We start from the raw sequence: 218,496 nt of genomic DNA, 5'->3' as shown, positions 1-218,496 counted from the left end.
CGGGTCCAGTTTGTGGACGGCGGGGCGCGGGAGTGTGGGGGCGGGTGATCATGGCGGTATGCCCGTAGTCGACATCCCCGGTTCCAAGTCCGTCACCGCCCGTGCCCTCTTCCTGGCGGCCGCGGCCGACGGAGTCACCACGCTCGTGCGGCCCCTGCGCTCGGACGACACGGAGGGGTTCGCCGAGGGGCTGGCCCGGCTCGGCTACCGGGTCGGCCGGACGCCGGACACCTGGCAGGTCGACGGCCGCCCGCAGGGCCCCGCGGTGCCGGAGGCGGACGTCTACTGCCGCGACGGCGCGACGACGGCACGTTTCCTGCCCACACTGGCGGCCGCAGGCCACGGCACATACCGCTTCGACGCCTCGCCCCAGATGCGCCGCCGCCCCCTGCTCCCGCTGACCCGCGCCCTGCGCGACCTGGGCGTGGACCTGCGGCACGAGGAGCAGGAGGGCCACCACCCGCTGACCGTGACGGCGGCCGGCGTGGCGGGCGGCGAGGTGACGCTGGACGCGGGCCAGTCCTCGCAGTACCTGACGGCCCTGCTGCTGCTCGGCCCGCTGACCCGCGAGGGCCTGCGCGTCACGGTCACCGACCTGGTCTCCGTGCCGTACGTCGAGATCACGATCGCGATGATGCGGGCGTTCGGGGTGGAGGTCGCGAGGGAGGGGAACTCCTTCGTGGTCCCGCCGGGCGGCTACCGGGCCACGACGTACGCCGTCGAGCCCGACGCGTCCACCGCGAGCTACTTCTTCGCCGCGGCGGCCGTCACGGGCGGCGAGGTCACCGTCCCGGGCCTGGGCGAGGGCGCGCTCCAGGGCGACCTGGGCTTCGTCGACGTACTGCGGCACATGGGCGCGGACGTGACGGTGGGCCGGGACGCGACGACGGTCCGGGGGACCGGCGAACTGCGGGGCGTCACCGTCAACATGCGCGACATCTCCGACACCATGCCGACCCTCGCCGCCATCGCGCCCTTCGCCTCCGGCCCGGTACGGATCGAGGACGTGGCGAACACGCGGGTCAAGGAGTGCGACCGGCTGGAGGCCTGCGCGGAGAACCTGCGGCGGCTGGGTGTGCGGGTGACGACGGGCCCGGACTGGATCGAGGTGCAGCCGGCAGCTGCTGACGGGCCGACAGGCACGGAGATCAAGTCGTACGGCGACCACCGCGTCGTCATGTCCTTCGCGGTGACCGGGTTGCGGGTGCCGGGTGTCTCGTTCGACGATCCAGGGTGCGTGCGGAAGACCTTCCCGGGTTTCCACGAGGAGTTCGGGGCGCTGCGCACACGGCTGTGACGCGGGCTCACGGGTGTCGGTGGGCGGGCCACTGGCAGCACTGGCTCGCCGGCCGTCTCACCGCGATCGGCCATCAGGTCGGCTACCCGCAGCTGCCCGACCCCGACGACCCCGAACTCGATGTCTGGCTCGCGGAGTTGGCCCGGCACCTCGACGCGCTCGACGCCGGTGCGGAACGGGTCGTGGTCGCGCACAGCCTGTCCGCCGTGCTGTGGCTGCACGCCGCCGCGCGCGGGCTGCCCGGGCTCGGCGCCGTGGACCGGGTGCTGCTGGTCGCCCCGCCGTCCGGTGCCGTACTCGCCCGGTACCCGGAGGTCGCCGGATTCGCCCCGCCGCCCCTGGAGTTCAGCCTCCCCGGCCGGACCCGCCTGGTCGCGGGCGACGACGACCCGTACTGCGAGGAGGGCGCAGACACCCTGTACGGCACCCCGCTCGCGCTCCCGACCGACATCCTGCCCGGCGCCGCCCACCTCGACCTGGACGCCGGGTACGGGCCGTGGTCGGCCGTGCTGGGGTGGTGCCTGGATCCCACGGTGCCGCTCACGCCTCGTCCGGCGTGACCCTCCCGTCCCGTAGCTCCGGCGTACCCGTGCCCACCCAGGTCACCGCCAGCACGCACAGCAGGCCGCCCGTGATCAGGGCGGTCGGGCCGGAGGTCCAGCCGGCGACCAGGCCGCCGCGGAGGTTGCCGAGGTGGGGGCCGGCCTGGCCGACGATCTGTTCGGCGGCCGTCACCCGGCCGAGCAGAGCGTCGGGGGTGCGGGTCTGGACGATCGTGCCGCGGGAGACGACCGAGAGGGCGTCGGCGGCGCCCGCCGCCATCAGCAGCGCGAATCCCAGCCACGGGCTGGTCGTCAGGCCGAACACGGCGAGCGCCGCGCCCCACGTGCCCGCCCCGCACAGCATCACCAGGCCCGGGCGGCCCAGGCGGGTGACCGAACCCGACAGGGCCGTCGCCGTCATGCCGCCCACCGCGACGGCCGACATGAACAGACCCAGCGTGCGGGGGTTGCCGTCGAAGCGTTCGGCGTTGATCAGGGGGAAGAGGCTGACCGGCATGGCGAGGACCGTCGCGGCGAGGTCGGTGACGAGCGCGCCGCGCACCACCCGGTGGCCGGCCAGGAAGCGCAGTCCGTCCAGGACGCCGTGCAGCCCGGCCCGCGACGGCTCGCCCTCCGGCGGCAGCGCGGGCAGGCCGAAGGCGCCGTAGAAGGCGAGGCCGAAGCTCAGCGCGTCCAGCAGATAGCACAGGCCGATGCCGAACCAGCCGAGGAACAGCCCGCCCAGCGCCGGGCCGAGCAGCATCATCACCTGGCCGCTGGCGTGGTTGAGGGCCAGCCCGGCCGCCACCTGCTCCTTCGGCAGCAGCCGCGGCACGAACACGCCCGCCGCCGGACCGCCGACCGCGCCGAAGCAGGAACCGGCCGCCACCAGCGCGAGGACCCCGGCCACCGGTACGCCCCCGGTGAAGCCCTGCACCGCGAGCAGCAGCGCGCAGACCGCCTGTCCGACGGTGGCCACCAGGAAGATCCGCCGACGGTCCCCGCGGTCCACCCACGACCCGGCGAACAGACCCACGCACACCAGGGGCAGCGCCTGCGCGAGCCCGACCGCACCGCTCCACACCGGGCTGTGCGTCATGTCCCACACCTGGTACATGACGGTCACCAGGGTCATGAAGCCGCCGAGCACGGAGACCGTCCGCCCGATCAGCAGCCGCCGGAAGACGGGGGAGGTACGCAGCGGCCGTACGTCGATGAACGTACGGGCCAGGCTCATGAGGGCATGGCGGGGCGGGGGGCGGGGTGGGGCTGGGGCACGAGGGGGGACGCTATACCGGGGGATCCGCCCGGGACCACCGAATTACAGGGGCCGGGCCCCGCCGCCTAGGCCGACTCGTTCAGCAGCCGCGACAGGTGCTCCCGGCCCGCGCCCAACAGGCCGTCCAGCGGCGCGGCCTCCTCGTACCAGCGCTTCTCGTACTCCCAGCACAGCCAGCCGTCCCAGCCGTGCCGGGAGAGGACCTCCACGCAGTCGGCGAGCGGCAGCACCCCGGCGCCGAGCGGCAGCGGGGTCGTGTCGTCGGCGGAGGCGATGTCCTTGACCTGGACGTAGCCGAGGAACGGGGCGAGCGCGGCGTAGCTCTCCGAGGGCTGTTCGCCGCCCAGCCAGGTGTGCATCACGTCCCACAGCGAGCCGACGTGGCGGTGGCCGACCAGACCGAGGACGCGGATCGCGTCGGCCGCGGTGCGGTGCGAGTCGTGGGTCTCCAGCAGGATCCGTACGCCCATGTCGGCGGCGTACTCCGCGGCCGTACCCAGCCGACGCGCGGCGATGGTGTCCGCGCGCTGCGGGGTCTGCTCGGGGTCGGCGCCGGGGAAGACGCGGACGTAGGGCGCGCCCAGGTCGTGGGCGAGGTCGACGAGGGTGCGGATCTCCTCGATCACGGGCCCGTCGTCACCGGGGGCGGCCACCCGGGCGTACCCGGCAAGGCCCAGCAGCTCGATGCCGGCGGACTTGAACTCGGCCGCCACGTCGGTTCGTTCGGCGGGGCCGAGGCCCGGGTGGACCGGCTCCTCCGGGTGCGTGCGCAACTCGACGCCGTGATAGCCGTGCGTGGACGCGAGCCGCAGCACGTCGGGGAGGGGGAGACCGGGGACGCCGAGGGTGGAGAACGCCAGTTTCATGCACCCCACCTTGCCAGGGAAACGCGGACACGCCCATCCGGCAGGCACCCGGGCGGGGGGCCTCACTCCTGTGTGCCGTGCAGATCCAGGCGCCAGTCCTGGCCGTTCAGGTCCCTGCCGAAGGAACGGTGGGGCTTCTCGGCGGCCAGGACGAAGCCGTGCCGCTGGTAGACGCGGCGGGCGGCGGCCAGGACGTCGTTGGTCCACAGCACGAGGTCGCGGTAGCCGACGCCGCGGGCGAAGTCGACGACGGCCCCGACGAGCCGGTCGCCGATGCCGAGGCCGCGCGCGTCGGGCTCGACCAGCAGCAGCCGCAGCCGGGCCGTGCCGGGTGCCTCGTCCCGTACGCACATCACACAGCCCACCGGCCGGCCGTCCAGCTCGGCGATCCACACCCGCTCCAGATGCGGGTCGTGGTCCTGCGCGAAGTCCGCGACGATCCTCGCCACCAGCCCCTCGTAGTCGGCGTTGAAACCGTACTCGGCGGCGTACAGCGCGGCGTTGCGCTGCACGATCCAGCCGAGGTCGCCGGGGCCGGGTTCGCGCAGCAGGACGTCCTCGCGGCGGGGAGGGCGGCCGTGGGACAGGATCGTACGGACCGTCGTCATCGCCTCGGCGAGGCGCGGCCGTTCGGCGGCCGGCACGGTCGACAGCAGTGAGCCGACGGATTCGGTGGCCCGCTCCTCCAGCAGCTTTCCGGTCTCCCGGCCGCGCGCGGTGAGCGTGACGCGCCGGCGCCGGGGGTCCTCCCGCGAGGCCGTGCGCTCGATGAGCCCGTCCTGCTCGAACTTGTTCAGGATCCGGCTCAAGTACCCGGCGTCCAGGGAGAGTTCGGCCCGCAGGTCGGCCGCGTCCGTGCGCGGGGAGTGCGCGAGCTCGTACAGGACGCGGGACTCGGTGAGGGTGTACGGGGCGTAGAGGTGGCGGCTGTAGTCGAGGGCGCCGATGACGTTCGTGTAGAAGCGGTTGAAGGCACGGATGTCGTGGACGGTCATGATCGTCGACCCCCGGATACTTGACTGAGATACTTGACTGAGTCAGAGATGTCGTCGGGTCGAGCCTAGGACGCCGGCGCCCCCGCCGCTACCCCGAAACGGAGGATTCGGCCGGGGTCGGGAGGTCTCGCCCGCGGTCCGCCCGGGGGCAGTCGGCCAGGGGAACGAAGGGGACGTCCGCGCCCTGGCGCACCGGGTCGAGGTCCCGGACGAACCTGTAGCACTGCCCGGCCGTGGCGTACGCCGCCTTCGCGTCGCGGACGAGGACGGTGACGGTGACGGTGGCGGTCCGCTCGTTCCGCACCACACCGGTGACGCCGTAGTAGTCGAGAGTGCCGGTGGGGTCGAGAGCCCGCCGCACCCCGTCGGGGGTCAGGTCCGTCGGGCTCATGGCCGCGAGGCGTCGCTGGGCGAAGCGCACATGACCGGCGATCCGCTCACTCGGTCCGCACGCCTCGTCGTCCCGCACCGTCACGTCGGAGGTCCAGGCCGTTCCCGAGTGCTCGGGAAGGGCGAAGGTGAAGCGGAAGCAGCGGGTGATCCGGACCGGGCCGCCGCCCAGAACCAGCGGGTCCTCGTCGTAGAAGACGGCTCTGCGCGCGGTGGCGGTGAAGGTGTGCCGCCCCGGGTCGTAGGTGATGAGGGGCGTTTCGCTGTACCGCCAGACCACACCGGTGAGGGCGTCGATGCCGGAGCCCGCGCCGGCGGACGGATCGCTCTCGGCAAGTGCCCGGCCGGTGTCAGAGGCTGCCTTCTGGGCTTCCCGCATGAGCGAGGCCACGGCGTTCTCACGACGCTCGCTGTTCGTGCGGCCGGTGTGCCAGACGGTGTACCAGAAGTAGGCGACCAGGACCGTCGGGATCACCAGCAGCACGAGACAGCAGTTGGCGGCACGCCGGCTCACGGGTCCGGCGGCTGTCGATGGTCCCCCGATGCTCATCCGGATCATCTACCAGCAAAGGGGCGGTGACGGAAGATCACACGAACACCTGGCGCCCGGGTGCGCGGACCACCTCCGTTCGGGTGCCCGCAAGGGGCGGGGGCCGCCGGGGCGCCGCAGCATGGTGGGTGTCAGGCGAAAACGGCACGACTGGGAGTGGTCATGGCGACAGGTTGGGATCCGCGGGCCGCCACCGACCCCGAGGGCGGGGAGTGGCTGCCCGTCCTGGACATCCCGCCTGCCGCGCGGCAGCGGCGCTGGACCGTCCTGCTGCGCTGGCTGCTGCTCCTGCCGCAGTTCGTAGTGGTCTGCCTGCTCTCGATCGCGGCGTTCTTCGTGACCGTCGTCGGATGGTTCGCCGCGCTGTTCACGGGACGGCTGCCGGAGGGGATCTTCTCCTTCCTCGGCTCCGTCCTCGTCTACCGGACGCGGGTCGGCGCGAGTTCGATGCTGCTGGTCGACCGGTATCCGCCGTTCGCGTTCTCCGCACCCGACCACCCCGTGCAGATCGAACTGCGCGCCACGCCGCTGAACCGGCTCGCGGTGTTCTTCCGCCTGATCCTGATGATCCCGGCGGGCATCATCAACAACCTCGCGCAGGCGGGCTGGTTCGCGATCGGCTGGGTCTTCTGGCTCATCGCCATCGTGCTGGGGCGGCTGCCCGCCCCGGTCTTCGCCGCCACGGCCGCCGTCGCCCGCTACCAGATGCGGTTCACCGCCTACGCCACGATGCTGACCCCCGCCTACCCCAAGCGGCTGTTCGGCGACGAGCCGGTTCCCCAGCAGGCGGTCCGCTCCGGCACCCGGCCCCTCCTCCTGGACACCACGGCCAAGGTCCTCGTCGTCCTCTTCCTGCTCCTCGGCGTGGGCGGCCACATCGCCGGCGGGGTCGTGGACTACGGCGACGACGAGAAGGACGACCGTACGGCGCCGGCCGCGGTGACCGCGGGCTGAGCGAGGTCTCATCCCCGCACTGAAATGAGCTCGCTCAATCGCTGCTGTGTCTCGCGGAGTTCGGCCTGCCTGGCGTTGAGGCGGCCGGCCAGGGAGTCCAGCTCAGCCCGTAGATCCGGGCACATCTCCAGCGAAACGCCGTGATCTCCGGTGCGAGCACAGTCGAGGTATCGCTGGATGGCCGCGGTTCCCAATCCCGCGGAGATCATCGCCCTGATCCGCGCTACGCGGGTGACGTCGGACTCGGAGTAGTCCCGGTACCCGCTGCTGTCGCGGGCCGGGACCAGGAGTCCCCGGTCCTCGTAGTGGCGCAGCGCTCGCGCGCTCACCCCGGTCAGCTCGGCGAGTTCGCTGATCAGCACCGTCGAATCCTCCTCATCGGCTTGACCTTCACGCTGACGTGAACCCATACCGTCCTGCGGCATGACACCTGGAACAACCCAGCGGCGCGCCTCGATCATCCACGGCTACGGCGCGACCCCCGAAGACCACTGGTTCGGCTGGCTGGCCGAGCAACTCCGAGCGGACGGCGTCCCGACCACGATCCCAGCCCTTCCGTCCCCACAAGCCCCGGACCCCGCACAGTGGGCGGCCGCCGTACGCGCCGACCTGGGAACGCCTGACAAGCACTCGATCGTCGTCGCACACAGCCTGGGCTGCCTCACCGTGCTGCGCCATCTGCGCTCCCTGCCGAGCCCCTGGCGCCTCGGCACCCTCGTGCTGGTCTCCGGCTTCGTCGACCGACTGCCCGCGCTCCCGGACCTGAACGCCTACATCGGACACGGCTGTGACGTGACGGGACTGGGCAACCGCATCGATCGACTCACGATCATCCGGTCGGACGCGGACCCGTACGTACCGCCTGCCCACACCGACCGCCTTGCCGGCCTGCTCGGAATCCCCGCGCAGGTAATCCCCGGCGCGGGGCACTTCCTCGCTTCCGACGGCGTCACTTCGCTGCGCGAAGTCCGTGAAGCCATCGCGTCGTGACGTCAAGAGAGCAAGTCGCGGCTGTCCGAGGTGGAGTTCCCCTGCCCCAGCCGCGCCCCTCTGCTCTCCGCCACACGTTTGACGTCTCTCAGGGAGTCGCTGAGGCAACCGGCGATGTAGCGCAGTTCTCCACCCGTCACGCGAGGCTCCGCGAGGAGCGTGGCGGCGTGGGCGAGCAGTTCGTCGGCCATGCCGAGCTGGAGGCCTTCGATCTCGTCCGCGAGGCGCGAGACCCGGCCGGTGCCGTCGCCCACGACATAGGCGGGATTGCCTTCCGGGCCGGTCCAGGGCAGCAGGCGTGGTTCGTTGCTCACATGCCCCACCTGAGGGGGAGACGGGGCAGTAGCGGTCGCAGGTTCATGCCGGGTTCCGCGATCAACAGCACCCGCCGCGATGCCGGTACGCGCCGGGTGAGGTTCCCCGTCTGGTGGGTGGTCGGGCTGAACCGTCGTCGGAACGGCTTGATGAGCCGGGCGATGAGGTCGTACATGGCGGCCTGCCTCTCGTGAATGCGCTCTGTTGCGAATCACTCACAGAGTGCGGTCGTGGCTGGTTACGCTGCTAGAGGTGAGGGCTTGACAGCGCCTTTGTCAGGAACGGGAGTTGGCCGCATGAGCGAGACTCGAAAGCCTCGGACGCAACGAGAGAAGTACGGGGAGGAGCTGAGGCTGCGGCGGATCGCAGCGGGGCTCACTCAGGAGGGGCTGGGCGAACTGATCGTGTGCTCGCCCACACTGATCAGCCACTTCGAGGCCGGGAGACGGCTACCGAAGCCTGATGACGCACGGCGGATCGATCAGGCGCTGGGTACGGACGGGTTCTTCGCGCGGTGGCTGGAGGATCTGGAGAGCAAGTACGACGTCCACTTCGCTGCTGCCGCAGAGCTGGAGCAACAAGCCACGCTTATCCAGCAGTTCGCGCTCTCCTTGGTCCCAGGGGTGCTTCAGACCCCCGCCTACGCGCGAGCGGTGTTCGCCGCATACCGCCCCAACCACACAGCCGAGGAACTTGACGACGAGGTTGTCATTCGAACAGAGCGTGCCAGGATTCTGGACGGGCCGTTGAAACCGGCCGTCTGGACGCTGCTCGACGAGTCAGTACTCCGGCGCTGTGTCGGTGGTCCGCAGGTCATGGCCGAACAACTGCACAAAATCGCGGACAAGGCCGAGGCGGGTCGACTGCGCCTGCACGTCCTTCCGTACAGCGTCGGCGCACATCCGTTGGTGCAGAGCCTGCTCACTCTCATGAGCTTCGACGACTCCGCTCCCGTGGCCTACGTCGAAGCCCTCCTCGTCGGGCAACTGCATGACGATCCGGCGCTGGTGAGCTCCTGCCAGACCTCTTACGCTCTTGCCCTGAGCGACGCGTTGTCGCGGCAGGAGTCCCTGGCGCTCGTCAGGGCGGCAGCAGAGGAATACGAGCATGGTCAGCAGTGAGCACACCGCCTCCGACTCGTCCGCCTTCACCGGGTGGTACAAGTCCAGCTACAGCGCGGGCAACCAGGGCGAATGCCTCGAAGTCGCCCGCGGCCACGCCACCATCCCCGTCCGGGACAGCAAGTCAGCCCCCGGCCCGGCCGTGCTCTTCTCGACCGACGGCTGGAGGTCGTTCATCGGCGCGGTGAAGCAGGGCCGCATCGGCGCCTGAGCCACCGGGTCGGCGTCCGCCCTCGCGACGGACGCCGACCCGCAAGCGGACCACTCCTACTCCCGAGGCCCCCCAGAAGACCCCCGGACCATCAGCTCCCCCCGAATCGTCGCGATCCCCCCGGGCGGCGGCTCCTCCCGGCCCATCGCGATCCGGCCGGCCCGCGCCCCCGCCTCCGACAACGGCAGCCTCACCGTCGTAAGAGCAGGCACCGCGTCGATGCTGAAGGGGAGGTCGTCGAACCCCGCCACCGACACGTCCTCCGGAATCCGCAAGCCGGAGTCCCGCAGGGCCGCGCACGCGCCCAGGGCGACGGAGTCGTTGGCGGCCACCACGGCGGTCAGGGACGGATCGCGGCGGAGCAGTTCCAGCGTCGCCTCGTAGCCGGACTGCCGGTCGTAGCGGCCGTACACCGTCCAGCGGGGGTCCTCCTCGATGCCGTGCGCCTCCAGGGCGGCGCGGTGGCCCTCCAGGCGGTGGCGGGTCGTCGTGCGCTCCTCCGGGCCCGCGATGTAGCCGAGCCGCCGGTGGCCGAGGCCGATGAGGTGCTCGGTCAACTCGCGGCCGCCGCCCCGGTTGTCGAAGGTCAGCGCGATGGCGCCGGTGTCGGACGCGGGCGGCCGGCCGCAGAGCACGACCCGGGTCCCGGCGTCGGCCAGCTTGCGCAGTTTGGACGCGACCGCCGCCGCGTGCGGCGCGTTCTCCATCGCCCCGCCGGTCAGTACGACGGCGGCGGCCCGCTGCCGCTGCAACAGGGTCAGGTACGTCAGCTCGCGCTCGGGCGAACCCCCCGTGTTGCAGACCACCGCCAGGCGCTCACCGCCCGCCCGGCCGCCCGGCCCGCCGATCTCCGACTGGATCGCGCTCGCCATGATCCCGAAGAAGGGGTCGGCGATGTCGTTCACCAGGATGCCGACCAGGTCGGAGGTGGCGGCCGCCAGGGCGCTCGCCGGCCCGTTCAGGACGTAGTCCAGCTCGTCCACCGCCCGCAGCACCCGCTCCCGGGTGGAGGCGGCGACGGGGTAGTTCCCGTTCAGCACGCGCGACACCGTCGCGGGGGAGACCTGGGCGCGGGCCGCCACGTCCGCCAGGGTCACCGTCATCTCGTCGTCCTCCGGTCGCGCATCTTCTCGTCCCACCTCGTACTTCTCACAGACAGGCCTGCCTCCTCGTAGACAGGCTGTCAGCGGCCACGGTTCCGTGTATGTCGAGCAGACCTTACGGCCAAGAACCCCCGTTGTTCGTCCCCTCGAACAACTCAACCCGGTCACGGTCTTGTCCGGACCCCTGGTCAGAGGCTAGCTTCTTATCGCATAGAAAGCGCTTGCTGTGACGCTCAACAGGGGTAGGGGCGTACGCGGCACGCAGAACCGCGTACGAAACGCGCACGAATGCTGCGTACGACGCCTACGAAGGGAATGACGTGACACGCAAGACGGTGCGTATCGCCATGAACGGTGTGACGGGGCGCATGGGCTACCGCCAGCACCTGGTCCGCTCCATCCTGGCCATCCGTGAGCAGGGCGGTCTCGACCTCGGCGACGGCACCGTGCTGTGGCCGGAGCCGATCCTGGTCGGCCGCCGCGAGCACGCCCTCAAGGCGCTCGCCGAGCAGCACGGCCTGGACCCGGAGAACATCTCCACCGACGTGGACGCCGTCCTCGCCGACCCGACCGTCGAGATCTACTTCGACGCCCAGGTCACCTCCGCCCGCGAGGAGGCGATCAGGAAGGCGGTCGCCGCCGGCAAGCACATCTACACCGAGAAGCCCACCGCGACGGGGCTGGAGGGTGCTCTGGAGCTGGCCCGTCTGGCGAACGAGGCCGGCATCAAGCACGGCGTCGTCCAGGACAAGCTCTTCCTGCCGGGCCTCCTCAAGCTCAAGCGCCTCATCGACGGCGGCTTCTTCGGCCGGATCCTCTCCATCCGCGGCGAGTTCGGCTACTGGGTCTTCGAGGGCGACTGGCAGACCGCCCAGCGCCCGTCCTGGAACTACCGTGCCGAGGACGGCGGTGGCATCGTCGTCGACATGTTCCCGCACTGGGAGTACGTGCTCCACGAGCTCTTCGGCCGGGTCAAGTCCGTGCAGGCCATCGCCACCACCCACATCCCGCAGCGCTGGGACGAGAACGACAAGCCCTACGACGCCACCGCCGACGACGCCGCCTACGGCATCTTCGAGCTCGACGGCGGCGCCATCGCCCAGATCAACTCCTCCTGGGCCGTGCGCGTCAACCGCGACGAACTGGTCGAGTTCCAGGTAGACGGCACCGAGGGCTCCGCGGTCGCGGGTCTGCGCAACTGCCGTGTCCAGCACCGCTCCCTCACCCCCAAGCCGGTCTGGAACCCGGACATCCCGGCCACCTACTCCTTCCGCGACCAGTGGCAGGAGATCCCGGACAACGCCGAGTTCGACAACGGCTTCAAGGCCCAGTGGGAGCTGTTCCTCAAGCACGTCTACGCCGACGCCCCCTACCACTGGGACCTCCTCGCCGGTGCCCGCGGCGTCCAGCTCGCCGAGCTGGGCCTGAAGTCCTCGGCCGAGGGCCGCCGTCTCGATGTTCCGGAGATCCAGCTGTGACGATCCGACTGCCCGACTTCAAGGGCGGGATGCGGGCCTACGAGCCGCGCACCGAGCCCCTCGCCCTCACCCCGGGCGCACCCTTCACCTCCCGTACGGTCTACTCGGCCGCGCATGTCGTCGCCGACCCGTACGCCGACGTGTCGCCCGACTCGGCCGCCGCCGTCGACTGGGACGCCACCCTCGCCTTCCGCCGCCATCTGTGGTCCCACGGGCTCGGCGTCGCCGAGGCCATGGACACCGCTCAGCGCGGCATGGGCCTGGACTGGGCGGGCGCGGCCGAGCTGATCCGCCGCAGCGCCGCCGAGGCGAAGGCGGTCGGCGGACTCATCGCCTGCGGCGTCGGCACCGACCAGCTCACCGGCCCGGCCTCGCCGGCCGAGGTCCGGGCGGCGTACGAGGAGCAGCTCGCGCTGGTCGAGGAGTCCGGCGCGCGGGCCATCCTGATGGCCTCCCGCGCCCTCGCGGCCGCCGCCTCCGGCCCCGAGGACTACCTGGAGGTCTACGGCCATCTGCTCCGCCAGGCCACCGAGCCGGTGGTCCTGCACTGGCTCGGCCCGATGTTCGACCCGGCGCTGGAGGGCTACTGGGGCTCGTCCGACCTGGACGCGGCCACCGACACCTTCCTGGACGTCATCGCCGCCCACCCCGACAAGGTCGACGGCATCAAGGTCTCCCTGCTGGACGCCCAGCGCGAGATCGACATCCGCCGCCGGCTCCCGCAGGGTGTGCGCTGCTACACCGGCGACGACTTCAACTACCCCGAGCTGATCGCGGGCGACGAGCAGGGCTTCAGCCACGCCCTGCTCGGCATCTTCGACCCGCTGGGCCCGCTGGCGGCGCAGGCCGTCCGGGTGCTGGACACGGGGAACGCCGCCGGCTTCCGTGAACTCCTCGACCCCACCGTCGAGTTGTCCCGCCACCTCTTCCAGACGCCCACCCGCTTCTACAAGACGGGCGTGGTCTTCCTGGCCTGGCTGGCCGGCCACCAGTCCCACTTCACCATGGTCGGCGGCCTCCAGTCGGCCCGCTCCCTCCCGCACTTCGCCCGGGCCTACGAACTCGCCGACGGCCTCGGCCTGTTCCCGGACCCGAAGCTGGCGGAGGAGCGGATGAAGAACCTGCTGTCCCTGTACGGAGTGGCCCAGTGAGCGGTATTCGAGTGGGCGGTGAGCAGGACCTGTCCCGCTTCTCCATCAACCAGATGACGGTGAAGCAGCTGAGCCTGCCCGAACTGGTCGAGGCCTGTGGGCAGTTGGGCGTGGCGAACGTCGGCCTGTGGCGCGAGCCCGTCCAGGCGTACGGCCTGGAGGCGACGGCCAAGCTGGTGCGCGACGCCGGCCTGACCGTCACCACCCTGTGCCGCGGCGGCTTCCTCACCGCGGTCGACCCGGCCGAGCGGGCCGGGGCCCTCGACGACAACCGGCGCGCGGTCGACGAGGCGGCGGCGCTGGGCACCGACACGCTGGTGCTGGTCTCCGGCGGCCTCCCGGCCGGCTCGAAGGACCTGCACGGCGCCCGGGAGCGGATCGCGGACGCGCTGGCGGTGCTCGGCCCGTACGCCGAGGACCACGGGGTGAAGCTGGCGATCGAGCCGCTGCACCCGATGTTCGCCTCGGACCGCTGCGTGGTCTCCACCCTCGCCCAGGCCCTCGACCTCGCCGAGCGCTTCCCCGCCCGGCAGGTCGGCGTCACGGTCGACACGTACCACATCTGGTGGGACGACAACGCGCCCGCGCAGATCGCCCGGGCGGGCGCGGGCGGCCGTATCCACACCTTCCAGCTCGCCGACTGGATCACCCCGTTGCCCGAGGGCGTCCTCAACGGCCGCGGGCAGATCGGCGACGGCTCGATCGACATGCGGGAGTGGAAGGGCTACGTCGAGGCCGCCGGGTACACCGGCGCGATCGAGGTGGAGCTGTTCAACGACCGGCTGTGGGCCCGCGACGGCCGTGAGCTGCTGGCGGAGACGGCGGCGCGGTTCGTGGAGCACGCGGGCTAGCGCGGACAGCGGGGCGGGGGCCACGGGACGCCGACGGCATGCGGGTCGTCGGCGTCCCGTTGGATGAGGGGTCGGTCCCGCGGCGCCTCACGGCGGGGGGAGCAGGGTGCCCAGGGGCCCCAGGTCGAGGTTGAGGTCCTCCAAGGTGAGGCCGTAGCGGTCGCACAGTTCGGTCATCCGGTCGTTGAGGAGCATCAGGGTCAGGCCGAGGCGTTCCTCCTGCTCCTCGGTCAGGCCGCCCTCGTCGACGCGGTGCAGGGCCTGGCGCTCCATCAGCTGGCGGAGCAGTTCGACGATGGTGAGGACCAGCCTGACCAGGTCACGTTCCACGGTGTCGGGGTCGGCGTGCAGCCGGCGCGCCGCCGTGCGGCCCGCGGTCGGCGGGGCCATGTCGTCCGGCTGGGCCGGCAGCAGGGAGAAGGCGCGGTGCGCGGCGTCCGCGACCTCCCGCAGCCGGTCGGGGGACGGGCGGTCAGCCGGGCTCGTCACCGTGGCCGCCATGGTCGTACGCCGTGGGTGTCCGGTCCGGCAGGACGGGTGCCCACTGATCCTCCAGCTGCTCCCGGATGGCGATCACCACCGCGCGCAGCGAGACCCGCACCAGGTCGATGTCCGCGATCGACAGGACGACATCCCCGGTGATCACGACCCCGCCGCTCAGCAGCCGGTCGAGCAGGTCGATCAGCGCGACCTGGGTTCCGGCGAGCGGGCGCTCGTCGTCGTACGCGTCGTGCCCGGTCACGGTTGCCGCACCCCTTCGAGGGGGGCGGTGAAGGAGTACGGCGCCCAGGGGCCGGTGACCTCCACGCGTACGCCGGGCAGGTCGTCGGCGGCGTGCAGCATCCGGTCGCGGAACTCCTCGGCCGCCAGGCGCGGGACGAGGTAGGCGTCGTTGGCGACGTTCTCGCCGGGGAGCCGGGCCAGGGTGCCCTGCTGCGGACGGTGCCGGGCGCGTTCCACCGCGAGACCGCGCGCCCGCTGCTCGGTGCGCCGTACGGCCTCCTCGGCGGCCCGCCAGGTCTCCTCGCGCGCCTGTCGGTGCTGCCTGCGGCGGCGCAGATACGCGCGTCCCGTGTCCGGTGGGTCCGAGGGGACCGGCTCGGCGGGGTCGGAGAGGGCGGGGATCTCGGCGTACACCTTCACGCCCCACTCCACGTGGTCGTCGAACCGGTCGAGCAGCGCGGTGAAGTCCTCCTGACGCTCGGCCAGCATCCGTTCGACCCGGCTGTCGTCGAGGTAGACCGTGGCCAGCCGCAGGGGGAGGACCGTCGTGCGGGCGGCGAGCGTCTCGATGACCAGGTGGTGGGCGCGGGCCGTCGCCTCCAGCCAGTCGAGATCCTCCAGCCGTGACTTCAGGGCCGCCTCCGAGAACTCCGCCCCGGGCACCGCGCTCACCGCCGCGGCCGCCGCGCCCGAGCGGACCAGGGCGACGGGCGCGTCCGCCACGCCCCGGAGGCCGGCGAGGGCCGACCGCGCCCGCTGTGCCGCGGGGTCGGACGACCTGACCACGGCGTAGGCGTAGCTGAGGCGCTGCCCGTTCACGGCTCTCGGTCTCGGTTCCGGTCTCGCTCCTTGGCCCGGTCCCGGTCGCGGTCCTCCGCGTCGTCCTTCTTGCGCCGGGGACGTCGCGGTTCGGCGCCGGGCTCCCGGTCCGTCTCACGGGGCCGGCGTCGGCCGGACGATCCCGAGCCGCTTTCGGGCAGTTCGCCCGCGGACTCGGCCCGCTCGGACCGCTCGACCTTGCGGCGCAGTTCCTCGACCTCGGCGCGCAGCCGTTCGTTCTGCTCCTTCAGATCGTGCCGTTGGTCGGCGCGGGAGGAGAGCGCGGGGTCGTGCTCCCACCAGTCGATGCCGATCTCCCTGGCCTTGTCGACCGAGGCCACCAGGAGGCGGAGCTTGATGGTGAGCAGCTCGATGTCCAGCAGGTTGATCTTGATGTCACCGACGATGACGATGCCCTTGTCGAGCACGCGTTCAAGGATGTCGGCGAGGTTCGCGCCGGATGACTCGCCGTACGGGGACATCGCCCTCGACGGCGTGGAGCGGGTGGGGACGGGCTCGGTCACGGGGTACTCGACCTCGTTTCCCGGTCGGTGTCGTCGGTGTCGTCGGTGTCGTCGGTGTCGTCGTCATCGTCGTAGCGGTCGTCGGGCTCTCGGTCCTCCTCGTCCAAGTCGTCGTCCTCGTCCTCGTCCTGGTCCTGGTCGCGGTCTTCGTCCTCCTCCCAGTCGTCCTCGGCGTCCTCGTCCTGTTCGTCGTACTCTTCGTCTTCGTCTTCGTCCTCGTCCTCGGCGGACGCGCGGTCGTCGTCCTTCCCGTCCTCCTCGTCGTCGTGCTCGTCCTGCTCGGCCCGGCCCTCCTCGTCCTCGCCGTCCTCCTCCCGCTCGGCTTCCTCGACCTCCTCCGGCTCCCGCACCACCTCGCCCTCGCGGATCTCCCCGCGCCAGCCTCCGGTGGCCTCCCCGCGCATCATCACGAAGGTGCGGAAGAGCTTCAGGTCGAGCCGGGCACGACGCCCCTGCGCCCGCATCCAGCTGCCGACCCGCTCGACCGGCCCCTTGGGGAAGTAGCGCAGGACCAGCAGCACCTTGGTGAGGTTGTCGGTGAGGGGGTGGAAGGTGACGACGCCCTGGGTCGTGCCCTTGTCCCCGGAGCTGGTCCAGGCGATGCGCTCGTCGGGCACCTGTTCCGTGATGGTGCTCCGGAAGCGCCGGTTGGACTTGGCGACCTTCACATGCCATCTGGTCGTGGTGTCGTCCTGTTGCTCGATGCCGACGACACCCTTGGCGAACCGGTCGAACTCCTGGAACTGCGTCCACTGGTTGTACGCCTCGCGCACCGGCACGCCCACATCGATGTCCTCGATGATGGTGATCCCCTTGCCCATGCTGTCCGGGTCGTTGCCGGGGTCCTTGTCGCCGCTCTGGCCGGGCAGCTGCCCGGCGGCGTCCTTGGCCTTGCCCACCACCGCGTCCTTGGCGTGCGAAGCCGTGTCCTTCGCGTGGGAGGCCGTCGAGGTCAGCGCCCCCATGCCCGACGGCAGGTGCTCGCCCAGCTTCTTGCCGCCCTTGGCCACCGCGCCTACCAGCCCGCGCGGGCCGACGTGGCCCTCGCTCAGCCTGCGCGCGCCCTCGCCGAGCCGGTGGCCCATGCCCTCCAGCGCGACCTGGAGCCGGGCCTGGACGTAGCTCTCCAGCTCGTCCTTCAGCCGGTCCGTCCCCGGCACCCGCTCGCCGGCCTTCGACAGGGTCCCCGTGCCGCCGCCCGAGCCGCGTTGCGTTCCTTTGCGCTCAGCCATCGTCCTGCCCCTGCCTGCTCGACCGCGCGGAGCCGCCGCCGCGTGAGCGGCTCTGGGAGGTGGAGGTCTTCTTCGTACGGCGGGACGCCGCCTTCCGGGTCTTCTGCCGAGGCTTCTCCTCGGGCTCCTCCTCAGGCTCCTCCTCAGGCTCCGTCTCGTCCTGATCCTGGTCCTCGGCCTCGTCCCTGTCCCTGTCCTCGGCGTCGTCCCTGTCCTCGGTGTCGTCCTCGGCCTCGTCGTCCGCTTCCTGCTCCTGGCCCCGCTCCCGCAGTCCGGCGGTGCGCTGGTGCAGGGCGTCGGCCAGGTTGTCGGCCTTGGCGCTGAGGACGGTGGTTGCCGCCGCCTTCCCCGCGTCGGTCAGTTCGGTGCGCACCTGGCCGGTGAGGGTGTGCAGGAAGGGGGAGTCCTGGAGGGCCTTGCCGACCTGCCCGGGCTTGATCCGGGAGCCGGCGAGCAGCGCGCCGAGACTGATGGCGAGCTTCGCCTTCTTGGTCCGCCCCAGCACATAGCCGCCCAGCAGGGCGGTGCCGATCTTGGCGTTGTTCATGACCTGTCTTCTTTCCTCACCCACCGCCGGCCGACCGCAGCTGGTAGGCCCTGATCTCCTCCAGGCGGTGCAGCAGCGCCTCCTCCTGCCGTGCGAACTCCTCCTCGTCGACACCGCCCTCGTCCCGCGCCCGCTCCAGGTTCACGAGCGCCTCCTGCACGGGAGCCGGGTCGTAGTACTCGTCCTCGGCGGTCTTGACCACCTTGTCGAGCACCCAGCCGATGCCCCGCACGGGTGCGAACGGCAGCGTCAGGATCCCGGTGACCAGTCCCACGGCTCCTCCAATCGCGACTCGCGGCTCAGACGAAGCTGTACGGCGGCAGAGGCCCCCGCATCCGCAGCTCCACGCCCTCGCCGTAGCGTTCGGCCAGCTCCTGTCCGGCCCGGCCGAACTCCTCGGCCCTGTCGTCCTCCACGAGGAAGGACGCGCTCACGAAGTACTGCTGCGACGGCGGCGCGACCTTCTCGGCCTCGGTGAGCGGCCGCAGCCCGGCGAGGACCTCCTCGGCGAGGGCGTCCTGGCGGCCCTGCACCTCCTGGGCCACCAACTGGCCGAGCGCCAGCCGGTCGTCGTACGTCCCGCCGCCCTCCAGGGTCCGCCGGTTCAGCTCGCGGGCCTGGGTGTTCTCCTCCAGGACGGCACGTACGACCGTGTCCTCGTCCAGGACGCCCTTGACGTTGAACTCCGACCGCCCGGCGAGCTCGTCGAGACGCTGGGCGTACAGCTGGGCCCGCTCCTCCAGGACACCGCGTACGGCCTCCTCGTCGGCGGCGACGAACCCGAAGCTGAGCGGCAGGGCGGTCCCCTCGGACCAGAGCCGCTCCTGGACGTCCTGGTGCGCCTGGAGGTCCCGGCGGGCCACCGAGAGATCGTCGGGGCAGTCGCTGACGACCGCGCACAGCGAGGCGCCGCGCACCGTGCGCAGCTCACCGGGCGGATCGCCCACGCCCTTGGCGTCGCCCAGGTCCAGCGGGTGCGAGTCCTTGGTGATCGCGTACACATACACGGACATGGGCTCGCTCACTCCTCCCGGTCCCGTGCGGAACGGCGTTCCGAGCGACGTTCGCCGCGCTCCTGCCGCTTCTCGCGCGCCGGCCTGCGCTCACGCTCGGCGGGCTCTTCCTCGGCCTCGTCGCCGCCGCCTTTGAAGGACTCGGTGATCGCCTCGACCGCGCCCGACAGCGCCCCTTTGCTCTTGCCGCGGGCGCCGCTCTCGACGGAGTCCCCGACGATGTCGGTCAGCTGCGAGGGCGCCTTGCGGCCCGACTCCAGATCCAGCCGGTTGGCCGCCTCGGCGAAGCGCAGATACGTGTCGACACTGGCGACGACCACACGGGCGTCGATCTTCACCAGCTCGATGCCCACCAGGGAGATCCGTACGAACGCGTCGATGACCAGGCCCCGGTCCAGGACGAGTTCCAGCACGTCGTACAGAGTTCCCGAACCGCCGCCGCCGCCTCCTGCTGGGGCGGGCACACCACCACTGTTGCCCTGTGGCACCACCGTCACGGTGATTTCCCTTCCGGCCCGAATTCCCGGCGAAAGGGCGAGCGACCTACGGGGCGTCTTCCCCTACCGGCCGTCCCTCCTGTCCACCTGAGCGCGCGTGTAACGACGTCCGCGCTCGTACGCCAGCAGTTTCCCCTCCGGGTCCAGAACCACCTGGTAACTGGCCATCACACTGGTCGTCTCGGGAATGCGTTCCAGTTCCACGACCTCTACATCGGCTTCCCAGCCCTGGTCCGTCGGCCTCAGCGAGGAAACCGACTCGGGAGCCCTCCCCAACAGCTCACTGAGTTGTTCGATCGCGGACCGCATCGCATCGGCGGCGGACACCCGCTCTCCGGCGGACTCCTGCCGTGCTGAGGAACGAGCCTTGCGCGGCTCACGATCACTCGTGATCAATCACCCTCTCGGTGTACCCCTCAATCTTCGGACTCACACGGAGCCCACGCCACTCGGCACATCCCGCGAACCAATGCCCCCGCGACCACCGCTTTCTTCCGCGCGCTACCTTCCGGCCGCCCGTTTCGTGAGCACCGCCAGCACCACCGGAACCACCGTCTCCACCACCCGGGACACGGCACCCGGCGCCAGTCCCGTCCTGCGGGCCACCGCGTCCGCGACCGGCCGGGCCTCCTCGGCCAGCAGCCCGGCCATCAGCCCGCCGGTCGCGAAGCCGCCCAGCGTGGCCACGCCGGTGAGCGGGGCGTCGTGCGGCGTCGCCACGGTCTCCGCCTCGCCGGACAGCGCCGCCACCGTCGTACCGACCATCTGTCGGGCCCCTGCCTCGTCCGTGTCCAGCAGTACGGCGATGTCCGCGATCCGCTCGTCGCCGAGCTCGTCGAGCACGTCGTCCTGGAGGGACGTCAGGGGGTTTTCGTCTAGCTCCTGCATGTCTGAAACGCTACGTCTGTCCGGATCGCGGGGCACGCCGAAAAAAACCCGCGGAGACCGTACAACCCTTCCCTTAGCTGGTGGGTCGTACTTGTAGTCAGGACTCTTGGAGGGGGATCTGGGGGGATCGCGGGGGTTCTGACGGGGAGGGGAAACCCCGAGGGGCTCGGTCGACGGACCGGGCCCCTCGAAACGTTCCGAGCGTTTTCCACGGTCGGCGGGTCAGAAGAAGACCCCGCAGCGCAGCAGCACATTCGCGTACGGCCGCGCCTCCCCGGTCCGCACCACCAGCCGCGCCCCGGCCGACAGCTCCTTGAGCCGCTCGTGCGTGACCAGGTCCAGCCCGGGAAACTCCCCGGCCAGCAGCGCGGCAGCCGAAGGGTTCGCCTCGTGGATCTCCCGGGCCGCAGTCGCGCCCTCCACCACCAGCTCGGCGAGCAGACCGTCCAGCACCTCGGCGAAGGACGGCACCCCGGCCCGGAAGGCCAGGTCCACGACCCGGGGTCCGTCGGGTATCGGCATGCCCGCGTCGCACACCAGCACCCCGTCGCCGTGGCCCAGCTCGGCGAGGGCGCCGGAGAGATGACGGTTCAGGATTCCGGCCTTCTTCACAGTGCCTCGACCTCCGCCGCCGTCGGGAAGGACACCTGGGCGCCCTGCCTGGTCACGGCCACCGCTCCGACCCGCGCCGCGTACGCCGCCGCCTCGGCCAGGGCCGAGCCCGTCCCGAGCTTCCAGGCCAGCGCGGCCGTGAACGCGTCGCCCGCGCCGGTCGTGTCCACCGCGTCCACCCGCACGGACGCGATGCGCGTCACGCCCTGGGCGGAGGCCACCAGCGCACCCTCCGCGCCCAGGGTCACCACCACCGAGCGGGGGCCCTTGGCGAGCAGGATCCGCGCCCAGTCCTCCGGCGTCTCGCCCACCGCGGAGTCGCCGAGGATCACCTTCGCCTCGTGCTCGTTCACGATCAACGGGTCGCAGGCCGCCAGCACCTCGGCCGGCAGCGGGCGCGGCGGAGAGGGGTTCAGCACGAAACGGCTGCCGTCCGCGAGACTGCGCACCACCTCCACGACCGTCTCCAGCGGGATCTCCAGCTGGACCGAGACCACCTTCGAGGCCTGGAACAGGCTCGCGGCGGCCCGTACGTCCTGCGCAGCGAGCCTGCCGTTCGCGCCCGGCGACACCACGATGCTGTTGTCCCCGGACGGATCCACCGTGATCAGCGCGACGCCGGTCGGCGCGCCGCCGACCAGGACACCGACCGTGTCGACGCCGGCCGCCCGCTGCGAGTCGAGCAGCAGCCGGCCGTGCGCGTCGTCGCCGACCCGGGCCAGCAAGGCCGTACGGGCGCCGAGCCGGGCGGCCGCGACCGCCTGGTTGGCGCCCTTGCCGCCCGGGTGGACGGCCAGATCGGAGCCGAGCACGGTCTCGCCGGCCGCGGGCCGACGCTCGACGCCGATCACCAGGTCGGCGTTGGCCGACCCTACGACCAGGAGGTCGTAGTCGTACATGTGGTTGCTCCCCTGATAGGTCCCCGTGACGAGCCGAGGCGGGCGGGCCCCGTACTTCTGCAACGGCCGCCCACCCGCTCGCCGTTCCCCTTTGTGTCAGCCGCCGAAGCCGGCGACGTTCTCCTTGGTGACGACCTTCACCGGCACCATCACCGACTTCGCGACCTTGTCGTCCGCGGCGGCCTTCACCGCGTTCTGCACGGCGATCCTGCCGAGCTCCGTCGGCTGCTGTGCCACCGACGCGTACAGCGTCCCCGCCTCGACGGCCTTGAGCCCGTCCGCCGTTCCGTCGAAGCCGATGACCTGGACGGACGTGCCGGCCTTGGAGCCGAGCGCCTTGAGCGCGCCGAGCGCCATCTCGTCGTTCTCCGCGAAGACGCCGTCGATGTCGGGGTGGGCCTGCATGAGGTTGGTCATGGCGTCCAGGCCCTTGGTGCGGTCCCAGTCGGCGGGCTGCTCGGCGACCACCTTGATGCCCGGGTAGGCCTTCAGCCCCTCGGCGAAGCCGGCGCCGCGCTCACGGCTGGCGGAGGTGCCGGCCTGGCCCTGGAGGATCACGATCCGGCCGGAGCCGCCCAGCTTCTCGGCGAGCGCCTTCGCGGCCAGCTTGCCGCCGGTGACGTTGTCGGAGGCGACGAACGACGCGCTGTCGGCGTTGTTCACGGAGCGGTCGACGGCGATCAGGGGAGTGCCGGTCTTGTTCACGGCCTTCGCCGCCGGAGTGACGGCGTCCGAGTCGACGGCGTTGACGATGATCACGTCAAGACCCGAACTGGTGAAGTTCTGCAGCTGGTTGGCCTGCTGCGACGCGTCGTTCTGGGCGTCGGTGACGGTGAGGTCCACGCCCAGCTTCTTCGCCTCGGCCTGGGCTCCGGCCCGCAGCGACACGTAGAAGGGGTTGTTCAGCGTGGAGATGGCGAGCCCCACCCGCGGGGTCGTCGAGGACGAGCCGCCGTTGTGCAGCAGCGAGGTCGCGCCGATCACGGCCACGGTCACCACGGCCGCGAGCCCGTACGTCGCCGCCTGCCTGCCCTTGCCACCGGCCCCGCCGAGCCCGAGACCCGAGGCCGCCGTCGTGGTCGCGCCCGCCTTGCGGCGCACCGTGTCCAGCAGCACCGCCAGCGCGATGACCACACCGATCACGACCTGCTGCCAGAAGGCGGACACGTTGAGCAGGTTCAGGCCGTTGCGCAGGACCGCCAGGATCAGCGCGCCGATCAGGGTGCCGGACGCCTTGCCGGTGCCGCCCGCGAGCGAGGCACCGCCGATGACGACCGCGGCGATGGCGTCCAGCTCGTAGCCGTTGGCCGCCTGCGGTTGCGCCGAGGAGAGCCGGGAGGCCAGCACGATGCCCGCGACGGCCGCGAACAGACCCGAGAAGGCGTAGATGGCGAGCTTCTGCCGCGACACCCGCAGCCCCGACAGGCGCGCTGCCTCCTCGTTGCCGCCGATCGCGTACATGGACCGGCCGATGTACGTCCGGCCGAGCACGAAGGCCGCCAGGAGCCCCATGACGATCATGACCAGCACGGGTACCGGCAGCCAGTTGCCGAGGGTGTCGCCGAGGTGGGAGACCGAGTCGGGGAAGGCGATCGGGTTGCCCTCGGAGATCACCAGGGACAGGCCGCGGCCCACCGACAGCATGGCGAGGGTCGCGATGAACGGCGGCAGCTTGCCGTAGGCGATCAGCACACCGTTGACCAGTCCGGCGGCTATGCCGACGACGACCGCCAGGACCACCGCGAGGGCGACCGGGACGCCCTGTTCGGTGGCGCTCCAGGCCAGCACGGTCGCGGAGAGCGCGGCCACCGAGCCGACCGACAGGTCGATGCCCGCGGAGACGATCACGAAGGTGACGCCGAAGGCGAGGATGGCCGTCACGGCCGCCTGGACGCCGATGTTGAGGAGGTTGTCCGTCGTCAGGAAGTTCCCGGACAGCGCCGACAGGGCGACGACGAGGACGATCAGAGCGGTCAGCGCGCCGTTGTCGAGCAGCAGCCGGCGCAGGCCGCCCGAGGCGCCACGCGCGCCCGTCGTGCTCTTGAGCGTGTCAGTGGCCACGGAGGGCCTCCTTCTCGGTCTGTGCGGTGTTCGTGCTGACGGCGAGGGACATCACCGCGTCCTGCGTGGCCTCGTCGGCCGAGAGTTCCCCCGCGATCCGGCCCTGGGCCATCACCAGCACCCGGTCGCTCATGCCGAGGACCTCGGGCAGATCGCTGGAGATCATCAGGACGGCGGCGCCCGCGGCCGTGAGTTCGTTGATGAGCTGGTAGATCTCGACCTTGGCGCCGACGTCGATGCCGCGCGTCGGCTCGTCGAGGATCAGCACCTTGGTGTCGGCGAGCAGCCACTTGCCGATGACGACCTTCTGCTGGTTGCCGCCGGAGAGGGTGCGTACGTGCTGCCCGAGGCCGGCCATCCGCACGCCCAGCTGCCCCGCGATACGTGCCGCCGCCTCACGCTGGCCCTTGAGGTCGACGAGCCCCGCGCGCGTGGCCGACCGCAGCGTCACCAGGCCGAGGTTCTCCTCGACGGACGCGTCCAGGACCAGGCCCTGGCCCTTGCGGTCCTCGGGGATCAGCCCGATGCCCGCGGTCATCGCCGCGTTGACGTCGTACTTGGGAAGGGCGGAACCGCCGACCTTCACGGCGCCCTTGTCGTACGGATCAGCCCCGAACACGGCCCGCACGACCTCGGTACGGCCGGCCCCGACCAGCCCCGCGATGCCGACCACCTCACCGGCGTGCACCTCGAAGCTGACGTCGTGGAAGACGCCGTCGCGGGTCAGCCCCTCGACGGACAGCAACGCGGCACCGCGGTCGGCCCGTTCGCGCGGGTACTGCTGCTCGATGGAGCGCCCCACCATGAGCCGTACGAGCTCGTCCTCGGGCGTGGCGGCGGGGACCTGTCCGACGCTCTTTCCGTCCCGGATGACCGTCACCCGGTCTCCCAGCGCGGCGATCTCCTCCAGGTGATGCGTGATGAACACGATCCCGACGCCGTCCTCGCGCAGCTTGCGCACGATGGAGAAGAGCTTGTCCACCTCTTCCGAGGTGAGCACGGCGGTCGGCTCGTCCATGATCAGCACGCGCGCGTTCAGGCTGAGCGCCTTCGCGATCTCGACCATCTGCAGGCGGGCGATGCCGAGTTCCCGCACACGCGCGCGTGGCGACACGTTCACGCCCACGCGCGCGAGGAGCACCTCGGCGTCGGCCTCCATCTTCTTCCGGTCGATCATCCCGAAGCGGCGGGGCTGGCGCCCCAGGAAGATGTTCTCGGCGACCGTCAGATCGGGAACGAGGTTGAACTCCTGGTAGATGGTGGCGATCCCGAGGCGCTCGGAGTCCTGCGCGCCGTGGATGCGCGTCTCCTCGCCGCCGACCAGGATCCGCCCGGCGTCGGGCGTGTAGGCGCCGGAGAGCATCTTGATGAGGGTGCTCTTGCCGGCGCCGTTCTCACCGAGGAGGACGTGCACCTCGCCGCGGCGCAGATCGAAGTCGACGCCGTCCAGGGCGACCACGCCCGGGAAGGTCTTCCGTATGCCCTCGATGCGCAGCAACTCGTCCGGGTTGCTCACGACTGGCTCCTGTTCGTTGCGGGGGACGGCTCAGCGGAAGCCGGTGGTTCGCCGCAGGAGCGGCGTACGACGAGACGGGCGGGGAGGGTGACGGACTCGCCGGGCCGTCCCTCGATGCGGTCGACCAGGGCCCGTACGGCGGCCCGGCCCAGCTCGCCCGTGGGCTGGGCGATGGCGGTGATCGGCGGGTCGGTGTGCACGAACCACCGGATGTCGTCGAACGCGGCCAGCGCGAGGTCGTCCGGCACGCGCAGCCCACGCGCGCGTACGGCGTCCAGCGCGCCGAGCGCCATCAGGTTGTCGGCCGCGAACACGACCTCGGGCGGCTCGGGCAGGTCGAGGAAGCCCTCGGTGACCCGGCGCCCGCTGTCGGCCTGGAAGTCGCCCTGGCCTATGTAGGCGTCGGGCAGTTCGAGCCCGTAGGCGCCGAGCGCCTCCCGGAACGCCTCGACACGCTCCCGCCCGGTGGTGGTCGCCGCTGGTCCCGCGATGATCGCGAGCCGGCGGTGCCCCAGCCCGTGCAGATGCGCCACGAGATCCCGTACCGCGCCCTGCCCGTCCGCGCGCACCACCGGCACGTCCACGCCCGGGATCCACCGGTCCACGAAGACCATCGGCGTCCCCGCGCGCACGGCGTCCAGCATCAGCGGCGAGCCGCCGTCGGTGGGGGAGACGAGGAGTCCGTCGATACGGCGGTCGAGCAGGTTCCGTACGTGGTGGTCCTGGAGGTCGGGCCGTTCGTCGGCGTTGCCGATGATGACGCTGTACCCGAGCGCACGGGCCTCCTCCTCGACGGAGCGGGCCAGCTCGGTGAAGTAGGGGTTCATCACGTCGCTGATGACCAGGCCGAGGGTGTGGGTCTGGGCGGTGCGCAGGGAGCGGGCGACGGCGTTCGGGCGGTAGCCCAGGGTCTCGACGGCGGCCAGCACGCGTGCGCGTGCCTCGGCGCTGACCGACGGATGGTCGTTCAGGACCCGCGAGACCGTGGCGACGGAGACGCCCGCCTCGGCAGCGACGTCCTTGATGCTCGCCATCGCCGCTCCACCTCCTTGTGGATCGTCATGGAATCGATTACACGACTGCGTGCACGAAGGATTGGAATCGATTACACGACTGCCTGGCAAGACCCCGAGACCGGATCGTGATGATGCTCCCGCCGGGGCGGGCCGACCGGCCGGGCGGTGGACCGGACGACGGCCCCGAGTAAAAAGAAGATCATTACATGGCGCTTACAAGGGCAAGGATGATCATTTGCTCCCGTCCTCGCCCTACCGTCGATCCCGGCCTCTTCAACGGGGGGAGGTCGGGAAGGAATCGAGAACAATGCGCAACGGGGTTGCCCGACGCACCGCTGGTGCCGTCGCGGCGAGTGTCGTCGTCACGTGTCTGTCGGCCGTACCGGCGGACGCCGCGACCAAGAAGGATCCGGCGTGTCCGAGGACGACTTACACGATCAACAGCAAGAAGCACTACTTCGTCAAGTCCTGGTGGAACGGCACCCACCTCAAGGACGGCCCGGGCGGCACCATCTCGCTGAGTGTCACCAAGTCGGGCACGCTCTCGGCCACCGCCTCCGCCAGCACCGACGTCAGTGTCAAGGCCATCGTCGCGAAGGCGAAGGTGACGGTCAGCGCGTCGGTCACCGCCAGCGTCACCGTGACCGTCGGCCACACGTTCACGCACGACATCACCAAGGGCAAGTACGGCAACGCCCAGTACGGCTCCTGGGGTTACAAGGTCGGCTTCACCAAGAAGAAGACCAGCTACAACGGCTACGGCTACTGCTCGGTCCACACCACCAAGGGCACGGCGATCCTGCCGACGTCCTCGACGGGCTGGAAGTACTGGGAGACCAAGAGCTGACCGGAGGACGTCAGGAACAGGCCCGGCCCTGACCGCCGGAGCAGGTTGTCCACAGGCCGCGGTGCTCGTCACCGCGGCCTGTCAGTGCCGGGCGGTACCGTCGGATCATGGCCAATCAGGCGGGGGACTCCACGGGCGAGCGGCGACTCGCGGTGCTCGAAGGCGTCCTGGAGCGGATCACGTACGCCAACGAGGAGAACGGCTACACGGTCGCCCGGGTCGACACCGGCAGAGGAGGAGGCGACCTCCTCACGGTCGTCGGCGCGCTGCTCGGTGCCCAGGTCGGTGAGTCGCTGAGGATGGAGGGCCGTTGGGGCTCCCACCCGCAGTACGGCAAGCAGTTCACGGTGGAGAACTACACGACCGTCCTGCCGGCCACCGTCCAGGGCATCCGCCGCTATCTCGGCTCCGGCCTGGTCAAGGGCATCGGCCCGGTCTTCGCCGACCGCATCACCCAGCACTTCGGCCTGGACACCCTGACGATCATCGAGGAGGAGCCCAAGCGGCTCATCGAGGTCCCCGGCCTCGGACCGAAGCGCACCAAGAAGATCGCCGACGCCTGGGAGGAGCAGAAGGCGATCAAGGAGGTCATGCTCTTCCTCCAGACCGTCGAGGTCTCCACCTCCATCGCCGTGCGCATCTACAAGAAGTACGGCGACGCCTCGATCTCGGTCGTGAAGAACCAGCCCTACCGGCTCGCGGCCGACGTCTGGGGCATCGGCTTCCTCACCGCCGACAAGATCGCCCAGTCCGTCGGCATCCCGCACGACAGCCCGGAGCGCGTGAAGGCAGGCCTCCAGTACGCGCTGTCGCAGGCCACCGACCAGGGCAACTGCTACCTCCCCGAGGAACAGCTGATCGCCGACGCGGTGAAACTGCTCCAGGTCGACACGGGCCTTGTCATCGAGTGCCTCGCGGAGCTGGCCCAGGTCCCCGAGGACGGCGGCGACCCCGGTGTCGTCCGGGAGAAGGTCCCCGGCCCCGACGGCGCCTCGGAACCGGTGACGGCCGTCTACCTCGTCCCCTTCCACCGGGCCGAACTCGCCCTCTCCGCCCAGCTGTTGCGCCTCCTGCGCACCGACGAGGACCGGATGCCGGGCTTCCGTGACGTGGCCTGGGACAAGGCGCTGGGCTGGCTCAAGGGCCGTACGGGCGTGGACCTGGCCGCCGAGCAGGAGGCCGCCGTCAAGCTGGCGCTGACGCAGAAGGTCGCCGTGCTGACCGGCGGCCCCGGCTGCGGCAAGTCCTTCACGGTCCGCTCGATCGTGGAGCTGGCCCGCGCCAGGAAGGCCAGGGTCGTGCTCGCCGCCCCCACCGGCCGCGCCGCCAAGCGCCTCGCCGAGCTGACCGGAGCCGAGGCCTCCACCGTCCACCGCCTGCTGGAGCTCAAGCCCGGCGGAGACGCGGCGTACGACAGGGACCGCCCGCTCCAGGCCGACCTGGTGGTGGTCGACGAGGCGTCCATGCTGGACCTGCTGCTCGCCAACAAGCTGGTCAAGGCCGTACCGCCGGGCGCCCATCTGCTCTTCGTGGGCGACGTGGACCAGCTGCCCAGCGTCGGCGCCGGAGAGGTCCTGCGGGACCTGCTGACCGACGGCAGCCCCATTCCCGCGGTCCGCCTCACCCGCGTGTTCCGCCAGGCCCAGCAGTCCGGCGTGGTGACCAACGCGCACCGCATCAACGCCGGGCAACACCCCGTCACCGACGGCATGAAGGACTTCTTCCTCTTCGTCGAGGACGACACGGAGGCGGCCGGCCGGCTCACCGTGGACGTAGCGGCCCGGCGCATCCCGGCCAAGTTCGGCCTCGACCCACGCCGGGACGTCCAGGTGCTGGCCCCGATGCACCGCGGCCCGGCCGGCGCGGGCACGTTGAACGGGCTGCTCCAGCAGGCCGTCACCCCCGGACGGCCCGACCTGGCGGAGAAGCGGTTCGGCGGCCGCGTGTTCCGCGTCGGCGACAAGGTCACCCAGGTCCGCAACAATTACGACAAGGGAAAGAACGGCGTCTTCAACGGCACCGTGGGCGTGGTCACCTCGCTCGACCCGGTCGACCAGCGCCTCACCGTGCTGACGGACGAGGACGAGGAGGTTCCGTATGAATTCGACGAACTGGACGAACTGGCGCACGCGTACGCCGTGACGATCCACCGTTCACAGGGAAGTGAATATCCCGCCGTGGTGATCCCCGTCACGACCGGGGCATGGATGATGCTGCAGCGCAACCTGCTGTACACCGCGGTGACCCGCGCCAAGCAGCTCGTCGTACTCGTGGGATCGCGCAAGGCCATCGGCCAGGCGGTGCGCACGGTCTCGGCGGGGCGGCGCTGCACGGCGCTCGACTACCGGCTCACGGGTTTCTGATCTTGTTCCAGGGCCGCCGGAGGTCACCCCCCTGACCTGGCGATTCGTGAGGCATCGAAAAAAATGATCGATCAAACGAGTCGTGAAGGTCACAGAGCACTTCCGGATGGGGAAAACAGGGGGCAGGATGACAAGTTGGCGGCACTCAGTGCCGCCAATAGGCCCAATGGTCGACCCCGAGTGCACTCTCCTGAGCCGAATGGGGGAGGGTAGAGACAGTCAGGGCAACCTCGAAGATGAGGCACAACGTCGGTGAGGGAAGACGTGAGCGACAACTCTGTAGTACTGCGGTACGGCGACGGCGAGTACACCTACCCGGTGATTGACAGCACCGTCGGCGACAAGGGCTTCGACATCGGCAAGCTCCGCGCCCAGACCGGTCTGGTGACGCTGGACAGCGGTTACGGCAACACCGCCGCCTATAAATCCGCCGTCACCTACCTCGACGGCGAGGCGGGCATCCTGCGCTACCGCGGCTACCCGATCGAGCAGCTGGCCGAGCGCTCCACCTTCCTGGAGGTGGCCTACCTGCTGATCAACGGTGAGCTGCCGACCGTCGACGAGCTCTCGACCTTCAAGAACGAAATCACGCAGCACACCCTGCTGCACGAGGACGTCAAGAACTTCTACAAGGGCTTCCCGCGCGACGCCCACCCGATGGCCATGCTGTCGTCGGTCGTCTCCGCGCTGTCCACGTTCTACCAGGACAGCCACAACCCGTTCGACGAGACGCAGCGCAACCTCTCGACGATCCGGCTGCTAGCCAAGCTTCCGACGATCGCGGCGTACGCGTACAAGAAGTCGATCGGCCACCCGTTCGTCTACCCGCGCAACGACCTCGGTTACGTCGAGAACTTCCTGCGGATGACCTTCTCGGTGCCGGCCCAGGAGTTCGAGCTCGACCCGGTCGTCGTCTCCGCGCTGGACAAGCTGCTGATCCTGCACGCCGACCACGAGCAGAACTGTTCGACGTCGACGGTCCGCCTCGTCGGCTCGTCGCAGGCCAACATGTTCGCGTCGATCTCGGCCGGCATCTCCGCCCTCTGGGGCCCGCTGCACGGCGGTGCCAACCAGTCCGTGCTGGAGATGCTGGAAGGCATCCAGGCGAACGGCGGCGACGTCGACTCCTTCATCAACAAGGTGAAGAACAAGGAGGACGGCGTCCGCCTGATGGGCTTCGGCCACCGGGTGTACAAGTCCTTCGACCCGCGCGCCAAGATCATCAAGGCTGCGGCGCACGACGTCCTCTCCGCCCTCGGCAAGTCCGACGAGCTGCTGGACATCGCCCTGAAGCTGGAAGAGCACGCGCTCTCCGACGAGTACTTCGTCTCGCGCAACCTCTACCCGAACGTCGACTTCTACACCGGCCTGATCTACCGGGCCATGGGCTTCCCGACCGAGATGTTCACGGTCCTCTTCGCCCTCGGCCGCCTCCCGGGCTGGATCGCCCAGTGGCACGAGATGATCAAGGAGCCGGGGTCCCGCATCGGTCGCCCGCGCCAGATCTACACGGGCGTCGTGGAGCGCGACTTCGTTCCCGTGGAGCAGCGGTAGCGCTCCGCTTGGGGCGCGGAGAGGGTTGTTGGTCGGCTGCGGGTTGGTTGTGGCTGGTCGCGCCCACGCGGCGGAGCCGCATATCGGCACCGCCCCGCGCCCCCAAAGGGGCCTGCGGCCCCTTTGGGGGCTGCGCATCCCTAGCCAAGAAGGCGCTGTGTCTCCGTAGGTGAAAAACAGAAGGCGCCCTGGCGGCGGTCCCCCCACGGGCCGACGTCCAGGGCGCCTTCCCATGTCCCGGTGCGGATTCCCCCCACGGGATCCGGCCGGGCGTCTGAGAGACCAGCGCCTGAATTCGCTGTCTTTCTGTGCTGCCATTGAGCAGAACGAGCAGAACTCGTCGTACTCATGGGTGGATGCGGTCTGCCGGGACAGCGCACGCTCGGGAGGGCCGCTCAAAGCTTCCCGAAGTACGTGCCCCGGCAACGCAACTCTGAGGAAGTCCCCCAAGACATCCTCAGATGTCAGGAAGCGCCCCCCAAGACGCTGCCTGACATCGTCAACTTAGACCTTCGAACCCCTTCGATGGTTACGTTCACATCACTGTGATCTGCGTCTCTTGCATATGTCCGTTAGATACGCAAGAGGCCCGATATGGCGATCGGGGCCCAAGCGTAAGGATGATGCGCGAGCCTTGTGAAGAGCTTATGTGAGCTGGGCGCCGGACTCCAGAGGGGCCCGGTGGGGTTCTTACTACGAATTCACCGGAACGTCCGCAGCCGCAGGCTGTTCGACACCACGAACACCGAGGAGAACGCCATCGCGGCCCCCGCGATCATCGGGTTCAACAACCCCGCCGCGGCCAGCGGCAACGCCGCGACGTTGTACCCGAAGGCCCACACGAGGTTGCCCTTGATCGTGCCCAGCGTCCGCCGCGACAGCCGGATGGCGTCCGCCGCCACCCGTAGATCACCGCGCACCAGCGTCAGATCGCTCGCCTCGATCGCCGCGTCCGTCCCCGTCCCCATGGCGAGACCCAGATCAGCGGTGGCAAGAGCGGCCGCGTCGTTGACGCCGTCGCCGACCATGGCCACACACCGCCCCTCGCGCCGCAGCCGCCGTACCGCCTCGACCTTCTCCTCGGGCAGGACCTCCGCGATCACCTGACCGGCGTCGATACCGACCGCGTGGGCGACCGACTCGGCGACCGCCCGGTTGTCCCCGGTCAGCAGCACCGGAGTCAGCCCCAGTGCCCGCAGCTCGCGCACCGCCTCGGCGCTGGTCTCCTTCACCGCGTCCGCGACGGCGAGCACGCCCCGCGCGGTTCCGTCCCAGCCGGCCACGACAGCCGTACGACCGTCCCTCTCGGCCTCTTCCTTGGCGCGGGCCAGCCCGGTGGGCAGCACGTCGAAGAGGCGCCCCACGGCCACGTCACGGCCCTCCACGCGTGCGCGTACGCCCCGCCCGGGCACGTTCTGGAAGCCCTCGACCTCCGGCAGCCGCCCGACCCGCTCCTGTGCGCCCGCGGCGACGGCCCGCGCGACGGGATGCTCGGAGGCGTGCTCCACGGCGCCCGCGAGCCGCAGCACCTCCTCCTCGTCGGCGCCCTCGGCGACGTACACCTTCTGCAGGGTCATCCGGCCCGTGGTGACCGTGCCGGTCTTGTCCAGGACGACGGTGTCGACCCGGCGCGTGGACTCCAGCACCTCGGGACCCTTGATGAGGATGCCGAGCTGCGCCCCGCGTCCCGTACCGACCATGAGGGCCGTCGGCGTGGCCAGGCCCAGCGCGCACGGGCAGGCGATGATCAGTACCGCGACGGCCGAGGTGAACGCGGCGACGGTGTCGTCGGTGACGGCGAGCCAGGCTCCGAAGGTGGCGACCGCGAGGAGGATGACCGTCGGTACGAAGACCGCGGAGATCCGGTCGGCCAGCCGCTGCACCTCGGCCTTGCCGTTCTGCGCGTCCTCCACCAGCTTCGCCATCCGCGCGAGCTGTGTGTCGGCGCCGACCCGGGTCGCCTCGACGACCAGCCGGCCCCCGGCGTTGACGGTCGCCCCGGTCACCGCGTCCCCGACCGACACGTCCACCGGCACGGACTCACCGGTCAGCAGCGCGGCGTCCACCGCCGAGGCGCCCTCGACGACGGTGCCGTCGGTGGCGATCTTCTCGCCGGGCCGTACGACGAACCGGTCGCCGACGGCCAGCCGGTCCACCGGCACGCGGACCTCGCTGCCGTCCCGCAGCACGGCCACGTCCTTCGCGCCCAGTTCCATCAGCGCCCGCAGCGCGGCCCCCGCGCGGCGCTTGGCGCGCGCCTCCAGCCAGCGGCCGAGGAGGAGGAAGGTGACGACCCCGGAGGCCACTTCGAGGTAGATCTGCGAGGCGCCGTCCACGCGCGCGACCGTGAACTCGAAGTCGTCGCGCATGCCGCTCATGCCCGCGTCGCCCAGGAACAGCGCCCACAGCGACCAGCCGTACGCCGCCAGCGTGCCCATCGAGATCAGCGTGTCCATGGTGGCCGCGCCGTGCCGGGCGTTCGTGAACGCGGCCCGGTGGAAGGGCAGCCCGCCCCAGACGACGACCGGCGAGGCGAGGGCGAGCGCGAGCCACTGCCAGTTGTCGAACTGCAGGGCCGGGATCATCGACAGCAGGATGACGGGTACGGCGAGCAGGGCGGAGACGGTGAAGCGGCGCCGGTAGGAGGCCGGTTCGGCGTCCTCAGGAGCCTGCTGGTCCTCCTGGGGCCCCTGCGGCTCGGGTCGCGGGGGAGGCGGTTCCCCGGCCGTGTAGCCGGTCTTCTCCACCGTGGCGATCAGGTCGGCGACCTGGACGCCCGCGGGAAAGCTGACCTCCGCCTTCTCCGTCGCGTAGTTCACCGTGGCGGTGACGCCGTCCATCCGGTTGAGCTTCTTCTCGACGCGGGCGGCGCAGGAGGCGCAGGTCATACCGCCGATGAGCAGCTCGACCTCGGCTGCCTGGGCTATCGCGGGTTCGTCGGTGGTGCGGGGCATCTCGGGCTCAGATCTTGGCGACCAGTTCGAAGCCGGCCTCGTCGACGGCCGCGCGCACGGCCTCCTCGTCCAGCGCCGCGGCGGAGACGACGGTGACCTCGCCGGTGGAGGCGACGGCCTTCACCGAGCTGACACCGGGGAGGTCGGAGAGCTCACCGGAGACGGCGCCCTCGCAGTGTCCGCAGCTCATGCCGCTCACCTTGTAGACGGTGGTGACGGAACCCGGGGTGTCGGTCTGCGCGGTCATGTCGTTCTCCTCGTCGAGGCATGTGGGGTTGACGGGACCCGCGGGGTCCCTCCATTACCACGGTATACCCCTACGGGGTATTTCTCCAAGGCAGGTCGGCGCCTGACGGCACGGCGTGGGCGTCGGATGTCACGTCGCCGCCCGGGTCGGGGCGGGGTGGCCCGGCCGGGCCCCCACCATTGGTTCGAGGTAGCGGGTCAGGACGTGCTTCAGCTCCTGGACGTAGGCGTCCCGCTCGGCGCCCTCGTGGGCGAGGACCAGCTCCAGGCCCGCCTTGTACAGGCCCAGGCATATGTGGGAGGTCCGGACGCGGGCGGCCGGGGCGGCGTCGGGCAGGAGCGAGGAGAGCAGGTCCTCGATCCGGGACAGCAGGGTCGCGTGCAGGGCGTCGTGCTCCTCGGCGATGCGGCCGGGGATGTCGGGGCCGTGCATCAGCGCGAAGAACACCGGGTGCTCGCAGTTGAAGGCGATGAACCGGTCGACGGCCGCGCCGACCGCCTCCTCCAGCGGGGTCGTCGGGTCGACCGGGGCGAGCGCCTCGCCGTACGCCTCGCGCATCTCGCGCATGAGCCGCTCGCCCAGCTCGATCGCGATGGCTTCCTTGTTCGGGAAGAACTGGTACAGCGTGCCCGGCGAGACGCCCGCCTCGCGGGCGATGGCGTTGGTGCTGGCGGCCGTGTAGCCGGTGGTGGTGAAGACGGCGGCCGCGGCCTCGAGCAACTGGACGATACGGCGCTCGCCGCGGGCCTGACGCCGGCGCGGCCGCTCCTTCTCCTGGTTGGCGGACACGAGTTATCCCCAGCTCTCCGAACGCGATTGACACACGCGAGTGGCCGCTCGCATTCTTGGAGAACACGAGCGATGTCTCGTGTTTGTCAGTCTATGGCAGTGGCGGCTCCATGCTGCCCGGTTGTGAACGGCACGGATCAGGGTGAGGGGACACCGCACGATGACCGAAGTCAACAGGCCACCCGGTGCCGCAGGGCCGCCCCGCCCCGGAGGCTGGACCCGCTTCGTGACGGCCCGGCCGCGGTTGTCGCTGCTCGTGGCCCTGGTGATCACCGCGCTCGCCGTGCTGGCCGGCAGCGGCGTCGCCGACCGGCTGGGCAGCGGCGGCTGGGAGGACCCGGACGCCGAGTCGACGTACGCGACCAAGGCGCTGGAGCGCGAGTTCCCCGCCTCCCAGCCCAACCTCCTGCTCCTCGTGGACGCGGGCGACGCCTCCGTGGACGACCCCGCGGTCGCCGCCGAGGCCCGGCGCATAGTGGCGCGCCTCGCCGAGGAGAAAGGCGTCACCGGGGTCGGCTCCTACTGGCAGGCGGACGCCTCGGCGGCTCCCGCCCTGCGCGCCGAGGACGGCCACGAGGCGCTGATCGCCGCCCGCATCACCGGCGAGGAGAAGCAGGCGGGGGAGACCCTGGACCGCATCGCCCCCGAGCTGCGGGGCGCGCACGGACCGGTGGAGGTCAGTGTCGGCGGCCCGATCGCGGTGCGGCACGAGATGCAGACGACCATCCAGGAGGACCTGGTCCGCGCCGAGGTGATCGCCCTGCCGGTCACCCTCGTGCTGCTGGTCATGGTCTTCGGCAGCGCGGTCGCCGCCCTGCTGCCGCTGGGCATCGGCATCGTCGCCATCCTCGGCACCAACGCGGTGCTGCGCGGCCTCACCGAGGTCACCGACGTGTCGGTCTTCGCGATGAACCTCACCACGGCCCTCGGCCTCGGCCTCGCCGTCGACTACGCCCTGTTCATCGTCCGCCGCTTCCGCGAGGAACTCGCCACCGGCGCCGAACCGCTCACAGCCGTCGGCACGACCCTGCGCACCGCCGGCCGCACCGTCCTCTTCTCGGCCCTCACGGTCGCGGTGTCCCTCGCGGCGATGCTGCTCTTCCCGCAGTACTTCCTGCGGTCCTTCGCCTACGCCGGGATCGCGGTGGTCCTGCTGGCCGCGGCGGCCGCCCTGATCCTGCTCCCGGCCGCACTGGTCCTGCTCGGCCACCGGGTCAACGCCCTGGACCTGCGCAAGCTGTTCCGCCGCGGACAACCGAAGGCGCCCGACTCGACGGCCGGTGCGCCGGAGGGCAGGGCCTGGACCCGCACCGCGAACCTCGTCATGCGCCGCGCCCCCTTCTTCGCCCTGGGCACCACCGCCGTCCTGGTCCTGCTCGGACTGCCCTTCCTGGGCGTGCGGTTCGGCACCGCCGACGACCGTCAGCTGCCGTCGAGCGCCGAGTCCCATGTGGTGCAGCAGCACATCCGCGACGGCTTCCCGGGCAGTCCCGGAGGCGGCCTCGAGGTGCTCGCCGAGGGACGGGCGACGCCCGCGCAGTACGCCGCGTACAAGGAGCGGATCGCCGCTCTCCCGGAGGTGCTGCGGGTCGACGGGCCGCTGGTGAAGGGCGAGTCCGCGTACTTCACGGTGCTGCCGAAGGGCGAGGCGGTCGACGACCCGGCCCAGCGTCTGGTCGACGACCTGCGTGCCACCCGGGCCCCGTTCGACACCAAGGTGACCGGCGCGGCGGCGGTCCTGGTCGACTCCAAGGACGCGATAGCCGACCGCCTGCCGCTCGCGGCCGCCTTCATCGCGATCGTCACCCTGCTGCTGGTGTTCCTGCTGACCGGCAGCGTGCTGATCCCGGTGCAGGCGGTGGTGCTCAACGCGCTCAGCCTGACGGCGATGTTCGGCGCGGTGGTCTGGGTCTTCCAGGACGGCCATCTGTCCGGCCTGCTCGGCTTCACCAGCACCGGCTCGATCGAGACGACCCTCCCGGTGCTGATGTTCTGCGTCGCCTTCGGACTGTCGATGGACTACGGCGTGTTCCTGCTGTCGCGCATCAAGGAGGAGTACGACGCGACGGGCGACCACGACGAGGCGGTCCGGCACGGCCTTCAGCGCACCGGCGGGCTGATCACCGCGGCCGCCGTGATCCTCGCGGTCGTGATGGTCGCGATAGGCACCTCCCGGGTCACCAACACCAAGATGCTCGGCCTCGGGATCGCCCTGGCGGTGCTGATGGATGCGATGATCGTCCGCAGCCTCCTGGTCCCGGCCGTCATGCGCCTCACGGGGCGGGCGACCTGGTGGGCGCCGGGTCCGCTGCGACGGTTCCACGAGCGGTTCGGACTGAGCGAGGGGGAGTCGACGCCGGCTCCGGAGACCGCGCCCGTGCCGGAGCGGGACAAGGTGAGCGCACTCGGCTGACCTGGGGCGCGGGGCCGCACCGACCGCACGGGCGCCTGCCCCCGAGGCCGGCGGATCGTCCGGCGTTCGCGATGATCTCCGTGTAGCGGTGCGGCGCGGCGGAAGGAGAGCGGCATGCGGGCAGTGGTGTTCGAGCGGTACGGGGAAGCGGCGGAGGTACGTGAGGTGCCCGACCCGCACCCCGCTCCCCACGGAGTGACCGTGCGGGTCGAGGCGACCGGGCTGTGCCGCAGCGACTGGCACGGCTGGCAGGGCCACGACCCGGACATCACGCTGCCGCACGTGCCGGGCCATGAACTCGCCGGTGTCGTCGAGGCGGTGGGCGACCGGGTGACCGGCTGGCGCCCCGGCGACCGGGTGACCGTGCCGTTCGTGTGCGCCTGCGGCAGCTGTGCCGCGTGTGCGGCGGGCGACCAGCAGGTCTGTGAGCGCCAGACCCAGCCCGGCTTCACCCACTGGGGCTCCTTCGCCCAGTACGTGGCGCTGGACCACGCCGACGTCAACCTCGTCGCCGTACCCGAGGAGATGTCCTTCGCGACGGCGGCCTCGCTGGGCTGCCGGTTCGCCACGGCGTTCCGGGCGGTCGTGCAGCAGGGCCGGGTGGCGGCGGGGGAGTGGGTCGCGGTGCACGGCTGCGGCGGGGTCGGTCTGTCCGCGGTGATGATCGCCGCGGCGTCGGGCGCGCGGGTCGTCGCGGTGGACGTCTCACCGCAGGCCCTGGAGCTGGCACGGAGGTTCGGGGCGACCGAGTGCGTGGACGCGTCGGGCGTGCCGGACACGGCGGCGGCGATCCGCGACCTCACCGCCGGCGGCGCCCACCTCTCCCTGGACGCCCTCGGCTCACCGGCCACCTGCGCCGCCTCCGTCAACGGCCTGCGCCGCCGGGGCCGGCACATCCAGGTGGGCCTGCTGCCGTCGGCGTCCGGCACGACACCGGTCCCCATGGCCCGTGCCATCGCCCTGGAGCTCGAACTGCTGGGCAGCCACGGCATGGCGGCGCACACCTACCCGCCCATGCTGGAGTTGGTCCGGGCGGGTGTGCTGCGGCCGGATCTGCTGGTGACGTCGACGATCGGGCTGGACGCGGTACCGGCCGCGCTGACGGCCATGGGGACCGCGCCCGGGGCGGGGGTGACGGTTATCGAGCCGTGGAGTTGAGGGCGGCCCACTCGTGGTCGAGGACGGCCATGAGCACCTCGTCCAGCCACTCACCGTTCCTCGTCTGCGCCTCCCGGCGGATCCCTTCCCTCACGAACCCGACCTTCTCGTACACCCGCAGGGCCCGGTGATTGTGACCGTAGGCCCCCAACTCGATCCGATGCAGCCCGAGTTGCTCGAAGCCGTAACCGACGATGAGCCGGGTGGCCTCGGTGCCGATGCCACGGTCGCGGCCGCGCGGGCCGATCAGGGTGCGGAAGGCGCAGCCGCGGGCATGCGGATCCCACTCGTACAGGACGACCTCGCCGACGAGTTCGCCCGTGGCGCGGTCGGTGACGGCGAGATCGAGACGGTCGGGCCGGTCGGACAGCGAGGCGTACCAGGAACGCACCCGCTCCAGGGTGAGTTCGTTGTTCGGCGAGAAGGTGAAGCGCTCGACCTCGGGGTCCTCGATGATCTCCCACATGGTGTCGGCGTCGGCCCCGGTGAACGGCCGGAGCACGGTCTTGTCGCCGGTGAGCGTGGGTTTGACGGAGAAGCTGCGCATGACGAGCACTGTGCCCCACTGGTCAGATGGGGCACAGCTTGTTTTTCACCACGCCGGGACGTCACTCCACCCTTCGGCCCCGGTTGCCCGGGCGGGACTCCACCCACGTCCGCACGGTGTCCGGATACCAGAAGGGCTTGCCGCCCTCCACATGGTCCGGCGGCGGCAACAACCCGTGCTTGCGGTACGACCGCACGGTGTCCGGCTGCACCTTGATGTGCGCCGCGATCTCCTTGTAGGACCAGAGCGTTCGGTCGGTCATCGGTTGCACCTCCCTGCGCGCGCCGCGGCGGCGACCTGGGCCGGTCGTCGGGGGTACCGTGCGCTGCGCTGGCGATCACAAAGCCTGCTGCCCCGTCAACGACCCCCGGTGGGAGGCGGACCGGGCCTGTGCGCCGGGTGTGACACAGGGTCCGCGTACATGCGACATACGTAACAGGAAAGCGGCCTTCGTGACACGGCTGACGCAAAGGCGCCTGCGGATACAAGGGCTCGGCGCGTTGACATGGTGCCCGGCCGCGCAGCCGTCGCGGCAGGTCCGTTGCCTCAGGCTTTGTCCGCGACAGGGCTATTGGTGTGGATCCGGGTAGCGTGTGGTGAGGAACCTTGCGGTCGGGGTGGGCGGGAGGCGCCAGGTGAAGGTGCTTGTGGCGGGAGTCGGGGACTTCCCAGAGCCCTATGAGACCGAGGATGAACAGGCTGACGGGATCGCGAGGTTCGCACCACTGCCGGCCCTGACCGAGCCGGTGCGGGAGATGGCTTCGGCGTTGGAGCGGGCAGGCGCTACGGCGAGCAGGGAACTGCTGCTGGAGAGCGATGCGACCGAGTTGTTACAGCGGTGGAAGGAGCTGCGCCGAACGGCCGGGCCCGGGGAGACCCTCGTCCTGCACTTCGCCGGTCACGGCGTCCAGGCGCGAAGCGGGGGCCTGTATCTGGCCGCCTCCGGCGGTCAGGCCTGTGATGAACTGCTGTCCGACACCTGCGTCAGCTTCGGGCAACTCCTGGAGACGGCCGAGAACAGCGGACGTCCCGTGTTGTTCCTCCTGGACGTCTGCGCGGCCGGTCAGGCCCTCGTCCAGCAGCACTTGATCGACCTCGCCGCCCGACGCCGCCAGGACGCGCCACGCAACGTCTGGATCATCGGCGCCTGCACCAGCGACGCGATCACCTACGGCGCCCGATTCACCGTCGCGGCTGCTCATGTCCTTCAGCAGCTCGCCGACGGCGACCTCGACATCACCCCAACCCTCAGATACGTCCCTGTCGAGACCCTCGCCACCGCCGTCGACCGGCACCTCGCCCGCACAGACCGAGCCGCGGGGCGCGCCCGGCAGACCATCGTCCGCACCGCCCACGTCCAGGCCGACGCCGAACCGCAGCCGTTCTTCCGAAACCCCGCGCACAGCCGTACGCCGCACCGAGACCTGCTGGCCGGTATGGATCCGAGGCTGCGGGAATTCGCGCTCGGCTGCTCACCTGATCTCGACCCGCTGCACTTCGCCACGCGCGCCGCCGGAACTCCCACCGCGAACGACATTCTCTTCTCCGGCCGACGCTCCCAGCTGGACCGTATTCACGAATGGGTCGGCAACGCCGGACAGGGCGGGCTACTGGTGGTCACCGGCGGTCCCGGCAGCGGCAAGTCCGCACTCCTCGGCGTCACAGCGTGCGTACTCCACCCCGAACTCGAAGCCCTCGGTGACCGCATCGCCCGTGTTGTCGAGTACTTCGACCCACGGCAGCCGGAGATCGTTCTCGCCGTTCACGCCCGTCAGCTCACGCTGCAGCAGATCACCGACTCCCTGCGACATCAGCTTCGGCAGCAACGCGGTTCCGGCCGGGCCCGTACCCGCCAGGAAACGCCCCCTTCAGACGTGCGGCCGCTCCTTGACGAGTTGCGCGCCGCCGGAGACGTTCTCGTGCTGTTGGACGCCCTCGACGAGGCGGCCGACCCCGCAGCCGTACTCGACGACCTGCTGCTGCCTCTCGAAGCCGCCGGGGGCGGCTGCCGCGTCATGGTCGGGACCAGGAAGTGGTGGGATTCGCTTCCCGCGCTGGAGCAGCATCTGGCCGAGCACCCGGACGCGGAGCTCGACCTCGACCCGGTCACCCCGCATGACCGAGGTGTCCTCGCAGACGATCTGGAGACCTATCTGTGCCGGCTCCTGCCGCGCCGCCGCTTTCCGCGTGACGAGGTCCGCCGCACAGCCGATCGGCTCGCCCAGTACAGCGACCACGGCGCCTTCCTCGTGGCCTCCCTCTACGCCAACCACCTCCTCACCACTCCCCACCCAGCCCATGCTGCCCCGCCGTGCAGTATCACGGAGGTCTTCGACCTGCACGTCAACACGTTGGCGGACAGGGAGCCGTGGATGCGCACAGTGCTGAACGTCCTCGGTCAGGCTCGCGGCCAAGGCATGCCACTCGACCTCATCCACGCCGCCGCCCTGGCCCAGCACCCGGCCGACGGCCCCCAGAGCGCACGCCCCCTCGCCGACACCCGTCGCGCCCTCGCCAAGGCGGCCTTCTATCTCCGCACCACTCCCGAGGACGATCAGTGCCTGCTCTATCGGTACTTCCACCAGGCCCTGACCGACCACACCAAGGGCCGCACCGACCTCACCGCGCTGCACCGTGCCCTCATCGCCGCGATCCCGACGGGTGACGACAACACCCCTGACTGGGACCGCGCTCACCCGTACCTGCTGCGGCACGCCGCCGAGCATGCGGCGGCGTGCGACGAACTGGCCGGGCTGCTGGACGATCCCTCCTTCCTGCTGCACGTTTCCCCAGACGACCTCAAGCGTCATCTGAACAAGGCCACAGACCCCCGCTCGGCACGTATCGCGACGATCTATCGCTCCCACACGACGCATCATCGCCACCGTCATGAACTGGGCGCACGGCGCAGCCTGTTGGCCTTGGACGCGGCGGCCTGGCGCGAGCCGTCGTTGGCGGAGGCTCTGGGCAACCTGCCCGTCGACCGCCGAGTCACCTCAGCCGTTGCTCGGTGGGCCACCAACAGCCAGGGCAGTTCCGCCCGATTGCACACGCTGGCGGGACACACGGATTCGGTCACGCACGTCGTGACAACGCATGTGTGGGCAGCGAACGGTGAGCAACTCGAAGTCGCGATCACCGCGGGAGCCGATGGAGCGGCGATCATCTGGAATCTGGACACCGGGGAAGAGATACACGCTCTCAGGCAGCATCCCGGGGAGATAACGGCTCTCGCCGTGGCACAGTACGGCCGCCGCTCGTTCGCCGTCACGGCGTCCAAGGACACAGCCACGGTGTGGGATCTGGGGACGGGGCAGCGGATGCACCGCCTGGTCGGACACAAAGGGGTGGTCACGGCCCTCGCCGTGGCCGAACTCGATGGCCGCCCCGCAGTGATCACGGGGAGTGAGGACAAGACAGCGAGGTCGTGGGATCTCCTGACCGGCTCGCATCTGCTCACCTTCCCCGATCCCCAGGCGCCCCCGGAAGGCAGCTCTCGGAAGGAGAGCACGGATACCGAAGGAAAGGCCGAAAAGGAAAAGCCCAAGATCCACAGCAAGAAGATCAACGCGATTGCCGTCGCCGGGAACGGAGGAGATCCCCATGTGGTCACCGTGGGCGCTGACGGTAACGCCATTGTGTGGAGCATGAGTTCGGGGAAGGCGTTACATCTGCTCAGGCACGGCTCCACTGCTGTGACGAGCGTGATCGTGGTGACGATGATGGGCAGGGAGCACGCCGTCACCGCGAGTGAAGGAAAGCACGTCGGCGCGTATGACGTGAAGACGGGCAAGGCTTCTGGTTCATGGAACTCGGTAGCCGGTCGCGCGGGAGTTCTGGCGGGGCTTGATCGCGGCGAAGAACTCTTCATAGCGACGGCGGATGACAGGGTCGTCAACGTCCTGCGTTCCGGAAGGCCGCCTCTCGCTCTCAAGGGGCACGTGGGCCCCGTCACGGATGTCGCTTTGGCCGAGGTGTCCGCGAGGCCTGTCGCCATCACGACGAGCGTCGATCAGACCGCCATCATGTGGGACTTGAACACCGGGAACTACATCCGGCAATTCGCCGGTCACACGAAACGCCTGACGACAGTGGCGGTCCCCGAATCAACCGGCAAACCGGTGGCCGTGACGGTGTGCCACGACGGAACGGGGGTCGTCTGGGATCTCGCCGTACAGGACCAGCAGGTTTTCACCGCGCACACCAAGCGGGTGAACGCGGTGGCCGCAGGTGACGTCGACGGTCGTGCCGTTGCCCTCACGACCAGTGACGACAAGACCGCGATCCTCTGGGATCTCGCCACGGCACGACGTCTGCACACCTTCACGACCCAATCCAGCAGCATCCACGGGGCCGCCCTGGCGAACACCCCGGAGCAATCGCTGGCCATCACCGCGGACGGTGATGGATCGATCGTCTTCTGGGACGCTGTGACGGGCGCGCAACTTCGCTCAGCCAGACGCCATACGGGGCTCGTGGTCGCCGTTTGCGCCGGCCGTCTCAGATCCCGGTCCATCGCCCTCACCGCCAGCAGGGACAAGAGCGCTGCGCTGTGGGACGTCGTCTCTGGGCGGTTTCTCCGCTCCCTCCATGGCCACACCAGACCGCTGACCTCGTGCGCCCTGACCTTCATGGAGGGCCGCCGTCCCCTCGCCATGACGGGCAGTGAGGACAAGACGGCAATAGTGTGGGATCCCCTCAGCGGTGAACGCATACGTACTTTGGCCGGGCACCGTGACTGGGTGACCGGCGTGGTGTTCGCGCATGCCCGCGACCGTACGCTGGCCCTCACCACCAGCGACGACACCACCGTCAGGGTGTGGGATCCGCTCACCGGCGAGTATCTGCAGGAACTGACCGCGCATGGACACTGGGTCAATGGGGCCACCGTCGTACAGGTCGGGGGGCGAAGTCGGGTGATCACGGTGAGCACGGACAACACCGCGGCGATCTGGGCGACCGAGGACCGGCTCATTCTCGAAGAGGTCCTGCACCTGCCGGACGAGGGGATCGCGGTGGCTGGGACAGGGGAGTTCGGCGTTCTCGTCTGTGGGCGCGAGGTCATCTGTTATGCCTGGAAGTCGCCCGGCCATCCCCGCGACCTGTGAGGCCTCGAAGCCGTCCGCGGTTCGAGTGTGTGTGACGACGAATCACCGTCGATGACAGGGGGACTTCGATGACATCGATCGTGCTGGTGCACGGCATCTTCAACTACGTCCGCAAAGCGACACCGGACGAAGCCGCAGCGCGGCGGGTCTCGGACTGTCGTCCGAGGTTGGCCGAGAGCTTGAGCAAATGGGCGGTGGACGTCCCCGACATGACGATGGCCTACTACGCCGACCTGCTGCGGCGGAATGCGCCCGGGGAGCCACAGTCGTTCCAGCAGCCGGAAGGCTTCGACGATCTCAGCGCCGCGGAACGATCGGAGGTGGCGGCGTGGCTGGCCGCTGCCGGCGCCGACATGCCGGCGGATCCGCAGAACGTGGGGCTGGCCCCGCTGCGGCAGATGCTGGGCTGGCTGGTGGACGAACGCGGCGGAGTCCTTACCGCGGCGGTGCGCGAGCAGACGATCGGCCGTCTGGAGCGCACCCTGGTGGCGAACCTGCGCGAGGTGGAGGCTTACACGACCTGGCCGGAGCGGCGCCGTCTGGTGCGCGAACGCGTGTCCGGGGTGATCCGGCGTGAGAAGCCCGCGGTGGTGATCGCGCATTCGCTGGGTGCGTACGTCACCTACGAAACGCTGCACGCCTACCCGGACCTGGAGGTGGACCTGCTGGTCACGGTCGGCTCGCCGCTCAGGGTTCCGGCTCTGGCACGCCGCTTGGAGCCCGCGTTGCGCGCGGGGCGAGGAGCGAAGCCCTCGGGGCTGGCGCGCTGGGTGAACATCGCCGGCGCCGGAGACCTGGTGGCGGTTCCGCCCAAGCTGGGCCGCGTGTTCCCCGTCGACGACGACGCCGTCTGCGACACCGGGCTGGGCGTTCACGGATTCGGCGGGTATCTGGCAAACGGCCTCCTGGCCGCGGCCATCACCCCCTACGTCACCTGAGCGACCGTCCGGCTGGGACGTGACCAGCCGGCGGTTCGTAGGCGCCTGGCCGTAAATCCGAGGGTCTTCGTTCGAATGTCCGGACAAAACATTGACAGGCCTCCCCCGGCAGGGCTACAAAACCCTGGAGGGCCGACCCCGCGATCGGCGCCGGAGCCGCGACAAGGGAGACCGAGGGACACCGATGGCGTACGACCTGATCACCATGGGCCGGATCGGCGTGGACCTCTACCCGCTGCAGACCGGCGTCCCGCTGCCGCAGGTCACGTCCTTCGGCAAGTTCCTCGGCGGCTCGGCGACGAACGTCGCGGTGGCCGCCGCCCGCCTGGGACGGCAGACCGCCGTGATCACCCGCACCGGCGACGACCCCTTCGGCGCCTACCTCCACGAGGCCCTGAAGGGCTTCGGTGTCGACGACCGCTGGGTCACCCCGGTCCGCGGTCTGCCCACCCCGGTCACCTTCTGCGAGGTCTTCCCGCCGGACGACTTCCCGCTGTACTTCTACCGGCAGCCCAAGGCCCCGGACCTGGAGATCGACGCCCACGAGCTCGACCTCGACGCCATCCGCGACGCCCGTATCTTCTGGATCACCGGCACCGGCCTGAGCGAGGAACCCAGCCGTACGGCGACGCTCGCGGCCCTCGCCCACCGCGCCAAGTCCGGCACGACGGTCTTCGACCTCGACTGGCGCCCCATGTTCTGGAGCGATGACATCAGCGGCTCCCGCCGCGGGCCGTCCGCGGCCCGCCCGTTCTACGCGGAAGCGCTCAAGCACACCACCGTCGCCGTCGGCAACCTCGACGAGGTGGAGGTCGCGACGGGCGTCCGTGAGCCGCACGCCGCCGCCCGCGCCCTGCTCGACGCCGGTGTCGAGGTCGCGGTCGTCAAGCAGGGCCCCAAGGGCGTCCTCGCCGTCAACAGCAAGGGCGAGCAGGCCGAGGTCCCGCCGCTGCCCGTGAACGTGCTCAACGGACTCGGCGCCGGTGACGCCTTCGGCGGCTCCCTCTGCCACGGGCTGCTCGAAGGCTGGGACCTGGAGAAGATCATGCGGCACGCCAACGCCGCCGGAGCCATCGTCGCCTCCCGTCTGGAGTGCTCCTCCGCGATGCCCACGCCGGACGAGATCGAGGCCGCCCTCGCCGCAGGGGCCGTCAAGTGACCGTCGACATCGCGGAACTCGTCCGCACCCGCACCCGGCACCCCGAGGCGATAGCGGAGGCCGCCGCCCGGCGCGTACGCAGGCCCCTTCTCGGGGACAGCGGCCGACTGATGATCGTCGCCGCCGACCACCCGGCCCGCGGCGCGCTCGGTGTCGGCGGCCGCGGCCTGGCCATGGCCAACCGTGCCGACCTGCTGGAACGCCTCTGCCTCGCACTGTCCCGCCCCGGCGTCGACGGCGTCCTCGCCACCGCCGACATCCTCGACGACCTGCTGCTGCTCGGCGCGCTCGACGGCAAGGTCGTCATGGGGTCGATGAACCGCGGCGGCCTCCAGGGCGCCAGCTTCGAGCTCGACGACCGCTTCACCGGCCACCGCGCCGAGGACATCGAGCGCCTCCGTTTCGACGCCGGCAAGCTGCTCCTGCGCGTCGCCTACGACGACCCGGGCTCGCTGACCACCCTGGAGTCCACCGCCCGCGCCGTCGACGCCATGGCCGCACGTCGACTCCCGGTCTTCGTCGAGCCGTTCCTAAGCCGCCGCACCCCCGAGGGCAAGGTCACCAACGACCTGTCCGCCGAGGCCGTCACCAAGTCCATCGCCATCGCCTCCGGCCTGGGCGGCACCTCCGCCTACACCTGGCTGAAACTGCCGGTCACCGACAACCCCGACGACATGGCCGAGGTCATGGCGACCTCCACGCTGCCCGCCGTGCTCCTCGGCGGCGAGGTCGGCGGCTCCGCAGAGGAGCAAGCCGGGGCATACGAGAAGTGGCGGGGCGCCCTCCAACTGCCCACCGTGCAGGGCCTGGTGGTGGGCCGTTCGCTGCTCTACCCGGCCGACGGGGACGTTGCCGCCGCGGTGGACACTGCCGTAGGACTGCTGTGAGGTCGCCATGACCACGAGCCGTACGTTCCACCCCCAGAACGCCTCCGGCGCGGGTAGCCGCTTTGCTTTGGCAGGAGCGAAGTGCGAGCGAAGACTCCCCGCCCGCTACGGCCCCGCGCCGGAGGTCCCCGACCCGGTACGTCGAGTCGCGCGCAGGCGGCCGGGCGGCTGAGCCGTACGGGGTGCCTGAGCCGTAAGGAAGTGGCGGATCTGCTTCCATCCGGACCACACGGAGGTAACCGATGACCTCAACGACGAGGCTCACGGTCGCACAGGCGCTCGTCCGCTTCCTGTCCGCCCAGTACACCGAGCGCGACGGAGTACGCCACCGGCTGATCGGCGCCACCTGGGGCATCTTCGGCCACGGCAACGTCGCCGGGATCGGCCAGGCACTCGTCGAGTACGGCGCTGTGTCCAGTGGGGGGACACCCCCCACACCCCCCGCCATGCCGTACCACCAGGGCCGCAACGAGCAGGCGATGGTGCACGCGGCCGTCGGTTACGCCCGCCAGTCGAACCGCCTCTCCACCCACGCCGTGACCACCTCCATCGGCCCTGGCGCGACCAACCTCGTCACCGGCGCCGCGCTCGCGACCGTCAACCACCTCCCGGTCCTGCTCCTCCCCGGCGACATCTTCGCCACCCGCCCCGCCGACCCGGTCCTCCAGCAGCTCGAAGTGCCGTACGCCGGCGATGTGTCGGTCAACGACTGCCTGCGGCCGGTGTCGAGGTACTTCGACCGGATCACCCGCCCGGAAGCACTGATTCCGTCAGCTCTCCAAGCCATGCGGGTCCTCACCGACCCCGTCGAGACCGGCGCGGTCACGCTCGCGCTGCCCCAGGACGTACAGGCCGAGGCGTACGACTGGCCCGACGACCTCTTCGCCGAGCGCACCTGGGCCGTCCGCCGCCCCGGCGCCGACCCGACCGAACTCGCCGAGGCCGTACGGGCGATCAGGTCCGCCCGCAGGCCCCTGGTCATCGCGGGCGGCGGTGTCCACCACAGCCGCGCCGAGGAGGTGCTCGCCGAGTTCGCGGAGGTCACCCGCATCCCCGTCGCCTCCACCCAGGCCGGCAAGGGCTCCCTGCGCTTCGACCACCCCCAGGACGTCGGGGGAGTGGGCCACACCGGCACGGCGACGGCCGACGAACTCGCCCGCACCGCCGACCTGGTGATAGGCGTCGGCACCCGCTACACCGACTTCACCACCGCCTCCGGCACCCTCTTCGCCGGTGACGGCGTCCGCTTCCTCAACCTCAACATCGCGCCCTACGAAGGCCACAAGCTCGCCGGGATGCCCCTGATCGCGGACGCGCGCAGCGGGCTGATGGAGCTGACCGCCGCGCTGGACATGCACGCCTACCGCGTCGCCGCCTCGTACGTCACCGAGTACACCGAGGACAAGGAGCGCTGGGAGCAGCGCGTCGACGCCTGCTACGAGGCCGACGAACCGGACGTACGGCCGACGCAGCCGCAGGTGCTGGGCGTCCTGGACGCTCTGGTGGACGAGTCGGACGTGATCATCAACGCGGCCGGCTCCCTCCCCGGCGACCTGCACAAACTGTGGCGGGCGCGCTCACGCGACCAGTACCACCTGGAGTACGGCTACTCCTGCATGGGCTACGAGATCCCGGCCGCGATCGGCGTGAAGCTGGCCGCGCCCGAGCGCGAGGTCTGGGCGCTGGTCGGCGACGGCACGTATCTGATGATGCCGACGGAGATCGTGACCGCCGTGCAGGAGGGAATCGCGATCAAGGTGTTGCTGGTGCAGAACCACGGGTACGCGTCCATCGGCGGACTGTCGCAGGAGACCGGCGCCGAGCGCTTCGGCACGGCGTATCGCCACCGCGCGGACGACGGCACCTTCACGGGCGCCCCGCTCCCCGTCGACCTGGCCGCCAACGCCGCCAGTCTGGGCATGCGGGTGCTGCGCGCGAAGACCGTGAGCGACCTGCGCGAGGCGCTCGCCGAGGCCCGTACGGCCGACACTCCCACTTGTGTCTACGTCGAGACCCAAACGGCAGACACAGTGTCGGGCGCGCCGCCCGCGCAGGCCTGGTGGGATGTTCCCGTGGCCGAGACCGCGACCCGAGCGTCCACGGTCAAGGCCCGTGAGCTGTACGAACGGCACGTCTCGACCCGACGCCGCCATCTGTGAAGGAGTTACTGGGCATGACGAAGATCGTCAACCACTGGATCGGCGGCAAGACCGCCGAAGGCGCGTCGGGCACGTTCGGGCCGGTCACCGACCCGGCCACCGGCGCGGTCACCACGAAGGTCGCGTTCGCCTCGGTCGACGAGGTGGACGCCGCGGTCGCCGCCGCCAAGGAGGCGTACCTGACCTGGGGCCAGTCCTCGCTGGCCCAGCGCACCTCGATCCTGTTCAGGTTCCGGGCGCTGCTGGACGCCAACCGGGACGCCATCGCCGAGCTGATCACCGCCGAGCACGGCAAGGTGCACTCCGACGCCCTCGGCGAGGTGGCGCGCGGCCTGGAGATCGTCGACCTGGCGTGCGGCATCAGCGTGCAGCTGAAGGGCGAGCTGTCGACGCAGGTCGCGAGCCGTGTCGACGTGTCGTCGATCCGGCAGCCGCTGGGTGTCGTCGCGGGCATCACGCCGTTCAACTTCCCGGCGATGGTCCCGATGTGGATGTTCCCGATGGCCATCGCGTGCGGCAACACGTTCGTGCTCAAGCCGAGCGAGAAGGACCCGTCGGCCTCGATCAAGATCGCCGAGCTGCTGTCGGAGGCCGGTCTGCCGGACGGCGTGTTCAACGTCGTGCACGGCGACAAGGTGGCCGTCGACCGCCTCCTGGAGCACCCGGACGTCAAGGCGGTCTCCTTCGTCGGCTCGACGCCGATCGCCCGCTACATCCACACCACCGCCGCCGCCAACCACAAGCGCGTCCAGGCGCTCGGCGGCGCCAAGAACCACATGCTGGTCCTGCCGGACGCCGACCTCGACGCGGCCGCCGACGCCGCCGTGAGCGCCGCCTACGGATCGGCGGGCGAGCGCTGCATGGCCATCTCCGCGGTCGTCGCGGTCGGTGCGATCGGCGACGAGCTGGTGGAGAAGATCCGCGAACGCGCCGAGAAGATCAAGATCGGTCCCGGCAACGACCCGACGAGTGAGATGGGCCCGCTGATCACGGCCGTCCACCGCGACAAGGTGGCGTCCTACGTGACGGGCGCGGCGGCCGAGGGCTGCGAGGTCGTCCTCGACGGTTCGGCGTATACCTATGAAGGTGCCGGCTTCGAGGACGGCCACTGGATCGGCATCTCGCTGCTCGACAAGGTGCCGACCACCGCGAAGGCGTACCAGGACGAGATCTTCGGCCCCGTCCTGTGCGTGCTGCGTGCCGAGACGTACGAGGACGGCGTGGCGCTGATCAACAGCTCGCCGTTCGGCAACGGCACCGCGATCTTCACCCGGGACGGCGGCGCCGCCCGCCGCTTCCAGCTGGAGATCGAGGCCGGCATGGTCGGCGTCAACGTCCCGATCCCGGTCCCCGTCGGCTACCACAGCTTCGGCGGCTGGAAGGACTCGCTCTTCGGCGACCACCACATCTACGGCAACGACGGCACGCACTTCTACACCCGCGGCAAGGTCGTCACCACCCGCTGGCCCGATCCGGCGGACGCCCCGTCCGGCGTCGACCTCGGCTTCCCGCGCAACCACTGACGCAAGCACCTGTACCGGACGGGCCACGAGGTAGGCGGGAGTCTCCGGCCCTTCCAGGCTGGAGAGCACTCCAACTCTCCGAGGAGCTGGAACCGAACCGAACCCAGTTCCCAGGCCCTTCGTACCGCGATCGTGGTACGCCACCGCAGTCCTGTACTTCCGTGGGAGGGGCCCGGGTTCAGCCCCCAGTCGATAACTTGCCGACAGCTTGGCCCCGTACCGTTGAACCATGGATCTTCGACTGCCCGCACTGCGAGGGCTACGGAGGCCGCGGCGGCTGCTTGCCGCCGCGGCCGCCGTCGTCGTGGTCGCCGGGGCCGGGACATGGACCGCCGTCGCCGCCGACGACCCACCCGCGGTGCGCCGCGCCGACCGCGTCATGGACATGGGCGACGGGGTACGCATCGACACCTCGTACTTCACGACCGCCGGAAGTGAACGCCGCCCCGCCGTCCTCCTGGCGCACGGCTTCGGCGGCAGCAAGAACGACGTACGCCAGCAGGCCCAGGACCTCGCCCGGGACGGCTACGCCGTGCTGACCTGGTCGGCCCGCGGCTTCGGGAAGTCGACCGGCAAGGTCGGGCTGAACGACCCCGCGGGCGAGGTCGCCGACGTCTCCAGGCTGCTCGACTGGCTGGCGAAGCAGCCCCAGGTCGAGCTCGACAAGGCCGGCGACCCGCGGGTGGGCATGGCGGGCGGCTCCTACGGCGGCGCGGTCTCGCTGCTGGCCGCCGGACACGACGACCGGGTGGACGCCATCGCCTCGGCGATCACGTACTGGAACCTCTCGGACGCGCTGTTCCCGGACGGCGTCTTCAAGAAGCTCTGGGCGGGCATCTTCGTCAACTCGGCCGGCGGCTGCGACAAGTTCGAGACGCGGATCTGCGAGATGTACGAGCGGGTCGCGGAGTCCGGCACCCCGGACGCGCCGGCCGAGCGGATGCTTCAGGAGCGCTCGCCGTCCGCCGTCGGCGACCGCATCAAGGTGCCCACCCTGCTGATGCAGGGCCAGACCGACTCCCTCTTCCCGCTGGACCAGGCCGACGCCGCCGCGAAGGCGATCCGTGCGGGCGGCGCCCCCGTGGACGTCGACTGGATCGCGGGCGGCCACGACGGCGGTGACATGGAGACGGGCCGGATCCAGGAGCGGGTGCGGACCTGGTTCGACCGCTACCTGAAGGACGACAAGGCCACCGATACGGGCCCCGCCTTCCGCGTCACCCGCACCCTCGGCACCGGCAGCGGGGACGGCGAGCCCCGGCTGAGCGGCGTGAGCGCCGACAAGTACCCCGGCCTGGAGGGCGACCGGCGCTCCATCGCCCTCACCGGACGGGAGCAGAGCTTCCAGAACCCGGCCGGCGCCAGCCCGCCCGCCGTGTCGGCCCTCCCCGGACTCGGCAGCGCCGGCGGCCTGTCCCAGCTGTCCTCGCTCGGCATCGGCGTGTCCCTCGACTTCCCCGGCCAGTTCGCCGCGTTCGAGTCGGCGCCCGTCCGCGAGGACCTCCAGATCACCGGGTCCCCGAAGGCCACCGTCCAGGTGAAGTCCACGAGCGAGGACGCCGTGCTCTTCGCCAAGCTGTACGACGTCGGCCCGGGCGGCCAGGCCAGTCAGGTGCTGCCCTCGCAGCTCGTCGAACCCGTCAGGGTCGAGGGCGCGAAGGCCGGCAAGGACGTCACCCTCACCCTCCCGGCGATCGACCACGAGATCGACGACGGCCACCGGCTGCGGCTGGTCCTCGCCTCCACCGACCTCGGCTACGCCTCCCCGACCGCCCCGGCGACGTACACCGTCTCCCTCAAGGGCGACCTGTCGGTGCCGACACCGCTCGGTGACACGAACACGCCGACGGGGCTGCCCGCCTGGGTGTGGTGGCTGCCGCTGGCGGGCGGGGTGATCGCGCTGGCCCTGCTGGCGACCGGACGGCGCCGCACCGCGGCCCCCGCCGCCCCCGACCCCGCACTGGCCGAAGTGCCGCTCCAGATCACCGACCTGAGCAAGCGCTACGCGAAGTCCGCCGACCGGTACGCGGTCAAGGACCTCTCCTTCCGGGTGGAGAAGGGCCAGGTGCTCGGCCTGCTCGGCCCGAACGGCGCGGGCAAGACGACGACCCTGCGCATGCTGATGGGCCTGATCAAGCCGGACGGCGGCGAGATCCGCGTCTTCGGCCACGCCATCGCCCCCGGCGCCCCCGTGCTCTCCCGCGTCGGCGCCTTCGTCGAGGGCGCGGGCTTCCTCCCGCACCTGTCCGGCCGCGCCAACCTGGAGCTGTACTGGCAGGCCACCGGCCGCCCACCGCAGGACGCCCACCTCGACGAGGCCCTGGAGATCGCCGGCCTCGGCGACGCGCTCGCCCGGGCCGTGCGCACCTACTCCCAGGGCATGCGCCAGCGCCTCGCCATCGCCCAGGCCATGCTCGGCCTGCCCGACCTGCTCATACTCGACGAGCCGACGAACGGACTCGACCCGCCCCAGATCCGTGAGATGCGCGAGGTCATGATCCGCTACGCGGCCGCCGGCCGCACGGTCATCGTCTCCAGCCACCTGCTGGCCGAGGTCGAGCAGACCTGCACCCACCTCGTGGTGATGGACCACGGCCAACTCGTCCAGGCGGGCCCGGTCGGGGAGATCGTCGGCTCGGGCGACACGCTCCTCGTGGGCACGACCGAACCCGTGGACGAGCCCGTCGTCGAGAAGATCGCCGCCCTGCCGGGCGTGGCCTCCGCGGTGCGCGCAGACGCCGGCCTGGTCGTACGGCTCGACGCGGACGGCAGCGCACGGCGGCTGGTCGCCGAACTCGTCCGGCTGGAAGTCCCGGTCGAGTCGGTGGGCCCGCACCGCCGCCTCGAAGACGCCTTCCTCACCCTGATCGGAGACTCCGCATGAGCAGCACGACGACCGAGCGCGCGGAGGTCGCCGACGGCTACCGCGCGGGCCGTACGCTGCCGATCCGGGTCGAGCTGGTCCGGCAGCTGAAGCGGCGCCGCACCCTGGTCATGGGCGGCATCCTGTTCGCCCTGCCGTTCGTCCTGCTGATCGCCTTCCAGGTGGGCGGCGGCCCGGGCTCGGGCAACAACAACGTGAACCTGATGGACACGGCCACGCTGTCCGGGGCGAACTTCGCCGCGGTCAACCTGTTCGCCTCCGCGGGCTTCCTGCTCGTCGTCCCCGTCGCCCTGTTCTGCGGGGACACCGTCGCCTCGGAGGCCAGCTGGTCCTCCCTGCGCTATCTGCTGGCCGCGCCGGTGCCCCGGGCCCGGCTGCTGTGGTCCAAGCTCGTCGTGGGCCTCGGTCTCAGCCTGGCCGCGATGATCCTGCTCCCGGTCGTGGCGCTCGCGGTGGGCACGGCGGCGTACGGCTGGGGCCCGCTCCAGCTCCCCACCGGTGACTCACTGGCCGCCGGAACCGCCGCCCAGCGCCTGCTGATCACGGTGGCGTACATCTTCATCTCCCAACTGGTCACCGCCGCCCTGGCGTTCTGGCTCTCCACGAGGACCGACGCACCGCTCGGCGCGGTCGGCGGCGCGGTCGGCCTCACCATCATCGGCAACGTGCTCGACGAGGTGACGGCCCTCGGCGACTGGCGCGACTTCCTGCCGGCCCACTGGCAGTACGCCTGGCTGGACGCCGTACGACCCCAGCTGGAGTGGTCGGACATGATCCAGGGCACGTCCCTGTCGGTAACGTACGCCCTCGTGCTGTTCGCCCTGGCCTTCCGCGGTTTCGCCCGCAAGGACGTGGTGTCGTAGGTCAACGGAAGATCACCCACCGGTCTCGACGGCCCGTCACCGTGCCCTCTTCGAGACTCATCCGCAACGCTCCGTAGCGCACGTTCCGGCCCCCTGGCCCGTCACAGTCACAGAAGTCGACGTCAACGGACCAAGGGGGCACGGACGATGGAGCGGTACCGCACACGACGGCTGCACAAGGCGCTGCTCGCACTCACCGCGGCGGGCGGCCTGCTGCTCACCGGATGCGGCGCGGGCGACAGCGGCAGCAGCACAGATTCCGCGCAGGACAGCAAGGGAGGCGGCAAGGGCTTCCCCGCCCCCGCCTACAGCCAGGGCGACCGGCGCGAGGGCGAGGGCGAGGGCGAGGACAAGGACTCCCGCGACTTCGCCCCCGAGCCCGACTACCTCTCCACCTTCGCCCTGGACGTCGACACCGCCTCCTACGGCTACGCCCGCCGCACCCTCGCCGAGGGCCGGCTGCCGGACCCGTCGACGGTCCGCCCCGAGGAGTTCGTCAACAGCTTCCGCCAGGACTACGACCGCCCCGACGGCGACGGCTTCACGGTCACCGTCGACGGCGCCCGCACCGACCGCGACGACTGGTCCCTGGTCCGCGTGGGCCTGGCCACCCGCCCCCACTCTCGAATTCGCTCGAGCGGGGGGACCCCCATCGCCGCCGACCCCGGCGAACGCCCGCCCGCCGCCCTCACCTTCGTCATCGACATCTCCGGCTCGATGGCCGAACCGGGCCGCCTGGACCTCGCCCAGGACTCCCTCGGACACATGACGGACCAGCTCCGCGACGACGACTCGGTCGCCCTGGTCACCTTCAGCGACGAGGCCGAGACGGTCCTGCCGATGACCCGCCTGGACGGCCACCGCGACGAGATCCACGACGCCATCGACAGCCTGGAGCCCACCGACTCCACGAACCTGGGCGCCGGCATGGAGACCGGCTACGAAACAGCGGTGGAGGGCCTGCGCAAGGGCGCCACCAACCGCGTCGTCCTCATCTCCGACGCCCTGGCCAACACGGGCGACACCGACGCCGACACCATCCTCGAACGCATCGCCTCCGAACGCCGCGAACACGGCATCACCCTCTTCGGCGTCGGCGTCGGCAGCGACTACGGCGACGCCCTCATGGAACGCCTCGCCGACAAGGGCGACGGGCACACGGTGTACGTCTCCGACGAGGACGACGCCCACGAGGTCTTCAGCCGCCAACTGCCCCGGAACATCGACCTGACCGCCCGCGACGCCAAGGCCCAGGTCGCCTTCGACCCCGAGACGGTCAAGGAGTTCCGGCTCGTCGGCTACGACAACCGCCAGGTCGCCGACGACGACTTCCGCGACGACAGCGTCGACGGCGGCGAGATCGGCCCCGGCCACACCGTCACCGCCCTCTACGCCGTCCGCACCAGGCCCGGCACCGAAGGCCACCTCGCCACGGCGAGCGTCCGCTGGCTCGACCCGAAGACCCGCGCCCCGCACGAGAAGTCGGGCCAGCTGGAGACCGGCTCCCTGCACGACTCCCTCGACGACACGTCCGCGAGGTTCCAGGTCACGGCCACCGCCGCCTACTTCGCCGACGCCCTCCGCGACGGCGACTCCCGCTGGAGCTCCCTGCCCGCCGTCCCGTCCCTGCGCGGCCTCGCGGACCACGCCGAGGACCTGGCGAAGGAGACGGAGGACGAGGAGGTGCGGCAGCTGGCGCAGGCCATCGGCCGGGCGGAGCGGCTGATGGACTGAGCGGCCGGCCGGTGCCCCGGGCCGCGCTGATCATGGCCTGATTATGATCAGTCCCCTGGCGCCCGGCGGGTGATCTGGCGTCCGCCGGCGAGAGAAAGCGAGTGCCCCCTGTGGAACTTCCGATACTGCGACGCGTGGCCTGGCTCGCGGCGGCTGCCGCGCTGCTGACGATCCCCGGCATCACCCCGGCCGGGGCGGCCGACGACTGGCAGAAGGTGGGCGACGACGCCCGCGGTGGGGTCAGCGGCATCGCGTTCGAAGGCCGCACCGCGGACGGAGCCGGGGTGCGGGCACTGGCCGTGCACGACAACAAGCAGACCGGGCAGCGGCGCCTGTCCCGGATCACCCACCGGGCGGGCTCCGACGACGTCTCCCCGATCACCTGGGACGGTGCGGAACCCGTTGACCTGGAGGCCGTCGAAGCCATCCCCGAGATGCCCGGAGAGTACCTGGCGCTCGCCTCCCGCGGCATCGTCTACCGGCTGAAGGTCACCGGCTCCACGGCGACGGTCGTCGACTACTCGCCGCTGCCGGCCATCGGCGAGGGCGCCGACTTCGAGAGCTTCGCTCTCGTGGCGCGCGGCGGGCACCTCGCCGCCCTGTGGGCGGACCGCGGAGCGGGCGCGGACCGCCCCGCCACGCTCTACGCGGCGCCCCTCACCTTCGCCTCGTGGGGCCAGCCGCAGTTCGGGAGTGTGACCCGCCGGACCTACCGGGCGACGTATCCGACCGACGACACCACGCGGCACATCTCCGACATCTCGGTGACCGCCTCCGGTCGGATCCTCTTCAGCTCGGCGGCGGACGCCGGCGACGACGGCCCGTTCGACTCGGCGGTCAGCGACGCCGGCCGGGTGACCTTGTCGGCAGCCGGCGGGGTTCGGGTCCGGCTCAACCGGACCCCTGTCGTGCTGGGCACGTTCCCCCAGCACAAGGTCGAGGCGGTGGAATGCCTGCCGGGATCGCCCCGCGCCCTCCTCGGCACCGACGACGAGAACCTCGGCGGATACGTGCGGACCGCGCGCTTCTGCGGGGCCTGACCCCGGCCGCCCCGCCCCTTTCCCTTTTCCCTTACGTAGCCGTCGAGCACACCGAGGGCACGGCCCGCTGAAGCCCCTTCAGGTGCAGGACGTCCAACTCGTGGCCGTACGCCGACCAGGCGGCGGCGACGTAGAGCAGCGGCCCGCACGACGGCGACGTCCGCAGCCGCTGCGTCTCCTTCAGGGTGTCCAGCAACTCGGTGGTGATGCGGTCGAGCACCGGGCGCACCTCCTTGACCAGGTCGGGGCGCTCGGCGGGCCGCTCGGCGGGATGCGCGTCCCAACGTGCGTAAAGCCCCCGCTGCACCAGCTTGTTGGCCTCGATCTGGTCCCGGAAGACGGCCTGCACGGCATCCGGGTCCAGGCCGAGTCCGGTCGCCCGCGCGGCAACGTCGTCCAGGATCTGCTGCTCGCGCACCGGGTCGTCGATGGGCTTGTCGGTGCCGTACTTGGCGGCGGCGACCTTGTCGGCGATCAGCAGCCGCTCGGCGAACAGGTCGGTCAGCGGGGTGAGTCCGGGGGAGACGGAGGCCGCCCGGGCGTGGGCCGGGGCGTGGGCCACCGGGGGAGTCGCGGGGTGTGCGGCGGCGGGTGCGGTGCCGGCGAGGGACAGGGCCGCGGCGGCGCAGACGGCGACCAGGGCGGACCGGAGGCATCGGGAGTGCACGGGGTTCCTTCCGTGAGGGGTGGTCGTACAGCAACGTACAGAGACGGCCGCGCCTTCCGGCGCGCCTTGCCCGCACTTTGCGTGGTTCGCCACCGGCGACCTCGGCTCCCTCGACGAGGACGGCTACCTCACCATCACCGGCCGCAAGAAGGACATCCTCGTCACCTCCGGCGGCAAGAACGTCTCCCCGTCCGTCCTGGAGGACCGCCTCCGCAGCCGCCCCCCCCGATAGGCCAGTGCCTCTTCGTCGGCGACAACCGCCCCTTCGTCGCCGCCCTGATCACCCTCGACCGGAGGCCGTGGCCCACTGGCTGGCCGTACGCAAGATGCCCGCCGACACCCCGCTCTCCAAGCTCCTCGATGACCCCCGCCTCCGGGCCGACGTCCAGAAGGCGGTCGACCACGCCAACGAGGCCGTCTCCCGCGCCGAGTCCATCCGCGCCTTCGCCCTGGTGGACGGCGAGTTCACCGAGGACAACGGGCTGCTGACGCCGTCGATGAAGGTGAAGCGGCAGGCGGTGACGGGGGTGTACGCGCGGGAGATCGAGGCGTTGTACGGCAGCTGAGGCAGGGGGTGGGGGCAGGGAAGCGAGCGGGGCCGGACCATTCGGGTGCGCTTCGTTGGTGAAATGTGGGCGTATATGACTATGTATCAGTGACGGAAGGAGCTTCGAAGCCGCAGCCGTACCAAGGAGGATGCATGGCCCCTGCCTGTCGTCGGTCCGTTCGCCGTGGGCTGGCGTTCCTCGTTTCCGGCCTGGTCGGGGCCGCCGCCCTGGGGCCGGGGCCGGCCCTTGCGGCGCCCTCCGACTCCCCGACGCCCCCGGGCGGCGCCCACTCCCCGTCGGGAGTCGTCGCGCACGGCCCGGCGTTCGGGGCGTACCTGCACTACGGGCCCGCCGGTGTGTGGCGTATGAAGGAGCTCGGTCGCTGGCTGGACGGTCAGGAGCCGCGGGTGGGGCACACCTATCTGCCGGGGGACGTGTGGCGCAACATCGAGGGGGCGCCCGGGTTCCTCGACAGCTGGGCCGGCTGGCGGCGGGCCAGGGCCGAGCGGATGCTCGTGCTCAACGTGCCGATGATGGAGCGCAACGAGGAGAACCTGCCCGACGCCGAGGTGCGCGAGCTGCTGCGGCGCGGCGCGGACGGCGCGTTCGACGAGCACTTCAGGGTGCTGGCCCAACGCCTGGTCGGCCTGGGCGTGCCGGACACGGTCATCGTGCTCGGTTGGGAGATGAACGGCGTCAGCTACACCCACCGCTGCGCCCCCGACCCGGACAGCTGGAAGCGGTACTGGCAGCGCATCGTCGGCGTCATGCGCTCGGTCGACGGCCAGCGGTTCAGGTTCGACTTCGCCCCGAACCGCGGCATGGACGCGATCCCCTGGCCCGAGTGCTACCCCGGAGACGACGTCGTCGACATCATCGGCATGGACGCCTACGACCAGCCGCGCGGGACGGGCTTCGACGAACAGGTCTTTGAGCCCTACGGCCTCCAGCACCACGTCGACTTCGCACGCGAGCACGGCAAGCCCATCTCGTACCCGGAATGGGGCCTGTTCCACAACGGCGACAACATCACGTACATGCTGCGCATGCTCGCCTGGATGGACGAGCACAAGCCGCTGTACAACACCATCACCGACTACTGCCCGCACGGCGTGTGGCTGTGCTCGGACAACCCCCGCGCCTCCGCCCTGTACCGCGCCCTGCTCTCCACCCCGCTCACCCCCCGGCCGAAACCGGGGCCGCCGGTCCCGGCCCCGAACCGGCCCATGACCCAGACCCAGCCACCGAGACCGGCATCTACGGCGACATCCACGCCGACGCCCATGCCCTCGCGGCTGCCGCGGTGCACCCCGCTGGAGCTCGCGAAATGGCTGAAGCACCAGGCCGGAGGGAAACTCCGTGCCTGTGTGAAGTGGCCTGAGTGAAGGGCCCGAGTGAAGTGGCCCGAGTGAAGGGGCCGACTGGGGGGCGACTGAGGGGGGACGGGAGTTACTGCTGATCCACCTGTTCCGCCTGTGGCGCTTGCTCCGCCTCCCGGCGCAGCACCCGCTTGGCCCGCTGCCGCGCCCCCGCCTCCGCGACGGCGGCCGCCAGCAGTGGTGCGGTGCGGCGCCGGGCCAGCAGCAGGCGCTGGTTGACGACCCTCTTGGGGTGCCAGCGGTACTTGTACGGCTCGTCACCGCGCAGCAGGCTCAGCACCCGGTGCCCGTCGACGGACGTGAGGTGCTCGGTGGACGCGTGCAGCAGCATCGCCGCCACGTCCACCTTCCGCTCCCGCAGCTGAGGGTGAAAGCCGTAGAGATAGGTGCCCGCCAGCCCTCCAGGACGTCCCGACAGCAGATTGAGATTGACCGCCACCACCGTCCCGTCGAGCAGGAACTCCATCACCGCGGCCTGCCCCGACCGGGTCATCGGCGCCGCCGAGCGGACCAGGTGTTCCAGGAACCGCGGCCGCGCGTGCTCCGACGACATCCGCCGGCCCTGCCACTGCAGCCGGTGCAGCGCGAGCAGCCGACGCAGCGCGGCGTCGGTCTCGTCGCCGCCCACGAGGCGCCACTCGATGCCGAGCCGCGCGAGCCGGTTCACCTTGTTGCGGACCCGCTGGGCGTGCCGCGACGACAGCCGCCCGACCAGCTCGTCCATGGGGACGGCGGGCAGCTCCAGGCACACCGAGTCGGGCAGCCGGTGCCGCGGCCCGCGCCAGCACAGGTAGACGCGTTCCATCGCGCCGCCCGGCCGCACCTCACGGAAGTCGACCAGGGCGGTGCGCGCCAGCTCGGCCAGCGCGCCCGCGAGCGCCCCGGCGGCCGGCGCGGCCACCTCGTCGTCGATGAGCACATCGCAGAGGTCGGTGATGGCGCCGCCCATCGGCACCAGTGCCGGCAGCGGCCGACGCACCCGCATCAGCGGCGCGGCCGCCACCAGCGCACCGCCCTTGCGCACCAGCACGAGCCGCAGCCGGCCCGGCCTGCCGTACGACTGCCACCACGAGTGCAGCCAGGCATGGCTCTGGAACGCCGTCGCGGACGGGCACGCGCCGTGCAGGCGTTCCCAGTCGCCGGCCAGCGCCGCGAAGGCGCGCTCGTCGGTGCACACCTCCACCGTCAGCGCGCGCCCGTACCCGCTCACCCAAGCGTCCCGCGGGCGTCGGCGGCGCCTGCCGGGCCGGGGACCGAGGCGTGGCCCTGGTCGTCGTCGTCCTCCGGGGTACGCCGTGGCCGCGCCAGCAGCGCGAGGCCGCCCAGCAGCCCGCCGGCGCTCGCGCCCACCAGCGAGGCCAGCGCCGGGGACGCGGACGACGGCTCGGTGGGCTTCAGGGCACGGGAGAGGCGTTCGAGCCGGATGCCAGTGCGCGAACGGCTGTGGTCCGCCTCGGTGATCAGCGCGCGGGACACGGCGTTGGCGATGTCGACGGCCTGCGAGGGCTTCGACGACGTCGCCGACACCGCCACCATCGGCGCGTCCGGCGAGGTCGCCACGTCCACGCTCTCGCGCAGCGTCGAGACCGGTACGCCCGCCCACACCTGGGCGTCGCCGAGCACCGCGAGCTGCGTGGCGACCCGGCCGTACGCCTGCGCGAAGCCGAGCGCGTCGGTGCAGTCGGCCTCGGTCGTGCCGTTCGGCACGGCGACGACGGAGCTGGTCGCCGTGTACTGCGGGGGTCTCAGCTGGCCGTAGGCGCCGCCTGCCGCGGCACCGACCAGCGCGGCGGCCGGCAGCCACCACCATGAGGCCAGCCGTAGCACGCGCGAGCGCGTACGGTCGGCCACCCGGGCACCCTCAGTGGGGTTGTCTGTCATGAGGAACTCACTTCCAGGTTCGAGCCGGACAGAGCGGCCGTGTACAGATCCATCAACTGCCGCGCGGTACGCGCGATGTCATAGCGGCGTACGACGTCGGGGACGGGCCGCTCGTCCCTTCCCACCGCCCGCAGCCGCAGCAGTTCCCGCGCGTACGCCTCGGCCCCGCCCCGGACGCGCCGGGCTCCGGGGGCCGCGTCCGGCGGCATGTCGTCGACGGCGGGGCAACTCGCGTACAGCACGGGGAGCCCGGCCGCCAGCGCCTCGACCACGGCCAGGCCGAAGGCCTCCTCGGGCGACGGCGAGGCGAGCACGTCCATCGCGGACAGCAGGGCGGCGAGGCCGGGCGCGCCGTCGCCGGGGAGGGGCAGATACGGGCGCTCGCCCGTCAGCACCATCCGCTCCGCGACCCCGAGCCGCTGCGCGGTGCGCCGCAGCGCCGCCTCCTCGGGGCCGGCGCCCACCAGCAGCAGCCGTACGTCGCCGGGCAGTTGGTGCAGTGCCCGCACGAGCACGTCGAACCGCTTGCCCGGGGTGAGTCGCCCCACGCCGCCGACGACGTAGGCGTCCGGCGGCAGCCCGTGGAACGCCCGGGCCTCCTCGCGGCGCGCCTCGTCGAAGCGGAACCGGGGCGCGTCGATGCCGTTCGGGATGACCCGGATGCGCGGCCCGGGCACGCCCCAGTGCCGCAGCCGCTGCGCCACCGTCGGCGACACGGCGACCGTGGCGCGGCCGAGGCGCTCGCCGGCCAGGTAGAGGGCGCGGACCCCCGACGTCAGCGGCCGGCCCTCCAGCCGGCTCTCGCCGATCGAGTGCTCGGTGGCGACGACGGCACCGACCCCCGCGAGCCGCGCCGCGACCCGGCCGTACAGACAGGCCCGGTACAGGTGGGTGTGGACGAGGTCGTAGCGGCCGGCGCGGATCAGCCGGGTGAGACGGGGCAGCGCGTCGACGTCACGGTTGCCGCTCATGCCGAGGTGGGCGACGCGGACGCCGTCGGCGGCCAGACCGGCCGCGACGGAACCGGGGTTGGTCAGCGTCACCACGTCGCACTGCGCGGGCAGGTGCCGGAGCAGCAGCCGCAGCTGCTGTTCCGCGCCGCCCACGCCGAGGCCGGTGATGACATGCAGGGCCTTCACACGGCCTCCAGGGCGCGGCCGTAGTACCGGGCCAGGCGGCGCTTGAGCTCCAGCCGCAGCGAGATGTCCGCCTGCCCGAGGTGGATACGGGGCAGCGCGAGGTCGCCGGAGTCGGCCGGGCCGGGGGAGATCGCGCAGGCGTAGCGGTACCCGGCCCGGCGCACGGCGGCGACGACGCGCTCGTCGAGACAGCCGTACGGGTAGCAGAAGCCGTCGACGTCGCCTCCGGTGAGGGCGGCGAGCCGCTGCCGGCTCTCCTCGACCTCGCGGTGCAGCACCTCGTCCGTGGTCCTGGTCAGGTTGAGGTGGGTCATGCCGTGCGAGGCGATCTCCATGCCCGCGGCCACGGCACGGTGGACGTCGGCCACGTCGAAGAGGGGTTTGCGCGGGCCGGTCGGCTCCCAGGAGTTCTCGCCGCCGAGCCGCCCGGGCAGCACGAACACGGTGGCCGAGAAGCCCCAGCGGTGCAGCACGGGCACCGCGTGGGTGAGGAAGTCGGTGTACCCGTCGTCGAAGGTGAGCCCGATCAGGCCGCGCTCGGCGCCCCGGGCGCGCGCCGCGAGCAGCTCCCGCACGCTCACCCCGCGCAGCCCGCGGGCCGCGAGCCAGCCGAGTTGCCGGTCCAGGCGGTCGGGCGTGACGGTGACGTTGTACGGGTCGTCCCGGCAGTCGGAGACGGAGTGGTACATGGCCACCCAGGCGGCGGGACCCTTTCTCGGGCGTCCCTCCGCGACCGGGTCGGGATCGGGTTCGACCGCGCGTGGGGCGGCGGAGATGTCAGCGACCATGGCGAAGCTTTCGGGTGAGGGAGCTACGGACGGAGTGCGTGACGGGAAGCAGCAGGGCCCGGACGCCCGCCACGTCGAGGATCCAGGCCAGCGACAGGAAGACGACGGTCGCGCAGGCGCAGCCGGCGGCGAGGGCCGCCGTGGGGGAGTCGAACAGACCTGCGCAGAACAGCCCGGCTCCGGCGGCGCACACGGCCGCACGCACCGGCCGTGACAACTCGGCGACGACCGGGCGGACCCGCACGGGCACGCTGCGCGGCCCCAGCCCCTTCAGCAGGAGCAGTGCCGTGAGGGTGATGCCGGCCGCGTTGGCCGCGGCGAGGCCGCGTGCGCCCCACGGGTCCACGGCCCAGGCGCTGATGACGGCGGTGACGAGCGCGCCGGCCCCCATGGCGAGCAGCGGGAACCAGGTGGTGCGGCCGGTCGAGAAGTACGACCGCACCAGCGCACCGACCAGCGTGTGCCCGAGCAGCCCCACGGCGTAGACCCGCATGACGGCGGCGGTCGCGGCGGTGTCCTCGGCGGTGAACGCACCGCGCTGGAAAAGGAGTTGGACGATCTGCGGGGCACCGGCCACGACCAGGGCGGCACCGAGCAGCACGAGGCAGCCCATCAGCGTCAGGTCCCGCTCGACCCGCTCCCGGGCCCGCCGCAGGTCGCCCTCGGCGATGGCCCGCGCCACCACCGGGAAGGTGACGACGCACACCATCATCGCCAGCGACATCGGGAACTGGGCGACCTTCTGGGCGTAGTTGAGGTGCGAGATGGCACCGGCGGGCAGCCCGGAGGCGAAGTAGCGCTCGATGAGGACCTGCGACTGCCGGCACAGCGTGAACAGCAGGACCGCGCAGACCAGGGCCGGCACGAGCGTCCGCCCGCTGTCCCCGTCGTACCCGGAGACCGGCGCGAGGTGACCGGGTTCCCGGCCCGCGGTGATTCGCCGCCACAGCGACGGTGCCTGTACGGCGGCCATGACGCACCCGCCGATCGCGACACCGAGAGCGGCGGCCCGTACGCCCCAGCGGTCGGCGAGTACGAACATCGTCGCGATGATCGCGAGGTTGTAGGCGATGTAGATGGCGCCCGGCGCGAGATAGTCGCGGTGCGCCCGCAGCGCCGCGCTGAAGTACCCGGCGAGCCCGAAGCTCAGGACGCAGGTCGCGGTCAGCCGGGTGCAGGACACGGCCAGCGCCGGGTCGGGCAGGCCGGGCGCGAGCACGGAGACCACCTGCGGCGCCGTGGCCGCGAGCACGGCGGCCGAGCCGGCGAGGACCAGGCACAGCCGCGGCAGCGAGGCGGTGACCAGGGCGCGCACGGGGTCGAGGGCGCCGACCCCACGTGCCCGCCGCGCCAGCGCCACGCTGAACGCGGGCACGAGCACGAACGCCATCCCGTCCTCGATCAGCAGCGTCGACGCCAGCTCGGGCAGCGTCCACGCGACGAGAAACGCGTCGCTGTCCTCCCCGGCCCCGAACAGATGGGCGAGCGTCTGGTCCCGCCCGAGCCCGAGGACCGCCCCGGCCATGGACAGCGCGGCGGAGAGCAGCGTCGCCCTGGCGAGGAAACGCCGCGAGGGCGCCCCGGTCCGCCGGACGGCCGACGGGGCGGGGCGGACGCCTTCGGCGGCACGGGGGGCCTTGCCGCCTCGCATCTGCTCGGGCGTGCGCGTGGTGTCCCCGTCCGGCACCTGCTCGGTGGCCTGCGCGGTCGTCGCCGGGCGGGGCCTCACCGCGGGCCCGATTCCACGGCCGGGGCCGTCGAGTCGTCAGGGGCCGGGGTGTGGTGCGAGCGTCCCGTCGTCCGCCCGGAGGCCGGGCCGTCCTGCGGCCGGTCCGTGCTCTCGGCATGCTGGGCGGGAGCCCCCGCACTGGCCGTATCCGTGCTTACGCCCGGTGCGGCGAGCCCGTGGTCCAGGCGTCGCCCGGTGGACGGGTCCTGCGCATCGCGCCCCAGGGCCCACCAGGCAGCCAGGCCGAGGCAGACCCCGGCGAGGATGGTGGAGGGCCCGCCGATGTCGGCGTACAGGAAGTTGACGAGCTGCCACAGCAGCAGCCCGCACGCCGGGAGCGCGCAGTCCCGTACGGCGCGTCCGCTGCGCCGCAGCCGGCGCAGCGCGATCACCAGCAGGGCGAGCCAGCTGCCCGCGAACGCGAGCAGGCCCAGCATGCCCTGCTCGCTGAGGAGCAGCAGGTACATGTTGTGCGGGGACAGCAGCGGCTGGCGGCGGAAGGCCTGGCCGGCGCCGGCCGTGTCGCTGCCCGACGACAGCGCGAGCGAGGCATGCCCGTCCCGGTGCGCGGGGAAGGCCTTCAGCCCGACGCCCGTCAGCGGATGCCCGCGCCACATCTCGCCCGCCGCGGCCCACATCGTGTACCGGTCGACGACCGACTGGTCCGGCGCGTCGGTGACCTGGGTGACGCTGGTCAACCGCTCCTGCAGGGTCGCCGCGCCCAGACCGAGCCCGCCCACCAGCACCACCGCGGCCGCGGCCGCCGCCGCGAACACCTTCACCGCCCGTCGCACACCGACCAGGAGCAGCTGCGCCCCGCAGGCGAACGCCGTGGCGATCCAGGCGCCCCGGCTGTAGGACAGCGCGAGCGGCACGAGCAGGGCCAGCGCGCACACGGCCGCCACGACACGCTCTCGCCGCGCCCGGGTGCCGAGGGCGAGACCGGTCGCGGCCACCACGCCGAACGCCACGACGGTCGCCATCCCCATCACGTCGGACGGCCCGAACGTGCCCACCGCCCGGATGTCGGCCCCCTGGTACAGGGCGCCGGTCCTGGTGAGGTTCTGGTGCACCCCGATGGCGCCCTGCCACAGCGCGAGGCCGACCAGGGACCACAGCACCAGCCGGGCGCCCCGCCGGTCGCGCACCAGCAGCAGCACCGCCACCGGGACGAGCACGAACACCTGGAGGTAGCGGGCCAGTCCGGTGAGCGCGTCACTGGTGGTCAGCGCCCCCGCCGCGGCGACCGCGACGCCCACCACGGGCAGCCCGAACAGGACCGCCGCCGTCCGGGTCAGCGGCCGCCGGGCCCCTCGCACGGCCTGGACGAGCGCCCCCAGCACGACCAGTCCCGAGGCGGCGTCGGCGGGCGTGGCCGAGCCGCCCGGCGTGACGGGCAGCCCCAGCAGCACCACGACCGCGATGACGGGCAGTACGGACAGCAGGGACGGGGCGGACAGCGCGGACCGGACGGGGAGGCCGGACAGGCGGAAGCCGGACCGGCCCAGCGGGGCCCGCGGCTTCGGCCGGGGCGGCGCGAGCGGGGGAGAGGCCGTGGGGGAAGTACTCACCGGTGCTCAGCTCCCTGTCGGCCGGACGAACTGGGCCACCGTGCGCAGCAGGATGCAGACGTCCTGCCACAGCGACCAGTTGTCGATGTAGGCGTTGTCGTAACGGCACCGGTCCTCGATCGAGGTGTCACCGCGCAGCCCGTGGATCTGCGCGAGCCCGGTGATCCCGGTCCGCATCCGGTGGCGGGCCGGATAGCCCGGATGGGCCTGGCTGAACTTCGCGACGAAGTACGGCCGTTCGGGCCGCGGCCCGACCAGGCTCATGTCGCCGCGGAAGACGTTCCACAGCTGGAGCAGCTCGTCCAGCGAGGTGCGCCGCAGGAAATGACAGAACGGGCTCATGTCCTGCTCGTTTGCCACGCTCCAGCGGGTCGCCGCCTCGTGCGCGCTGGCCGGCCGGTGGGTGCGCAGCTTCAGCATCGTGAACGGCCGGCCGTCCTTGCCGATCCGCTCCTGCCGGAACACCACACCCGGCCCGTCCATGACCCGCAGCACGGCCGCGCACACCAGCAGCACCGGCCCGGCCAGCACCAGCAGCACACCCGAGAGCACCACGTCCAGCACCCGCTTGCCCACGCTCCCGCGCCGCCGTCCGCCGCCGGGCCCCAACAACCTGCGCGAGAACCCGGCCAGCTGCCCCGCCCCCTGACGGCGCCCACCGGGGCCGTACGACGGCGGATCCGCGTCCAGCTCCCACAGCACGCAGCCGTACGCGGCCAGCCCCCGCAGCACGGCGGCCTTCTCCGTCCGGGTGGCGGCCCCCACGACGAGCACCGTCTCCACCCCGTTCTGGATCACCGCCCGCCGCGCGTCCTGCGCCGTGGTGAGCACTGGCAGCCCGGCCTCGTCGTCGGCGTCGCCGAGGACGTCCGGGTCGTCGGCGAGCAGTCCCACCGGCCGTACCCCACAGCCCGGTTGGCGCAGCAGCGCGGCCGAGACCAGCCGGGCCACCGCGACCGGGCCGACCACCAGGGCCGGACGGGGCCGCCGCCGCAGCGCCCGGCGCCGCCGCCCGTGCACCGCCTCACGGCCCGCACAGGCCGCGAGACAGTGCACGGTGACCGCGGTGGCCGGCACGGCCGGCGGGAGCGAGCCCAGCGGGGAGACCGCCACGACCGCCGCCCAGCCGACCGCGATCCGGCCGCAGACAGCGGGGAGTTCGTCGAGTACGCCGGGGACGAGGAAGGTGTCGTACAGCGTGGCCCGGCGGTTCATCGCGATCACACCGAGGACGAGCACCACGATGACCGGCGAGAACCGGTGCGGTGCGGGCAGGACCAGTACCGCGGCCGACAGCGCGGCCCCGCCGTCGACCAGCCACAGCGTCGCCCGGGAGCCGGGCCGCGGGCGACGCGCACCGCGCCCGAAGGCCGCCCGGCGTCCGGCGGCCCGGCCGCGCGGGTCGACAGCGGTGACGGCGTCCTGCGCCGTCCGCTGCTGCCCGGGCGAGGCGACGGTGCTCTCCGCGGTCATGTGGTGACGCACTCCCTGCCCCCGTTCGGTTCGACGCCCCGCGTGGTGGCGAGGCCGAGCAACTCGCGGTAGACGTCGGTCACCGCGTCCGTGGCGCGCCGCAGATCGTGGCGGGCGAGCACATGTGCCCGGGCCTGAGCGCCGAGCTCCGCGCGCAGCGGCTCGTCGAGCAGCAGCGCCGTCAGCGCCCGGGCCAGCGCCCCGGGGTCCTCCGGCGGCACCGGGCAGCCCGGCGGACGGCGGGGCGGAAGGCTCTCGCCCGCCCCGTCCACGTCCGTGACGACGACCGGCCGGCCGCACGCCATGGCCTCCAGCGGGGCGAGCGCCATGCCCTCCCAGCGGGACGGCAGCACCACGACGTCCGCGGCCCGGTACCAGCGCGCGGTGTCGGCCGTCGCGCCGGCGAACTCCACCGACCCGGGCGCACCCGAGCGCAGTCCGTCCGCGTCCGGACCGTCACCGACCAGCACCAGCCGCGCGCCCGGCACCTGCCGCACCACCTCGGGCCAGGCCGCCAGCAGTACGTCCTGACCCTTCTGCCGGCACAGCCGGCCCACGCACACCACGAGCGGGCCCGCCCCGCGGCGCGCGCGGTCTCCCTCCGGCCGGAACCGGAAGGTGTCGACCCCGTTGGCGACCACCCGCCACGAGGCGTCGATACCGGACCGCACTCCGGTGCGCCGCTCGGCCTCGCTCACACACAGCACGCGTGTCGCCCACCGGGCCCCGAACCGCTCCCAGCCCAGCGCCAGTCGCGCGACGACTCCGTCCGCGGCCTCGAACGACCAGGCGTGCGGCTGGAACACGGTCGGCACGGCGCCGCGCACCGCCAGCCGGGCCGCGAGCCCCGCCTTCGCGCTGTGCGCGTGCACCAGGTCCGGCCGCACCCCGCGCAACACGCGCGCCAACTGCCGTACCTCGCCCGGGAGTCGGTGCCCCGGCGCGCGGGTCGCGTCCCAGCGGACCACCGTGCAGTCCAGCGCCCTGAGGTCCTCGGCCAGCGTGCCGCCGGCCGGACAGGCCACGGACACCCGCAACCCCGCGGCGAGTTGAGCCGCCACCAGGTCCGTCACGACCCGCGCGACACCGCCCTCGACGGGCTGGGCGACATGCAGGATGTGCGGCGCAATGCGCATGACCGAGGCCGCCCTTTCGAATAAAGACACTTATCCATACTTATCTGAGAAGCGGTCAAGTGTGGGGGAACGGTGGTGTTTTCGGAGTTGTTTCATTCACCGGACCACCCATTTGGCGCCACGGGGGTTTCCCGAGGGATCCCCTCTCGTTAGCCCAAGAGAACCGAGACCGTGTAATTCCTGGAAAGGAACATCATGAAGAACCTCAAGGCTGCTGCCGTCGTCGTCGGCTCCCTCGCCATCGCCGGCGCCACCGTGCCCGGCGCCGCCGCGGTGGACATGCCGTCGTCGGGCCTCGTCGAGAACGGCAAGACGGTCGCCCGCAGCCTCCCCTCGGCCGCCAAGGTGCCGACGGGCTACGTGGGGAACAACGTGAAGCGCACCGCGGACAAGGTGAAGAAGGGCGTGCAGTCCCAGGGCATGGTGAAGACCCCCGTCCTCGGCGGCGCCCTGCCGAACCCCGTCGACGGCCGGCTGCTCGGCGGACTCCCGATCAAGTAGTCGCCCGCGGCGGACCCCTCGTTCCTTTCTGCCGCGCCGTTGGCCTTCGGCTCGATGACCAGGGTCGGCTCCGAATCACTCGGAGCCGGCCCTTCGGCATGTGGGGGCGGGGGCGGGCAGGGCGGCGGAGTGCGATTGCCCTTTGGTATTCCATTTGGGCCGAACGGAGGACTCGGGGTGACCACGGAGGGAAAAGCTTCGTTGAACCCCGTGAATGGGCGCTCTTTCCTCCTTGCCGGCGCTCCTTGACCGTGGGCCCTGTCTGACGCTGACGCAGACAGGGCCCACGGTCTTTTGTGCGCCGGAGCTCTCGTCGTAAGGCGCCCAAACACCGAGGGCGGTCCACCGGAAATCCGGCGGACCGCCCTCGGGTGAAGCGCTGGTCACATCAGCAGGCCAGCCGCCGACGGGGCGTTCTGCGCCTGGTCGATCTTGTCCGTGTTGCAGGAGGCGTAGCGCGAGCGCGGCGCGGCGACGCCGCCGAGGACGGCTCCGTTGGACCACGGGGCGAGGCAACGCGCGTCGAGGAGGGCGCCGTTGACCACGGCGATGCCCTGCTGGGGTTCGTTCACGACGACCGGGGCCGACGAGAAGCCGCTGCCGCCCTTGACCGTGGTGGTGTCACCGTCGGCCGTGGCGGTGCCGCCGGTCGCGATGACGATACCCGCGGCGATGGCGGAGATGGCCGTAACCTTCTTACGCATGAGTTGAGCCTTTCCGGACTGCGTTCGGGGTTTACCTGCTCCGAATTCCTCGGAGCAGGAGTCACATCAGCAGGCCAGCCGACGACGCGGCGTTCTGCGCCTGGTCGATCTTGGCCGTGTTGCAGGCGGCGTAGCGCGAGTGCGGTGCGACGGTGCCGGCGAGGACGGCTCCGTTGGACCACGGCACGGCGCAGCGGAGGTCGACGACCGTGCCGTTCACGATGGCGACGCCCTGCTGGGGTTCGTTGACGACGACCGGGGCCGACGAGAAGTCGCTGCCGCCCTTGACCGTGGTGGTGTCACTGTCGGCCGCGGCGGTGCCGCCGGTCGCGAGGGCGATGCCGGCCGCGAGCACGGAGATGGCCGTAACCTTCTTACGCATGAGTTGCGCCTTTCGGGGCTGCGTTGGGGTAATTCACGTACCGCTGCGAACAGTTCGCAGCGGAGGTCACATCAGCAGGCCACTCGCCGACACGGCGTTCTGCGCCTGGTCGATCTTGGCCGTGTTGCAGGAGGCGTACCGCGAGTTCGGTGCCACGGTGCCGGCGAGAACGGCTCCGTTGGACCACGGGGCGAGGCAGCGACCGTCGACGAGGGTGCCGTTGACGATGAGAACGCCCTGCTGGGGGGCGTTCACGACGACGGGGGCCGACGAGAAGCCGCTGCCGCCCTTGACGGTGGTGGTCTTGCCGTTGCCGTCGTACTCGCCGGCGGAGGCAAGGCCGGCGGTGCCGACGACGGTGCTGAGGGCGAGGGCCGTGATGACCGCGAACTTCTTGCTCAACTCGGTTCCTTCCTGAATTCACGGTTGCGCACGCTTACGAAAAGGAAACCCGTATATGCATGCATAAGTCACGGCGGGAACAATCAAACGCGGCCAGATTCCTTCGGATGGCGCAACGCGCGAAATCCGAGGTGCGACGGGGCCGAATAGAGCGGCCGGAACACCGCTGACATGCGTCCGGCCCACCGGCGGGTGAGGGCCGGTGGGCCGGACGGATGATGCACGGGGCCAGTGGGTGCGGGCCGCCGTTGTACGGAGACCTGATCGCCGGTCCGGATTTCTGCATCCGGGCCCGCGCGCGGTCTCCGGTTGTCGAGAACCGGATCAGAGTCTCAGAATTCCGGGGCCGGCATACGCCGGTACGGCCGACTCAAAGGGTTGCCGGGTCGTCACTTGTTGGGAAGCAGGGTGCCGAGGCCGCTGGCCGTCGGCGCGTGCAACGGGTGGATCTGGACCTCGCCGCTTCCGGCCGGGTTCTTCACCGGAATGGTGGGCCGCTTCGCGGCGTTCGGGTCCATGCCGTCCAGGTAGACACCGGACATGCCTCCCGACTTGGTCTTGTCGAACGCGCTGCCCTTGGTGACACCGCCGTCCCGGGCCAGTCGCGTCACCACGTCGGCCGCGGGCACGACCGCAGGCGTCACCTTGGTCGGGGACATGAGTCCGCCGATCGGACTGGTGGAAACACCCGAACCTCCGGCGGCGACCGCCGCGGCGGCGGAGCCACCCACAAGACCCGCACCGATGGCCAACGCCGCTGTGGTGAAAACTGCCTTCTTCATGATTCACCTCGCTTGAAAGTACCTCTGATCCGACGGTTGGAGAACATAGCAGTCCAACGGCCCTGTAAATGCGGCGCGTTACGCCATACGCATGAAAGTCAGCGGAGTGAAGAATGTAATGCGCAGAGGGATTCCGGGGGATAGGCATCTGGTCGGAAAGATGAATTTCGGAATTGTCTGCCCACACCTCCGTCGAGTCGGTCCGGCAGGAGACGTCCGGCGGCCTACCCTCGCCGCCATGACCACCTACAGCGACACGTCCACGTCGAGCGCACCCCCTGGCAGGTCGCTCGTCTGGGCGGAGGAGTTCGACGACCCGATCGCGTGGGGCACCACATGGGTCGGCGACAGATCGAGCGCCTACCGCTACTGCGACCACAACCCGGACGACAACAAGCTGGACTGGCTCGACCCCCGCTGTGTCACCGTCTCCGACGGGGTGGCCACCTTCACCGCCGTACCGGCCGGCCGCACCCTGGAGAACGGCCGGCCGGCCTGGCACACCGGCCTGCTCACCACCGAGTACTCCGTCGAGGGCTTCCAGGTGCGGACCGGGGACCACGTCGAGACCGGCGTCCGACTGCCCTCCGGGACCGGAGCCTGGCCGGCGCTGTGGACCTGGAAGGACGGCGGGAACGAGGTCGACTCCTTCGAGTACCACCCGGACAACCCGTATCTGCTGGAACTGTCCAACCACGTCCGGCACGCCTCGGCCTACCACACCGACGCCGACGCGATCGGCCCGGACCGCTGGCTGACCATCGGCACCAGCTACGGCGCGCACTGCGTCGACTGGTACGTCAACGGCGAGCACGTCTTCTCCGACGGCACCGGCGTCGGCCCCGGCTGGTCGGCGTATCTGATCCTCAACCTGTCCCTGAGCGCGGGCGAGCACCACCCGGCCCCCTGCGGCCCGGCACCCATCACCTTCGACGTCGACTTCGTCCGCGTCTACCGCTGACCGCACGACACCCGGCCACCCCTCCCGGTCCCGTCCCGGTCCCCCGTTCGGGCGGATGCCCGCCGTGATGTCGGCCGGACGGGGGAGCGTACGCCGGGAAGTCGCGTGGGCCGTCGATAAGGTCGCGCGGTGGCCCCTGACTCGAGCGACTCCGCACGGCCGATCCGCCCGACCGCCGGTGGCAGCCGGGCGTTCGCCCTGCTCCTGGTGGTCTGCGGGGCGGCGGGACTGCTGGCCTCCTGGGTCATCACCCTCGACAAGTTCAAGCTGCTGGAGGACCCGGACTTCACACCCGGGTGCAGCCTCAACCCCGTGGTGTCCTGCGGCAGCGTCATGGAGAGTGACCAGGCCGAGGCCTTCGGGTTCCCCAACCCCATGCTGGGTCTGGTGGCCTACGGCATCGTGATCTGCGTCGGCGTCAGCCTGCTGGCCGGGGCCACGTTTCCGCGCTGGTACTGGCTGACCTTCGCCGCCGGATGCGTCTTCGGCATCGGGTTCGTCTCCTGGCTCCAGTTCGAGTCCCTGTACCGGATCGACGCCCTGTGCCTGTGGTGCTGCCTGGCCTGGCTCGGGACCATCCCGCTCTTCTGGTACGTGACGTCCTTCGTCGTGCGCCACGGCTTCCTGCCCGCGCCGGACCCGGTGAAGACGTTCTTCTCGGAGTTCACCTGGGTGCTCCCCGTACTGCACATCGGGATCGTCGGCATGCTGATCCTGACCCGCTGGTGGGACTTCTGGACCAGCTGACCATTGCACCGTATGGGCGCTTCGGCGGTGACCGTGGAGCGCCCCGCACGGTTACTCGTACGAACAGCCGAACCGTACGAGGAGTGAGCGATGGCCGTCAGCGCAGACGGAGTGTCGGTGGGTGCGGTGCAGGGGGCGGGCGCCCCGGTGCGGAGCGAGCCGGAGAGGCGGACACGGCGGGAGGTGGCGCGGGTGCTGCTCGCCTCCGCCGCCGTCGCGCTCGCCCCGGTCGTCACCGCCTCCCGGCCCGCGCGGCCCGCGGACGTGCAGCCGGACACCGGCACCCCCTTCGACGAGACCTACCGCGGCCGCCGCATCCAGGGCGCCCCCCTTCCCCTCCAGGGCCTGTCCGCCCTCGGAGCCGAGTGGCAGGTCACCGTGGACGGACGGCCGCTGCATCTGATGCGGCGTGCCGACGGCACCTGGCTGAGCATGGTCGACCACTACAGCTGGTACGAGACCCCGCTGGAGGCGACCCGCGCCGCCGTCGACGAGCTCGGCCCGCTGCGGCGGCTGCGTGACCTGGCCCCCGGGCCCTTCGGCGGCGGGCACCCGCACGGGGAGGCACAGCATGGTGTACGTGCGTAAGAACGTGAGCAAGCTGACGCGCACCGAGCGGCGGCGGTTCGTCGAGGCACTGCTGGAGGTCAAACGGAGCGGCGAGTACGACGATTTCGTACGGCTGCACATCGAGCACTTCCGCGGGGACGGCGACCGTGGCCTGCGCGCCGCCCACATGACGCCCTCCTTCCTGCCCTGGCACCGCCGGTTCGTGCTGGACCTGGAGAACGCCCTGCGCCGCGTCGACGACTCGGTGACGGTGCCGTACTGGGACTGGACCCGGGACCGTTCGGCCACCTCGCTGCCATGGACCGACGATCTGCTCGGCGGCAACGGGCGACCCGTGGACCGGCAGGTGATGACCGGGCCGTTCGCCTACGCGACGGGCAACTGGACCCTCAGGGCGAGGATCACCAACGTCGAGTTCCTCACCCGGGACCTGGGCCGCTCGCGCCGGCCGATCGACCTGCCCACCCGGGACGACCTGAACTGGGCGCTGAAGGACCCCGCCTACGACGTCTCCCCGTGGGACTCCACGGTCTCCAAGGGCTTCCGCAACAAGATGGAGGGCTGGGGCAGCAGCAACAACCCCTGGCGCAACCACAACCGGGTCCATCGCTGGGTCGGCGGCGCCATGCTCGGCGGCGCGTCCGTCAACGACCCCGTGTTCTGGCTGGTCCACGCCTTCGTCGACATGCAGTGGCAGCGCTGGCAGCGGCGCCACCGCAAACACCGCTACGCGCCGGCGAAACCGCCGGGCCGGAGCAGCACCCAGTACCGCCGGATCGTGGCCCGCAACGAGAAGCTGCCGCCGTGGGACGTCACTCCGGACGAGCTGGAGGACATGTCCGGGATCTACCGGTACGGGTGAGACCGGGCCCGCCGAAAATCGCTGAGCCCCGCGGCCCCGGGTCCACTAGCCTCCGGGCATGGCAACCGACCCGACGGAACAACTGGTCCGACTGTTCGCCGAGGAAAGCCGGGTACGCGCCTTCGCCGCCGTGGCGCTGGGCGCGGGAAGCGCCGAGCAGGTCGCCAAGGCGGCGGGGCTGCCCGCGAAGGAGACGGCCGTGGCACTGCTGCGACTGCGGGAGCACGGCGTGGTGACGGCCGGGGACGACGGCGAACTGGGCGTGGCGTACAGCCTGTTCAAGGAGTACACGCGAACCGCTGCCCGGCGAGAGCAGCACGCCGCAGCCGCCGAAGGCCCGGCGTCCGGGGAGCAGCGGGCCGCCGACCTGGTCCTGCGGACCTTCGTCCGGGACGGCCGGCTGGTCCGGCTGCCCGCGCGGTGGACCCGCAAGAAGCTGGTGCTGCGGCACATCGCCGAGCAGACCTTCGAGCCAGGCGTCGAGTACCCGGAGCGAACCGTCAACGAGAAGCTGCGCGCCTGGTGCGAGGACAGCGACGACATCGACCATGTGACGCTCCGGCGCTATCTGGTGGACCTGCACCATCTGCGCCGGAGCGAGGGCATCTACCGAAGGCCGGCCGAGGGTGCGGGGGAAGCCGACATCGCCTGACGGCCGCCTTCAGCCTGTTTGGCGTTTTGAGGACGAGTCCCCGCCGGCCCAGGCATTTTCAGCCCGTCCGGCGTTTGAGGACGAGGCCCGCAGGGCCGATCAGGGGGGGTCTGGGGGCGCAGCCCCCAGGGATGGGATGGGATGGGACGGGTAGGGGCGGCGGGGGCGAATTCCGGTAGCCCGCCTCAGGGCAGCCGTCGTACCGGTGAACCCGCCAGGTACGCCTGGATGTCCTCGACCGCCTGGCCGTAGTACGTCGCGTAGTTGGCCTGCGAGACATAGCCCAGGTGGGGGGTGGCGAGCAGCCGGGGAGCCGTGCGCATCGGGTGGTCGGCGGGCAGGGGCTCGACGTCGAACACGTCCACGCCGGCGCCGGCGATCCGGCCCTGGCGCAGGACACCGAGCAGAGCGTCCTGGTCGACGATCGCCGCGCGCGAGGTGTTGATCAGATACGCCGTCGGCTTGAGCAGGGCGATCTCGGCGGGCCCGAGGAGGCCGCGGGTGCGGTCACTGAGGGCGAGGTGGATCGAGACGAAGTCGCTGTCGGCGAGCAACTCCTCCTTGGAGGCCGCCAGATGGACGCCCACCTCGTCGGCGTACTCCTTGGTCAGATTCTGGCTCCAGGCGGTGACGTGCATGCCGAAGGCGAGACCGACCCGGGCCACCCGGCTGCCGATCTTGCCGAGGCCGAGCAGCCCGAGCCGACGCCCGTGCAGGTCGGCGCCGACCGTCTGCTGCCAGGGGCCTCCGGAGCGCAGGGCGCTGCTCTCCTCGACGAGACCGCGGGCCAGGCCCAGCAGCAGCGCCCAGGTGAGCTCGACCGGCGGGGTCGAGGTGCTGGCCGTGCCGCAGACGGTGACGCCGTGCGCCTCGGCGGCGGCGTAGTCGATGACCGTGTTGCGCATGCCGGAGGCGATGAGCAGCTTCAGCCGGGGGAGCCGGGCGATCAGGGAGGCGTGGAAGGGGACGCGCTCGCGCAGGGTGACCACGATGTCGAAGTCGGCGAGGGCCTCGGCCAGGGTGTCCTCGTCGGGGAAGTGGGTCGTGAACGGGACGACCTCCACGTCGTCCGCGAGCGGCGACCAGTCGGCGACCCGCGTCGCCACGTCCTGGAAGTCGTCGAGCACAGCACAGCGCAGCCGCACGGGGGTTCCTCTCCATGGCCGGGGCACCGACTGGACCGACTTTACGGAACGGGTCCGACAGTCGGGGTGGTGGGTGCGGCGAGCCCTGGCGCGATTGACCCGCGGCGGGTGTGTCACCGACTGTTGATCACGGCGCGCGGACCGCCGGCCAGAGGGAGGCCCACCTTGTCACCACGCATCCTCGTCACCGGAGGCAGCGGCTTCGTCGGCGGCCATGTCGTCGCGGCCGTACGGGAGTCGGTACGGGAGTCGGTAAGGGAGTCGGTAAGGGAGTCGGCAGGGGAGTCGGCAGGGGAGTGGCAGGACGGCGACACGTCGCCCCCGGTCCGGCTCGTGTTACGCGATCCGGGGAGGCTGCCGGACGCCGACGCCGACGCCGACGCCGGCGTCGACTCCGACGCCGACGCCGACTCCGACGCCGACGCCGACGCCGACTCCGACGCCGACTCCGACGCCGACTCCGACGCCGACTCCGACGCCGAGGCGGTGGACGTCGTACGCGCCGACCTGACCGACCCGCCGTCGCTGGGCGGAGTCTGCGACGGCGTCGACGTCGTCCTGCACTGCGCCTCCCACATCGGCGCCGACGAACGGCTCACCGAGGCCGTCAACGACTACGGCACCCGCGCCCTCGTCGAGGAGGCGACGCGCGCCGGAGTGGCCCGCGTCGTTTACGTGAGCACGGCCGCCGTGTACGGCCGAGGACCCTTCACCGCCGCGCTCCCGGGCGGGCCACCCCTCGCACCGGCCTCACCGACCAGCCGTTCCCGTGCCGCCGCCGAGCGGCATGTCCTGGACGCGGGCGGGGTCGTACTGCGCCCCCACCTCGTGCTCGGGGCCGGCGACCGCTGGGTGGTGCCCGGCCTGGTCACCGTGTTGGAACTGCTGTCGGCGCGCATCGAGGGATGCGTCGCCCGGCAATCGGCCGTCGACGTACGGGCGTTGGGACGCGCGGTGCTCGCCGCCGGGCTGTCGAAGCGGGAACTGTCGGGCGTCCATCACGTCAACCACCCCGAACCGGTGGGCACTTCGGAACTGCTCGACACGGTCGCCGACCTGCTCGGCCTACACCTGCCGGGCGCTCCACTGGACGTCGACGAGGCCCGGACACGACTCGCCGGGCAGCCGCGCGCACTGCACCACCTCGACATGCTCGCCGTGGACCACTGGTTCGCGGACGACGGGTTCTGGGCCGGGGTGGGGGTGGATCCTGGGCCGGGGTTCGCGCAGGGGGTGGCCGAACACGCGGGGTGGTATGGGCGGTTCCTGGGCGGCTGACGGCTGACGGCTGACGGCTGACGGCTGATGGCTGATGGCTGACGGCTGATGGCTGACGGCTGATGGCTGACGGCTGACTCCTGACGGCTGATGGCTGAGGGCAGGCCCGCCGGCGCTTCCACGTACGCAACACTCCTCCTCATCCCTCTCCTTCTCATCCCTCTACGGACACAGGGTCTTCGTGAACATCGAACGCGCACTGACCGGCAAGATCGCACTGGTCACCGGGGCAGGCCGCGGCATCGGCCGAGCCATCGCCACCCGCCTCGCCCGTGACGGGGCGCTGGTCGGCGTCCACTACGGGCGCAGTGAGGCCGCCGCTCTGGAAGTCGTAGGGGAGATACGGCGCAACGGCGGGCGGGCCTTCGCGCTCGGCGCCGAGCTCGGGGTGCCCGGTGACGCCGCCGCGGTCTTCGAGGCCTTCGACGCAGGGGTGCGGGAGGAACTGGGCGGCGAGGGGACGGATGCCGGGGCAGTGGGTGCCGGAGCAGCGGGGGTCGAGGCAGCGGGGGTCGAGGCAGCGGGTGTGGGAACGCCGGGTGCCGAGGGCCCGTTGGACATCCTGGTGAACAACGCGGGGGCGAGCGGTTCGGGGCCGGTGGGGCAGGCGGTGCCCGAGGTCTTCGACCGCATGATCGCTGTCAACGCCAAGGCGCCGTTCTTCCTCGTGCAGAACGCGCTGCCGCGGATGCGCGACGGCGGCCGTATCGTCAACGTCTCCTCCCTCGCCACGCGGCGCGCCTTCCCCGAGTCGCTCGCGTACGCCATGTCCAAGGGCGCGCTGGACACGATGACCCTGGCTCTGGCGAAGGAACTCGGCCCTCGTGGCATCACCGTGAACACGGTCGGGCCGGGGTTCGTCGAGACGGACATGAACGCCCGGCGCAGGACGACTCCCGAGGCGCGGGCAGCCCTGGCCGCACGGTCGGTGTTCGACCGGATCGGCAGGCCCTCCGACGTGGCGGACGTGGTGGCGTTCCTCGCCTCCGACGACTCCCGGTGGATCACCGGTCAGTATCTGGACGTCAGCGGGGGCACCGACCTGTGACAGCGTGACAGATTGCATCCGCAACTGGCATGCTCACGGTCGCGATCATTGTCGACATCGGGGGAACGATGAGTACGGGGCCTGGAGGGTTCTCGGCAGGGGCCGAGTCCATCGACGGCAGTTCGCATCTTCTGAACGAACTGGCCGGACTGCTGTACGCCGGGCGCATGGACGGGGAGAACGCCACGCAGTGCCGCGTGCCGCGCTCGCACCCCCAAGTGGCCGAAGCGGTCGAGGACTTCGCGCGCTATGCGCAGGACCAGTACGGCGACCTGGTGACGTTGCTGTCGGCGCTGTCGACCAAATTGCGGTCGACGGGGAACGCGTACGTGCGGGCGGACGCGACCGCGCAGCGCGCGATGGACGACCTGCTCGACAAGGGCCGTTACGTCGCGCCCGAGGACCGGTGAGCGCCGTGGCCTACCGTGCGGACGTGGAGTTCCTCGACGCGTCGAACCCACAGCTGATCGAACGGACCGCGGCCGAGTACGGCCGCCTGCACTCCCTGCTCGCCTCGTGCGACGACGACTTCCGCAAGGCCGGCAAGGTCGAGTGGGAGAGCGAACACCGGGAGCGCTACACCAGGCGGCTGAAGGAGGCGCTCGATCTGGCGGAGCACCTCGCGGCCGCCTTCAGGCGCGTACGCAAGGCGCTGGACGACTACGCCACGGCCGTCGAGCGGGCCAAGGGGCACTTCGAGAACGGGCGGACCACCGAGGACCGGCTGGTCGAGGTGATGTCCCGGGAGGCACAGGCGATCACTCCCACCGCGCGCGCCGCCGAGCCGCTGCGCCAGTGGGAGGACCTGCGCGCCACGACCGGTTTCCTCGACTGGGTCGCCGAACTCACCGTCGACGTGGACGCGATCCGCGAGGAGGCCGAGCAGTACTACAACGCCACCAGGGACCACTACGGCGACGCCGAGCGCGTGGAGTCCGCGGCGCGGGAGGACTGCGTGCACGAGATACGCGCGGCCCTGCGGTCCCTGCCGGACTTCCGCGGTGGGGACAGCGGCTACCCCGCGCTGCTGGTCGGCGCCGTGGACGCGCTGCGCCGGGAGGTGGGCGAGGCCGGGCACGACCCGAACACCCAACTCCCCGGCACCGGCACGAAGGTCGACGCGATCCCCGGGGTGTCGGGCGACACACCGGTCTCGCCGTCACTCCAGCGCATCCGGGACCGGCTCGCGCGTCTGCCGGCCGCGCAGGACCACTACCTGTATCTGCCGTCCGACGACGACGCAGGGCGCCGCCAGTACATCGCGGGCAACAAGGCGCTGATCAACGACGCCGCGCAGAGCTCCGGGCTGCCTCCCGAGATGGTGGCGGGCATCGCCTGGATGGAGGTCGAGGGCGACCCCTCCTGGATCGACGAGGCCGCCTACGGCGTACGTCGTCACATACCCGGCACCGGGGAGGCCGACCAGACCTCCATGGGCCCGATCGCCATCCAGGTACGCCGGTCCGCCGAAGTCCTCGGCTACGACCCGCAGAACCTCACCGACGCCCAGCGCGAGGAGGTGGTCAACGCCTCCAAGGACCCGGGCCAGAACATCTACATCGCCTCGGAGTACCTCGCCCAGCTCAAGGCCGAGAGCGAGTTCGCCGACGTTCCGCCCGAGCGGATGACGAGAGAACAGATGCAGGAACTCGCGGCCCGCTACAACGGCGGCCCCTACTACCGCAGCGACGACGCCCAGCGCTACGGCCGCGGATTCGACGGCAGCGTCGACGACGCGAAGCGGGCACTGGAGTCGTGACCGTGCCGCCGGAGCCGCGGGCTCCACAGACGCCGCAGACGCCTAAAGCGTCGTCGTCACGGCCCTCGCGACTGAAAGGCGCCGCCTGCGCGACCCTGCTGCTCACGGGCCTCCTGATCTCGGGCGCCGCCACCACCGTCGCCTACCTGTCCCACCCACTCGGCCCCTGGGACCACCAGGCCTACGACCACATCCACCTGTTCGGAACGATCGGCCTCACCTGCGCTCTCATCACCGCACCGATAACCGCGCTGGCGGTGGCGCGCCGGTGGCTGCGGCCGTGGTGGCTCGTGCCGTGCGTGGTGCTGACGGCGGCGGCTTGGGGGCGCGTGACTTTGTTCCTGCCGGCCCGCTGACCTGATCCCGACCTGCACGAAACGGCCCTGACCAGCAAAAACGCCCTCCCGAAGGAGGGCGGAGCATGGGCGCCCCCGGCAGGACTCGAACCTGCGGCCAAGCGCTTAGAAGGCGCCTGCTCTATCCACTGAGCTACGGGGGCCGGCTGTGGTGGCCTCGGTCGTGGTGCCCTGGTGAGGCTGACCCGTGACGACGCCGGAGACAAGGATAGGGCTCCCGCATCCGTGTCCCTGCTGCTTCGCCTCCGTGGCTCGATGTGGAGGTTCGGTGAAGCGGTCCTGATAATCGCAGGCAGGTGCGAATCGCGCACCGCTTTTGGCCTCTTGCGCCCCGGGTGTTGTGCACTCGTTATGCCTGGACTGTCCCCGTGTCCCAGTCATCCCTTCCATCCCTTGTGTCCCGTCGGCGCGCAGACATGCTCATATGCTTCAGAAATCCCCTAAAATTGGGCATTCTTCGCATGTGGTGACCTTGGACGTACGGCCTCAGCTGCTCGACGCACTTTCCGCCCTGCGCGACCGTGTCGCCGCCGCACGCTTCCCGCTGCCCCTGGCGGGGGCGCCACGCGCGCGTGCCAACCGCGACGAACTGCTTGCGCAGCTCGACGACTATCTGGTGCCCCGCTTGAAGGAGCCCGAAGCGCCCTTGCTGGCCGTGGTGGGAGGATCCACCGGCGCCGGCAAGTCGACGCTCGTCAACTCCCTCGTGGGCCGGCGCGTGACCGAGGCAGGCGTGCTGCGGCCGACGACGCGTAACCCCGTGCTGGTCTGCCATCCCGAGGACCATCACTGGTTCAGCGGGATGCGGGTCCTGCCCGACCTCACACGCGTGTGGGTGACCGAACACGATCAGGCGGACGAGCTGATGCTGTCCGCCGAGGACTCCGCGCGCGTGCTGCGGGTCGAGACCGCCGACACGCTGCCGTGCGGCCTCGCCCTCCTCGACGCGCCCGACATCGACTCCCTGATCGCCGACAACCGTGTCCTCGCCGCGCAACTGATCTGCGCGGCCGACATCTGGGTGATGGTGACCACGGCCGCGCGCTACGCCGACGCCGTCCCCTGGCATCTGCTGCGCACCGCCAAGGAGTACGACGCCACCCTGGTGACTGTTCTCGACCGGGTGCCCCACCAGGTCGTGTCCGAGGTGTCCCGGCAGTACGGGGCGCTCCTCACCAAGGCCGGCCTCGGCGACGTACCGCGCTTCACCGTGCCCGAACTGCCCGAGTCTGCCTGGGGCGGCGGACTGTTGCCGGCCACGGCGGTGGCACCGCTGCGCACCTGGCTCAGTCAGCAGGCCCAGGACCCGGGGGCGCGGGAGCACGCCGTCGCCCGTACGGCCCACGGCCTCCTCGACTCCCTCAAGGTCCGCATGCCGGAGCTGGCCAACGCCGCCGCCGCCCAGTACGCGGCGGCACTGCGGCTCACCAACGCCGTGGACAGCGCGTACGACAGCGAGTACGCGCGCGTGCGGAGCCGCCTGCAAGCCGGTGCCGTGCTCGCCGGGGACGCGCTGAAACGCTGGCGCGCCTTCCCGCTCGACAGCACCGCCGGTGAGCTCCTCGACTCGCTGGTGGAGAGCCTCAGCACCCTCCTGCTGTGCGCCGTCACCGCCGCCGACGAGCGCGTCGACGACGCCTGGCGACGCGAACCCGCGGCCGCCGCCCCCGAACTGACGGGCCGTGACCCACGACCCGCGAGCGTCGAGCACCGCATCGGTGTGGCCGTACGGCGCTGGCGCAGGGAACTCGAGGAGTACGCGGAGGACGAGGTGAGCGTCCTGGACCGCAGCGTCGCCCCCGACTCCGAGGTCGTCACCGCACTCGTCGCCACCGCCCTGCTGGGCGGACGCCGGGCGCGGTCCGCGGGGGAGGGGCTCGCCGAGCGGATCGGGGCGCACGGGGCGCTGCGGCTGCGCGACCGGGCCGGGCGGCTGCTCAACGAACACCTGGACCGCGTCATGCACAACGAACGCGAGCGACGACTCGCCCCGCTCGACGCCCTGGAGGTCCACCCCGAGCCCCAGGCCGAACTCATCGCCGCGCTGTCCGTACTGCAGAAGGAGAGGTGACCGGTGACTGCTGTCACTGACCAGGACCACACCGAACACGCCGATCAGCAGGAGGACGGCGCCGCCAAGGACGACGAGCGCGAGCACCACGTACCGGTGAGCGCACCCCCTGTGGACGCCGCTGGTGAGAACGGCTTCCCCGCGGCGGGCGACCGCGCGGAGGGAGAGCCCGACGAGGGCGAGGATTCCGCAGGTGCCGAGGAGCCGGAGATGCGCAAGCTCTGGAGGAAGCTGGCGAAGCAGGAGTGCCGCGCGGGCGACGACCACGCGCGCGTGGAGCATCCGCGGCTGGAGCCCTCACGCGCGGAGCCTCCACGCGCGGAGCCCCCACGCCTGGAGGACGGGGAGCCCGACGACACGCCCGCGCGCGTGGACGTCCCCGACTCCGGCGGCCGCGAGGGCGGCGACGCACAGGTGCGTGCCGCGGTCCCTGAGCCCGGGGGGCGTAAGGGCGCAGACACCTCCCGGCGTACGGAATCCCCCGCCCGTAGGGAGTCCCCCGCCCGTACGGCACCCCCCACCCGTACGGACTCCGCCGCCGGCACCGAAGCGTCGACCGGTGCGGATGGCCCCACCGGTACCGAATCCGCGTCCCCCTGGGACGACGGGCTGATCGCACGGAGGGTGAATGAAACCGCTGCTCCGGAGCAACCCGCCATCGTGGAGCCGCGCGCTTCCGGGGCGCAGGTCGTGACGCCGCTCGCGTACGACGGCGCGCTGCGGTCCCGGCTGGACGCGCTGCGCGAACTGGTCGGACTCTCGCGCACCAGGCTCGACAACAGGACGCTCTCCGAGGCGGGCCGGGTCCTCGACGAGGCGGCCGCCCGCCGCAGGCTGTCCGGGCAGCACACGGTCGTCGCCATCGCGGGCGCCACGGGCAGCGGCAAGTCGCAGCTGTTCAACGCGCTCGCCGGAGTGACCATCTCGGAGACGGGCGTACGACGGCCGACGACCGCCTCACCGCTCGCGTGCAGCTGGAGCGACGGCGCGGTCGGCCTCATCGACCGGCTCGGCATCCCGCCGAGGCTGCGGCGGCGGCCCGCGCAGAACGCGGCCGCGGACGGGCAGCTGCGCGGGCTCGTCCTCGTCGACCTTCCCGACCACGACTCGGCGGCCGTGCAGCACCGCGAGCAGGTCGACCGCGTCCTGGCGCTCGTCGACGCGGTCATCTGGGTCGTCGACCCCGAGAAGTACGCCGACGCAGTGCTGCACGAGCGCTATCTGCGGCCCATGGCGGGGCACGCCGAGATCATGTTCGTCGTCCTCAACCAGATCGACCGGCTGCCCGGCGAGGCCACCGACCAGGTTCTCGACGATCTGCGGCGGCTCCTGGACGAGGACGGCATCGCGCTGGGCGAGCACGGCGAACCGGGCGCCGTCGTACTCGCGCTGTCCGCGCTCACCGGGGACGGCGTCGGCGACCTGCGGGAGGCGCTGGGCCAGTTCGTGGCGGAACGCGGGGCGGCCGCGCGCCGCATCTCGGCCGACGTCGACGCCGCCGGGTGGAAGCTGCGGCCTGTGTACGCGGCGCGACGGCGCACCGGGCTCAGCGAGGAGGCGCGCGACGAGTTCTCCGCGCGGCTCGCGGACGCGATCGGCGCCACCGCCGCGGGCGAGGCCGCCGAGCGGGCCTGGCTGCGCAACGCCAACCGCGCGTGCGGAACGCCCTGGCTACGGCTGTGGCGCTGGTACCAGGACCGGGGCGAACCCCCGACGGGACGGCTGTCCCTGCGGGCGCAGACGGACGAGGAGGCCACCGCGCGGCAGCGCGTCGAACAGGCCGTGCGAACGGTCGGTGACGAGGCGTCGGCCGGGCTACCCACACCGTGGGCGCAGGCGGTGCGCGAGGCGGCCGTACGGGGTGCCCAGGGGTTGCCGGAGGCGCTGGACGAGCTGGCCGCACGGGCCGGACTGCCACCCGGGCGGCCCCCGCGGCCGGGCTGGTGGCCGGCGGCCGTCCTGGTCCAGGCGTCCATGACGATCCTTCAGGTCATCGGCGGACTCTGGCTGGTGGGCCAGATCGTCGGGGTCATGGCGCCCAACCTCGGTGTGCCGGTGCTGCTGATGGTGGCCGGTATCGCCGGTGGTCCGCTGGTCGAGTGGGGCTGCCGGATGGCGGCCCGGGGGCCCGCCAGGCGGTACGGCCTGGACGCGGAACGCCGATTGCGGGAGGCGGCGGCCGGCTGCGGGCGGGCCCGGGTGCTGGATCCGGTGGCGGCGGAGCTGCTGCGGTACCGGGAGGTCCGGGAGCAGTACGGGCGGGTCATGGGGGTGGGGTCTTCGGCGCGGTGACCCGGGACCAGCGGGGTCATCAGAGCCAGAGCCTAGGGACGTGACCTGCGACCAGGAGGCCCCTTGCGACCAGGAGGCCCCCTGCGACCAGCGGTTGACCCGGTCGGCGGGGCGCGGGTCACCCGTTCGAGTGGCGGAGATGTCCACAGGCGAGCGGTGGTCCACAGGGCTCAGCGGGCTCGGCCCGACGGAGGCAGTCTGGCTTCGCGGTGATCGCGACGGAAGCGGTCGATCGCGGTGACGGCGGCGCACCAGGACGTACCTGGCCGCGTGGCCGTCATGTCGGACGCAGCCGTACGGGACGGGCCCGTACGCGTATCGGCCCGGCGGGAGCGGCCGGGTGAGGGAGGGGTTCGCGATGAACGAGACGATCATCTGCGCGGTGGGCAACGTGGCGACGCAGCCGGTGTACCGGGAGCTGGCGACGGGGCCGTCCGCGCGCTTCCGGCTGGCGGTGACCTCGCGCTATCTGGATCGCGGGAAGAACGAGTGGACCGACGGACACACCAACTTCTTCACGGTGTGGGCCAACCGGCAGCTCGCGACGAACGCCGCCGGGTCGCTGAACGTAGGTGACCCCGTCGTGGTGCAGGGCAGGCTGAAGGTGCGCTCGGACGTGCGCGAGGGGCAGAGCTGGACCTCGGCCGACATCGACGCGACGGCGATCGGCCACGACTTGGCGCGCGGCACCTCGGCCTTCCGCCGCATCCCCAGGCCGGAGACCGGAGCCACCACCGCGTCACCAGCGCAACCCGAGCCCGACTGGGAGACACCGCCCGCCGAGGTGGACGCGAACGCGGACGTGGGCGTCCAACAGGCCCCAGAGGCCGTCATGGTGACGTGACGTCAGTCACCCGAAGCGGCTGACCGAACTGCGGCTTATCGGCGAATGCGTTCCGAACGACCCCGGTGGATTTGTCGATAAGCCCTGCTCATAAGGGATCTTGGCGATAACGATTCCGAGTCGGATCGGCCCTCCGACGGGATCCCAGGGAAGCGTGGTGCGTCGCGTACCTAGGATGCCGGACGTAGCTCTCGGGGCTTCTGATTCTGCTGGTGGGACCGTTCCCCCCACGTCAACGGGTCCTGCTCGAAGGGGAATTCTGTGTTTGCTGCGTTCTCTGCGCTGTCGGTCCACAGGCGGCGAGGGGCGGCCCGTGTCGCCGCCGCGTCCTTGGTGTCCGGGCTCGTCGCCGCCTCGGTGTGGGCAGGCGCCGGCCCGGCCGCGGCCGACGAGGCGGCGTTGGGTCAGGGCGGGGCGACGGCCACCATCGGCGGCCTGAAGACGTACGGTGCCGCGATCGTCCACGCCGACTCCGGCGACCAGGAGATCTCGGCCGGCCTGTTCGAGATGTCCGTCGACGGCGGCGGCATGCTGCAGACGTACTGCGTCGACATCCACAACCCCACGCAGCGCGACGCCAAGTACCACGAGACGCCCTGGAGCGGCACCTCGCTGGGCGCCAACAAGGACGCGGGCAGGATCCGCTGGATCCTCCAGAACTCCTACCCCCAGGTGAACGACCTCGCCGCGCTCGCCGGCAAGGCGGGCGTCAAGGGCGGCCTCACCGAGCAGGACGCGGCGGCCGGCACCCAGGTGGCCATCTGGCGCTACTCGGACGGGGTGGACGTCGAGGCCGTCGACCCGCAGGCCGAGCAGCTCGCCGACTATCTGCAGAAGAACGCGCGCGGCGTGGCGGAGCCCCAGGCCTCGCTCACGCTGGACCCGCCCGCGGTCTCCGGCCACTCCGGGGAGCGGCTGGGACCGGTGACGGTGCACACCAACGCCGGCAGCGCGACGGTGACGCCGCCCGCGGACGCCGCCACCAGCGGGGTGCGGATCGTGGACAAGGACGGCGGGGCCGTCACGTCCGTCGCGAACGGCAGCCAGGTCTTCTTCCAGGTGCCCGAGAAGGCGGCGGACGGCCAGGCGGAGCTGACCGTGCAGGCGTCGACGACCGTGCCCGTGGGCCGTGCCTTCGCCGCCGAGAGCCGCAGCCAGACGCAGATCCTGGCCGGCTCCAGCGAGTCGACGGTCTCGGCGACGGCGACCGCGACCTGGGCCAGGACGGGTGCGATACCCGCGCTGTCGGCGGTGGAGAACTGCGCCAAGGGCGGCGTCGACATCACCGCGGCCAACGAGGGCACCGAGCCGTTCGACTTCGAGCTGCTCGGGGTGAAGTACAGCGTCCCCGCGGGCAAGTCGCAGACGGTGACGATCCCTCTGCAGGAGGACCAGGCCTACGACTTCACCATCGAGGGGCCGGGCGGTTTCGAGAAGCGGTTCACCGGCGTGCTGGACTGCAAGACGCAGGTGAGCGAGGCCGACGAGGCGGGCGACGCCACCCAGACCCTCAGTGAGCCGAGCCCCGCCACGGTGGGCACGGACTCCGACGACACCAACCTCGCCGCGACCGGTGGTTCCGCCATGACCCCCCTGATCGCGGGCATCGCCATCGGCCTGGTCGTGATCGGCGGCGCGGCGCTCGTCGTCGTGCGGAACAAGCAGCTGCCGACGCAGGACTGAGACCGACCCGAAGCCGACCAGGGGCCTGATCCGCTTCCGCGGACCAGGCCCCTGGCGTTGGACCGTGCGTCACGGTCCGTACTCCACCGGTGTTACGGCATGGGGCGCGGTGAGAGGCCGCGCTCCGAGCCCGACCTACCAGGCGCTGTTGTCGCAGCCCATCGTCGAGCCGAGGTGGGTGGCCTGCGCGCCCGGGTCGCCCTCGCCGTTGAGCGCGCTGCCCAGCGCACCGTTGAGGATGCCGACCTGGCCGAGGACGTCGAGGTTCAGGTCGTGCGACTTGCAGTTGGAGCTCTGCAGCACGCTGACCTTGTCCCCGCCCTTGCCACCGTGACCGTCGGCCGTGGCCGTGCCGGCGCCCAGGAGGCCGGCGGTGCCGATGGCCACGACCACGACGGCAGCCTTGCGAAGCTTGTGCATGTCATCTCCGAAGGAGTGAGGTGGGTGCGATCCGTGAGAGATCGACTTCGTACAGTTACGAGAGGCTAATGTGAAAAATTCCTATATGTCCTGATGGCGCGCCGGGAATCGTCGGCGTGTCCCACACGAGAACCCGGTTGGTGGGCCCCGCCCAGCCGGGAGGGGGGCGGGGCCCGAGTGCTACGGGGCGGGTTCGTAGGTGACGGTGGTGCCGGGGCACGCCTCCGCGTGCTGGGTGAGTGCTTCGAGTTCGGCGGCGTCGGCGGTCAGGCCCCACCGCAGCTTGGTCGCGATCCACTCCGAGGTGTAGCGGCACGTGACCTCGACGGCGGGCGGCAGCCACTGAGCCGGGTCCTGGTCGGCCTTGCTGCGGTTGGAGGCCGCGGAGACGGCGACGAGGGAGGGGTTGACGGCCAGGTCGTTGGCGTACGCCTCACGGCGTTCGGCGGTCCACTGCGACGCCCCGGAGTCCCAGGCCTCCGCGAGCGGCACCATGTGGTCGACGTCCAGGGCGGACGCCGAGGTGAGCCAGCGAGCGTCGTAGTACGACCACCAGCGCCCGCCTGAGAGCTTGCAGCCGGGGAGGATCTGGGGCCGCTCGACCGCCTCGGCGAGCAGCACCTCCGCTCGGGTGTTGCAGCCGTCGGTGGGGTTCTGGCCGGCGTTCCAGTGCTTGAAGCTCGTGCGTTGGTAGCCGTCCCTCATCTCCGCGGCGACGGGGAGGAGATGGACCGAGGCCGCCATGGGGAGCGTGTAGGTCTCCGCCGGGCGGTGCTGGGCATGGGCCGGAGTGGGTGCCGCGAGGGGCGCGAGAAGGAGCGCGGCCGCCAGTGCGACCCGCCTGAGGTTCTTGATCACGCGTCGCAGAATTGACGGCGTGCACCTCGTTCGAGGGGTTCGACTCGAACGGATGAGCCATGTGGAGGCGTCAGTTCACCGGACAGGTGTGCTGACGGGCACCCGGCAGGGGTATGTCCGTACATGCGAACGCGTGGGGCCGGCGACGACCAGTGACGCCTCGGCTACCGGCGCGGCGAGGTCGGTGAATGCCCAGGTCATGGGCCTCGACCCATACTGGTTTCCCCCGAGGGGTGGCGATCCGGCAAGATGGGGTGTATCTGCCCACTGCCTGATTTCAAGCTGCCGGACGGTTTCTCTTGGCTGAGTACATCTACACCATGCGCAAGACGCGCAAGGCAATCGGCGACAAGGTCATCCTTGACGACGTCTCGCTGAACTTCCTGCCCGGCGCGAAGATCGGTGTGGTCGGCCCGAACGGTGCCGGTAAGTCGACCATCCTGAAGATCATGGCCGGGCTGGAGCAGCCGTCGAACGGCGATGCCTTCCTGTCGCCGGGGTACACCGTCGGCATCCTGATGCAGGAGCCCAAGCTCAACGAGGACAAGACCGTCCTGGAGAACGTCCAGGAGGGCGTCGCCGAGGTCAAGGGCAAGCTCGACCGGTTCAACGAGATCGCCGAGCTGATGGCCACCGACTACTCCGACGCGCTGCTCGAAGAGATGGGCAAGCTCCAGGAGGACCTCGACCACTCCAACGCCTGGGATCTCGACGCCCAGCTCGAGCAGGCCATGGACGCGCTCGGGTGCCCGCCCGGCGACTGGCCCGTCGTCAACCTCTCCGGCGGTGAGAAGCGGCGTGTGGCGCTCTGCAAGCTGCTGCTCGAAGCCCCTGACCTGCTGCTTCTCGACGAGCCCACCAACCACCTCGACGCCGAGTCGGTGAACTGGCTGGAGCAGCACCTCGCCAAGTACGAGGGCACCATCGTGGCCGTGACCCACGACCGGTACTTCCTCGACAACGTCGCCGGCTGGATCTGCGAGGTCGACCGCGGCCGCCTGCACGGCTACGAGGGCAACTACTCCAAGTACCTGGAGACCAAGCAGACCCGTCTCAAGGTCGAGGGCCAGAAGGACGCCAAGCGCGCCAAGCGGCTCAAGGAAGAGCTGGAGTGGGTGCGGTCGAACGCCAAGGGGCGTCAGGCCAAGTCCAAGGCCCGTCTCGCCCGCTACGAGGAGATGGCCGCCGAGGCCGACAAGATGCGGAAGCTGGACTTCGAGGAGATCCAGATCCCGCCGGGCCCGCGCCTGGGCAACATCGTCGTCGAGGTCTCCAACCTCACCAAGGGATTCGGCGACAAGGTCCTGATCGATGACCTGAGCTTCACGCTGCCTCGCAACGGCATCGTCGGTGTCATCGGCCCGAACGGCGCCGGCAAGACCACCCTCTTCAAGATGATCCAGGGTCTGGAGACCCCGGACTCCGGCGCCATCAAGGTCGGCGAGACCGTCAAGATCTCGTACGTCGACCAGAGCCGCGCGAACATCGACCCGAAGAAGACCCTGTGGGCGGTCGTCTCCGACGAGCTCGACTACATCAATGTCGGACAGGTCGAGATGCCCTCCCGGGCCTATGTCTCCGCCTTCGGCTTCAAGGGCCCCGACCAGCAGAAGCCGGCCGGTGTCCTCTCCGGCGGTGAGCGCAACCGCCTCAACCTGGCGCTCACCCTCAAGCAGGGCGGCAACCTGCTGCTCCTCGACGAGCCGACCAACGACCTCGACGTCGAGACCCTCAGCAGCCTGGAGAACGCGCTGCTGGAGTTCCCCGGCGCGGCCGTGGTCGTCTCCCACGACCGGTGGTTCCTGGACCGAGTGGCCACGCACATCCTCGCCTACGAGGGCGAGTCCAAGTGGTTCTGGTTCGAGGGCAACTTCGAGTCCTACGAGAAGAACAAGATCGAGCGGCTCGGTCCGGACGCCGCCCGTCCGCACCGTGCCACCTACAAGAAGCTGACCCGGGGCTGATCGATCTTGCGCCACAACTACCGCTGCCCGCTGCGCTGGGCGGACATGGACGCGTACGGCCACGTCAACAACGTGGTCTTCCTCCGCTACCTGGAGGAAGCCCGTATCGACTTCCTGTTCCGTCCCGACAAGGACTTCAAGCAGGGGTCCGTGGTGGCGCGCCACGAGATCGACTACAAGCGGCAGCTCGTCCACCGGCACCACCCGGTGGACATCGAGCTGTGGGTCAGTGAGATAAGGGCCGCGTCCTTCACCATCACCTACGAGGTGAAGGACGACGACCTCGTCTATGTCCGGGCCTCGACGGTAGTCGTGCCGTTCGACTTCGAGGCGGGCCGGCCGCGCCGGATCACCGCGGAGGAGAAGGAGTTCCTCCGGGAGTACATGGACGACGCGGCCGACGGAGCCGACGAGGAGGAGGCCGTCGCCGCATGACGGTGCTCCACCTCGCCGACGAGGGGGAGGCAGCGGACCTCGCGGCCTTCCTCTCCCGGCTGCTCCACTACGACCGCGGTGCCGCGGTACGCCTCCAGGCGGCCGGCACCGCGCTCGCCGTCTTCGGACGCCCGCCGTCCTTCGAGGTGCTGGCGATCCGCGCCGTACGGCTCGCCAAGCCCTACGAGAACGGGCTCGACGTCACGCTCGACGTGACCGTCTCCGCCGGTGAACTCCTGGAATCCGTCGACGAGTCGGCGGCCACCGCCGCCGTACCGGAAGCCGTGACCGGGCCGCCATGGGCCGGGGTGCTCCCGCCGCGCGGCGGCTGGCGGCCGGTGCCGGGGCTGCCCGCGCCCGATGCGCTGCGGGCGATGATCGGGGCGGGGATCGCCGAATTCCGCTCCCGTACACAGGAGTTGCCGGAAGAGGGGCGCACCCGGAACGAACTCGACCGGATCGGGCGGGAGATCTGGTCCCGGACCGTCGGGGACACCCAGCTTCCGGTGCGGGCCGTGCACGCGGCCCAGTCGGTCGGATTCCTGCGCGCCACCGGGGAGTTGGCGCTGCTCTCGTCCGGCGCGTGGCTGCGGCTGCGCACGCCGTACGGGTCGATCGCGGTACGGCGTGCGGGGCTCGGGGCGCTCGACGTCAGCGTGCGCTGAGGGCAGGTCCTGCCGCGTTCAGCCCGCCGTGTTCACCATCGACGCCGCCGCGTACGTCAGGTAGTTCCACAGCGTCCGCTCGTGCTCCTCGGAGAGGCCGAGCTCGTCGACGGCGTCCCGCATGTGCTTCAGCCAGGCGTCGTGGGCCGCGCGGTCCACGGTGAACGGGGCGTGCCGCATCCGCAGCCGGGGGTGGCCGCGGTTCTCGCTGTACGTCGTCGGGCCGCCCCAGTACTGGATCAGGAACAGGGTGAGGCGCTCCTCGGCCGGGCCCAGGTCCTCCTCGGGGTACATGGGCTTGAGGATCGGGTCCTCGGCGACACCCTCGTAGAAACGGTGGACGAGGCGGCGGAAGGTCTCCTCCCCGCCGACCTGCTCGTAGAAGGTCTGCTCCTGAAGCGTGCCGCGCCGAATCTCATTCACTTGTCCATGGTCTCAGACGCGGCGACCGAGGACTCCAGGCCTAGGACCAGCGCTCCCCGGCCATGTGATCGTCCGACGGGACGCTCGCCCCGTACCGGCTCCCGCAGGACAGTGGACGTATGAGCGCACACGCCCTCGACCCCGGCCTGGAGGACCTCGCCGCCTCGGCGCGGGCCGCGCTGGTGCGCGAGATCGACCTGAGCGGGGCCTGGGCCGACGATCCCGTGTGGCGGGACGCCTTCGCCGCCGTGCCACGGCATCTGTTCGTGCCGTACTACTACGTGGGCGTCGTCGGAGGCTACGAGCGGCGCTGGGGCCAGAGCCCCGACCCGGTCGCACGGGAGCGCTGGGTGCGCGGCGCGTACGCGGACACCCCGCTGGCCACCCGGCTGCGCGACGGCGAGCTGCTCTCCTCCAGCAGCCAGCCGTCCCTGATGGCGATGATGCTGGTCGCGCTGGAGGTGGCGGACGGCGACAGGGTGCTGGAGATCGGCGCCGGCACCGGCTACAACGCCGCCCTGCTCGCGCACCGGCTCGGCGACGACGACCTCGTCACCACCGTCGACCTGGAGCCGGAGATCACCGAGTCCGCGCGGCGGCACCTGGAAGCGGCCGGGTACCACCCCGTCGTCGTCACCGGAGACGGCGCGCGCGGCGTCCCCGAGCGCGCCCCCTTCGACCGCGTCATCGCCACCTGCACGCTCCCGTCCATCCCCCGCGCCTGGCTCGCCCAGTGCCGCCCCGGCGCCCGCGTCCTGACCCCGCTCGCCACCGGCCTGATCGCCCTCGCAGTCCGGGACGCCGAGCACGCCGAAGGGCGCTTCCTGCACACGCCCGCCTACTTCGTGCCGCTGCGCGGCGGCACCCGGTCCGAGCCGGAGGCCGTGCAGCTGGGCGGGCTGCCGCGCCGGGCCAGGGAACACGAACTGTTCCGCTTCCTGCTGGCCCTGACCCGCGGCAGCCTCGATCCACAGGAGGCGTACGCGCTGTGGGAGCGCGAGGGGCAGCCGCAGCGGGAGCGCTACGGGATCACGGTGCGCGGCGAGCACGAGTGGGCCTGGCTGGACGACCCCGAGGGGCCGTACGCGTGGCCGCTGCCCGGTTGAAACGACGGGAGGGGGCGGTCGTACGGCACCTTCTCGCCGTACGACCGCCCCCTCCCGGCGTCGAGAGATCGGGAGATCGGGAGATCTAGCCGCGCCGGATCGTGATCGTCGTCCAGGCGCCCACGTGCACCCGGTCGCCGTCCTGGAGCGGTACCGGCACGAACGGCTGGATCGGGTCCTCGGAGCCGTTCACCGTGGTGCCGTTCGTCGAGTTCTGGTCGACGACCGCCCAGGTGCCGTCCGGTTGCTGGACCAGGACCGCGTGCTGGTGCGAGACGCCCGGGTCCTCCGGCGGCACCGACAGGTCGATGTCGGGGGTGTCGCCGGTGGAGTGGCGGCGACGGCCGATGGTGACCTGGTTGCCGGTGAGCGTGCGCTGCTGCTCGGGCGAGTACGCGGGCAGGTTCAGGCCCGCGGCCTCCGGACCGGAGCGCTGCATCATCGCCATGAAGTACTCGCGGTCGGGGCCGATGGTCGCCATCCAGGTCAGCGGCTGTTGCTGTTGCTGCTGCTGCGGGAAGGCGGGGCCGGGCGGCGGCGGGGCCTGGGTGGCGCCGGGCTGCGGGTAGCCGTACCCGCCCTGCGCGGGACCACCGGGGGCACCGGGACCGCCCGGGGTGCCGGGACCGGACGACGGCGGGGAGATCACCCAGTCGTCGTCACCGCCGCCGAAGGACGGGCCGCCCTGCGGCGGACGGTTCGTCTCCTGCGGGAAGGCGGGCGGGGCCGGCGGACCGGGCGGGGCGCCCTGCATGAACCCGTGCGGAAGACCGCCGGTGGCACCGGGGCCGCCGGGGGGCGTGGGGCCGGGCGGCGGCGGAGCCGGACGGGACGGGTCGCCACCGAAGCCGCCAGGGCCGTTTCCTCCCGGGCCACCAGGACCGCCATGTCCACCGGGGCCGCCGTGGCCTCCGGGGTTGGGGTTGCCCGGAGCGCCGGGGCCGGGGCCGAAGCCGCCGGGGGCACCGGGGCCGCCGGGGTTGCCCGGGCCGGGGCCGAAGCCGCCCGGTCCACCCGGTCCACCCGGTCCACCCGGACCACCGGGACCGCCATGCCCATGCCCACCGGGGCCTCCCGGGCCCTGCGGTTCGCCGCCGAACGGCGGGATCGGCTCGGCCGGGCGGTTCACCTGGGACGGGCGTGAGCCCTGGTAGTCGTACGAGTCACCGCCGCCGTACGACGGGCCGGGGCCCGGAGGCTGCTGGAACGGGCCGCCCGGGCCGAGGCCGGGGGCCGGCTGGCGCGGGGCGGCGGGGGTGTACGACGTCGCCGTGTTGGTCAGGAAGTTCCACCGGCACTCCTCGCAGAACGGCGCACCGCCCTCACGGGGCGTGCGGCACTGCGGGCAGAGCTCCGGCTCGGGAACGGCGGAGCCGGGCGGCGGGCCGCCCGGCTGACCGATGTTCGGGCCGCCGAACGGACCGGCGGGGCCGGGACCCGGACCGGGGCCGCCGGGCGGCGGGAAGCCGTAGCCGCCGCCGGGCGGGGGCGGCGGTGGAGGGGGCGGAGGAACGGCACCGGCCATGCGGTGACCGCAGACCTCGCACCAGTCGTCGGAACCCGACTGGTGTCCGTTCGGGCAGGTCGGCATGTCGGCGCTTCCCCCTCTCCTTTCCGGTCGCTTCGACCGGATTTCTCCAACCCCAAGGGGTCAGGCTCGCTGCTTTTCAGGGTCCTGCTAGGGCACTACTAAGGCATTACTCGGTCACTTCTTTACACGAACAGTCTTTGTCGACCGTGTCTCGAGAGTCATCTCGTCGGCCTCCGCGACCTTCGCCTTCAGTCGCACAGTACCCGTCGCGGCATCGACCACGTCCACCACCTTCGCAAGGAGTTTCGCCGTATCCGCGTTTCCGGAGGCGCTGGCGAGCTGAACCGCGCGGCCCAGTTTGGCCGTTGCTCCATCGATATCGCCTGACTTGCGAAGATCGAGGCCTTGTTGGATGGCTTGTGCCAGTTCGGCCTGGCCGGTGTAGTGGGCGACCTGAGGGTTGATCGAGGTCGAGGCGACCATGTCGTCGGTCCATACGGCCCGTACGAGACCCTGCGCGCCGAGGTTCCGGGCGGTGCCGTCGGGCTGCGGGACGACCAGGGAGACCCGGGCGGCGAGCATCTCCTGGCCCAGGTGCGCGGCCGGGACCTCGACGCAGACGTGGTAGTCACGGGACTCGTCCCCCCAGGAGCCGGTGGGGTAGTCCCCGGCGCGCGGGCCGGCCTCGGTGCGGCGGTCGGTCAGCTCCTCGACCGTGGGCGCGACCTGCTTGACGAACTTGATGGTGGTCCCTACCGGCGTCCACACCCGCAGGGCGACGTCCGCGACCTCCTTGCCCATCGCCGTCTCCATCATCTGCGTGAAGTCGGCGGCGAGACCGGCCGGGTCGGCGACGATGTCGGCGCTGCCGAGCAGGGCGGAGGCGATGGCTGTGACTTCTTTCACTTCCCAGTCGGTACCCACGCCGCGTGCGTCACAGGTGAACCGTCCGGCACAGGCGTCCAGCGCGGCCCTGAGGTCCTCCGGTGACTCGTGCTCGTTGCGGCCGTCGGTGAGCAGGATGCCGTGCCGGATCGCGACGTCGTCCGAGGACAGCAGGCGGTCGGCGAGCCGCAGCCAGGTGCCGATGGCCGTACCGCCGCCTGCGCTGAGCCGGCGCAGCGCCTGTTTGGCCTGGTCGCGGGTGGTGGCGTCGGCCACGGCCAGGCGGCCGCCGCCCGGGTAGACCTCCTTGGCCACGTGCGTCCCGCCGACCACCGCGAAGTGGACACCGTCGCGCAGGGTGTCGATCGCGGCGGCCGTGGCGTCGCGGGCGTTGCGCATCTTGGTCGGCGGGTAGTCCATCGAGCCCGAGCAGTCGACCATGATCGCCACGGCCGCGGACGGGCCCCCGCCAGGCGCGTACAGATGGGGTGCGGCGACCGCGCCGCCGATCGTGCCGCCGCCGGTCGAGGTCACCGTGACGATCGCGTTGACCTCGCGCCCGCCCTCCGGCAGGTACTCGTTCTGGTACACGTCCACCGAGAACTGCGGCACGCTTGGTTTCGAGAAATTGGCCATGCGTTCTCAAATCCCCCTAAAGCACCCCGTGGTGGGGCAATGGCTGTCGACGGACCGGTCCCCTCCGGTCCGCTGAGGCCGTCCCCGCGATGCGGCCTCAGGCCGATCCTGCCCCCATCGGCGGCGCCGGGAACGGCAGGACGGCCACTGTTACGTTGTCGTGGCCCCCGCCGTCGAGCGCGTGACCGACGAGGACCTGCGCGCTGTGCAGGGGGCGTGCGGCGGCGTCGAGCGGCACGACGTCGGCCATGTCCTCGGCCGCCTCCGCGTAGTTCCACAGCCCGTCCGTGCACACCACGACCACACCCGGGCGGTCCGGCTTGAAGGACGCGGTGTGCGGCTCCAGTTCGTAGGCGTCGGCGCCGAGCCAGCCCGTGATGGCGTGGGCGCGCTCGTCGGCGTACGCCTCGGCCTCGTTCATCAGGCCCGCGGCGACCATCTGCGCCGCCCAGGAGTCGTCCTCGGTGAGCCGGGCCGGGGGAGTGCTGCGGTCCACCGGCACCCAGTAGGCGCGGCTGTCGCCGACCCAGCCGACGACCAGCAGGCCCGCGGTGACGACGGCGCCGACGAACGTGCAGGCCGGGGCGTTCTGATGAGGGCCCTGCTCGCGGGCCGTGGCCGGTTCGGCCGCCAGCGCGTTGACCGCGTTCGAGGCGGCGATGATCGCGTCGTGCATGGCCTGCTGCGGGTGCGCGCCGCGCGGCAGGGCGGCCAGCAGCGACTCGCTCGCGGCCCGCGAGGCGGCCATCGAGGCGTCGTCGGGGCGGGTCGCCGAGGACACGCCGTCGCAGACGACCGCCAGGACCGCGGGACGGCCGTCGGGCAGCGTGGAGCAGCCGACGGCGAACGCGTCCTCGTTGCGGTGGTGGCGCAGGCCGCGGTCGCTGACGGCGGCGACCGGACCGGCGTCCTGCTCCATGTGGTCGCGCTCGCGCGGCTGCGCGTGCCCGCAGTTCTCGCAGTACCCGTCGTGGTCGACACGGCCCGCACGGCACGCCACGCACACCGTGGTGCCCTCCGGCGGGGTCGGCGGGGCGGCGGGGGCCACGCGCGGGTCGGGCGCCTGGAGGGTGAACTCGTCCGGCAGCGCGTACGCGTCGGACTGCGGCGGACGGTCGAAACGGACGCCGGAGGCCGGGGAGGCCGGGGAGGCTGGGGATACCGGGAAGCCGGTCGGGTCGGGGGACGTCCGGGGGCCGGGCGGTCCGTCCGGGCCGCCCGCCGCCGGAGGCACCGGTGCCGTGGGCGGCGGTGACTGCGGGGGCGGCGGGGTGCCCGGGGGCAGGTCGTGGCCGCCTGCGCCGTCCCGCGCGGGGGCGACGGGCCAGCCCATGGCGGGCACGCCGGGGGGCGCCGACGAGCCGTTCATGGCGATGGTCGGGTTGTCGTCCGGCCGTACGGGCACGGCGGACAGGTCGTATCCGCACGCACCGCAGAAACGGTCACCCGACTCGAGCGGCCATTCGCAGCTCGGGCAGGCGGACAACTGGGGCATCTGCGACATCAACTACACCCACGTCCGGGGGCGGTAACGGTTGGCACGTTCCACCAGGTCGATCCTCTCCTCGCCGCCCCGAGCCAGCCGGGCCAGCGTGCGGTACGAGCGCTCCAGACCGAAACGCAGTCCCCGCTCGTCCAGGCCGCTGCCGAGCAGCGTCCGTCCTCCGGCGGCTGGGGGAGGGGCGGAACCCTGGCCACCGGAGAGTATCCAGTCCAACGCGCAACCGAGGACTTCCGCCGACAACTGCTCCCGGCGCGCCGGGTCCAGACCGTACGCGTCCAGCGCCTCGACCTGACCCGCGGCGGCGGTCAGGTCGTCCAGGAACGGTACGTCAGCGGCGGCCGCCGTGCGTCCACGCAGCCGGGCGCGGACGGCCGCGACGCGGGCGGCCGTGTAGTGAATCGAGCTCTCCGGAACGGACTCCAGGGTCCGTACGGCGCCGCCTCGGTCGCCGGTCGCGAGCTGGACGCGGGCGAGCCCGAAGGCGGTGCTCACATAGCTGGGGTCGGTGGACCACACGAGACGGTAGTACTCGGCGGCGTTGTCCAACTGCCCCAGCACCTCCGCGCACAGGCCGAGGGCCAGCTTGGGGGCGGGCTCGCCCGGGAAGGCGTCGTAGATCGCGTCGAAGGCGAGCGCGGCGCCCTCGTGGTCGCCGGTGACGAGCGCGGCCACACCGCGGTACCAGACGACCCGCCAGTCGTCCGAGCGCTCGTCCTCCAGCTTCAGCAGCGCCTCGTGCGCGGTGCCCGTGTCGCCGTTCTCCAGCCAGCCCCGCACCTGCCGCAGCCGTGTCTCGGTCGACGGCGCCGGTGCCGCGGCGAGGGCGCCGAGCAGCTCGGCCGGTGCGGTGGTCATCAGACCCGCGAGGAAACCCGCGTTGGGGTCGGAGGGGTCGACCCGCGGAACCGGGAGGGCGAGGGCTGCGGCGGGGGCCTGGGCGAGCTTCACGAGGCCCGCGGCGGTGGCCGGGGCGGCGGCGGCCGGGGCGGCAGCGGGAGGCGGGCCGGCGGTGATGGCGGGCGAGGCAGGGGAGGCGGGCGAGGCGGAGGAGGGAGCGGCGGCCGAGGCGAGGGCGGCGGGCTTCCTCCCGGGCCGGACGACCCGCGCGCCGAGCCGGGACACCTCCCCGTCCAGCTTCGGGAACAACTCCGTGTCCGTGACCCGCACTTCGGGCCCGAACAACGTCGACAGCGACGGCCGCGCGCGCCCCGTCTGCAGGGACACGACCTCGCGCAGTACGCCCGTCAGCTGCTCCGTCATCTCCTGGGCGGAGGCGAAGCGGCGGGCCGGGTCCGGGTCGGTGGCGCGGACCAGGAGACGGTAGAACGACTCGTACTGGCGGAAGACCTCGATGTTGTCCGGATCGGGGAGCGAGTCGACGTAGACGTTCGTGTAGCCCTGGAAGTCGAAGGTCAGGACGGCGAGGGTGCGGGCGACGGTGTAGAGGTCGGACGCCACCGACGGGCCGACGTCGGCGACCTCCGGCGCCTGGTAGCCCACCGTGCCGTAGATGGCCGACTCCTCGTCGTCCATCCTGCGCACCGCGCCCATGTCGATCAGCTTGAGCTGGTCCTCGGTCTGGATGGCGTTGTCGACCTTGAAGTCGCAGTACAGCAGGTTGCGGCTGTGCAGATGGCCGAGGGCCTCCAGCGCCTCGATGCCGTACGCGCACGCCTGCTCCACCGGCAGCGGGTCGCGCTTCCCGGTGGGCGTACGGCGGCCGTTGGCGATTTCCTTGAGCGACTTGCCGCCGACGTACTCCATGACGATGTAGCCGTCGAGGGAGCCGGTGCGCTGGTCGAGGTGCTCGACGAAGTTGTAGATCCGCACGATGTTGGCGTGCTCGATCTCCGCGAGGAAGCGCCGCTCGGAGATCGCCGCCGCCATCGCGTCCTGGTCACCGGTGTCCAGCAGGCCCTTGAGCACCACCCAGCGGTCGGAGACCGCGCGGTCCACGGCGAGATAGACCCAGCCGAGCCCGCCGTGCGCCAGACAGCCCACGACCTCGTACTGGCCGTGCACGATGTCGCCCGTCTTTAGCTTCGGGACGAACGAATACGGGTGGCCGCACTTGGTGCAGAAGCCCTCCGTACGGCCCGGACGCTCGCCGCGCGCCCGGCCGACGGGCGCGCCGCAGTCCGAGCGGGAGCAGAACCGCTTGCGCTCGGGGACCTCCGGGTTCTCCAGCACCATCCCGCGCGGCTCGGGGCGCGGCACGTCCGGGACCTGGACCAGACCGACGCCGAGCCGGCCGCGGCCGCTGGAACCCGCCGTCGAGCCCGAGCTGCGCACCGACACCGAGCGGCCCGTGGAACGGCCCGACAGCGCGCGGGACAGCCGTCCCGACACCGAGCGCCGGGACTTCGACGACTGCGACGACGTACGCGAACTGCCGCGGCTGGTCGAGCGGGAGCTGCCGCTGCCCGCCGAGCCGCGTGAGCCCTTGCCGCCGCTCGTCACGCCGGTGGGCGGCGAGCCGACCATGCCGGTCGCCGAGACGACCGGGGCCAGACCGCAGGTGTCGCAGTACAGCTCGCCGCCGCCCACGTCCTCGTACGCCCCGCCGCAGTCCGGCCGCTGACAGCTCTGCTCTGCCTGACTCATGACGACGACTCCCCCCTGAGCCTCATGTCCCCCGCCCCCCACGGTCCTCGGGCTCGCGCGGCGCCGGGACGCGCGGGCCGCCGAGCAGTTCGGCGGCCGCCTGCTGGTAGCGCAGGACCGCCTGTTCGGCGACGCGCAGGTCGCAGGGCGCGCTCCACAGCATGCGCCGGGCCGCGTCGTACCGCTCGATGAGGAACGGGTCCTCCGCGAGGCCGTGCCGGGCCACCTTCGCCTTGTACGCGTCGAGGCGGCCGCGCAGCTCGGCGCGGACCGCCAGGGGCGCGGTGACCGCGGTCAACGACTCGCGGGCGCGCAGCAGTTCGTCCTCCGCCTTCTGCTCCAGGGACTCCAGGAGCGGGGACAGGCGGTGCCACTGGGCGTGTCTGCGGTACTCGGCGGCCGTCGCCAGCTGCTCCTGCAGCACGGTCGGCGGGCCGCTGACGACCGGCACCTCCGTGGCGGCGATCTTCGCCAGCACCTCGCCGCGCGCGGTGCGGGCCTCGGCGAGCGTACGGTCCGCGCGGGACAGCACGTCCCGCAGCTTGACCAGCCGCTGCTCGGCGTCCTGACGGACCGTCAACACCGCGTCGATCTCACGGCGCACGTCCTCCAGCGCGCGCGCCTCACGGTCGTACACCGTGGTGTCCGGCCGGCCGCCGCCCGGCGCCGAACTCCCCTGGGTGGGAACCCAGTACGCGAGCGGGTCGGACACCACCTCGGAGCGCAGGTTGGTGAGCGTGCGCGTGATGCGCTCCAGGTCGTCGCCCGCCGGGTGCTCGCCGGGGCGTACGCCGACGGAGTGCGCGAGGCGGCGGGTGCGCTGGAGTTCGGCGGCGAGTAGATCGATACGGGCCGGCAGCGCGGACCAGACCGCGTCGGCGGCGACGACCATGTCCAGCGACGTCGCGTACAGCTCGTTCATCCGGTCCACCAGCGTGACCAGCGTGAACTGTTCACTGAGCTTGCCCGAACCGCCGTGCAGCGTCGGCGCGTTCGCCGTCGCGGTCGCCGAGCCCGCGACGGTCACCGACTCGCCGCGCAGCAGCTCCGTCAGCTCCACCAGGTCTTCGCGGCTGGACCAGCGGCGGCGCGAGCGGATCTCGCGGGCCGAGCGCAACGCGTCCGTGTACGCGTCGAAGTACGCCCACAGCAGCGTGATCGACGCCTCCGCGGTCGTCCAGCGCTCCTTGGTGATGCCCGTGAGCTCGGCGCCTTCGAGGAGTCTGCGGCCCGCGTGGTCCTGCAGGGCGAGGAGCGAGGTCTCGATCGCCTCGTGCTCCTGGCCGAGCCGCGCCAGCGCACGGTCCACCTCGTCCCGGTCCATCACCGGCCCGGCGGGGTCCGTGACGCCCATCGATCACCTCTCGCTCAGTCGTGTTCTGCCAGTTGACGGTCGGTCACTTGTAGCGGGCCTCGGGAGGGGTGGCCGACGCCGACTCCTTGTCGCCCTGGTCCATCGTCGGGTGCAGCCACTTCTCGTACGACGCCTTCCAACCGCCGTCCTCGATGTAGTCCTCCAGGGTCCGGTTGACCTGGCGTACCAGATCGTCGGAGCCCCGCTTCATCGCCACGCCGTAGTACTCGTCCGTGAACAGACCGCCCTTCAGTTCCACCGCCGGGTCCTGCGCGGCCTGGCTGGCGGCCAGGGCGCCGTCCGTCACGACCGCGTCGACCTCACCGAGCTGCAACTTCACCAGGCAGTCGAGCTGGTTGGGGACGGTGGTCCTGATGTCGGTGGAGTCCGGGAGGTCGCCGTTCTTCCTGCCCTCTTCGAGGTTCTCGTACGCCGTGGAGCCCTGCGCCGAGCAGACCTTCTTGCCGGCGAGGGACTTGTCGTAGCCGGTGATCGCCGACATCTTCGGCGCCAGGATCTGCTGGCCGGTGACGAAGTACGGGGCGGAGAAGGCGACATCCTTGATACGGCTGCAGCTGATCGTCATGGTGCGGACCACCATGTCGACCTCACCCTGCTGGACCGCCTCGATACGGCGGCTGGTCGGGATCGCCTTGAACTGCACCGCGTCGCGGTCGCCGAGTATGTCCTCGGCGATGCGGTGGACCAGGTCGATGTCGAAACCCTCCAGCTCACCGGAGGGGTTGTTCGGGTCGAGGTAGCCCCAGCGGTAGCTGTTGGTGTCGACGCCGACGATCAGACGGCGGTCCTTGCGGGCCTTGATGGCGTCGACGGCCGGGGTGCCGCCGCTGCCGCCGGACGGGGCGAGGCTCTGGTCCTGGGGGTTCTCGCAGTCCGCCGCCTTCGCCTGGGCGACCCGGGTCATGCCCTGGCCCGCGGTGGCCGTGCCGGTGTCTTCGCTCCGCGGCTGGGTGAGGGGGAGGAGCAGGGCGACGGTGAGCGCCAGGGCGCACACGGTCGCCATCGCGCCGACTCCGCCCCAGCCGCGGAGGGTTGTGCGGAGGCGGTGCCAGGGGGCGGGCGCGGTGTGGGGGCGGGCGTGCGGGTCGGTGCCGGCACGGCTGCGGGCGTGGGCCGAGTGCGGGCTTGCGTCGAGTCGTCCGCGTGGGTTCCTGGTCTTGCGTGCGTTCATCGTCTCGCCCCCTCTCACCGGTACTCCGACAGCCTGCGGCCGATGCCCAGGACCGCGCCGGCCGCGCCCAGGACCGCGAGGACCGCGGCGCCGGTCGGGAGGCCGGTCAGCGAGCCACGGCCGTCGTTCGCCGCCTGCTCGAACTCGTTGCGCTCATGCGTCAGCGCGGTCGCCAGCGCCTTGTCGACGTTGTCGAAGCACACGCTCGTCGGCTCCTTCGCGGCGCCGATCACTCGGTCCCGGGCCGCCTGGTAGTTGCCGGAGTTGTTGTCGTCGCGGGCGATGCCGTGGCGGTCCTTCCAGACCTTCATGAAGCCGTTCGCGTCCTGTACGGGCTTCTTGCCCGCCGAGTCGTCCGCGAGGTCCTCGGCTTGGTTCAGTGCCTTGCCGAGCTGGTCGATCTGCTGGTCGTAGCCCAGTTCGTACGCGTCCACGACCCTGCCGTCGGCGAGCGACTTGGTGTCCGCGCCGCGACGGACCAGCGTCAGGTTCTCGTCGCTGCGGGCGGTGAGCGAGGCGATGCGGGCCTGGTGCAGTACGTCCAGGGAGCGGACGCCGTGGTCGTAGGAGTCGTTCAGGCTCGCGCGCGCGACGGTGTGGGAGACGGTGAGCCAGAGCAGGACCACTACGGAGGTCGCCGTGGCGGTGACCAGGCCGTGGTTCAGGACCCTGTTCGTACGCCGGTAGTTGCGGTGCTGGGCCCAGGCGAGGGCGGCCAGGGCGACGACGCCGAGGCCTGCGGCTGCCCAGGGGAAGGACTTCGCGTCCGCGTAGTCGTCGCGCAGGCGCTGGTTCTCCGTCTGGTAGAGCTTCTCGGCCTTGGGCAGCATGTTCTGCTGCATCATCTCGTTGGCCGCGCGGAGGTAGGCGCCGCCGACGGGGTAGCCCTGGCGGTTGTTGGCCCTGGCCGTCTCGACCAGGCCCTTGTACTCCGGGAGCAGTCTGCTCAGATCGGCGATCGTGTGGGCCGAGGTGGAGCCCGGTTCGGAGTTGGCGGCGGCCTTGACGAGCTTTTCGGCGGCGGTGCGGATGTCGTTCTCGTAGCCCTCGCGCATGGCGGGCTTTTCCTGGAGGCCGGCCAGGTAACCGCTGGCTGCCGCGGTGTTGGCGTCGGCGAGGGAGCGGTAGATGTCGGCCGCGTCGGAACTGAGGGGCTGGCTGCGGTTGACGACGTCGTTCGCGGCGGAGGACCTGTCGGTCATCTGCCATGCGGTCACGGCGCCGAACGCGACGACCAGGGCGGCGAGGAGGGCGCCGATGATGCGGAGGCGGCCGGGTTCGGTGGTGGCGGCCGCGCGGAGCTGGTCGAACCCCTCGGCGAAGGCGGTGCGGCGGGGGGCCGTGGGGGGAGGTGAGGGGCGGGTGTTGGCGGGAGGTGCGGGTGGTGGCGCCGGTGTGGGCTGGGGTGGTACGGATGGCATGGTGGGCACGCTGGTCTTCGGCGTCTGTGTCACTGCTGACCTCCCCCATGGTCATCCGTCGCCGCAAGTATCGCTCCCGGGACTGACATCCGCACCGGGCTTCGCCGGTTCTTGCTCGGATCGCAGAACGCGCTGTGCAGGAGCCCCCTGCCCATGAATACGCCGGGGGAATCTGTTCGGTTCCATGTTCGGGGACGGGATGCCTGCGGCGGCTCGGGTACCCCCAGCCCGTCCGGCGTTTGAGGACGAGGCCGTTCAGGCCGATGGGGGTCCAGGGGGCGCAGCCCCCTGGCGGGGTCGAAGGGGCGGCGCCCCTGGGGATGGGACGGGTAGGGGCGGCGGGGGCGAAGGAAGGCTGGTCAGGGGGTGAAGTGTTGGCGGAGGCGGGCGTGGGCTCGGGGCGGGGCCTCCACCGCGTCCAGGCCGAGGAGGGCCGCACCCAGCACAGGACTCGCCGTGACCACATCCGGTACGGCCTTGGGGGCGCGGGAGGTGAGCCGTTCGCGGATGCCGTCGATCAGTTGGGGGTGCCGGGCCGCCAGCACGCTTCCGCCCAGCAGAACAGGCGCCTCCTCCGTGAGGAGGTCCAGTCGGGTCAGGGCGACCGTCGCCATGGTGACCACTTCGTCGGCCAGCCGGTCGACGAGGCCACGGGCGACGGCGTCACCGGAGGCCGCCGTGGTGAAGAGGACCGGGGTCAGCTCGTGGCGACGGGCGGTCGGGATGTGTCCGAGGTGCAGGGCCTCGATCAGGGCGTACATGGTGGGGAGACCGAAGTGCGCGGGCAGGGAGTGCGCCAGGGCGGTCGGGACTCCGCGGCCGTCCTCCGCGCGGGCCGCGTGCCACAGGGCCTCCTCCGCCAGGCCCCAGCCACCACCCCAGTCGCCGGAGATACGGCCGAGCGCGGGGAAGCGGGCCGTACGGCCGTCGGGGCGCATGCCGACGCAGTTGATGCCGGCTCCGCAGACGACGGCGACCCCGCGGGGTTCGGTGACGCCCGCCCGGAGGATCGCGAAGGTGTCGTTGCGGACCTCTACGGTCGCGCCCCACGCGCGTGCGTGCAGTGCCGCCGCCAGCTGTTCCTCCTCCACGGGGAAGTCGGCGTTGGCCAGGCAGGCGGAGACGTGGTCGGCCGACGTCACGCCCGCTGCCGCGAAGGCCTCCCGCACCGTGTCGGCGAGGCCGTCGACCGCCCGTTCCACCCCTACCGTCGGTGGCCGGAACCCGCCGCCGCGGGCGGTGGCCAGGACGGTGCCGTCGGCCGCCACCACCGCCACATCGGTCTTGCTGTTGCCCGCGTCGACGGCGAGGACACATGCGGTCATGCCCACGCGAGGTGCTCCCGGTTGTGTGCGATCAGTCGGTCGGTGAGGGTCTCGGCGTACTCGTACTGGCCGATCAGCGGGTGGGACAGGAGGGCCTTGAAGACCCGGTCGCGACCGCCGTGCAGGGCCGCTCGCAGCGCCAGGTCCTCGTACGCCGTCACCTGGGCCATGAGGCCCGCGTAGAGGGGGTCCACGGGGGCGACGGGGAGGGGCTTCGGGCCCTTCTCGCCCACTGCCGCCTGTACTTCGATCACCGCGTCGTCGGGGAGGAAGGGGAGCGTGCCGTTGTTGTGGGTGTTCACCACCTGGTACGGGCTGCCCCCGCCGTTCAGCAGGGCCGCCGCAAGGTCCACGGCCGCCTCCGAGTAGTAGGCGCCGCCTCGTTTGGCCAGCAGGTCCGGCTTCTCGTCCAGGGCCGGGTCGGCGTAGAGGGCCAGCAACTGGCGTTCCATTTCGGCGACTTCCGCGGCCCGGGAGGGCTTCGTGCGGAGTTCCCGTACCACTTCGTCGTGTGCGTAGTAGTAGCGCAGGTAGTACGACGGGACCACCGCCAGGCGGTCCAGGAGGGTGGTGGGGAGGTGCAGGTCCGCTGCGATCTTTTCGCCGTGGTGGGAGAGGAGTTCGGGCAGGACGTTCTCGCCGTCGGGGCCGCCCAGGCGTACCCCGGTCTCCCAGGTGAGGTGGTTGAGACCCACGTGGTCCAGGTGGATCTGGGCGGGCGGCAGGTCGAGCAGTCCTGCGAACTTCCGCTGGAAGCCGATCGCCACGTTGCACAGGCCCACCGCCCTGTGGCCCTCCTGGAGCAGGGCGCGGGTGACGATGCCGACCGGGTTGGTGAAGTCGATGATCCAGGCGGTGGGGTTGGTGCGGCGGACGCGGTCCGCGATGTCGAGGACGACGGGGACGGTACGCAGGGCCTTCGCCAGGCCGCCCGCGCCCGTGGTCTCCTGGCCGACGCAGCCGCAGTCCAGGGGCCAGGTCTCGTCCTGTTCGCGGGCCGCCTGGCCGCCCACCCGGAGTTGGAGGAGGACCGCGTCGGCGCCCTCGACCGCCGCGTCCAGGTCTGTTGTGGTGGTGATCGTGCCGTTGTGGGCCTGGCGGGCGAAGATGCGGCGGGCCAGGGCGCCTACCAGTTCCAGACGGTCCGTCGCCGGGTCCATGAGGACCAGTTCCTCTATCGGCAGGGTGTCGCGCAGGCGGGCGAAGCCGTCGATGAGTTCGGGGGTGTAGGTCGAGCCTCCGCCGACCACGGTGAGTTTCATATGCGGTTCAACCCTTTACTCCGGTGAGCGTGACGCCCTCTACGAACGCCTTCTGGGCGAAGAAGAACACGAGGATCACGGGGGCCATCACGAGGACCGTCGCGGCCATGGTGAGGTTCCAGTCGGTGTGGTGTGCGCCCTTGAACGACTCCAGGCCGTAGGACAGCGTCCAGGCGCCCGGGTTCTCGGACGCGTAGATCTGGGGGCCGAAGTAGTCGTTCCACGCGTAGAAGAACTGGAAGAGGGCCACTGCGGCTATGCCCGGTTTCGCCATGGGGAGGACCACTCGGACGAGGGTGCGGAATTCGCCGCAGCCGTCCACCCTTGCCGCGTCCAGGTACTCGTTCGGGATCGTCGTCAGGAACTGGCGCAGGAGGAAGATCGAGAACGCGTCTCCGAACGCCATCGGGATGATCAGGGGCCAGAGGGTTCCCGAGAGGTCCAGTTGCTTCGCCCAGAACAGGTACATCGGGATGATGACGACCTGCGGCGGCAGCATCATCATCGAGATGACCAGCATCAGGGAGAGGTTCCGGCCGCGGAAGCGGAACTTGGCGAGGGCGTAGGCCACGGGGACGGAGGACGCCACGGTGAGGAGGGTGCCCAGTCCCGCGTAGATCAGGGTGTTCTTCCACCAGGTCAGGAAGCCGGGGGTGTCGAAGACCCTGGTGTAGTTGCTCCACTGCCAGGTGTCCGGGACCAGGTCGCGGGTGAGCGTTTGCTGGTCGCTCATCAGCGAGGTCAGGACGACGAACACGAACGGCAGGGTGAAGAAGAGGGCGGCCGCGACGCCGAGCGAGTGGATCGCTATCCATTCCAGGAGGGCCCTGCGACGGGCCGTGCGTTCGGCGACTGTTGGGTTTGCCAACTGAACTGGTTTGTCCAGCACTTGGGTCATGGTCAGTCACCTGCCTGGATGAGTCCGCCCCGGCGCCGCATCAGCAGCGCGGTGAACGCCATGGCGAGGGCGAAGAGTACGAGCGCGACCACACAGGCCGAGCCGTAGTCGAAGCGCTGGAAGCCGAGGTTGTAGACGAGTTGGGGGAGGGTCAGGGTCGACTTGTCGGGGTAGCCGGGCTCGAACTGCTGGCCGGAGCCGCCGATGATGCCGGAGGCGACCTTTCCGGCCACCAGGGGCTGTGTGTAGTACTGCATCGTCTGGATCACGCCCGTGACGACGGCGAACATCACGATGGGGGAGATGTTCGGGAGCGTCACGAAGCGGAACCGCTGCCAGGCCGACGTGCCGTCCAGCTCCGCCGCCTCGTACTGCTCCTTCGGTACGTCGAGCAGCGCGGCCATGAAGATGACCATGAGGTCGCCGACGCCCCACAGCGCGAGTGCGGTGAGGGCCGGCTTGGACCAGGTGGGGTCCGTGAACCAGCCGGGGGTCGGCAGGCCCAGGCCGTCGAGGACCGAGTTGACCGGGCCGGTGCCGGGGTTGAGGAGGAAGACGAAGGCCAGGGTGGCGGCCACCGGCGGGGCCAGGTACGGCAGGTAGAAGAGGGTGCGGAAGACACCCGTGCCCGTCTTGATCCTGGTGATCAGCAGGCCGATGCCGAGGCCGAAGACGACTCGGCAGGTCACCATCACCAGGACGAGCCAGAGCGTGTTGCGCAGGGCCGGCCAGAACAGCGGGTAGTCGTTGAAGACGTAGGACCAGTTGCCCAGGCCACGGAAGACCGGGGTGCCGAAGCCGTCGTACTTCATCAGGGAGAAGTACACGGTGGAGGCCAGGGGGTAGGCGAAGAAGACGCCGAAACCGATGAGCCACGGTGACAGGAAGGCCACCGTTCGAAGCGCCGACCTGCGGCGCTTCGCGCGGAGAGTGTGCGTGGACATCCGGGCGCTACTTCGCCTGCTCGATGTCGGTGTCGATCTGCGCGGCGGTCTTCTCCAGGCCCGCCTTCAGGTCCTTCACCTTGCCGGACTCGTACTGGTAGCCGAAGTCCTGGAGCGTCGTCTGGTACGTCGAGCCGTTGACGGAGGCCGGCGGCGTGTTCGAGTGCGGGTTCTGGGCGATGTCCAGGAACGTCTGGAAGCCCTCGTCCACCTTCAGGTCCGGCGACTTCAGGGCCGCGAAGGTGGAAGGAACGTTGTGGATGGCGTTGGCGAAGGAGACGACGGCCTCGGTGTCGGTGGTCAGGTACTTCACCAGTTCCCAGGCGGCGTTCTGCTTCTCGCTCCGCGGGGCGATGCCGATGATCGTGCCGGAGAGGAAGCCCTTGCCGTACTCGTCCACCTCGTCGTCGGCCACGGGCATCGGAGCGGTGCCGATCTCGAAGTCGACACCGGCCTGCCGGGCCATGCCCAGGCGCCACTCGCCGTCGAGCTGCATGGCCACCTGGCCGGTCTGGAACGGGTGCTTGGCGCCCCACTCGTCACCGAAGGTGTTGCGGTACTTCTCCACCTTCGTGAAGCCGCCGAGGTCGTCGATCAGCTTCTTCTGGTACGTGAACATCTCGGCGAAGGCCGGGTCCTTGGCGATGTTGGACTTGCCGGCCTGGTCGAAGTAGGCGTGGTCCCACTGGGACATGTAGTGGTCCACGACGGTCTCGTAGCCGTGGTACGTCGGCATGAAGCCGAGCTGCCGGTAACTGTCACCCTTGCTGACGGTCAGCTTCTTGGCGTCCTTCGCGAACTCCGACCAGGTCTTCGGCGGGGACTTGATGCCCGCCTCCTCGAAGGCGTCCTTGTTGTAGTAGAGGCCGTAGGCGTCGCCCAGCAGCGGCAGGGCGCAGCGGGTGCCCTCGAACTGGGTGTAGTCCAGCATCGGCTTCGGGACGATCTTGTCGAGGTCCAGCTCGGACTTCTCGATGAACGGCTTCAGGTCGAGGAAGGCGCCGGAGGAGCAGAACTTGCCGATGTTGGAGGTCGAGAACGACGACACCACGTCCGGCCCGTTCGAACCGCCCGCGCGCAGCGCCTGGTTGAGCTTGTCGTCGTTGATGTTGCCGACGACCTTCACCGTGATGTTCGGGTGGGCCTTCTCGAACGCGTCGACGTTCGCCTGGACCGCCTTCACCTCGGCGGGCGCGCTCCAGCCGTGCCAGAAGGTGATCGTCGTCTTCGCGTGGGGGTCGTCGGTGGCGGCGGACTCGGACTGGCCGGTACAGGCCGTGGCGAGGAGGGCCAGGGAGGCGCAGGCGGCGAGGGCGGCGGCCGCCTTGCGGGACCGTGAGGGTATGACGTTCCAGGACTTTCCGGGCATAGCGAGGTCTCCCAAGGGCGGGACGGGGTGGGTGAGGAAGGGAGCGGCGGAGAAGTGAGGGGTTGGCTGAGCAGTTGAGGCGGGGGACGGCGGGAGGTCGGGGGCCGGTCAGCGGCCGGTGTCGAAGACCTCGTCGCGCGTCGTCGCGAGCGCGCTCTCCAACGCGCCCCGCAGTACGGGGTGTTCACGGACGTCGCCCACGACGAGCCGGGGGCGGGCCGCCGCCAGCTCCTCCAGTTCGTCCTGGACGAGGGCGCGCAGTACCTCGCCGCCGGACGTGAGGGAGGCGCCGCTGAGGACGACCAGTTCCGGGTCGAGGACGGAGACCAGGGAGGCGAGACCGGTGGCCAGCCGGGTCGCGTAGGTCTGGAGGAGCAGCCGGTGCAGGACGGTGTCCTCGGTGGCGGCCCGTTCGACGAGGGTGGCGGCGGCCTCGGCGTACGGCGTCGACGGGATGCTCGACATGCCGAGTTCGCGTGCGAGCCGCGGGATCGCCTGGGAGCCGGCCAGCTCCTGGTAGCCGCCACTGTTGGCTTTGGTTACCTGCCGGACCAGCGGGGTGCCGGGAACCGGCAGGAAACCCACCTCGCCCGCGCCGCCGGTCCAGCCGCGGTGCAGCCGGCCGCCGAGGACCAGGGCGGCGCCGAGGCCCCCCTCGTTCCACAGCAGCACGAAGTCCTCGTGGCCGCGGGCCGCGCCGAGCCGCTGCTCGGCCACCGCCACGAGGTTGACGTCGTTCTCGTACTCGACCGGCATCGGCAGGGCCGCGGCGAGCTCGTCGAGCAGCGCGGGGGTGTGCCAGCCGGGGAGGTGGGAGGCGTAGCGCAGCCGGCCCGTGTTGGGGTCGAAGGCGCCCGGAGTGCCGATGACGAGCCGGTGGACGTCGTCGCGGGCGAGGCCCGCCGCCTTCACCGCGCCGTCGAGGGCGTCGGTGACCTGCCGGAGCACGGGCTGGGCGGGGCGTCTGCCGGGGGTGGGCAGTTCGTACGACCCGACCATGCGGCCCGTGACGTCGGCTACGGCGGCGAGGATGCGTTCAGGGGTGACATCGAGCCCCGCTGCGTACGCGGCGGTCGGATTGACCTCGTACAGCTGGGCGCCCGGGCCGGGGCGGCCCTCCGTGGTGCCGGTCGCCAGGACGAGGCCGGCGGCCTCCAGGCGGGCCAGCAGCTGGGAGGCGGTCGGCTTGGACAGGCCGGTGAGCTTGCCGATCCGCGTGCGGGACAGCGGCCCGTGCTCCAGGAGGAGGTCCAGGGCGGCACGGTCGTTCATGGCGCGCAGGACGCGCGGGGTGCCCGGCGTACCGGCGGTTCCTGCCATGGGATCGACACCTGCCTCTCGGCTGACCAGCTTCTCAGCGATCTACGACGGAAGTCCATCCAGGATCACTGTTAGGAAAGTTTCCTATCTCGATGCCGAGGAACGTAGACCCGAACGGAAGGTGGCGTCAAGAGTGGTCTACACCAGTAATGCGGTCGTTACCCGGCGGCGCTGTGCCGAGGTGCCCTCTCGTGGCGGGGGAGCAGCAGCGGGGTCGCCAGCAGCAGGACGCCGGCCAGGGCGATGGCGGTGCGCGGGCCGGTCAGTGCCGCCAGCAGGCCCCACAGTGCCGTCACGGCCGCGGTCGTCGTCCTGCTGGTGATCGACCAGGCCGACAGGGTGCGCGTGGTCCGGTCCGGCGGGGTCCGTTCGAGGCGGGTGGTGGCCAGCGCCGGGGTGAAGACGCCCATGCAGGTGATCAGGCCGAACTCGACGGCCATCACCAGGAGCAGGCCGGACGTGCCCGGACCGACGAAGGCCAGGCCGACGGGCCAGCAGGCGCGCAGGGTGCCCGTGGTGAGCAGGACACGGCGCCTGCCGTAACGGGCGACCAGGGGCCGGGACAGGCGTGAGCCCAGCAGGCCGCCCAGGCACGGCACGGCGAAGGCGAGACCGTACTGCCAGGGGGTGAAGCCGAGTTGGCCGAGCATGAGGACGGAGAGCAGCGGGGCCGGCGCCATGATCAGGGCGTTGACCGCGAGGGTGTTGAGGAACAGGGGGCGCAGGGTGGGGTGGGTGAGGATGTGCCGCCAGCCTGCCGGGAGGTCGCTCATCCGCAGGCCTGAGGGGGCGGTGGCCGGGGCGGGCTGCGTCCTTGCGGTCTGTTGCCTTTCCTTACCGTCGATCGCGCGGATCCCCAGCGCCGACAGCAGATAGCTGACCGCGTCCGCCAGTACCGTCGCCATCGGGCCGAACACGCCCACCGCGACTCCGCCGAGCGGTGGGCCGAGTGCCGTGGCCGTCCATGTCGTCGCCTCGAAACGGCCGTTCGCCACGAGCAGGTCCTCCGGCGGCACGAGGGACTTCAGATACGCCCCGCTCGCCGCGCCGAACGTGATGTCCGCCGCGGCGACCACCACCGACACCACCAGCAGTTGACCGAGGCCGAGCCCGTCCAGGGCGAACGCGACGGGGATGCTCAGCAGTGCCGCGCACCGGATCAGATCCGCCGCGACCAGCACCGGCCGTTTCTCGCGGAACTCCACCCACGCCCCGAGCGGCACCGCCACCACCGCCCCCACCGCGAGCCCCGAGGCCGCCAGCAGCGCCACCTCGGTCGCCCCGGCGTGCAGCACGAGGACCGCGATCAGCGGGAACGCGTCGAACGCCAGCCGCGTCCCGAACGTACTGACCGCGTACGCCGCCCACAGCCACCCGAACCGCCGCCCCAACGACCGCCCGCCACCCGCCACCTGCCCACCGCCCCGCCCGCCCCGTCCTGCACAACCACGCGTAGACCCAGGCCATCCAAGCCAGCGGGATACGTCCTGATCAAACAACCGAGGGGCAGAGCCCTACAACCGTTGGTTGTGTAAGTGGTGTTCGGCCGGGGTTCGCGGCCCTCGCCTACTTCGTCACGCTGGGCGGCGCCAGCGGTGTCGCCGCCTGGGCCTGGGGCGAGGAGGTGTTGGCGTAGGCCGAAGGGGCCGCCATGCCCGCTGTCGGGTCCGCCGCGGACTCCCCGTCCACCGTGAGGGGAGCGCGGCCGACGATCGGGATGTCAGCGGCGTCGAAGGCACGCTTGACGCGCCAGCGCAGTTCGCGTTCGACGGTCAAGGACTTGCCGGGCATCGTCTTCGCCGAGACCCGTACGACCATCGAGTCCAGCAGCACGCTGTCCAGGCCGAGGACCTCGATCGGGCCCCAGAGGAGCTCGTTCCAGGGCTCCTCCTTGCTCATCTTCTCGGCGACCTCGTCGATGGTGGCCCTGACCTTGTCCAGGTCCTCGGAGGAGCGGACGGTGACGTCGACGCCGGCCGTGGACCAGCCCTGGGAGAGGTTGCCGATGCGCTTGACCTCGCCGTTGCGGACGTACCAGATCTCGCCGTTGTCGCCGCGCAGCTTCGTCACGCGCAGGCCGACCTCGATGACCTCGCCGGAGGCGACGCCGGCGTCGATCGAGTCGCCGACGCCGTACTGGTCCTCCAGGATCATGAAGACGCCGGAGAGGAAGTCGGTGACCAGGTTGCGGGCGCCGAAACCGATGGCCACGCCCGCGACACCGGCGGAGGCGAGCAGCGGGGCCAGGTTGATGTCGAAGGCCGACAGGACCATCAGGGCGGCCGTGCCCATGATCACGAAGCTGGCCACCGAGCGCAGGACCGAGCCGATCGCTTGGGAGCGCTGACGGCGGCGCTCGACGTTGACCAGGAGGCCGCCTATCGCCGTGCCGTCCACCGCCTGCGCGGTGCGGTTCATCCGGTCTATGAGCTTGGTGATCGCCCGTCGGATCGCCACTCTCAGCACCGCCGCGATCACCAGGATCAGCAGGACCTTGAGACCGATCGCGAGCCAGGTCGACCAGTTCTGTTCGACCCAGCTCGCGGCCTGGGTCGCGCTCTCGTGGGCGTCCTGGAGCGAGGGCACCGGCGGGGTCGTCGTCTCCGAGGGGGTTGGCGACGGGGTCGAACCAGCGGCCAGCAGGTCGGCGGGCAAGGACACGGCAGGTACCTCCAGGTGCAGCGGTCCGCCCCACCGGCAGGCGGTCAAGGTCACGAAAAGGTCACCGGCAGGGCAGGCTCACCACACTATCGGGGCATCGTGTGTGGATCGGCGCCATGTTCGAGGGAGGAATCGTGCCCTCCTGGGGATGAACTGGTGGGATGAACAGTTCGTCGTCCTGGGGATGAATCAGATGTGGTCGAAAACACTCCCAGCCCGTTACCGGGACATGGTGGCGCTTTCACCAGGCAAGAGGGGAGACTGACTACAGATCGTCCCGGCGCGAGCCACGCGCCGCCGACGCCCAAGGAGGCATCCGTGCCGCATGTCCTGGTCCTCAACGCGTCGTACGAGCCACTCGGCGTCGTACCGCTCCGCCGCGCGCTCGTCCTCGTCCTGGAGAACAAGGCCGTCTCCTTGGAGGAATCCGGCGCCTTCATGCACAGCGCAACCGTCACAGTCCCCGCACCCAGCGTGGTCCGGCTCAAGCGATTCGTCCGGGTTCCCTATCGGGGGCCCGTTCCTCTTACCCGCAGGGCGCTCTTCGCGCGCGACGGGGGCCGGTGCATGTACTGCGGTGGCGTCGCAACCAGCGTCGACCATGTCATTCCGCGCAGCCGCGGGGGCAAGCACGTCTGGGACAACGTGGTGGCGTCGTGCCGCCGCTGCAACCACGTGAAGGCCGACCGACATCTCTTCGAGATCGGCTGGCGGCTGCGCCACAAACCCGCTCCACCCACCGGTCTCGCCTGGCGCATCATCGGGACCGGACACAGGGACCCGCGCTGGTTGCCGTACTTGGTGCCGTACGGCGCGGAGGACGCCATGGCCCGGATCGACGGCATTTCCGCCTGACGTCCGGGCCTTCGCATACCTGCGTCCTACCTCCGGCGGTCGAGCGGGGGTGCCTGCGGTTTCCTCGGGGCCGTGATCGGTCCGGAGGGTTGGGATCACGGCGTGACGCGGGGTCGACGGCACACATGCCGGCGCAGTCGGGAAGCTGCGCCGGCATCCGTCCTCACGGGGTTTCATGGGTGACCGCCCCGCCCGGACCGCCGCTCTTCCGGGCCTGAGGCCGCCGGTCGGCGCACCGTGCGGCCCGCGACCGTCCGGCCCCGAGGGTCCCCCGTGCCCCCGGGGCCGGACGGTCGCGTGACCGCACGGCCGTTCTCACGCGAGCCGCGGCACGGCTCTCACGCGTACCGCAGCTCCGCCGGGCGGACCGAGCGGTGCAGCAGCGGCAGTGAGGTGGCTGCCGCCAGCAGGCAGCAGGCGTATACCGCGAGGGGCGCCAGCAGGGAGACGTACGGCACGACGTGCACCACGTACTCCCGGGTGAGCGACGCGTACCAGGCGCCGATCGCCATTCCGCCGGCGCCCGCCACCGCGACCGCCGGGGCCAGCGGGAGCGCGGTCTCCAGGAACAGCGCCCTGGCCAGTACGCCGCGCGGCACCCCGGCCGCGTGCTGCGCCGCCAGACCCCGGCGCCGGGTGGCCAGGGACTCGGCGGTGCCGACCGCGAGGGCGGACAGGACGAGCCCGAGGGCGACGAGGATCGCGGCCGCCGTCAGATCGAGGCCCGTCGTATAGAACTCCATGTCCATGCCGAGGTGGTCCACGCGGCTCATGGCGTGCAGTTCGGCGAGCAGCACCTGCCGTACTCCCACGAAACCGGTGCCGATGACCGTCACCAGCAGGACCGCGGCGTGGGTGCGGGCCGCCGCCCACGGGTCGTCGCGCAGCCGTTCCGCCGCGATCAGCAGGGCCGGGCGCTGGGCCCGGGCGGCGAGGGTGCGGCCCAGCAGGCCCGAGGACCAGCCGGTCAGCAGCACCGCCGCGGCGCCGACCACCAGGGTCAGGGCCAGGACGGCCAACGGAACGGGGGAGAGGACGTGGGGCCTGTCGAACAACGGGGTCAGCAGGGCCAGCCCCGCCGACGCGGCGAGCAGCAGGGCCGCCGTCAGGAACGCCCACCCCGGACGCCGGGCGGCCCGCACCCGGCGCACCCAGCCGAGCGGTGACGCCACCACCCGGCGCAACGCCAGCGCGGCCGTCGCCGCGCCCAGCGCCGGTACCGCCAGTGCGACCAGGGCCATCCCCGCCCAGGCGAGCGCGGTCGGACTGGTCCACAGGGACAGCAGCACCGGCACCGCGACCGCGGTGGCGAGCGCCGAGCCCAGCAGACAGGCGAGCCCCGCCTCCAGCCCCGCGATCCGCCGCACCTGCCACGGAGTGGCCCCGGCCAGTCGCAGCGCCGCGAGCCGCCGGTCGCGGTGGACGGCGCCGATACGCGCGGTCTGGCCGAGGAACCCGAGCACCGGAATGAGCAGCAGCGCCAGGCTGAAGACCACCCCGGCGCGCTGGCGGGGATCGTCCAGCAAGCCGTCCGCGAACGGCATGGCGACATAGCCGTCGAGCGAGGCCAGCGCGACGCCCGCCAGCGCGAGCCCGGTCGCGAGCGCCGCCCCGACCGCGGTGAGCCCGACCCGCCACCACTCGCGCCGGTCCGATCCCCGGGTCAGCTGCCACGCCAGCCGCAGATCGGCCCTCACGCGGCCACCTCCAGCGGCGCCACGGTCCCGTCGGCCAGCCGCACCTCGCGGTCCGCGTACGCCGCCACCTGGGCGTCATGCGTGATCAGCAGCACGGCCGTGCCCGACTCGCGGGCCGTGTGCGTCAGGGCCGTCATCACCTGCTCGCTCGCCAGCGAGTCCAGCGCCCCGGTCGGCTCGTCGGCGAAGACCACCTTCGGGCCGGTGACCAGCGCCCGGGCCAGGGCCGCCCGCTGGGCCTGGCCGCCGCTCATCTCGCCGGGCCGCAGCTCACCCTGCCCGCGCACCCCGAACCGCTCCAGCCACTCGCCGGCCCGCTCGCGCGCCTCCTGCCGGCGGACACCCGCGAGCAGCAGCGGCAGGGCGGCGTTGTCCAGAGCGGTCAGCTCGGGTATCAGCTGCCCGAACTGGAAGACCACGCCGAACTCCGTACGCCGCAGCTCGCTCAGCCGCTTCTCCGGCAGCCGGTCCAGCCGCTCCCCGGCGTACGTCACCGAGCCGGTGTCGGGGCGGACGATGCCGGCGAGGCAGTGCAGCAGCGTGGACTTCCCGCTGCCGCTGGCGCCGGTGACCGCGAGGATCTCGCCCTCCCGCAGCTCGACGGAGGCGCCGTGCAGGGCCTCGGTCCTGCCGTGCGCCTTGACGAGGTCACGGGCCGCCAGCAGCGGCACCGTGCTTCCCTCTGTGTTGCTCATCCTGCGTCGACCTCCGCGGTCAGGGTGGTGAGCCGGGCCGCCGTGGTCGTCATCCAACGGAGGTCGGCGTCGAGGTGGTTGAGGGCGTAGTCCGCCGAGAGCACGGTCGCGAGATCGGTGCCCCGCGCGGTCTTGACCGCCGTGAGCTCCCGCATCCGCGCCATGTGGGCTGCGCGCTGGGCGCGCAGATAGGCCTCGGCGTCGCCGCCGGACAGGATCGACACGACGACCTTGGCGAAGATCTCGTTCGTCACGAACGGCGCGGGCGGCGCGATCTGCCCGGCCCACTCGGCCAGTTCGCGCGCCCCGTCCTCCGTCGAGCGGTACGTGGTCCGCTCCGGGCCGCCGTCCGAGTCGGTGCCGTCGACTTCGGCGAGTCCGTCGCGGACCAGCCGCTGCAAGGTCGTGTAGACCTGCCCGTAGGCCAGCGGCCGGGCCTGCGGGAAGCGTTCGTCGTGCCGTCGCTTGAGGTCGTAGCCATGGCTCGGCCCCGTGGCGAGCAGCCCCAACAGGATGTGGCGGGTGCTCATGCCGATCATTATTAACCGAGTACATGTACTGAGTGAATAGTGATCAGGAAAATGATCTGACAGGAGCGCCCCGGGCGACAGGATGTGCGGAACAGAATGTGAGGAGAGGCACGTTGTTCGTCTCTGTACGTCTGCCGTCGCGTCCACTGGGTAGGGCTGGCGGTAACCCCACGTCGTACTCGACAAGGAGGCCCACCGTGGCCACAGCATCGGCCCTGTCCAAACCTGAGGCGCCCATCGAGCCCGAGATGCACGCCTGCGTCTTCAGCGCCGAGGGCGCCTGCTTCGAGACCCCCCTCACCAGCGAACCTCCCCTCCCCGACGCCGAGCCCCTCACCAGCGAGCCGCCGCTCTCCGACGCCGCGCCGCTGACGAGCGAGGCCGCGAGCTGGGACATGGGCACGGACCTGGGTATGGACACCGGTATGGACTTGGACATGTACTCCACGAGGCCGTAGATGACAGGACAGCGGTCGGCCGAAGCCCCTGCCGAGGACCCGCCGGGTCCCGAAGGTCCCCCCTCCGACGCCCTGTCGCTCCTCGCCGAGCTGCACGGCGTCGCCACCTCCTACCAGCCGTCCGCCGACCGCACGGTCACGGCCTCCGCCGCCGCCCTCACCCTCGCCCTGACCGCCCTCGGCATCGACACCAGCACCCCCGATGCCGTCGGCGCCGCGCTCGCCGCCCGCGAGCGCGAACTGGGCGAGCGGCTGCTGCCGCCGACGCTGGTGTGCTGGAGCGGCGCCGGACCCGAGGCACTCGACGCCCTGCCCTCCGGCACCCGGCTGCGCATCGAGACCGAACAGGGCGAGACCCGCGACGACGCCCGCCAACTCCCGCCCGGCGTCCACCGCCTGACCGCCACCACCCCCGACGGCCGTACGGCGACCAGCCACCTGGTCGTCGCCCCGCCCCGCCTGCCCACCCCCACCGGACGCTCGTACGGCCTGCTCGTCCAGCTCTACTCCCTGCTGTCCCGCCGCTCCTGGGGCATGGGCGACCTCGGCGACCTCGCCGAACTGGCCGCCTGGGCCGGCCGCTCCCTCGGCGCCGGATTCGTGCAGGTCAACCCGCTGCACGCGGCTGTACCCGGAGCGCCCACCGACCCGTCCCCCTACCGCCCCTCCTCCCGCCGCTTCCCCGACCCGGTGCATCTGCGGGTCGAGGACGTCCCCGAGTTCGCGTACGTCGAGGACCGCGAGCGCGTGCGCGCCCTGCTGGAGCGGGCCGGGCGGCTGCGGGAAGCGGTGCTGGAGAAGGGGGAGTTGATCGACCGGGACGCCGTCTGGGAAGCCAAGCGAGAAGCGCTGGAACTGGTGCGCGAGGTGCCGCTCGGGCCGGGGCGACGGGCCGCCTACGTCGACTTCCTCGCACGGGAGGGCCGGGCGCTGGAGGACCACGCCACCTGGTGTGCGCTGGCCGAGGCGCACGGCTCGGACTGGCAGCGGTGGCCCGCTGGGCTACGGGACCCACGGTCGCCGGAAACCGCCCGCGCGCGGGGCGAGTTGATGGACCGCGTCGACTTCCACTGCCGGCTCGCCTGGCTCACCGACACCCAGCTGACCACCGCCCAGCGGGTCGCGCGGGAGGCGGGGATGCCGGTCGGGATCGTCCACGACCTGGCGGTCGGCGTGCACCCCGCAGGCGCGGACGCCTGGGCACAGCAGGAGTACTTCGCGGCCGGGATGTCGGTCGGGGCACCCCCGGACGCCTTCAACGCGCGCGGCCAGGACTGGGGCCTGCCGCCCTGGCGCCCGGACCGGCTCGCCGAGTCGGGCTACGAGCCGTATCGCCGCCTCCTCAGAGCGCTCTTCCGGTACGCGGGCGCGCTGCGCATCGACCATGTGATGGGGCTGTTCCGGCTGTGGTGGGTGCCGCAGGGGCATCCGCCCACGGAGGGCACGTACGTCCGCTACGACGCCGAGGCCATGCTCGCGATCCTGGTGCTGGAGGCCTCCCGGGCCGGCGCGCTGGTGATCGGGGAGGACCTCGGCACGGTGGAGCCGGGCGTGCGGGAGACGCTGCGCTCGCGCGGTGTGCTCGGCACCTCCGTGCTCTGGTTCGAACGGGACTGGGACGGCGACGGCCGCCCCCTGCCACCGGACGCCTGGCGGTCCGACTGCCTCGCCACCGCGACCACCCACGACCTGCCGTCCACCGCCGCCCGCCTCACCGGCGACCACGTCGAACTCCGCCACGGCCTCGGCCTGTTGACCCGCCCCCTGGAGCAGGAGCGCGCCGAAGCCGCGGCGGACACCGGTGAGTGGCTGGAGCTGCTGTCCCGGCTCGGGCTGCTGCGGGGCACCCACGGCGGACACTGCGTATCGGAGGAGGAGGCGAAGATCCAGGCCGTCCACCGCTTCCTGCTGAGCACCCCCGCCCGCATGGTCGGCGTCTGGCTCCCGGACGGCGTGGGCGACCGCCGCCCGCAGAACCTGCCGGGGACCTGGGACCAGTACCCGAACTGGCGGCTGCCCATCGCGGACGCGGAGGGCAAGGCGGTGACGCTGGAGGAACTGGCCGGGTCGGCACGGGTGCGGGCGCTGGCGGAGGTGCTGCGGGCCGGGCGCGCCGGACCCGCCTGACGGCGGCCCGTCCGACGGTGGCCGGCGTGCGCGCCGCGCGGACCACGTCGCATACGGCACCCCGGGCGCGCGGCCTCCCGTGGGGTTCGGTACTTTTGGCCCCGTGGACAAGAAGAACGCCCTGCGCGCCGGCGCCCTGGCTGCCGGTACGACGCTGATGATGCTGCTCATGTCGTCCCCCGCGCTCGCGCTCACGCGTGACGACGGCGACGACCCCGGCCAGGGCCTGAGCGTCATGGAGACGCTGGGCCAGTTCGTCTTGGCCCCGCTCGTGCTGTTCGCGGTCATCGCGGGCCTCGTGATGGTCCTGGACCGCTCCTCGGACCGCCAGCCGAAGGCAAAGGCCAAGGCGAAGGCCTGACCAGGGCTTCCGCCCGACCCGGCTGTCCCCGGCTGTACCCCGGTTTTCCCGAGGGCGCCGACCCCGTCCTACGTACGCGCATCCGCCGCACGTCGACGAGGTCCGCGCCCTCGACGTGTTTCTCCGCCGGGTGAGGCCTGCTCCCGGTGAGGCCCACTCCCGGTGAGGCCTACGCCGGGTAGGGCGCGGTCAGATACCGCTGCACCGTGGGCGCCAGCCACGCCACGATCTCCTCGGGGGCCAGCGCCACGGCGGGCGGAAAGCGCAGGACGTAGCGCGTCAGGGCCAGTCCGAGCAACTGCGACGAGGCCAGCGCGGCCCGCGCCGGAGCCTGCTCCGGGTCGGGGCACACCCGCCGGGCGACCGGCAGCAACTGGTCCGCGAAGATGCCTTGCATGCGCTCGGCCCCGGCCTGGTTGGTCGCACCGACCCTGAGCAGGGCCGTGAGCACCTCGTTCTTCTCCCACATGTCCACGAAGTGGGTCACGAGCGTCCGTCCGGCGTCGTCCCGGGACAGGGACGCCGGGTCCGGCAGCTTCAGGTCGATCGAGACGGCCGCCGCGAACAGGCCCTCCTTGTTGCCGTAGTACCGCATCACCATCGACGGGTCGATGTTCGCGTGCTTGGCGATGGCGCGGATGGTGGCGCGCTCGTAGCCGTCGGCCGCGAAGCGCTCGCGGGCCGCGTCGAGGATCGCCGTGCGGGTGACGTCGGAACGGCGGGGGGTGGAGGACAGGCTTGAGGTCATTTCAACAACCGTAGGCCAACAAGTGTGGGCCAACAAGCGTTGACAGGTATGAGGTGCGGCTCTAGGTTGACCAACAAGCGTTGACCAACAAACGTTGGCAAACATGCGTTGGCAAACATGCGTTGGCACTCAGGAGGCCACCATGAACGGCACTGGCACTGGCACCAACCACCCCATCCCCGCCCCCGCCCCTGCCCCCGTCCTGGTCGTCGGCTCCGGCCCCACCGGCCTCCTCCTGGCCGGTGACCTCGCCGCCGCCGGAGTCCCGGTCACCCTCGTCGAGAAGCGCCCTCGCGAGATCAGCAACCTCTCCCGCGCCTTCGGAGTGCACGCCCGCACGCTGGAGCAGCTCGACGCCCGCGGTCTCGCCGACCAGCTGCTCGCCACCGGCAGCACCATCACCGAACTGCGCCTCTTCCGCCGGCTCTCCCTCGACCTGGGCACGCTGCCGTCCCGTTTCCCGTTCCTGCTCATCACCCCGCAGTACGAGGTCGAGCGGCTGCTGGAGCGGCGGGCGCGCGAGCTCGGCGTCGAGTTCCGCTTCGAGAGCGAGGTCGTCGGGCTGCGCCAGGACGACAGCGGGGTCGATCTCGACGTCCGCGGCCCGGACGGGGCGGTCGTCACGCACCGCGCGGCCTACGTCGTCGGCGCGGACGGCCACCGCAGCGCCGTACGCCGTGCCGTCGGCCTGCCCTTCCCCGGCGTCTCCGTCATCAGGTCCCTGTTCCTGGCGGACGTACGGCTCGCCGAGCGGCCGGACAGCGTGCTCACCGTCAACGGCGCGGGCGACGCCTTCGCGATGATCGCGTCCTTCGGTGACGGCTGGTACCGCGTCATGGGCTGGAACCGCCGTCACGAGGCCCCCGACGACGCCCCGCTCGACCTCGACGAGGTCAGGGAGGTCACCCGGCGCGCCCTGGGCACCGACTACGGCATGCACGACGCCCGCTGGCTCTCCCGCTTCCACAGCGACGAGCGCCAGGCGCCCGAGTACCGGGTCGGGCGGGTCTTCCTCGCCGGCGACGCCGCGCACGTCCACTCACCGGCCGGCGGGCAGGGCATGAACACCGGACTCCAGGACGCGGCCAACCTCGGTTGGAAGCTCGCCGCCGTCAGCAAGGGGCGGGCGCCCGAGAGCCTCCTGGACAGCTATCAGGCCGAGCGCCATCCGGTCGGCCGGGCGGTGCTGCGCAGCAGTGGCGGAATGGTCCGGCTGGCGCGGGCGCGGAACCCGGTCCTGCGTGCCGTACGCGCCCTCGTGTCCACCTTCGTCAACGCGGCGCGGCCCGCCCAGGTGAAGGCCCTGGCCCAGATCTCGGGCATCGGCTACCGGTACGCCGCCCCGCGCGGCTCCCACCGCCTGGTCGGCACCCGGGTCCCGGACGTCGCGCTGGAGAGCGGCCGGCTGTACGAGGCCCTGCGGGGCGGGCGGTTCGTGCTGATCACCGCGAAGGGCGTGGCAGCGCCCGCGGACCAGGGCCCCCGCAAGGACCGGCTGACGGTGGAACGCTGGGCGAGCGACCGCCGTACGACCGTGCTGGTGCGGCCTGACGGGTACGTGGCGTGGGCGACGGAAGGGGCGGACGCGGCGGACGCGCGGTTCGTCGAGGCGGCGCTCGCCGAGCAGGTGGGCTGAGCGCGTCTCCGCTGCCGGGCTGCCGGGCTGCCCGGCGTCCGGGCCCCGGCGGCCGGACTACCGGGATTCGGGCGTCCCCGCGAGCAACTCCCGCAACAGGTCGGCCAGTCGGTCGGCCTGTTCGGTGTCGAGGGTGGACAGGGCCTCGGTCTGGGCGGCGAGTCCGGCGCCGACCGCCTCGTCGATGAGCTGCAACCCCTTCTCGGTGAGGGTGACCTGCAGACCGCGGCGGTCGTGCGGGTCGGGGGAGCGGCGCAGCAGGCCGGCCCGTTCCAGCTTGTCGAGGCGGCCGGTCATGCCTCCGGTGGTGAGCATCAGTGTCGCCGACAGCTGGCGGGGTGAGAGCGTGTGCGGCTCGCCGGCGCGGCGCAGGGTCGCCAGGACGTCGAACTCGCCGCGCGAGATGCCATAGGGCGCGTACGCCTTCTCCATGCGGTCGCCCATCGTGCGCGAGAGGCGGAAGATCCGCCCGAAGACCTCCATCGCCTTGGTGTCGAGGTCGGGTCGCACGGCCGCCCACTGGTCGATGATCGCGTCGACGGGGTCGCTGGGCTGCGGGCGTTCGCTCATGGTGCCGAGTATCGGTCGTCGGACGCTCGGCCGCAAGAAAGTGGATTGATGGAAAGTGGCTTGACTGAAAGTAGCTTGCGACTAAGCTACTTTCCATCGATCTACTTTGAAGGGTGTGTGCCGAGCCATGGGTGCACTGATACTCCTCACCGCGCTCGCCCCCGTCTCCTGGGGCACGACCTACGCGGTCGCCACCGAGTTCCTGCCGCCCGACCGCCCCCTGTTCACCGCCCTGGTGCGCGCCCTCCCCGCGGGCCTGCTGCTGCTCGCCCTCGCCCGGGTGCGCCCGCGCGGCGCCTGGTGGTGGAAGTCGGCGGTGCTCGGTGCGCTGAACATCGGCGCGTTCTTCCCGCTGCTGTTCCTGTCCGCGTACCGGCTGCCGGGCGGCATGGCGGCGGTCGTGGGCTCGGTCGGGCCGCTGTTCGTGGCGGGGCTCGCGGCGCTGCTGCTGGGGGAGCGGCCGACCGTACGGACGCTGCTCACCGCCGTCGTCGCCGCGTTCGGCGTCAGCCTGGTCGTGCTGAAGGCGGCCGGTGCCCTGGACGGGCTGGGCGTCCTCGCGGCGCTCGCCTCCACCGCCTCGATGTCCACGGGTACGGTCCTGACCAAGCGCTGGGGGCGCCCGGACGGTGTCGGCCCCCTCGCCCTCACCGGGTGGCAGCTCACGGCCGGCGGCCTGCTCATCGCGCCCTTCGCGGTGCTGGTCGAGGGCGCGCCGCCCGCGCTCGACGCCCCGGCGGTCGGCGGCTACCTCTACCTGGCACTGGCCAACACGGCCCTCGCGTACTGGCTCTGGTTCCGCGGCATCGGTCGCCTCACCGCCACGCAGGTCACGTTCCTCGGACCGCTGTCCCCGCTGACCGCCGCGGTCGTCGGCTGGGCGGCGCTAGGGCAGGCGCTGACGCCGGTTCAGATGGCGGGGATGGTGCTCGCGTTCGGGGCGACGGTGGTGGGACAGATCGGGGCCGGGCGCCGTGTGGCCCGGCGGGTCACTGCCGGGGAATCGTTCAGTTCTTCTGAAATGAAGCGTCGAAAAGATTCGATGGACGTGACAGGTGCGGCACTGCGACGGTAGATCGAGTCCGATCACCGCCGTCAGCGAAGGAATCTCCGTGACCGTCGTCCTCCCCAGGACACCAAGCCCGACCCTCCTCCCCGGAACGGCCGCACTCGGCATCGCGCTGGCCGCCCTCGCGACCGTCGTCTGGTCCGGCAGCTTCGTCACCTCCCGGGCGCTGCACGACAGCGTGCCGCCGGTGCAGCAGGCGTTCTGGAGATGGCTGGTGGCGCTGGTCGCGGTGGCGCCCTTCGGGGCCCGGCAGGCCTGGCGGCAGCGCGCGGCGATCCGCGCTCACCTCGGCTTCGTACTCCTCGCCTCGCTCCTCGGCGTCACCGCCTACAACACCCTGGTCAACCAGGCCGGGTTGACCACGCCGGCCGCCAACATGGGCATGATCATGGCCGCTTCGCCGGTGCTGATGGCCGTGTTCGAGCGGGCTTCGGGGGTACGGCTGGGCGTGCGCCGGGTCGTGGGACTGCTGGTGGCCTGCGCGGGCGTCGTGCTGCTGATCGGCAGTGGCGCGGGCGGGGCCGGCTTCGCGGCCGGGGACCTGTGGATGGTGGCGGCGGCCTGCTGCTTCGGTTCGTACAGCGGGCTGCTGCGGCGCAGACCTGCCGAACTGGGCGGCACCGCCTTCCTGTTCACCACGTTCCTGGTGGGTACGGTCCTGCTGCTGCCCGCGCAGGCGGTGAGCGTGGCGGTGCAGGGCGGCTTCGAGCCGACGCCCGGGACGGTCCTGCCGATCCTCTACGTCGGACTCGCCTCCTCCGCCGTCGCCTTCTTCGCCTGGAACCGGGCCGTCGCGCTGGTCGGCCCCAGCCGCGCCGGGGTCGTCTACTACCTGCAGCCGGTGTGCGTGTCGCTGCTGTCCTGGGCGCTCCTGGGGGAGACGACCGGCTGGACCCAGTTGCTGTGCATGACGCTGATCCTCGGCGGGGTCGTCCTCGGTGCGACGGCGCGGCGGTGACGTAGGTTGCCGCCATGGTCGAGTGGGACATCCGGAAGCTGCAGATCCTGCGGACGCTGCGGGAACGGGGGACCGTGACGGCGACGGCCGAGGCGCTACGGATGACACCGTCGGCGGTGTCGCAGCAGCTGACGAACCTCGCCAAGCAGGTTGGGGTGCCGCTGCTGGAGGCTCAGGGGCGGCGGGTGCGGCTGACGGACGCGGCGCGGCTGGTGCTGCGGCACGCCGAGGCCGTGTTCGAGCAACTGGAGCGGGCGGACGCCGAGTTGGCGGCGTACACGCGGGGCGAGGTCGGGGAGGTGCGCGTGGGCGCCTTCTCCACGGCGGTCCCGGCGCTGGTCGTACCGGCCGTACGGGCGCTGCGGGCCTCGCATCCCGGCGTGGTCGTACGCGTGCGGGAGGCGGAGGCCGCGGAGGCGTACGAACTCCTGGCCGCCGGGGAGGTCGACCTCGCCCTCTCCCTCGCGGCACAGGCACCGGCCGTGGGAGACCCGCGCTTCACCCGCGTACCCCTGCTGACCGATCCGCTGGACGTCGCCCTCCCCAAGGGCCACGACCTGGCGACCACCGAACCGCTGCGGCTGGCCGACCTCGCTGCCGAGGACTGGATCTTCGGCGGAAGCGGGCCGTGGTCCGACATCACCCGGGGCGCCTGCGAGACGGCCGGCTTCAGCCCACGGCAGGGCCACTCGGCGTCCGGATGGACGGCCATCCTGGCCATGGTGGAGGCCGGCATGGGCGTGGCGCTGGTCCCCCGGATGGCCGCCGTGCCGAGGGGCGGGGTCGTGATGCGGGAACTGGGGGAGGAGCGGCCGGTTCGGCATGTGGTGGCGGCTGTGCGCAGGGGTGGGGAGGACTCCCCGGCGGTGGGGAGGCTGCTGGATGTCCTTCGGGGCGTTGCGGCCACGTAGTCGGGGGAGCAGGGCCACTGAAACTCACGCCCGACGCACCTCGTAGAGGAAGCAGCCGTACTCGACGGCCCGCACGTGGACGACCGCCACGGCCGGGTCGTCGAAGGCCTCGCGGAACGCCGAGGTGAACGTGCTCGCGCCCTCGACCAGCCGGCCGCCCAGGATGTGCCCCTGGGCGGAGTACCGCCGCACCACCCGGTGCGCGTTGGTGAACGGGACCTCTTCGCCGTCCGGCCCCGCGCACTCCTCGGCGTGGATGAAGACCGGCCCCTGTTCGTCGTAGGCACCAGGATCGGCCCCGTTCTCGGCCGCCCAGCGGCGCAGGGGCGCATACGAGACCAGGGCGATCCGCTCGCCGGGGGCACTGCGGCGCAGGCAGCAGCGCAGGGGTGCGCCGCCCTCGTCGTCGGTGACGGGAACCATCCTGCGTCCCGCGTCGTCAGCAGAGCGCAGCCCCTTCAGGGTCGTCGGTTCGACGGGACGTACGTGGTAGGTCGTCATGACCCCAGCCTCACGCGCGTACGCCCCGCCCACCGGCGGTAAACGGACATCGCGCTCCGTGCAGGTCCCGTGGAAGGATGACCGAACCGCCGAACCTACACATATCGAGGAGATGACCGCGTGCCTGGCACAAACCTGACTCGCGAAGAGGCGCAGCAGCGGGCGAAGCTGCTCACCGTTGACTCGTACGAGATCGATCTCGACCTCTCCGGCGCGCAGGAGGGCGGTACCTACAGGTCCGTGACCACGGTGCGCTTCGACGTCGCGGAGAACGGCGCCGACTCCTTCATCGACCTCGTGGCGCCGACCGTCCACGAGGTGACCCTCAACGGCGACGCGCTCGACGCGGACGAGGTCTTCAAGGACTCCAGGATCGCCCTGCCGGGCCTGCTGGAGGGGCGCAACGTCCTGCGGGTCGTCGCCGACTGCGCGTACACCAACACGGGCGAGGGCCTGCACCGCTTCGTCGACCCGGTCGACCAGCAGGCGTACCTGTACACCCAGTTCGAGGTCCCGGACGCCCGTCGCGTCTTCGCGTCCTTCGAGCAGCCCGACCTGAAGGCCACCTTCCAGTTCACCGTGAAGGCCCCGGAGGGCTGGACGGTGGTCTCCAACTCGCCCACCCCGGAACCGAAGGACAACGTCTGGTCCTTCGAGCCGACCCCGCGCATCTCGTCGTACATCACGGCGCTGATCGTCGGCCCGTACCACTCCGTGCACAGCGTGTACGAGAAGGACGGGCAGAGCGTGCCGCTCGGCATCTACTGCCGGCCGTCGCTCGCCGAGTACCTCGACTCGGACGCCATCTTCGAGGTGACCCGGCAGGGCTTCGACTGGTTCCAGGAGAAGTTCGACTACGCGTACCCGTTCAAGAAGTACGACCAGCTGTTCGTGCCGGAGTTCAACGCGGGCGCGATGGAGAACGCCGGTGCGGTCACCATCCGGGACCAGTACGTCTTCCGGTCGAAGGTCACCGACGCCGCGTACGAGCAGCGCGCAGCCACGATCCTGCACGAGCTGGCCCACATGTGGTTCGGCGACCTGGTCACCATGGAGTGGTGGAACGACCTGTGGCTGAACGAGTCGTTCGCCACCTACGCGGAGGCCGCCTGCCAGGCGTACGCGCCCGAGTCGCGCTGGCCGCACTCGTGGACCACCTTCGCCAACCAGATGAAGACGTGGGCGTACCGCCAGGACCAGCTGCCGTCCACCCACCCGATCATGGCCGAGATCCGCGACCTGGACGACGTGCTCGTCAACTTCGACGGCATCACGTACGCCAAGGGCGCCTCCGTTCTCAAGCAGCTCGTCGCCTACGTTGGCGAGGACGAGTTCTTCCGGGGCGTGCAGGCGTACTTCAAGCGCCACGCGTTCGGCAACACGCGCCTGTCCGACCTGCTGGGCGCCCTGGAGGAGACCTCCGGGCGTGACCTGAAGAGCTGGTCGAAGCAGTGGCTGGAGACGGCCGGCATCAACGTCCTGCGGCCCGAGATCGAGACGGACGCCGACGGTGTCATCACGTCCTTCGCGATCCGCCAGGAGGCCCCGGCGCTGCCGGCCGGCGCGAAGGGCGAGCCGACCCTGCGCCCGCACCGCATCGCCGTCGGCCTGTACAACCTCGACGGCGACAGCGGCAAGCTGGTGCGCGCCGAGCGTGTCGAACTCGACGTGGACGGCGAACTGACGGCCGTACCGCAGCTGTCGGGAACCCGCCGTCCGGACGTCGTCCTCCTCAACGACGACGACCTGTCGTACGCGAAGGTCCGTCTCGACGAGGAGTCCCTGGCGTTCGTCACGGAGCACCTCGGCGACTTCGAGGCGTCCCTGCCCCGCGCCCTGTGCTGGGCGTCGTCCTGGGACATGACGCGCGACGCGGAGCTCGCCACCCGCGACTACCTCTCGCTGGTCCTGTCGGGCATCGGCAAGGAGTCCGACATCGGTGTCGTGCAGTCGCTCCAGCGCCAGGTGAAGCTGGCGATCGAGCTGTACGCCGCCCCCGCGGCCCGCGAGGCCCTGCTGACCCGCTGGACGGACGCCACGCTGGCCCATCTGCGGTCCGCCGAGGCGGGCAGCGACCACCAGCTGGCCTGGGCGCGGGCGTTCGCGGCGACGGCCCGTACGCCGGAGCAGCTGGACCTGCTGGAGGCCCTGCTGGACGGCTCCCAGTCGGTCGAGGGGCTGGCCGTCGACACGGAGCTGCGCTGGGCGTTCGTGGAGCGCCTGGCGGCCGTGGGCCGCTACGACGAGACGGAGATCGCGGCCGAGTACGAGCGGGACAGGACCGCCGCCGGCGAGCGCCACGCGGCCACGGCCCGTGCCGCCCGCCCGACCCCCGAGGCCAAGGCCGAGGCCTGGGCGTCGGTGATCGAGTCCGACAAGCTCCCGAACGCCCTCCAGGAAGCGGTGATCGGCGGCTTCGTCCAGACCGACCAGCGCGAGCTCCTGGCCCCGTACACCGACAGGTTCTTCGAGGTGGTCAAGGACATCTGGGACGCCCGCTCCCACGAGATCGCCCAGCAGATCGCCGTCGGCCTGTACCCGACGATCCAGGTCTCCGACGACACCCTGCACAAGACGGACACCTGGCTGTCCTCCGCGGAGCCGAACGCGGCCCTGCGACGTCTGGTCTCGGAGTCCCGGGCGGGCGTGGAACGAGCGCTGAAGGCGCAGGCCGCGGACGCGGCGGCCGACCAGCCGTAGCCGGCGGCGGCCGACCGGCGGAGTCGGCCGTACGACGCCAAGGGGCGCCCACCGTGACCGGTGGGCGCCCCTTCGTCGTGGAGTACGGGCGTCAGCCCTTCAGCTCCGCCGCCACCAACTCCGCGATCTGCACGGCGTTCAGCGCCGCGCCCTTGCGGAGGTTGTCGTTGGAGACGAACAGGGCGAGGCCGTGCTCGACGGTCTCGTCCTGGCGGAGGCGGCCGACGTAGGAGGGGTCCTGGCCAGCCGCCTGGAGCGGGGTCGGGACGTCGGTGAGGGCCACGCCGGGGGCGCCGGCCAGGACCTCCTTGGCGCGCTCCACGCTGATCGGGCGGGCGAAGCGGGCGTTGATCTGGAGGGAGTGGCCGGCGAAGACCGGGACGCGCACGCAGGTGCCGGAGACCTTCAGCTCGGGGATCTCCAGGATCTTGCGGGACTCGTGGCGAAGCTTCTGCTCCTCGTCGGTCTCGTGCAGGCCGTCGTCGACGATGGAGCCGGCCATCGGCAGGACGTTGTACGCGATCGGGGCGACGTACTTGTTCGGCTCGGGGAACTCCGCCGCCGAGCCGTCGTGGGTGAGCTTGGGCGCGTCGTCGCCGACCTTCTTGATCTGCTCGAACAGCTCGTCGACGCCGGCCAGACCGGAGCCGGAGACGGCCTGGTAGGTGGCGACGACCAGGGCCTGCAGGCCCGCCTCGGCGTGCAGCGGCCGCAGCACCGGCATCGCGGCCATCGTCGTGCAGTTCGGGTTGGCGATGATGCCCTTGGGGCGGTCGGCGATGGCGTGCGGGTTGACCTCGGAGACCACCAGGGGTACGTCCGGGTCCCTGCGCCAGGCCGAGGAGTTGTCGATCACCACGGGGCCCTGTGCGGCGACCTTCGGGGCCAGCGCCTTCGACGTCGCGCCGCCCGCAGAGAACAGCACGATGTCCAGACCGGAGTAGTCGGCCGTGGCCGCGTCCTCCACCGTCACGCCGTCCAGGACCGTCCCCGCCGAGCGGGCCGAGGCGAACAGGCGCAGCTCGGTGACGGGGAAGTCCCGCTCCTTGAGGATCCTGCGCATGACCGTGCCGACCTGACCGGTGGCTCCGACGATTCCGACCCTCACGGCGACTCCTTCTACGTGATCTGCGTGGCTTGTCTGTGTCTGCTGCATGGCCGAGGCGTTTCCATCATGCGGTCAGCCTTGGTCCGCCTGTCCAATTCTTTGACCGGGATGACCGAACGGTGGAACGCGACCCACCCCGGCCCGAGCCGTGGTTCTGCGGCTCACACCCGGGCTGAGCTGGAGATATTCGCCCTGCGGCGGCCCCGCACCGCAAGCTCGCCTGCCCCCACGCAACCGGCCTACGCGAAGGTGTGACGTACGCCTCTGTGGCCGTCCGCAGGTATGCCTCTGTGCAGCGGCGGGGGCTTCCCGGAAATTCCGCCGGCCGACGCCGAACGTTTCGGGCCCTTACGGCGTCACAGTCACCACACGGCGAGGGGAGGGGTGGCTGTGCTGCGCAGAAAGGCCCGCCGCGACCAGGGGGGCGGTGCCGTCCAGGACGTACTGGACGATCCGCTGGACGCGGCCCAGGAGCGCCGGGTGCGGGCGGTGCTCGCGCTGGGCGGGGTGCCGCAGGCGGACCTGCCGGACGGGGTACAGCAGGTCCGCCTGCGGCTGCTGGAGCGGGCCGCGAGCGGCCGTGAGGCGCCGCGGGACGTCTCGGCGTGGGCGGCGGTCGTCGCCTCCAACCTCGCGATGGACTGGCACCGGGCCAAGAAGCGCCAGGAGCGGCTCGGGGAGCGCCTCGCCTCCCTGCACGAGCCGGTCCACCCCTCCGGCGAGGACACCAGCCTGCTCTCCCTCGCCGTCGCCCAGGGCCTGGACGAACTGCCCGACTACCAGCGTCAGGTCCTCGTGCTGCGCTTCTTCGCCGACCTGCCGGTCCGCGGCATCGCCGAGGAGCTCGGCATCCCGGAGGGCACGGTCAAGAGCAGGCTGCACACGGCGGTACGGGCCCTGCGCGCCCGCCTGCACGAGGACGAGGTGGTGTGACATGACCGCCGAGAACGAAGGCCGTACCCGCGCTGACGCGCTGATGGCCGCGATCACCGACGAACCGCTCACCGACGAGGCACGCGCGGACGCCGCCTTCATGGCGGAGCACCGCTCGGCGGCCGCCGACGTGGCGCTGCTGCGGGAACAGCTGGGGATCATCGGGCACGCGCTCGCCGAACCGGCCCCGCCGGAGCCCGAGCCGCAGCCCGCGCCCGCCCCCGCCCCCGTGCGCGTACGCCGGCCCTCCCGCGCCCGGCGCCGTATGTTCGCCGTGGCCTACGGCGGGCTCGCGGTGGCCGCCGCCGCGTCCGTGCTGGTGGGCATGGGCTGGCTGCTGACCCAGGGCGAGGGCGCCCACTCCGACGCCGGTGCCGCCGCCGACAAGCAGGCCTCCGAGGCCGGGGGTGGCGGTGCCTTCGGCAGTCCCCAGTACCTCGCCTGCTCCCGGCTGGTCGCCGAGGGCGAGGCCACCTCGGTGGAGCGGCTGCCCGGTACGACGTCCCTGCGGGTCGCCCTGCACATGAGCCGCTACTACAAGCCGGACAAGGGCGAGCAGGAGCTGACCTTCGTGGTCGACGAGAGCCTCGTCCCGGGCCTGCGCGTGGGCGACCCGGTCCTCATCGGTATCCGCCAGGGCACCCGCGAGCCGGACTTCTGGGCGGTCGGCGAGCAGAACATCGCCCCCGAACGGGCCTGGATCACCGCCTCGCTGGCCCAGGCGGGCAAGCTCACCTGCTGACCGGCTCCGGGCGCGGTGAACGGCGAGGGGCGGGCGCCCGCACGGACGCCCGCCCCCCCACTGCCGTACTCGACGAGCTACGGCGTGACCTTCTCGATCTTCACGTTGCCGAGGCCCGCGACCGTGCCGCGCGCGTTCAGCAGCCGGACCTGGCCGAAGAACTCACGGCCCTCCGGAGCGGCCGCCGCGGCGGTGACGCTGCCCGCGACCGTGGCCGAGTCACCCGTGCCGAGCTCCACCGGCGCCGACTCGTCGACGGTGACGCTGCCGAGCGTGGCGGAGTAGAACACGTCCAGGTAGTCGTACGCCGTCGAGCCGGCCGGCACCGAGTAGCCGACGACCTCGATGCTGTACTTCCCGGCCGCCGGGTTCGCGACCGAGACCGACTCCTCCGAGTCACCGTCGGCGGAGCTGCCGACCTCCGTGCCGGCCGCGTCGTAGACGACCAGGTCGAGGTCGGCGGCCGCGTCGGAGACGCTGCCGATGCTGACGTCGAGGGACGTGGCGCCCTCGGGGACGTCGACCGTGGTGGTCTGCGTGTCGCCCTCGGCGATGGTCGGACGCGCCGTCTTCGACGAGCCGAGCGGGCCGCCGGCCAGCTTGCCGTCGAGGGCGGCGTAGTCGTTCGTCACCTTCCAGGAGACGGCGGTCGGGGTGCCGACCTTGGCCTCGGGCAGGGTCACGGTCTCCGGGTCGAAGGCCGCGCCCAGGACGGCGACGTCCAGCTTGAACGGGTTGTCGAGCAGCGGCGACGTACGACGCGACTCGACCTCGATCTCCCAGACGCCGGGCTGCGGGTCGGCGTAGGAACGCACGTCCGGCTTGCAGCCGTTGCCGGCGAGGTAGTTGTTGTAGCAGTACGGGGTGCCGGTGTTGTCCGACGGCGTGCCGTACGGGTGGATGGCGATGAACCGGGTCTGGCTCTTGTCCTTCAGCCCGCCGATCGCGACCTGAAGCGACTTCGCGCCCTCGGGGACGGTCACGAAGTACGACTTGGTGCTGTTGCGCTGCACCGAACCGGACGCCGCGTAGGTGTACTTCAGCGGCGCCGAGACCACGACCGTGTTGAGGACCTGCTGGTCGATGCCCTCGGTGCGCGGGTCGTCGACCTCCAGGATCGCGCTCTTGATGCCGGCCGAGGACGGCTTGGCGGCGATCTTGACGGTGACCGGCTTGTTCAGGCCGAGGCTGATCTCGTCGGAGCCGACGATGCGGAAGGTGTCCCCGGCGTTGTTCTCCAGGTGCAGCTCGTGCCGGATCGCCTTGTCCGCGCCGGACGTACGGGTGAGGGTGACGTCGTACGTCTTCTTCTGGCCGGCCCTGAGGCCGCCCTCGCGGTCGTAGATGCCCGTGCCGGAGCCCGGGGTCTTCAGGAACTGGTCGATCGCGGTGTCGACCGGCGCCTTGACCGTGTACTCGTGGGCGGTGGCGCCGTCACGGATCGACTCCCAGGCGTCCGGGATGTTGATGAGGCCGACACCCTCCTCGTACGCCTGCACACCCTTGATGTGGTCGGCGGTCGAGGTCAGCGCGGTGCGCAGCTTCGCCGGGGTGAGGTCGATGCCCTTCTGCTTGGCGGCGCTCAGCAGCAGCGCCGAGGCGCCCGCGGCCTGCGGGGACGCCATCGAGGTGCCCTGGAGCATGCCGTAGCCGGCCGGGAGGGTGTAGCCCGCCTCGGCGACCGGGGCGCCCGGCAGCCAGGTCTGGATGGTGTTGATCGCGGCGCCCGGCGCGGACAGCGTCGGGGTGAAGCCGCCGTCCTCACGCGGACCGCGCGAGGAGAACGGCATCATCGCGTACGTCTTCTCCACGACCGAGCCGTAGTTGGCGGCCCAGGTCTCCTTGGAGACGGTCGCGCCGACCGAGATGACCTTGCTCGCCAGGCCGGGGTCGCCGATGGTGTTGGCGCCGGGGCCGGAGTTGCCGGCCGAGATCACCAGCTGCACGCCGTAGGTGTCGATGAGGCGCGTGTACAGCTCGGCGCGCGCGTTGTTGCCGTCGTTCAGCGCCGGGAGACCGCCGATGGACATGTTGACGATGTCGACGCCACGGTTGACGACAAGGTCGATCATGCCCTCGGTGAGCGCGACGTTGGTGCAGCCGCCGGTCCAGGTGCAGGCGCGCGAGGCGACGAGCTTCGCGCCCGGGGCCGCGCCGTTCATCTTCCCGCCGAACAGGCCGTTGGCGGCGGTGATGCCGGCGACGTGGGTGCCGTGCTCGGACTCGATGACGCCGATGTTGACGAAGTCGCGCTTCTGGCCGACCCAGTCCCCGCCGAGGGGGTCCATGGGCACGTCCTTGCGGATCTGCACGACGAACGGCTGGCGCTCGGCGACGTCGGTGGCCGGGTTGTCGGTGCCGAAGTACCCGATCTGGTAGCCGTCCTTGTACGGCTTCATCGGGGTGTCGTCACCGAAGTCGAAGTTGTTGTTCAGGTCGACCCGGACGGTGCCGTTCGCGGCGTCGTACAGGACGCCCCAGGAGTCGGTCTTGTCGCCGTCGCGGTTGGCGTCGCCCGCCGCGTCGCCGCCCGTGGTGTACGACTCCAGGAAGGTGCTCACCTGGTAGGAGCCGGCGGGCGCGGTCCAGGTCTTGCCGCCGTAGGTGAAGGTGGGCCCGGAGACGGAGGTCACCATCGGGCGCCAGGTGCGGTCGTTGTCCACTATCGGGTCGGTCGCGGTGACCCAGTCGACGATCTTGCGCTCACCCGTGGTGGTCTTCTGGAGCGCCGGGTGCGCGAGGTCGATGCCGGAGTCGAGGATGCCGATGGTGATGCCGCGGCCGTCCGCCTTCGGGTGGTCCTCGACGAAGTCGACGGCGCCCGTCTCGAAGGACGGGTTGTACGGGTTCTCCGCCGGGGTCTTCTTGCCGGGGGCCGGGTACGCGCCCGCGGTGCCCGTCGCCTTCGCCGCGCTCTTCGAGCCCTTGGTGTCGACGACCGGGTCGTCCAGGGGTATCTCCTCGCGCAGGTCGATGCCGTGCACCGAGGAGAGCTTCGTGGCGGCGGCGATGGCTGAGTCGGCCTTGCCGGTCGGGACGGTGGCCCGGACGTAGCCGAGCTTGTCGTAGGTACGGCCCACAGAGCCGACCGCGTCCAGCTGCTCGGCGACCTTCTCGGTCTGGCCGGGCGCGGTCGCGATCATCATCGTGACGTTCTTGTCGCCGTCGGCCTTCGCCTCGGCGAGCAGGTCGGCGTCGTCCGAACCGAGCCTGTCGTGCGCGGACTTGACGCTCAGGTCCGTCGCCGCGGGGGCGGGGTCCGCGGCTATGGCCATGGGTATCGGCCCGGCCGCGGAGAGCGCCGCGACGAGACCGACGGCCACGGCTGTGCGGGCCGCGCGTCTCGGACCCGGCTTCGGTTCGCGCTGGGGGTTGAGGGTCATCGGCATCCCTTGTTGGTAAAGGAGCATGGGCCGTCCGGTATGTGATCCCGGACGACCGCACAGCCTTACGCAAGGGAAGGATGTTTGGGAAGAGTTGACCGAATCGAAATGGAGGGATGGGGGAAACCCCCTATGCAATTGGGGCGTGAGGAGCGAAAGGCGCAAGTCACCCGCAAGGCGAAAAACCACCTGCGCCGGTCCACCCCGGCCGTCTAACGTCCCTACGTGCGGAAGAAGTTGAGGGTGGCGGCCTACGCCATTTGCGTACGTGACGGACAAGTCCTCCTCGCGCGCTCCCCGGCGCCGGGCGGCGGCTTCGAGTGGGTGCTGCCGGGCGGCGGCATGGAGCACGGTGAGGATCCCTACGACACGGTCGTGCGGGAGGTGGAGGAGGAGACCGGCTACCTCGTCGAACCGACGGGCCTGCTCGGCATCGACTCCTCCCACCGCACGTTCCCGAGCGGCCGCTTCGGCCGCCCCGTCGACCACCACGGCGTACGGCTCGTCTACGAGGCCCGGATCACGGGCGGCGACCTGCGCTACGAGGCCAACGGCTCGACCGACATGGCGGCCTGGCAGCCCCTGGACGAGGTGACGGCCCTGACGCGCGTGTCCATGGTCGACAAGGGGCTGTCGCTGTGGCGGGAGCGGCCGGCGGCGGGGCGGATCGGAGCCGACAGGGCCTAGGGGGTCGGGCCCGGGAAACAGCTTCGCTACCCCGAAAGATGAACACGGAGTGACCGCGTCCCGGCCGTTCGAGGAGCGGCCGTGGACGCGGAAGGTAGTCCAAGATCCACGTACGGTGATCGGCGCTGCCCGTTGCGGTCGTGTTCATGCGCAGGTCATCCCCGCTGCCAACGATCCACAGTGAGCGGGAGGTTCGCTTCGGTGACCGCCCGCGACCACTGCCGACGCGTTCGCACTCGGGGAGATCGCGCCATGTCGCGCATACGCTCTGTCGCCAGCTCCGCGCTGGGGGTCCACCGCCGTACCCTGCTCGCCGCCACCGGAGCGGTGACCCTCTCCGCGGGCGTCGGCTACGCCCTGCGGCCCACCGAGAGTGAGGCCGCCACCACCACAAGCACCGCGAGCACACCGGGCGACGCCGCCGCCGAGGCCCCCGTCGGTGCCTCCCGCAAGGTGCCGGTCGCCCTCGCGCCCTACACCCGCGGCACCACCGTCGCCTCGGTCGCCACCCCGACCGGCAGCTCCGGCTACCGCCGGCTCGGCGACGGTCCCGGCTGGAAGCGGGTCGTCCGCGAGAACCTGGCCGCGGCCAAGCCGGGGCGCGAGAAGCGGCGTACGGCGCTCGCCGCCTTCGTACAGCTCACCGACCTGCACCTGATCGACGCCCAGCACCCGCTCCGCCTCGAATACCTGCGCTCGACGGACGTGCACGCCTGGCGGCCGCACGAGGCGCTGACCGTGCCCGGCGCGGTGGCGCTGGTCGAGCGCGTCAACGCGCTGCGGGGCGCCCCCGTCACCGGCGCCCCGCTCCACTTCGCCATGACCACCGGCGACAACACGGACAACAACTGCAAGTCCGAGCTGGAGTGGTTCCTGACGGTGATGAGCGGCGGCCGGGTCACCCCGAACACGGGCGACCCGCGGCACTACGAAGGCGTCCAGAACAGCGGCCTCAAGCTGTACTGGCAGGCCGACGACAGCGTCCGCGACGCCGACAAGCAGCTCGGCTTCCCGCACATCGAGGGCTACCTCGCCGCCGCGATCCGCGAACTGCGCAGCCCCGGCCTGAACATCCCCTGGTACTCGACGGTCGGCAACCACGACGCGATGCCGCTCGGCACCTACGCCTCGCACGCCGACTCCTACCTCACCGACCTCGCGGTCGGCGGCAAGAAGCTGATGAACGTGCCTGCCGCGGACGCCAAGAAGCTCCAGGACTCCCTGAAGCAGGACAAGGACCCGAGGGGCACCGTCTTCAAGGACTTCCTCAAGGCCCACGCCCGCTCGATGCGCTCGGTCACGCCGGACGAGAGCCGCGCCCCGTTCACGCCGAGGGAGTACCTCCAGGCCCATCTGGACCCGGCCCACCGCGGCCACGGCCCGGTCGGTCACGGCTACTCGACGGCCAACCTGGACGCGGGCACCCAGTACTACAGCTTCCGCATCGCCGACGACGTCATCGGCATCAGCCTCGACACCACCGACCCGGGCGGCCACTACGAAGGGTCCATCGGGGCGGCGCAGTTCAACTGGCTGGACCGGACGCTGCGCGAGAACAAGGACTCGTACGCGATCGTCTTCAGCCATCACACCAGCGAGACGATGGACAACCTGCGCCGCGACCCGGCCCGCCCGGGCGAGCGGCGCGTGGGCGGCGCCGAGGTCCTCGAACTGCTCGGCAGCCACCGCGGCGTCCTTGCCTGGGTGAACGGCCACATCCACAAGAACGTCATCACCCCGCGCTCCGGCTCCGGCGGCCACTCCTTCTGGGAGATCTCCACCGCCTCCCACGTCGACTTCCCCCAGCTCGCCCGGATCATCGAGGTGGTGGACAACAAGGACGGCACGCTCTCCCTGTTCACCACCCTGATCGAGTCCTCCGCCCCGCACCGCACCAGCCTCACCGACCACTCCCAGACGGGCCTGGCCGCCCTCTACCGCGAGCTGGCCCTGAACGCGCCCGGCGCCAGCACGAAGCTGGCGGGGGACCGGAAGGACCGCAACACGGAGCTGGTGCTGAAGAAGGGCTGAAATCCGTTCCTGCACCGCGGAGTGAAAGCCTTTGCTGCGCTTTTGCCCTTCGGCATGCTGGTGGTGTGCCCGGGCCGCGAGGGCCCGGCGTTCATCCACGCTGCGACGGGGGCAGAAGCGATGATCGAAACAGTGTTCAGGAGCGAAGACTTACCGGTGGCGGACCGGGTCGACGCGTGGCGGGAGAAGCTGTCCCGGATCCACGCGCCCGTGGACCTGGTCTGCCCTCCCGCCTCGGACTTCCGCGCGCAGCAGTGCGTCGTCCCACTGGGGAGCGCGCTCGTGTGGTCCTCGGTCTGGTCGCCCCAGACCATCAGGCGGACACCGCGGCTCATCCGCGGCTCCGACCCGGAGATGATCCACCTCTCGCTGATCACCAAGGGCGCCGTGGGGTTCCGCATGGGCGGTCCGGACGCCCTGTACGGCCCGTACGAGCTCCGTACCAACGACTCCTCCCGGCCCTTCGATATTTTCCTGGGCCCGCAGCGGGAAGTAGTGGAGGCCGTGAGCGTGGACGTGCCCCGAGCGCGTCTGGCCCTGCCCTCGGACGATCTCGGCCGGGTGATCGGTCACCGGCTGACGGGACAGCAGGGCGTCGGGGCCCTGCTGACGGCCCTCCTCACCAACCTGATGGACAAACGGCATTCGTACACCGTCGTCGACGCGCCCCGGCTGGAGACGATCCTGGTCGACCTGCTCGCGGCCGTGTTCGCGAACGCACTGGACGCCATGGACAGCCTGCCTGCCGAGTCCCGGAGGCGGACCCTGGCCCTGCGCATCCAGGCGTTCATCCGCGACCACCTGCACGACCCGGGCCTGACGCCGGCCACCATCGCCGCCGCGCACCACATCTCGATCAGCCATCTCCACCGGCTGTTCCAGGACCGCGAGACCACCGTGTCCGGCTGGATCCGGCACCTGCGTCTGGAGCGTGCCTGCGAGATGCTCGCCGATCCCGCCCGACGTGACGTCCCGGTGCATCTCGTCGCCGTCCGCGCGGGCTTCGAGCACCATCCGGTCTTCACGCGCGCGTTCCGCTCGGCCTACGGCATGTCGCCCCGCGACTACCGCCGCCGTGCCCTGCTCCAGGAGACCGGCAACGAGGGGCCCGCAGCCGACTCGGTCGGGACGGATCGTCAAACAACCGTGGACTCGGCGTCAACATCTCCGCGCCGGTTGCTCAGAGGATGACACCAGTCGCCCGAGACCGGGCGATTGACATCAACGGGGAGATGTTCATGACCAAGATCGAGTTCGATCACGTCAGGTACGGCTCGACCGAGCCGTGCGTAAAGAAGTTCCAGAAGGCTCTGATAGCCGCCGGCTACAAGATCCCGTCGGGCGCCACCGGCAAGTACGGCGACGAGACGAAGAGTGCCTGCGCCAAGTTCCAGCGTGCGCAGGGCTGGTCGGGCAGTGGGGCGGACGGACTGGCGGGCGAGGAGACGTTGGCCCGGCTCGGTCTGAAGGACGGCGGCCACCGTTCGGGCCGGGTGGACTCACCCGTGCCCGGCCACAAGGTCACGTACGCCTACGGTGTCCGCAACTCCGACTACTCCGCCGGCTACCACACCGGGGACGACTACGCGGCGTCCACCGGCACGCCCGTGGTGGCGGTACGGGCGGGCACCATCGCCTGGTCGAACGGCGACGGCGGCGCGTACGGGAACTGGATCTGCCTGCGAGCGGACAACGGGCGGGACTACGTCTACTGCCACCTGTCGCAGCGGGCCGTCTCCAGGGGCGACAAGGTGAAGGCGGGCGAAAGGCTGGGCAAGGTCGGGGCGAGCGGCAACGTGACCGGTCCGCACCTGCACTTCGAGGACCGTCCGCGCGGCGGCGGGTACGGCGACGACCGCAAGCCCTCCTGGTGAGCACCGGTCACCCACGGCACTCACCACACACCCGCCCACCAGGAGGTTTCCATGGCGACATCGCTGTCCGCAGCGACGCTCCTCGCCGCCCTGCGCGCCGAAGGCGTGCGAGTGGTGGAGGTCGGCGACTGGCGCACGCACAACCGTGATCACAAGGGCCCCTGGGGACCCGTTCACGGCGTGATGATCCATCACACCGTGACCTCGGGCACCCAGGAGTCGGTGGCGATCTGCCGGGACGGTTCCAGCTCACTGCCGGGCCCGCTGTGCCATGGCGTCATAGCCAAGGACGGCACCGTCCACCTCGTCGGTCACGGGCGCGCCAACCACGCCGGCGGGGGCGATCCCGAGGTCCTTGAGCGTGTGCAAGCTGAGGACTACGGCACTCGGCCGCCGAAGCCGACACGAGGCAACGCCGATGGAGTGGACGGCAACGTCTGCTTCTACGGCTTCGAGTGTGTCAACCGCGGCGACGGCGACGACCCGTGGCCCGCGGCACAACTCGAGGCGATCGAACGCGTCAGCGCCGCGATCTGCCGTGCCCACGGCTGGACCGCACGCAGTGTCATCGGCCACCTCGAATGGTCCGAGGACAAGATCGACCCGAAGGGATTCCCGATGCCCGGGATGCGCGACCGCGTCGCGGCCCGTCTGAAGAAGGCACCGAAGCCCACGCTCGTCGTCGGGTGAGGGAGCCCTGAGGCCCGTGGGGGTGTCTTCGTCCACCGAGGCACCCCCACACTGGTCGGGTCGGGTCGGGTCAGGTCAGAGGATGAACACGTCGTTGGTGAAGGAGCAGCAGGTGGCAGGTCTGGTGAGTGGCGCTGCTCGCGACCTGTCGGGTTTCGACTTACCGGCTGCGGTCGCACAGATCCTGGACTCCGAAGGGCGTGCGGTCGGGGCGGGTTTCCTGGTGGCCGGGGGACTGCTGGTCACCTGTGCTCATGTGGTGGTCGCCGCTGAGTCAGGCCCCGGCGACGGGATTCGTCTCGCCTTTCCGCACGCTCACGGGGCCCGGCAGTTCCGTGGGCTGGTCGTTGCCGAAGCGTGGCGGGCTCCCGAGCACGACGATGTCGCCCTCGTGCGACTGGAGGAGGCTCCAGACGGCGTGGAAGCCCTGCCGTTGGGCTCTGCCGCCGGATGCCGGGGCCACGCGGTGCGCTCGTTCGGGTTTCCCGCTCAGGCTCCGCCCGGCGGTCACTTCGGGTACGGCGTGGCCGGTGATCTGCTGCCTGCCGTGGATGACACGGGGGGCGCCGCGGTATTGCAGCTGACCGACGCGAACGACCTGACCACGGGGTTCAGCGGCGGTCCGGTCGTGGATGAGGTCACCGGCCTCGTGATCGGCATGCTCACTGCCGTTTCCGCTCCGGACACCTACCTCAAGGGCCAGGACATCGCTTACGCCACTCCCGCTCAGACCTTGCGGGAGGTGTGGCCCGACCTGGTTGAACAGCAGGTCTGCCCGTACCGGGGACTGGAGCCGTTCACCGCGGAGCACGCCGAGTGGTTCCACGGCCGGGAGGCCGCTGTTGAACGAGTTCTGTCCGTGCTCGGCGGACAGCGGGTGCTGTTGCTGCTCGGACCGTCGGGCGCCGGGAAGTCCTCGCTGATCCAAGCCGGTGTACTGCCCGCACTGGCCGAGGGCGGACTGCCGGGCAGCGACCGGTGGCCGGCGCTGGTTGTCCGTCCCGGGGAAGACCTGCCCCTCGCGCTGGAGCAGGCCGGACTGCCCGGGGCCGCGACCGACGGGATCCTGCCCGCCGTCGAGCACGAACTGGCCGCGGAGCCGGGCCGCGGACGTCTGCTCCTGGTCGTGGATCAGTTCGAGGAACTCCTCACCGGAGGGGGAGCCGACGGCCCGAATCCACAAGACGGCCTGGCCGCTGTGGAACAGCTCGTCACGGCGATCGGCTCGCAGGCCGCGGTGAGTGTGGTGCTGGTCATGCGAGACGACTTCTATCCCCGACTGGCCGCTCTCGCCCCGGCCTTGCTGGAAGCCGCGGCCCCCGGGCTGCTCAACGTACCCGCCGCGCTGAACGCCCCTGAACTGCACGCCATCATCACGCGGCCTGCCCGAGCCGTGGGCGCCGTCTTCGAGGACGGGCTGCCCGAACGGATCATCACCGACGTGCTGGCCGCCGATCCGGCTGCCTCGACCACCCGGCAAGCGGCAGCCACCCTGCTTCCTCCCTTGGAACTGGCCCTGAGCCAGCTCTGGGAACGCCGCCACGACGGCCGACTCACGCACCAGGCCTACCAGCAGATCGGCGAAGTCACCGGCAGTCTGACCACGTGGTGCAACTCAGCCGTCGGCCAACTGCCCGCAGGTCAACGCGCCATCGCTCGACGGCTCCTCGCCGCACTGGTACGGCCTGCCGACGACGCTCATGCCATCCCCGCCACCCGCCAGCGGGTCCCCCTCACGGATCTGAAGTCCCTGACCGCCGACATCGTTCCGACGGACCAGCCGAACGACGAGGCGTTCGAACAGGTGCTGGCCGGCCTCACCCGGAACCGGATCATCACCACACGCATCGTGAGCCGGCCGGACGGCGGCCCCGGTGTTGCGGCCGCCGAACTCATCCACGACGCCCTCATCCGCGACTGGCAGGAGCTGCGCGACTGGGTGGCCGAGAACCACCAGTTCCACGCCTGGCTCCACCGTGCGGGCGCACAACGAGCACGCTTCACCGACAGTGGCCATCCTGGGGATCTGCTCGACGGCACCGACCTCGCGGAAGGCACGGCATGGGCCCGGCAGCGCGGAATACCCGCGGACATCGCCGCGTTTCTGACCGCCAGCCACCGACACCAGCAGTCCGCGGCTCGCCGCACCCGGCGCATCAACACCGTCCTGGCCGCCCTGCTCGCCCTTGCCCTGATCGCCACCGGACTGGCCTGGTGGCAGCGACAGACCGCGGTCGATGCCCGGCAGACCGCTCAGTCCCGGCAACTGGCCGCCCAATCCGCCGCGTTGATGGACACCGACCCCGACCTCGCCTCACTGCTCGCCGTACAGGCCTACCGGACGAGCCCCACCGCCGAAGCCACCGGCAGCCTCTACACGGCTGCCGCGCGGCCCCTGCGCTTCACGTTCGACGTCCCCACAGAGGCCGCGTACTCGATGGCCTTCAGCCCTGACGGCAAGACCCTGGCCACCGGAGGCGAGAACGGGACGGTGGGGCTGCGGGACATCGCCACAGGCAAGCCCCGCAAGACCATCCGCACCGGCCACGCGGGCAGCATCGCCAACCTGGCCCTCGGTGCGGACGGTGGCACCATCGTGACCAGCGCCCACGACGGCACGGTGCGGCTGCAGGACGCCGTCAGCGGCAGGACCCGCGCCACTCTTACCGGTCACAGGGGCGTCGAGTCCTCTCTCGCGGTCAGTTCCGACGGTCATACCCTCGCCGACACCGGCGACGACACGGTGCGCGTTTGGGACATGGCCACGGCAGAAACCCGCAAGATCCTCCGCACCGGCGAGGTCGACTCGGTGGCGCTCAGTCCCGACGGCCGTACCGTGGCCACCGGGGGCAGCCCCGACGGAAGGGTGCGTCTGTGGGACGTGGCCACCGGCACCGTACGCAGGACCATCAAGACCGGAACCGTGTTCAAGGTCCTGTTCAGTCCCGACGGCCGCACCCTTGTCACCGGCAGCCCGGACAAGGAGATGCAGTTGTGGGACGTCGTGAGCGGCAAGCCCCGAGCCACCCTCGAAAACCAGGGCGAAGCCTCGTACTCGGTGGCGTTCAGCCCGAACGGGCGCACCCTCGCTGTCGGTGACTACGCGGGCGGGACGGTGCGGCTGTGGGACGTGGACACCGGCAGATCCCGCGGTACCGTCGACTCTTTCGCCGGTGACCCCGACTCGTTGGCGTTCAGTCCCGATGGCCACACCCTTGCCGTCGGCAGTGCCGAGCACGGGACGGTGCGGTTGTGGGACGTGGCGGTCGGAAAGACCCTCATCGAGTCCCCCGCTCCCACAAACGCCGTGTACTCGGTGGCGTTCAGCCCCGATGGCACGACCCTTGCCATCGCGAACAGCAGCGTCCCCGACAACGGCACCGGGACCGGGGAGGTGCGGCTGACGGATGCCGCCACCGGAAAGACCCGGGTCACTCTCACCGGACACACCTCGCCCGTGGACACATTGGCGTTCAGCCCGGACGGCCGCACCCTCGCCACCTACGGCTGGGGGGAGGAGAAGATGCGGCTGTGGGATGTGGCGACCGGAAGGCCCCGCAGGACCATCGCCGCGAAAGGCCCGGTATCGCTGGCTTTCAGCCCTGACAGCCACACCCTCGCCATGACCACCGGCTCTATCGCGCAGGGGCTGAAGTTGTGGGATGTGGCGACCGGCAAAACCCGCAGGACCATCCATGATGGCTTCGGGTCGTTCTCCTTCAGTCCGGACGGCCGCACTCTGATCACAAGCGTCGGCTACGCAGTGCGGTTGTGGGATGTGGCGACCGGAAAGCCCCGCAAGACCATCGACTTCCCTGACCGCTCGTTGTCCTCTTCGGTGTTCAGTCCCGACGGTCGTACGGTTGCCACCAGAAGTGACGACCGAACCGTGCGGTTGTGGGACGTGGCCACCGGCAAGCCCCGTGTCGTCCTCACCGCTGACACCGGCAAGGTGTTGTCGGTGGTGTTCAGCCCCGACAGCCGCACCCTCGCCACCGGAAGCGATGACGGCTCCCTGCGGTCGTGGGACGTGGCCACCGGTAAGGCCCGTGCCGTCTTCACCGGTCACACCGGCAAGGTGTTGTCGGTGGCGTTCAGTCCCGACGGCCGCACCCTTGTCACCGGAAGCGACGACCGAACCGTGCGACGGTGGGAAGCGGCTCCTCCCGACCCGACCGCGGCCGTCAACAGAGTCTGCCGCGCGGTCCACAGGAACTTCACCCCGAACGAAGCGGCCCTGTACCTACGGGACCGGACGCCCGAACCCGTTTGCCCATCGTGAAGCCGGTACCGGAAAAGGGCTGATTAGCGCCCAACTACTTGCTCCCGCTTCAACCTTCGTAGCGGACGCCAGGTCTCTCCCCCCGACCATCGAGCTCGGAACGCAGCTCGGAACAACAGGGGGAGAGACATGAGCGTATGTACGACGATCCGCACCGCCCTCGTGGCCGCGACGGCGGTGGCGCTGCCGATGGCCCTAGCGGCCCCCGCCCTGGCGGCGACGCCCGCCGGAGCCGGCCACCACGATGCCACCCGGGAGGCCATGGAGGCCGCGGTCGATGCCGGTGTGCCCGGTGTGACGGCCACGGCGAAGGACGGCCACGGGACCTGGTCCGCGACGGCGGGTGTCGGCAACCTGGAGACACGGAAGCCGCGTTCGGCCGAGGACCGCTACCGGGTCGGCAGCATCACCAAGACCTTCGTCGCCACGGTGCTGCTGCAGTTGGAGGCGCAGGGCAGGCTGTCGCTGGACGACACGGTGGAGAAGTGGCTGCCGGGCCTGGTCCGGGGCAACGGGCACGACGGCGGCCGGATCACCCTGCGCCAGCTCCTCAACCACACCAGCGGCATCTTCAACTACACGGCGGACCAGGACTTCGGCCGCACGTACTTCCTCAAGGACGGCTTCTTCAAGCACCGTTACGACACCAAGAAGCCCGAGGAACTCGTCGCGCTCGCCATGACCCACGAGCCGGACTTCGAGCCGGGCACGTCCTGGAGGTACTCCAACACCAACTTCGTGCTCGCCGGAATGGTGATCGAGGAGGTCACGGGCCGCCCCTACGGCGACGCGATCCGCGAACGCGTCATCAAGCCGCTGCACCTGACCGCCACGTCCGTCCCGGGCACCCGCGTGACGGTCCCGGGGCCCAGCAGCCGGGCCTACTCCAAGCTGGCCCTGACGACCACCGGACCCACGTACGACGTCACGAACCTCAACCCGTCCATCGCCTACGCGGCCGGCGAGATGATCTCCAACTCGACCGACCTGGGCCGCTTCTACACGGCCCTCCTGCGCGGCAGGCTCCTCCCGCGCGAGCAGTTGGCCGAGATGACCACGACCGTGCCCGTCAACGAGGCCACCGGCTACGGACTCGGCCTGATGAAGACCGAGCTGAGCTGCGGCGTCACCGTCTGGGGCCACGGCGGCGGCATCCACGGCTCCCTGTCCGAGGCGGTCACGACCAAGGACGGCCGCCACTCCCTTGCCCTCAACTACAACGGTGACTGGTCCGGGTCGACGGGGGCGCTGATCGAGGCGGAGTTCTGCGGGAAGGAGCAGGCCACGAAGCTTCGCGGCGAACCGGGCGTCAGGTTCGCGCCGTCCCGTATCGGCTGACGTCGGCACAGCGGTTCGTGCCCGTTTGTCAGCCTGAAGTCGTATATTCGGAATTCAGTACTCCGAATGTGAAAGGCCGCCCCCCAGCGATGAAACTCGACATCTTCAGCGAGATCCAGAACCCCCGCCCCTGGCCCGACGGCGTCAACGACAACGACCACCAGCACCGCCGTATCCAGCAGGCGATCGAGCAGGCGGTACTCGCCGACGAGCTGGGCTACGGCTGCTGGTGGCAGGTGGAGCACCACGGTGCGGAGGAGTTCAGCCTCTCCTCCGCGCCGGAACTGCTGCTGGCCGCGCTCTCGCAGCGGACCTCGCGGATCCGGCTCGGGCACGCCGCCGTGCTCGCGCCGCGCGAGATCAACCACCCCATCCGGATCGCCGAACGTGCCGCGATGCTCGACCAGTTGAGCGGCGGGCGGGCCGAGATAGGGCTCACCCGGTCCACGCCGCCCGAGTGGCGGCTGTTCGGCGCCGACCCGGCAACCGTGCGGGAGCGGACGAAGGACGCCTTCGAGGCCGTGCCGAAGATGTGGACCGGGGACACGTCGGTCAGCGGCGGAGTGCCCGTCGTACCGGCGCCCCGTCAGCTACCCCATCCGCCGCTGTGGCAGGCGGCGTCGAGCCCGGCGTCGTTCGAGGAGGCGGGGCGGCGCGGGGTCGGGGTGCTGGGGACGACCTTGTGGGAGCCGCTGGACCGGGTGGCCAGGCTGGTCGAGCTCTACCGGGCCGCCGCCGCGGAGTGCCGTGAGCCCGTCGGTGCGGCAGTCAACAACCAGGTCGCCTTCTTCACCTTCGTGCACTGTGCCGACACCGACGAGGAGGCCATGCGGGGCGGCGCGGCGGCCGCCGCTGCCTGGTACACGGCCCGCGCGCTCACCTTCTTCGAGGCGGCCGACGCCTTCATGGAGAACATGGAGCGGGAGAAGGCGCTCATGGCGGACCCGTCCGGCGGCGGTCTCGCCGGCGAGTTCCTGCGCGCGGAAGCGGCAGGGGCTGCCGGGCCCAGCGCCGCCGCGCTCGTCATCGGGCGCATCCTGCAGGGCGAGCAGGTTCCCGACGACGAGGTCTACAACGCCCTCGCCGAACAGGACTCCCTGATCGTCGGCAGCCCCGAGACCGTCCGCAAGAAGCTGCGCGGTTACGCCGACCTGGGCATCGACCGGCTGATGTGCTTCCAGCAGGTGGGGGCGCTGCCCCATGAGAGCGTGCTGCGGAGCATCCGGCTGGTGGGGGAGCTGATACCCGAGTTCGACCAGTCGGCCGTGTGACGGCACGAGGAGGGGCCGCCCGGCGTTCCGGCCCGGCGGCCCCTCCTCTCCCCTCCTGATGCTGCCTCCCGGTCCGTCACTACCGCGGCAGCACCACGACATACGCGGCCGGATCACGGTCCGCCGCGGCCATCAGCGCCGTACGGACCACCGCCGCCTGCTGCTCCATCGCGTCCCGGAGCTTCTTCGGGGTGATGTACACGACCGTGATGCCCAGGCGCTCCAGGTGCTCGCGCTTGCGGGCGTACTCGGACCACAGCGCGTCCTCGTCCTGGCGGGGCGCCCGGGTGTCCAGCTCCACGGCCACCGCCTGCTCCGGCCAGTAGGCGTCCAGGCCGCCGAGGTGGGGACCGCCGGGCAGGCGCAGGTCGACGTTCCAGACGGGGTCGGGCAGGCCGTGGACGTGGACCATCTCGTACAGGCGGTCCTCCGCGATGGCCCGGCCCTCGGCGAGCAGGGAGTCCACCGCGTCCACCACGTGCGGGCGCGACAGCAGCTTGGCCTGGGTCAACTCCCGTACCACCGCGGCCGGTTCGCAGTGGCCGGCGCGTACGGCCTCGGTCAGCAGGCGGCGTACGGCGCCCGCGTCCGTCAGTTCGGCGACCGCGTCGGCGAGGGCGCGGGGAACCGGGGCGACGGGGAGGCCCGTGACCTGCTGGGGGGCGGGGAGCGCGGCGGTGCGCAAGATGCGGGCGCAGCCCGTCGAGCGCAGGCGTCGCATGCGGGGGACCAGGACGTCGATCGTGTCCAGGGCGGTCAGCGGCGGCGTCGCGGAGAAGCCGTGCAGGGTCAGCGCCGCGAGACCCGTGATCACCGCGTCGGGGTAGGCGGGGGCGGCGTGGTCCTCGCCGGGGTTCGGCTGGGACGGCACCCCGGGCGACCGTTCCCGCGCCGCGTACATCAGCACCGCGTGCAGGCGCTCCTCGCTGGTCGCCGGGCCGGGGTGGAGCAGCAGGACGCCGGGGAGGAGTTGCTGCCAGGGGCCGCCGGGGCGGCACTGCTCGTTCATCTCGGCGGTCGCCACGCCGTGCGACTTCAGCTGCGCGGCCGTCATGACACGGCGGTGCACCTCGGAGAGGTGGCGGAGGGGGCGGGGGGAGAGCGGGGGGAGCGGGGTGTTGTGGTTCATGACCCGGAGGTTCCCGCGTCCGGCCGGCCCTTTAACCGCTGTTACACGCCCGTCGACAAATACGGACAACCTGGCACTAAAGGACGGATGTTCGGATGCCGAGTAGGCACGGAAAACCCCTGGTCCGTTCGGGTTGGACCAGGGGTTACGGCTGCTATTGCCTGAATTCCGTAACGGTCACGGAGGGCCGTGATCGTTGGCCAAAGGTCTTATGCGGTTGACGCGGCCGACGCGTCGCACTCCTGCCCCCGCAGCCCCCGTGCCAGATCGTCCCGCGCCTCCAGCACCAGCCGCCGCAGCGCCGGCGCCGCGTCCGCGTGGGCCGCGAGCCAGGCGTCCGTCGCGTCCAGCGTGGCCTGCGACTGCTGGAGCCCCGGGAACAGACCCCGGACCACGTCCATGCCGATCTGGATCGACCGCTCGGACCACACCCGCTCGATCACCGCGAAGTACTTCTCGGCGTACGGCGCGAGCAGCTCCCGCTGCGACGGCTGCGTGAAGCCGGAGATGGTCGCCTCGACCAGGGCGTTGGACAGCGCGTCCGACTCGACGACCTGCGCCCACGCCTGCGCCTTCACCGCCTCCGAGGGCCGGGCGGCGAGACAGCGGACCTGGTGGCGCTTGCCGGACGCCGTGTCGTCCCGGGCCAGTTCGGCCGCCAATGCCGACTCGTCCGCGACCCCGTGCGCGGCCAGCGGCTCCAGGAACGTCCAGCGCAGCTCCTGGTCGACGTCCAGCCCCTCGATCTTCTCCGTGCCCTCCAGCAGCCCCCGCAGCAGCCCCAGGTCCTCCGACCCCGACGCCACCGACGCGAGGAACCGCGCCCACGCCAGCTGCTGCTCGCTGCCCGCCTCGGCCGCCCGCAGCTCCCGCAGCGCGCCCTCGGCCACCAGCCGCTCGCCGGTCGGCCGCCACGCCGGCGCCGCGTAGTGCACCAGCGAGGAGTCCGCCCACGCGTGCAGCATCTGCAGCACACCGATGTCGGACTCGCGCCCCGCGAACCGCAGCACCAGCTCCACGAACTCCCGGGCCGGCAGCAGCGCGTCCCGCGTCATGTTCCACAGCGCCGACCAGCACAGCGCCCGGGCCAGCGGATCGGTCATGTCGCCGAGACCGGCCCGCAGCGTCGCCAGCGACGTCTCGTCGAAACGCGTCTTGCAGTACGTCAGGTCGTCGTCGTTGACGAGCACCAGCTCCGGGGCCGCAGCGCCCGCCAGCTCCGCCACGACCGTGCGCGGACCCTCGACGTCCACCTCGGCCTGCGCGAACCGCTCCAGCGCTCCGGCCTGCGTCCTGCGGTACAGGCCCACCGCGACCCGGTGCGGACGCAGCTCCGGGTGGGACTCAGCGGCCTCCTGCACCACCGCCAACTCGTCGATCCGGCCCTCGGCATCCAGCAGCACCTGCGGGGTCAGCGCGTTCACGCCCGCCGTCTGCAGCCAGGACCGCGACCACGCGCCCATGTCCCGGCCACTGGTCTCCTCCAGCACCGACAGCAGATCCCCGAGCCGCGTGTTGCCGTACGCGTGCCGCTTGAAGTAGCGCCGCGCACCCTCCAGGAACGCGTCCTGGCCGACGTACGCCACCAGCTGCTTCAGCACGGAAGCGCCCTTGGCGTAGGTGATGCCGTCGAAGTTGAGCTTCGCGTCCTGCAGGTCACGGATGTCCGCCGTGATCGGGTGCGTGGAGGGCAGCTGGTCGGCGCGGTACGCCCACGCCTTGCGCCGGTTGGCGAAGGTGATCCAGGCGTCCTTGAAGCGGGTCGCGCCGACGTTCGCGAAGGTGCCCATGAAGTCCGCGAAGGACTCCTTCAGCCACAGGTCGTCCCACCACACCATGGTGACCAGGTCGCCGAACCACATGTGCGCCATCTCGTGCAGGACGACGTTGGCCCGGCCCTCGTACGACGCCCGCGTCACCTTCCCGCGGAAGATGAACTCCTCCCGGAACGTCACCAGCCCCGGGTTCTCCATCGCGCCGAGGTTGTACTCCGGCACGAACGCCTGGTCGTACTTCCCGAACGGGTACGGGTAGTCGAAGTGGTCGTGGAAGAAGTCCAGGCCCTGCTTCGTCACCAGGAAGACGTCGTCGGCGTCGAAGTACGGCGCGAGCCCCTTGCGGCACATCGCGCCGAGCGGGATCTCCAGCGTCGTGCCGTCGTCGAACGTGCGCGAGTAGGAGTCCGTGACGTAGTGGTACGGGCCCGCCACGACACAGGTGATGTACGTCGAGATCGGCTTCGTCTCCGCGAACCGCCACACCCCGTCGGCGAGTTGACCCGCCCCGTTGCTCCACACCGTCCACTCCCGCGGCGCCCGCACCTCCAAGCGGAACGGCGCCTTGAGGTCCGGCTGCTCGAAGTTCGCGAAGACCCGGCGGGAGTCGGCCGGCTCGTACTGCGTGTACAGGTACACCTCGCCGTCCTCCGGGTCGACGAAGCGGTGCAGGCCCTCACCCGTGCGCGAGTAGGCGCACTGGGCGTCCACGACGAGCTCGTTGTCGGCGGCCAGGTCCTCAAGGACGATCCGCGAACCGTCGAAGACCTCGCTCGGGTCCAGGTCCCGGCCGTTGAGAGAGACGGCCGTCACGCTCGGCGCGATCAGGTCCGCGAAGCTCGTGGCGCCGGGCTCGGCACAGCGGAAGCGGATCGTGGTCACCGAGCGGAAGGTACGCGGCGCCCCCTCCTGCGAGGGTCCGTCACCGAGGGCGGAACGCACGTCGAGGGACACGTCGTACCCGTCGACGGACAGCAGGGCGGCCCGCTCCCGGGCCTCGTCGCGGGACAGATTCTCACCGGGCACGGACGGCACTCCCTCGGGGGATGTTCGGTATGTGGACAGCACTGATCCTGCCATGTGCCCCTGACGGGCGGCAGTAGGGAATGAGCGGGGCGGGGACGACGTTGTCGTGAGGAATCGAACACCTTCATGAGGAGACCCATGTCCGAGACCAGCTCTGCGAAGACGCCCGTCGACTTCTGGTTCGACCCGCTCTGCCCCTGGGCCTGGATGACCTCCCGCTGGGTCCTGGAGGTGGAGAAGGTCCGGGACATCGAGGTGCGCTGGCACATCATGAGCCTGGCCGTCCTCAACGAGCCGAAGATCGACGAGCTGCCCGAGCAGTACCGCGAGCTGCTGGAGACCAAGGCCTGGCAGCCGATCCGGGTGGTCACCGCGGCCTGGCAGAAGCACGGCTCCGACATCCTCGGCCCGCTGTACACCGCACTCGGCACCCGCATCCACAACGAGGGCCAGGGGCCGACCCGCGAGGCCGTCGAAGGCGCCCTGGCGGATGTCGGCCTGCCCGCCGACCTGATCGAGTACTTCGATCAGAAGGACTTCGAGTTCGACGCCGAGCTGCGCGCCTCCCACAAGGAGGGCATCGACAAGGTCGGCCAGGAGGTCGGCACCCCGGTCATCGCCGTCCCCGGCGCCGACGGCGAGCAGATCGCCTTCTTCGGCCCCGTCGTCACCCCGACCCCCCTGGGCGAGGACGCCGCGAAGCTGTGGGACGGCACCCTCGCCGTGGCCTCCGTGCCGGGCTTCTACGAGATCAAGCGGACCCGGACGAAGGGGCCGGACTTCAGCAACCTGTAAAGGTCACTTTTCCGGTTCGGGGAACGACGCGCCGTCGTTGTGGTCCCCCAGCCGCTGGTAGCGCCGGCAGCCCTCGCGGGCGCAGCGGTAGTACGAGCCCAGGCGGGTGTGCCTGGGCTTGTGCGCCTTGACGTACGCCTGCTCGTCCTCGGCGAGCTCGCGGAACTCCTGAAGCGTGCCTCCGCAGTTCCTGCAGTGCTTGGTCACCATGGATGCCCTCCTACGGGTCAGCCCTTCCTCGCCATCACCGCCAGATCCGGGAAGTCGCTCACCACCGCGTCGACCCCCATCCCGTAGTACAGCGCGTACTCCGCGAACGCGTCCCCGAAATCGTTCGCTCCGCTCCCGCGCCGGAACTCCGCCGCCAGAAACTGGTTCTCCGCCCGGAAGGTGTACGCCCCCACCCGCAGTCCCGCCGCATGCGCGTCCGCCAGGACCGGCGTGCCGACCAGCGACGACTTGTCCGGCCCGATCCAGTCCGCGTACGCCGCGATCCGCGCCAGCCCCGCCGGGGTCATCATGTCCCGGTACGTCGTCGGATCACCGGCCGAGACCAGGTCGTACGGCCCACCCGTCGTCCCCAGCGCCTGCCACAGGGGCACCCCCAGCCGCTCCGCCGCGACCCGCCGCAGACTCGTCGGCTCGAAGGACTGCACGACACACTCACGCCGGCCCAGGCGGTTACGGCGGATCGCGTGCGCTAGCTCCGGCTCCAGCGGCAGGCCGATCGAGCGGAAGTACGTCGGGTGCTTGGTCTCCGGGAACACGGCGATCGTCCGGCCGTGCGCCCTGGAGAGCCCGCGCGCCAGGTCGACCACCTCCTGGAAGGTCAGCACCTCCCCACGGCCGTCGAACACGGTGTTGCGGTTACGGACCGACGGCAGCCGCTCCACCGCCCGCAACGTCTTCAGCTCCGCCAGCGTGAAGTCCTCGGTGAACCAGCCGGTCACCGGCCGTCCGTCCACCGTCTTCGTCGTACGGCGGCCCGCGAACTCCGGGTGCGCGGCCACGTCCGTCGTCTGCGAGATCTCGTTCTCGTGCCGGACGACGAGGACATGGTCCTTCGTCGGGACGAGGTCCGGCTCGATCCAGTCCGCTCCGGTCCGCACCGCGTACGTGTAGGAGGCCGCCGTGTGTTCGGGGCGCCAGCCGGCGGCGCCGCGATGGCCGATGACCAGTGGGGGGCGGTCGGGCGGGGACGCTTGCGAGGCCGACTGCTCGGCCGCGCGGGTCGGGGTGGCCGTGGTCGCGGTGCCTGCGGTGGCCGCGGCCGCCAGCAGGAGGGAACGGCGTCTCATGTGACTCCCTTGTGTCGTCCGGTCGTTCACGAGCGAGCCCGACGGCGCGCCTGGGCCAGCCGGGCCAGATGGTCGTCGTAGGCGTCCGCGTAGTACGCCGCCCGGGCCGCGTCCGGCTCCACGACCGCCGTCGGCTCCGTCCAGGCCGCCGCGTCCAGCGCCACCCCGTACCGCTCGGCCGCCGCGAGCACCGCGCCACGCGCGCCCACTTCGCCCTCGACGACCCTGAGCGGCCGCCCGAGGACGTCGGCCAGCAGCCGCATCCAGGCCGGGCTGCGGGTGCCACCGCCGCACACCGCGAGCGAACCGGTCAGCCCCGCCGCCTCCAGACAGTGCCGGGCCGCGAAACCGATGCCCTCGCAGGTGGCACGGATCAGATCGGCCTTCGTGGACTCCAGGGAGACACCGGTGAGTTCGGCACGCAGACGGGGTTCGACGAAGGGGGCGCGCTCGCCCGAGGGCGCGAAGTACGGGAGCACGCCGACGCCGTGCGCCCCCGGCGGGGTCTCCGCCAGCAGCTCGTCCACCTGATCGTGCCGGACGCCCGTCGTCGACAGCACCCAGTCCAGCGCCGCCGTCCCCACCATCGCGGGCATCGCGCGCAGCCAGTGCCCGGGGCGGTCCGTGTTGATGTACAGGCCGGCCGGTTCGCCGGTCAGATCGAGGTCGGTGGTCGCGACGAGGCTGGCCAGACAGGTGCCGACGATGAGGAGCCCGTCGCCGGGTGACGTCACGCCCGCGCCGAGCGCACAGGCCGGGAGGTCGTACGGGCCGTTCGCGATGCGGGTCCCGGGCGGGAGGCCGGCGGCCTGTGTCCTGGCCGTCGCGACCGGGTCCGAGACCGGGGCGAGGAGTCCTCGGCGGTGCGTCAGGCCGAGGAGTTCCACGACACGGTTGTCGTAGGCGCGGGTGCGGGGGTCCAGGAACGGCATCGACGCGTCCGAGACGTCCGTGGTGGCGTGGGGGCGGCCCGTCAGCCGTTGGAACACCATGTCCTTGCAGTAGACGGCTGCCGACGCCTCGTCCAGCGCCTTCGGCTCGTAACTGTCCAGCCACGCCAGCAGCGGGCCCGGGCAGCCCGGGAACATCGCGCTTCCGGTGCGTCGGAACACCGTCTCGAACGTGCCGTCCGCCAGCCAGCGGTCGACCAGTTCGTGTGCGCGGCCGTCCATCCAGGAGGCGGCGGGCCGTACCGGGCGGCCGTCCGCGTCGACCAGCCACACTCCGTCGCCCTGCCCCGTGAGCCCGGCCAGCTCGACCGGTCCGGGGGCGCGTTCGGTGACCTCGCGGAGGACGGCGACGACCGCGCCGTACACCTCGTCCATGTCCTGCTCGACTGTCCCGCCGTGCAGGGCGAGGGTCACGGGGCGGGCGGCGACGGCCAGTTCACGGCCTTCGGCGTCGAACGCGGCGGCCTTTACCGTGGACGTGCCTACATCGATACCGACGTACATTTCCACCCGCCTTTTCGGCTCGGTCGGCTGTGTTGTGCTTTTTGGGGTTGGCGTGCTGAATTTCTTGCTTCGTTCGCCTTCGGGGCGCCACATGTCGGTGTCGAGAGACCGATCGTGCTCGACCCTTCGGGCCTCCGCGCGTTCGGTCTCTCGACACCGACGCGCCCCTGCGGCTCTCTTCGCGGCCGGTGTCGTCGGCCCGGTGGCGGTTGGTGGGCTCTTGCCCGGGGTCTTGGCTGGGCGCTGCGGTCAGGTCAGGCAGTGGGCGAGGGGTTCTCCGCGGGCCCAGCGGGCCACCTCGGCGGCGGCGATGCGGGCTGCCTTTTCCGCCACGGCGCGGGATGCTCCGCCCAGGTGGGGGGTGAGGACGACCCGGTCGGCGAGGGCGTGGAGGGGGGAGGTCGGGGGGAGGGGCTCCTGTACGTAGGTGTCCAGGGCCGCTGCCGACAGGTGGCCGCTCGCCAGGGCGTCGCACAGCGCGTCCTCGTCCAGCAAGGGCCCCCGTGCCGCGTTCACGACCACCGCGCCCCGCGGCAGCAGGGCGAGCTCACGGGCGCCGATCAGGCCGCGGGTCTCGGCGGTGAGGCGGGCGTGCAAGGTGATGACGTGGGACATCTCAAGGAGTTCGTCGAGGGATGCCACCCGCAGGCCGTGGATCTCGCCGTGGACGTACGGGTCGAAGACCATCACCCGTGCTCCGAAGGCGCAGAGCACGCGGGCGACCCTGCTGCCGACGGCTCCGTAGCCGACCAGGCCGACCGGCAGGTCCTCCAGCTCCAGTCCGGCGTGCTCGTAGGTGTAGTAGGTCGCGCCCTCCCAACTGCCCTGCCGTGCGAGGAAGTCGTGGGCCTGGGGGATGCGGCGCAGGGCCGCCAGCATCAGGCCGAGGGTGAACTCGGCGGTGGCGGCGGCGTTGCGGCCGGGGGCGTAGCAGACCCGGACGTCGTGCCGCTTGGCCGCGTCGAGGTTGACGTTCACGGGGCCGCCCCGGCAGACCACGACCAGCTTGAGGTCCGGGCAGGCTTCGAGGACGCGTTCCGTCACCGGGCCCATCTGGGTGACCAGCACCTGGGCGCCGGCGAGTGCTTCGATCAGTTCGTCCTCGGCGTCGCTCGCCTCCGTCACCTCGGCCACCGGGCCGAAGGGGTCCAGTGGCCAGCCGAGGGTCAACTCATGGGTGGAGCAAGTTAGTTCGTCGTCGATGGCGGCCTTGATCAGCGACGGCAGGATGAAGTGGTCGCCGGCGGCCACCACGCGCACGCTGGTCCCGTTGGTCATCGAAGGGAGTCTCCTGTCTCGGCGTCGAAGACATGGGTGAGGTGAGGGTCGGCGGTGACCTGGACGAGGTCGTCGTGGGCGAGGCGGATCTCGGGGACGGTGAGGACGACGAGGGGCTTGTCGACGCCGTCGAGGGCGAGGGTCGCGATGCCCGACTCCAGGAGGGGCTCGTGGGCGATGACGCGGGCGGTGAGGCCGCCGTCCTCGCCGGTGAGGGTGAGGTCCTCGGGGCGGATCCCGACCACCACCTCGCGGCCCGCCGCCACCGGCACCGGCAGCGCGATCCGTGCCGTGCCGGAGAGGCGGGCGTGGCCGTCGTCCGTCGCCACGCCCGGCAGGAGGTTGATCGCCGGCTCCCCGACGAAGTCCGCCACGAAGACGTTGGCGGGGCTGTCGTAGATCTCGTACGGGGTGCCGAGCTGCTGGATGACGCCGTCCTTCATCACGGCGATCCGGTCGGCGAGGGACAGGGCCTCCTCCTGGTCGTGGGTGACGAGGATGGTGGTGTGGCCCAGGTCGCGCTGGATGCGCTTGAGTTCGCGGCGGGTCGTGTCGCGCTGGGCCGCGTCCAGATGGGAGAGGGGTTCGTCGAGGAGGAGGACGTCCGGTTCGCGGATCAGGGCCCGGGCGAGGGAGACGCGTTGCTTCTGGCCGCTGGAGAGGCCGGCGGGGTGGGCGTCGAGGAGGGGGGTCAGGTCCACGCGGTCGGCGATGTCCTTGACCTTGCGGGCCACGTCTCCCCGGGCCGCTTTCTTGCGGGCCTTCAGGCCGAAGGCCAGGTTCTCCGCGACCGTGAGGGGCGGGTAGAGGGCGTAGTTCTCGAAGGCGACCCCGATGTTGCGCTGCTGGGCCGGGCGGGAGATGACCGAGGTGCCGCCGACCAGGATGTCGCCGCCGGTCACCGTCTCCAGCCCGGCGATCATCCGCAGGGTCGTCGACTTCCCGCAGCCCGACGGGCCGAGCAGACCGAGCAGCTCGCCGGAGTGGAGGGTCAGGTCGATGCCGCGTACGGCGTCCACCGAGGGGCGGCCCCGCGCACGGTAGGTCTTGCGCAGATCACGTAGCTCCAGCTCGGTCATCGCTGCCCTTCGTCACGTCGTCACGTCGTCATGGTCGGGGCCCCAGGACCTGGCCTGGCGCAGACCTCGTAGGTGACCTTGTGCTCGTCCAGGTCCCGCAGCGCCTCCGCCGACGCCCCGTCGTCCACGAGGAGCAGGTCGAAGCGGGAGAGGGGGACCACCCGGTGCAGGGCGGCCCTGGCGAGCTTGGTGTGGTCGATGAGGAGGATGTTGCGGGCGGCGGCGTCGAGCATGGCCCGCTTCACCGACACGATGTGCTGTTCCTGGTGGTAGGCGTAGCCCCCGCGCACGGCCGAGGTGGAGGTGAAGCAGACGTCCACGCGCAGCTGCTCGATCGCCTCGACGCAGGACACGCCGAGGAAGGAGGAGTGCAGCGGGTCGTAGTCGCCGCCGAGGGCCATCAGGTGGATGCCGCGCTGGTCGGAGAGGAGGTTGATCGCCTCCAGGAAGTTGGTGACGACCGTGAGCGGCGTTATCTCGCCCAGGCGCAGTCCGCGCGCTATCTCCAGGGTGGAGGTGGAGTCGTCCAGCAGGATCGCCATGCCGGGCTCGATCAGTTTCAGGGCGCGGTCGGCGACGGCGGCCTTCTCCGCGCGCATGGTCTTCAGGCGGTACTGCACGTTCGACTCGAAGACACCGGAGGGCTGGGCTGTCACCCCGCCTCTGAATTTGCGGACGATGCCCTGGCGTTCGAGCTCGTCGAGGTCCCGGTGGATCGTCATCAGGCTCACGCCGAAGTGCTCGGCGAGCTCGGCCGCCGTCGCCGTGCCGTCGGCGAGGACCCGCTCGGCCATCGCGGCCTGGCGGGCGGCGGGGCCCTGCGCGTTATTCATGGTCGATCCTTCGTCCTGGGCGCTCCGGCCGGTCGGCCTCGAACAGGAGCAGGTTCTCAGGCCGGACCGACAGACGTACCGGATCGTCGGGACGCAGGGCGGTCACCTCGCCGCGCGGGGCGACCAATGACACGTGCTGCTCGCCGAGGCGGACGGTGACCTCCACCGACCGGCCGAGCACCTCGGTGACGTAGACCGTGCCGGTGAGCCGGTGCCCCGGGCCCTCGCCGAGGGTGAGGTCGCGGGGCCGGACGCCGATCAGTACGTCCGTGCCGGGGGCGGCGGCGCTGAGGATCGGCAGCTCGACCTTGCCGTCCGCGGTGCGGAAGCCGCTGTCCGGCGTCACCGTCCCCGGCAGCAGGTTGATCCGGGGGCGGCCGAAGGCGCGCGCGACCTCCGTGTCATAGGGGCGGTACCAGATCTCCTCCCGCGTCCCCGTCTGCACGATCCTCCCGTCCCGGATGACCCCGATCCGGTCGCCCAGCGCCAGGGCCTCGACGGAGTCATGGGTGACGTAGAGGGTCGTGGTGCGCTGGACGGCCCCGATCGCCTTCAGCTCCGCCCGCATCTGCTGGCGCAGCTTGGCGTCCAGGTGGGAGAGGGGCTCGTCCAGGAGGAAGGCGCGGGCCGGGCGGACCAGGACCCGGCCGAGGGCCACGCGCTGGCGTTGGCCGTTGGAGAGCCGGCCGACCGGGCGGTCCAACAGGGCGGAGATGCCGAGGAGTTCGGCGATCTCGCCGATCCGCTGCCGGGCCCGGTCGGCGGGCAGGCGGTGGCGGGGGGAGCGGAGCGGGGAGGCGAGGTTGTCGTAGGCCGACTTGTGCGGGTAGAGGGCGTAGCTCTCGAAGCACATCGCGACGCCCCGGTCGTACGGCTCGACGCCGCGCATGTCCCTGCCGTCGAGCGTGACCGTGCCGGCGTCGGGGTTCTCCAGGCCGGCGACGGTCTTCAGGGTCGTTGTCTTGCCGGCGCCCGACGGGCCGAGGAGGCAGAAGAACTCGCCCTCCCGGACGTCCAGTTCCAGGCCGTCCAGCGCGGTGACCTTGCCGTAGGTCTTGCGGATGCCCGACAGCCGGATCATGACTTCACCGCCCCGAACGACAGGCCCCGCACCAGATACCGCTGGATGGTGAGGGCCAGCAGCAGCGGCGGTACGACGGAGACGAGCGCGGCGGCGGCCGTGAGGTTGTACTTGGGGCGGTCGCCGCCGAGGAAGGACAGGGCGCCCACGGTCACGGTCTGGGCCTCGTTGGAGGTCAGGATGAGCGGGAAGACGAAGTTGTTCCACGCGAAGATGAAGGCGAGGAGGGATACGGCCGCTACTCCCGGCTTCACCAGAGGGAGCGCCACTCGCACGAACGCCTGCTTGCGCGTGTAGCCGTCCAGCAGCGCCGCCTGCTCCAGCTCGGGGGTGAGGTCGGCGAAGTACGAGCGCATGATCCACACGATCAGGGGGAGCGTGACGAGCTGGAGCACCCAGATCATGCCGACGTACGTGTCGAAGAGGCCGAGCTTCTGGTAGAGCACGAACAGCGGGATGATCACGGTGAGTTCGGGCGCGAACCGGAACGACAGCAGCGTGAACATCAGGTTCTCCGAGCCCTTGAACCGCCAGCGCGCCGAGGCGTACGCCGCCGGGAGCCCCACGAGAAGCGACAGGACCACCGCGCCCACCGACACCACCAGGCTGTTGACGAAGAACCGCACGAACGGGATGCCCTCGCTGTCGCCGAGGACCGTGCGGTAGCCGTCGAGGGTGGGGGAGAAGGAGAAGTAGGTGGAGAAGAGCTCGTTCGTCGGCTTCAGGGAGAGGATCACCATCCAGGCGATCGGGAAGAGCGCGAACAGGAAGTAGAGGATGAGGGCGGCGTCCGCCAGCCACCCCAACAGGCGTTTTTGCACGGTCATTTCGCCTCGGCCGCCTTCCGCTGGATCTTCCCCAGATGCTTGACCAGCACCATCGCGGCGAGATACACGACGGCCCACAGCACGATCGTGTAGCTGATGCCGAACGAGTACCGCTGGAAGCGGATCGCCTCCAGGTACGCCCGGATCTGCAGGACGACGGTCGAGTCGCCCGGGCCGCCCTCCGTCAGGGCGTAGATGATGTCGAACACCTTCAGCGAGTCCATGAAGCGGAAGATCACCGCGACGAGGACGTACGGCCACAGCATCGGCAGCGTGAGGCGGCGGAAGGTGTACCACCAGCCCGCACCGTCCACGGCCGCCGCCTCGAAGGGGGAGGTGGGCAGCGACCGCAGGCCGGCGAGGGCGAGGATCGCCACGAACGGGGTGTAGACCCAGACGTCCACGGCGATCGACGACAGCAGGGCGCCGGTCGGGGTGTCCGTCCACTGGACTCCGCCGAGGCCGAAGGGTCTCAGCAGGTAGTTGATCACCCCCACCGACGGCTGGAGCATCAGCTTCCAGATGATCGCCGCGATCACCGGCGCGATCATCAGCGGCAGGATCAGGATCTTCTCCAGCACCCGTCCGACGATCGTCGACCGGTGCAGCAGCAGGGCGACGGTGACCCCGAGGACCGTCTCGACGGCGGCTGCCCCGACCGCGTACAGCACCGTCACCCACGCCGAGTTCCAGAACGCCTCCTGTGTGAAGACCGTCTGGTAGTTCTCGAACCGCACCATGTCCGGCTGCGGCTTGCTCGCCGAGAAGTCGAAGAGGGTGTAGTAGAGGCCGAGCCCGAAGGGGTACAGGATTCCGCAGGTCAGCAGGAGTGCGGGGACGATCAGGACGTACGGGCGCAGAGCGAGCCGCCATCCCATGGGGCTAGCCCACCTTGCCGGCGAGGTCGCCCGCCAGGTCGTCGAGGACCGACTTGGCGCCGCTGCCGCCGTAGATCTCCTGGAGGGCGGAGGCCCAGCTGGTGGTCGCGTCGAAGAACTGGGCCTGCGGGGTGAACTGGATCTTCGTCTGGTCGACGACCGTCTCGAAGGTCTCGATGAAGCCGGGCAGATGCCTCATCTTGTCCTTGTAGGCGGCGGCGTCGGCGATCGACTTCCGTACCGGGTCGATGTGGTTGTGCGTGATCGCGCTCCTGAGCAGGTGCTCCTTGCCGGTCGCCCACTGCAGGAACAGCCAACTGGCGCTCTTCTTCTTGCTCTTGGCGTTCATGCCGAGCGACCAGATCCACATGTTGGTGGCGAGGGACCCGTCCGGTCCCTTCGGCCCGGGGTGGAAGGCGATCTTCCCGGAGGCGGGGCTGGCGCCCTTCACCGCCTGGAAGTAGGCCGCCGTGTCCGCGTCGAAGAGCATCCCGGCCTTCTTCGCCCCGAGGTCGCTGGAGCACTGGTACCAGGTGTACGACGTCCAGGACGGCGGCCCGCCCTGCTTGACCATGCCGGCCCAGTCCTCGGTGAACGCGACGGCCTCGGGACTGTTCATGGCGGGTGTGAGCTTCCCGCCGGAGACCGTGAAGTCCTTCAGCCCGTTACGGGCGTACATCGTCATGAAGCCCGGGTGGATCGTCGCCCAGCTCCTCGACCCCCGTACGGCGATCCCGTACATGCCGTCGAAACCGGCGCCCGGCGCCTTCTCCTTGATGGCGCCGGAGATCTCGCGCAGCTCGTCGAAGGTCTCGGCGGGCTTGAGGCCGAGCTTCTTGAAGACGTCCGTGTTGTAGGCGACGACGTTGGTCTCCCAGCCCCACGGCAGCGCGTACTGGCCGCCCTGGCCGAGCGGCGCGCCCGCCTTCAGGGACCACTGGTCGGCCTGGAGGAGGTTGGGGAAGAAGTCGGCCTGGTCCCATTCGGTGCCGGTGGCGGCGGAGTTGCGCATCCAGGGGCCGAGGTCCTCCAGCCAGCCGGGCGGGCCGTACTGCCAGACCATGTAGGCGCCCAGCATGAAGACGTCGTAGGAGGCGCGTCCGCTGGACAGGTCGACGGTGAGCTTGTCGAAGTAGTTGTCCTCGGGGAAGACGTCGTACTCGACCTTGATGCCGGTCTTCTCGGTGAACGACTTCAGGTCGGCGATCAGGGCGTCCGTGTACGGGTGCTTGTTGAGCAGCGCCTTGACGGTCGTGCCCTTCTCCCGCTTCCAGTCGAAGGAGCCGGTGACGTCGTCCGCCGCCGAGCCGTCGCTCTTGCTGTCGTCGCCGCCGAACCCGGCACCGCAGGCCGCGAGCAGCGGGGTCGCGGCGGCCGCGGCGGTCAGGGCCAGGAAGCGGCGGCGGTCGTGCACGTGCGTGTCCATCCGTGACCTCCACGTGGGGTTCGGTCCGGTCCGGTTGCGGTTAACACGGCGAGTCGACTCGTTAACAGAGGGTGGAACGGCGGAAGTTGGGCGTCAATCCCTCGCGCACGGGAAAATCTCAGGGCAGAGTGAGAAGTTAACGACTCGGATCGCGATGAACGCCCCCAGAACAGGGAGGTCCGGATGGTGCACGAGCACGTCGAGGGCGACGCCTGGCTCGGGATCGACCTGGGCACCCAGAGTGTCCGGGCCCTGCTGGTCACCGGGGACGGCACCGTCCTCGGCAGCGGCTCGGCGCCCCTCGGCGGGCGGCGGGACGGAGTGCGGCATGAGCAGGACCCGGCCGAGTGGTGGGACGCGCTGTGCACGGCGTCGCGGGCCGCGCTGCGGGGACGGCCGAAGGCAGGGGTCGGCGGGCTCGCGGTGTGCGGGACGTCCGGGACGGTGCTGCTGACGGACGGGGCGGGGCGGCCGACGAGCCCCGCGCTGATGTACGACGACGGGCGGGCGACGGCCCACGCGGCGCGGGCGAGGATGGCGGGGCTCGCGGTGCAGGACACCTGGGCGCTGCCCAAGGCGCTGTGGCTGACCGAGGAGTACGGGCCGGGACGGATCACCCACCAGCCGGACCTGGTCGTCTCCCTCCTCACCGGCGAGCTGCCCCCGGCCGACTCCAGCCACGCCCTGAAGACCGGCTACGACCTGGAGCGCGACGCCTGGCCGGCCATGCTGCCCCGACTGGGCCTGCCCGAGACCGCGATCCCCGACGTCGTACGCCCCGGCACCCGCCTCGGCGAGGTCTCCGCGACCGCCGCCGACGCCACCGCCATCCCCGCCGGCACCCCCGTCATCGCCGGGATGACCGACGGCTGCGCGGCCCAGATCGCCTCCGCCGCCCTGCGCCCCGGCTCCTGGAACTCGGTGCTCGGCACCACGCTGGTCCTCAAGGGCGCGTCCACGAGCCCCGTCCGGGACCCGACCGGCGTGGTCTACAACCACCGTGCCCCGGACGGGAGTTGGCTGCCCGGCGGTGCCTCCAGTGTGGGCGCGGGCGTGCTCACGGCGGCGTTCGCGGGGGCCGACCCGGCGACCATGGACGCACTGGCGGCGGCGTACGAGCCGTCGGGCGCGATCACGTACCCCCTGGTGTCGCCCGGTGAACGCTTCCCCTTCCTTGCCCCCGAGGCGTTCGCCCTCGTCCTGGGCGAACCGGAGTCCGACGCCGACCTGTGGGCGGCACTGCTCCAGGGCGTGGCCTTCACCGAACGCCTCTGCCTGGACTACCTGCACCACCTGGGCGCCCCCCTCGACGGCCCCCTCACCTTCACGGGCGGCGCCGCCCGCAGCCCGTACTGGAACCAGCTGCGCGCCGACATCCTGGGCCGCCCGGCCCGGGTTCCGCAGCAGACGGAACCGGCCCTGGGCATGGCGGCGTTGGCGGCATACGGCACGGGCGCGGCACCCGATCTGGCGGCGGCCGCGGAGGGGATGGCCCGTATCGGCACGACGGTCGAACCCCGCCCCGACCGCACGGCCCGCTTCGCCGCGCCGTACGCCCGCCTGCTGGACGAACTGACCACCCGGGGCTGGCTCCCGCCCTCGGTCGCGGCGCATGCGCTGGCCCGCCTGGACATGGATACGTCGGCCTCATGAACGTACGTCCGCCGCGGTCCCGCGGCCCCCGAGCTCGGGTCCTCGCGTCCGATGGCGGCTGCGGGTGGCTTGTGGCTGGTCGCGCAGTTCCCCGCGCCCCTGGGGGGTTGCAGCACCGTCGGCTGTTCAGCCCGCCAAGCTGCGGGCAGTCGTGCCGCCTAGGGCGGCGCCCGTCCCACAGAGAGGCAGCACCCCGCTAGCGCCGGGCTGCGCGACGCCCCGTCCCCAGCCCTCACCCCGAGCACCATTGGACCGCCCATGACCACAGCCACGTCCCTCCTCCTCGCCCGCCACGGGCAGACCGTCTGGCACGCCGAGAACCGGTACGCCGGGATCAGCGACGTGGCCCTGACCGACACGGGCCGGGCGCAGGCCGAGGCGCTCGGTCGGTGGGCCGGCGCGCACCCGGTGGACGCCGTCTGGACGTCCACCCTCTCCCGCGCCGTGATCACCGCCGAGCCCGCCTGCCGAGCCCTCCGCATCGCCCCGCACCGCGAACCCGCCCTGCGCGAATGTGACTTCGGCGTGCTGGAGGGCCGTACGCTCGCGGAGTTCGAGGCCGAGGACCCCGGGGCCGCGGAGGCGTTCCGGGCCGACCCGGTGGCCCATCCGTTCCCGGGCGCGGAGGACCCGTCGGCCGCTGCGGAACGAGGCGCCGCCGCGCTGCGCCGTATCGCCGCCGCCCACCCCGGCGAGCGCGTCCTCGTCGTCGCCCACAACACCCTCCTCCGCCTGGTGCTGTGCACGCTGCTGTCCATCCCGCCCGGGGAGTACCGCAGGGTGTTCCCCCGGTTGCGCAACGCCGCGATCAGCGAACTCCTCATGAAATCCGACGGATCCGCGTCACTTCTCTCCCTCAATGTGCCCTGTGAGCCCGACCCGGCGTAGCACCATGGGGACATGACGGAGATCGACACCTCGGTACCGCACTCGGCCCGCATCTGGAACTACTGGCTGGGCGGCAAGGACAACTACCCCGTGGACGAGGCGGCCGGCGACGCCTACACCGCCGTCTTCCCCGGCATCGTCACCATCGCCCGCAGCAGCCGTGCCTTCCTCGGCCGCAGCATCCGGTACTTGGTCACGGAGGCGGGCGTACGGCAGTTCCTCGACGTCGGCACGGGCCTGCCCACCGTCGACAACACCCACGAGGTGGCCCAGCGCCTCGCCCCCGAGTCGAAGATCGTCTACGTCGACAACGACCCGCTGGTGCTGGCGCACGCCCGCGCCCTGCTGACCTCGACGCCCGAGGGTGTGACGGCGTACGAGGACCTGAGCGTCTACGAGCCGGAGAAGATCCTCTCCGCGGCGTCCCGGACGCTCGACCTGTCCCGGCCCACGGCTCTGATCCTCAGCGGCATCCTCGGCCACATCGCCGACTACGACCTGGCCCGCGACATCGTCCGCCGTCTGCTGGCCGGTCTGCCCTCCGGCAGCTACCTCTCCCTCAACGAGGGCTCCCGGGGCACCGACCCGGCGTACGAGCAGGCCCAGGACGCCTACAACGAGACCGGCGCGGTCCCGTACTTCCTGCGGCCCGTCGACCAGATCGCCGCCTACTTCGACGGCCTGGACCTGGTGGAACCGGGCCTCGTCTCGGTCCCGCTGTGGCACCCCGAGCCGGGCGACGAGGAGCCCCGGCCGATCGGCCAGCACGGCGCCCTGGGCCGCAAGCCCTGACGCCCGCCCCGCGCTCCCCGTACGCGGAAACCCCCGCGAGTCACGTCCTCGCGGGGGTTTCCTTCATTCCGCCTGCCGTTCGTGAGGGTGAGAAGACGATCACGAGGCAGGACGCGGGGGTGTGCCGTTACGGCGCGAGCAGCAGGACGTCGGCACGGGACTTGGCGGCCTCGTAACGCCGGGCCACGTCCTGCCAGTTGACGACGGCCCACATGGCGTCGATGAAGTCGACCTTCTGGTTCTTGTACTGGAGGTAGAAGGCGTGCTCCCAGGCGTCGAACACGAGGATCGGCGTGGCGCCCTGGCCGACGTTGCCCTGGTGGTCGTAGACCTGCTCGACGATCAGCCGCCCGCTCAGCGGCTCGTACGCCAGCACGCCCCAGCCGGAGCCCTGCGTGGTCGCGGCGGCCTTGGTCAGCTGCGCCTTGAAGCCCGCGAACGACCCGAACGACTCGGTGATCGCGTCCGCCAGGTCGCCCACACCGTCGGCCGCGAGCGGCTCGCCGCCACCGGAACCGGTCATGTTCTGCCAGTAGATGCTGTGCAGGATGTGCCCGGACAGGTGGAAGGCCAGGTTCTTCTCCAGACCGTTGATCGACCCCCACTGCTCCTTGTCCCGCGCCTCCGCCAGCTGCTCCAGCGTGTCGTTGGCGCCCTTGACGTAGGCCGCGTGGTGCTTGTCGTGGTGCAGTTCGATGATCTCGGGGCTGATCACCGGCGCCAGCGCGGAGTAGTCGTACGGCAGTTCCGGGAGTGTGTAGACGGGCATGAAGGGTCCCCTCAGAAGCTTTTATTGCAAGTAGCTTGCAACAACAAGCTAACAGCAAAAGGCCCCCATGTGGATCACATGGGGGCCCTTTCGCCGGGAGGGCGGCGTCAGCTCCGGGCGCGCGCCCGCTGCCACGCGTAACCGGCGACCGCCAGGAACACCGTCATCCCGCCCGTCGAGTACAGCTGCACCCGCGTGTCGGGTTCCCGCGCCATGAGGACGAAGATCGCCGCCATGCCGGCCAGCGCCACCCAGGTGAGCACGGGGAACGCCCACATCCGCACGACCAGCTTCTCCGGTGCCTCGCGCTCCAGGCGGCCGCGCAGCCGCAGCTGGGAGACGGCGATGAAGATCCAGACGACGAGGATGACCGCGCCGATCATGTTCAGCAGCCAGGGGAAGACGTCGTCCGGCCGCCAGTAGGACAGGGCGACGCACACGAAGCCGAAGACGGAGGAGGCGAGCACCGCGATGCGCGGCACGCCGCCCGACACCCGGCCCAGCGTCTTCGGACCCTGGCCGCGCTGGACGAGGGAGTACGCGATCCGTGAGGAGCCGTAGATGTTGGCGTTCATGGCGCTCAGCAGGGCGACCAGGACCACCACGTTCATCACTTGGCCGGCGCCGGGGATGCCGAGGTGGTCGAGGGTGGCGACGTACGGGCCCTTCTCGACGACCTCCTTGGAGTCCCACGGGACGAGGGTGACGACGACCGCCATCGAGCCGATGTAGAAGAGGGCGATCCGCCACATGGCCGTGCGGACCGCGCTCGCCACGCCGCTGACCGGGTTCTCCGACTCGGCGGCCGCGATGGTGACCGTCTCCATGCCGCCGTAGGCGAAGACGGAGGCCAGCAGGCCGATGATCAGGCCCTCGGTGCCGTGCGGCAGGAAGCCGCCCGCGCCCGTGAGGTTCGCGGTGCCCGGGGCGTCCGTGCCCGGCAGGACGCCCGCGATGGCCAGCCCGCCCAGCACCAGGAACAGCCCGATCGCGCCCACCTTCAGTGCCGCGAACCAGAACTCGAACTCGCCGAAGTTCTTCACGGCCGCCAGGTTCGCGCCGCAGAAGACGACCATGAACAGGGCCACCCAGGCCCACTCGGGCGTGTGCGGCAGCCAGGTCGTGACGATCTTCGCGGCTCCGATGCCCTCCAGGCCGACGGCCGTACAGAGGAGCACCCAGAACGACCAGCCGGCCGTGAAGCCCGCCCACGGGCCGATCGCCCGCTCGGCGTGCGCGGAGAAGGAGCCGGAGGAGGGGTACGCGGCCGACATCTCGCCGAGCATCCGCATCACCAGCATCACGAGGAGACCGGAGATCACATAGGCGATGACGATCGAGGGGCCGGCGGCGGCGATACCGGCGCCGGAGCCGACGAAGAGACCCGCGCCGATGACGCCGCCGAGGGCGATCATCGACAGGTGACGCTGCTTGAGGCCGTGGGACAGGGAGACGTCGTCCGCCTGCGGGGGCGCCTGAGCGGTGGAGTGGGGCATGGGCGCGGCTCGTCCAATGCGTGAGAGGGCAAAAAACGCCCACAGTCTGGGCAGCCTCCCCGCTCAGAAGGAGAGGCTGCCCACTATGCGGACACTCGCCGCACTGTAGGTGACGCGGTGACTACGCGGCGGCGGCCGGGGCGGCGACCGGCGCGGCGACCGACGTGTAGTGCGAGGCGTCGCCCTCGATCGAGTAGCTCTCCTTGCCCTCCACGCCGACCGGCACGTCGCCCGCGACGGTCACCCGGTGCAGGCGGCGCGGCAGGCCGTCGTAGTTGTCGATGGCGTAGTGCTGGGTGATCCGGTTGTCGAAGACGACCAGCTGGTTCTCCGACCAGCGGTGCCGCAGGACGTTCTCCGGCCGGGTGACGTACGCCTGGAGCAGGTCGAGGATCTTGCGGGACTCGCCCGGCGAGAGACCCACGATCCGCTGCGCGAACCCGCCGATGAACAGCCCGCGCTCACCGGTCAGCGGGTGGACGCGGACCACGGGGTGGACCGTGCGGTATTTGATGGAGGTGAACTGGGCGCGCTGGGCGGCCTGTTCGTCGTCGATCTCCTCGTCCGGTACGGCGTAGTCGTAGTCGTTGGTGTGCTCCGCCCACAGCGTGTCGGCGAACTGGCGCAGCGGCTCGGGCAGATTGCGGTAGGCGGCCGCCGAGCTGGCGATCAGGGTCTCGCCGCCGTACGGCGGGATCGTGACGCTGCGCAGGGTGGTGGCCTGCGGGGGGGTGAGGACGAAGGTGACGTCGGTGTGCCAGTGGTTGGCGGCGCGGCCGCGTTCGCTGTCGACGGGCAGGACGTTCGGGACGCCGGCGACGGAGGAGACCGTCGGATGGGCGGTGGTGACGTCGCCGAAGTGCCGGACGAAGGCCTGCTGGGTCTCGTCGTCGAGGTTCACGTCGTCGAAGACGAGGGCCTTGTGGGTGTTGAGGGCCTCGCGCAGGGCGGTGGAGGTCCCCTCGTCGAGCGGCTGGGAGATGTCGACGCCGGAGACGCGGGCGCCGATGTTCGCGGTGATCTTGCGGATCTCGATGGACATGGAAGAGGCCTTTCGGTTCCGATTCAGCCACTCCGGCGTTTGAGGAGCGGGGTCTGGGGCGGAGCCCCAGGAGGATGGGACGGGTAGGGGCGGCGGGGGCGAGTTCGGGTCAGACGGTGGCGAGTTCGGGGCTGACGTGCTGGTTGGCGGGGCGCGGCAGGCCGTAGCGCTCGCGCAGGGTCGTGCGCGGGCCGTACTCCGCGCGGAGCAGCCCGCGGGCGCGCAGGATCGGGACGACGTGGTCGACGAAGGCGTCCAGGCCGGACGGCAGGACCGGCGGCATGATGTTGAAGCCGTCGGCGGCGCCCTGGGTGAACCAGGTCTCGATGGCGTCGGCGACCTGCTCGGGCGTACCGGCGAAGGTGAGATGACCGCGCCCGCCGCCGAGCCGCCCGATCAGCTGCCGCACGGTGAGCTGCTCGCGCCGGGCCAGCTCCACCACGAGCGTGTAGCGGCTCTTGGCGCCCTCGATGGCGTCCTCGGGCGGCAGGTCGGCAGGGAGTTGGCCATCCAACTCCAGTGCGCCGGAGGGCAGTTGCAGAAGGTTCTCCAGCCGGTCCACGCCGTGCGTGTACACGATGTGGTCCTCCAGGGTCTGCTCCAGCGCCCGCGCCTCGGCCTGCGTCGAGCCGATCACCGGGACGATGCCGGGCAGCACCTTGATGTGCTCGGGGTCGCGGCCGGCCGCCGCCGTACGCGCCTTGAGGTCGGCGTAGAAGGCCCGCGCGTCCTCGATCGTCTGCTGCGCGGTGAACACCGCCTCCGCGTACCGGGCGGCGAACACCTTGCCGTCCTCGCTCGACCCCGCCTGCACGAGCAGCGGGTAACCCTGCGGCGTGCGGGGGACGTTGAGGGCGCCGCCGACACTGAAGTACGTCCCCTGGTGCCGGGGCGGATGGATCTTGGCGTCGTCGCCCCACACGCCGGCCGCCTTGTCACCGACGATCGCGTCGTCCTCCCAGCTGTCCCAGAGCTTCAGGGCGACGTCCAGGAACTCGGCGGCCCGGGCATACCGCTCGGCGTGCGCCGGCTCCGCCTCCAGACCGAAGTTCCGGGCGGCCTCCGCTCCTGCCGTGGTGACGATGTTCCAGCCCGCCCGGCCGCCGCTGATGATGTCCAGCGAGGCGAACTTCCGGGCCAGGTTGTAGGGCGAGTTGTAGGAGGTGGACGCGGTCGCGATCAGCCCGATGTGCTCGGTGGCGGTCGCCAGCGCGGTGAGCAGCGTGAGCGGCTCCAGAGCGCCGGCCGGCCGCTGGGCGAGGTTGCTCCACAGCTGCGGGCCGTCGGCGAGGAAGAGGGAGTCGAAGGTGCCGCGTTCGGCGACGCGGGCCAGGTTGACGTAGTGGGCCAGGGAGACGTGCGCGTACGGGTCGCTCTCGGGGAGCCGCCAGGAGGCCTCGTGGTGGCCGGTGTTCATGAGGAAGGCGTTGAGATGGAGTTGGCGGGGCATGGCTGTCCTTCGCTGCAGTGCTTTTCAGCCCGTCCGGCGTTCGAGGACGAGGCCGAAGGCCGATAGGGGGTCCAGGGGGCGAAGCCCCTTGGCGGGGTCGAAGGGGCGGAGCCCCTTCAGGGATGGGATGGGATGGGACGGGTCGGGGCGGCGGGGGCGAAAACCGCCCGAGCCCACGGCGACCGGCGCTCACCTGACGTCCTCGGTCACCCCCAGCGCCGCAAGCAGCCGCACCCGGTACTCGCCGCGCGCCCGAGCGTCCCGGTCGATGGTCAGATCCAGCCCGATCCGCCCCCGCTCCAGCACCCGGTCCGCCAGCACGATCGCCTCGTCCACGTCATGCGTGACCAGCAGCACCGACGGCCGATGCCGCTCCCACAGCTCCCGCAGCAGGTTGTGCATCTTGATCCGGGTCAGCGCGTCCAACGCCCCGAACGGCTCGTCGGCCAACAGCAGCTCCGGCTCCCGCACCAGCGACCGGGCCAGCGCCGCCCGCTGGGCCTCCCCGCCGGACAGCTCACTCGGCCAGGCACGCTCACGACCCTTCAGCCCGACCTCTTCGAGCGCCTCGCGCCCCTTGCGCTCCGCGTCCTTGCCGTCCAGCCCGAGGAGGACGTTGTCCAGGACCCGCCGCCAGGGCAGCAGCCGCGAGTCCTGGAACACCACGGACACCCGCTCGGGAGCGGAGAGCCGCCCGCTGCCGGTCACCCGGTGGTCGAGGCCCGCGACGGCCCGCAACAGCGTGCTCTTGCCGGACCCGCTGTGCCCGAGCAGCGCGGTGAACTGCCCGGCCGGCAGATCGAGGTCGATGCCGTCGAGGACCGTACGGCCGTCGAAGGAGCGGGTCAGCCCGCGCAGCTGGACGGCGGGACGGGTCAGCTGCTCAGTGTGCGGCGCCACGACAGCACCCTCCGTTCGATGATGCGGACCGTGCTGTCGGAGATCAGGCCGAAGATGCCGTAGACGACGAGGCCGACGAGGATGACGTCCGTCTGGCCGTAGTTCTGCGCCTGGAACATCATGTAGCCGAGCCCGCTGGTGGCGTTGATCTGCTCCAGCACCACCAGACCCAGCCAGGAGCCGGTCACCCCGAGCCGCAGTCCGACGAAGAAGCCGGGCAGTGCGCCGGGGATGACGATCTGCCGGATGAACTGGATCCGGTTCAGCCCCTGCACCTCGGCGAGTTCGACGAACCGGCTGTCGATGCCGGACAGCGCCGCATGGGTGTTGAGGTAGATCGGGATGTAGACGACGATGGCGATGATCGCGATCTTGAAGGTCTCGCCGATGCCCAGCCAGAGGATGAACAGCGGGATCAGACCGAGGGTCGGGATCGCCCGGTTGAGGTTCACCGTCCCGTCGATCAGCGCCTCCCCGGTCCGGGTGAGCCCGGACGCCAGCGCGAGGGCGATCCCGGCGGCGAGGCCGAGGACGAACCCGGTGCCGGCGCGTTGCAGCGAGGTCAGGATGTCGTCGGTCAGCGTCCCGTCGGTCCACAGGTGGACGCCGGACTCCACCACCGTCCAGGGCGCCGGGATCGCGCCGGGATCCAGCGCCCCGGCGGCCGACGCCACGGCCCACAGCACGACGAGGAGCGCGGGGCCGGCGAGCCGGGCGGCCGGGACCTGCTTGCCGGGGGAGAGGGAGCGGCGACGGCGGACGCGAAGGTCCGGATCGGGCTCCGCGAGGGGTGGTGCGGTCGTCACGGTCGTGGTGGTCATGGCCGTCACCTCCGGTATTCCGCGGCTACGGACTTGGCGGCGATGCCCTCGAAGCGGTGGTCGAAGAGCTCGCCGACGTCGAACTTCTTCACGAACCCGCCCTCGGCGAGCAGATCCGCGGTCTCCTGCTCCCACTGGATGGCCTCGTCCCAGCTCGGCGGGAACAGAGGCTTGTTGGCGAGCTCGGTGATGGCCTCGGCCTGGGGGAGGGTCAGGTTCTGCGTCCCGACGTAGAACTCCCGGTTCCAGACGTCCGGGTGCTCGTACGTCCACACCTGGCTCCGCGCCCAGAACGGGATGTACGCGGCGATGGCGGCGGCCTTCGCGGAGTCGTTCAGCACCGAGACCGGCGCCCACAGCAGGTTGAGCAGGTCGACGACGTCGGTGGTGATGACGCGGGCGCCCTTGCCCTCGTACTGCTTGAGATAGGCGGGCGTCTGGCTGTTGGCCAGCGGGGCGATGTCGACCTGGCCGGACTGCAGGGCGGTGAGGAACTGGTTGCTGGTCAGCGGGACCAGCTCCACCTCGTCGTACTTCAGCCCGGCCTTCTTCAGTGCCCGCAGCAGCACCACACCCTGCGCCTGGCCCTGCGAGAACGCGAGCCGCCTGCCCTTGAAGTCCCCGACCGACCGGATGTCGCTGCCCGGCTTGGTGGCGAAGAGGTAGTTGGGCTTGCGGGTGATGTTGATCGCCACGATCTTCGCGTCGAAGCCCTGGTAGTACGCCTGGATCGGCGGGATGCCCGCGTTGTTGGCGACGTCCAGGGACTCGGCCCGGAAGGCGTTGATGACGTCGGGCCCGGCGCCGATGTTCAGCCAGTTGCTCACCTTGAAGGGCGGATCTCCCAACTTGGCCAGTCTGATCTGGAGTTGCTGGGCGTTCTGGTACGAGGCGATCTTCAGGCTGGTCCCGGCGGGGACCTTGGTGGCGAGCGGAGCGGTCGAGGCGCCCTCACTGCCGGCGGCCGCGCTGCTGCCGGCGCAGCCGGTGAGGCCGGTGAGTCCGGCGGCGGTGACACCGAGCAGGGAGGTGAGGAAGAGCCGTCGGTCGACGCCGGGCACGGGAGACGTGGGCATGGGAGTACTCCGTGAGTTCGGAAGGAAAGAAGGCATGCGGAATTCCGGGCAGGCAAAAGCCGGAGAAGGGGAATTCAGGCAGCGGGAAATGAGCGCTTCACACGCGGCGACGTGTCAGCAACAGTGGGTGCGACAGCTCACGAACGGGCTCATGAGCAGGATGTTCCTGGTCATCGGCGGTCCCTGTCAATATTCCGAGTTTCTGAATTAAATAGCCTCAGGTGACGCGCCCAACGGATCCCGGTAGAGCACGTCCAACGCCACCGATCCGCCCGCCACGGCAAGGACGGAATCCGCGAAAGTCGTCGGCCCCACCGCTGCCGCACGTGGCGTCCCGACGGCCTTCCGCAGCGCGCCGAGGCAGTCCTCGCGGCTCAGGACGCCGATCTCGGTGACGACGACGGTCTCCGGGTTGAGCACGTCGAGCAGCAGCCCGACCGCCCGCCCGGTCATCCGCGCCCGCTCCGTCAGCAGCCGGGCCGCCACCGGGTCCCCGCCCGCCGCGGCGCGCACGACATGCGTCGGGTTCGTCCCGTCGACGACCCCGGCCTCCCGCGCCCGCCGGCACAACGTCCGTTCGCTCAGCTCCACTTGGAGGCAGCCGACCCGGCCGCAGTCGCAGGTCTCGGTGCCGCCGGGCACCGGCAGATGGGCGATGGCGCCGGCCTGCGAGCGCGGTCCGTGATGCACCTCGTCGTGGGTGGCGAACGCCGCGTCCACCACGTTGCCGACGAACAGATGCAGCACGCTCGCGCTGCCCCGCGCCCGCCCGAACAGCCGCTCCGCGTTCACCAACGCCCGCGCGTGCCCGTCCACATGGACCGGCAGCCCGGTGTGCGCGCCGAGCACCTCCCGCACCGGCACCTCGCGCCAGCCCAGCAGCGGGTGCTCGACGACGGTCCCGGAGTCCCGGTCCACCCAGCCGCCCGCGGCGAACCCGACGCCGAGCGGCCGGCTGCCCGGTGCCTCGTCCAGCAGCGCGGCGAGCCCGTCAGCGGCGCGGGCGAGGACGCCGTACGGACCGTACGGATCCGTGGCCCCCGAGTGCTTCAACTCCCGCTCGGCGACGACCCGTCCACGTAGATCGAGCAGCGCCACCGTGGTGTGGGGCACCGCCACATGGACGCCGCCCACAACGAACCGCGAGTCGTCCAGGTCGACGGGCACATGGGGCCGCCCCACACCACCCGACTGCCGGGGCGCGGCGGCCTCGCGGATGAGACCGCGTGCGGTGAAGCGGGCACAGTAGTCGGTCACCGAGGCCGGTGACAGCCCGGTCAGCCGGGCGATGGTGCTGCGCGCGACCGGCCCGTGCTCCAGGACGGACCGCAGCACGACGCTGGCACTGGTCCGGCGCCGGTCACGGTCGGCGACACGGGGGACAGGGGACGAGAGGGCGGGTGGTGCCGCGGTATGGGGCATGGGACTTCCTCGGGAGCCGGTCCGACACTGCGCCGTCTGGCGAGTCGGACCGACGGGCCGACTCACCCAGGCAGGCGACAGGCGGCCGCGCCCACGCGTCGCAGGTCGACATGGCGACGCGACGTGAAGTTCCGGGACTGGGCGACCATGTGCTCGAAGCTAGCAAACGGCCCACCCGCTGCCCAGACGGCGACCGACGGGCGAGACGGCAATCCCTCTGCCCAGCCCGATTGGTGAATCCCTACAGTCGGCCCCCGCCCCGGTCATGTGAGGTGAACGTCCCTGCCTCCGTGACCGGCATCACCCCGTACCCCGTGTAACCCCCACTCTTTGTCCGGAGCCCACCAACCCCACGAACCGCCCTTTGTCGACCACTGACGGTGAGGGACCGAAACCCCCTGGGATAGCGTCACAAGGTCCCGTACCGCCCTCACCCTCGCGGAGTCCCCATGAGCACGGCAGCCGCCGCCCCCGCCCGCCCCGGACAGGTCCTCGCCGACCTGCTCCCGGCTTCCCGCGTCCGCGACATCGCGCTCGTCGTCGGCGGCGCCGCGCTCACCGGCCTCGCGGCCCAGATCGCCGTGCCCGTGCCGGGCTCCCCGGTGCCGGTGACCGGCCAGACCCTCGCGGTCCTGCTGGTCGGCACGGCCCTCGGCGCCGGCCGCGGCTTCCTCTCCCTCGCCCTGTACGCCCTGGCGGGCATCGCGGGCGTGCCGTGGTTCGCGGACGGCACCTCCGGCGCCGCCGCCCCCTCCTTCGGCTACATCCTCGGCATGATCCTCGCCTCCACCGTCGTCGGCGCCCTGGCCCGCCGCGGCGCCGACCGGACCGCGCTGCGCACCGCGGGCGCCATGCTGCTGGGCGAGGCGATCATCTACGCCGTCGGCGTCCCCTACCTGGCCCTCGCCACCGGCATGTCCGCGACCGCTGCCATCGCGGCCGGCCTCACCCCGTTCCTGATCGGCGACGCCCTGAAGGCGGCCCTGGCGATGGGCGCCCTGCCCACCACCTGGAAGCTGCTCAACCGCTGACGCCGTAGTTCCCGCGAAAGAGGCTCGCCGGGTCGTACCGCGACTTGATCCCGGCGAGCCTCTTCCGCGTCCCGGCGTCGTACAGCCCGGCGCCCCGATCCCCCGCTCCGAAGACGAAGTTGACGGCCCGCCCGAGCGTGACGGGTGCGAGCAGCTCGAAGGCGGGGTCCAGGATCTCCCGGGCCCGTTCCCGGTCCGCCATGGTCAACATCCGCACCAGGAACGCGCCTTCGCGATACGGCACCGAGTCCGCGGCGGGCCGGGCGAGCGCCCCGCCCAGCTGACTGACCTGCACGACACACATCGCACCGGCGGCCTTAGGCCCGGTACGCCTGAGCACCTCGGCCACCGCGTCGAGGTCCCACTCGCCCAACACCGCGCTGTCCCCGTACTACACGCTCACCCGGTCCATGTGCCGGGTCGAGACGAGGACCCCGCCGTCGACCGGCCCGGGAAGCCCATGGCCCGTCGCCTTGATGCCGACGGTCAGCCGCCGCTCGGCCGCGTACCGCACCGCGGCCGTCACATCGGCGGTCCCGCGGGCGGGGACGACGAGGTCGGGCCGCTGGGCGAAGCCGGTCTGGACCCGGCGAGTTCGTCGTCGTAGCCGGAGTCGCCGGGACGGAGAAGGGGCAGGTCGGTGAGGTGTCGAGGGAAGGTCATGGCACAAAGACTGGCCGGATAACCTGACAACCACCGTCAGGTTATCCGGCCGATCCGTTCTGTTCCCGTTGGCCCCGCCTCAGTCGGCGGCGTGCCTCCTGGGCCGCCGCAGCTGGGACCACCACAGCCCGGCCGCGCCGACCGCGATCAGCGTGGCGCCGGCCGCGCCCAGCGGCAGCACGTCACGGCCGAGGCCGGTCTTGGGCAGTTCGTCGGCGCCCGGTGCGACCGGCTTGTTGTCGGTGCCGAGGAGCAGCGGGGTGGCCGGGGCGTCGGGCGACGGATTCGTCGTACCGAACGGCACCGGGCCCTGCTGCCAGTACGTCTTCTTGCCGTCTCCGCTCTGGACCGGGAGGCATATGTTGCCGGTCTTGCCCAGGTCGTAGGTGGCCTCGACGGGGTACGACTTCGACTCACCGGCCGGGAGATTGTCGAGAGGGCAGGAGAAACCGCTGTTCGAACCCTCGGGAAGACTGCCTTCCGCGATAGCTGAACAGCCCTCCACATTCTTGACCGTGAGGCCGTCGAAACCGACGACCAAAAGCTGGATCTTTCCGCTGTCCTTGGTCCCTTCGTTCTTCACCGTGGCGGTGATGTCGGTCTTCTTCGAACCGTTGTCCACCGAGATCTTTTCGGGCAGCAGAGTCGTCAGTTTCACCCCTGCCGGCGCCTCGTCGATGACCTTTCCCCCCTTGCTGCTGCCAGGACCCTGGTCGTCCGCGCCGGCAGTGGCGGAAAGGATCAGCACTGCCGAGAAAGATGTCGCGACCAGCGATCCCGCGATGGCCGTCGTGCGACGAGAACTCATGTTCGTCCCCCTTGCCTGCGCCTGAATTCGCAGTACTTGAAGAGCTACCACAAGATTTCTCCGCACTATGCTGATACGGCTGGAAGTGTGACCATTGTGTTTCAATGGCGGATGTCCGATGCGGCGTAGTGGGGGGTGCAGCGGATTGCCGGGAAACGTGGGAAACATGGGAAGTCCAGAGAACTCTGATCATGCTGGTGGTGGTGCGCGGAACGGCGGGGTCCCAGGTTCCCTGGTGACGGGCCGTTATCGGCTGGTCGAGAGTATTGGCCAGGGGGGAATGGGGCGCGTGTGGCGAGCGGTCGACGAAATTCTCGACCGGCTGGTCGCCGTCAAGGAAATGCGCATAGACGGCCTCGACCCCGAGGACACACGCACCCGCCGTGAACGCACCCTGCGCGAGGCGCGGGCGACGGCACGGATCGACCACCCCAACGTCGTCCGCGTCTACGACGTGGTCGACGAGGGCGAACGCCTGTGGATCGTCATGGAGTTGGTGGCCGGCCGCTCCCTCGAACGCATCATGGCGGAGGAGGGCCCGCTGGGCCCGTGCGAGACGGCCCGGATCGGCATCGGCCTGGTCGCGGCACTGCGCCAGGTGCACGCCCGGGGCGTCCTCCACCGAGACATCAAGCCGGGCAACGTCCTGGTGGAGACCGAGGTGACGCGGACCCGCGGGCGGGGCCGGGTCGTCCTGACGGACTTCGGCATCGCGGCGATCCAGGACGCCAAGGCCCTCACCATGGTCGGCATGCTGGTCGGCTCCCCCGACTACATGGCCCCCGAACGCATCTCCGGCCGCCCCCAGGGCCCACCGTCCGACATCTGGTCCCTCGGCGCCACCCTGAGCGCGGCCCTCGTCGGCCGCTCCCCCTTCTCCCGCGACACCACCCTGTCAACCCTCCACGCGGTCCTCTACGAGGAACCCGAACTCCCGCCCACAGCAGGCCCCTTGCGGGACATCCTGACCACCCTCCTACAAAAGAACCCCACCCACCGCCCCGGCCTGGACGCCCTGGAGACCGCCCTGGAACCGGTCGCGTTCCCGGCTCCTACGCCGACGATGCCGGTGGTGGGGGGAGGGGTGCTCTGGGAGGGGGCGGAGAGGCCTGGGGGTGGGGGGCCGGGGGTTGAGGTTGAGGGTGAGGGTGGTTCTGGGTTTGGGGGAGTGGGGGTTGACGGCGGCTCTGGGTTTGAGGGGGTGGGAGTTGAGGGCGGCTCTGAGCTTGGGGTGGCGGGGGCCGAGGTCGGCTCGGGGGGTCGGGGAACGGGAGACGAGGTCGGCTCGGGGGGTCGGGAAGCGGGAGACGAGGCCCATCGAGGCCAGGGAGCGGGAGACGAGGCCGGCCGTCGGGGTGGGGCAGTGGAAGCTGAGCCTGTCTCTGGTGGTGGGCGAGCGGAAGCCGAGGCTGGTGTTGGTGTTGGCGGTGGAGGTCAGGAGGCTGGGGCTGGCGTCAGGGGTGAGGGGCCAGAGGGGAGAGTCAGTCCTGGGGATCGGGAGGCTGGACCTGAGAGTTGGGGATCGCAGGCTGAAGCTGGCCCTGGGGGTTGGGTAGCGGAGATCGAGGCCGCCCGGGGGAGTTGGGGAGCGCAGGCTGAGCCTGGCTCTGGGGGACAGGGGGAGGAGTTCGAGGCTGGCGTCAGGCGTGGGGAAGCGTGGGGCGACGTCGGTCCTGGGGGCCATGAGGCAGGCATCGGGCGCGGAGGCGCGGAGGCTGACGTCGGCCGCGTGGGTCGGGAAAGTGAGGCTGAGCCCAGCCCTTGGCTCCGGGGGTGGGACGTCGAGGCCGCACCTGAGAGCGACGGGACGGAAACGGCCGCGAGTTCCGAGCACTCCGGGGCGCGTGAGCCCGAGGCCGGGCCGGCAAGGCGTACGGCCGGACGCCAGGAGCCGGGCCGGGGTCAGCAGTTGGAGCCAGGCCCTGGAGAGGTAGCGGTTCCTGGAGCGGTGGGGGCGCCAGAGCGCGGGCCCGGACAGGGGGCTCCCTCCGGGGCCGAGCGTTGGGGCGGTGCTGCGGACGGGACTGCCCTCAACGGTGCGCCGCAGGCCGGACCGGCGCCGGAGCCCGGCCGTTCGCGTGGACCGGAACCCGTACGCGGCACCGGGCCGGACCCCGTACGCCACCCTGGAACCAGCCCCCACCCCGGCCCGTCGGTCACCTCTGATCAGGCAACGACGGCACTCCACGAGCCCGAGCAGACACTGGGGCCGGCGCCCCAGCCAGAGCGGACGCACACCTCAGTACACGGGCTCCAGCCACCGCACCACCAGGTTCCCGAACCCCAACCACCCCACCACCAGGTTCCCGAACCCCAACCACCGCACGGGCGCGACCCCGGACCCACCCCTGCACAAACCCCCGCACCCCCATCGCCCCCCACCCCACCCGACCCCCGTCAACCGGACGACGTACACGACGCCATACCGACACAGGCCTCGCCCCCCACCAAAGACATACGAACCGAGAACGCCGGAACCGAACCCGAACACCCCCAGACCGACGACGTCCCGCACACCACCACCGACCCCCGCCCCCGCCCTCGCCCACGCCCTACGCCAGCCCCCGTCTCGCAATCCACGTCGAAGGCCCGTTCGGAGGTCCGTACACCCACACCGCCCGGCAACTCCGGCACAGCCGCACCCCACCGTCCCGGCGTCTCCCTGGCCCGCTCCGAAGCGGTGACCGAGCAGCGTCCCCTGCCCGCAGGCGCCCACCCGCACGGCGTCATGCCACCCGGCGAGCTCCCCGGCCCGGCCGTCCCGGCGGGGCAACCCCGTCGAGGGCGACGCCGTACAGGGAAAGTCGCCGCCGTCGGAATCGTCGCCGCAGGCGCCACCGTGGCGGTCGTCCTGGCGATCAACCCGGGCGCCCCTGAGGACGATCACGCCGGCTCCTCGCCGTCACCGTCACCGTCGTCCTCCTCCGCGTCCCCCTCCGCCTCCTCCACCGTCGAAGGCACAGCGAGGCCGCAAAGCCTCCCGCCGGGATCCCGCAGGGAGGCGGGCGGGTTCGCATGGGTGCCGCCCGAGGGCTGGCGGCGGGACGTCAAGACCGGTTCGGAGGTGCACTACACCTCCCCGGACGCCGCACAGGAACTCGCCGCCAAGTCGTCCCTGGCCCGCGACGACCTGATGGACTCCTGGCAGAAGTCGGAGGAGAACGCCCAGCAAGGGCAGCAGTACCGCAAGATCCGCCTGGAACGGACGACGTTCCGCGGGCACCCGGCGGTCGTCTGGGAGTACACCTTCACACTCCAGGGCGCCCCCTGGCACGCCCGGCTGCTGGGCTTCACGGTGGAAGGCAAGTCGTACCAGATCAACACGTGGTACTGGCCGGACATGGAGGCGGAGGCGTTGCAGACCTACGAGAAGGTGAGAGACACCTTCACGGTCCTGTAAACGCGCACGCCGACACAAGCCAAGGGACCTTCGGAAACGCGCACGCGTCTTCCGAAGGCCCCTCGAACTTCAAGCCAGGCTCAGCCGGCGGGCTCAGCCGGCGGGCTCAGCCGTCCGCTCAGCCCGGGTCAGTCATCCTCAGCCGGTCTTGACCTCATCACGCGGCTCATCCGAAACGGCCGCCGCCGCCCCGCCCGCCACCGCACGCCCCCGGCCGACCTTCTCCTTCACGAAGGCCACGATCAGCACCACCGCCGCCACCAGCAGCGACAGCAGCACCGTCTTCCGGCCGTCGTGCTCGGTGTCGGTCAGCATGTAGCCCAGCACGAACACGATCAGCGCGGCCGTCGCCCAGGTCAGATACGGGTACAGCCACATCCGCACGACCAGCTTCTCCGGCGCCTCGGCCTGGATGATCTTCCGCATGCGCAGCTGCGAGAAGCAGATCACCAGCCACACGAACAGCGCGACCGCACCGGAGGAGTTGACGAGGAAGAGGAAGACGGAGTCCGGGAACTTGTAGTTGAAGAAGACGGCGACGAAGCCGAACACCACGGACACGAGGATCGCCGTCCGCGGCACACCCCGGCCGGTCGTCCGCGCGAACGACTTCGGCGCGTCCCCGCGCTGGCCGAGCGAGAAGGCCATACGGGAGGCGGTGTAGAGGCCGGAGTTGAGACAGGACAGCACCGAGGTCAGCACGATGAAGTTCATGATCTGACCGGCGTGCGGGATACCGAGGGAGTCGAGAGCGGCGACGTACGAACCGTCCTCGGCGATCGACTTGCTGTCCCAGGGCAGCAGGGCCACCACGACGAGGATCGAACCGAGGTAGAAGACGGCGACACGCCAGATGATGCTGTTGGTGGCCTTGGTGACGGCCTGCTGCGGGTTCTCGGACTCACCGGCGGCCAGCGTGGCGATCTCGCTGCCCATGAAGGAGAAGACGACGAGCAGCACACCGGTGAGGATCGCCCCGGCACCGTGGGGCAGGAATCCGCCGTGGTCGGTGAGGTTGCTCAGTCCGGCCTGCGAGCTGTCGACGCCCGGCAGCAGCCCGAAGACGGCGAGCCCGCCGATGACGATGAACGCGGCGATGGCCACGACCTTGATCCCGGCGAACCAGAACTCGAACTCACCGTAGGAGCCGACGGAGACCAGGTTGGTGGCGGTGAGCACCACCATCACGATCAGCGCCCAGCCCCACTGCGGAACGGCCGGTATCCACCCCTCCAGGATCTCCGCACCGGCGGTCGCCTCGACTGCCAGCACGACCACCCAGAAGAACCAGTACAGCCAGCCGATGGAGAAGCCGGCCCAGGGCCCGAGCGCCCGGTCGGCGTGGGCGGAGAACGATCCGGACGTCGGGTTGGCCGCGGACATCTCGCCGAGCATCCGCATCACCAGCACCACGAGCGTGCCGACGAGGGCGTACGACAGGAGGATGCCGGGTCCTGCGGTGGCGATACCGGAGCTGGACCCGACGAAGAGTCCGGCGCCGATGACGCCACCGATGGCGATCATGGAGAGATGACGGTTCTTGAGTCCGGCCTGGAGGCCATGGCCGCCGACGGCCGGCTCGGCCGTCTTCTGGTTCGGCTGCGAAGTCATGGAACGGATTTCCTTTGCGCCGTGGGGAGCGGTTCTCGTACGAGTCGTAATGGAGCGGCGTACGAGTCGGACCAGTGAATCGGAGGAGAACGGATTCGGGAACCTTTGATTCGAGATTGTTACTTGAGGTTTCCTTGAGCTTCCATGGAATGTGTCACACTAAACGTGATCGACACCCGGCGCTGCTGCCCCGAAACAGCCGTGTCACACTCGTTCCATGCGCGTGTATCTCGGCTCCGACCATGCGGGCTTCGAACTCAAGAACCACCTCGTCGACTGGCTGAAGGCGGCGGGTCACGACCCGGTCGACTGCGGCCCCCACATCTACGACGCCCAGGACGACTACCCGCCCTTCTGCCTCCGCGCCGCGGAGAAGACGGCCGCGGACCCCGACTCCCTCGGCATCGTCATCGGCGGCTCGGGCAACGGCGAGCAGATCGCCGCCAACAAGGTGAAGGGCGTCCGCGCGGCCCTCGCCTGGAGCGAGGAGACGGCCTCCCTCGGCCGCCAGCACAACAACGCGAACGTCGTGGCGGTCGGCGCCCGCATGCACACGCAGGACGAGGCCACGAAGTTCGTCGAGACGTTCCTCAACACCCCGTACTCCGGTGACGAGCGTCACACCCGCCGCATCACCATGCTGGCCACCTACGAAACGACCGGCGACCTCCCCCCGATCCCCCCGCACCACCCCCAGCAGTAGCCCCCGTCAGCCCGTCCGACGTCTGAGGACGAGCCGCATTTTCAGCCCGTCCGACGTTTGACGACGAGCCGCATCTTTCAGCCCGTCCGACGTTTGACGACGAGCCGCATCTTTCAGCCCGTCCGGCGTTTGAGGACGAGGCCCGAAGGGCCGACAGCGGGGTCGAAGGGGCGGAGCCCCTTCAAGGGATGGGACGGGTAGGGGCGGCGGGGGCGAAAAACCCTGGCGCCCCCCACCCCCCCACCCCCTCCACGAACAAGGAGCCACCGTGCCCGAGGGTCACACCATCCACCGCCTGGCCCTCGACTACGCGACAGCGTTCCGCGGCACAACCCCCCACGTCACCAGCCCCCAGGGCAAGTTCTCCGACGCCGCCGCCCTGCTCGACCACGCCGAACTCACCCACACCGAGGCCCACGGCAAACACCTCTTCCTCGGCTTCCGCGACACCGACTGGATCCACATCCACCTCGGCCTCTTCGGCAAGGTCAACTTCGGCCCCACCCCCGCACCCCCACCCACGGACACCGTCCGCCTCCGCCTTACGAACACCACCGCATACGTAGACCTCCGCGGCCCCACCACCTGCGCCCTCATCACCGACCCCGAGAAGCAGGCGATACACGACCGCCTCGGCCCCGACCCCCTCCGCGCCGACGCCGACCCCCACCAGGCCTACCGACGGATCTCCCGCAGCCGTACGACGATCGCCGCCCTGCTCATGGACCAGAAGGTCATCGCGGGCGTCGGCAACGTCTACCGAGCCGAGGTCCTCTTCCGCCACCGCGTCGACCCGTACCGCGCGGGCAAGGACATCACCCCCACCCAGTGGGACGCGATCTGGTCGGACCTGGTGGCGCTGATGCGCGAGGGCGTCCGCAACAACCGCATCGACACCGTCCGCCCGGAGCACACCCCGGAGGCGATGGGCCGCCCCCCGCGCGTCGACGACCACGGCGGCGAGGTCTACGTCTACCGAAGGGCCACCCTGCCCTGCCACATCTGCGGCGACGAGATCCGCACCGCCGACCTCGCCGCCCGCAACCTCTTCTGGTGCCCGAACTGCCAGACCCCGTAGGGACGTTGCCGAAGCCGCCCCGGGTTCGGCCTCAGAACCCGTGCGGCAACCACGGCGCCACGGCCGAGGCGAACCCCACCGAGGCCTCCGCCAGCGCCCCCTGCCGCACCTCCCGAACCCGCCCGGCCGCCCCCAGCGCCTCCAGGCTCACGCCACCGAGATACGCCGCCCCCAACTCCCGTACGGACAGGGAGAGATCGGCCACGTCGGTCGTACGCTCGCAGGACGCGCCCTTGGGATCCCCGGACAGCCGCCAACGCCCGGCGTTCCAGGGGCAGAAGGCGTCCTCGACCTCCAGCACCACATCCACCGGCGCCTGATAGGTCCGCGCCGCCAGCGCGGCCCCGAGGTCCACCAGCCGTACATGCAGGGAGTCCCGCACCCGCAGCGCACACCGCCGGATGTCGGACACCTGGTACTGCCAGGCCTCGTCCACCGGACGCCCGTACGCCTGCACCGTGGAGGTCAGGTCGATGTCGAACAGGAACCGCCACAGCGCGGCCTGCGCCGCCGGGTCCAGGGCCTCCGTGTCCCGCAGCTGGACGACGCCCTTGGGCCCGGCGGCATCCCAGTCCGGCTTGACCCGGAAACGCGCGTACCCCACGACCTCGCCGTCCCGCTCCGCCAGCACGCACTGCAACGGCGACGCGCCCTCCCGGTCGCTCTCCGGGTCGAGCAGCCTGAGCCGCTCCCAGCCGGGCGCCCGTACGAGCATCCCCGGCCGCCCGGGGACCTCGCGCGCGTACACGGCCTCGCACACGTTGAGGACGTCGGCCGCGACGGCGTACCGCAGACGTACGTCATCCGTGCCGGGCGGCACGGACAGCCGGACGCGGCTCGTGTCGATCTCGCAGTTCACATGGAAGGTGCCGACGCCGTACCCGAAGCGGCCGTAGATCTCCGGCTCGGACGCGGTCAGCACGGCCAGCGGCCAGCCCCACGCGCGCACGTCGTCGAGCTGCCGGCGCATCATCGACGTCAGGACGCCGCGCCGGCGGTGCGTCGCGGCGACGCTGACCATGGTGACCCCGGCGGCGGGCACGGCGGCCCCGCCGGGCACGGTCAGCCGGAAGCTGAAGGCACCGGCCGTGCCCACACACGCGTCCCCGTCCCAGGCGCCGAGGGAACGGTCGAGCTCGGTGAGGGAGTTCCACAACTCCCGCTCCTCGGCCGCCTCCGGGACCCCGCCGAAGCCGCGGATCAGCGTGTCGTACCAGATGTCCCACTCGTCCCGCCGCACCACCCGCAGCTCGGGACGGCCGGAATTCCCGGGGTTCCCGGGGTTCCCGGGGTACCGGGGGAGGCTCGCACTGTCCTTCGCATTCGCCATGAACCATGCGTACCAGGGCATTGCGGGACGAGCGAGGGAATTTCTCGTTGGCGGCTACGAGCTGGCTTTCCGTGAAGTTGACTGTGAAGTTGAACCTCGGACGGGGGACAAGTGGGACCTCCCGTGCCAAGCAGCTGGTCCGATGGATAGGGTCCCGAACTAATGGCAGCAGGACGAGAGCGGCGCACGGCGGCCGAGACGTTCACGGCCCGGTTGAAGATGCAGTGGCACCGGGCCCGCGTCGGCGTGCGCAGAAGCGCGGTGGACTACTTCCGCGGCGACGGCTCCGACTGGATCGCACTGGCCGGCCTGCTGCTGACCGTCCCCCTGATCTGCGCCGTGACGATGGCCAACCCGGTCTGGTTCTCCCCGGCCGCACTGGTCCTCCCCATCGTCGCGGGCGGCCTGCTGCTGCGCCCGGCGAGCCTGCTGGGCCTGTACGCGGCGGCGGCGACGGCACTGATCGTGGAGTCGGTGCAGCTGGGGCCGTACACGGAGGGCCCCTCCCGCGTCACCCCGGGCGTGGTCCTGGTCGTGGCGGCGTGCGGCTTCTTCGGTCTCCTCATCGCGCAGTTCCGCAGCCGCGTGGGCGTGCCCTGGCGGCGCGGCGGCACGATGCTCTTCGACCTGCGCGAACGCATCCGCGTCCAGAGCAAGCTGCCGAGCCTGCCGCACGGCTGGCACCGCGAGATGGCGCTGCGCCCGGCGGGCGGCCAGTCCTTCTCGGGCGACTTCGTGGTCGCGGCCCGCACGAACGGCGGCCGCACGCTGGAGGTGGTCCTGACGGACGTCTCCGGCAAGGGCATGGACGCGGGCTCGCGCGCGCTGCTCCTCTCCGGAGCCTTCGGCGGTCTCCTGGGCAGCCTGCCCCCGCACGCGTTCCTCCCCGCGGCCAACGGCTACCTGCTCCGCCAGGACTGGGACGAGGGCTTCGCCACCTCGATCCACCTGGTCCTGGACCTGGACTCGGGCGACTACGAGCTCTACTCCGCGGGCCACCCGCCGGGCCTGCAGCTCAGCGCGGGCAGCGGCCGCTGGGAGGAGAAGGCGGCCGAGGGCCCCCTGCTCGGCGTCTACGACGGCGCCCAGTTCGACCCCGTCAAGGGCTCACTACGCCCCGGAGACGTCCTGATGCTCTTCACCGACGGCCTCGTCGAGACCTCCGACCGCGACATCGTCGAGGGCATAGACCGCCTCACCGGCGAAGCCGACCGCTACGTGGCCGGCGGCTTCCACGGAGCCGCCTGGCACCTCATCGAGGCAGTGGCCAAGGACGTCAACGACGACAGAGCCCTCCTGCTCATCTGCCGAGAGGGCCCGTCCGGCACGTTCAGCCCGTCCGGCGTTTGAGGACGAGCGCCTTATCTTTCAGCCTGTCCGGCGTTTGAGGACGAGGCCCGCAGGGCCGATGGGGGTCCAGGGGGCGGAGCCCCCTGGCGGGGTCGAAGGGGCGGAGCCCCTTCAAGGATGGGACGGGTAGGGGCGGCGGGGGCGAGGGCACACTGGACCGGTGACCGACACCGACCACCCGACCCCGCTGCCCCTGGCCGCCGTAGAGACCATCGCCCGCACGGCCCACGCCCGCCAGAAGGACAAGGCCGGCCGCCCGTACACCGAACACCTCAGAGCCGTAGCGGACGGCGTACGCACCCGCGGCGGCGACGACGCCCAGATCGCCGCGGCCTGGCTCCACGACGCGGTGGAGGACGACGCCCTCACCGACCAGTGGCTGGAAGAAGCCCCACTGAGCCCCCGAACGAAGGCGATCGTCCGCGCCGTCACCAAGCACCCGGGCGAACCCCCCGAGGCCTACGCCACCCGCATCCTCACCACCCCGGGCGCCCTCCTCGTGAAGGAGGCGGACCTGGCCCACAACGCGGACCCGTCCCGCCTGGCCGCCCTCGACGAACCGACCCGCAAACGACTGACCGAGAAGTACGCACGGATGCGCGCACTTCTCGGCCTGACCGGAGACTGACTCTCCGCAAATCCTGATCTTCAGATGTGAGGGAACGGCGCAGGGATCAGGCGCTGACCTTCTCCCGGGCGCCCGCACCTTCCCGCTTCTCACGCTCACGAGCCAATGCGGCCGCGTCCCGCTTGAACGCCCACTCCATCTTGGGCTCCATCGCGAACCGGAACACCCGCTGCACCGGTGAAGTGCACAGCAGCGTCACACCGACAGCCGCGACGACGGAGACGAAGATCTCGCCCAGCGGCCGGTGCAGCCAGCCGTGGTCGAACCACCCCTGGTAGTCGCCGGCCTTCACGAAGAACCCGTGCAGCAGATAGCCGTACAGCGTCCCGGCACCGAGCGCCGTGAACCACATGTGCCGCCGCGGCACCCACGCGAAGAAGCAGGCCGTCAGCAGCAGCGAGCAGCCGAACATCGCCAGCACCATGACCGGCCCGGCCCACCACGGCGCACCGAGTTCCTGCGCGGCGTCACGGTGGTAGAACCACGCGGTGTTCATCCGCGGCACGGCCCACCACCCGAAGCCCAGCGCGACCGCGAACACCGGCACGGCCAGGATCCGCACCGTGCGCGTACGCACCATGTGGAAGTGCTCGGGCTTCATGACCAGGCCCAGCACGAAGTACGGCAGGAACTGCAGCACCCGCTGGAGATCGAGGTCGTCACCGATCTCCGGGGTGACGGTCGCCGCCATGGCGAGTCCGAGCGCGAGCGGCAGCGGCCAGCGCACCATCTTCCAGATGGGGGTGGTCATCCGCCAGATGAACAGCGCGCACAGGAACCAGGTCAGGTACCACGGGTCCAGGAGGCTGATCTCCTGGCTCGGGTCCTCGGCGATCCAGCGCTTGAAGAGCGGGTAGGCCGTCTCGAAGACGATGTACGGCACCGCGACGCCGGTGATCAGGCGCTTCAGCCGGCTGGGGGTCGCGTCGAAACTGCGCGAGAAGAAGCCGGAGATGATGATGAACGCCGGCATGTGGAAGGTGTACACGACGGTGTACACGGCCTCCAGGATCCGGCTGTCACCCTTGATCGGCTCCCAGCTGTGTCCTATGGCGACGAGGACGATCGCCAGGTACTTGGCGTTGTCGAAGAACGCGTCGCGCTGCTTGGCACCGCCGGACGCGGATCTGTTGTCCGCCTGAGCCTGCTGGTTGGGCTGGTTCTGCGGCGAGCGTGGACTGGGCACTCCGTCCGCCGACGACTCTGCCGGGGGGAGTGGCGCTCTGTTGTGGCCGTGCGGTCGCAGCGAGTTGTTCACAGACCCTCCCGCCGGAAGCCGGGGGAGTCGATCGAGGCCCTCGCTGCGCATGCGGGGGACGAGGCAGCATGGAACATCTGAGGCACCCTAGCGTTGCCTGTGGGATTTCGTAAAACCCGCGAGGTCATTCCCGGTTATTGCGCGCGACCTCGCGTGTACAGCGAACATGCACCGGTAGGACACCTGTTGGTCACCCGTCTTGTCCGGATTCATCCGGACTAAGGGGTGCATATGGCCAGGAGATGACCCCGATGGAATGATCAACTCACCCGTAATTCGAAATACCCGCGAACACGTTGTGTGTCGATGGAAACGAATCCGCCGAATTCCCTTCGCGGGTGCCCGTTCGAAATCCTGTACGGGTGTGACGGGAGAGGTCGTCGCGCCCGCTGGGCCCACACAGATCCGGCACAGGTGTGGCGAACGAAACGTCACGTGCCGCATAGCGGGGCCCGGTTGGTGGCACGATGGTTCTGGCGGGGGTGCGCGGGGTCGCGTCCCCGGGCCGGGAGAGCGGACCGACCGAGGGTGTGATCTGTTGTGGCCATTTCGCTGTCAGTGGTGTTGCTGTTGGCGATCATCTTGGTGGTGTTGATCCGTGGGGGATCCCTGAAGGCCGGTCCCGCCGTCGTCGCCGTGCTGTTCGGCTTCTTCCTCGCCTCGACCGGCATGGCGGACGACATCCAGAGATTCCTCAACTCGATAGCCGAGACCATCAACTCCATCCAGTTCTAGGGTCCGTTCCGGGGTCCGTGGGGCGACCCGGAACGGTACGGATACCCTCGTTCGAGATCGTCGAACGGTCCGGAACGGGGGAACGTACGGATGGCGCTGCGCGAGACGGACCCGGCCGAGGTGGGCGGCTACCGGATCGAGGACCGCCTCGGCTCCGGTGGCATGGGCGTGGTCTACCTCGCCCGCTCGGCCTCCGGCCGCCGCCTGGCCCTCAAGGTCGTGCACGCGCAGTACGCCGACGACGACGAGTTCCGCACCCGGTTCCGTCGCGAGGTGGCCGCCGCCCGCCAGGTCAGCGGCGCCTTCACCGCCCCCGTCGTGGACGCGGACGCCGCCGCGCCGCGCCCCTGGATGGCCACGCTCTACATCCCCGGCGAGGACCTCGGCACCCATGTCCGGCGCCACGGCCCCCTGCCCCTGCCGCAGTTGCGCGAACTCGCCGCCGGCCTCGCCGAGGCCCTGCGGGACATCCACCGCGCCGGCATGGTCCACCGTGATCTGAAACCGGCCAATGTGATGCTCGCCGACGACGGCCCCCGCGTCATCGACTTCGGCATCTCCCGCGCCGCCGAGTTCGCGCCCTCCGACGTCCTCACCCAGACCGGCCGCGTCATGGGCACTCCGCCCTACATGTCCCCGGAGCAGTTCTCCTCCCCGCAGGACGTGGGCCCGGCCGCCGACGTCTTCTCCCTCGGCTCGGTCCTCGCGTACGCCGCCACCGGACGCGGCCCGTTCGACAGCCCGAGCCCGTACGAAACGGCCATCCGGGTCGTCGAAGGCACCGCCGAACTCGACGGCACCCCGTCCGAGTTGCTCCCCTTCATCCGGCTCTGCCTGGAAAAGAACCCCAAGTCCCGCGCCACGCCGGACGCCCTGCTGACCCTGCTGCGCGACGGCGCCCTCCCCGACCCGAGCCCCGCGGACGAACCCCCGACCGCCGTGGACCCCGGCCGCCCCCGCCCCCGCCGCCGACGCCTCTGGCTGGCCTCCGCGGCCGGCGCCGTGGTCCTCGCGGCCCTCGCCACCACCACGGTCGCCCTCACCGGCGACGACAGCGACCCGGGCGAGCTGCCCCTCGGCTGGCAGGCCTGGCACAACAAGTCGAAGGACCCGAGCGTCGACAAGGACTCGGCCGGCGCCGACGCCCCCTTCACCCGCTGCGCGGCCACCGGCCGCTCCCTCGTCTGCGCCGGCGACGACGTCATGGCCACCCGCTTCGCCCTCGCCGACGGCCGCAACACCTGGGCCCGGCCGATCGACGGGACCGCCGACGACAACGGCAGCAGCGACTTGGGCACGATCATCGCCGCGCGCAGCGGCCGCGTGTACGTCTACGGCGCCGACGACGGCGTCGTCATCGGGGACGCGTTCCCCACCAGCCACTACACCGTCCAGGCGCTCGACGCCGAGACCGGCAAGGTGATCTGGAAGACGGCCACGGGCGACGGCGACGAGGCCACGGAACCCAACGCCGAGCAGGGCTTCTCCACCGCCGTACCGGAGGGCATCATCACCGCCTACGGCTCGAAGGGTCAGTACTACGCCCTGCTCGACGCCACCGACGGCAAGGTCCGCTGGAAGCGTCCGATGCCCAGCCCCGCCACCCAGACGTGCCTGCTGCGCAGCGCCGCCCGGAACGCGTACCTGGTGTGCCAGACGTGGGGCGAGGAGGACAGCGCCTCCAGCACGAGCGTCGCGCAGCTCGACCGGGCCACCGGCCGGCCCCGCTGGACCGTGCGCGTCAAGGGAGAGAAGGACGTCATCGGACAGGCCGACGGACGCTTGGTGGTGCTCGACACGACCGGCGTACGCCGCACGCTCACCCTGATCCATGCCACCTCGCACGTCATGACGACCGTACGGCTGTCACAGCCCCAGCCCGAGGGCACCACCCCCACCCTCCTGGGCGACCGGCTCTACGTCACGTCGCCCAGCGGCAGCGTCCGCGCGGTCGCCCCGGACAGCGGACGCCAGCTCTGGGAGAGCAACTCCACCGTGGAGTCGCCGGGCGTCCCCCTCGCCACCGCGTCCCACCTCTACCTGGCGTCCCCGAGCGGCCGCCTGGCGGCCCTGAACCTGAGCACCGGCGCCGTGGAGGCCACCCTCCAGGGACGCGACGACGGCGGCACCCCCGACTTCGCCGCCGTAGTAGCTCCCCCGACCCTCGCCGGCGACGCGCTCTACGTCCCGTACGGCATCCGCTCCGTCTACACGGTGGACATCCGCACCCTGCGCGGCGACTGACCGGACTCCGGAAACGATCAGGGCCAGGTCGGGGATGAACCCTCTGACCTGGCCCTGAGCCGTACAGAGCGGGCGACGGGAATCGAACCCGCGTAGCTAGTTTGGAAGACTAGGGCTCTACCATTGAGCTACGCCCGCACAGGACGCGCCGCAGGTCAGGTGACCGCGGCACAGAAGGCATCGTAGCGGGTCGGTGCCCCTCACCGCACACCCCGTAAATGCGGCGGCCGCGCCGTCCGCGGGCATGTACCCTACGTGTCGCACCAGCACGGGGTGTGGCGCAGCTTGGTAGCGCGTCCGCTTTGGGAGCGGAAGGCCGTGGGTTCAAATCCCGCCACCCCGACCACCGACCGGTCCGCACCGGTCATCCGCACGGTCACCTCGCTTGATCGCCTTTGGGGCGTTGAGCGGCTGCGGTTACTATGCAAGCTGCGCGCCCGTGTGTCTCATCCACAGGAACCTCTGGAAGTCCTCCGGGCGACGAAATCCGCCGGACCAGTCTGGCCCCGGCAGAAACCAAGAAGTCAGCCCCCAAGGAGACCGAACCGTGAAGAGCGCCGTGGAGACCCTGAACCCGACTCGGGTTCGGCTCAGCATCGAGGTGCCCTTCGAGGAGCTCAAGGACAGCCTCGACGCGGCGTACAAGAAGATCAACCAGCAGGTCACGGTGAAGGGCTTCCGCAAGGGCAAGATCCCGGCCCGCGTCATCGACCAGCGGTTCGGCCGTGGCGCCGTGCTGGAGGAGGCCGTCAACGACGCGCTGCCGAAGTTCTACACCGAGGCGGTCAACGAGGCGGAGATCGACGTCCTGGGCCAGCCCGAGGTCGACATCACCGAGCTGAAGGACGGCGAGACGCTGAACTTCACCGCCGAGGTCGACGTCCGCCCGACCATCGAGATCCCGGACTACTCCGGCATCGAGGTCGAGGTCGACGCCGTCGAGGTCACCGAGGAGGACATCGAGAAGTCGGTCGAGCAGCTCCGCGAGCGCTTCGCGTCCACCTCCCCGGTCGAGCGTGCCGCCGAGGACGGCGACGTCGTCACGATCGACCTGCAGGCCAAGGTCGACGGCGAGGTCCTGGAGGACGGCGTCGCCGAGGGCGTCTCCTACACCATCGGCTCCGGTGAGCTGCTGGACGGCATCGACGACGCCGTGAAGGGCCTGGAGGCCGGTGGCGAGGCCACCTTCACCTCCGAGCTCAAGGGCGGCTCGGCGGCCGGGAAGGCGGCCGAGGTCACCGTCAAGGTCACCCAGGTCGCCGCGCGCGAACTGCCCGAGCTGGACGACGACTTCGCGCAGCTCGCCTCCGAGTTCGACACCCTCGACGAGCTCAAGGCCGACAGCCGCAAGCGCCTCGAGAACATGAAGCAGTACGACCAGGCCACGCAGGCCCAGGAGCGCGTCCTGGAGAAGCTGCTGGAGCTCGTCGAGGTGCCCGTCCCCGAGAAGCTGCTCGAGGACGAGATCAACACCCGCAAGCACAACCTGGAGCACCACCAGCTCGGCCAGATGGGTCTCGACCTCGAGAAGTACCTCGAGATCCAGGGCAAGACGGTCGAGGAGTTCGACGCCGAGACCAAGGAAGCCGCGGTCAAGGGCATCAAGACGCAGTTCGTCCTCGACGAGCTCGTCAAGCAGGAGAAGCTGAACGTCAACCAGGAGGAGCTCACCGAGCACCTCATGCGCCGCGCCGCCTCCTCCGGCATGTCCCCCGACCAGTTCGCCCAGGCCGTCGTCGAGGGCGGCCAGGTTCCGCTCCTGGTCGGCGAGGTCGCCCGCGGCAAGGCCCTGGCCGTCGTGGTCGAGAAGGCCACGGTCAAGGACACCAACGGCGAGGTCATCGACCTGGACGACGAGGACGACGTCGAGCAGGCCACGGAGACCGTCGAGGCCGCCGAGGGCACCGCCGACGACGCCGCCGAGGAGAAGTCCGAGGGCTGAGCCCACGGCGACGCGTAGCTCGTAGGAAGGGCCCTGGGGAGGTGAAATCCCCAGGGCCCTTCTTCCGTACGCCCGTACTCACAGGCCCCGGGGCGCTACGCCCCCGGCGAACACCCGCTGAACCGGGATTGCAGCACAGGGCCACCGCGTTAGGGTCCATGAGTATGAGGGCAGGGGAGCCCCCGTTGCCCGCAGAAGACGTAAGACGGCCCGGCGCCGTCGTAAGACGAGCAGGTGGATACGTGACGAATCTGATGCCCTCCGCCGCCGGCGAGCCCTCCATCGGCGGTGGCCTCGGCGACCAGGTCTACAACCGGCTGCTCAACGAGCGGATCATCTTCCTCGGCCAGCCGGTCGACGACGACATCGCGAACAAGATCACCGCACAGTTGCTGCTCCTTGCCGCGGCCGACCCCGACAAGGACATCAACCTCTACATCAACAGCCCCGGCGGCTCGATCACGGCCGGCATGGCGATCTACGACACCATGCAGTTCATCAAGAACGACGTGATGACCATCGCCATGGGTCTCGCCGCCTCGATGGGCCAGTTCCTGCTCAGCGCGGGCACCCCCGGCAAGCGCTTCGCGCTGCCGAACGCCGAGATCCTGATCCACCAGCCCTCCGCCGGCCTCGCCGGCTCGGCCTCGGACATCAAGATCCACGCCGAGCGCCTGCTGCACACCAAGAAGCGTATGGCCGAGCTCACGGCCCAGCACACCGGCCAGACCGTCGAGCAGGTCACCCGGGACTCGGACCGCGACCGCTGGTTCGACCCCGAGGAGGCCAAGGAGTACGGCCTCATCGACGACGTCATCACCACGGCTGCCGGTATCCCGGGCGGCGGCGGCACCGGGGCCTGAGACCCCAGGACAGCCCCCAGCCGACCGCCTAAGCCCCTAGGAGACAGACAGTGAACGACTTTCCCGGCAGCGGCCTGTACGACCGCACGCGCGCCGAGTACACGGGTCCGGCCGCCGAGTCCCGGTACGTGATCCCCCGCTTCGTCGAGCGCACCTCGCAGGGCATCCGCGAGTACGACCCGTACGCGAAGCTCTTCGAAGAGCGCGTGATCTTCCTCGGCGTGCAGATCGACGACGCCTCCGCCAATGACGTCATGGCGCAGCTGCTGTGCCTGGAGTCGATGGACCCCGACCGGGACATCTCGGTCTACATCAACAGCCCCGGCGGCTCCTTCACCGCGCTCACGGCCATCTACGACACGATGCAGTTCGTGAAGCCCGACATCCAGACGGTCTGCATGGGCCAGGCTGCCTCCGCCGCCGCCGTCCTGCTGGCCGCCGGTTCGCCGGGCAAGCGCATGGCGCTGCCCAACGCGCGTGTGCTGATCCACCAGCCGTACAGCGAGACGGGCCGCGGCCAGGTCTCCGACCTGGAGATCGCCGCCAACGAAATCCTCCGGATGCGCTCGCAGCTGGAGGAGATGCTGGCCAAGCACTCCACCACGCCGATCGAGAAGATCCGCGAGGACATCGAGCGCGACAAGATCCTCACGGCCGAGGACGCGCTGTCGTACGGGCTGATCGACCAGATCATCTCCACGCGGAAGATGAACAACGCCGACGTTCGCTGACGCGGACCCGGTAGTGTCTGCTGCCCCTTGGCACGGTTTGGGACGGTGCACGTCAAAGTGAACCGCGCCAAGGGGGGCCCGAACGGGGGGCCAGGCAAGGTACCGTCGACATAAGGCAGCACCAGGAGCCGCTGGATTCGAAAACGTCCAGGCGTCTCCCAGGCGAAGGGGAAGCACACCGTGGCACGCATCGGTGACGGCGGCGATCTGCTCAAGTGCTCGTTCTGCGGCAAGAGCCAGAAGCAGGTCAAGAAGCTCATCGCAGGCCCTGGTGTGTACATCTGCGACGAGTGCATCGATCTCTGCAACGAGATCATCGAGGAAGAGCTCGCGGAGACCAGTGAGGTCCGCTGGGAGGAACTCCCCAAGCCGCGCGAGATCTACGAGTTCCTCGAGGGGTACGTGGTCGGCCAGGAAGCGGCCAAGAAGGCGCTCTCCGTCGCCGTCTACAACCACTACAAGCGCGTCCAGGCCGGCGAGAACGGCGGTGCCCAAGGCCGCGACGACGCCATCGAGTTGGCGAAGTCCAACATCCTGCTGCTGGGCCCCACGGGCTCCGGCAAGACACTGCTGGCGCAGACCCTGGCCCGTATGCTCAACGTCCCGTTCGCCATCGCCGACGCGACGGCGCTGACGGAGGCCGGGTATGTCGGCGAGGACGTCGAGAACATCCTGCTGAAGCTGATCCAGGCGGCCGACTACGACGTCAAGAAGGCCGAGACCGGGATCATCTACATCGACGAGATCGACAAGGTCGCGCGGAAGAGTGAAAATCCGTCGATCACGCGAGACGTCAGCGGTGAGGGCGTCCAGCAGGCCCTGCTGAAGATCCTTGAGGGCACCACCGCCTCGGTTCCCCCGCAGGGCGGCCGTAAGCACCCCCACCAGGAATTCATCCAGATCGACACGACGAACGTCCTGTTCATCGTGGGCGGCGCGTTCGCCGGTCTTGAGAAGATCATCGAGTCCCGGGCCGGCGCCAAGGGCATCGGCTTCGGCGCGACCATCCGCTCCAAGCGCGAGCTGGAGGCCAAGGACCAGTTCGAGGACGTCATGCCCGAGGACCTGGTCAAGTTCGGCATGATCCCCGAGTTCATCGGCCGGCTCCCCGTCATCACCTCGGTCCACAACCTCGACCGCGAGGCCCTCCTCCAGATCCTCGTCGAGCCCCGCAACGCGCTGGTGAAGCAGTACCAGCGCCTCTTCGAACTCGACGGCGTGGAGCTGGACTTCGAGCGCGAGGCCCTGGAGGCCATCGCCGACCAGGCCATCCTCCGCCAGACCGGCGCCCGCGGCCTGCGCGCCATCATGGAGGAAGTCCTCCAGGGCGTGATGTACGAGATCCCGTCCCGCAAGGACGTGGCCCGCGTCGTCATCACGGCGGACGTCGTCCACTCGAACGTGAACCCGACGCTGATCCCGCGTGACGCGCGGGGGCGCGGGTCGGGAGAGCAGAAGACGGCGTAGCCGCAGCACAGACGTACAGAAGGGGCCCCGGTCGACCGACCGGGGCCCCTTCTGCGTGGGGGCTACTGGGCGTCAGGCCTTGACGCGGACCTCCGCGCGGACCTTCGTGGTGATGTCGATCGCCACGTCCTTGGAGACGCTCGCCGTCGCGTCACTCGGGGACACCAGAGCGATGGTGCTGTAGTCGGCCCAGGCGCAGAACCAGTTGGTCGTCTCCTGCTTGGTCATCAGGTTCTGGCCCTTGAGCGACTGGCACTTCATGACCGCGCCGTCGAGGTCGGCCGACTCGGGCTCGCCGACCAGTTCGGTCTTGCCGGCGCTGCTGGAGGAGGAGTCCTCCTCGGCAGACTTCTTGAAGCTCGTGAACAGCGCGTCCAGGGCCTTCTCGGGGTCGGCGATCTCGCCGTAGGCGCCCATGAAGTAGATGCTCTTGGCTTTCGCCAGTTTGCCCAGATCGGGCATGGAGCTGTTCGGGTCGTTGGGGTCGTAACCCGAAAGGTCCGCGGTCGAATAGAGACTGCTGACGTCGGTGCCGTTCTTGACGCCGCTCTTCTCCAGCTCCGACGCCGACTCGCTGCCGGACGACTGACCGTCGTCGGTCGTCCGCGTGTACTCGCTGAGCAGCTTCTGCGGAGTCGCCAGCTTGTGCGCGCCGTCGTCCTCAAGGCTGCCGCCCGCGCCGCCACGGCTGCCGCCGAGTGCGAAGTACGCTCCGACGGCGATCGCGGCCACGACCGCCACCGCGCCGATGATCAGGCCGGTCTTCTTGCCGCCGCCACCCGGGGCCGGCGGCTGCGGCACGCCGTAGGGGGCCTGGCCGTAGGGCGGCTGCTGCTGGCCGTACGGGCCCGGCTGCTGGGGCGGGACGCCGGGGGGCTGCTGAGGGTAGCCGTAGCCGGGCTGGGGCTGGGGCGGCGGAGCCTGCTGGGGGTAGCCGTAGCCGGGCTGGGGCGCCTGCGGCTGCTGGCCGTACGGACCCGGCTGGCCGTACGGACCGGGCTGCTGGGGCTGCCCGCCGTACGGGCCCGGCTGGTTGTAGCTCATTTCTGGGTTCCCCTCCAGATGCTTATGCGTTCACGACATCCTGGCGCAAACCCCGTGGACGCACGGCATCGGGGTGCCCACCGTTACAGAACAAACGCGTTTCGGGACACGCCCGGGACACCCCTAAACTGAGCGGGTGACCGAGAACGCTCAGCAGCAGCCACCAGCGCCCGACACCGAACTGCCGACCCAGTACGCGCCGGCCGATGTAGAGGGGCCGCTGTACGAGCGCTGGGTAGAGCGCGGTTACTTCGAGGCGGACGAGAAGAGCGACAAGCCGCCGTACACGATCGTGATCCCGCCGCCGAACGTCACGGGCTCGCTCCACCTCGGGCACGCCTTCGAGCACACCCTCATCGACGCCCTGACGCGCCGTAAGCGCATGCAGGGTTACGAGACGCTGTGGCAGCCCGGCATGGACCACGCCGGTATCGCCACGCAGAACGTCGTCGAGCGCGAGCTCGGCAAGGAGGGCAAGTCCCGGCACGACCTGGGCCGTGAGGCGTTCGTCGAGCGCGTCTGGCAGTGGAAGGGCGAGTCCGGCGGGCAGATCAGCGGACAGATGCGGCGCCTCGGTGACGGCGTCGCGTGGTCGCGCGAGCGCTTCACCATGGACGAGGGCCTGTCCCAGGCCGTCCAGACCATCTTCAAACGCCTCTACGACGACGAGCTCATCTACCGCGCCGAGCGCATCATCAACTGGTGCCCGCGCTGTCTGACGGCCATCTCGGACATCGAGGTCGAGTACCAGGACGACGACGGCGAGCTCGTCTCCATCCGGTACGGCGAGGGCGACGACGCCATCGTCGTGGCGACGACCCGTGCCGAGACGATGCTCGGCGACACCGCGGTCGCCGTCCACCCCGAGGACGAGCGCTACCGCCATCTCGTCGGCCGTGAGATCGAGCTGCCGCTCACCGGCCGCCGTATCCCCGTCGTCGCCGACGAGCACGTCGACCCCGAGTTCGGCACGGGTGCCGTCAAGGTCACCCCGGCCCACGACCCGAACGACTTCGAGATCGGCCAGCGTCACGGCCTGCCGTCCCTCGCCGTGATGGACGAGCACGCGGTCATCACCGCCCACGGGCCCTTCCAGGGCCTGGACCGCCTCGAAGCCCGCTCGGCCATCGTCGCCGCACTGCGTGCCGAGGGCCGGATCGTCGCGGAGAAGCGGCCGTACGTCCACTCGGTCGGCCACTGCTCGCGCTGCAAGACCACCATCGAGCCGCGCCTGTCCATGCAGTGGTGGGTCAAGGTCGGCCCGCTCGCCAAGGCCGCCGGTGACGCGGTCCGCGACGGCCGGGTCAAGATCCACCCGCAGGAGATGGAGAAGCGGTACTTCGACTGGGTCGACAACCTCCACGACTGGTGTATTTCGCGTCAGTTGTGGTGGGGTCACCGGATTCCGGTCTGGTACGGCCCCGAGGGTGAGGTCGTCTGTGTCGGTCCGGACGAGGAGCCGCCGAGCGGTGAGGGCTGGCGTCAGGACACCGACGTCCTCGACACCTGGTTCTCCTCCGGCCTGTGGCCCTTCTCGACCCTCGGCTGGCCCGAACAGACCGAGTCGCTCGCGAAGTTCTATCCGAACTCCGTCCTGGTCACCGGCTACGACATCCTCTTCTTCTGGGTCGCCCGGATGATGATGTTCGGCCTGTACGCGATGGACGGCACCCCGCCGTTCCACACCATCGCCCTGCACGGCATGGTCCGCGACCAGTTCGGCAAGAAGATGTCGAAGTCCTTCGGCAACGCGGTCAACCCGCTGGACTGGATGGACAAGTACGGCAGCGACGCCCTCCGGTTCACGCTCGCCCGTGGCGCCAACCCGGGCGTCGACGTCCCGATCGGCGAGGACTGGGTCCAGGGCTCCCGCAACTTCGCCAACAAGATCTGGAACGCGACCCGCTTCGCGCTGATGAACGGCGCGACGGTGGACGGCCCGCTCCCGGAGCCGTCGGCGATGTCCTCGACCGACCGCTGGATCCTCTCCCGCCTCAACTCCGTCGTCGCCGAAGTCGACGCGTTCTACGAGGACTACCAGTTCGCCAAGCTGTCCGACGCCCTCTTCCACTTCGCGTGGGACGAGGTCTTCGACTGGTACGTCGAGCTGTCCAAGACGACGTTCCAGGCGGGCGGCGCGCCGGCCGAGGTCAGCAAGCGCGTCCTCGGCGAGGTCCTCGACGTCACGCTGAAGCTGCTGCACCCGGTGGTCCCGTTCGTCACGGAGACCCTGTGGACCACCCTCACCGGCGGCGAGTCGGTCGTGATCGCCGAGTGGCCGGCCGACAGCGGCTTCCGTGACCAGGGCGCCGAGCAGGAGATCGAGTCGCTCCAGTCGGTCATCACCGAGGTCCGCCGCTTCCGCGCCGACCAGGGCCTCCAGCCGGGCCAGCGCGTGCCGGCCCGCCTCACCCTGGACGGCACGGCCCTCGCCCCGCACGAGCCGGCCATCCGCCAGCTGCTGCGCCTGCAGCCGGAGGGCGAGAACTTCGCGGCCACGGCCACCCTCCCGGTCGCCGGTGCCACGGTCGCCCTCGACCTCTCCGGCACGATCGACGTCGCGGCGGAGCGCAAGCGCCTCGCGAAGGACCTGGCCGCCGCCGAGAAGGAAAAGGCCCAGGCCACGGCCAAGCTCGGCAACGAGGCGTTCCTGGCGAAGGCCCCGGACAACGTCGTGGAGAAGATCCGCGGCCGCCTGGCGAAGGCGGACGACGACATCGCCCGCATCGCCGCCCAGCTGGACCGCCTGCCGGAGGCGTGAGTCGTTTTACGCGACTGAAGGCCCCCTGTGCGATGTAGCACAGGGGGCCTTTGCCCACTCAGGGGCGCGGGGAACTGCGCGACCAGCCCCCCCCGACCGTCAGCCGCCCATCAGCCCCCACCACCCCACTCCCTGGGCGCACTGTCAGTCCCCGTCCGTAGACTGACCCCGTGAGCGACCAGAACGAGCCCGACCCCCTCGACCCCTTCGACGAGATCATCGCGGAAGAGACCGACCGCGACCCCGATCTGGCGGTCATCGAGGCCGGCAGCCGAACCCTGCGCACCCAGGGCGGCCCGCCGCAGGCCGACGTGCCCGCGCGCCCCGAGGACCCCGAGGTCGACAAGGCCCTGCGCGAGGTCGAGGCGGAGCTGGCGACGCGCTGGGGCGAGACGAAGCTGGAGCCCTCCGTCAGCCGTATCGCCGCGCTCATGGACGTCCTGGGCGAGCCGCAGCGCTCGTACCCCTCGATCCACATCACCGGCACCAACGGCAAGACGTCGACCGCCCGCATGATCGAGGCTCTCCTCGGCGCCTTCGAGCTCCGCACCGGTCGCTACACCTCGCCGCACGTCCAGTCGATCACCGAGCGGATCAGTCTCGACGGCGCCGCGATCTCCGCCGAGCGCTTCATCGAGACGTACCAGGACATCAAGCCGTACGTCGAGATGGTCGACGGACAGCAGGAGTACCGGCTGTCCTTCTTCGAGGTGCTGACGGGCATGGCGTACGCAGCCTTCGCCGACGCGCCCGTCGATGTCGCCGTCGTGGAAGTGGGGATGGGCGGCTCGTGGGACGCCACCAACGTCATCGACGGTGATGTCGCCGTCGTGACCCCCATAGACCTCGACCACACCGACCGGCTCGGCGGTACGCCCGGCGAGATCGCCTCCGAGAAGGCCGGGATCATCAAGCAGGACGCCACCGTGATCATGGCCCAGCAGCCGGTGGACGCCGCGCAGGTGCTGCTGAAGAAGGCCGTGGAGGTCGACGCGACCGTGGCCCGTGAGGGCCTGGAGTTCGGGGTCGTGGCACGGCAGGTCGCCGTCGGCGGGCAGCTGGCGACGCTGCGCGGACTGGGCGGCGAGTACCCCGAGGTGTATCTGCCGCTGCACGGCGCGCACCAGGCGCACAACGCCGCCGTCGCACTCGCCGCCGTGGAGGCGTTCTTCGGCGTCGGCTCCGCGCGGGCCGAGTCGCTGGACATCGACACCGTCCGCAAGGCGTTCGCCGCCGTCGCCTCGCCGGGGCGGATGGAGGTCGTACGGCGTTCGCCGACCGTCGTGCTGGACGCGGCCCACAACCCGGCCGGTGCGCGGGTCACCGCCGAGGCGATCGGGGAGGCCTTCGACTTCAGCCGGCTCATCGGGGTCGTCGGCGCGAGCGGCGACAAGAACGTGCGGGGGCTGCTGGAGGCCTTCGAGCCGATCTTCGCCGAGGTCGTCGTCACGCAGAACTCCTCGCACCGGGCCATGGACGCCGACGAACTGGCCGCCATCGCCGTCGAGATTTTCGGTGACGATCGCGTGCAGGTCGAGCCGCGGCTGCCGGACGCGCTGGAGGCCGCGATCACGCTGGCCGAGGAGGAGGGCGAGTTCGCGGGCGGCGGTGTGCTGGTCACCGGGTCCGTCATCACGGTCGGCGAGGCCCGGCTGCTGCTGGGGAAGGGCTGAGTCCGAAGATGCGTACGCTCTGTTCCTCGACGCTGATCGGCGAGTTCTTCGTCATCGGCTTCGCCGGTCTGGTCGCCATGAAGGATCCCGACCTGTCCATGTCGACGGTGTGGACGGTCAGCGGCATCGCGATGTTCCTGTGCGTGCTGCTGTGCGGCGTGGTGACCCGGCCCGGCGGGGTCGCACTCGGCTGGGCGCTGCAGATCGCGCTCATCGCCTCCGGCTTCATCGTGTCGACGATGTTCATCCTGGGCGTGATCTTCGCGGCGCTGTGGTGGGCCTCGGTGCACTACGGGAGGAAGGTCGACGAGGCGAAGGCGAGATTCGCCGCGCAGAGCGACTCCTCTACACCTGACGCTGCGTAACAAGGGCCCGGACACGCCCTGTAACCTCATCCCACCGCACCACCGGCTGTAAGTAAGAAGGAGCCCTCCCGTGACCCAGCGCACCCTCGTCCTGCTCAAGCCCGACGCCGTCCGTCGCGGTCTGACCGGCGAGATCATCAGCCGTATCGAGCGCAAGGCCGGCTGGCAGATCACCGCGCTGGAGCTGCGCACCCTGGACCAGGACACGCTGGAGCAGCACTACGGCGAGCACAAGGGCAAGCCGTTCTACGAGCCGCTGGTGGAGTTCATGGCCTCTGGCCCGGTCGTCGCCCTGATCGTCGAGGGCGAGCGGGTCATCGAGGGGCTGCGCGCCCTCGCCGGTCCGACCGACCCGATCGCCGCGGCGCCGGGCTCCATCCGCGGTGACTTCGGTGTGATCGTCCGGGAGAACCTCATCCACGCCTCCGACTCCGAGGAGTCCGCCGAGCGCGAGGTGAAGATCTTCTTCCCGGGCCGCGCCTGACTCCTCTCAACCGGCCCGACCTGGGGCGGCCGAAGAAACCCGGCGGCCCGGCGGCATATGCGCGGCGATCGAGGGAACGAGTGCCCCCGATGGCCCGTCTCCACAAGCGGGGCGGCTCGCCATCTGCTGACAATGGCGAAGACCCTCCCGCAGTGTTCGCGAAAGCGCGTCTACGATAGAAGCCTTCACGTCACAGCACCCACTTCGCCGACCTGAAAAGCCATCAAAAGCTCCCAGGGAAGGCCAGACGAATCCTGATGGGGAACTCAATGTCGTTCATCGGCCGTGACATGGCTGTCGACCTCGGGACCGCCAACACGCTGGTGTACGTCAGGGGTCGCGGGATCGTACTCAATGAGCCGTCCGTCGTCGCGATCAACACCAACACCGGTGGCATCCTCGCGGTCGGCGCCGAAGCGAAGAAGATGATCGGGCGCACGCCCGGCAACATCGTTGCCGTACGTCCGCTGAAGGACGGCGTCATCGCCGACTTCGAGATCACCGAGCGGATGCTCCGCTACTTCATTCTGAAGATCCACAAGCGGCGGTATCTGGCTCGTCCGCGGGTCGTCGTCTGTGTGCCCTCGGGCATCACCGGCGTCGAGCGCCGCGCCGTCATCGAGGCGTCGTCCCAGGCCGGCGCCCGCCAGGTGCACATCATCGAGGAGCCCATGGCCGCGGCCATCGGCTCCGGCCTGCCGGTCCACGAGGCCACGGGCAACATGGTGGTCGACATCGGCGGCGGCACCACGGAGGTCGCGGTCATCTCCCTCGGCGGCATCGTCACCGCCCAGTCCATCCGCGTCGCGGGCGACGAACTGGACAACGCGATCATCCAGCACATCAAGAAGGAGTACTCCCTTCTGCTGGGTGAGCGGACGGCCGAGCAGATCAAGATCACGGTCGGTTCCGCGTACGACCTCGACGCTGACGAACACACCGAAATCCGCGGCCGGGACCTCGTCTCCGGGCTGCCCAAGACCGTCGTCATCTCCGCGGCCGAAGTGCGCAAGGCCATCGAGGAGCCGGTCAACTCGATCGTGGACGCGGTGAAGACGACCCTCGACAAGTGCCCGCCGGAGCTGTCCGGCGACATCATGGACCGAGGAATCGTTCTGACCGGCGGCGGCGCCCTGCTGCGCGGCCTCGACGAGCGGCTGCGTCGTGAGACCGGCATGCCGATCCACATCGCCGAGGACCCGCTGGACAGCGTGGCGCTCGGCTCCGGCAAGTGCGTCGAGGAGTTCGAGGCGTTGCAGCAGGTGCTGGACGCCCAGCCGCGCAGATGACGTAACTCTTCGATTCCGCCGTACGGGATGATCTCCTCTCGTACGGCGGATCGTTGATATAGAGGCATAAGCTTCCAAGAGCCGCCAAGCGCGTCATTCAAGCTCGCATACAAGCTCCGCACACAAATTCCGTATATGAACCCCCCGGGTTTTCCCGGGGTTTCCCGAACTCCTATGAGGAAGGGCACGGCCGTCGCACGTGAGGGACACACGAGAGAGCCGGCTGCTCCTGGTGCTGCTGATCGCCATCGCGTTCGCGCTGATCACGGTGGACATCCGCGGCGGTGAGGATTCCCCGGTCGACGGCGCGCGGTCCGCCGCGGCCACGGTCTTCGGCCCGATCGAGAACGGTGTGTCGTCGGCGGTCGACCCGGTCGGCAACGCGGTCGCCGCGATCCGTGACTCCGGCGAGCGCCACGACCGGCTCGCCGCGCTGGAGCAGGAGAACGCCGCTCTCAAGGCGAAGCTCGGCAGCGACGACCGCAACCGCAGCCGGCTCAAGCAGCTCGACAAGATGCTGAAGGTCGCGGGCGCGGGCCAGTACGGCATCAAGGGCGCCGAGGTCATCGCCATAGGAGCGGCCCAGGGCTTCTCCTGGACGATCACCATCGACGTCGGCGAGAACGACGGCATCCGGCGCGACATGACCGTCCTGAACGGGGACGGGTTGGTCGGTCGGGTCACCACGGTCGGCCCGAACACCGCGACCGTGCTCCTCGCCAGCGACCCCGACTTCACCGTCGGCACCCGCATGGAGGCCAGCGACGAGCTCGGCTTCGCCTCCGGCCAGGGCGACCGCCCGCTGCGCGTCGAACTCCTCAACGGCAAGGCCGAGGTGAAGAAGGGCGACCGGCTCGTCACCTTCGGCTCCCAGGCCGACAAGCCCTTCGTGCCCGGCGTCCCCGTCGGGGTGGTCTCCCGCGTCGACCCGTCAGGCGGCGGCCTGACCCGCACCCTGTACGTCACGCCGTACGCCGCGTTCTCCAAGCTCGACATCGTCGGCGTGGTCGTCCAGGCCCCCACCAAGGACCCGCGCGACACGGTCCTCCCTGACAAGCCGAAGCCGACCCCCACGCCGACCGTCACGGTCACCGTCACGCCGGGCGCCGACGGCACGGTCGACGGCCAGGACCAGCCCCAGGCGGACGGCCAGAACCAGCCGCAGGCGGACGGTCAGAACCAGCCCCAGGCGGATGGTCAGAACCAGCCGCAGGCCGACGGGCAGTATCAGCCGCCGGGCGACGGTCAGAACCAGTACGAGCAAGAGCAGTAGGAGCTGAAGCCCCATGCGCGTCAACCGAATCCTGCTCTCCTCCGCACTGATCGTCGTCGCCCTGGTGATCCAGGTGAGCGTCCTGGCCCGCCTCCATCTCCCGGGCGCCGTCCCCGACCTGCTGCTCCTCACCGTCCTGGGCCTCGCCATGGTCTACGGCCATGTCGGCGGCGCCCTCGTCGGCTTCGGCGCCGGTCTGCTCGCCGACCTCGCCCCGCCCGCCGACCACGCCGCCGGCCGCTACGCGCTGGTGCTGTGCGTCATCGGCTACCTCGCCGGGCTGATCAAGCCCGACAACGGGCGGCTCAAGTCGGCCACCGGGCCGATGGTGGTCGTGGTCGTCGCCGCGATCGGCACGACCCTGCTGTACGCCGGGGTCGGCGCCCTCGTCGGGGACACCGCCGCCCGCCATGTCGGCCTCGGCAGCCTGCTGTTCACCGCCGCGCTGTACGACCTGCTGCTCGCCCCGTTCGTGGTGCCGGGGATCATGGCGCTGGCCCGGCGCGCGGAGAACGACCCGCTCGCCGACAGCAACTCGCAGACGAAGAAGGCCGACATCTCCACCGGCTGGCTCTCCGGCGGGACCGGGCTGCGCATCGGTGGCCAGCGCGGGGGCCTGAGGGGCGGCCTGAAGGTGAAGGCGGCGCGGGTACGAACGGCCCGGGCCGGGCGCATCAAGGGGGTCAAGCGGCTGTGAGGGCAGCGGAGTTCACCCGGGAGGGTGAGTCCAGGAGGAACCGGACCGCACGGGCCGGCCGTTCATCACTCGTACACACACAGTCGTATCCGCACTGGTACTCGCATCAGCGCACACACCAGTACTCGTACCAGTACTCGCACTGAGAGGGGGAGGCAGCCGCAGTGACCAACATCCCCGAGACCGGCCGGACGCCACGCGTACAGATCCGGCTCATCGTCATCCAAGTCCTCGTTCTCTCCCTCCTCGGCACCCTCGGCGGACGCCTGTGGTACCTCCAGATCCGCGAGGGCGACGCCTACGCCAAGGAGGCGTCCGGCAACCACGTCCAGCAGGTCGTGCAGCCCGCCGTGCGCGGCTCGATCCTGGACGCGCGCGGTGTGCCGCTCGCCGACAACGAGACACGGCTGGTGGTCTCCGCCTCCCGCACCGACCTGCTGAAGATGAAGGACGACGGAGAGGCCGTCCTCACCAAGCTGGCCGGTGTGCTGGGCATGACGCCCAAGGAGGTCAAGGAGAAGGTCCGGCTGTGTGACGCCGAGACCCCCCAGCCCTGCTGGAACGGCTCGCCGTACCAGCCGATCCCCATCACCGACGAGGCCACCCCCAAGCAGGCCCTGCAGATCCGGGAGCGCGCCGAGGACTTCCCCGGCATCACCGCCGAGCCGCAGGCCCTGCGCCGCTACCCGAGCCCCGGCAAGTCCAACACCGCCCAGGTCCTCGGCTATCTCTCCCCGGTCACCGACGCCGAGCTCCAGCAGGCCCAGGACACCGACTCCCCGTACCTGCGCTCCGACCAGGTCGGCCGCTCGGGCCTGGAGCGGCATTACGACAAGGAGCTGCGCGGCAAGGCCGGCGTCACCCGCTACGAGGTCGACAACCTGGGCCGGGTCATCGGCCAGGCCAAGGCGGACGCCGCCCAGCCCGGCTCCAACCTCGTCACCAGCATCGACGCCCGAGTACAGCGGGTCGCCGAGTACGAGCTGAACGACGCCATGAAGCAGGCCCGCAAGGAGTGGGACCGCAACACCAACGAGCCGTACAAGGCCGACTCGGGTGCGGTCGTCGTGATGGAGGCCAAGACCGGCCGCATCGTCGCCATGGCGTCCAACCCGACGTACGACCCGAACGCGTGGGTCGGCGGCATCTCCGCCAAGGACTACAAGACGCTGACCGGCAAGTCCTCCAACTACCCGCTGCTCAACCGGGCGATCCAGGGCCAGTCGGCCCCGGGCTCCATCTTCAAAGTCATCCCGACGGCAGCAGCGGTGAACGCCGGCTACTCCTTCGACGGCCCCTACCAGTGCTCCAGCTCGTACTCCATCGGCGGTCAGGTCTTCAAGAACTTCGAGTCCAAGGGGTACGGCCCGATCAGCCTCGGCCGCGCCCTGGAGGTGTCCTGCGACACCGTCTTCTACCGGCTCTCCCACGAGGAGTGGAAGCGGGACGGCGGCACCAAGCCGAAGAAGAACGCGGGCGACTGGTTCTACAAGACGGCCCACCAGTTCGGCCTCGGCGCGGAGACCGGCATCGACCTGCCCAACGAGGTCACCGGGCGTGTCCCGGACCGCAAGTGGAAGCAGGACTACTGGAAGGCCAACAAGGACGCCTGGTGCAAGTACGGCGATAAGGACGGCAGCTACGCCGAGAAGATCGCCTACGAGAACTGCCTCGAAGGTAACCGGCTGCGCGCGGGTGACTCCGTCAACTACTCCATCGGACAGGGCGACACCCTCGTCACCCCCATCCAGATGGCCACCATCTACGCGGCCATCTCCAACGGCGGCACCCTCTACGACCCCACGGTCGGCAAGGCCGTCGTCAGCGCCGACGGCAAGACCGTCGAGGAGATCAAGCCCAAGTCGCACGGCAAGCTGCCGATAAGCAAGCAGACGCTGGCCGCGATGGACGACGCCCTCGCCGGTGTCGCCACCCGCGGTACGGCCGCCTGGCGGTTCGCGCAGGTCGGCTGGCCGCAGGACAAGATCCCGATGCACGCCAAGACCGGTACCGCCGAGGTCTACGGCAAGCAGACGACCTCGTGGTTCGCGACCTACACCAAGGACTACTCGATCGTCATGACGATCTCCCAGGGTGGTACGGGTTCCGGTGCCTCGGGTCCGGCCGTGCGCAACATCTACGACGCGCTGTACGGCGTCTCCGACGACGGCGCGATCAACAAGAAGAACGCGCTGCTGCCCACGCCCGCGAAGAGCCTGCCGAAGGTCCGCACGGACGGCACCATCACCTCGCCCAAGGTCTCCAAGGACCCGGCGAAGGACCAGCGGGTCAGCCAGGAGGGCAAGGCCGGGCCGGACGAGCAGCAGCTCGCCGGGACCGTGGCGCCGCCGACGAACGAGAACCGGGACACCCGGCGCAGGCGGCGCAGGAGCCGTCGGCGGGGAAGCCGGAGGATGCTCACATGACCGGCGCGAACGGTTTCCAGGTCTCCGGGTACGGGCCCGAACGGGCGGGCTGGACCCGCCTGTTCGCCCGCGACTCGCTCGCCCGCCGGCTGGACTGGCCGATACTGCTGTCGGCGATCACGCTGTCGCTGATCGGCTCGATCCTGGTCTTCTCGGCGACCCGAAACCGGACCGAGCTCAACCAGGGCGACCAGTACTACTTCCTGCTCCGGCACATCCTGAACACCGGTATCGGGTTCGCGCTGATGATCGGGACCGTGTGGCTGGGGCACCGCATGCTGCGCACGGCGGTGCCGATGCTGTACGGAGTCTCGGTCTTCCTGATCCTGCTGGTGCTCACCCCGCTCGGCTCCACCATCAACGGCGCCCACTCCTGGATCAAGCTCCCCGGCGGCTTCTCGCTCCAGCCCTCGGAGTTCGTGAAGGTCACGATCATCCTGGGCATGGCGATGCTGCTGGCGACGAGAGTGGACGCGGGCGACAAGCAGTACCCGGACCACCGCACGGTGGTGCAGGCGCTGGGCCTGGCTGCCGTACCGATGCTGATCGTGCTGCTCATGCCCGACCTCGGCTCGGTCATGGTGATGGTGGTGATCGTGCTCGGCGTGCTGCTCGCGTCCGGCGCCTCCAACCGCTGGGTCTTCGGGCTGATCGGCGCGGGCACCATGGGAGCGATCGCGGTTGTGCAGCTGGGCGTCCTGGACGACTACCAGATCGCCCGCTTCGCGGCCTTCGCCAACCCCGAGCTGGACCCGGCGGGCGTCGGCTACAACACCAACCAGGCGCGTATCGCGATCGGCTCGGGCGGGCTCACGGGCTCGGGGCTGTTCCACGGCTCGCAGACGACCGGCCAGTTCGTGCCGGAACAGCAGACCGACTTCGTCTTCACCGTCGCGGGGGAGGAACTGGGCTTCGTCGGCGGCGGGCTGATCATCCTGCTCCTCGGTGTGATCCTGTGGCGCGCCTGCCGCATCGCCCGCGAGACGACCGAGCTGTACGGGACGATCGTCGCGGCGGGCATCGTGGCGTGGTTCGCCTTCCAGGCCTTCGAGAACATCGGGATGACCCTGGGCATCATGCCGGTGACCGGCCTGCCGCTGCCGTTCGTGTCGTACGGCGGGTCGTCGATGTTCGCGGTGTGGGTGGCGGTGGGGTTGCTGCAGTCGATTCGGGTGCAGCGGCCGATGTCGGCGTGATCGCTCCGCTGGGTTGAGCCGGGGCTTCGGGGGCCGGGATCGGGGTGTCGGCCGGGGCTGGGGTATCGGCTCGGGGCTGGTGGGAGTACCGGTCTGTGTGCGTCGCTGGTGCTGGTGCTGGTGCTGGTGCTGGTGCTGGTGCTGGTGCGGGTGCGGGTGTCGGCTGGGGGCGCGGCGCCGGTAGGGCTGGGTGCCTGCCGGGTCGGGTGTTTTGGCCGGGCTTCGTGGCTCAGAGGGCCGTTGGACAAACCGGTGCCGCTCGTTCAGGGCGCCTTGCCGAACCGGTGCAGGGCGGTCCGCCGAACCGGTGCAGGGCGGTCCGCCGAACCGGTGCCGGGCGGTCCGCCGAGCCGCTCCGCGTGGCCCGCCGGACCCGTGCGCGCGCCTCGGTCGGCCAGGGCTCATCGACCGGTTTTCTCGCCATCACCCCCCTGTTCGCCTGGGGTTTATGGCTGGTAAGCCCTGTCGTCCGGTTGTGACTGCCACTAGATTCGGGTCATGGCGGACACGAAGCGCGAAATCGAGCGGAAGTATGAATCCGACGACAGTGGCTTGCCCGACCTGACCGGTGTCGCCGGGGTCGCGGCCGTCATCGACAAGGGGGTCGCGCATCTCGACGCCGTCTACTACGACACCGCTGACGAGCGCCTCGACGCGTCGTCGATCACGCTGCGCCGCAGAACGGGTGGCTCGGACGCCGGCTGGCATCTGAAGTTTCCCGTGGCGCCGGGCGTGCGGGACGAGATTCAGGCCCCGTTGTCCGACGACCTGCCCCGCACCCTCGCCGGGCTCGTCCGCTCCCGGGTCAGGGACGCCGAGCTGGTGCCCGTGGTCCGGCTGCGCTCCGACCGTGATGTGCGCGATTTGGTGGACGCCGAGGGCCGGCTGCTCGCCGAGGTCAGCGTGGACGCCGTACAGGCGGAGCGGCTCACCGGAGGCGGCCGTACCGCTCAGTGGACCGAGATCGAGGTGGAGCTGGCGGACGGCACCGACCCGGCGTTCCTCGACAAGGTCGAGAAGAAGCTGAGGAAGGCGGGCGTGCGGCCCTCTGCCTCGGCCTCGAAGCTGAAGCGGGCCCTGACGGAGACGGCGCCGAAGAAGAAGCGCGGGGGGCAGACGGGGGCGGCCGAGGCGGAGTCGGAGCCGGTCACCGCCGGGGATCATGCACTCGCCTACCTTCGCGCGCAGCTGGACGCGATCGTCGAGCTCGATCCGGCCGTGCGGCGGGAGGTGTACGACTCCGTGCACAAGATGCGGGTCGCCACCCGGCGGATGCGCAGCGCCCTCAAGTCGTACGGCAAGGTCCTCGACCGCGAGGTGACCGACCCGATCGGCGAGGAGCTGAAGTGGCTGGCCGGAGAGCTGGGCGTCGACCGGGACCAGGAGGTGCTGACCGAACGGCTGACGGCCGCCGTCGACGAGCTGCCGCGCGCGCTGATGGTCGGGCCCGTCCGCACCCGGCTGCGCACCTGGGCGCGTGCCCGCAGCGGGGGATCGCGGCGGCGTCTGACCAACGTGCTCGACGGCGCGCGGTATCTGCGGCTGCTGGAGTCCCTCGACGCCCTGGTGGCCGATCCGCCGCTGCTGAAGGCGGCCGGCAAGAAGCCGGAGAAGGTGATCGGGAAGGCCGTACGCAAGGACCTGTCGAAGGTGTCCCGACTGGTCGAGCGGGCGTTCGAGCTGGAGCCCGGACAGGAGCGGGATCTCGCGCTGCACGAGGCGCGGAAGAAGGCCAAGCGGACGCGGTACGCGGCGGAGTCGGCGGTTCCGGCGCTGGGCGATCCGGCGACCGCCCTGGTGAAGTCGATGAAGAGCCTGCAGAACCTGCTCGGCGACCACCAGGACAGCGTGATGACACGAGAGGCGCTGCGGGAGCTGGCCCGGCAGGCCCACGGGGCGGGGGAGCCGTCGTTCACGTACGGGCTGCTGTACGGGCGTGAGGAGCGCCGGGCGGCCGACGACGAGGCCGGGCTGCCCGGGCTGTGGAAGGAGATCAAGAGCGGGACGAGCATCTGAGCGTGCGGGGGGCCGTCCCGGTCGCGTTAGGCTAGATGGTCACCCCTGTCAGTTCAGTCCAGCTCACGAAGGTTCGCGAGATGTCTGCCGAAGTCGCTGCGGCCGCCGAGTCTGTGTTCCCGCAGCTCGAAGCTCTGCTCCCGCATGTGCAGAAGCCGATCCAGTACGTCGGCGGAGAGCTCAACTCCACGGTCAAGCCGTGGGAGTCCTGTGACGTCCGCTGGGCGCTCATGTACCCCGACGCGTACGAGGTCGGGCTGCCCAACCAGGGCGTCATGATCCTCTACGAGGTCCTGAACGAACAGGAGGGCGTCCTCGCCGAGCGCACGTACAGCGTGTGGCCGGACCTGGAGGCCCTGATGCGGGAGCACCGGGTCCCGCAGTTCACGGTGGACAGCCACCGGCCGGTGAAGGCGTTCGACGTGTTCGGCCTGTCCTTCTCCACCGAGCTCGGCTACACCAACATGCTCACGGCCCTGGACCTGGCCGGGATCCCGCTGGAGTCCAAGGACCGCACCGTCGACGACCCGATCGTCCTGGCCGGCGGCCACGCGGCCTTCAACCCCGAGCCGATCGCCGACTTCATCGACGCGGCGATCATCGGCGACGGCGAGCAGGCCGTGCTGGACATGACGAAGATCATCCGCGAGTGGAAGGCGGAGGGCCGGCCGGGCGGCCGCGAGGAGGTCCTCTTCCGCCTCGCGAAGACGGGCTCGGTGTACATCCCGGCGTTCTACGACGTCGAGTACCTCGCGGACGGCCGTATCGCCCGTGTCGTACCGAACAAGAGCGGTGTCCCGTGGCGTGTGTCCAAGCACACCGTCATGGACCTGGACGAGTGGCCGTACCCCAAGCAGCCCCTGGTCCCGCTCGCCGAGACGGTCCACGAGCGGATGTCGGTCGAGATCTTCCGCGGCTGCACGCGCGGCTGCCGTTTCTGCCAGGCGGGCATGATCACCCGCCCGGTGCGCGAGCGCTCGATCACCGGCATCGGCGAGATGGTCGAGAAGGGCCTGAAGGCGACGGGCTTCGAGGAAGTCGGCCTCCTGTCCCTCTCCTCGGCCGACCACAGCGAGATCGGCGACATCGCGAAGGGCCTGGCGGACCGCTACGAGGAGGACAAGATCGGTCTGTCCCTCCCGTCGACCCGCGTGGACGCCTTCAACGTCGACCTGGCCAACGAGCTGACCCGCAACGGCCGCCGTTCCGGACTGACCTTCGCCCCCGAGGGCGGCAGCGAGCGCATGCGCAAGGTCATCAACAAGATGGTGAGCGAGGAAGACCTCATCCGGACGGTCGCCACCGCCTACGGCAACGGCTGGCGGCAGGTGAAGCTGTACTTCATGTGCGGCCTGCCGACGGAGACCGACGACGACGTCCTCCAGATCGCCGACATGGCGATGAGCGTGATCGCGAAGGGCCGCGAGGTGTCGAGGTCCAACGACATCCGCTGCACCGTCTCGATCGGCGGTTTCGTCCCCAAGCCCCACACCCCGTTCCAGTGGGCCCCGCAGCTCTCCGCCGAGGAGACGGACGCCCGCCTGGAGAAGCTCCGCGACAAGATCCGCGGCGACAAGAAGTACGGCCGCTCGATCGGCTTCCGCTACCACGACGGCAAGCCCGGCATCGTCGAGGGCCTCCTCTCCCGCGGCGACCGCCGCATCGGCGCCGTCATCCGCGCGGTCTACGAGGACGGCGGCCGCTTCGACGGCTGGCGCGAGCACTTCTCCTACGACCGCTGGATGAGCTGCGCCGACAAGGCGCTGGCCCCCTTCGGCGTCGATGTCGACTGGTACACCACCCGCGAGCGGACCTACGAGGAAGTCCTCCCCTGGGACCACCTGGACTCCGGCCTCGACAAGGACTGGCTCTGGGAGGACTGGCAGGACGCCCTCGACGAGACCGAGGTCGAGGACTGCCGCTGGACGCCGTGCTTCGACTGCGGTGTCTGCCCCCAGTTCGACACATGGCCACAACTGAGTGACAGCGGGAAGAAGCTTCTGCCGCTGACGGTGAAGAAGGCTGCGACCAGCGAAGACGCGGGCTGACCATGAGTGAGGCGTTACGGCGCATCACTGATGCTGTGGCGGATGTCACAGAGGAGGAGCTGGCCGAGGTGCTGGGCGCGCTCGGTGCTCAGCGGCGACCGCAGAAGCTCACACAGCGTGCTGTGAGGACGCCGTTGCCGTTGCCCGGAGGATCTTCCAACATCCGGTCCGAGGTGGAGTGGATCTGAGTCAATGAGGCCGAGCCCTGTGAAATGCAGAGGGCTCGGCCTCACTCATGTTCGCGGCCGTACTCTCGTTGTATGGCTGAGCACTTGGGAGACCGGCTCGCTCGTCTGAGGCGAATGGCCGACCTCACGCAAGAGGGACTGGCTGAGAAGTCGGGCGTCTCCTCGGACGTGATCAAGAAGCTGGAGCAGAAGCGAAAGCACAGCGCGAGGCTGCCGACTCTGCATGACTTGGCCAGGGGGCTTGGGGTCGAACTGACCGCGCTGCTCGGTGACCCTCCGGGCGTGCCGTCCACGGGGGAGGCCGACCCGCCCCAGCTTGTTGCCGTAAGGCGAGCGATCATGCCGCCGCTGTTTGCTCCGCCACCTGATCCGAACGGGCCTGAGCGGCTGACCGTGGCGCTCCTGCGGCGCGAGATCGCCGACGCGTGGACCATCTATCACAGCGCGGAGTTCGGTCGGCTCATGGAGATCCTGCCCAGCATCATCAACGACGCGCGCTTCGCCGCTTCGGTGGGCAAGGGAGACGAGAAGGCGGCCGGACAGGCGGCGCTGGGCAAGGCACTCCAGTTGGCCGGTCACCTGGCCATCCGTTTAGGGAAGACGGACCTCGCCCTGAGTGCGCTGGAGCGGGCCATGAATGCCGCTGAGCAGTCCTCCGATCCGTTGCTGGCGCCCATGGTCAGTAACTCCGTCGCGTGGAACTACCAGCGCCAGAACCGGCTGGATGACGCGGAGAACCTCGCCGTGTACGCGGCGGACGGGGTTGAGCGCGAACACTGTGACACGGCCGAAGGCGTGCGTGTGTGGGGCGGGCTGCTGATGTCGGCGGCGACGAGTGCGGCGCGCTCTGGTGACTACGACGCGGCGAACGAGATGATGACGACGGCCGAGAAGGCGACCAAGCGCCTGGCGGTACTTCCAGCACCCACCAACGGACGCATGGTGTCGGTCTTCAGTCGCTCGTCGGTACGCATTGAGCGGGTCAGGCTCGCCGTGCAGCACGGGCGTCCGGAGGAGGCCCTCGGCCTCGCGAAGGGTATGCGCCTCAGCGCCGACACTCCTCCCTCCTGGCGGACATGGCTTCTGCTCGACGTGGCTCGTGCGCATACGGACTTGGGACACGCCGAAGGGGCGGTGAAGGCTCTCACGCGGCTACGGCAGATCGCACCGGCCTGGATGCGGCACCACACGCTGGCGGTGGCGATTGTGAGCGACCTCTGGGCCTCGCCGAGCCATCCGCCTGGGCTGCGCAAGCTTGCTGAGTTCCTCGGGGTCGCAAGCTAAGGGCGCAGAAGTGGGACGTTCCGTCCCTGTAGCGCGTCCAGCACCCTGCGTGACGATGGCGGTTCACCGATCATCGACAAGAGGGGTGCTCGATCATGTCGGGGAACGCACGGGCGCGGCTGGCAGACGCCATCAGGCGGTTTGGTCACGATGGCTGCTTGCTTGTCTTTCATGATCCTCATGATCCGTGCGGAACCACAGCGAAAGGCGCCGACCTGGCTTCGTACTCGGGTGTCGAGCAGACGTCGAGTCCGGAACTGAGCGACAAGGTTCGGGTGGTCAACGCTCGGAGTCGGGGCGAGATCCTGTGAGTACGCGTTCGGTCGTTCGCCACGAGCGGTGGACGCTGGAACCCGACCGTGAGCCGGACGCGGAGCCGACCGTCTACGTGATGGAGTGCGCGGTGTGCGGTGAGGCCTCGGACGGGAGTGAGGACTACTCGGAGGGGCAGAGTTGGGTGCTGAAGCACTGCGGCAAGAACCCGTCGCATCGCACCTTCCGGGAGATCATCACCCGTCCGTGGCGTGCCTGGCGGCACACGTGATGCGCCGCGCGGTGGACTGGGTAGCCCGCTTCACGGGACCTCTGATGATCATCATGATCTCGGGTTCGTGCGGCTTCGTCCTGGGCGTGGCTGCCGCTTCCGGTTCCGCGCCGTAGATCTCCCGTCCCCGCCGGACGTAGCTGAATCGAGGTGTTCCCCCGGCTCTGAAGAAGCTCTGGCGGGGGCGGGTCTTTGCCCTGGTAGTGGCGCGGTTTGGGCACGCCGCCGGCCGTAGAGGCTTTGGGCGGGAGCTGCCATGGGGCGAGTGAACAGGGGGCCTTACGCTGCC

General features: G+C 70.9%; 188 protein-coding genes, 3 tRNA genes and 4 pseudogenes. 97 read left to right on the top strand and 98 right to left on the bottom strand.

Annotated elements, in window-relative coordinates; translation table 11 throughout:
• The first annotated feature begins 58 nt into the window (after positions 1-58).
• Together aroA and AQJ67_RS22105 are read left to right on the top strand one after the other, a co-directional pair.
• Positions 59-1,297, top strand: coding sequence for a 3-phosphoshikimate 1-carboxyvinyltransferase (aroA, locus tag AQJ67_RS22110; protein ID WP_062720788.1), 1,239 nt, complete (start codon positions 59-61; stop codon positions 1,295-1,297).
• Complete coding sequence (locus AQJ67_RS22105) at positions 1,294-1,857, top strand: RBBP9/YdeN family alpha/beta hydrolase (protein ID WP_062720787.1); 564 nt, start codon at positions 1,294-1,296, stop codon at positions 1,855-1,857. Before aroA ends, AQJ67_RS22105 begins: the two co-directional genes overlap by 4 nt.
• Here the strand turns inward: AQJ67_RS22105 and AQJ67_RS22100 are convergent.
• The 4 genes from AQJ67_RS22100 to AQJ67_RS22085 all read right to left on the bottom strand — a co-directional run bounded on the left by AQJ67_RS22100 (position 1,838) and on the right by AQJ67_RS22085 (position 5,883).
• Complete coding sequence (locus AQJ67_RS22100) at positions 1,838-3,076, bottom strand: MFS transporter (protein ID WP_062720786.1); 1,239 nt, start codon at positions 3,074-3,076, stop codon at positions 1,838-1,840. The genes AQJ67_RS22105 and AQJ67_RS22100 overlap by 20 nt on opposite strands.
• Before the next feature lie 107 nt (positions 3,077-3,183).
• Complete coding sequence (locus tag AQJ67_RS22095) at positions 3,184-3,984, bottom strand: sugar phosphate isomerase/epimerase family protein (RefSeq protein ID WP_062720785.1); 801 nt, start codon at positions 3,982-3,984, stop codon at positions 3,184-3,186.
• Positions 3,985-4,046: 62 nt separating this feature from the next.
• The gene (locus AQJ67_RS22090) at positions 4,047-4,979 is read right to left on the bottom strand and encodes a bifunctional helix-turn-helix transcriptional regulator/GNAT family N-acetyltransferase (RefSeq protein ID WP_062720784.1); all 933 of its coding nucleotides are present in this window, start codon (positions 4,977-4,979) and stop codon (positions 4,047-4,049) included.
• Between the two features lie 88 nt (positions 4,980-5,067).
• On the bottom strand, positions 5,068-5,883 hold the full coding sequence (locus AQJ67_RS22085; protein ID WP_062720783.1) for a hypothetical protein: 816 nt from the start codon (positions 5,881-5,883) through the stop codon (positions 5,068-5,070).
• 198 nt (positions 5,884-6,081) lie between these two features.
• On the opposite strand from AQJ67_RS22085, the gene AQJ67_RS22080 reads away from it, so the two are divergent.
• Positions 6,082-6,873, top strand: coding sequence for a DUF4389 domain-containing protein (locus tag AQJ67_RS22080; RefSeq protein ID WP_063807349.1), 792 nt, complete (start codon positions 6,082-6,084; stop codon positions 6,871-6,873).
• A gap of 8 nt (positions 6,874-6,881) precedes the next feature.
• Here the strand turns inward: AQJ67_RS22080 and AQJ67_RS22075 are convergent, their stop codons facing one another.
• The gene (locus tag AQJ67_RS22075) at positions 6,882-7,235 is read right to left on the bottom strand and encodes a MerR family transcriptional regulator (protein ID WP_062720782.1); all 354 of its coding nucleotides are present in this window, start codon (positions 7,233-7,235) and stop codon (positions 6,882-6,884) included.
• A 61-nt stretch (positions 7,236-7,296) separates the two neighbouring features.
• Between AQJ67_RS22075 and AQJ67_RS22070 the strand changes: the two genes are divergently transcribed.
• Positions 7,297-7,863 (top strand): RBBP9/YdeN family alpha/beta hydrolase, encoded by a 567-nt coding sequence (locus AQJ67_RS22070; protein WP_062720781.1) that lies wholly within the window; start codon positions 7,297-7,299, stop codon positions 7,861-7,863.
• A gap of 2 nt (positions 7,864-7,865) precedes the next feature.
• Here AQJ67_RS22070 and AQJ67_RS22065 read toward each other — a convergent pair whose 3' ends face one another.
• Positions 7,866-8,177: a hypothetical protein gene (locus AQJ67_RS22065; protein ID WP_062720780.1), complete on the bottom strand. Its 312-nt coding sequence runs from the start codon at positions 8,175-8,177 to the stop codon at positions 7,866-7,868.
• 297 nt (positions 8,178-8,474) lie between these two features.
• Between AQJ67_RS22065 and AQJ67_RS22055 the strand changes: the two genes are divergently transcribed.
• Positions 8,475-9,299, top strand: a complete 825-nt coding sequence (locus AQJ67_RS22055; RefSeq protein WP_062720778.1) for a helix-turn-helix domain-containing protein — start codon at positions 8,475-8,477, stop codon at positions 9,297-9,299.
• Positions 9,286-9,510: a DUF397 domain-containing protein gene (locus AQJ67_RS22050; protein WP_062720777.1), complete on the top strand. Its 225-nt coding sequence runs from the start codon at positions 9,286-9,288 to the stop codon at positions 9,508-9,510. Before AQJ67_RS22055 ends, AQJ67_RS22050 begins: the two co-directional genes overlap by 14 nt.
• 56 nt (positions 9,511-9,566) lie before the next feature.
• On the opposite strand, the gene AQJ67_RS22045 is transcribed toward AQJ67_RS22050, so the two are convergent.
• Positions 9,567-10,613 (bottom strand): LacI family DNA-binding transcriptional regulator, encoded by a 1,047-nt coding sequence (locus tag AQJ67_RS22045; protein WP_062720776.1) that lies wholly within the window; start codon positions 10,611-10,613, stop codon positions 9,567-9,569.
• 320 nt (positions 10,614-10,933) lie between these two features.
• Between AQJ67_RS22045 and AQJ67_RS22040 the strand changes: the two genes are divergently transcribed.
• Genes AQJ67_RS22040 through AQJ67_RS22030 form a run of 3 tightly spaced genes read left to right on the top strand, consistent with a single transcriptional unit; the run spans position 10,934 to position 14,093 of the window.
• A complete protein-coding gene (locus tag AQJ67_RS22040) occupies positions 10,934-12,091 on the top strand; it encodes a Gfo/Idh/MocA family protein (protein WP_062720775.1) in 1,158 nt (385 codons plus the stop codon).
• Positions 12,088-13,242: a dihydrodipicolinate synthase family protein gene (locus AQJ67_RS22035; RefSeq protein ID WP_062720774.1), complete on the top strand. Its 1,155-nt coding sequence runs from the start codon at positions 12,088-12,090 to the stop codon at positions 13,240-13,242. Before AQJ67_RS22040 ends, AQJ67_RS22035 begins: the two co-directional genes overlap by 4 nt.
• Positions 13,243-13,295: 53 nt before the next feature.
• Complete coding sequence (locus AQJ67_RS22030; RefSeq protein WP_062721062.1) at positions 13,296-14,093, top strand: sugar phosphate isomerase/epimerase family protein; 798 nt, start codon at positions 13,296-13,298, stop codon at positions 14,091-14,093.
• An 87-nt stretch (positions 14,094-14,180) separates the two neighbouring features.
• Here AQJ67_RS22030 and AQJ67_RS22025 read toward each other — a convergent pair whose 3' ends face one another.
• From AQJ67_RS22025 to AQJ67_RS21950, 16 genes are all read right to left on the bottom strand, one after another.
• The gene (locus tag AQJ67_RS22025) at positions 14,181-14,594 is read right to left on the bottom strand and encodes a gas vesicle protein K (RefSeq protein ID WP_062720773.1); all 414 of its coding nucleotides are present in this window, start codon (positions 14,592-14,594) and stop codon (positions 14,181-14,183) included.
• Positions 14,566-14,835: a gas vesicle protein gene (locus tag AQJ67_RS22020; protein ID WP_062720772.1), complete on the bottom strand. Its 270-nt coding sequence runs from the start codon at positions 14,833-14,835 to the stop codon at positions 14,566-14,568. Before AQJ67_RS22020 ends, AQJ67_RS22025 begins: the two co-directional genes overlap by 29 nt.
• A complete protein-coding gene (locus AQJ67_RS22015; RefSeq protein ID WP_079056092.1) occupies positions 14,832-15,635 on the bottom strand; it encodes a GvpL/GvpF family gas vesicle protein in 804 nt (267 codons plus the stop codon). Before AQJ67_RS22015 ends, AQJ67_RS22020 begins: the two co-directional genes overlap by 4 nt.
• On the bottom strand, positions 15,632-16,159 hold the full coding sequence (locus AQJ67_RS22010; protein WP_062720771.1) for a gas vesicle protein: 528 nt from the start codon (positions 16,157-16,159) through the stop codon (positions 15,632-15,634). The genes AQJ67_RS22015 and AQJ67_RS22010 overlap by 4 nt, the downstream gene beginning before the upstream one ends.
• Positions 16,156-17,391 carry an SRPBCC family protein gene (locus tag AQJ67_RS22005; RefSeq protein ID WP_079056091.1) on the bottom strand — a complete coding sequence of 412 codons (1,236 nt, stop codon included), beginning with the start codon at positions 17,389-17,391 and terminating at the stop codon, positions 16,156-16,158. Before AQJ67_RS22005 ends, AQJ67_RS22010 begins: the two co-directional genes overlap by 4 nt.
• Positions 17,384-17,938, bottom strand: coding sequence for a hypothetical protein (locus AQJ67_RS22000; RefSeq protein WP_062720770.1), 555 nt, complete (start codon positions 17,936-17,938; stop codon positions 17,384-17,386). Before AQJ67_RS22000 ends, AQJ67_RS22005 begins: the two co-directional genes overlap by 8 nt.
• 16 nt (positions 17,939-17,954) lie before the next feature.
• Positions 17,955-18,212 carry a gas vesicle protein GvpG gene (locus AQJ67_RS21995; protein WP_062720769.1) on the bottom strand — a complete coding sequence of 86 codons (258 nt, stop codon included), beginning with the start codon at positions 18,210-18,212 and terminating at the stop codon, positions 17,955-17,957.
• A 25-nt stretch (positions 18,213-18,237) separates the two neighbouring features.
• On the bottom strand, positions 18,238-18,951 hold the full coding sequence (locus tag AQJ67_RS21990) for a GvpL/GvpF family gas vesicle protein (RefSeq protein ID WP_063807348.1): 714 nt from the start codon (positions 18,949-18,951) through the stop codon (positions 18,238-18,240).
• An 8-nt stretch (positions 18,952-18,959) separates the two neighbouring features.
• Positions 18,960-19,448, bottom strand: coding sequence for a gas vesicle protein GvpJ (gvpJ, locus tag AQJ67_RS21985; protein ID WP_079056090.1), 489 nt, complete (start codon positions 19,446-19,448; stop codon positions 18,960-18,962).
• A gap of 63 nt (positions 19,449-19,511) precedes the next feature.
• Positions 19,512-19,841 carry a gas vesicle protein GvpO gene (locus AQJ67_RS21980; protein ID WP_062721058.1) on the bottom strand — a complete coding sequence of 110 codons (330 nt, stop codon included), beginning with the start codon at positions 19,839-19,841 and terminating at the stop codon, positions 19,512-19,514.
• Positions 19,842-19,949: 108 nt separating this feature from the next.
• Positions 19,950-20,336, bottom strand: a complete 387-nt coding sequence (locus AQJ67_RS21975) for a DUF937 domain-containing protein (protein WP_062720767.1) — start codon at positions 20,334-20,336, stop codon at positions 19,950-19,952.
• Positions 20,337-20,558: 222 nt separating this feature from the next.
• Complete coding sequence (gene rbsD, locus AQJ67_RS21970) at positions 20,559-20,948, bottom strand: D-ribose pyranase (RefSeq protein ID WP_062720766.1); 390 nt, start codon at positions 20,946-20,948, stop codon at positions 20,559-20,561.
• A complete protein-coding gene (locus AQJ67_RS21965) occupies positions 20,945-21,847 on the bottom strand; it encodes a ribokinase (RefSeq protein ID WP_062720765.1) in 903 nt (300 codons plus the stop codon). Before AQJ67_RS21965 ends, rbsD begins: the two co-directional genes overlap by 4 nt.
• A 96-nt stretch (positions 21,848-21,943) precedes the next feature.
• Positions 21,944-23,908 carry an ABC transporter permease/substrate-binding protein gene (locus AQJ67_RS21960; protein WP_062720764.1) on the bottom strand — a complete coding sequence of 655 codons (1,965 nt, stop codon included), beginning with the start codon at positions 23,906-23,908 and terminating at the stop codon, positions 21,944-21,946.
• Positions 23,898-25,424, bottom strand: coding sequence for a sugar ABC transporter ATP-binding protein (locus AQJ67_RS21955; protein ID WP_062720763.1), 1,527 nt, complete (start codon positions 25,422-25,424; stop codon positions 23,898-23,900). Before AQJ67_RS21955 ends, AQJ67_RS21960 begins: the two co-directional genes overlap by 11 nt.
• A complete protein-coding gene (locus AQJ67_RS21950; RefSeq protein ID WP_062720762.1) occupies positions 25,421-26,458 on the bottom strand; it encodes a LacI family DNA-binding transcriptional regulator in 1,038 nt (345 codons plus the stop codon). The genes AQJ67_RS21955 and AQJ67_RS21950 overlap by 4 nt, the downstream gene beginning before the upstream one ends.
• Positions 26,459-26,747: 289 nt before the next feature.
• On the opposite strand from AQJ67_RS21950, the gene AQJ67_RS21945 reads away from it, so the two are divergent.
• From AQJ67_RS21945 to AQJ67_RS21935, 3 genes are all read left to right on the top strand, one after another.
• Complete coding sequence (locus AQJ67_RS21945) at positions 26,748-27,287, top strand: hypothetical protein (protein WP_244190549.1); 540 nt, start codon at positions 26,748-26,750, stop codon at positions 27,285-27,287.
• Positions 27,288-27,394: 107 nt separating this feature from the next.
• Positions 27,395-29,650 (top strand): SF1B family DNA helicase RecD2, encoded by a 2,256-nt coding sequence (recD2, locus tag AQJ67_RS21940; RefSeq protein ID WP_062720761.1) that lies wholly within the window; start codon positions 27,395-27,397, stop codon positions 29,648-29,650.
• 264 nt (positions 29,651-29,914) lie between these two features.
• Positions 29,915-31,204 (top strand): citrate synthase, encoded by a 1,290-nt coding sequence (locus AQJ67_RS21935; protein WP_062720760.1) that lies wholly within the window; start codon positions 29,915-29,917, stop codon positions 31,202-31,204.
• Between the two features lie 701 nt (positions 31,205-31,905).
• Here AQJ67_RS21935 and AQJ67_RS21930 read toward each other — a convergent pair.
• From AQJ67_RS21930 to AQJ67_RS21920, 3 genes are all read right to left on the bottom strand, one after another.
• Entirely contained in the window at positions 31,906-34,158 is a 2,253-nt protein-coding gene (locus tag AQJ67_RS21930) for a heavy metal translocating P-type ATPase (protein WP_062720759.1), read from the bottom strand.
• A 7-nt stretch (positions 34,159-34,165) separates the two neighbouring features.
• A complete protein-coding gene (locus AQJ67_RS21925) occupies positions 34,166-34,405 on the bottom strand; it encodes a heavy-metal-associated domain-containing protein (protein WP_062720758.1) in 240 nt (79 codons plus the stop codon).
• A 129-nt stretch (positions 34,406-34,534) separates the two neighbouring features.
• Entirely contained in the window at positions 34,535-35,194 is a 660-nt protein-coding gene (locus AQJ67_RS21920) for a TetR/AcrR family transcriptional regulator (protein WP_062720757.1), read from the bottom strand.
• 160 nt (positions 35,195-35,354) lie between these two features.
• On the opposite strand from AQJ67_RS21920, the gene AQJ67_RS21915 reads away from it, so the two are divergent.
• Together AQJ67_RS21915 and AQJ67_RS21910 are read left to right on the top strand one after the other, a co-directional pair.
• Entirely contained in the window at positions 35,355-37,607 is a 2,253-nt protein-coding gene (locus AQJ67_RS21915) for an MMPL family transporter (RefSeq protein ID WP_062720756.1), read from the top strand.
• 114 nt (positions 37,608-37,721) lie between these two features.
• Complete coding sequence (locus AQJ67_RS21910) at positions 37,722-38,765, top strand: zinc-dependent alcohol dehydrogenase family protein (RefSeq protein WP_062720755.1); 1,044 nt, start codon at positions 37,722-37,724, stop codon at positions 38,763-38,765.
• Here the strand turns inward: AQJ67_RS21910 and AQJ67_RS21905 are convergent.
• Complete coding sequence (locus AQJ67_RS21905; protein ID WP_062721056.1) at positions 38,746-39,312, bottom strand: GNAT family N-acetyltransferase; 567 nt, start codon at positions 39,310-39,312, stop codon at positions 38,746-38,748. The two genes, AQJ67_RS21910 and AQJ67_RS21905, sit on opposite strands and share 20 nt — an antisense overlap.
• Before the next feature lie 61 nt (positions 39,313-39,373).
• Positions 39,374-39,574, bottom strand: coding sequence for a helix-turn-helix transcriptional regulator (locus tag AQJ67_RS21900; protein WP_062720754.1), 201 nt, complete (start codon positions 39,572-39,574; stop codon positions 39,374-39,376).
• Between the two features lie 373 nt (positions 39,575-39,947).
• Here AQJ67_RS21900 and AQJ67_RS21895 point away from each other — a divergent pair, with 373 nt between their 5' ends.
• From AQJ67_RS21895 to AQJ67_RS21850, 11 genes and pseudogenes are all read left to right on the top strand, one after another.
• Entirely contained in the window at positions 39,948-44,420 is a 4,473-nt protein-coding gene (locus AQJ67_RS21895) for a P-loop domain-containing protein (RefSeq protein WP_062720753.1), read from the top strand.
• Positions 44,421-44,488: 68 nt separating this feature from the next.
• The gene (locus AQJ67_RS21890) at positions 44,489-45,358 is read left to right on the top strand and encodes a hypothetical protein (protein ID WP_062720752.1); all 870 of its coding nucleotides are present in this window, start codon (positions 44,489-44,491) and stop codon (positions 45,356-45,358) included.
• A 184-nt stretch (positions 45,359-45,542) separates the two neighbouring features.
• Positions 45,543-46,517 (top strand): 5-dehydro-2-deoxygluconokinase, encoded by a 975-nt coding sequence (gene iolC, locus AQJ67_RS21885; protein ID WP_062720751.1) that lies wholly within the window; start codon positions 45,543-45,545, stop codon positions 46,515-46,517.
• Positions 46,514-47,404, top strand: a complete 891-nt coding sequence (locus AQJ67_RS21880) for a Cgl0159 family (beta/alpha)8-fold protein (RefSeq protein WP_062720750.1) — start codon at positions 46,514-46,516, stop codon at positions 47,402-47,404. The genes iolC and AQJ67_RS21880 overlap by 4 nt, the downstream gene beginning before the upstream one ends.
• Before the next feature lie 34 nt (positions 47,405-47,438).
• Positions 47,439-47,546 (top strand): annotated as a pseudogene (locus AQJ67_RS49470) (5-deoxy-glucuronate isomerase); the annotation flags it as partial.
• 100 nt (positions 47,547-47,646) lie between these two features.
• Positions 47,647-49,563 (top strand): 3D-(3,5/4)-trihydroxycyclohexane-1,2-dione acylhydrolase (decyclizing), encoded by a 1,917-nt coding sequence (gene iolD / locus AQJ67_RS21875; RefSeq protein ID WP_062720749.1) that lies wholly within the window; start codon positions 47,647-47,649, stop codon positions 49,561-49,563.
• A 14-nt stretch (positions 49,564-49,577) separates the two neighbouring features.
• On the top strand, positions 49,578-51,086 hold the full coding sequence (gene mmsA, locus AQJ67_RS21870; RefSeq protein WP_062720748.1) for a CoA-acylating methylmalonate-semialdehyde dehydrogenase: 1,509 nt from the start codon (positions 49,578-49,580) through the stop codon (positions 51,084-51,086).
• A gap of 229 nt (positions 51,087-51,315) precedes the next feature.
• On the top strand, positions 51,316-53,970 hold the full coding sequence (locus AQJ67_RS21865; protein WP_062720747.1) for a CocE/NonD family hydrolase: 2,655 nt from the start codon (positions 51,316-51,318) through the stop codon (positions 53,968-53,970).
• Positions 53,967-54,833, top strand: a complete 867-nt coding sequence (locus AQJ67_RS21860; protein WP_062720746.1) for an ABC transporter permease — start codon at positions 53,967-53,969, stop codon at positions 54,831-54,833. Before AQJ67_RS21865 ends, AQJ67_RS21860 begins: the two co-directional genes overlap by 4 nt.
• A gap of 147 nt (positions 54,834-54,980) precedes the next feature.
• Complete coding sequence (locus AQJ67_RS21855) at positions 54,981-56,567, top strand: vWA domain-containing protein (RefSeq protein WP_062720745.1); 1,587 nt, start codon at positions 54,981-54,983, stop codon at positions 56,565-56,567.
• Positions 56,568-56,701: 134 nt separating this feature from the next.
• Positions 56,702-57,607: a hypothetical protein gene (locus AQJ67_RS21850; protein ID WP_244190548.1), complete on the top strand. Its 906-nt coding sequence runs from the start codon at positions 56,702-56,704 to the stop codon at positions 57,605-57,607.
• Positions 57,608-57,638: 31 nt separating this feature from the next.
• Here the strand turns inward: AQJ67_RS21850 and AQJ67_RS21845 are convergent, their stop codons facing one another.
• Complete coding sequence (locus tag AQJ67_RS21845) at positions 57,639-58,274, bottom strand: chorismate mutase (RefSeq protein ID WP_062720743.1); 636 nt, start codon at positions 58,272-58,274, stop codon at positions 57,639-57,641.
• An 82-nt stretch (positions 58,275-58,356) separates the two neighbouring features.
• On the opposite strand from AQJ67_RS21845, the pseudogene AQJ67_RS45430 reads away from it, so the two are divergent.
• Positions 58,357-58,840 (top strand): annotated as a pseudogene (locus AQJ67_RS45430) (long-chain fatty acid--CoA ligase); the annotation flags it as partial.
• 134 nt (positions 58,841-58,974) lie between these two features.
• A complete protein-coding gene (locus AQJ67_RS21830) occupies positions 58,975-60,207 on the top strand; it encodes a glycoside hydrolase family 26 protein (protein ID WP_062720740.1) in 1,233 nt (410 codons plus the stop codon).
• 64 nt (positions 60,208-60,271) lie between these two features.
• Here the strand turns inward: AQJ67_RS21830 and AQJ67_RS21825 are convergent, their stop codons facing one another.
• From AQJ67_RS21825 to AQJ67_RS21790, 8 genes are all read right to left on the bottom strand, one after another.
• Positions 60,272-61,411: a GNAT family N-acetyltransferase gene (locus AQJ67_RS21825; RefSeq protein WP_062720739.1), complete on the bottom strand. Its 1,140-nt coding sequence runs from the start codon at positions 61,409-61,411 to the stop codon at positions 60,272-60,274.
• Positions 61,408-62,082 (bottom strand): YveK family protein, encoded by a 675-nt coding sequence (locus tag AQJ67_RS21820; RefSeq protein WP_062720738.1) that lies wholly within the window; start codon positions 62,080-62,082, stop codon positions 61,408-61,410. Before AQJ67_RS21820 ends, AQJ67_RS21825 begins: the two co-directional genes overlap by 4 nt.
• Positions 62,079-63,221, bottom strand: coding sequence for a glycosyltransferase (locus AQJ67_RS21815; RefSeq protein WP_062720737.1), 1,143 nt, complete (start codon positions 63,219-63,221; stop codon positions 62,079-62,081). Before AQJ67_RS21815 ends, AQJ67_RS21820 begins: the two co-directional genes overlap by 4 nt.
• Entirely contained in the window at positions 63,218-64,009 is a 792-nt protein-coding gene (locus tag AQJ67_RS21810) for a polysaccharide deacetylase family protein (RefSeq protein WP_062720736.1), read from the bottom strand. The genes AQJ67_RS21815 and AQJ67_RS21810 overlap by 4 nt, the downstream gene beginning before the upstream one ends.
• Positions 63,999-65,660 carry a lipid II flippase MurJ gene (locus AQJ67_RS21805; protein WP_062721055.1) on the bottom strand — a complete coding sequence of 554 codons (1,662 nt, stop codon included), beginning with the start codon at positions 65,658-65,660 and terminating at the stop codon, positions 63,999-64,001. The genes AQJ67_RS21810 and AQJ67_RS21805 overlap by 11 nt, the downstream gene beginning before the upstream one ends.
• Before the next feature lie 74 nt (positions 65,661-65,734).
• Positions 65,735-67,225: an O-antigen ligase family protein gene (locus tag AQJ67_RS21800; RefSeq protein WP_244190559.1), complete on the bottom strand. Its 1,491-nt coding sequence runs from the start codon at positions 67,223-67,225 to the stop codon at positions 65,735-65,737.
• Positions 67,226-67,315: 90 nt separating this feature from the next.
• Positions 67,316-68,782, bottom strand: coding sequence for an exopolysaccharide biosynthesis polyprenyl glycosylphosphotransferase (locus tag AQJ67_RS21795; protein ID WP_062720735.1), 1,467 nt, complete (start codon positions 68,780-68,782; stop codon positions 67,316-67,318).
• Positions 68,779-69,918: a glycosyltransferase gene (locus AQJ67_RS21790; RefSeq protein ID WP_062720734.1), complete on the bottom strand. Its 1,140-nt coding sequence runs from the start codon at positions 69,916-69,918 to the stop codon at positions 68,779-68,781. The genes AQJ67_RS21795 and AQJ67_RS21790 overlap by 4 nt, the downstream gene beginning before the upstream one ends.
• A 195-nt stretch (positions 69,919-70,113) precedes the next feature.
• Between AQJ67_RS21790 and AQJ67_RS21785 the strand changes: the two genes are divergently transcribed.
• Positions 70,114-70,419: a hypothetical protein gene (locus AQJ67_RS21785; RefSeq protein WP_062720733.1), complete on the top strand. Its 306-nt coding sequence runs from the start codon at positions 70,114-70,116 to the stop codon at positions 70,417-70,419.
• Between the two features lie 383 nt (positions 70,420-70,802).
• On the opposite strand, the gene AQJ67_RS21780 is transcribed toward AQJ67_RS21785, so the two are convergent.
• From AQJ67_RS21780 to AQJ67_RS21765, 4 genes are all read right to left on the bottom strand, one after another.
• On the bottom strand, positions 70,803-71,123 hold the full coding sequence (locus tag AQJ67_RS21780; RefSeq protein WP_062720732.1) for a hypothetical protein: 321 nt from the start codon (positions 71,121-71,123) through the stop codon (positions 70,803-70,805).
• 61 nt (positions 71,124-71,184) lie between these two features.
• Entirely contained in the window at positions 71,185-71,505 is a 321-nt protein-coding gene (locus tag AQJ67_RS21775; RefSeq protein ID WP_062720731.1) for a hypothetical protein, read from the bottom strand.
• A gap of 66 nt (positions 71,506-71,571) precedes the next feature.
• Complete coding sequence (locus AQJ67_RS21770; RefSeq protein WP_062720730.1) at positions 71,572-71,907, bottom strand: hypothetical protein; 336 nt, start codon at positions 71,905-71,907, stop codon at positions 71,572-71,574.
• A 389-nt stretch (positions 71,908-72,296) separates the two neighbouring features.
• Entirely contained in the window at positions 72,297-72,689 is a 393-nt protein-coding gene (locus AQJ67_RS21765; protein ID WP_244190547.1) for a hypothetical protein, read from the bottom strand.
• 238 nt (positions 72,690-72,927) lie between these two features.
• Here AQJ67_RS21765 and AQJ67_RS21760 point away from each other — a divergent pair, with 238 nt between their 5' ends.
• The 5 genes from AQJ67_RS21760 (at position 72,928) to AQJ67_RS21740 (ending at position 76,481) form a co-directional block, all read left to right on the top strand.
• Positions 72,928-73,650 carry a LamG domain-containing protein gene (locus tag AQJ67_RS21760; protein WP_062720729.1) on the top strand — a complete coding sequence of 241 codons (723 nt, stop codon included), beginning with the start codon at positions 72,928-72,930 and terminating at the stop codon, positions 73,648-73,650.
• Positions 73,651-73,779: 129 nt separating this feature from the next.
• Entirely contained in the window at positions 73,780-74,397 is a 618-nt protein-coding gene (locus AQJ67_RS21755) for a vitamin K epoxide reductase family protein (RefSeq protein ID WP_062720728.1), read from the top strand.
• 90 nt (positions 74,398-74,487) lie between these two features.
• Positions 74,488-74,985, top strand: a complete 498-nt coding sequence (locus AQJ67_RS21750; RefSeq protein WP_062720727.1) for a tyrosinase family oxidase copper chaperone — start codon at positions 74,488-74,490, stop codon at positions 74,983-74,985.
• Positions 74,969-75,829, top strand: coding sequence for a tyrosinase family protein (locus AQJ67_RS21745; RefSeq protein WP_062720726.1), 861 nt, complete (start codon positions 74,969-74,971; stop codon positions 75,827-75,829). Before AQJ67_RS21750 ends, AQJ67_RS21745 begins: the two co-directional genes overlap by 17 nt.
• Before the next feature lie 58 nt (positions 75,830-75,887).
• Positions 75,888-76,481: a DUF2087 domain-containing protein gene (locus AQJ67_RS21740; RefSeq protein WP_062720725.1), complete on the top strand. Its 594-nt coding sequence runs from the start codon at positions 75,888-75,890 to the stop codon at positions 76,479-76,481.
• A 185-nt stretch (positions 76,482-76,666) separates the two neighbouring features.
• On the opposite strand, the gene AQJ67_RS21735 is transcribed toward AQJ67_RS21740, so the two are convergent.
• Positions 76,667-77,626 carry a D-2-hydroxyacid dehydrogenase family protein gene (locus tag AQJ67_RS21735; protein ID WP_062720724.1) on the bottom strand — a complete coding sequence of 320 codons (960 nt, stop codon included), beginning with the start codon at positions 77,624-77,626 and terminating at the stop codon, positions 76,667-76,669.
• A 165-nt stretch (positions 77,627-77,791) separates the two neighbouring features.
• Here AQJ67_RS21735 and AQJ67_RS45425 point away from each other — a divergent pair, with 165 nt between their 5' ends.
• The 5 genes from AQJ67_RS45425 to AQJ67_RS21710 all read left to right on the top strand — a co-directional run bounded on the left by AQJ67_RS45425 (position 77,792) and on the right by AQJ67_RS21710 (position 82,067).
• Positions 77,792-78,904 (top strand): NAD-dependent epimerase/dehydratase family protein, encoded by a 1,113-nt coding sequence (locus tag AQJ67_RS45425; RefSeq protein ID WP_062720723.1) that lies wholly within the window; start codon positions 77,792-77,794, stop codon positions 78,902-78,904.
• 181 nt (positions 78,905-79,085) lie between these two features.
• Positions 79,086-79,952: an SDR family oxidoreductase gene (locus AQJ67_RS21725; protein ID WP_167366215.1), complete on the top strand. Its 867-nt coding sequence runs from the start codon at positions 79,086-79,088 to the stop codon at positions 79,950-79,952.
• Between the two features lie 29 nt (positions 79,953-79,981).
• On the top strand, positions 79,982-80,362 hold the full coding sequence (locus AQJ67_RS21720; RefSeq protein WP_244190546.1) for a hypothetical protein: 381 nt from the start codon (positions 79,982-79,984) through the stop codon (positions 80,360-80,362).
• Positions 80,363-80,367: 5 nt separating this feature from the next.
• Entirely contained in the window at positions 80,368-81,711 is a 1,344-nt protein-coding gene (locus tag AQJ67_RS21715) for a lysozyme family protein (protein ID WP_063807351.1), read from the top strand.
• The gene (locus AQJ67_RS21710) at positions 81,708-82,067 is read left to right on the top strand and encodes a hypothetical protein (RefSeq protein WP_159058805.1); all 360 of its coding nucleotides are present in this window, start codon (positions 81,708-81,710) and stop codon (positions 82,065-82,067) included. The genes AQJ67_RS21715 and AQJ67_RS21710 overlap by 4 nt, the downstream gene beginning before the upstream one ends.
• Before the next feature lie 70 nt (positions 82,068-82,137).
• Here the strand turns inward: AQJ67_RS21710 and AQJ67_RS21705 are convergent.
• Positions 82,138-82,210: transfer RNA gene (locus tag AQJ67_RS21705), tRNA-Arg, on the bottom strand.
• A gap of 320 nt (positions 82,211-82,530) precedes the next feature.
• On the opposite strand from AQJ67_RS21705, the gene AQJ67_RS21700 reads away from it, so the two are divergent.
• The 4 genes from AQJ67_RS21700 to AQJ67_RS21685 all read left to right on the top strand — a co-directional run bounded on the left by AQJ67_RS21700 (position 82,531) and on the right by AQJ67_RS21685 (position 88,957).
• Positions 82,531-84,138 carry a dynamin family protein gene (locus AQJ67_RS21700; protein ID WP_062720720.1) on the top strand — a complete coding sequence of 536 codons (1,608 nt, stop codon included), beginning with the start codon at positions 82,531-82,533 and terminating at the stop codon, positions 84,136-84,138.
• Between the two features lie 3 nt (positions 84,139-84,141).
• The gene (locus tag AQJ67_RS21695) at positions 84,142-86,430 is read left to right on the top strand and encodes a GTPase (protein WP_079056088.1); all 2,289 of its coding nucleotides are present in this window, start codon (positions 84,142-84,144) and stop codon (positions 86,428-86,430) included.
• 358 nt (positions 86,431-86,788) lie between these two features.
• Complete coding sequence (locus tag AQJ67_RS21690; protein ID WP_062720719.1) at positions 86,789-87,274, top strand: single-stranded DNA-binding protein; 486 nt, start codon at positions 86,789-86,791, stop codon at positions 87,272-87,274.
• A 261-nt stretch (positions 87,275-87,535) separates the two neighbouring features.
• A complete protein-coding gene (locus tag AQJ67_RS21685) occupies positions 87,536-88,957 on the top strand; it encodes a Cys-Gln thioester bond-forming surface protein (protein ID WP_062720718.1) in 1,422 nt (473 codons plus the stop codon).
• A 135-nt stretch (positions 88,958-89,092) separates the two neighbouring features.
• Here AQJ67_RS21685 and AQJ67_RS21680 read toward each other — a convergent pair whose 3' ends face one another.
• Positions 89,093-89,377, bottom strand: coding sequence for a hypothetical protein (locus tag AQJ67_RS21680; protein WP_062720717.1), 285 nt, complete (start codon positions 89,375-89,377; stop codon positions 89,093-89,095).
• A 180-nt stretch (positions 89,378-89,557) separates the two neighbouring features.
• Positions 89,558-90,235: an HNH endonuclease family protein gene (locus AQJ67_RS21675; protein WP_062720716.1), complete on the bottom strand. Its 678-nt coding sequence runs from the start codon at positions 90,233-90,235 to the stop codon at positions 89,558-89,560.
• Positions 90,236-90,534: 299 nt separating this feature from the next.
• On the opposite strand from AQJ67_RS21675, the gene ettA reads away from it, so the two are divergent.
• The 3 genes from ettA to AQJ67_RS21660 are packed head-to-tail and all read left to right on the top strand — an operon-like array spanning position 90,535 to position 93,299.
• Positions 90,535-92,199 carry an energy-dependent translational throttle protein EttA gene (gene ettA, locus AQJ67_RS21670; RefSeq protein WP_062720715.1) on the top strand — a complete coding sequence of 555 codons (1,665 nt, stop codon included), beginning with the start codon at positions 90,535-90,537 and terminating at the stop codon, positions 92,197-92,199.
• A gap of 6 nt (positions 92,200-92,205) precedes the next feature.
• The gene (locus tag AQJ67_RS21665; RefSeq protein ID WP_062720714.1) at positions 92,206-92,634 is read left to right on the top strand and encodes an acyl-CoA thioesterase; all 429 of its coding nucleotides are present in this window, start codon (positions 92,206-92,208) and stop codon (positions 92,632-92,634) included.
• Positions 92,631-93,299 carry a DUF8185 domain-containing protein gene (locus AQJ67_RS21660; protein ID WP_062720713.1) on the top strand — a complete coding sequence of 223 codons (669 nt, stop codon included), beginning with the start codon at positions 92,631-92,633 and terminating at the stop codon, positions 93,297-93,299. The genes AQJ67_RS21665 and AQJ67_RS21660 overlap by 4 nt, the downstream gene beginning before the upstream one ends.
• Before the next feature lie 18 nt (positions 93,300-93,317).
• Here AQJ67_RS21660 and AQJ67_RS21655 read toward each other — a convergent pair whose 3' ends face one another.
• Positions 93,318-93,722, bottom strand: coding sequence for a globin (locus AQJ67_RS21655; protein ID WP_062720712.1), 405 nt, complete (start codon positions 93,720-93,722; stop codon positions 93,318-93,320).
• A 119-nt stretch (positions 93,723-93,841) separates the two neighbouring features.
• Here AQJ67_RS21655 and AQJ67_RS21650 point away from each other — a divergent pair, with 119 nt between their 5' ends.
• Positions 93,842-94,828 carry a methyltransferase domain-containing protein gene (locus tag AQJ67_RS21650; protein WP_062720711.1) on the top strand — a complete coding sequence of 329 codons (987 nt, stop codon included), beginning with the start codon at positions 93,842-93,844 and terminating at the stop codon, positions 94,826-94,828.
• 85 nt (positions 94,829-94,913) lie between these two features.
• On the opposite strand, the gene AQJ67_RS21645 is transcribed toward AQJ67_RS21650, so the two are convergent.
• From AQJ67_RS21645 to AQJ67_RS21575, 15 genes are all read right to left on the bottom strand, one after another.
• Positions 94,914-96,419, bottom strand: coding sequence for an FHA domain-containing protein (locus AQJ67_RS21645; RefSeq protein WP_062720710.1), 1,506 nt, complete (start codon positions 96,417-96,419; stop codon positions 94,914-94,916).
• 114 nt (positions 96,420-96,533) lie between these two features.
• The gene (locus tag AQJ67_RS21640; RefSeq protein WP_062720709.1) at positions 96,534-97,880 is read right to left on the bottom strand and encodes a vWA domain-containing protein; all 1,347 of its coding nucleotides are present in this window, start codon (positions 97,878-97,880) and stop codon (positions 96,534-96,536) included.
• Positions 97,881-97,977: 97 nt separating this feature from the next.
• A complete protein-coding gene (locus AQJ67_RS21635) occupies positions 97,978-99,387 on the bottom strand; it encodes a PP2C family protein-serine/threonine phosphatase (protein WP_062720708.1) in 1,410 nt (469 codons plus the stop codon).
• Positions 99,388-101,988 (bottom strand): serine/threonine-protein kinase, encoded by a 2,601-nt coding sequence (locus AQJ67_RS21630; RefSeq protein ID WP_062720707.1) that lies wholly within the window; start codon positions 101,986-101,988, stop codon positions 99,388-99,390.
• Positions 101,989-102,010: 22 nt separating this feature from the next.
• Positions 102,011-103,342 carry a coiled-coil domain-containing protein gene (locus AQJ67_RS21625; protein ID WP_062720706.1) on the bottom strand — a complete coding sequence of 444 codons (1,332 nt, stop codon included), beginning with the start codon at positions 103,340-103,342 and terminating at the stop codon, positions 102,011-102,013.
• 43 nt (positions 103,343-103,385) lie between these two features.
• Positions 103,386-104,366: a glutamate ABC transporter substrate-binding protein gene (locus AQJ67_RS21620; RefSeq protein WP_062720705.1), complete on the bottom strand. Its 981-nt coding sequence runs from the start codon at positions 104,364-104,366 to the stop codon at positions 103,386-103,388.
• Between the two features lie 182 nt (positions 104,367-104,548).
• The gene (locus AQJ67_RS21615) at positions 104,549-105,955 is read right to left on the bottom strand and encodes a hypothetical protein (RefSeq protein WP_062721050.1); all 1,407 of its coding nucleotides are present in this window, start codon (positions 105,953-105,955) and stop codon (positions 104,549-104,551) included.
• A gap of 359 nt (positions 105,956-106,314) precedes the next feature.
• Complete coding sequence (locus AQJ67_RS21610) at positions 106,315-107,286, bottom strand: N-acetylglucosamine kinase (protein ID WP_062720704.1); 972 nt, start codon at positions 107,284-107,286, stop codon at positions 106,315-106,317.
• Positions 107,277-108,542: a 6-phospho-beta-glucosidase gene (locus AQJ67_RS21605; RefSeq protein WP_062720703.1), complete on the bottom strand. Its 1,266-nt coding sequence runs from the start codon at positions 108,540-108,542 to the stop codon at positions 107,277-107,279. Before AQJ67_RS21605 ends, AQJ67_RS21610 begins: the two co-directional genes overlap by 10 nt.
• Before the next feature lie 7 nt (positions 108,543-108,549).
• Entirely contained in the window at positions 108,550-109,440 is an 891-nt protein-coding gene (locus AQJ67_RS21600) for a carbohydrate ABC transporter permease (RefSeq protein WP_062720702.1), read from the bottom strand.
• A gap of 2 nt (positions 109,441-109,442) precedes the next feature.
• Positions 109,443-110,384 (bottom strand): carbohydrate ABC transporter permease, encoded by a 942-nt coding sequence (locus AQJ67_RS21595; RefSeq protein ID WP_062720701.1) that lies wholly within the window; start codon positions 110,382-110,384, stop codon positions 109,443-109,445.
• Positions 110,385-110,391: 7 nt separating this feature from the next.
• On the bottom strand, positions 110,392-111,729 hold the full coding sequence (locus tag AQJ67_RS21590; protein WP_062721049.1) for an ABC transporter substrate-binding protein: 1,338 nt from the start codon (positions 111,727-111,729) through the stop codon (positions 110,392-110,394).
• Between the two features lie 132 nt (positions 111,730-111,861).
• Positions 111,862-113,073 carry an ROK family transcriptional regulator gene (locus AQJ67_RS21585; RefSeq protein WP_062720700.1) on the bottom strand — a complete coding sequence of 404 codons (1,212 nt, stop codon included), beginning with the start codon at positions 113,071-113,073 and terminating at the stop codon, positions 111,862-111,864.
• Between the two features lie 158 nt (positions 113,074-113,231).
• Complete coding sequence (locus tag AQJ67_RS21580) at positions 113,232-114,485, bottom strand: MFS transporter (protein WP_062720699.1); 1,254 nt, start codon at positions 114,483-114,485, stop codon at positions 113,232-113,234.
• Between the two features lie 154 nt (positions 114,486-114,639).
• Positions 114,640-115,734 carry a mechanosensitive ion channel family protein gene (locus AQJ67_RS21575; protein ID WP_062720698.1) on the bottom strand — a complete coding sequence of 365 codons (1,095 nt, stop codon included), beginning with the start codon at positions 115,732-115,734 and terminating at the stop codon, positions 114,640-114,642.
• Positions 115,735-116,052: 318 nt separating this feature from the next.
• Here AQJ67_RS21575 and AQJ67_RS21570 point away from each other — a divergent pair, with 318 nt between their 5' ends.
• Entirely contained in the window at positions 116,053-116,589 is a 537-nt protein-coding gene (locus AQJ67_RS21570) for an HNH endonuclease (protein WP_062720697.1), read from the top strand.
• Positions 116,590-116,927: 338 nt separating this feature from the next.
• On the opposite strand, the gene AQJ67_RS21565 is transcribed toward AQJ67_RS21570, so the two are convergent.
• Genes AQJ67_RS21565 through AQJ67_RS21555 form a run of 3 tightly spaced genes read right to left on the bottom strand, consistent with a single transcriptional unit; the run spans position 116,928 to position 119,511 of the window.
• On the bottom strand, positions 116,928-118,286 hold the full coding sequence (locus AQJ67_RS21565) for an FtsX-like permease family protein (protein WP_062720696.1): 1,359 nt from the start codon (positions 118,284-118,286) through the stop codon (positions 116,928-116,930).
• Positions 118,283-118,981 carry an ABC transporter ATP-binding protein gene (locus tag AQJ67_RS21560; protein ID WP_062720695.1) on the bottom strand — a complete coding sequence of 233 codons (699 nt, stop codon included), beginning with the start codon at positions 118,979-118,981 and terminating at the stop codon, positions 118,283-118,285. The genes AQJ67_RS21565 and AQJ67_RS21560 overlap by 4 nt, the downstream gene beginning before the upstream one ends.
• Entirely contained in the window at positions 118,978-119,511 is a 534-nt protein-coding gene (locus AQJ67_RS21555; protein WP_062721048.1) for a PadR family transcriptional regulator, read from the bottom strand. The genes AQJ67_RS21560 and AQJ67_RS21555 overlap by 4 nt, the downstream gene beginning before the upstream one ends.
• Positions 119,512-119,708: 197 nt before the next feature.
• On the opposite strand from AQJ67_RS21555, the gene AQJ67_RS21550 reads away from it, so the two are divergent.
• The 3 genes from AQJ67_RS21550 (at position 119,709) to AQJ67_RS21540 (ending at position 122,457) form a co-directional block, all read left to right on the top strand.
• Entirely contained in the window at positions 119,709-119,969 is a 261-nt protein-coding gene (locus AQJ67_RS21550; RefSeq protein ID WP_062720694.1) for a hypothetical protein, read from the top strand.
• Complete coding sequence (malQ, locus tag AQJ67_RS21545) at positions 119,970-122,096, top strand: 4-alpha-glucanotransferase (protein ID WP_062720693.1); 2,127 nt, start codon at positions 119,970-119,972, stop codon at positions 122,094-122,096.
• Positions 122,097-122,199: 103 nt separating this feature from the next.
• Positions 122,200-122,457, top strand: a complete 258-nt coding sequence (locus AQJ67_RS21540) for a hypothetical protein (protein WP_062720692.1) — start codon at positions 122,200-122,202, stop codon at positions 122,455-122,457.
• 169 nt (positions 122,458-122,626) lie between these two features.
• Here the strand turns inward: AQJ67_RS21540 and AQJ67_RS21535 are convergent, their stop codons facing one another.
• On the bottom strand, positions 122,627-123,205 hold the full coding sequence (locus tag AQJ67_RS21535; RefSeq protein WP_062720691.1) for a TetR/AcrR family transcriptional regulator: 579 nt from the start codon (positions 123,203-123,205) through the stop codon (positions 122,627-122,629).
• Positions 123,206-123,347: 142 nt separating this feature from the next.
• Here AQJ67_RS21535 and AQJ67_RS21530 point away from each other — a divergent pair, with 142 nt between their 5' ends.
• On the top strand, positions 123,348-124,841 hold the full coding sequence (locus AQJ67_RS21530; RefSeq protein ID WP_062720690.1) for an FAD-dependent monooxygenase: 1,494 nt from the start codon (positions 123,348-123,350) through the stop codon (positions 124,839-124,841).
• A 57-nt stretch (positions 124,842-124,898) separates the two neighbouring features.
• On the opposite strand, the gene AQJ67_RS21525 is transcribed toward AQJ67_RS21530, so the two are convergent.
• Positions 124,899-125,411: a MarR family winged helix-turn-helix transcriptional regulator gene (locus tag AQJ67_RS21525; protein WP_062720689.1), complete on the bottom strand. Its 513-nt coding sequence runs from the start codon at positions 125,409-125,411 to the stop codon at positions 124,899-124,901.
• A gap of 127 nt (positions 125,412-125,538) precedes the next feature.
• Here AQJ67_RS21525 and AQJ67_RS21520 point away from each other — a divergent pair, with 127 nt between their 5' ends.
• From AQJ67_RS21520 to AQJ67_RS21510, 3 genes are read left to right on the top strand one after another with little or no spacing between them, the layout of a single operon-like run.
• A complete protein-coding gene (locus AQJ67_RS21520; RefSeq protein WP_062720688.1) occupies positions 125,539-126,486 on the top strand; it encodes an EamA family transporter in 948 nt (315 codons plus the stop codon).
• Positions 126,487-126,523: 37 nt separating this feature from the next.
• Positions 126,524-127,438 carry a DMT family transporter gene (locus AQJ67_RS21515; RefSeq protein WP_062720687.1) on the top strand — a complete coding sequence of 305 codons (915 nt, stop codon included), beginning with the start codon at positions 126,524-126,526 and terminating at the stop codon, positions 127,436-127,438.
• Between the two features lie 14 nt (positions 127,439-127,452).
• Positions 127,453-128,349 carry a LysR family transcriptional regulator gene (locus tag AQJ67_RS21510; RefSeq protein ID WP_062720686.1) on the top strand — a complete coding sequence of 299 codons (897 nt, stop codon included), beginning with the start codon at positions 127,453-127,455 and terminating at the stop codon, positions 128,347-128,349.
• Positions 128,350-128,373: 24 nt separating this feature from the next.
• Here AQJ67_RS21510 and AQJ67_RS21505 read toward each other — a convergent pair whose 3' ends face one another.
• Positions 128,374-128,850: a DUF1203 domain-containing protein gene (locus tag AQJ67_RS21505; protein WP_062720685.1), complete on the bottom strand. Its 477-nt coding sequence runs from the start codon at positions 128,848-128,850 to the stop codon at positions 128,374-128,376.
• 120 nt (positions 128,851-128,970) lie between these two features.
• Here AQJ67_RS21505 and pepN (AQJ67_RS21500) point away from each other — a divergent pair, with 120 nt between their 5' ends.
• Positions 128,971-131,550 carry an aminopeptidase N gene (gene pepN / locus AQJ67_RS21500; RefSeq protein WP_062720684.1) on the top strand — a complete coding sequence of 860 codons (2,580 nt, stop codon included), beginning with the start codon at positions 128,971-128,973 and terminating at the stop codon, positions 131,548-131,550.
• Between the two features lie 91 nt (positions 131,551-131,641).
• Here the strand turns inward: pepN (AQJ67_RS21500) and AQJ67_RS21495 are convergent, their stop codons facing one another.
• A complete protein-coding gene (locus tag AQJ67_RS21495; RefSeq protein WP_062720683.1) occupies positions 131,642-132,658 on the bottom strand; it encodes an aspartate-semialdehyde dehydrogenase in 1,017 nt (338 codons plus the stop codon).
• 390 nt (positions 132,659-133,048) lie between these two features.
• Between AQJ67_RS21495 and AQJ67_RS21490 the strand changes: the two genes are divergently transcribed.
• Together AQJ67_RS21490 and AQJ67_RS21485 are read left to right on the top strand one after the other, a co-directional pair.
• Positions 133,049-133,591: an RNA polymerase sigma factor gene (locus AQJ67_RS21490; protein WP_062720682.1), complete on the top strand. Its 543-nt coding sequence runs from the start codon at positions 133,049-133,051 to the stop codon at positions 133,589-133,591.
• A gap of 1 nt (position 133,592) precedes the next feature.
• Positions 133,593-134,333 carry a hypothetical protein gene (locus tag AQJ67_RS21485; RefSeq protein WP_062720681.1) on the top strand — a complete coding sequence of 247 codons (741 nt, stop codon included), beginning with the start codon at positions 133,593-133,595 and terminating at the stop codon, positions 134,331-134,333.
• Positions 134,334-134,410: 77 nt separating this feature from the next.
• Here the strand turns inward: AQJ67_RS21485 and AQJ67_RS21480 are convergent, their stop codons facing one another.
• A complete protein-coding gene (locus tag AQJ67_RS21480; protein ID WP_062720679.1) occupies positions 134,411-137,716 on the bottom strand; it encodes a S8 family serine peptidase in 3,306 nt (1,101 codons plus the stop codon).
• Between the two features lie 225 nt (positions 137,717-137,941).
• Between AQJ67_RS21480 and AQJ67_RS21475 the strand changes: the two genes are divergently transcribed.
• The 8 genes and pseudogenes from AQJ67_RS21475 to AQJ67_RS21440 all read left to right on the top strand — a co-directional run bounded on the left by AQJ67_RS21475 (position 137,942) and on the right by AQJ67_RS21440 (position 149,889).
• On the top strand, positions 137,942-138,403 hold the full coding sequence (locus AQJ67_RS21475) for an NUDIX hydrolase (RefSeq protein ID WP_208615021.1): 462 nt from the start codon (positions 137,942-137,944) through the stop codon (positions 138,401-138,403).
• Between the two features lie 252 nt (positions 138,404-138,655).
• Entirely contained in the window at positions 138,656-140,434 is a 1,779-nt protein-coding gene (locus tag AQJ67_RS21470) for a TIGR03767 family metallophosphoesterase (protein WP_062720676.1), read from the top strand.
• Between the two features lie 156 nt (positions 140,435-140,590).
• On the top strand, positions 140,591-141,625 hold the full coding sequence (locus tag AQJ67_RS21465; protein WP_063807347.1) for a helix-turn-helix domain-containing protein: 1,035 nt from the start codon (positions 140,591-140,593) through the stop codon (positions 141,623-141,625).
• 47 nt (positions 141,626-141,672) lie between these two features.
• Positions 141,673-142,308: a peptidoglycan DD-metalloendopeptidase family protein gene (locus AQJ67_RS21460; protein ID WP_062721047.1), complete on the top strand. Its 636-nt coding sequence runs from the start codon at positions 141,673-141,675 to the stop codon at positions 142,306-142,308.
• 51 nt (positions 142,309-142,359) lie between these two features.
• Positions 142,360-142,974, top strand: a pseudogene (locus AQJ67_RS21455) (N-acetylmuramoyl-L-alanine amidase); the annotation flags it as partial.
• A gap of 106 nt (positions 142,975-143,080) precedes the next feature.
• The gene (locus tag AQJ67_RS21450) at positions 143,081-147,280 is read left to right on the top strand and encodes an nSTAND1 domain-containing NTPase (protein ID WP_079056085.1); all 4,200 of its coding nucleotides are present in this window, start codon (positions 143,081-143,083) and stop codon (positions 147,278-147,280) included.
• A gap of 129 nt (positions 147,281-147,409) precedes the next feature.
• On the top strand, positions 147,410-148,618 hold the full coding sequence (locus AQJ67_RS21445) for a serine hydrolase domain-containing protein (protein ID WP_208615020.1): 1,209 nt from the start codon (positions 147,410-147,412) through the stop codon (positions 148,616-148,618).
• Between the two features lie 89 nt (positions 148,619-148,707).
• Complete coding sequence (locus AQJ67_RS21440) at positions 148,708-149,889, top strand: LLM class flavin-dependent oxidoreductase (protein WP_062720674.1); 1,182 nt, start codon at positions 148,708-148,710, stop codon at positions 149,887-149,889.
• A gap of 79 nt (positions 149,890-149,968) precedes the next feature.
• Here the strand turns inward: AQJ67_RS21440 and AQJ67_RS21435 are convergent, their stop codons facing one another.
• Both AQJ67_RS21435 and pepN (AQJ67_RS21430) read right to left on the bottom strand, forming a co-directional pair.
• Positions 149,969-151,018, bottom strand: a complete 1,050-nt coding sequence (locus tag AQJ67_RS21435; RefSeq protein ID WP_062720672.1) for a hypothetical protein — start codon at positions 151,016-151,018, stop codon at positions 149,969-149,971.
• Between the two features lie 209 nt (positions 151,019-151,227).
• Entirely contained in the window at positions 151,228-153,819 is a 2,592-nt protein-coding gene (pepN, locus tag AQJ67_RS21430; protein WP_062721045.1) for an aminopeptidase N, read from the bottom strand.
• Positions 153,820-153,957: 138 nt separating this feature from the next.
• Between pepN (AQJ67_RS21430) and AQJ67_RS21425 the strand changes: the two genes are divergently transcribed.
• Positions 153,958-154,614, top strand: a complete 657-nt coding sequence (locus AQJ67_RS21425; RefSeq protein WP_062720670.1) for a mycothiol-dependent nitroreductase Rv2466c family protein — start codon at positions 153,958-153,960, stop codon at positions 154,612-154,614.
• A 3-nt stretch (positions 154,615-154,617) separates the two neighbouring features.
• Here the strand turns inward: AQJ67_RS21425 and AQJ67_RS21420 are convergent, their stop codons facing one another.
• The 10 genes from AQJ67_RS21420 to AQJ67_RS21375 form a co-directional block, all read right to left on the bottom strand.
• Positions 154,618-154,824: a hypothetical protein gene (locus AQJ67_RS21420; protein ID WP_062720668.1), complete on the bottom strand. Its 207-nt coding sequence runs from the start codon at positions 154,822-154,824 to the stop codon at positions 154,618-154,620.
• A gap of 17 nt (positions 154,825-154,841) precedes the next feature.
• On the bottom strand, positions 154,842-155,912 hold the full coding sequence (locus AQJ67_RS21415; protein WP_062720666.1) for a glycerophosphodiester phosphodiesterase family protein: 1,071 nt from the start codon (positions 155,910-155,912) through the stop codon (positions 154,842-154,844).
• 26 nt (positions 155,913-155,938) lie between these two features.
• Positions 155,939-157,366, bottom strand: a complete 1,428-nt coding sequence (locus AQJ67_RS21410) for an FGGY-family carbohydrate kinase (RefSeq protein ID WP_062720664.1) — start codon at positions 157,364-157,366, stop codon at positions 155,939-155,941.
• 249 nt (positions 157,367-157,615) lie between these two features.
• Entirely contained in the window at positions 157,616-158,644 is a 1,029-nt protein-coding gene (locus tag AQJ67_RS21405; protein ID WP_062720662.1) for a 2-hydroxyacid dehydrogenase, read from the bottom strand.
• Positions 158,641-159,723, bottom strand: a complete 1,083-nt coding sequence (locus AQJ67_RS21400; RefSeq protein WP_062720660.1) for an ABC transporter ATP-binding protein — start codon at positions 159,721-159,723, stop codon at positions 158,641-158,643. The genes AQJ67_RS21405 and AQJ67_RS21400 overlap by 4 nt, the downstream gene beginning before the upstream one ends.
• A 20-nt stretch (positions 159,724-159,743) precedes the next feature.
• A complete protein-coding gene (locus AQJ67_RS21395) occupies positions 159,744-160,556 on the bottom strand; it encodes a DeoR/GlpR family DNA-binding transcription regulator (protein ID WP_062720658.1) in 813 nt (270 codons plus the stop codon).
• Positions 160,549-161,637, bottom strand: coding sequence for an ABC transporter ATP-binding protein (locus tag AQJ67_RS21390; RefSeq protein ID WP_062720656.1), 1,089 nt, complete (start codon positions 161,635-161,637; stop codon positions 160,549-160,551). The genes AQJ67_RS21395 and AQJ67_RS21390 overlap by 8 nt, the downstream gene beginning before the upstream one ends.
• A complete protein-coding gene (locus AQJ67_RS21385; RefSeq protein WP_062720654.1) occupies positions 161,634-162,464 on the bottom strand; it encodes a carbohydrate ABC transporter permease in 831 nt (276 codons plus the stop codon). The genes AQJ67_RS21390 and AQJ67_RS21385 overlap by 4 nt, the downstream gene beginning before the upstream one ends.
• The gene (locus tag AQJ67_RS21380) at positions 162,461-163,342 is read right to left on the bottom strand and encodes a carbohydrate ABC transporter permease (RefSeq protein ID WP_062720653.1); all 882 of its coding nucleotides are present in this window, start codon (positions 163,340-163,342) and stop codon (positions 162,461-162,463) included. The genes AQJ67_RS21385 and AQJ67_RS21380 overlap by 4 nt, the downstream gene beginning before the upstream one ends.
• A 4-nt stretch (positions 163,343-163,346) precedes the next feature.
• On the bottom strand, positions 163,347-164,768 hold the full coding sequence (locus AQJ67_RS21375; protein WP_062720651.1) for an ABC transporter substrate-binding protein: 1,422 nt from the start codon (positions 164,766-164,768) through the stop codon (positions 163,347-163,349).
• Between the two features lie 183 nt (positions 164,769-164,951).
• Here AQJ67_RS21375 and AQJ67_RS21370 point away from each other — a divergent pair, with 183 nt between their 5' ends.
• The 3 genes from AQJ67_RS21370 to AQJ67_RS21360 all read left to right on the top strand — a co-directional run bounded on the left by AQJ67_RS21370 (position 164,952) and on the right by AQJ67_RS21360 (position 168,101).
• The gene (locus AQJ67_RS21370; RefSeq protein ID WP_062720649.1) at positions 164,952-166,421 is read left to right on the top strand and encodes an FGGY-family carbohydrate kinase; all 1,470 of its coding nucleotides are present in this window, start codon (positions 164,952-164,954) and stop codon (positions 166,419-166,421) included.
• Positions 166,422-166,679: 258 nt separating this feature from the next.
• Positions 166,680-167,309 carry a histidine phosphatase family protein gene (locus AQJ67_RS21365; RefSeq protein WP_062720648.1) on the top strand — a complete coding sequence of 210 codons (630 nt, stop codon included), beginning with the start codon at positions 166,680-166,682 and terminating at the stop codon, positions 167,307-167,309.
• Positions 167,310-167,321: 12 nt separating this feature from the next.
• On the top strand, positions 167,322-168,101 hold the full coding sequence (locus AQJ67_RS21360) for an SAM-dependent methyltransferase (RefSeq protein WP_062720647.1): 780 nt from the start codon (positions 167,322-167,324) through the stop codon (positions 168,099-168,101).
• A 127-nt stretch (positions 168,102-168,228) separates the two neighbouring features.
• Here AQJ67_RS21360 and AQJ67_RS21355 read toward each other — a convergent pair whose 3' ends face one another.
• From AQJ67_RS21355 to AQJ67_RS21320, 8 genes are all read right to left on the bottom strand, one after another.
• Complete coding sequence (locus AQJ67_RS21355) at positions 168,229-168,870, bottom strand: superoxide dismutase (protein WP_062720646.1); 642 nt, start codon at positions 168,868-168,870, stop codon at positions 168,229-168,231.
• Between the two features lie 107 nt (positions 168,871-168,977).
• Positions 168,978-170,366: an amino acid permease gene (locus AQJ67_RS21350; RefSeq protein WP_062720645.1), complete on the bottom strand. Its 1,389-nt coding sequence runs from the start codon at positions 170,364-170,366 to the stop codon at positions 168,978-168,980.
• A gap of 121 nt (positions 170,367-170,487) precedes the next feature.
• Positions 170,488-171,408, bottom strand: coding sequence for a TauD/TfdA dioxygenase family protein (locus AQJ67_RS21345; RefSeq protein ID WP_062720644.1), 921 nt, complete (start codon positions 171,406-171,408; stop codon positions 170,488-170,490).
• A 109-nt stretch (positions 171,409-171,517) separates the two neighbouring features.
• Positions 171,518-172,858, bottom strand: coding sequence for an LLM class flavin-dependent oxidoreductase (locus AQJ67_RS21340; protein ID WP_062720643.1), 1,341 nt, complete (start codon positions 172,856-172,858; stop codon positions 171,518-171,520).
• Between the two features lie 189 nt (positions 172,859-173,047).
• Positions 173,048-173,758, bottom strand: coding sequence for an ABC transporter ATP-binding protein (locus AQJ67_RS21335; protein ID WP_062720642.1), 711 nt, complete (start codon positions 173,756-173,758; stop codon positions 173,048-173,050).
• The gene (locus AQJ67_RS21330) at positions 173,734-174,579 is read right to left on the bottom strand and encodes an ABC transporter permease (RefSeq protein ID WP_079056084.1); all 846 of its coding nucleotides are present in this window, start codon (positions 174,577-174,579) and stop codon (positions 173,734-173,736) included. The genes AQJ67_RS21335 and AQJ67_RS21330 overlap by 25 nt, the downstream gene beginning before the upstream one ends.
• A gap of 5 nt (positions 174,580-174,584) precedes the next feature.
• Positions 174,585-175,655: an ABC transporter substrate-binding protein gene (locus AQJ67_RS21325; RefSeq protein WP_062720640.1), complete on the bottom strand. Its 1,071-nt coding sequence runs from the start codon at positions 175,653-175,655 to the stop codon at positions 174,585-174,587.
• Between the two features lie 207 nt (positions 175,656-175,862).
• Positions 175,863-177,077 (bottom strand): ROK family transcriptional regulator, encoded by a 1,215-nt coding sequence (locus tag AQJ67_RS21320; protein ID WP_062720639.1) that lies wholly within the window; start codon positions 177,075-177,077, stop codon positions 175,863-175,865.
• Between the two features lie 449 nt (positions 177,078-177,526).
• Here AQJ67_RS21320 and AQJ67_RS21315 point away from each other — a divergent pair, with 449 nt between their 5' ends.
• A complete protein-coding gene (locus AQJ67_RS21315) occupies positions 177,527-178,108 on the top strand; it encodes a biotin transporter BioY (protein ID WP_062720638.1) in 582 nt (193 codons plus the stop codon).
• Here AQJ67_RS21315 and AQJ67_RS49465 read toward each other — a convergent pair.
• From AQJ67_RS49465 to AQJ67_RS21305, 4 genes are all read right to left on the bottom strand, one after another.
• Positions 178,098-178,484: a BBE domain-containing protein gene (locus tag AQJ67_RS49465; RefSeq protein WP_062720637.1), complete on the bottom strand. Its 387-nt coding sequence runs from the start codon at positions 178,482-178,484 to the stop codon at positions 178,098-178,100. The genes AQJ67_RS21315 and AQJ67_RS49465 overlap by 11 nt on opposite strands.
• Before the next feature lie 15 nt (positions 178,485-178,499).
• Positions 178,500-178,634: a hypothetical protein gene (locus AQJ67_RS49460; protein WP_244190545.1), complete on the bottom strand. Its 135-nt coding sequence runs from the start codon at positions 178,632-178,634 to the stop codon at positions 178,500-178,502.
• On the bottom strand, positions 178,631-178,771 hold the full coding sequence (locus tag AQJ67_RS49455) for a hypothetical protein (protein WP_244190544.1): 141 nt from the start codon (positions 178,769-178,771) through the stop codon (positions 178,631-178,633). The genes AQJ67_RS49460 and AQJ67_RS49455 overlap by 4 nt, the downstream gene beginning before the upstream one ends.
• Positions 178,772-178,850: 79 nt before the next feature.
• Entirely contained in the window at positions 178,851-179,579 is a 729-nt protein-coding gene (locus AQJ67_RS21305) for a hypothetical protein (protein WP_062720636.1), read from the bottom strand.
• A 232-nt stretch (positions 179,580-179,811) separates the two neighbouring features.
• On the opposite strand from AQJ67_RS21305, the pseudogene AQJ67_RS45415 reads away from it, so the two are divergent.
• The 3 genes and pseudogenes from AQJ67_RS45415 to AQJ67_RS48315 all read left to right on the top strand — a co-directional run.
• Positions 179,812-180,651 (top strand): annotated as a pseudogene (locus tag AQJ67_RS45415) (serine/threonine-protein kinase); the annotation flags it as partial.
• A 103-nt stretch (positions 180,652-180,754) separates the two neighbouring features.
• Positions 180,755-181,135: a hypothetical protein gene (locus AQJ67_RS48320; protein WP_167366214.1), complete on the top strand. Its 381-nt coding sequence runs from the start codon at positions 180,755-180,757 to the stop codon at positions 181,133-181,135.
• A gap of 1,124 nt (positions 181,136-182,259) precedes the next feature.
• On the top strand, positions 182,260-182,979 hold the full coding sequence (locus AQJ67_RS48315; protein ID WP_167366213.1) for a hypothetical protein: 720 nt from the start codon (positions 182,260-182,262) through the stop codon (positions 182,977-182,979).
• Between the two features lie 138 nt (positions 182,980-183,117).
• On the opposite strand, the gene AQJ67_RS21280 is transcribed toward AQJ67_RS48315, so the two are convergent.
• Entirely contained in the window at positions 183,118-184,590 is a 1,473-nt protein-coding gene (locus AQJ67_RS21280) for an amino acid permease (protein WP_062720631.1), read from the bottom strand.
• Between the two features lie 217 nt (positions 184,591-184,807).
• Between AQJ67_RS21280 and AQJ67_RS21275 the strand changes: the two genes are divergently transcribed.
• Positions 184,808-185,293 carry a ribose-5-phosphate isomerase gene (locus tag AQJ67_RS21275; RefSeq protein ID WP_062720630.1) on the top strand — a complete coding sequence of 162 codons (486 nt, stop codon included), beginning with the start codon at positions 184,808-184,810 and terminating at the stop codon, positions 185,291-185,293.
• 268 nt (positions 185,294-185,561) lie between these two features.
• Positions 185,562-186,371, top strand: coding sequence for an Fpg/Nei family DNA glycosylase (locus AQJ67_RS21270; RefSeq protein WP_062720629.1), 810 nt, complete (start codon positions 185,562-185,564; stop codon positions 186,369-186,371).
• A gap of 31 nt (positions 186,372-186,402) precedes the next feature.
• Here the strand turns inward: AQJ67_RS21270 and AQJ67_RS21265 are convergent, their stop codons facing one another.
• Positions 186,403-187,614: a GNAT family N-acetyltransferase gene (locus AQJ67_RS21265; protein WP_062721044.1), complete on the bottom strand. Its 1,212-nt coding sequence runs from the start codon at positions 187,612-187,614 to the stop codon at positions 186,403-186,405.
• Positions 187,615-187,863: 249 nt separating this feature from the next.
• Between AQJ67_RS21265 and AQJ67_RS21260 the strand changes: the two genes are divergently transcribed.
• Together AQJ67_RS21260 and AQJ67_RS21255 are read left to right on the top strand one after the other, a co-directional pair.
• Positions 187,864-189,051, top strand: a complete 1,188-nt coding sequence (locus AQJ67_RS21260; RefSeq protein WP_062720628.1) for a PP2C family protein-serine/threonine phosphatase — start codon at positions 187,864-187,866, stop codon at positions 189,049-189,051.
• Between the two features lie 160 nt (positions 189,052-189,211).
• The gene (locus AQJ67_RS21255; RefSeq protein ID WP_062720627.1) at positions 189,212-189,679 is read left to right on the top strand and encodes an HD domain-containing protein; all 468 of its coding nucleotides are present in this window, start codon (positions 189,212-189,214) and stop codon (positions 189,677-189,679) included.
• A gap of 46 nt (positions 189,680-189,725) precedes the next feature.
• On the opposite strand, the gene AQJ67_RS21250 is transcribed toward AQJ67_RS21255, so the two are convergent.
• Positions 189,726-190,865 (bottom strand): acyltransferase family protein, encoded by a 1,140-nt coding sequence (locus AQJ67_RS21250; protein ID WP_425264171.1) that lies wholly within the window; start codon positions 190,863-190,865, stop codon positions 189,726-189,728.
• Positions 190,866-191,477: 612 nt separating this feature from the next.
• On the opposite strand from AQJ67_RS21250, the gene AQJ67_RS21245 reads away from it, so the two are divergent.
• Together AQJ67_RS21245 and AQJ67_RS21240 are read left to right on the top strand one after the other, a co-directional pair.
• On the top strand, positions 191,478-191,672 hold the full coding sequence (locus AQJ67_RS21245; protein ID WP_030044846.1) for a hypothetical protein: 195 nt from the start codon (positions 191,478-191,480) through the stop codon (positions 191,670-191,672).
• Positions 191,673-191,762: 90 nt separating this feature from the next.
• On the top strand, positions 191,763-193,916 hold the full coding sequence (locus AQJ67_RS21240; RefSeq protein WP_062720625.1) for a protein kinase domain-containing protein: 2,154 nt from the start codon (positions 191,763-191,765) through the stop codon (positions 193,914-193,916).
• Positions 193,917-193,983: 67 nt separating this feature from the next.
• On the opposite strand, the gene AQJ67_RS21235 is transcribed toward AQJ67_RS21240, so the two are convergent.
• A tRNA-Gly gene (locus tag AQJ67_RS21235) sits at positions 193,984-194,054 on the bottom strand.
• 131 nt (positions 194,055-194,185) lie between these two features.
• Between AQJ67_RS21235 and AQJ67_RS21230 the strand changes: the two genes are divergently transcribed.
• The 5 genes from AQJ67_RS21230 (at position 194,186) to clpX (ending at position 198,919) form a co-directional block, all read left to right on the top strand.
• Positions 194,186-194,262 (top strand) — tRNA-Pro (locus AQJ67_RS21230).
• Positions 194,263-194,463: 201 nt separating this feature from the next.
• Positions 194,464-195,858 carry a trigger factor gene (gene tig / locus AQJ67_RS21225; RefSeq protein ID WP_062720624.1) on the top strand — a complete coding sequence of 465 codons (1,395 nt, stop codon included), beginning with the start codon at positions 194,464-194,466 and terminating at the stop codon, positions 195,856-195,858.
• A gap of 254 nt (positions 195,859-196,112) precedes the next feature.
• Positions 196,113-196,721: an ATP-dependent Clp protease proteolytic subunit gene (locus AQJ67_RS21220; protein WP_030052245.1), complete on the top strand. Its 609-nt coding sequence runs from the start codon at positions 196,113-196,115 to the stop codon at positions 196,719-196,721.
• 50 nt (positions 196,722-196,771) lie between these two features.
• Positions 196,772-197,452, top strand: a complete 681-nt coding sequence (locus AQJ67_RS21215) for an ATP-dependent Clp protease proteolytic subunit (protein ID WP_062720623.1) — start codon at positions 196,772-196,774, stop codon at positions 197,450-197,452.
• A 180-nt stretch (positions 197,453-197,632) separates the two neighbouring features.
• Positions 197,633-198,919 (top strand): ATP-dependent Clp protease ATP-binding subunit ClpX, encoded by a 1,287-nt coding sequence (gene clpX, locus AQJ67_RS21210; protein WP_062720622.1) that lies wholly within the window; start codon positions 197,633-197,635, stop codon positions 198,917-198,919.
• 72 nt (positions 198,920-198,991) lie between these two features.
• Here clpX and AQJ67_RS21205 read toward each other — a convergent pair whose 3' ends face one another.
• Entirely contained in the window at positions 198,992-199,963 is a 972-nt protein-coding gene (locus AQJ67_RS21205; RefSeq protein ID WP_062720621.1) for a hypothetical protein, read from the bottom strand.
• Between the two features lie 136 nt (positions 199,964-200,099).
• Between AQJ67_RS21205 and AQJ67_RS21200 the strand changes: the two genes are divergently transcribed.
• The 13 genes from AQJ67_RS21200 (at position 200,100) to AQJ67_RS21135 (ending at position 218,207) form a co-directional block, all read left to right on the top strand.
• Positions 200,100-202,724: a valine--tRNA ligase gene (locus AQJ67_RS21200; protein WP_062720620.1), complete on the top strand. Its 2,625-nt coding sequence runs from the start codon at positions 200,100-200,102 to the stop codon at positions 202,722-202,724.
• Positions 202,725-202,894: 170 nt separating this feature from the next.
• Entirely contained in the window at positions 202,895-204,397 is a 1,503-nt protein-coding gene (gene folC, locus AQJ67_RS21195; protein WP_062720619.1) for a bifunctional tetrahydrofolate synthase/dihydrofolate synthase, read from the top strand.
• An 8-nt stretch (positions 204,398-204,405) separates the two neighbouring features.
• On the top strand, positions 204,406-204,762 hold the full coding sequence (locus tag AQJ67_RS21190; RefSeq protein ID WP_062720618.1) for a DUF4233 domain-containing protein: 357 nt from the start codon (positions 204,406-204,408) through the stop codon (positions 204,760-204,762).
• A 70-nt stretch (positions 204,763-204,832) separates the two neighbouring features.
• Positions 204,833-205,246: a nucleoside-diphosphate kinase gene (gene ndk, locus AQJ67_RS21185; protein WP_062720617.1), complete on the top strand. Its 414-nt coding sequence runs from the start codon at positions 204,833-204,835 to the stop codon at positions 205,244-205,246.
• A gap of 269 nt (positions 205,247-205,515) precedes the next feature.
• Complete coding sequence (locus AQJ67_RS21180; RefSeq protein ID WP_062720616.1) at positions 205,516-206,535, top strand: rod shape-determining protein; 1,020 nt, start codon at positions 205,516-205,518, stop codon at positions 206,533-206,535.
• Between the two features lie 199 nt (positions 206,536-206,734).
• Positions 206,735-207,808 carry a rod shape-determining protein MreC gene (gene mreC, locus AQJ67_RS21175; protein ID WP_062720615.1) on the top strand — a complete coding sequence of 358 codons (1,074 nt, stop codon included), beginning with the start codon at positions 206,735-206,737 and terminating at the stop codon, positions 207,806-207,808.
• 13 nt (positions 207,809-207,821) lie between these two features.
• The gene (gene mreD, locus AQJ67_RS21170; protein WP_062720614.1) at positions 207,822-208,505 is read left to right on the top strand and encodes a rod shape-determining protein MreD; all 684 of its coding nucleotides are present in this window, start codon (positions 207,822-207,824) and stop codon (positions 208,503-208,505) included.
• 164 nt (positions 208,506-208,669) lie between these two features.
• Positions 208,670-210,931, top strand: a complete 2,262-nt coding sequence (mrdA, locus tag AQJ67_RS21165; RefSeq protein WP_062720613.1) for a penicillin-binding protein 2 — start codon at positions 208,670-208,672, stop codon at positions 210,929-210,931.
• Positions 210,928-212,127 (top strand): rod shape-determining protein RodA, encoded by a 1,200-nt coding sequence (rodA, locus tag AQJ67_RS21160; protein ID WP_062720612.1) that lies wholly within the window; start codon positions 210,928-210,930, stop codon positions 212,125-212,127. Before mrdA ends, rodA begins: the two co-directional genes overlap by 4 nt.
• 498 nt (positions 212,128-212,625) lie before the next feature.
• Positions 212,626-214,143 carry a CYTH and CHAD domain-containing protein gene (locus AQJ67_RS21155; protein ID WP_062720611.1) on the top strand — a complete coding sequence of 506 codons (1,518 nt, stop codon included), beginning with the start codon at positions 212,626-212,628 and terminating at the stop codon, positions 214,141-214,143.
• An 80-nt stretch (positions 214,144-214,223) separates the two neighbouring features.
• Positions 214,224-216,191: a TIGR03960 family B12-binding radical SAM protein gene (locus AQJ67_RS21150; protein ID WP_062720610.1), complete on the top strand. Its 1,968-nt coding sequence runs from the start codon at positions 214,224-214,226 to the stop codon at positions 216,189-216,191.
• A 260-nt stretch (positions 216,192-216,451) separates the two neighbouring features.
• The gene (locus AQJ67_RS21140; protein ID WP_079056082.1) at positions 216,452-217,663 is read left to right on the top strand and encodes a helix-turn-helix domain-containing protein; all 1,212 of its coding nucleotides are present in this window, start codon (positions 216,452-216,454) and stop codon (positions 217,661-217,663) included.
• A gap of 307 nt (positions 217,664-217,970) precedes the next feature.
• Positions 217,971-218,207, top strand: coding sequence for a DUF7848 domain-containing protein (locus AQJ67_RS21135; protein ID WP_062720607.1), 237 nt, complete (start codon positions 217,971-217,973; stop codon positions 218,205-218,207).
• Positions 218,208-218,496: the final 289 nt, after the last annotated feature.

This window comes from Streptomyces caeruleatus (genome assembly GCF_001514235.1).
Lineage (GTDB): Bacteria > Actinomycetota > Actinomycetes > Streptomycetales > Streptomycetaceae > Streptomyces > Streptomyces caeruleatus.
Note: the sequence above shows the minus strand (reverse complement) of the source record. Positions and strands in the feature narration are given on the sequence as shown.

What these genes read in the sequence shown, in the direction of transcription:
- aroA (WP_062720788.1), top strand. Translation starts at nt 59, where the DNA reads ATGCCCGTAGTCGACATCCCCGGTTCCAAGTCCGTCACCGCCCGTGCC.
- AQJ67_RS22100 (WP_062720786.1), bottom strand. Translation starts at nt 3,076, where the DNA reads ATGAGCCTGGCCCGTACGTTCATCGACGTACGGCCGCTGCGTACCTCC.
- AQJ67_RS22095 (WP_062720785.1), bottom strand. Translation starts at nt 3,984, where the DNA reads ATGAAACTGGCGTTCTCCACCCTCGGCGTCCCCGGTCTCCCCCTCCCC.
- AQJ67_RS22090 (WP_062720784.1), bottom strand. Translation starts at nt 4,979, where the DNA reads ATGACCGTCCACGACATCCGTGCCTTCAACCGCTTCTACACGAACGTC.
- AQJ67_RS22080 (WP_063807349.1), top strand. Translation starts at nt 6,082, where the DNA reads ATGGCGACAGGTTGGGATCCGCGGGCCGCCACCGACCCCGAGGGCGGG.
- AQJ67_RS22070 (WP_062720781.1), top strand. Translation starts at nt 7,297, where the DNA reads ATGACACCTGGAACAACCCAGCGGCGCGCCTCGATCATCCACGGCTAC.
- AQJ67_RS22055 (WP_062720778.1), top strand. Translation starts at nt 8,475, where the DNA reads ATGAGCGAGACTCGAAAGCCTCGGACGCAACGAGAGAAGTACGGGGAG.
- AQJ67_RS22050 (WP_062720777.1), top strand. Translation starts at nt 9,286, where the DNA reads ATGGTCAGCAGTGAGCACACCGCCTCCGACTCGTCCGCCTTCACCGGG.
- AQJ67_RS22045 (WP_062720776.1), bottom strand. Translation starts at nt 10,613, where the DNA reads ATGACGGTGACCCTGGCGGACGTGGCGGCCCGCGCCCAGGTCTCCCCC.
- AQJ67_RS22030 (WP_062721062.1), top strand. Translation starts at nt 13,296, where the DNA reads ATGACGGTGAAGCAGCTGAGCCTGCCCGAACTGGTCGAGGCCTGTGGG.
- AQJ67_RS22025 (WP_062720773.1), bottom strand. Translation starts at nt 14,594, where the DNA reads ATGGCGGCCACGGTGACGAGCCCGGCTGACCGCCCGTCCCCCGACCGG.
- AQJ67_RS22005 (WP_079056091.1), bottom strand. Translation starts at nt 17,391, where the DNA reads ATGGCTGAGCGCAAAGGAACGCAACGCGGCTCGGGCGGCGGCACGGGG.
- AQJ67_RS22000 (WP_062720770.1), bottom strand. Translation starts at nt 17,938, where the DNA reads ATGAACAACGCCAAGATCGGCACCGCCCTGCTGGGCGGCTATGTGCTG.
- AQJ67_RS21990 (WP_063807348.1), bottom strand. Translation starts at nt 18,951, where the DNA reads ATGTCCGTGTATGTGTACGCGATCACCAAGGACTCGCACCCGCTGGAC.
- AQJ67_RS21975 (WP_062720767.1), bottom strand. Translation starts at nt 20,336, where the DNA reads ATGCAGGAGCTAGACGAAAACCCCCTGACGTCCCTCCAGGACGACGTG.
- AQJ67_RS21965 (WP_062720765.1), bottom strand. Translation starts at nt 21,847, where the DNA reads ATGTACGACTACGACCTCCTGGTCGTAGGGTCGGCCAACGCCGACCTG.
- AQJ67_RS21950 (WP_062720762.1), bottom strand. Translation starts at nt 26,458, where the DNA reads ATGGCGAGCATCAAGGACGTCGCTGCCGAGGCGGGCGTCTCCGTCGCC.
- AQJ67_RS21945 (WP_244190549.1), top strand. Translation starts at nt 26,748, where the DNA reads ATGCGCAACGGGGTTGCCCGACGCACCGCTGGTGCCGTCGCGGCGAGT.
- recD2 (WP_062720761.1), top strand. Translation starts at nt 27,395, where the DNA reads ATGGCCAATCAGGCGGGGGACTCCACGGGCGAGCGGCGACTCGCGGTG.
- AQJ67_RS21930 (WP_062720759.1), bottom strand. Translation starts at nt 34,158, where the DNA reads ATGCCCCGCACCACCGACGAACCCGCGATAGCCCAGGCAGCCGAGGTC.
- AQJ67_RS21925 (WP_062720758.1), bottom strand. Translation starts at nt 34,405, where the DNA reads ATGACCGCGCAGACCGACACCCCGGGTTCCGTCACCACCGTCTACAAG.
- AQJ67_RS21915 (WP_062720756.1), top strand. Translation starts at nt 35,355, where the DNA reads ATGACCGAAGTCAACAGGCCACCCGGTGCCGCAGGGCCGCCCCGCCCC.
- AQJ67_RS21910 (WP_062720755.1), top strand. Translation starts at nt 37,722, where the DNA reads ATGCGGGCAGTGGTGTTCGAGCGGTACGGGGAAGCGGCGGAGGTACGT.
- AQJ67_RS21905 (WP_062721056.1), bottom strand. Translation starts at nt 39,312, where the DNA reads ATGCGCAGCTTCTCCGTCAAACCCACGCTCACCGGCGACAAGACCGTG.
- AQJ67_RS21900 (WP_062720754.1), bottom strand. Translation starts at nt 39,574, where the DNA reads ATGACCGACCGAACGCTCTGGTCCTACAAGGAGATCGCGGCGCACATC.
- AQJ67_RS21890 (WP_062720752.1), top strand. Translation starts at nt 44,489, where the DNA reads ATGACATCGATCGTGCTGGTGCACGGCATCTTCAACTACGTCCGCAAA.
- iolC (WP_062720751.1), top strand. Translation starts at nt 45,543, where the DNA reads ATGGCGTACGACCTGATCACCATGGGCCGGATCGGCGTGGACCTCTAC.
- iolD (WP_062720749.1), top strand. Translation starts at nt 47,647, where the DNA reads ATGACCTCAACGACGAGGCTCACGGTCGCACAGGCGCTCGTCCGCTTC.
- mmsA (WP_062720748.1), top strand. Translation starts at nt 49,578, where the DNA reads ATGACGAAGATCGTCAACCACTGGATCGGCGGCAAGACCGCCGAAGGC.
- AQJ67_RS21865 (WP_062720747.1), top strand. Translation starts at nt 51,316, where the DNA reads ATGGATCTTCGACTGCCCGCACTGCGAGGGCTACGGAGGCCGCGGCGG.
- AQJ67_RS21860 (WP_062720746.1), top strand. Translation starts at nt 53,967, where the DNA reads ATGAGCAGCACGACGACCGAGCGCGCGGAGGTCGCCGACGGCTACCGC.
- AQJ67_RS21855 (WP_062720745.1), top strand. Translation starts at nt 54,981, where the DNA reads ATGGAGCGGTACCGCACACGACGGCTGCACAAGGCGCTGCTCGCACTC.
- AQJ67_RS21830 (WP_062720740.1), top strand. Translation starts at nt 58,975, where the DNA reads ATGGCCCCTGCCTGTCGTCGGTCCGTTCGCCGTGGGCTGGCGTTCCTC.
- AQJ67_RS21820 (WP_062720738.1), bottom strand. Translation starts at nt 62,082, where the DNA reads ATGACAGACAACCCCACTGAGGGTGCCCGGGTGGCCGACCGTACGCGC.
- AQJ67_RS21810 (WP_062720736.1), bottom strand. Translation starts at nt 64,009, where the DNA reads ATGGTCGCTGACATCTCCGCCGCCCCACGCGCGGTCGAACCCGATCCC.
- AQJ67_RS21805 (WP_062721055.1), bottom strand. Translation starts at nt 65,660, where the DNA reads ATGCGAGGCGGCAAGGCCCCCCGTGCCGCCGAAGGCGTCCGCCCCGCC.
- AQJ67_RS21795 (WP_062720735.1), bottom strand. Translation starts at nt 68,782, where the DNA reads ATGACCGCGGAGAGCACCGTCGCCTCGCCCGGGCAGCAGCGGACGGCG.
- AQJ67_RS21790 (WP_062720734.1), bottom strand. Translation starts at nt 69,918, where the DNA reads ATGCGCATTGCGCCGCACATCCTGCATGTCGCCCAGCCCGTCGAGGGC.
- AQJ67_RS21785 (WP_062720733.1), top strand. Translation starts at nt 70,114, where the DNA reads ATGAAGAACCTCAAGGCTGCTGCCGTCGTCGTCGGCTCCCTCGCCATC.
- AQJ67_RS21780 (WP_062720732.1), bottom strand. Translation starts at nt 71,123, where the DNA reads ATGCGTAAGAAGGTTACGGCCATCTCCGCCATCGCCGCGGGTATCGTC.
- AQJ67_RS21775 (WP_062720731.1), bottom strand. Translation starts at nt 71,505, where the DNA reads ATGCGTAAGAAGGTTACGGCCATCTCCGTGCTCGCGGCCGGCATCGCC.
- AQJ67_RS21765 (WP_244190547.1), bottom strand. Translation starts at nt 72,689, where the DNA reads ATGAAGAAGGCAGTTTTCACCACAGCGGCGTTGGCCATCGGTGCGGGT.
- AQJ67_RS21760 (WP_062720729.1), top strand. Translation starts at nt 72,928, where the DNA reads ATGACCACCTACAGCGACACGTCCACGTCGAGCGCACCCCCTGGCAGG.
- AQJ67_RS21750 (WP_062720727.1), top strand. Translation starts at nt 74,488, where the DNA reads ATGGCCGTCAGCGCAGACGGAGTGTCGGTGGGTGCGGTGCAGGGGGCG.
- AQJ67_RS21745 (WP_062720726.1), top strand. Translation starts at nt 74,969, where the DNA reads ATGGTGTACGTGCGTAAGAACGTGAGCAAGCTGACGCGCACCGAGCGG.
- AQJ67_RS21740 (WP_062720725.1), top strand. Translation starts at nt 75,888, where the DNA reads ATGGCAACCGACCCGACGGAACAACTGGTCCGACTGTTCGCCGAGGAA.
- AQJ67_RS21720 (WP_244190546.1), top strand. Translation starts at nt 79,982, where the DNA reads ATGCTCACGGTCGCGATCATTGTCGACATCGGGGGAACGATGAGTACG.
- AQJ67_RS21690 (WP_062720719.1), top strand. Translation starts at nt 86,789, where the DNA reads ATGAACGAGACGATCATCTGCGCGGTGGGCAACGTGGCGACGCAGCCG.
- AQJ67_RS21680 (WP_062720717.1), bottom strand. Translation starts at nt 89,377, where the DNA reads ATGCACAAGCTTCGCAAGGCTGCCGTCGTGGTCGTGGCCATCGGCACC.
- AQJ67_RS21660 (WP_062720713.1), top strand. Translation starts at nt 92,631, where the DNA reads ATGACGGTGCTCCACCTCGCCGACGAGGGGGAGGCAGCGGACCTCGCG.
- AQJ67_RS21650 (WP_062720711.1), top strand. Translation starts at nt 93,842, where the DNA reads ATGAGCGCACACGCCCTCGACCCCGGCCTGGAGGACCTCGCCGCCTCG.
- AQJ67_RS21645 (WP_062720710.1), bottom strand. Translation starts at nt 96,419, where the DNA reads ATGCCGACCTGCCCGAACGGACACCAGTCGGGTTCCGACGACTGGTGC.
- AQJ67_RS21640 (WP_062720709.1), bottom strand. Translation starts at nt 97,880, where the DNA reads ATGGCCAATTTCTCGAAACCAAGCGTGCCGCAGTTCTCGGTGGACGTG.
- AQJ67_RS21630 (WP_062720707.1), bottom strand. Translation starts at nt 101,988, where the DNA reads ATGAGTCAGGCAGAGCAGAGCTGTCAGCGGCCGGACTGCGGCGGGGCG.
- AQJ67_RS21625 (WP_062720706.1), bottom strand. Translation starts at nt 103,342, where the DNA reads ATGGGCGTCACGGACCCCGCCGGGCCGGTGATGGACCGGGACGAGGTG.
- AQJ67_RS21620 (WP_062720705.1), bottom strand. Translation starts at nt 104,366, where the DNA reads ATGGCGACCGTGTGCGCCCTGGCGCTCACCGTCGCCCTGCTCCTCCCC.
- AQJ67_RS21615 (WP_062721050.1), bottom strand. Translation starts at nt 105,955, where the DNA reads ATGCCATCCGTACCACCCCAGCCCACACCGGCGCCACCACCCGCACCT.
- AQJ67_RS21605 (WP_062720703.1), bottom strand. Translation starts at nt 108,542, where the DNA reads ATGAAACTCACCGTGGTCGGCGGAGGCTCGACCTACACCCCCGAACTC.
- AQJ67_RS21600 (WP_062720702.1), bottom strand. Translation starts at nt 109,440, where the DNA reads ATGACCCAAGTGCTGGACAAACCAGTTCAGTTGGCAAACCCAACAGTC.
- AQJ67_RS21595 (WP_062720701.1), bottom strand. Translation starts at nt 110,384, where the DNA reads ATGTCCACGCACACTCTCCGCGCGAAGCGCCGCAGGTCGGCGCTTCGA.
- AQJ67_RS21585 (WP_062720700.1), bottom strand. Translation starts at nt 113,073, where the DNA reads ATGGCAGGAACCGCCGGTACGCCGGGCACCCCGCGCGTCCTGCGCGCC.
- AQJ67_RS21560 (WP_062720695.1), bottom strand. Translation starts at nt 118,981, where the DNA reads ATGAGCAACACAGAGGGAAGCACGGTGCCGCTGCTGGCGGCCCGTGAC.
- AQJ67_RS21555 (WP_062721048.1), bottom strand. Translation starts at nt 119,511, where the DNA reads ATGAGCACCCGCCACATCCTGTTGGGGCTGCTCGCCACGGGGCCGAGC.
- malQ (WP_062720693.1), top strand. Translation starts at nt 119,970, where the DNA reads ATGACAGGACAGCGGTCGGCCGAAGCCCCTGCCGAGGACCCGCCGGGT.
- AQJ67_RS21535 (WP_062720691.1), bottom strand. Translation starts at nt 123,205, where the DNA reads ATGACCTCAAGCCTGTCCTCCACCCCCCGCCGTTCCGACGTCACCCGC.
- AQJ67_RS21530 (WP_062720690.1), top strand. Translation starts at nt 123,348, where the DNA reads ATGAACGGCACTGGCACTGGCACCAACCACCCCATCCCCGCCCCCGCC.
- AQJ67_RS21525 (WP_062720689.1), bottom strand. Translation starts at nt 125,411, where the DNA reads ATGAGCGAACGCCCGCAGCCCAGCGACCCCGTCGACGCGATCATCGAC.
- AQJ67_RS21520 (WP_062720688.1), top strand. Translation starts at nt 125,539, where the DNA reads ATGGGTGCACTGATACTCCTCACCGCGCTCGCCCCCGTCTCCTGGGGC.
- AQJ67_RS21510 (WP_062720686.1), top strand. Translation starts at nt 127,453, where the DNA reads ATGGTCGAGTGGGACATCCGGAAGCTGCAGATCCTGCGGACGCTGCGG.
- AQJ67_RS21505 (WP_062720685.1), bottom strand. Translation starts at nt 128,850, where the DNA reads ATGACGACCTACCACGTACGTCCCGTCGAACCGACGACCCTGAAGGGG.
- AQJ67_RS21485 (WP_062720681.1), top strand. Translation starts at nt 133,593, where the DNA reads ATGACCGCCGAGAACGAAGGCCGTACCCGCGCTGACGCGCTGATGGCC.
- AQJ67_RS21480 (WP_062720679.1), bottom strand. Translation starts at nt 137,716, where the DNA reads ATGACCCTCAACCCCCAGCGCGAACCGAAGCCGGGTCCGAGACGCGCG.
- AQJ67_RS21470 (WP_062720676.1), top strand. Translation starts at nt 138,656, where the DNA reads ATGTCGCGCATACGCTCTGTCGCCAGCTCCGCGCTGGGGGTCCACCGC.
- AQJ67_RS21460 (WP_062721047.1), top strand. Translation starts at nt 141,673, where the DNA reads ATGACCAAGATCGAGTTCGATCACGTCAGGTACGGCTCGACCGAGCCG.
- AQJ67_RS21450 (WP_079056085.1), top strand. Translation starts at nt 143,081, where the DNA reads ATGAACACGTCGTTGGTGAAGGAGCAGCAGGTGGCAGGTCTGGTGAGT.
- AQJ67_RS21445 (WP_208615020.1), top strand. Translation starts at nt 147,410, where the DNA reads ATGAGCGTATGTACGACGATCCGCACCGCCCTCGTGGCCGCGACGGCG.
- AQJ67_RS21440 (WP_062720674.1), top strand. Translation starts at nt 148,708, where the DNA reads ATGAAACTCGACATCTTCAGCGAGATCCAGAACCCCCGCCCCTGGCCC.
- AQJ67_RS21435 (WP_062720672.1), bottom strand. Translation starts at nt 151,018, where the DNA reads ATGAACCACAACACCCCGCTCCCCCCGCTCTCCCCCCGCCCCCTCCGC.
- AQJ67_RS21425 (WP_062720670.1), top strand. Translation starts at nt 153,958, where the DNA reads ATGTCCGAGACCAGCTCTGCGAAGACGCCCGTCGACTTCTGGTTCGAC.
- AQJ67_RS21420 (WP_062720668.1), bottom strand. Translation starts at nt 154,824, where the DNA reads ATGGTGACCAAGCACTGCAGGAACTGCGGAGGCACGCTTCAGGAGTTC.
- AQJ67_RS21415 (WP_062720666.1), bottom strand. Translation starts at nt 155,912, where the DNA reads ATGAGACGCCGTTCCCTCCTGCTGGCGGCCGCGGCCACCGCAGGCACC.
- AQJ67_RS21410 (WP_062720664.1), bottom strand. Translation starts at nt 157,366, where the DNA reads ATGTACGTCGGTATCGATGTAGGCACGTCCACGGTAAAGGCCGCCGCG.
- AQJ67_RS21405 (WP_062720662.1), bottom strand. Translation starts at nt 158,644, where the DNA reads ATGACCAACGGGACCAGCGTGCGCGTGGTGGCCGCCGGCGACCACTTC.
- AQJ67_RS21400 (WP_062720660.1), bottom strand. Translation starts at nt 159,723, where the DNA reads ATGACCGAGCTGGAGCTACGTGATCTGCGCAAGACCTACCGTGCGCGG.
- AQJ67_RS21395 (WP_062720658.1), bottom strand. Translation starts at nt 160,556, where the DNA reads ATGAATAACGCGCAGGGCCCCGCCGCCCGCCAGGCCGCGATGGCCGAG.
- AQJ67_RS21390 (WP_062720656.1), bottom strand. Translation starts at nt 161,637, where the DNA reads ATGATCCGGCTGTCGGGCATCCGCAAGACCTACGGCAAGGTCACCGCG.
- AQJ67_RS21385 (WP_062720654.1), bottom strand. Translation starts at nt 162,464, where the DNA reads ATGACCGTGCAAAAACGCCTGTTGGGGTGGCTGGCGGACGCCGCCCTC.
- AQJ67_RS21380 (WP_062720653.1), bottom strand. Translation starts at nt 163,342, where the DNA reads ATGGGATGGCGGCTCGCTCTGCGCCCGTACGTCCTGATCGTCCCCGCA.
- AQJ67_RS21375 (WP_062720651.1), bottom strand. Translation starts at nt 164,768, where the DNA reads ATGGACACGCACGTGCACGACCGCCGCCGCTTCCTGGCCCTGACCGCC.
- AQJ67_RS21370 (WP_062720649.1), top strand. Translation starts at nt 164,952, where the DNA reads ATGGTGCACGAGCACGTCGAGGGCGACGCCTGGCTCGGGATCGACCTG.
- AQJ67_RS21365 (WP_062720648.1), top strand. Translation starts at nt 166,680, where the DNA reads ATGACCACAGCCACGTCCCTCCTCCTCGCCCGCCACGGGCAGACCGTC.
- AQJ67_RS21360 (WP_062720647.1), top strand. Translation starts at nt 167,322, where the DNA reads ATGACGGAGATCGACACCTCGGTACCGCACTCGGCCCGCATCTGGAAC.
- AQJ67_RS21355 (WP_062720646.1), bottom strand. Translation starts at nt 168,870, where the DNA reads ATGCCCGTCTACACACTCCCGGAACTGCCGTACGACTACTCCGCGCTG.
- AQJ67_RS21350 (WP_062720645.1), bottom strand. Translation starts at nt 170,366, where the DNA reads ATGCCCCACTCCACCGCTCAGGCGCCCCCGCAGGCGGACGACGTCTCC.
- AQJ67_RS21345 (WP_062720644.1), bottom strand. Translation starts at nt 171,408, where the DNA reads ATGTCCATCGAGATCCGCAAGATCACCGCGAACATCGGCGCCCGCGTC.
- AQJ67_RS21340 (WP_062720643.1), bottom strand. Translation starts at nt 172,858, where the DNA reads ATGCCCCGCCAACTCCATCTCAACGCCTTCCTCATGAACACCGGCCAC.
- AQJ67_RS21330 (WP_079056084.1), bottom strand. Translation starts at nt 174,579, where the DNA reads ATGACCACCACGACCGTGACGACCGCACCACCCCTCGCGGAGCCCGAT.
- AQJ67_RS21325 (WP_062720640.1), bottom strand. Translation starts at nt 175,655, where the DNA reads ATGCCCACGTCTCCCGTGCCCGGCGTCGACCGACGGCTCTTCCTCACC.
- AQJ67_RS21320 (WP_062720639.1), bottom strand. Translation starts at nt 177,077, where the DNA reads ATGCCCCATACCGCGGCACCACCCGCCCTCTCGTCCCCTGTCCCCCGT.
- AQJ67_RS21315 (WP_062720638.1), top strand. Translation starts at nt 177,527, where the DNA reads ATGAGCACGGCAGCCGCCGCCCCCGCCCGCCCCGGACAGGTCCTCGCC.
- AQJ67_RS49455 (WP_244190544.1), bottom strand. Translation starts at nt 178,771, where the DNA reads ATGACCTTCCCTCGACACCTCACCGACCTGCCCCTTCTCCGTCCCGGC.
- AQJ67_RS21305 (WP_062720636.1), bottom strand. Translation starts at nt 179,579, where the DNA reads ATGAGTTCTCGTCGCACGACGGCCATCGCGGGATCGCTGGTCGCGACA.
- AQJ67_RS21280 (WP_062720631.1), bottom strand. Translation starts at nt 184,590, where the DNA reads ATGACTTCGCAGCCGAACCAGAAGACGGCCGAGCCGGCCGTCGGCGGC.
- AQJ67_RS21275 (WP_062720630.1), top strand. Translation starts at nt 184,808, where the DNA reads ATGCGCGTGTATCTCGGCTCCGACCATGCGGGCTTCGAACTCAAGAAC.
- AQJ67_RS21260 (WP_062720628.1), top strand. Translation starts at nt 187,864, where the DNA reads ATGGCAGCAGGACGAGAGCGGCGCACGGCGGCCGAGACGTTCACGGCC.
- AQJ67_RS21240 (WP_062720625.1), top strand. Translation starts at nt 191,763, where the DNA reads ATGGCGCTGCGCGAGACGGACCCGGCCGAGGTGGGCGGCTACCGGATC.
- AQJ67_RS21220 (WP_030052245.1), top strand. Translation starts at nt 196,113, where the DNA reads ATGCCCTCCGCCGCCGGCGAGCCCTCCATCGGCGGTGGCCTCGGCGAC.
- AQJ67_RS21205 (WP_062720621.1), bottom strand. Translation starts at nt 199,963, where the DNA reads ATGAGCTACAACCAGCCGGGCCCGTACGGCGGGCAGCCCCAGCAGCCC.
- AQJ67_RS21190 (WP_062720618.1), top strand. Translation starts at nt 204,406, where the DNA reads ATGCGTACGCTCTGTTCCTCGACGCTGATCGGCGAGTTCTTCGTCATC.
- AQJ67_RS21180 (WP_062720616.1), top strand. Translation starts at nt 205,516, where the DNA reads ATGTCGTTCATCGGCCGTGACATGGCTGTCGACCTCGGGACCGCCAAC.
- mreD (WP_062720614.1), top strand. Translation starts at nt 207,822, where the DNA reads ATGCGCGTCAACCGAATCCTGCTCTCCTCCGCACTGATCGTCGTCGCC.
- rodA (WP_062720612.1), top strand. Translation starts at nt 210,928, where the DNA reads ATGACCGGCGCGAACGGTTTCCAGGTCTCCGGGTACGGGCCCGAACGG.
- AQJ67_RS21155 (WP_062720611.1), top strand. Translation starts at nt 212,626, where the DNA reads ATGGCGGACACGAAGCGCGAAATCGAGCGGAAGTATGAATCCGACGAC.
- AQJ67_RS21150 (WP_062720610.1), top strand. Translation starts at nt 214,224, where the DNA reads ATGTCTGCCGAAGTCGCTGCGGCCGCCGAGTCTGTGTTCCCGCAGCTC.
- AQJ67_RS21140 (WP_079056082.1), top strand. Translation starts at nt 216,452, where the DNA reads ATGGCTGAGCACTTGGGAGACCGGCTCGCTCGTCTGAGGCGAATGGCC.